The sequence below is a fragment of the Halonatronomonas betaini genome (genome assembly GCF_015666175.1).
GTDB lineage: Bacteria > Bacillota > Halanaerobiia > Halanaerobiales > Halarsenatibacteraceae > Halonatronomonas > Halonatronomonas betaini.
In genome coordinates this window covers 230,687-461,372 of the sequence record NZ_JADPIE010000001.1, presented here as the reverse complement: position 1 = coordinate 461,372, position 230,686 = coordinate 230,687, and the positions used below count along the sequence as shown (strand labels likewise).

General features: G+C 36.3%; 220 protein-coding genes, 4 tRNA genes, 1 other RNA gene and 2 riboswitches (2 of these 227 cut by a window edge). Of the genes, 33 read left to right on the top strand and 192 right to left on the bottom strand.

Annotated elements, in window-relative coordinates; translation table 11 throughout:
* The 3 genes from I0Q91_RS02280 to I0Q91_RS02270 all read right to left on the bottom strand — a co-directional run.
* Positions 1-1,161, bottom strand: the 5' portion of a protein-coding gene (locus I0Q91_RS02280) for an alanine/glycine:cation symporter family protein (protein ID WP_270452583.1). The gene continues 201 nt to the left of window position 1, outside the view; 1,161 of the gene's 1,362 nt are visible here — the first part of the coding sequence; the start codon lies at positions 1,159-1,161; the stop codon falls past the left edge of the window.
* A 182-nt stretch (positions 1,162-1,343) separates the two neighbouring features.
* Positions 1,344-1,538: a hypothetical protein gene (locus tag I0Q91_RS02275; protein WP_270452582.1), complete on the bottom strand. Its 195-nt coding sequence runs from the start codon at positions 1,536-1,538 to the stop codon at positions 1,344-1,346.
* Positions 1,539-1,550: 12 nt separating this feature from the next.
* A complete protein-coding gene (locus I0Q91_RS02270) occupies positions 1,551-1,676 on the bottom strand; it encodes a hypothetical protein (protein WP_270452579.1) in 126 nt (41 codons plus the stop codon).
* A 126-nt stretch (positions 1,677-1,802) separates the two neighbouring features.
* Here I0Q91_RS02270 and I0Q91_RS02265 point away from each other — a divergent pair.
* Positions 1,803-1,889, top strand: a tRNA-Leu gene (locus tag I0Q91_RS02265).
* Between the two features lie 393 nt (positions 1,890-2,282).
* On the opposite strand, the gene katG is transcribed toward I0Q91_RS02265, so the two are convergent.
* From katG to I0Q91_RS02205, 12 genes are all read right to left on the bottom strand, one after another.
* Positions 2,283-4,475, bottom strand: coding sequence for a catalase/peroxidase HPI (gene katG, locus I0Q91_RS02260; RefSeq protein ID WP_270452578.1), 2,193 nt, complete (start codon positions 4,473-4,475; stop codon positions 2,283-2,285).
* A gap of 117 nt (positions 4,476-4,592) precedes the next feature.
* Positions 4,593-6,950 (bottom strand): diguanylate cyclase, encoded by a 2,358-nt coding sequence (locus I0Q91_RS02255; protein WP_270452577.1) that lies wholly within the window; start codon positions 6,948-6,950, stop codon positions 4,593-4,595.
* A gap of 304 nt (positions 6,951-7,254) precedes the next feature.
* Complete coding sequence (locus tag I0Q91_RS02250) at positions 7,255-9,405, bottom strand: PAS domain S-box protein (protein ID WP_270452576.1); 2,151 nt, start codon at positions 9,403-9,405, stop codon at positions 7,255-7,257.
* A 457-nt stretch (positions 9,406-9,862) separates the two neighbouring features.
* Complete coding sequence (locus tag I0Q91_RS02245) at positions 9,863-12,646, bottom strand: HD domain-containing phosphohydrolase (RefSeq protein ID WP_270452575.1); 2,784 nt, start codon at positions 12,644-12,646, stop codon at positions 9,863-9,865.
* A gap of 126 nt (positions 12,647-12,772) precedes the next feature.
* A complete protein-coding gene (locus I0Q91_RS02240; RefSeq protein WP_270452574.1) occupies positions 12,773-14,095 on the bottom strand; it encodes a sensor domain-containing diguanylate cyclase in 1,323 nt (440 codons plus the stop codon).
* A 200-nt stretch (positions 14,096-14,295) separates the two neighbouring features.
* Positions 14,296-15,687: a diguanylate cyclase domain-containing protein gene (locus I0Q91_RS02235; protein ID WP_270452573.1), complete on the bottom strand. Its 1,392-nt coding sequence runs from the start codon at positions 15,685-15,687 to the stop codon at positions 14,296-14,298.
* Positions 15,688-15,746: 59 nt separating this feature from the next.
* Complete coding sequence (locus tag I0Q91_RS02230) at positions 15,747-16,643, bottom strand: diguanylate cyclase (protein ID WP_270452572.1); 897 nt, start codon at positions 16,641-16,643, stop codon at positions 15,747-15,749.
* A 130-nt stretch (positions 16,644-16,773) separates the two neighbouring features.
* The gene (locus I0Q91_RS02225) at positions 16,774-17,274 is read right to left on the bottom strand and encodes a chemotaxis protein CheW (protein ID WP_270452571.1); all 501 of its coding nucleotides are present in this window, start codon (positions 17,272-17,274) and stop codon (positions 16,774-16,776) included.
* A gap of 14 nt (positions 17,275-17,288) precedes the next feature.
* Positions 17,289-17,813 carry a chemotaxis protein CheW gene (locus tag I0Q91_RS02220; RefSeq protein WP_270452570.1) on the bottom strand — a complete coding sequence of 175 codons (525 nt, stop codon included), beginning with the start codon at positions 17,811-17,813 and terminating at the stop codon, positions 17,289-17,291.
* A 15-nt stretch (positions 17,814-17,828) separates the two neighbouring features.
* Positions 17,829-19,004: a chemotaxis protein CheA gene (locus I0Q91_RS02215; protein WP_270452569.1), complete on the bottom strand. Its 1,176-nt coding sequence runs from the start codon at positions 19,002-19,004 to the stop codon at positions 17,829-17,831.
* Between the two features lie 84 nt (positions 19,005-19,088).
* On the bottom strand, positions 19,089-21,185 hold the full coding sequence (locus I0Q91_RS02210) for a methyl-accepting chemotaxis protein (protein WP_270452568.1): 2,097 nt from the start codon (positions 21,183-21,185) through the stop codon (positions 19,089-19,091).
* Positions 21,186-21,691: 506 nt separating this feature from the next.
* The gene (locus I0Q91_RS02205) at positions 21,692-22,627 is read right to left on the bottom strand and encodes a 1-phosphofructokinase family hexose kinase (RefSeq protein ID WP_270452566.1); all 936 of its coding nucleotides are present in this window, start codon (positions 22,625-22,627) and stop codon (positions 21,692-21,694) included.
* A gap of 201 nt (positions 22,628-22,828) precedes the next feature.
* On the opposite strand from I0Q91_RS02205, the gene I0Q91_RS02200 reads away from it, so the two are divergent.
* Entirely contained in the window at positions 22,829-23,455 is a 627-nt protein-coding gene (locus I0Q91_RS02200) for a class I SAM-dependent methyltransferase (RefSeq protein ID WP_270452565.1), read from the top strand.
* 116 nt (positions 23,456-23,571) lie between these two features.
* Here I0Q91_RS02200 and I0Q91_RS02195 read toward each other — a convergent pair whose 3' ends face one another.
* From I0Q91_RS02195 to I0Q91_RS02175, 5 genes are all read right to left on the bottom strand, one after another.
* Positions 23,572-23,961 carry a DUF302 domain-containing protein gene (locus tag I0Q91_RS02195; RefSeq protein WP_270452564.1) on the bottom strand — a complete coding sequence of 130 codons (390 nt, stop codon included), beginning with the start codon at positions 23,959-23,961 and terminating at the stop codon, positions 23,572-23,574.
* Between the two features lie 311 nt (positions 23,962-24,272).
* Entirely contained in the window at positions 24,273-25,343 is a 1,071-nt protein-coding gene (locus I0Q91_RS02190) for an ABC transporter ATP-binding protein (RefSeq protein WP_270452563.1), read from the bottom strand.
* A 32-nt stretch (positions 25,344-25,375) separates the two neighbouring features.
* Positions 25,376-27,007: an ABC transporter permease gene (locus tag I0Q91_RS02185; protein ID WP_270452562.1), complete on the bottom strand. Its 1,632-nt coding sequence runs from the start codon at positions 27,005-27,007 to the stop codon at positions 25,376-25,378.
* Positions 27,008-27,120: 113 nt separating this feature from the next.
* Positions 27,121-28,146, bottom strand: coding sequence for an iron ABC transporter substrate-binding protein (locus I0Q91_RS02180; protein WP_270452561.1), 1,026 nt, complete (start codon positions 28,144-28,146; stop codon positions 27,121-27,123).
* A gap of 320 nt (positions 28,147-28,466) precedes the next feature.
* Positions 28,467-29,246, bottom strand: coding sequence for a peptidoglycan-binding domain-containing protein (locus I0Q91_RS02175; protein WP_270452560.1), 780 nt, complete (start codon positions 29,244-29,246; stop codon positions 28,467-28,469).
* Positions 29,247-29,679: 433 nt separating this feature from the next.
* Here I0Q91_RS02175 and I0Q91_RS02170 point away from each other — a divergent pair, with 433 nt between their 5' ends.
* On the top strand, positions 29,680-29,883 hold the full coding sequence (locus tag I0Q91_RS02170; RefSeq protein ID WP_270452559.1) for a cold shock domain-containing protein: 204 nt from the start codon (positions 29,680-29,682) through the stop codon (positions 29,881-29,883).
* A gap of 97 nt (positions 29,884-29,980) precedes the next feature.
* Here the strand turns inward: I0Q91_RS02170 and I0Q91_RS02165 are convergent, their stop codons facing one another.
* The 10 genes from I0Q91_RS02165 to I0Q91_RS02120 all read right to left on the bottom strand — a co-directional run bounded on the left by I0Q91_RS02165 (position 29,981) and on the right by I0Q91_RS02120 (position 42,390).
* Positions 29,981-30,835 (bottom strand): sugar diacid recognition domain-containing protein, encoded by an 855-nt coding sequence (locus tag I0Q91_RS02165; RefSeq protein ID WP_270452557.1) that lies wholly within the window; start codon positions 30,833-30,835, stop codon positions 29,981-29,983.
* A 1,008-nt stretch (positions 30,836-31,843) separates the two neighbouring features.
* Complete coding sequence (locus I0Q91_RS02160; protein ID WP_270452556.1) at positions 31,844-33,175, bottom strand: GH1 family beta-glucosidase; 1,332 nt, start codon at positions 33,173-33,175, stop codon at positions 31,844-31,846.
* 20 nt (positions 33,176-33,195) lie between these two features.
* The gene (locus tag I0Q91_RS02155) at positions 33,196-34,179 is read right to left on the bottom strand and encodes an aldo/keto reductase (protein WP_270452555.1); all 984 of its coding nucleotides are present in this window, start codon (positions 34,177-34,179) and stop codon (positions 33,196-33,198) included.
* Between the two features lie 293 nt (positions 34,180-34,472).
* A complete protein-coding gene (locus tag I0Q91_RS02150) occupies positions 34,473-35,033 on the bottom strand; it encodes a sugar O-acetyltransferase (RefSeq protein WP_270452554.1) in 561 nt (186 codons plus the stop codon).
* 141 nt (positions 35,034-35,174) lie between these two features.
* The gene (locus I0Q91_RS02145) at positions 35,175-36,929 is read right to left on the bottom strand and encodes an HD domain-containing phosphohydrolase (RefSeq protein ID WP_270452553.1); all 1,755 of its coding nucleotides are present in this window, start codon (positions 36,927-36,929) and stop codon (positions 35,175-35,177) included.
* Between the two features lie 29 nt (positions 36,930-36,958).
* Positions 36,959-38,404, bottom strand: coding sequence for an ATPase domain-containing protein (locus I0Q91_RS02140; protein WP_270452552.1), 1,446 nt, complete (start codon positions 38,402-38,404; stop codon positions 36,959-36,961).
* Positions 38,405-38,628: 224 nt separating this feature from the next.
* Positions 38,629-39,228, bottom strand: a complete 600-nt coding sequence (locus I0Q91_RS02135; protein WP_270452550.1) for a DOMON domain-containing protein — start codon at positions 39,226-39,228, stop codon at positions 38,629-38,631.
* Positions 39,229-39,483: 255 nt separating this feature from the next.
* Entirely contained in the window at positions 39,484-40,581 is a 1,098-nt protein-coding gene (locus tag I0Q91_RS02130; protein ID WP_270452548.1) for a GGDEF domain-containing protein, read from the bottom strand.
* A 144-nt stretch (positions 40,582-40,725) separates the two neighbouring features.
* On the bottom strand, positions 40,726-41,157 hold the full coding sequence (locus I0Q91_RS02125; protein WP_270452545.1) for a hypothetical protein: 432 nt from the start codon (positions 41,155-41,157) through the stop codon (positions 40,726-40,728).
* 159 nt (positions 41,158-41,316) lie between these two features.
* The gene (locus I0Q91_RS02120; protein ID WP_270452544.1) at positions 41,317-42,390 is read right to left on the bottom strand and encodes a serine hydrolase domain-containing protein; all 1,074 of its coding nucleotides are present in this window, start codon (positions 42,388-42,390) and stop codon (positions 41,317-41,319) included.
* 250 nt (positions 42,391-42,640) lie between these two features.
* Here I0Q91_RS02120 and I0Q91_RS02115 point away from each other — a divergent pair, with 250 nt between their 5' ends.
* Positions 42,641-42,934: a hypothetical protein gene (locus I0Q91_RS02115; RefSeq protein ID WP_270452543.1), complete on the top strand. Its 294-nt coding sequence runs from the start codon at positions 42,641-42,643 to the stop codon at positions 42,932-42,934.
* Positions 42,935-43,110: 176 nt separating this feature from the next.
* Here I0Q91_RS02115 and I0Q91_RS02110 read toward each other — a convergent pair whose 3' ends face one another.
* From I0Q91_RS02110 to I0Q91_RS02100, 3 genes are all read right to left on the bottom strand, one after another.
* Positions 43,111-47,427: a 2-hydroxyacyl-CoA dehydratase gene (locus I0Q91_RS02110; protein ID WP_270452542.1), complete on the bottom strand. Its 4,317-nt coding sequence runs from the start codon at positions 47,425-47,427 to the stop codon at positions 43,111-43,113.
* 282 nt (positions 47,428-47,709) lie between these two features.
* A complete protein-coding gene (locus I0Q91_RS02105; protein WP_270452541.1) occupies positions 47,710-48,306 on the bottom strand; it encodes a YczE/YyaS/YitT family protein in 597 nt (198 codons plus the stop codon).
* A gap of 128 nt (positions 48,307-48,434) precedes the next feature.
* Positions 48,435-49,415, bottom strand: coding sequence for a YbaY family lipoprotein (locus tag I0Q91_RS02100; RefSeq protein ID WP_270452539.1), 981 nt, complete (start codon positions 49,413-49,415; stop codon positions 48,435-48,437).
* Positions 49,416-49,544: 129 nt separating this feature from the next.
* Here I0Q91_RS02100 and kynU point away from each other — a divergent pair, with 129 nt between their 5' ends.
* Positions 49,545-50,825 (top strand): kynureninase, encoded by a 1,281-nt coding sequence (gene kynU, locus I0Q91_RS02095; RefSeq protein WP_270452538.1) that lies wholly within the window; start codon positions 49,545-49,547, stop codon positions 50,823-50,825.
* Positions 50,826-50,829: 4 nt separating this feature from the next.
* On the opposite strand, the gene I0Q91_RS02090 is transcribed toward kynU, so the two are convergent.
* Positions 50,830-52,272 (bottom strand): serine hydrolase domain-containing protein, encoded by a 1,443-nt coding sequence (locus I0Q91_RS02090; protein WP_270452537.1) that lies wholly within the window; start codon positions 52,270-52,272, stop codon positions 50,830-50,832.
* Positions 52,273-52,289: 17 nt separating this feature from the next.
* Positions 52,290-52,838, bottom strand: a complete 549-nt coding sequence (locus I0Q91_RS02085) for a GNAT family N-acetyltransferase (protein WP_270452536.1) — start codon at positions 52,836-52,838, stop codon at positions 52,290-52,292.
* A gap of 211 nt (positions 52,839-53,049) precedes the next feature.
* A riboswitch (SAM riboswitch) is annotated at positions 53,050-53,168 on the top strand.
* Positions 53,169-53,275: 107 nt separating this feature from the next.
* Between I0Q91_RS02085 and I0Q91_RS02080 the strand changes: the two genes are divergently transcribed.
* Genes I0Q91_RS02080 through I0Q91_RS02070 form a run of 3 tightly spaced genes read left to right on the top strand, consistent with a single transcriptional unit; the run spans position 53,276 to position 55,793 of the window.
* Entirely contained in the window at positions 53,276-54,301 is a 1,026-nt protein-coding gene (locus tag I0Q91_RS02080) for a methionine ABC transporter ATP-binding protein (RefSeq protein WP_270452534.1), read from the top strand.
* Entirely contained in the window at positions 54,294-54,968 is a 675-nt protein-coding gene (locus I0Q91_RS02075; RefSeq protein ID WP_270452820.1) for a methionine ABC transporter permease, read from the top strand. The genes I0Q91_RS02080 and I0Q91_RS02075 overlap by 8 nt, the downstream gene beginning before the upstream one ends.
* Positions 54,969-54,983: 15 nt before the next feature.
* A complete protein-coding gene (locus tag I0Q91_RS02070) occupies positions 54,984-55,793 on the top strand; it encodes a MetQ/NlpA family ABC transporter substrate-binding protein (RefSeq protein WP_270452533.1) in 810 nt (269 codons plus the stop codon).
* Between the two features lie 51 nt (positions 55,794-55,844).
* Here I0Q91_RS02070 and hydE read toward each other — a convergent pair whose 3' ends face one another.
* The 7 genes from hydE to I0Q91_RS02035 all read right to left on the bottom strand — a co-directional run bounded on the left by hydE (position 55,845) and on the right by I0Q91_RS02035 (position 64,664).
* Positions 55,845-56,861 carry a [FeFe] hydrogenase H-cluster radical SAM maturase HydE gene (hydE, locus tag I0Q91_RS02065; RefSeq protein ID WP_270452531.1) on the bottom strand — a complete coding sequence of 339 codons (1,017 nt, stop codon included), beginning with the start codon at positions 56,859-56,861 and terminating at the stop codon, positions 55,845-55,847.
* On the bottom strand, positions 56,848-58,101 hold the full coding sequence (gene hydF, locus I0Q91_RS02060; protein WP_270452529.1) for a [FeFe] hydrogenase H-cluster maturation GTPase HydF: 1,254 nt from the start codon (positions 58,099-58,101) through the stop codon (positions 56,848-56,850). Before hydF ends, hydE begins: the two co-directional genes overlap by 14 nt.
* Complete coding sequence (gene hydG, locus I0Q91_RS02055; RefSeq protein ID WP_270452528.1) at positions 58,085-59,485, bottom strand: [FeFe] hydrogenase H-cluster radical SAM maturase HydG; 1,401 nt, start codon at positions 59,483-59,485, stop codon at positions 58,085-58,087. The genes hydF and hydG overlap by 17 nt, the downstream gene beginning before the upstream one ends.
* Entirely contained in the window at positions 59,478-59,753 is a 276-nt protein-coding gene (locus tag I0Q91_RS02050) for a TM1266 family iron-only hydrogenase system putative regulator (protein WP_270452527.1), read from the bottom strand. The genes hydG and I0Q91_RS02050 overlap by 8 nt, the downstream gene beginning before the upstream one ends.
* A gap of 345 nt (positions 59,754-60,098) precedes the next feature.
* Complete coding sequence (locus tag I0Q91_RS02045) at positions 60,099-62,780, bottom strand: PAS domain-containing protein (protein ID WP_270452526.1); 2,682 nt, start codon at positions 62,778-62,780, stop codon at positions 60,099-60,101.
* 141 nt (positions 62,781-62,921) lie between these two features.
* Positions 62,922-63,003, bottom strand: a riboswitch (cyclic di-GMP riboswitch).
* A 92-nt stretch (positions 63,004-63,095) separates the two neighbouring features.
* Positions 63,096-63,791, bottom strand: coding sequence for a methyltransferase (locus I0Q91_RS02040; protein ID WP_270452525.1), 696 nt, complete (start codon positions 63,789-63,791; stop codon positions 63,096-63,098).
* 30 nt (positions 63,792-63,821) lie between these two features.
* Complete coding sequence (locus tag I0Q91_RS02035; protein ID WP_270452524.1) at positions 63,822-64,664, bottom strand: class I SAM-dependent methyltransferase; 843 nt, start codon at positions 64,662-64,664, stop codon at positions 63,822-63,824.
* Positions 64,665-65,019: 355 nt separating this feature from the next.
* Here I0Q91_RS02035 and I0Q91_RS02030 point away from each other — a divergent pair, with 355 nt between their 5' ends.
* The 4 genes from I0Q91_RS02030 to I0Q91_RS02015 are packed head-to-tail and all read left to right on the top strand — an operon-like array spanning position 65,020 to position 67,917.
* Complete coding sequence (locus I0Q91_RS02030; RefSeq protein ID WP_270452523.1) at positions 65,020-65,625, top strand: TetR/AcrR family transcriptional regulator; 606 nt, start codon at positions 65,020-65,022, stop codon at positions 65,623-65,625.
* A gap of 11 nt (positions 65,626-65,636) precedes the next feature.
* Positions 65,637-66,491 (top strand): ABC transporter ATP-binding protein, encoded by an 855-nt coding sequence (locus tag I0Q91_RS02025; RefSeq protein WP_270452522.1) that lies wholly within the window; start codon positions 65,637-65,639, stop codon positions 66,489-66,491.
* The gene (locus tag I0Q91_RS02020) at positions 66,488-67,192 is read left to right on the top strand and encodes a fluoroquinolone export ABC transporter permease subunit (RefSeq protein WP_270452521.1); all 705 of its coding nucleotides are present in this window, start codon (positions 66,488-66,490) and stop codon (positions 67,190-67,192) included. The genes I0Q91_RS02025 and I0Q91_RS02020 overlap by 4 nt, the downstream gene beginning before the upstream one ends.
* Before the next feature lie 17 nt (positions 67,193-67,209).
* Entirely contained in the window at positions 67,210-67,917 is a 708-nt protein-coding gene (locus I0Q91_RS02015) for an ABC transporter permease (RefSeq protein ID WP_270452520.1), read from the top strand.
* A 120-nt stretch (positions 67,918-68,037) separates the two neighbouring features.
* Here the strand turns inward: I0Q91_RS02015 and I0Q91_RS02010 are convergent, their stop codons facing one another.
* The gene (locus I0Q91_RS02010; protein WP_270452519.1) at positions 68,038-68,286 is read right to left on the bottom strand and encodes an AbrB/MazE/SpoVT family DNA-binding domain-containing protein; all 249 of its coding nucleotides are present in this window, start codon (positions 68,284-68,286) and stop codon (positions 68,038-68,040) included.
* 176 nt (positions 68,287-68,462) lie between these two features.
* Between I0Q91_RS02010 and I0Q91_RS02005 the strand changes: the two genes are divergently transcribed.
* Positions 68,463-69,917, top strand: coding sequence for a cryptochrome/photolyase family protein (locus I0Q91_RS02005; protein ID WP_270452518.1), 1,455 nt, complete (start codon positions 68,463-68,465; stop codon positions 69,915-69,917).
* A 42-nt stretch (positions 69,918-69,959) separates the two neighbouring features.
* Here the strand turns inward: I0Q91_RS02005 and I0Q91_RS02000 are convergent, their stop codons facing one another.
* On the bottom strand, positions 69,960-70,970 hold the full coding sequence (locus I0Q91_RS02000; protein ID WP_270452517.1) for a DUF697 domain-containing protein: 1,011 nt from the start codon (positions 70,968-70,970) through the stop codon (positions 69,960-69,962).
* 314 nt (positions 70,971-71,284) lie between these two features.
* Between I0Q91_RS02000 and I0Q91_RS01995 the strand changes: the two genes are divergently transcribed.
* The 4 genes from I0Q91_RS01995 to I0Q91_RS01980 are packed head-to-tail and all read left to right on the top strand — an operon-like array spanning position 71,285 to position 74,238.
* Complete coding sequence (locus I0Q91_RS01995; protein WP_270452516.1) at positions 71,285-71,914, top strand: TetR/AcrR family transcriptional regulator; 630 nt, start codon at positions 71,285-71,287, stop codon at positions 71,912-71,914.
* Positions 71,915-71,946: 32 nt separating this feature from the next.
* On the top strand, positions 71,947-72,792 hold the full coding sequence (locus I0Q91_RS01990; RefSeq protein WP_270452514.1) for an ABC transporter ATP-binding protein: 846 nt from the start codon (positions 71,947-71,949) through the stop codon (positions 72,790-72,792).
* A 2-nt stretch (positions 72,793-72,794) separates the two neighbouring features.
* The gene (locus I0Q91_RS01985) at positions 72,795-73,520 is read left to right on the top strand and encodes an ABC transporter permease (RefSeq protein ID WP_270452513.1); all 726 of its coding nucleotides are present in this window, start codon (positions 72,795-72,797) and stop codon (positions 73,518-73,520) included.
* Position 73,521: 1 nt separating this feature from the next.
* Entirely contained in the window at positions 73,522-74,238 is a 717-nt protein-coding gene (locus I0Q91_RS01980; protein WP_270452512.1) for an ABC transporter permease, read from the top strand.
* Between the two features lie 96 nt (positions 74,239-74,334).
* On the opposite strand, the gene I0Q91_RS01975 is transcribed toward I0Q91_RS01980, so the two are convergent.
* Positions 74,335-74,709, bottom strand: a complete 375-nt coding sequence (locus I0Q91_RS01975) for an HIT family protein (protein ID WP_345790930.1) — start codon at positions 74,707-74,709, stop codon at positions 74,335-74,337.
* A gap of 233 nt (positions 74,710-74,942) precedes the next feature.
* Between I0Q91_RS01975 and I0Q91_RS01970 the strand changes: the two genes are divergently transcribed.
* Together I0Q91_RS01970 and I0Q91_RS01965 are read left to right on the top strand one after the other, a co-directional pair.
* Positions 74,943-75,368 carry a DMT family transporter gene (locus I0Q91_RS01970; RefSeq protein WP_270452510.1) on the top strand — a complete coding sequence of 142 codons (426 nt, stop codon included), beginning with the start codon at positions 74,943-74,945 and terminating at the stop codon, positions 75,366-75,368.
* A gap of 6 nt (positions 75,369-75,374) precedes the next feature.
* Positions 75,375-75,839 (top strand): DMT family transporter, encoded by a 465-nt coding sequence (locus tag I0Q91_RS01965; RefSeq protein WP_270452508.1) that lies wholly within the window; start codon positions 75,375-75,377, stop codon positions 75,837-75,839.
* Positions 75,840-75,907: 68 nt separating this feature from the next.
* Here I0Q91_RS01965 and I0Q91_RS01960 read toward each other — a convergent pair whose 3' ends face one another.
* Complete coding sequence (locus I0Q91_RS01960) at positions 75,908-76,378, bottom strand: FMN-binding protein (protein WP_270452507.1); 471 nt, start codon at positions 76,376-76,378, stop codon at positions 75,908-75,910.
* A 195-nt stretch (positions 76,379-76,573) separates the two neighbouring features.
* On the opposite strand from I0Q91_RS01960, the gene I0Q91_RS01955 reads away from it, so the two are divergent.
* Both I0Q91_RS01955 and I0Q91_RS01950 read left to right on the top strand, forming a co-directional pair.
* On the top strand, positions 76,574-77,032 hold the full coding sequence (locus tag I0Q91_RS01955; RefSeq protein ID WP_270452505.1) for a hypothetical protein: 459 nt from the start codon (positions 76,574-76,576) through the stop codon (positions 77,030-77,032).
* Positions 77,033-77,296: 264 nt separating this feature from the next.
* The gene (locus I0Q91_RS01950; protein WP_270452503.1) at positions 77,297-78,529 is read left to right on the top strand and encodes a BaiN/RdsA family NAD(P)/FAD-dependent oxidoreductase; all 1,233 of its coding nucleotides are present in this window, start codon (positions 77,297-77,299) and stop codon (positions 78,527-78,529) included.
* Between the two features lie 39 nt (positions 78,530-78,568).
* On the opposite strand, the gene I0Q91_RS01945 is transcribed toward I0Q91_RS01950, so the two are convergent.
* From I0Q91_RS01945 to I0Q91_RS01920, 6 genes are all read right to left on the bottom strand, one after another.
* Positions 78,569-79,360 carry an SDR family oxidoreductase gene (locus tag I0Q91_RS01945; RefSeq protein WP_270452502.1) on the bottom strand — a complete coding sequence of 264 codons (792 nt, stop codon included), beginning with the start codon at positions 79,358-79,360 and terminating at the stop codon, positions 78,569-78,571.
* A 19-nt stretch (positions 79,361-79,379) separates the two neighbouring features.
* Positions 79,380-80,987, bottom strand: a complete 1,608-nt coding sequence (locus I0Q91_RS01940) for an amidohydrolase (RefSeq protein ID WP_270452501.1) — start codon at positions 80,985-80,987, stop codon at positions 79,380-79,382.
* Between the two features lie 125 nt (positions 80,988-81,112).
* Positions 81,113-81,943, bottom strand: a complete 831-nt coding sequence (locus tag I0Q91_RS01935) for an ABC transporter permease (RefSeq protein WP_270452500.1) — start codon at positions 81,941-81,943, stop codon at positions 81,113-81,115.
* A 4-nt stretch (positions 81,944-81,947) separates the two neighbouring features.
* Complete coding sequence (locus I0Q91_RS01930) at positions 81,948-82,886, bottom strand: ABC transporter substrate-binding protein (protein WP_270452498.1); 939 nt, start codon at positions 82,884-82,886, stop codon at positions 81,948-81,950.
* A 33-nt stretch (positions 82,887-82,919) separates the two neighbouring features.
* Positions 82,920-84,110, bottom strand: a complete 1,191-nt coding sequence (locus I0Q91_RS01925; protein ID WP_270452497.1) for a glycine betaine/L-proline ABC transporter ATP-binding protein — start codon at positions 84,108-84,110, stop codon at positions 82,920-82,922.
* A gap of 167 nt (positions 84,111-84,277) precedes the next feature.
* Positions 84,278-85,183: a DMT family transporter gene (locus tag I0Q91_RS01920; protein WP_270452496.1), complete on the bottom strand. Its 906-nt coding sequence runs from the start codon at positions 85,181-85,183 to the stop codon at positions 84,278-84,280.
* Positions 85,184-85,270: 87 nt separating this feature from the next.
* Between I0Q91_RS01920 and I0Q91_RS01915 the strand changes: the two genes are divergently transcribed.
* A complete protein-coding gene (locus I0Q91_RS01915; RefSeq protein ID WP_270452495.1) occupies positions 85,271-86,308 on the top strand; it encodes a TIGR00341 family protein in 1,038 nt (345 codons plus the stop codon).
* Here I0Q91_RS01915 and I0Q91_RS01910 read toward each other — a convergent pair.
* The 9 genes from I0Q91_RS01910 to I0Q91_RS01870 all read right to left on the bottom strand — a co-directional run bounded on the left by I0Q91_RS01910 (position 86,298) and on the right by I0Q91_RS01870 (position 96,374).
* Positions 86,298-86,948, bottom strand: a complete 651-nt coding sequence (locus I0Q91_RS01910) for an inorganic pyrophosphatase (protein WP_270452494.1) — start codon at positions 86,946-86,948, stop codon at positions 86,298-86,300. The genes I0Q91_RS01915 and I0Q91_RS01910 overlap by 11 nt on opposite strands.
* A 203-nt stretch (positions 86,949-87,151) precedes the next feature.
* The gene (locus I0Q91_RS01905; RefSeq protein WP_270452493.1) at positions 87,152-87,649 is read right to left on the bottom strand and encodes a methylated-DNA--[protein]-cysteine S-methyltransferase; all 498 of its coding nucleotides are present in this window, start codon (positions 87,647-87,649) and stop codon (positions 87,152-87,154) included.
* A complete protein-coding gene (locus I0Q91_RS01900; protein WP_270452492.1) occupies positions 87,642-88,160 on the bottom strand; it encodes an FxsA family protein in 519 nt (172 codons plus the stop codon). Before I0Q91_RS01900 ends, I0Q91_RS01905 begins: the two co-directional genes overlap by 8 nt.
* A gap of 103 nt (positions 88,161-88,263) precedes the next feature.
* A complete protein-coding gene (locus I0Q91_RS01895) occupies positions 88,264-89,094 on the bottom strand; it encodes an ABC transporter ATP-binding protein (RefSeq protein WP_270452491.1) in 831 nt (276 codons plus the stop codon).
* Entirely contained in the window at positions 89,087-90,301 is a 1,215-nt protein-coding gene (locus I0Q91_RS01890) for an ABC transporter permease (RefSeq protein WP_270452489.1), read from the bottom strand. Before I0Q91_RS01890 ends, I0Q91_RS01895 begins: the two co-directional genes overlap by 8 nt.
* 2 nt (positions 90,302-90,303) lie before the next feature.
* Positions 90,304-91,368 carry an efflux RND transporter periplasmic adaptor subunit gene (locus tag I0Q91_RS01885; RefSeq protein WP_270452488.1) on the bottom strand — a complete coding sequence of 355 codons (1,065 nt, stop codon included), beginning with the start codon at positions 91,366-91,368 and terminating at the stop codon, positions 90,304-90,306.
* A gap of 28 nt (positions 91,369-91,396) precedes the next feature.
* On the bottom strand, positions 91,397-92,224 hold the full coding sequence (locus tag I0Q91_RS01880; RefSeq protein WP_270452487.1) for an alpha/beta hydrolase: 828 nt from the start codon (positions 92,222-92,224) through the stop codon (positions 91,397-91,399).
* A gap of 23 nt (positions 92,225-92,247) precedes the next feature.
* Complete coding sequence (locus I0Q91_RS01875; RefSeq protein ID WP_270452486.1) at positions 92,248-95,682, bottom strand: pyruvate carboxylase; 3,435 nt, start codon at positions 95,680-95,682, stop codon at positions 92,248-92,250.
* Positions 95,683-95,711: 29 nt separating this feature from the next.
* Positions 95,712-96,374, bottom strand: a complete 663-nt coding sequence (locus I0Q91_RS01870) for a rhomboid family intramembrane serine protease (protein ID WP_270452485.1) — start codon at positions 96,372-96,374, stop codon at positions 95,712-95,714.
* Between the two features lie 74 nt (positions 96,375-96,448).
* On the opposite strand from I0Q91_RS01870, the gene I0Q91_RS01865 reads away from it, so the two are divergent.
* Positions 96,449-97,003, top strand: coding sequence for a TIGR01440 family protein (locus I0Q91_RS01865; RefSeq protein ID WP_270452484.1), 555 nt, complete (start codon positions 96,449-96,451; stop codon positions 97,001-97,003).
* A gap of 110 nt (positions 97,004-97,113) precedes the next feature.
* On the opposite strand, the gene I0Q91_RS01860 is transcribed toward I0Q91_RS01865, so the two are convergent.
* The 3 genes from I0Q91_RS01860 to I0Q91_RS01850 are packed head-to-tail and all read right to left on the bottom strand — an operon-like array spanning position 97,114 to position 100,006.
* Complete coding sequence (locus tag I0Q91_RS01860; RefSeq protein WP_270452483.1) at positions 97,114-97,929, bottom strand: bifunctional UDP-sugar hydrolase/5'-nucleotidase; 816 nt, start codon at positions 97,927-97,929, stop codon at positions 97,114-97,116.
* A 31-nt stretch (positions 97,930-97,960) separates the two neighbouring features.
* Entirely contained in the window at positions 97,961-99,151 is a 1,191-nt protein-coding gene (locus tag I0Q91_RS01855; protein WP_270452482.1) for a methyl-accepting chemotaxis protein, read from the bottom strand.
* Between the two features lie 21 nt (positions 99,152-99,172).
* Positions 99,173-100,006, bottom strand: a complete 834-nt coding sequence (locus I0Q91_RS01850; protein ID WP_270452481.1) for a PDC sensor domain-containing protein — start codon at positions 100,004-100,006, stop codon at positions 99,173-99,175.
* Between the two features lie 209 nt (positions 100,007-100,215).
* On the opposite strand from I0Q91_RS01850, the gene I0Q91_RS01845 reads away from it, so the two are divergent.
* Complete coding sequence (locus tag I0Q91_RS01845) at positions 100,216-101,079, top strand: RnfABCDGE type electron transport complex subunit D (RefSeq protein WP_345790920.1); 864 nt, start codon at positions 100,216-100,218, stop codon at positions 101,077-101,079.
* Between the two features lie 93 nt (positions 101,080-101,172).
* Here I0Q91_RS01845 and I0Q91_RS01840 read toward each other — a convergent pair whose 3' ends face one another.
* The 18 genes from I0Q91_RS01840 to I0Q91_RS01755 all read right to left on the bottom strand — a co-directional run bounded on the left by I0Q91_RS01840 (position 101,173) and on the right by I0Q91_RS01755 (position 118,378).
* Positions 101,173-102,141 (bottom strand): carbohydrate kinase family protein, encoded by a 969-nt coding sequence (locus I0Q91_RS01840; protein ID WP_270452480.1) that lies wholly within the window; start codon positions 102,139-102,141, stop codon positions 101,173-101,175.
* A gap of 173 nt (positions 102,142-102,314) precedes the next feature.
* Entirely contained in the window at positions 102,315-102,908 is a 594-nt protein-coding gene (locus I0Q91_RS01835; protein WP_270452479.1) for a hypothetical protein, read from the bottom strand.
* A 337-nt stretch (positions 102,909-103,245) separates the two neighbouring features.
* A tRNA-His gene (locus I0Q91_RS01830) sits at positions 103,246-103,322 on the bottom strand.
* 48 nt (positions 103,323-103,370) lie between these two features.
* A tRNA-Arg gene (locus I0Q91_RS01825) sits at positions 103,371-103,448 on the bottom strand.
* Between the two features lie 78 nt (positions 103,449-103,526).
* On the bottom strand, positions 103,527-104,126 hold the full coding sequence (locus tag I0Q91_RS01820; RefSeq protein WP_345790919.1) for an XTP/dITP diphosphatase: 600 nt from the start codon (positions 104,124-104,126) through the stop codon (positions 103,527-103,529).
* Between the two features lie 11 nt (positions 104,127-104,137).
* Positions 104,138-104,860 (bottom strand): ribonuclease PH, encoded by a 723-nt coding sequence (gene rph / locus I0Q91_RS01815; RefSeq protein ID WP_270452477.1) that lies wholly within the window; start codon positions 104,858-104,860, stop codon positions 104,138-104,140.
* A gap of 52 nt (positions 104,861-104,912) precedes the next feature.
* A complete protein-coding gene (locus I0Q91_RS01810; RefSeq protein ID WP_270452476.1) occupies positions 104,913-105,809 on the bottom strand; it encodes an alanine-tRNA synthetase second additional domain-containing protein in 897 nt (298 codons plus the stop codon).
* Between the two features lie 45 nt (positions 105,810-105,854).
* Positions 105,855-106,166 (bottom strand): DUF4387 domain-containing protein, encoded by a 312-nt coding sequence (locus I0Q91_RS01805; protein ID WP_270452475.1) that lies wholly within the window; start codon positions 106,164-106,166, stop codon positions 105,855-105,857.
* 1 nt (position 106,167) lies between these two features.
* Entirely contained in the window at positions 106,168-107,544 is a 1,377-nt protein-coding gene (locus I0Q91_RS01800) for an acyclic terpene utilization AtuA family protein (protein WP_270452474.1), read from the bottom strand.
* Positions 107,544-108,827: a methylaspartate ammonia-lyase gene (locus I0Q91_RS01795; RefSeq protein WP_270452473.1), complete on the bottom strand. Its 1,284-nt coding sequence runs from the start codon at positions 108,825-108,827 to the stop codon at positions 107,544-107,546. The genes I0Q91_RS01800 and I0Q91_RS01795 overlap by 1 nt, the downstream gene beginning before the upstream one ends.
* An 11-nt stretch (positions 108,828-108,838) precedes the next feature.
* A complete protein-coding gene (locus I0Q91_RS01790; protein ID WP_270452472.1) occupies positions 108,839-110,296 on the bottom strand; it encodes a methylaspartate mutase subunit E in 1,458 nt (485 codons plus the stop codon).
* Position 110,297: 1 nt separating this feature from the next.
* On the bottom strand, positions 110,298-111,710 hold the full coding sequence (glmL, locus tag I0Q91_RS01785) for a methylaspartate mutase accessory protein GlmL (protein ID WP_270452471.1): 1,413 nt from the start codon (positions 111,708-111,710) through the stop codon (positions 110,298-110,300).
* On the bottom strand, positions 111,688-112,149 hold the full coding sequence (glmS, locus tag I0Q91_RS01780; protein WP_270452469.1) for a methylaspartate mutase subunit S: 462 nt from the start codon (positions 112,147-112,149) through the stop codon (positions 111,688-111,690). The genes glmL and glmS overlap by 23 nt, the downstream gene beginning before the upstream one ends.
* A 23-nt stretch (positions 112,150-112,172) precedes the next feature.
* Positions 112,173-113,141 carry a GntR family transcriptional regulator gene (locus I0Q91_RS01775; protein ID WP_270452468.1) on the bottom strand — a complete coding sequence of 323 codons (969 nt, stop codon included), beginning with the start codon at positions 113,139-113,141 and terminating at the stop codon, positions 112,173-112,175.
* A gap of 161 nt (positions 113,142-113,302) precedes the next feature.
* Entirely contained in the window at positions 113,303-113,875 is a 573-nt protein-coding gene (locus tag I0Q91_RS01770) for a GerMN domain-containing protein (protein WP_270452466.1), read from the bottom strand.
* Positions 113,876-113,877: 2 nt separating this feature from the next.
* Positions 113,878-116,124, bottom strand: a complete 2,247-nt coding sequence (locus tag I0Q91_RS01765; protein ID WP_270452465.1) for an N-acetylmuramoyl-L-alanine amidase — start codon at positions 116,122-116,124, stop codon at positions 113,878-113,880.
* Between the two features lie 27 nt (positions 116,125-116,151).
* Positions 116,152-116,595 carry a YaaR family protein gene (locus tag I0Q91_RS01760; RefSeq protein WP_270452464.1) on the bottom strand — a complete coding sequence of 148 codons (444 nt, stop codon included), beginning with the start codon at positions 116,593-116,595 and terminating at the stop codon, positions 116,152-116,154.
* A gap of 88 nt (positions 116,596-116,683) precedes the next feature.
* The gene (locus I0Q91_RS01755) at positions 116,684-118,378 is read right to left on the bottom strand and encodes an ankyrin repeat domain-containing protein (RefSeq protein ID WP_270452463.1); all 1,695 of its coding nucleotides are present in this window, start codon (positions 118,376-118,378) and stop codon (positions 116,684-116,686) included.
* Positions 118,379-118,501: 123 nt separating this feature from the next.
* Here I0Q91_RS01755 and I0Q91_RS01750 point away from each other — a divergent pair, with 123 nt between their 5' ends.
* Complete coding sequence (locus I0Q91_RS01750) at positions 118,502-119,038, top strand: 2-thiouracil desulfurase family protein (protein ID WP_270452462.1); 537 nt, start codon at positions 118,502-118,504, stop codon at positions 119,036-119,038.
* 94 nt (positions 119,039-119,132) lie between these two features.
* Here I0Q91_RS01750 and I0Q91_RS01745 read toward each other — a convergent pair whose 3' ends face one another.
* The 12 genes from I0Q91_RS01745 to I0Q91_RS01690 form a co-directional block, all read right to left on the bottom strand.
* Positions 119,133-120,485 carry a sodium-dependent transporter gene (locus I0Q91_RS01745; RefSeq protein ID WP_270452461.1) on the bottom strand — a complete coding sequence of 451 codons (1,353 nt, stop codon included), beginning with the start codon at positions 120,483-120,485 and terminating at the stop codon, positions 119,133-119,135.
* Between the two features lie 184 nt (positions 120,486-120,669).
* Positions 120,670-121,803 carry a hypothetical protein gene (locus tag I0Q91_RS01740; RefSeq protein ID WP_270452460.1) on the bottom strand — a complete coding sequence of 378 codons (1,134 nt, stop codon included), beginning with the start codon at positions 121,801-121,803 and terminating at the stop codon, positions 120,670-120,672.
* Positions 121,804-121,817: 14 nt separating this feature from the next.
* On the bottom strand, positions 121,818-122,282 hold the full coding sequence (locus tag I0Q91_RS01735; RefSeq protein WP_270452459.1) for a redoxin domain-containing protein: 465 nt from the start codon (positions 122,280-122,282) through the stop codon (positions 121,818-121,820).
* Between the two features lie 103 nt (positions 122,283-122,385).
* On the bottom strand, positions 122,386-123,426 hold the full coding sequence (locus tag I0Q91_RS01730) for a threonine aldolase family protein (RefSeq protein WP_270452458.1): 1,041 nt from the start codon (positions 123,424-123,426) through the stop codon (positions 122,386-122,388).
* Positions 123,427-123,443: 17 nt separating this feature from the next.
* Positions 123,444-124,340 (bottom strand): DUF4097 family beta strand repeat-containing protein, encoded by an 897-nt coding sequence (locus tag I0Q91_RS01725; RefSeq protein ID WP_270452457.1) that lies wholly within the window; start codon positions 124,338-124,340, stop codon positions 123,444-123,446.
* A gap of 15 nt (positions 124,341-124,355) precedes the next feature.
* A complete protein-coding gene (locus I0Q91_RS01720) occupies positions 124,356-125,114 on the bottom strand; it encodes an ABC transporter permease subunit (RefSeq protein WP_270452456.1) in 759 nt (252 codons plus the stop codon).
* 1 nt (position 125,115) lies between these two features.
* Complete coding sequence (locus I0Q91_RS01715) at positions 125,116-125,832, bottom strand: ABC transporter ATP-binding protein (protein ID WP_270452455.1); 717 nt, start codon at positions 125,830-125,832, stop codon at positions 125,116-125,118.
* On the bottom strand, positions 125,822-126,211 hold the full coding sequence (locus I0Q91_RS01710; protein ID WP_270452454.1) for a GntR family transcriptional regulator: 390 nt from the start codon (positions 126,209-126,211) through the stop codon (positions 125,822-125,824). The genes I0Q91_RS01715 and I0Q91_RS01710 overlap by 11 nt, the downstream gene beginning before the upstream one ends.
* Positions 126,212-126,700: 489 nt before the next feature.
* Positions 126,701-128,065: a magnesium transporter gene (gene mgtE, locus I0Q91_RS01705; RefSeq protein WP_270452453.1), complete on the bottom strand. Its 1,365-nt coding sequence runs from the start codon at positions 128,063-128,065 to the stop codon at positions 126,701-126,703.
* Positions 128,056-128,796, bottom strand: coding sequence for a hypothetical protein (locus tag I0Q91_RS01700; RefSeq protein WP_270452451.1), 741 nt, complete (start codon positions 128,794-128,796; stop codon positions 128,056-128,058). The genes mgtE and I0Q91_RS01700 overlap by 10 nt, the downstream gene beginning before the upstream one ends.
* 2 nt (positions 128,797-128,798) lie before the next feature.
* Entirely contained in the window at positions 128,799-129,878 is a 1,080-nt protein-coding gene (locus I0Q91_RS01695; protein WP_270452450.1) for a mechanosensitive ion channel family protein, read from the bottom strand.
* Positions 129,879-129,897: 19 nt separating this feature from the next.
* Complete coding sequence (locus I0Q91_RS01690; protein ID WP_270452449.1) at positions 129,898-130,110, bottom strand: FmdB family zinc ribbon protein; 213 nt, start codon at positions 130,108-130,110, stop codon at positions 129,898-129,900.
* Between the two features lie 96 nt (positions 130,111-130,206).
* On the opposite strand from I0Q91_RS01690, the gene I0Q91_RS01685 reads away from it, so the two are divergent.
* Complete coding sequence (locus I0Q91_RS01685; protein WP_270452448.1) at positions 130,207-131,262, top strand: HD-GYP domain-containing protein; 1,056 nt, start codon at positions 130,207-130,209, stop codon at positions 131,260-131,262.
* On the opposite strand, the gene I0Q91_RS01680 is transcribed toward I0Q91_RS01685, so the two are convergent.
* The gene (locus I0Q91_RS01680; RefSeq protein WP_270452447.1) at positions 131,259-132,911 is read right to left on the bottom strand and encodes a putative bifunctional diguanylate cyclase/phosphodiesterase; all 1,653 of its coding nucleotides are present in this window, start codon (positions 132,909-132,911) and stop codon (positions 131,259-131,261) included. The two genes, I0Q91_RS01685 and I0Q91_RS01680, sit on opposite strands and share 4 nt — an antisense overlap.
* 22 nt (positions 132,912-132,933) lie before the next feature.
* Positions 132,934-133,737, bottom strand: coding sequence for a nitroreductase family protein (locus I0Q91_RS01675; RefSeq protein ID WP_270452446.1), 804 nt, complete (start codon positions 133,735-133,737; stop codon positions 132,934-132,936).
* Positions 133,738-133,842: 105 nt separating this feature from the next.
* Here I0Q91_RS01675 and I0Q91_RS01670 point away from each other — a divergent pair, with 105 nt between their 5' ends.
* Together I0Q91_RS01670 and rpoD are read left to right on the top strand one after the other, a co-directional pair.
* Positions 133,843-134,769 carry an AEC family transporter gene (locus I0Q91_RS01670; RefSeq protein ID WP_270452445.1) on the top strand — a complete coding sequence of 309 codons (927 nt, stop codon included), beginning with the start codon at positions 133,843-133,845 and terminating at the stop codon, positions 134,767-134,769.
* 66 nt (positions 134,770-134,835) lie between these two features.
* Entirely contained in the window at positions 134,836-135,768 is a 933-nt protein-coding gene (rpoD, locus tag I0Q91_RS01665; protein WP_270452444.1) for an RNA polymerase sigma factor RpoD, read from the top strand.
* 56 nt (positions 135,769-135,824) lie between these two features.
* On the opposite strand, the gene I0Q91_RS01660 is transcribed toward rpoD, so the two are convergent.
* From I0Q91_RS01660 to I0Q91_RS01650, 3 genes are all read right to left on the bottom strand, one after another.
* The gene (locus tag I0Q91_RS01660; protein WP_270452443.1) at positions 135,825-136,367 is read right to left on the bottom strand and encodes a cob(I)yrinic acid a,c-diamide adenosyltransferase; all 543 of its coding nucleotides are present in this window, start codon (positions 136,365-136,367) and stop codon (positions 135,825-135,827) included.
* Positions 136,368-136,452: 85 nt separating this feature from the next.
* Entirely contained in the window at positions 136,453-137,469 is a 1,017-nt protein-coding gene (locus I0Q91_RS01655) for a DUF21 domain-containing protein (RefSeq protein WP_270452441.1), read from the bottom strand.
* Positions 137,470-137,480: 11 nt separating this feature from the next.
* On the bottom strand, positions 137,481-138,647 hold the full coding sequence (locus I0Q91_RS01650) for a M20 family metallopeptidase (protein WP_270452440.1): 1,167 nt from the start codon (positions 138,645-138,647) through the stop codon (positions 137,481-137,483).
* 152 nt (positions 138,648-138,799) lie between these two features.
* Here I0Q91_RS01650 and I0Q91_RS01645 point away from each other — a divergent pair, with 152 nt between their 5' ends.
* The gene (locus I0Q91_RS01645) at positions 138,800-139,471 is read left to right on the top strand and encodes a hypothetical protein (RefSeq protein WP_270452438.1); all 672 of its coding nucleotides are present in this window, start codon (positions 138,800-138,802) and stop codon (positions 139,469-139,471) included.
* A 61-nt stretch (positions 139,472-139,532) separates the two neighbouring features.
* Here I0Q91_RS01645 and I0Q91_RS01640 read toward each other — a convergent pair whose 3' ends face one another.
* The 9 genes from I0Q91_RS01640 to secG form a co-directional block, all read right to left on the bottom strand.
* The gene (locus I0Q91_RS01640) at positions 139,533-139,979 is read right to left on the bottom strand and encodes a PPC domain-containing DNA-binding protein (protein WP_270452436.1); all 447 of its coding nucleotides are present in this window, start codon (positions 139,977-139,979) and stop codon (positions 139,533-139,535) included.
* Positions 139,980-140,058: 79 nt separating this feature from the next.
* Positions 140,059-140,135: transfer RNA gene (locus tag I0Q91_RS01635), tRNA-Trp, on the bottom strand.
* 42 nt (positions 140,136-140,177) lie between these two features.
* Positions 140,178-140,538: a transfer-messenger RNA gene (ssrA, locus tag I0Q91_RS01630) on the bottom strand.
* A 62-nt stretch (positions 140,539-140,600) separates the two neighbouring features.
* Positions 140,601-141,080, bottom strand: coding sequence for an SsrA-binding protein SmpB (smpB, locus tag I0Q91_RS01625; RefSeq protein WP_270452435.1), 480 nt, complete (start codon positions 141,078-141,080; stop codon positions 140,601-140,603).
* Positions 141,081-141,107: 27 nt separating this feature from the next.
* Positions 141,108-143,234: a ribonuclease R gene (gene rnr / locus I0Q91_RS01620; RefSeq protein WP_270452434.1), complete on the bottom strand. Its 2,127-nt coding sequence runs from the start codon at positions 143,232-143,234 to the stop codon at positions 141,108-141,110.
* Entirely contained in the window at positions 143,234-143,785 is a 552-nt protein-coding gene (locus I0Q91_RS01615; RefSeq protein ID WP_345790929.1) for an HDIG domain-containing metalloprotein, read from the bottom strand. Before I0Q91_RS01615 ends, rnr begins: the two co-directional genes overlap by 1 nt.
* Positions 143,778-144,215, bottom strand: coding sequence for a PaaI family thioesterase (locus tag I0Q91_RS01610; protein ID WP_270452431.1), 438 nt, complete (start codon positions 144,213-144,215; stop codon positions 143,778-143,780). The genes I0Q91_RS01615 and I0Q91_RS01610 overlap by 8 nt, the downstream gene beginning before the upstream one ends.
* Positions 144,216-144,294: 79 nt before the next feature.
* Positions 144,295-146,241 carry a sodium-translocating pyrophosphatase gene (locus tag I0Q91_RS01605; protein ID WP_270452430.1) on the bottom strand — a complete coding sequence of 649 codons (1,947 nt, stop codon included), beginning with the start codon at positions 146,239-146,241 and terminating at the stop codon, positions 144,295-144,297.
* A 126-nt stretch (positions 146,242-146,367) separates the two neighbouring features.
* Entirely contained in the window at positions 146,368-146,589 is a 222-nt protein-coding gene (gene secG / locus I0Q91_RS01600; protein WP_270452429.1) for a preprotein translocase subunit SecG, read from the bottom strand.
* A gap of 211 nt (positions 146,590-146,800) precedes the next feature.
* Here secG and I0Q91_RS01595 point away from each other — a divergent pair, with 211 nt between their 5' ends.
* Genes I0Q91_RS01595 through I0Q91_RS01585 form a run of 3 tightly spaced genes read left to right on the top strand, consistent with a single transcriptional unit; the run spans position 146,801 to position 148,651 of the window.
* The gene (locus tag I0Q91_RS01595) at positions 146,801-147,529 is read left to right on the top strand and encodes a DnaD domain protein (RefSeq protein ID WP_270452428.1); all 729 of its coding nucleotides are present in this window, start codon (positions 146,801-146,803) and stop codon (positions 147,527-147,529) included.
* Positions 147,435-148,274, top strand: coding sequence for a P-loop NTPase family protein (locus tag I0Q91_RS01590; protein ID WP_270452427.1), 840 nt, complete (start codon positions 147,435-147,437; stop codon positions 148,272-148,274). The genes I0Q91_RS01595 and I0Q91_RS01590 overlap by 95 nt, the downstream gene beginning before the upstream one ends.
* Positions 148,275-148,285: 11 nt before the next feature.
* Positions 148,286-148,651: a hypothetical protein gene (locus I0Q91_RS01585; RefSeq protein ID WP_270452426.1), complete on the top strand. Its 366-nt coding sequence runs from the start codon at positions 148,286-148,288 to the stop codon at positions 148,649-148,651.
* 44 nt (positions 148,652-148,695) lie between these two features.
* Here I0Q91_RS01585 and eno read toward each other — a convergent pair whose 3' ends face one another.
* The 80 genes from eno to I0Q91_RS01185 all read right to left on the bottom strand — a co-directional run bounded on the left by eno (position 148,696) and on the right by I0Q91_RS01185 (position 225,632).
* Positions 148,696-149,979: a phosphopyruvate hydratase gene (gene eno / locus I0Q91_RS01580; RefSeq protein WP_270452425.1), complete on the bottom strand. Its 1,284-nt coding sequence runs from the start codon at positions 149,977-149,979 to the stop codon at positions 148,696-148,698.
* An 11-nt stretch (positions 149,980-149,990) separates the two neighbouring features.
* Positions 149,991-151,529, bottom strand: a complete 1,539-nt coding sequence (gene gpmI / locus I0Q91_RS01575) for a 2,3-bisphosphoglycerate-independent phosphoglycerate mutase (protein ID WP_270452424.1) — start codon at positions 151,527-151,529, stop codon at positions 149,991-149,993.
* Positions 151,516-152,271 (bottom strand): triose-phosphate isomerase, encoded by a 756-nt coding sequence (gene tpiA, locus I0Q91_RS01570; protein WP_270452423.1) that lies wholly within the window; start codon positions 152,269-152,271, stop codon positions 151,516-151,518. The genes gpmI and tpiA overlap by 14 nt, the downstream gene beginning before the upstream one ends.
* Positions 152,272-152,277: 6 nt before the next feature.
* Entirely contained in the window at positions 152,278-153,465 is a 1,188-nt protein-coding gene (locus tag I0Q91_RS01565) for a phosphoglycerate kinase (RefSeq protein ID WP_270452422.1), read from the bottom strand.
* 89 nt (positions 153,466-153,554) lie between these two features.
* Complete coding sequence (gene gap, locus I0Q91_RS01560; RefSeq protein WP_270452421.1) at positions 153,555-154,568, bottom strand: type I glyceraldehyde-3-phosphate dehydrogenase; 1,014 nt, start codon at positions 154,566-154,568, stop codon at positions 153,555-153,557.
* 51 nt (positions 154,569-154,619) lie between these two features.
* Positions 154,620-155,639: a sugar-binding domain-containing protein gene (locus I0Q91_RS01555; RefSeq protein WP_270452420.1), complete on the bottom strand. Its 1,020-nt coding sequence runs from the start codon at positions 155,637-155,639 to the stop codon at positions 154,620-154,622.
* A 162-nt stretch (positions 155,640-155,801) separates the two neighbouring features.
* Positions 155,802-157,142 carry an RNA polymerase factor sigma-54 gene (rpoN, locus tag I0Q91_RS01550; RefSeq protein ID WP_270452419.1) on the bottom strand — a complete coding sequence of 447 codons (1,341 nt, stop codon included), beginning with the start codon at positions 157,140-157,142 and terminating at the stop codon, positions 155,802-155,804.
* Positions 157,142-158,080: a DNA-binding protein WhiA gene (gene whiA / locus I0Q91_RS01545; RefSeq protein WP_270452418.1), complete on the bottom strand. Its 939-nt coding sequence runs from the start codon at positions 158,078-158,080 to the stop codon at positions 157,142-157,144. The genes rpoN and whiA overlap by 1 nt, the downstream gene beginning before the upstream one ends.
* A gap of 17 nt (positions 158,081-158,097) precedes the next feature.
* On the bottom strand, positions 158,098-159,369 hold the full coding sequence (locus I0Q91_RS01540; protein ID WP_270452417.1) for a gluconeogenesis factor YvcK family protein: 1,272 nt from the start codon (positions 159,367-159,369) through the stop codon (positions 158,098-158,100).
* A 12-nt stretch (positions 159,370-159,381) separates the two neighbouring features.
* Positions 159,382-160,233, bottom strand: a complete 852-nt coding sequence (gene rapZ, locus I0Q91_RS01535; RefSeq protein WP_270452416.1) for an RNase adapter RapZ — start codon at positions 160,231-160,233, stop codon at positions 159,382-159,384.
* Positions 160,234-160,260: 27 nt separating this feature from the next.
* Positions 160,261-161,229 carry a squalene/phytoene synthase family protein gene (locus tag I0Q91_RS01530; RefSeq protein WP_270452414.1) on the bottom strand — a complete coding sequence of 323 codons (969 nt, stop codon included), beginning with the start codon at positions 161,227-161,229 and terminating at the stop codon, positions 160,261-160,263.
* Positions 161,222-162,190: a glucodextranase DOMON-like domain-containing protein gene (locus I0Q91_RS01525; protein WP_270452412.1), complete on the bottom strand. Its 969-nt coding sequence runs from the start codon at positions 162,188-162,190 to the stop codon at positions 161,222-161,224. Before I0Q91_RS01525 ends, I0Q91_RS01530 begins: the two co-directional genes overlap by 8 nt.
* Before the next feature lie 11 nt (positions 162,191-162,201).
* Positions 162,202-163,128 carry an HPr(Ser) kinase/phosphatase gene (gene hprK, locus I0Q91_RS01520; protein ID WP_270452411.1) on the bottom strand — a complete coding sequence of 309 codons (927 nt, stop codon included), beginning with the start codon at positions 163,126-163,128 and terminating at the stop codon, positions 162,202-162,204.
* Between the two features lie 4 nt (positions 163,129-163,132).
* The gene (locus I0Q91_RS01515; RefSeq protein WP_270452410.1) at positions 163,133-164,089 is read right to left on the bottom strand and encodes an ROK family protein; all 957 of its coding nucleotides are present in this window, start codon (positions 164,087-164,089) and stop codon (positions 163,133-163,135) included.
* Positions 164,090-164,103: 14 nt separating this feature from the next.
* Complete coding sequence (locus tag I0Q91_RS01510; protein ID WP_270452409.1) at positions 164,104-164,814, bottom strand: YesL family protein; 711 nt, start codon at positions 164,812-164,814, stop codon at positions 164,104-164,106.
* Between the two features lie 26 nt (positions 164,815-164,840).
* Entirely contained in the window at positions 164,841-165,653 is an 813-nt protein-coding gene (locus I0Q91_RS01505; protein WP_270452408.1) for a Cof-type HAD-IIB family hydrolase, read from the bottom strand.
* Between the two features lie 99 nt (positions 165,654-165,752).
* Entirely contained in the window at positions 165,753-166,979 is a 1,227-nt protein-coding gene (locus I0Q91_RS01500; RefSeq protein WP_270452407.1) for a serine hydroxymethyltransferase, read from the bottom strand.
* Positions 166,980-167,100: 121 nt separating this feature from the next.
* A complete protein-coding gene (locus I0Q91_RS01495; RefSeq protein WP_270452406.1) occupies positions 167,101-167,271 on the bottom strand; it encodes a 4Fe-4S binding protein in 171 nt (56 codons plus the stop codon).
* Positions 167,272-167,398: 127 nt separating this feature from the next.
* Complete coding sequence (uvrC, locus tag I0Q91_RS01490; protein ID WP_270452405.1) at positions 167,399-169,231, bottom strand: excinuclease ABC subunit UvrC; 1,833 nt, start codon at positions 169,229-169,231, stop codon at positions 167,399-167,401.
* A 27-nt stretch (positions 169,232-169,258) separates the two neighbouring features.
* On the bottom strand, positions 169,259-172,105 hold the full coding sequence (uvrA, locus tag I0Q91_RS01485; RefSeq protein WP_270452404.1) for an excinuclease ABC subunit UvrA: 2,847 nt from the start codon (positions 172,103-172,105) through the stop codon (positions 169,259-169,261).
* Positions 172,106-172,137: 32 nt separating this feature from the next.
* Positions 172,138-174,165, bottom strand: a complete 2,028-nt coding sequence (gene uvrB, locus I0Q91_RS01480; protein ID WP_270452403.1) for an excinuclease ABC subunit UvrB — start codon at positions 174,163-174,165, stop codon at positions 172,138-172,140.
* 212 nt (positions 174,166-174,377) lie between these two features.
* Positions 174,378-174,503: a hypothetical protein gene (locus I0Q91_RS01475; RefSeq protein ID WP_270452402.1), complete on the bottom strand. Its 126-nt coding sequence runs from the start codon at positions 174,501-174,503 to the stop codon at positions 174,378-174,380.
* A gap of 113 nt (positions 174,504-174,616) precedes the next feature.
* Positions 174,617-175,273 carry a serine O-acetyltransferase gene (cysE, locus tag I0Q91_RS01470; RefSeq protein ID WP_270452401.1) on the bottom strand — a complete coding sequence of 219 codons (657 nt, stop codon included), beginning with the start codon at positions 175,271-175,273 and terminating at the stop codon, positions 174,617-174,619.
* A gap of 642 nt (positions 175,274-175,915) precedes the next feature.
* Entirely contained in the window at positions 175,916-176,785 is an 870-nt protein-coding gene (gene sdaAA, locus I0Q91_RS01465; protein WP_270452400.1) for an L-serine ammonia-lyase, iron-sulfur-dependent, subunit alpha, read from the bottom strand.
* A gap of 14 nt (positions 176,786-176,799) precedes the next feature.
* On the bottom strand, positions 176,800-177,459 hold the full coding sequence (gene sdaAB / locus I0Q91_RS01460; protein WP_270452399.1) for an L-serine ammonia-lyase, iron-sulfur-dependent subunit beta: 660 nt from the start codon (positions 177,457-177,459) through the stop codon (positions 176,800-176,802).
* 15 nt (positions 177,460-177,474) lie between these two features.
* Positions 177,475-178,743 carry a S41 family peptidase gene (locus I0Q91_RS01455; RefSeq protein ID WP_270452398.1) on the bottom strand — a complete coding sequence of 423 codons (1,269 nt, stop codon included), beginning with the start codon at positions 178,741-178,743 and terminating at the stop codon, positions 177,475-177,477.
* Positions 178,744-178,760: 17 nt separating this feature from the next.
* Entirely contained in the window at positions 178,761-179,501 is a 741-nt protein-coding gene (locus I0Q91_RS01450; protein ID WP_270452397.1) for a WecB/TagA/CpsF family glycosyltransferase, read from the bottom strand.
* 18 nt (positions 179,502-179,519) lie between these two features.
* Complete coding sequence (gene csaB, locus I0Q91_RS01445) at positions 179,520-180,581, bottom strand: polysaccharide pyruvyl transferase CsaB (protein ID WP_270452395.1); 1,062 nt, start codon at positions 180,579-180,581, stop codon at positions 179,520-179,522.
* Positions 180,581-182,521, bottom strand: coding sequence for a DUF5693 family protein (locus I0Q91_RS01440; RefSeq protein WP_270452394.1), 1,941 nt, complete (start codon positions 182,519-182,521; stop codon positions 180,581-180,583). Before I0Q91_RS01440 ends, csaB begins: the two co-directional genes overlap by 1 nt.
* Positions 182,518-183,616 (bottom strand): peptide chain release factor 2 gene (gene prfB, locus I0Q91_RS01435; RefSeq protein WP_427854490.1). Its coding sequence is split into 2 segments (ribosomal slippage): positions 182,518-183,564 and positions 183,566-183,616, totalling 1,098 coding nucleotides; the frame shifts between segments, so codons are not numbered across the junction. Before prfB ends, I0Q91_RS01440 begins: the two co-directional genes overlap by 4 nt.
* 5 nt (positions 183,617-183,621) lie before the next feature.
* On the bottom strand, positions 183,622-186,204 hold the full coding sequence (gene secA / locus I0Q91_RS01430) for a preprotein translocase subunit SecA (protein ID WP_270452391.1): 2,583 nt from the start codon (positions 186,202-186,204) through the stop codon (positions 183,622-183,624).
* A 120-nt stretch (positions 186,205-186,324) separates the two neighbouring features.
* A complete protein-coding gene (gene hpf / locus I0Q91_RS01425; protein ID WP_270452390.1) occupies positions 186,325-186,918 on the bottom strand; it encodes a ribosome hibernation-promoting factor, HPF/YfiA family in 594 nt (197 codons plus the stop codon).
* 192 nt (positions 186,919-187,110) lie between these two features.
* Positions 187,111-187,311, bottom strand: coding sequence for a cold shock domain-containing protein (locus I0Q91_RS01420; protein WP_270452817.1), 201 nt, complete (start codon positions 187,309-187,311; stop codon positions 187,111-187,113).
* A gap of 78 nt (positions 187,312-187,389) precedes the next feature.
* On the bottom strand, positions 187,390-188,073 hold the full coding sequence (locus I0Q91_RS01415) for a ComF family protein (RefSeq protein ID WP_270452389.1): 684 nt from the start codon (positions 188,071-188,073) through the stop codon (positions 187,390-187,392).
* Positions 188,070-188,693, bottom strand: a complete 624-nt coding sequence (gene sigH, locus I0Q91_RS01410; RefSeq protein ID WP_270452388.1) for an RNA polymerase sporulation sigma factor SigH — start codon at positions 188,691-188,693, stop codon at positions 188,070-188,072. The genes I0Q91_RS01415 and sigH overlap by 4 nt, the downstream gene beginning before the upstream one ends.
* 16 nt (positions 188,694-188,709) lie before the next feature.
* Positions 188,710-189,189 carry a D-glycero-beta-D-manno-heptose 1-phosphate adenylyltransferase gene (gene rfaE2 / locus I0Q91_RS01405; protein WP_270452387.1) on the bottom strand — a complete coding sequence of 160 codons (480 nt, stop codon included), beginning with the start codon at positions 189,187-189,189 and terminating at the stop codon, positions 188,710-188,712.
* On the bottom strand, positions 189,179-190,162 hold the full coding sequence (locus tag I0Q91_RS01400; RefSeq protein ID WP_270452385.1) for a bifunctional heptose 7-phosphate kinase/heptose 1-phosphate adenyltransferase: 984 nt from the start codon (positions 190,160-190,162) through the stop codon (positions 189,179-189,181). The genes rfaE2 and I0Q91_RS01400 overlap by 11 nt, the downstream gene beginning before the upstream one ends.
* 1 nt (position 190,163) lies before the next feature.
* Positions 190,164-190,697 carry a hypothetical protein gene (locus I0Q91_RS01395; protein WP_270452384.1) on the bottom strand — a complete coding sequence of 178 codons (534 nt, stop codon included), beginning with the start codon at positions 190,695-190,697 and terminating at the stop codon, positions 190,164-190,166.
* A 24-nt stretch (positions 190,698-190,721) separates the two neighbouring features.
* On the bottom strand, positions 190,722-192,809 hold the full coding sequence (locus I0Q91_RS01390; protein ID WP_270452383.1) for a phosphodiester glycosidase family protein: 2,088 nt from the start codon (positions 192,807-192,809) through the stop codon (positions 190,722-190,724).
* An 11-nt stretch (positions 192,810-192,820) separates the two neighbouring features.
* Complete coding sequence (locus I0Q91_RS01385; RefSeq protein ID WP_270452380.1) at positions 192,821-193,165, bottom strand: rod-binding protein; 345 nt, start codon at positions 193,163-193,165, stop codon at positions 192,821-192,823.
* 16 nt (positions 193,166-193,181) lie between these two features.
* Entirely contained in the window at positions 193,182-194,321 is a 1,140-nt protein-coding gene (locus tag I0Q91_RS01380; RefSeq protein WP_270452379.1) for a flagellar basal body P-ring protein FlgI, read from the bottom strand.
* 12 nt (positions 194,322-194,333) lie between these two features.
* Positions 194,334-194,921 carry a flagellar basal body L-ring protein FlgH gene (locus tag I0Q91_RS01375; protein ID WP_270452377.1) on the bottom strand — a complete coding sequence of 196 codons (588 nt, stop codon included), beginning with the start codon at positions 194,919-194,921 and terminating at the stop codon, positions 194,334-194,336.
* A 23-nt stretch (positions 194,922-194,944) separates the two neighbouring features.
* Positions 194,945-195,934 carry a flagellar basal body P-ring formation chaperone FlgA gene (flgA, locus tag I0Q91_RS01370; RefSeq protein WP_270452376.1) on the bottom strand — a complete coding sequence of 330 codons (990 nt, stop codon included), beginning with the start codon at positions 195,932-195,934 and terminating at the stop codon, positions 194,945-194,947.
* Positions 195,935-195,963: 29 nt separating this feature from the next.
* Entirely contained in the window at positions 195,964-196,752 is a 789-nt protein-coding gene (flgG, locus tag I0Q91_RS01365) for a flagellar basal-body rod protein FlgG (protein ID WP_270452375.1), read from the bottom strand.
* Positions 196,753-196,841: 89 nt separating this feature from the next.
* The gene (flgF, locus tag I0Q91_RS01360) at positions 196,842-197,588 is read right to left on the bottom strand and encodes a flagellar basal-body rod protein FlgF (protein ID WP_270452373.1); all 747 of its coding nucleotides are present in this window, start codon (positions 197,586-197,588) and stop codon (positions 196,842-196,844) included.
* A gap of 13 nt (positions 197,589-197,601) precedes the next feature.
* Complete coding sequence (locus I0Q91_RS01355; RefSeq protein ID WP_270452372.1) at positions 197,602-198,078, bottom strand: hypothetical protein; 477 nt, start codon at positions 198,076-198,078, stop codon at positions 197,602-197,604.
* On the bottom strand, positions 198,071-198,622 hold the full coding sequence (locus I0Q91_RS01350; protein ID WP_270452370.1) for a hypothetical protein: 552 nt from the start codon (positions 198,620-198,622) through the stop codon (positions 198,071-198,073). Before I0Q91_RS01350 ends, I0Q91_RS01355 begins: the two co-directional genes overlap by 8 nt.
* 15 nt (positions 198,623-198,637) lie before the next feature.
* Positions 198,638-198,931, bottom strand: coding sequence for a hypothetical protein (locus I0Q91_RS01345; protein ID WP_270452369.1), 294 nt, complete (start codon positions 198,929-198,931; stop codon positions 198,638-198,640).
* Positions 198,932-198,942: 11 nt separating this feature from the next.
* Positions 198,943-200,784 carry a FapA family protein gene (locus I0Q91_RS01340; RefSeq protein ID WP_270452368.1) on the bottom strand — a complete coding sequence of 614 codons (1,842 nt, stop codon included), beginning with the start codon at positions 200,782-200,784 and terminating at the stop codon, positions 198,943-198,945.
* A gap of 15 nt (positions 200,785-200,799) precedes the next feature.
* On the bottom strand, positions 200,800-201,552 hold the full coding sequence (locus I0Q91_RS01335; protein WP_270452367.1) for a sigma-70 family RNA polymerase sigma factor: 753 nt from the start codon (positions 201,550-201,552) through the stop codon (positions 200,800-200,802).
* A 27-nt stretch (positions 201,553-201,579) separates the two neighbouring features.
* Entirely contained in the window at positions 201,580-201,939 is a 360-nt protein-coding gene (locus I0Q91_RS01330; RefSeq protein WP_270452366.1) for a hypothetical protein, read from the bottom strand.
* Positions 201,940-201,941: 2 nt separating this feature from the next.
* Positions 201,942-202,595, bottom strand: coding sequence for a flagellar brake protein (locus I0Q91_RS01325; RefSeq protein WP_270452365.1), 654 nt, complete (start codon positions 202,593-202,595; stop codon positions 201,942-201,944).
* Positions 202,596-202,627: 32 nt separating this feature from the next.
* Entirely contained in the window at positions 202,628-203,506 is an 879-nt protein-coding gene (locus tag I0Q91_RS01320) for a MinD/ParA family protein (RefSeq protein ID WP_270452363.1), read from the bottom strand.
* On the bottom strand, positions 203,499-204,548 hold the full coding sequence (flhF, locus tag I0Q91_RS01315) for a flagellar biosynthesis GTPase FlhF (protein WP_270452362.1): 1,050 nt from the start codon (positions 204,546-204,548) through the stop codon (positions 203,499-203,501). The genes I0Q91_RS01320 and flhF overlap by 8 nt, the downstream gene beginning before the upstream one ends.
* A 3-nt stretch (positions 204,549-204,551) precedes the next feature.
* Positions 204,552-206,648 (bottom strand): flagellar biosynthesis protein FlhA, encoded by a 2,097-nt coding sequence (gene flhA, locus I0Q91_RS01310; protein WP_270452361.1) that lies wholly within the window; start codon positions 206,646-206,648, stop codon positions 204,552-204,554.
* Positions 206,649-206,669: 21 nt separating this feature from the next.
* Positions 206,670-207,743: a flagellar biosynthesis protein FlhB gene (flhB, locus tag I0Q91_RS01305; RefSeq protein ID WP_270452360.1), complete on the bottom strand. Its 1,074-nt coding sequence runs from the start codon at positions 207,741-207,743 to the stop codon at positions 206,670-206,672.
* Positions 207,744-207,766: 23 nt separating this feature from the next.
* Positions 207,767-208,558, bottom strand: a complete 792-nt coding sequence (gene fliR / locus I0Q91_RS01300; RefSeq protein WP_270452358.1) for a flagellar biosynthetic protein FliR — start codon at positions 208,556-208,558, stop codon at positions 207,767-207,769.
* A gap of 2 nt (positions 208,559-208,560) precedes the next feature.
* The gene (gene fliQ, locus I0Q91_RS01295; protein WP_270452357.1) at positions 208,561-208,836 is read right to left on the bottom strand and encodes a flagellar biosynthesis protein FliQ; all 276 of its coding nucleotides are present in this window, start codon (positions 208,834-208,836) and stop codon (positions 208,561-208,563) included.
* 19 nt (positions 208,837-208,855) lie between these two features.
* Positions 208,856-209,623 carry a flagellar type III secretion system pore protein FliP gene (gene fliP / locus I0Q91_RS01290; protein ID WP_270452356.1) on the bottom strand — a complete coding sequence of 256 codons (768 nt, stop codon included), beginning with the start codon at positions 209,621-209,623 and terminating at the stop codon, positions 208,856-208,858.
* Positions 209,616-209,966, bottom strand: a complete 351-nt coding sequence (locus I0Q91_RS01285) for a FliO/MopB family protein (protein ID WP_270452354.1) — start codon at positions 209,964-209,966, stop codon at positions 209,616-209,618. Before I0Q91_RS01285 ends, fliP begins: the two co-directional genes overlap by 8 nt.
* Before the next feature lie 12 nt (positions 209,967-209,978).
* The gene (gene fliY / locus I0Q91_RS01280; protein WP_270452353.1) at positions 209,979-211,181 is read right to left on the bottom strand and encodes a flagellar motor switch phosphatase FliY; all 1,203 of its coding nucleotides are present in this window, start codon (positions 211,179-211,181) and stop codon (positions 209,979-209,981) included.
* Entirely contained in the window at positions 211,171-212,178 is a 1,008-nt protein-coding gene (gene fliM, locus I0Q91_RS01275) for a flagellar motor switch protein FliM (protein ID WP_270452352.1), read from the bottom strand. The genes fliY and fliM overlap by 11 nt, the downstream gene beginning before the upstream one ends.
* A gap of 12 nt (positions 212,179-212,190) precedes the next feature.
* On the bottom strand, positions 212,191-212,634 hold the full coding sequence (locus I0Q91_RS01270) for a flagellar basal body-associated FliL family protein (protein WP_270452351.1): 444 nt from the start codon (positions 212,632-212,634) through the stop codon (positions 212,191-212,193).
* Complete coding sequence (locus tag I0Q91_RS01265; RefSeq protein WP_270452349.1) at positions 212,634-213,389, bottom strand: flagellar motor protein MotB; 756 nt, start codon at positions 213,387-213,389, stop codon at positions 212,634-212,636. The genes I0Q91_RS01270 and I0Q91_RS01265 overlap by 1 nt, the downstream gene beginning before the upstream one ends.
* Entirely contained in the window at positions 213,382-214,176 is a 795-nt protein-coding gene (locus I0Q91_RS01260; RefSeq protein WP_270452346.1) for a motility protein A, read from the bottom strand. The genes I0Q91_RS01265 and I0Q91_RS01260 overlap by 8 nt, the downstream gene beginning before the upstream one ends.
* Before the next feature lie 4 nt (positions 214,177-214,180).
* Positions 214,181-214,384: a flagellar FlbD family protein gene (locus I0Q91_RS01255; RefSeq protein WP_270452345.1), complete on the bottom strand. Its 204-nt coding sequence runs from the start codon at positions 214,382-214,384 to the stop codon at positions 214,181-214,183.
* Between the two features lie 29 nt (positions 214,385-214,413).
* Complete coding sequence (gene flgF / locus I0Q91_RS01250) at positions 214,414-215,661, bottom strand: flagellar basal-body rod protein FlgF (RefSeq protein ID WP_270452344.1); 1,248 nt, start codon at positions 215,659-215,661, stop codon at positions 214,414-214,416.
* Positions 215,662-215,769: 108 nt separating this feature from the next.
* A complete protein-coding gene (locus I0Q91_RS01245; protein WP_270452342.1) occupies positions 215,770-216,162 on the bottom strand; it encodes a TIGR02530 family flagellar biosynthesis protein in 393 nt (130 codons plus the stop codon).
* 22 nt (positions 216,163-216,184) lie between these two features.
* Positions 216,185-216,631: a flagellar hook capping FlgD N-terminal domain-containing protein gene (locus tag I0Q91_RS01240; RefSeq protein WP_270452341.1), complete on the bottom strand. Its 447-nt coding sequence runs from the start codon at positions 216,629-216,631 to the stop codon at positions 216,185-216,187.
* Between the two features lie 12 nt (positions 216,632-216,643).
* Positions 216,644-218,290: a flagellar hook-length control protein FliK gene (locus I0Q91_RS01235; RefSeq protein WP_270452339.1), complete on the bottom strand. Its 1,647-nt coding sequence runs from the start codon at positions 218,288-218,290 to the stop codon at positions 216,644-216,646.
* 35 nt (positions 218,291-218,325) lie between these two features.
* On the bottom strand, positions 218,326-218,856 hold the full coding sequence (locus I0Q91_RS01230) for a MotE family protein (protein ID WP_270452338.1): 531 nt from the start codon (positions 218,854-218,856) through the stop codon (positions 218,326-218,328).
* Between the two features lie 26 nt (positions 218,857-218,882).
* Positions 218,883-219,317, bottom strand: a complete 435-nt coding sequence (gene fliJ, locus I0Q91_RS01225) for a flagellar export protein FliJ (protein WP_270452337.1) — start codon at positions 219,315-219,317, stop codon at positions 218,883-218,885.
* Positions 219,318-219,340: 23 nt separating this feature from the next.
* Complete coding sequence (gene fliI / locus I0Q91_RS01220) at positions 219,341-220,651, bottom strand: flagellar protein export ATPase FliI (RefSeq protein WP_427854492.1); 1,311 nt, start codon at positions 220,649-220,651, stop codon at positions 219,341-219,343.
* Positions 220,638-221,411 carry a FliH/SctL family protein gene (locus I0Q91_RS01215; RefSeq protein WP_270452333.1) on the bottom strand — a complete coding sequence of 258 codons (774 nt, stop codon included), beginning with the start codon at positions 221,409-221,411 and terminating at the stop codon, positions 220,638-220,640. Before I0Q91_RS01215 ends, fliI begins: the two co-directional genes overlap by 14 nt.
* Positions 221,404-222,411 (bottom strand): flagellar motor switch protein FliG, encoded by a 1,008-nt coding sequence (gene fliG, locus I0Q91_RS01210; protein ID WP_270452331.1) that lies wholly within the window; start codon positions 222,409-222,411, stop codon positions 221,404-221,406. Before fliG ends, I0Q91_RS01215 begins: the two co-directional genes overlap by 8 nt.
* A 15-nt stretch (positions 222,412-222,426) precedes the next feature.
* Positions 222,427-223,998 (bottom strand): flagellar basal-body MS-ring/collar protein FliF, encoded by a 1,572-nt coding sequence (gene fliF / locus I0Q91_RS01205; RefSeq protein WP_270452330.1) that lies wholly within the window; start codon positions 223,996-223,998, stop codon positions 222,427-222,429.
* A 19-nt stretch (positions 223,999-224,017) separates the two neighbouring features.
* A complete protein-coding gene (fliE, locus tag I0Q91_RS01200) occupies positions 224,018-224,317 on the bottom strand; it encodes a flagellar hook-basal body complex protein FliE (protein ID WP_270452329.1) in 300 nt (99 codons plus the stop codon).
* Positions 224,318-224,334: 17 nt separating this feature from the next.
* Positions 224,335-224,781, bottom strand: a complete 447-nt coding sequence (gene flgC / locus I0Q91_RS01195; RefSeq protein ID WP_270452328.1) for a flagellar basal body rod protein FlgC — start codon at positions 224,779-224,781, stop codon at positions 224,335-224,337.
* Between the two features lies 1 nt (position 224,782).
* Positions 224,783-225,178 carry a flagellar basal body rod protein FlgB gene (gene flgB / locus I0Q91_RS01190; RefSeq protein WP_270452327.1) on the bottom strand — a complete coding sequence of 132 codons (396 nt, stop codon included), beginning with the start codon at positions 225,176-225,178 and terminating at the stop codon, positions 224,783-224,785.
* A 112-nt stretch (positions 225,179-225,290) separates the two neighbouring features.
* A complete protein-coding gene (locus I0Q91_RS01185) occupies positions 225,291-225,632 on the bottom strand; it encodes a response regulator (RefSeq protein ID WP_345790928.1) in 342 nt (113 codons plus the stop codon).
* A gap of 281 nt (positions 225,633-225,913) precedes the next feature.
* On the opposite strand from I0Q91_RS01185, the gene I0Q91_RS01180 reads away from it, so the two are divergent.
* Positions 225,914-227,290 carry an MFS transporter gene (locus tag I0Q91_RS01180; protein ID WP_427854489.1) on the top strand — a complete coding sequence of 459 codons (1,377 nt, stop codon included), beginning with the start codon at positions 225,914-225,916 and terminating at the stop codon, positions 227,288-227,290.
* Here the strand turns inward: I0Q91_RS01180 and I0Q91_RS01175 are convergent.
* The 4 genes from I0Q91_RS01175 to I0Q91_RS01160 all read right to left on the bottom strand — a co-directional run.
* The gene (locus I0Q91_RS01175; protein ID WP_270452324.1) at positions 227,287-227,880 is read right to left on the bottom strand and encodes a hypothetical protein; all 594 of its coding nucleotides are present in this window, start codon (positions 227,878-227,880) and stop codon (positions 227,287-227,289) included. The genes I0Q91_RS01180 and I0Q91_RS01175 overlap by 4 nt on opposite strands.
* An 18-nt stretch (positions 227,881-227,898) precedes the next feature.
* Entirely contained in the window at positions 227,899-228,546 is a 648-nt protein-coding gene (locus tag I0Q91_RS01170; RefSeq protein ID WP_270452323.1) for an L-fuculose-phosphate aldolase, read from the bottom strand.
* Positions 228,547-228,753: 207 nt separating this feature from the next.
* A complete protein-coding gene (locus I0Q91_RS01165; RefSeq protein WP_270452322.1) occupies positions 228,754-230,055 on the bottom strand; it encodes a chloride channel protein in 1,302 nt (433 codons plus the stop codon).
* A 24-nt stretch (positions 230,056-230,079) separates the two neighbouring features.
* Positions 230,080-230,686 carry the 3' portion of a potassium channel family protein gene (locus I0Q91_RS01160; protein WP_270452321.1) on the bottom strand. The gene runs 62 nt beyond the window's last position, so 607 of the gene's 669 nt are visible here — the last part of the coding sequence; the start codon falls outside the window, past its right edge; it ends in the stop codon at positions 230,080-230,082.

The window sequence follows — 230,686 nt, the reverse complement described above, 5'->3', positions numbered from 1 at the left end:
TTTGCCGAAGATATATCTCCAACTTTCTTCACCATAAAAACTCCAGGTTAACATAGTTGTAAAGGCAAAGACTATAATACTAATATTTATGATATAGCCTCCGGGACCTGGTAGCCCCATTGTAAAGCCCTCTGAAGCTAAAACAGCTCCAGTTTCTCCTGTTTCCAACGCGCCTGTTAGAAGTACAACTAGTGCAGTAATTGTACCAACGACTAATGTATCAATTATAACTTCCCAGATACCCCACATACCCTGACGGGTAGGTTTGTTTCTGGCCTGGGCATGTATAATTGAAGCGGCTCCAAGTCCGGCTTCGTTTGAGAATACACCTCGGGCTACACCAAAACGGACTGCCATCCTGACTGTTGCACCGGCAAAGCCACCAACAGCTGCCGAACCAGTAAACGCACTGGAGAAAATATCAGCAAAGACCGCAGGTACAGCACCAATATTTAAGATTATAATTAAGCCACCACCAACAAAATAGAAAATAGCCATTAATGGAACTAATTTTTCTGCTACTTTACCAATTCTTTTTACTCCACCAATAATAACTAAACCAACAAAAAATACTACTACAACACCGGTTACCCAGGTTGGTATGGCAAAGCCATCTTCAGCTGCATGGGCAAGTGTATTGGATTGAACCATATTACCAATACCAAAGGCTGCAATTCCAGCAAAGAATGCATAAAGTACGGCCAGCCATTTCCATTTTCCACCCATACCATTCTGAATATAATACATTACTCCACCAGTAAAATCATCTTCTCCATGTTCTTCACGATATTTAATACCTAATTGAGCCTCAGCAAACTTTGTGGCCATTCCAAATAAAGCAGAGACCCACATCCAGAAGATTGCACCTGGACCACCGAGTGAGAGAGCAGTACTAACACCGGCTATATTTCCAACACCAAGCGTTGCTGCCATAGCAGAACTTATGGCCTGAAAGGAGCTTAATACTCCACCCTCTTCTTCTGCTTCTTTACTGAAGTATCTTCCAAAACTTTGTTTCCATGATAATTTAAAATGAGTAAACTGGAAAAAATTAAGTCTGAAGGTCAGATAAATCCCTGTACCTACAAGTAAAACAAGAAAAGGTGGCCCCCATACAATCTCGTTGATTGCATCATTAACCGCAAGTAATGAATCTAACATTAACAAATTCCCCCTTATAAATTTTATTAAAATAATGAAAAATATAATTCTATTATTATATTAAAGATATCCTACTAAATTCCTGCACATTAAATAAAATTTATTATGTTTTATTATGTTAAAAAAAACATTTTATAATATAAAGAAAAAAACTGACCGGATTATTACCGGCCAGTAAAGAATTAAAATTGCTCTAAATTTGAAAGATAAAGATTTTTGACAACCCAAAAACCTGTTACATCAATAGTTAATTTAATGTTTGTATTCTCCCTATTCATATTTTTAGCTATATGAATATTTACACCATCAGTTTTAACAGTTTGATAATAGTCTCTTTCCTTACCTTTTGGACTTCCAGCCTGAACCTCAGGCTTCATAGTTGGACCACTTCAACCTCCGCTCTGTCTAATCATCTTTACAGTTATATCTTCAAAATCTTTATCTTTAATAAAATCTTTAGCATCTTCAGTAAATTCAACCTTATACTTCCCTGAAACCTTCTCTTCTACTGCCATTATTAAACACCTCCTGCTCTAATTTTTGTACTTATTATAATAATATCAAAAATAATCATTTAAAGCCTGTAAACAGTTTACAAACCTCTTGTTTTTTAAAAAATTTTATGATAGGATAAATAATGTGCCGAAGTGGCGGAACTGGCAGACGCGACGGATTCAAAATCCGTTGGGCTCACGCCTGTGTGGGTTCGAGTCCCACCTTCGGCACCATTTGTATTTCAAGGATTAAGTTAGTTAAGTTATATAACTTTCATTCAATACCTCCCCAGTACCAACCCAGTACCGACCCAGTACCAACCCAGTACCAACCCAGTACCGACCCACACCAGATATTATTACAAGATCATTAAAGTAATAGCAATCGAATAATTCAATCATATTAGCCACTTCTTCCTATTCAATGCTGAAGGCAGGCCAATCCTTATTATTTACAAAAACACTCCCAGAATAGCCTATATGGCGGCTTAGAGAGGCCATTAAATCTTCCAAGCCTGTTAAACTCTAGAAATAGCTATTCTTTTTTGTTTAGTAAAATAAATAAGCCCCTGACATTTAGCCAGAGGCTTAATAAAACAAGTTTTAGATTATTTATTAATCTTGTGATTACTCTAAGTCGAAACGGTCAGCATTCATTACTTTGTCCCAGGCTGAGATGAAATCCTTGACGAATTTTTCTTCGGCATCATCAGATGCATATACCTCTGAGATGGCCCGTAGTCTGGAATCAGAACCAAAAATTAAATCTACTCTAGTTCCTGTCCATTTAAGCTCTCCAGTTGAACGATCTCTGCCTTCAAATATATCTTTATCTTCTGAAGACGGCTTCCATTTAGTTGACATATCAAGTAGATTTACAAAGAAGTCATTGGTCAACTTGCCAGGTTCTTCTGTAAATACACCATGTTGTGAGTTTTTGTAATTGGCTTCTAAAACTCTAAAGCCTCCTACTAAAGCGGTCATTTCAGGTGCTGTCAGGGTTAGTAGCTGGGCTTTATCCACTAGCATATCCTCTGCCGGTACAGTATACTTAGCTTTGGTATAATTACGGAATCCATCTGCTTCTGGCTCGATTAATTCAAAGAATTCTTCTTCTGTCTGCTCCTGTGAGGCATCGACCCGGCCTGGTGTAAAGGGAACTTCTAAGTCATAGCCGGCAGCCTGAGCAGCCTGCTCGATTGCAGCAGAGCCACCTAAGACTATTAAGTCTGCCATTGAAACTCTCTTATTACCGGACTGAGCTTTGTTAAACTTCTGCTGGATGTCTCCTAAGACCTGCAGCACTTTATTTAACTCTTCAGGTTGATTGACTTCCCAGTTCTTTTGCGGGGTAAGTCTAATTCTAGCTCCATTTGCTCCACCCCGTTTATCTGAGCCTCTAAAGGTCGAGGCTGAAGCCCAGGCAGCTTTGACGAGCTCGGAGATTGATAGCTCTGTTGCCAGGATCTGCTTTTTAAGCTCTCTGATATCTGCATCATTGACGATTTCGTAATCTTGCTCAGGCAGTGGATCCTGCCAGATAAAGTCTTCTTCTGGAACATCCTCGCCTAAATATCTGGATTTTGGCCCCATATCACGATGGACCAGCTTAAACCAGGCTTTAGCAAAGGCTTCTTCAAATTCCTCTGGATTTTTATAAAATCTCCAGGCTATCTCTTCATAAACTGGATCATTCTTTAGTGATAAATCTGCTGTAGTCATCATTGGCCGGAACTTCTTGTCAGGATTATGGGCAGCTTCTATCATATCCTCTTCCTTGACATCCATGGCAAGCCACTGGTTTGCTCCAGCTGGACTTTTAACTAACTCATATTCGTATTCTAATAAGACTCTAAAATAACCGTTATTCCATTTAATCGGTTCTGGACTCCAGGCACCTTCTATTCCACTGGAGGTTGTATGCTCTCCTTTACCTGTCTTGAATGCATTCTTCCAGCCCAGGCCCTGTTCTTCTAGAGGAGCAGCCTCTGGTTCTGGACCCACTAATTCTGGGTCGCCGGCACCATGGCATTTACCAAAGGTATGGCCACCTGCGATTAATGCGACTGTCTCTTCATCATTCATGCCCATCCGCTCAAAGGTTTCTCTAACATTTTTAGCTGAAGCTTCAGGATCTGGATTGCCATCAGGCCCTTCTGGATTAACATATATAAGTCCCATCTGGGTTGCAGCCAGGGGCTTTTCTAATTCTTCATTTTCATCAAATCTTTCCCTGCCCATCCATTCATCTTCTTTGCCCCAATAGGCATCTTTTTCTGGTTCCCAGATATCTTCCCGGCCACCACCAAAACCAATGGTTTCAAAACCCATTGACTCCAGGGCGCAGTCGCCTGCCAGAATTAAGAGATCTGCCCAGGATATTTTCCGGCCATATTTCTTTTTGATTGGCCAGAGCAGTCTTCTTGCCTTATCTAAGTTAACATTGTCAGGCCAGCTATTAAGCGGAGCAAACCGTTGATTTCCTGATCCTCCACCACCACGGCCATCAAATAGGCGGTAAGTTCCTGCACTATGCCAGGCCATCCGAATAAATAAGCCACCATAATGACCCCAGTCTGCTGGCCACCAATCTTTAGAATCTGTCATTAGTTCATATAGGTCTTCTTTAACTGCTTGTAAATCAAGCTTCTTGAATTCTTCGGCATAATCAAAGTCTGAATCCATTGGATTAGATTTCTGGCTATGTTGATGAAGAATATCAAGATTTAACTTGCCTGGCCACCATTCCCGATTTGATGGACCTGGTTTAGCTGAACTGCTTGATGCTCCTGTTACTGGACATTTCTTTTCTTCACTCATTAAAAAAACCTCCTTTTAATTTTCCTTGCTTTGCTATAATTTACTTAATTTTTATTCATTTCTTAACTTATAATTCTAGATTTATCCTCAAGTACCTTCTTCTATCTGATAAAAAATTTATTCCATCATTTCTATGAATTTTTCTGCTAAGTCCGGGTCGAATTGAGTTCCGGCACAGTTTTCTATTTCTGCCAGAGCATCTTTTTTGCTAATTGGCTCACTGTAACCCCTTTTATGTGTCATTACATCATAAGCATCTATTATTGTTATTACCCGGGAAAGATAGGGGATTTTATCTCCAATTAAGCCTTGAGGATAACCCTCACCATCCCAGCGTTCATGATGAAACAATATATCTTCAGCTATAATTGAAAGTTCTGCAATTGAAGAGGTTATTTTATAGCCTTTTTCTGAATGCTGTTTTATGATTTTCCATTCTTCTTCATTTAAATTTCCTGGTTTGATTAAAATATTCTCTGAGATTGCTGCTTTACCTATATCATGCATGGTAGCTAAGAGTGACAATCTATTAAGCTCAGAATTATTTAAGTTTAGTTTTTCTCCGAATTTAAGTGCTAATTCTGTCATTCTGATTGCGTGATCTTTTGTCTCATCGCTTTTTGCGCTTAAAGTATTTAATAATGCCTGGAAAATGTTATTCTTGCTGCTTTGTCTTTCTGATAGTTTATTCTGGTACATATTATTATCTGCAGCTTTTAAAACTTCTTCAATATCCTGATCTGAATCATTTTTAGTAGCTGAGCCCAGGGCAAAGGATATTGGAATATCTTCTTTTTGATTAAATTCATAGACTTTATTTTTTATTCTCTTTATAATCTTTACGACTGTTTCATTATCAGTCTGAGGGAGTAAAACTGCAAATTCATCTCCACCATGTCGGGCTATTATATCTTCATCCCTTAAAACTTCATTTAAAATCTCTCCTGTTTTTATTAATGCTTTGTCTCCTTTATCATGGCCATAACTATCATTGATGAGTTTTAAACCATTTAAATCGGCAATTATAATGCTGAGCGGCAGATTTCTTTTTGTATCTAATCTATTCATTTCTTCTTCAAAAAACCTTCTATTGTATAATCCAGTTAAGCTATCATGGAATGATTTATATTCAAGCTCTTTTTGATAATACACTGATTCTAATGCTGCTTTAGTATGAGAGATTAATATCTCAGCCAATTCTAAATCCTGCTGATTAAAGGCAGCTTTTTCATTGGATGCTGCCTGGAATACTCCGATATCCTGAATCGGTATAGCTATACCAGATTTATATGTCTTTTTTACTGGTCTGGCATCAGGATCTACATCTATATCTTTATTTAAATAACTATTATTATTTCTATATGCCTTTCCAATTACCCCATAATTTAAAGGTAGTGAATCGATATCTATTTCACCAGAAGTTGCTTTAATAATAAATTTATTATCTTTGACCAGGGCAATACCACATAAATCAAAATCCAGGATTTCCCTTGCTGCTTCAATGGTTTTATTACAAATTGCATCTTCACTGCTCAGTTTTTGAAATTCAACAGCTATTTTGTTTAGTTCTTTGATTGTTCTTTCATGTTCTTTCTGTTCTGAGATATTAATGTTGATTCCTAGAACTTTTAGTGGACTGCCATCCTCTGTCCTTGAAATTAATTTGCCCTGACCTAATACCCAGACCCAGTGGCCGTCTTTATGCTTAAGTCTCTTTTCGCATTTATAAAAATCTGTTTTCCCTTTTAAATGTTCTTGAAAGCGTTTTTCAGATTTTTTAACATCATCAGGATGAACTAAAGAATCCCATGTTTCAATGCTATCTGGATTAAGTTCTTCTAATGTATATCCTATCATTTCTGCCCATTTTTCATTATAAACAGTTTTACCTGTCTGAATATTATATTCCCAGGTTCCGACATTGGTACCTTCAATAATTAAATTCAGCTTTTCTTTTAGTTTATTATCTTCTTTTGTTTTGAAATAGCTTATAAAGTAGGTTAGCCCAGCCACTAATATATAAGTGAAGAAATAGCCTATTTTAGAAACAGCTGAACTTTCAACTGGTAATAATGTGATTACTACTAATAAAGCTAATGGAACATTGAGATAGAATTTTAATTTATATTTACTAAAAAACAAATTGGCCACAGCAATTACTACTATCAAACTTAAAGCCAGGTTACGTTGATAGTTTGAGATGTAATTTAAGTAAACTAATTGCAGGATGGCCAGATATACAACAACCATGGTTGTCTTTTCTATATTAAACTGAATAAAATCGCTAAAATATGAGAGAATAAATGCTATTAAAAACATGGAAGCCCCTATGAACCTGTGATTTAATGGCATTGGATCAGTTATACCAGCAAAATAGTAATAAAACACTGGGAAAATAAAATATAGGACTGATATTAGAATTAAGATAATCCTATAATCATTGATTTCTTCAAGGTTTTTAAGTATTTTCTTCAAGAATGACCTCCTCTCTATTTAACTCACAATGCTATAATTTATTTAATTTTTTCATTTCTTTCTTATATTTATAATTCTAGATTTAACTTCAAAGGCCTTCTTCTGTCAGATAAAAAGTTTATATTTCAGCCTGGCCAGGTCCAATCAGATACCTGCTGAGATTGTAGATATACCTGAATCCTTGACCTGAATATCTAATCAATATATTTTTCTAATATGACAGATGATGGGGATTATGCTTATACTTTATCTAGAATATTATCTCCATTACTGCCACAAAAATAACATCCAGAGTTTTATTCTTCTAAAATAATTCAACAAACTTTTCAGCCAAATCTGGATCAAACTGACTACCTGCACAGTCTTTTATCTCCTGCAACGCTTCTTCTTTACTAATAACTGGACTATAAGGCCTTTCATTTGTCATCACATCATAAGCATCTATGATGCTAATAATTCGAGCCAAAAATGGAATCTCTTCACCTTTAAGCCCCCTGGGATAACCGTTACCATCCCACCTTTCATGATGATAGAGAATATCTTTTGCAACAATAGCAAACTCGGAAGATGAGGAAGCAATTTTACAACCATTTTCAGCATGTTTTTTTATGATATTCCACTCTTCTTCTGTCGGTTTACCAGGCTTAGTTAATATTTCTTCTGATATTGAAATTTTACCGATATCATGTAAAGTGGCCAGAAGAGTTAATTTGTCTTTTTGTTCTTCTGATGCTCCAATACTTTCACCTAAACGATTGGCTAACCTTGTCATTCTCATTGTATGTTCTTTTGTCTCATCACTCTTAGCTCCTAAAGCATTTAATAATCCTGATACAATATCATTTTTTTTGCTTTCACTAGTTAATAGTTTATTCTGATACATCTTATCATCAGCTTCTTTTAATATATCAAAAATATCTTCCTTAACCGAAGTTTTAGTTGCCAAACCTACACCTAAAGATACAACCAGATTATCTCCAGAGCATTTTTGGCATTTTCTTTTTATCCTTCCGACAACTTTTTGAGCAGTTTTCCTATCTGTCTGAGGCAATAAAATAACGAATTCATCCCCTCCATATCGAGCAATTATATCCTCATCTCTGAATGCTTCTTTTAAAATATCAGCAGTCTTAACCAATAATTCATCGCCTTTTCGATGACCAAGGCTATCATTAATAAGTTTTAATCCGTTAATATCAACCATAAAAATGCTAATAGGCAGTTGCCGTTCGGTATCCAGCCTTTTCATCTCTTCTTCTATAAACCTTCGGTTATACAGATCTGTTAATTGATCTTTATATAATAAATATTTTATTTCCTTTTCTTTCTCTTTAAGTTCTGTAATATCTTGAACAATTCCTAAAGAACGTATTATCTCACCCTCATCATTTTTTATATGCTCACATTTTTCTTTCACATAACGAATTTGACCATTATCATGTTTTATAATTCTATGCTCAATTTCATATGTATCCTCATTATTTTCAATAGAAGTTGTATATGCATTATTTACTTTTTTGCGGTCATCAGGGTGTATAGTATCAAGAAAAGCTTCATATGTAGCTTCAAATTCTTGAGGATTCAATCCGAAAATTCTATAAATTTCATCAGACCAAAATAATATATTTTTGTTAAGATTAAGTACCCAGTTACCTACGTTAGCAATTTGCTGACTCTTCTTTAATATTCTTTCTTTCCATAACTTTTCTGTGATATCATCACCAGTAGCTACTATATACTTGACCTCATTATTTTGGTCAAGTATTACATTATTAGACCAAGAAATTAATCTTAATTCCCCTGTTTTTGTTTTCCAGTAATTTTCATGTTTATTTGGAAAGTTTTTTGCTTTCAGATTTCTAAAAACCTTTTTTATCTCTTCTATTTCATTCTTTTTAATTAATACTTCCCATATTTTTTTATTTCTCACCTCTTCAAAACTATAACCTGTTAACTTCTCACAGGCTTTATTGAATTTAATAATTTCTCCCTTAAGGTTCAAAACTGCTACTAATTGATTTTGTACTTCTAAAATAGAAGATAATAGATTCTTGTTATCTCTTAATTTCTCTTCTTTTTTCTTAATATCAGTAATATCTTTCGCCGAACATACTACATACTCTACTTCTTCTTGTTCATTTAATTTAGGATTCTTGGTTATCGAAAGCAGCTTCTTTTGACCTTCGCTATTTTTTGCCCACTCTTCAGTTTCAATTTTTTTCTTTTTATTGAATACCTCTTTATTGCCCTGTCTGCAAATTTCAGCTTCCTCTTCTAAAAGTAATTCCCTTAATTTTTTATGTTCTATATCTGATTTATTAAGCCCTAAAAAATCTGCATGTGCTTTATTTACTTTGCCATAAGTTTCTTCATCAATTAGATACCAGATTTGAGTATCTATTGTTTCAAGTAATAATTCCTGTTTTTTAATTATCTCTCTTAAATCTTCAGCCATGACTTCCTCCTTATCATTTTATTAAATCTTACTTATTAAATTATTTCTATAAATTTTTTTAAATTTCTGCCGGTATTTTGGTTTTACCAATGTCATGCAAATTGTGCCAAAAACCTCTCCCTCTGGCCAGTAAACAGGGAGACCGTAATAAGAAATCATTCCTAACTCAATGTCAGGATTATTCTTCCAGAATTCATCTTTTAAAGCATTTGGAATATTTAAACTCTACCCTGTCCTGATGACATGTTCACAGTAAAGGCCATCCATTTTCTCTTTATCCCCTGGATTATATGGGTCCTCCTGGCTCTAACTGGCAACAAAGACTTTCATAAATGGAGGCTCTGATTTCATTAATTTTAAAATTTAATAATAATAATAATAATATTCATTATATTATTTTCTATAAAAAACTATCAAAGTCCTGCATAAATACATAAATAAGATTACAAATTCATAATCACTCTTGAACCATCATTTCAATAAAAGAAGCAGCCAGGTCTGGATCAAATTGACTTCCAGCACATCGTTCTATCTCATTAAGAGCCTCTTTCTGACTCATAGAATCCTTGTATGGTCGACCATTGGTCATAACATCATAGGCATCTATAATAGAAATTATCCTGGCCAGGTAAGGAATGTCTTCCCCACTTAATTGTCTGGGGTATCCTGAACCATCCCATCTTTCATGGTGGGCATAAATTTCTTCTGCAACTAAGGCAAACTCTTCAGAAGAATTTGCTATTCTATAGCCCCTTTCAGGATGTCTTTTTATAATATTCCATTCTTCATCTGTTAAGCCACCTGATTTTTTTAATATTTTTTCTGCGATAGTTGTTTTACCAATATCATGCAGGGTTGAAAGCAGTGAAAGCCTATTAACTTCAGAATTAGATAATCCTAATTCCTCTCCAAAATCAAATGATAATTTTGTCATCCGTAAGGCATGTTCTTTTGTTTCATTACTTTTTACTTCCAGGGTATTGACCAGACTCTGAACTATTTTGCTTTTAGTACTTCTGCTTTCTGATAATTTGTTCTGGTACATATCATTATCTGCTATTTTTAAAATTTCATATATATCTTGTTCAACTTCAGTTTTGGAAGCAGTACCAAGTGCCATTGAAACTGTTAATTCCTCTGACTCTGTCACTTTAGATTTTTGTTTTATTCTATTTATTATTTTTTCGGCTTCACTTTTTTCGGTCTGAGGTAATAAGAGTGCAAACTCATCTCCACCCTGGCGAGCCAGGATATCTTCTTGTCTAGTTACTTCTTTTAATATTTCAGCACTTTTAACCAGCAGTTGATCGCCTTTTTCATGACCTAAACTGTCATTTATTATTTTTAGTCCATTTATATCTGCCACAATAATACTAACTGGAAGCTGTCTTTTCGAATTTAAACGCTCCAATTCTTTTTCAAAAAATCGTCGATTATAAAGACCAGTTAGATCATCATTATAAGTTAGTTCCCGAATTCTTTCATCATCAATATATTTAGAAAATGCATTTGTAATTACATCAGTAAATATCTTCAATATTCTTAGTTCTTCATTGGAAAACTCATTTTTAGCCTTAACTGAATCAAAGCCAAAAAAACCAAATAATTTATCTTCAATAAAAATTGGCATCACCACTAATGATTTTAAATTTAAATATTTCAATAACTTCTTTTCAGCTTCTTGATTGCCACTCATATTTTCTACATTTTTTATGTTAATAGTTTCATTATTGCTTAATTTTTTCATACCCCAGGGGAAAAGATCTACTCTTATATTCTGCAACTCATTCTTTTGCGATCTTATTCCTTCTCTACACCACTCATGGGTGTTAGAAACAGTAGCATTTTCTTCTGAAAACTGAAAGATATAGCTTCGATCAATATTAAAAAACTTGCCAATTTTCATTAAAGATTGATCAATTTTTCGATCTAGATTAGAAGAATCAATCTCTAATAAATTTGATGATATTTCAGCAAGTGTTTTCTGAAACTCAAGTTGCATTTTTTGTTCGGTGATATCTCTTATATTCCCATGCCACAAAACACTACCATCAATTAACTTTTCCGGTACTGCATTTCCTTCCACCCATTTTAATCCCTGCTCGGGCAAAACTACTCTATATATGTCATGCCAGGGAGTTAATTTATCAGCTGATTCATTAATAGAATTAACAAGTTGTTGATAATCTTCAGGATGAATCCTTGAAAAAGCTTTTTCAGCATCTTCCATTACTTCACCTGGAGTTACTTCATATATTTCATAAATCCCTTTAGAAGCATAAGGAAAGCAGGCGCTGCCATCAGGAAACAATTGGTATTGATAAATTGCTCCTGGAGCCTGGTCAGTTAAATTTTTTAATAATTCTTTGATTTGATTTAACTTTCTTTCCTTCTCTTTTTTTTCAGTAATATCTCTTGCTGCAGCATAAATGTAGCTCCCATTAACTTTAGAATTCCATTCAATAAAATGATAGCTTCCGTCTTTATCTTTAAATCTATTAACAAAATTAGTTATTTCCTGATTATTTTTTATTACTTCTATTGCTTTTTGGGTAGATTCTAAATCATCAGGATGAATAAAATCTGTAAAATTCATATTTTTCATTTCCGATGGTTTATAACCTAATAAATCTTCCCAGGAACTATTAATTTTAATGAACTCTCCCTCAATATTTGTTTTACAAAGCAGATCTGATTTGATATTAAAAAAACTCCTTAATTCATGCTGGGTAACTAATAGGTCTAAATTATCTTCAATAACATTTCTGAATTCATTAAGTAATTTTCTTTGATTGTTATCTAGTTTAATTTCGGTGTCATTAAGAATACAAACTGTACCGAAAACTTCATTATCTGGCCAGTTAACTGGTAAGCCAAAATAAGAAATCATATCTGAACTAAGATCAGGGTTATCCTTCCAGGCTTGATTTTTTAAGGCATTATTAATATATAAATCTTTATTTCGAGCAATTACTGCCTCACAGTAAAGACCATGACCCAGACTCTCACTGGCTCCAGCTTTATATGGGTTGCTCTCATTTTGACTTTTTAATACTACTTCAATTGAATCTGAAGTTATTCTCATTACTAAAGCGGCAGAGACTCCAAGGATATCAGCTATTATATCCAAAATATCCTGCCATTTTTTCAAAAATTCATCACTAATTTCAGGCTTGGCAGAATCAGTGATTGCAACTTCTATAAATTCATCTTCTCCTCTTAAGAATACCTCTGTTTTCACTTTGAAATCTCCTTTCACTTTATAAAGCTGAATCAAAAAATGCATAATAACTATCTCTCCATCATTTCAATAAAAAAGAGGCAATGCAGTTATGGATCGCTAACTCTTTTTACAGTAATTTTTTTATTAAGTTGTCACACAAAACTTATAGCTACTTTTTCCATTTCTTTTAATTTCATACATTGATAAATCAGCATTCCTTAATAATGTTTCGCTATCCTTACCATGATCAGGATATATAGAAATACCAATAGAAGAACCAATGTTGCATTCATTATCTCCTATATATATAACTTCTTGTAACACAGTATGAATTTTCTTAACAAGATTTTCAGCAGTTGTTTTATCTTTGATATTACGCAATATAATTGTAAACTCATCTCCACCCATTCGGGCAACAGTATCAGATTTTCTAATACACTTTAATAATTTCTCACCTACTTTAATTAAAACTTCATCTCCAACCTCATGGCCATATTTATCATTAATATCTTTAAAACCATCTAAATCAATAAAAAGAAGAGCAAATTTCCTATTATCTCTTTCGTTTTCTAATATCTTTCGATCTAGTACTTCAAAAAATAATTTTCTATTGGGTAATCCAGTTAGATTATCATAATTAGCATGTTTCTCTAATTCTAATTCTAATCTTTTTCTTTCTGTAATATCTGTTGCTGAACCTACAATATGAGAAACATTATTTCCTTTAATAATAGGAGTTAATGTTGTTAGCCAAATTCGATCTCCACCAGGTAGATTTAGTTCTTCTTCATAAGTAATACTTTCTCTGGCTGAAAGACATTTTCTATAGTTTTTTATAACAATATCTCCCTTTTCTTTACCAAGTAATTCTTGCGGGGATTTATTCTTTATATCTTCCAGAAGAATGCCTGTTTTATTTTGATGAGAAAGATTATTTCGAACATAACGAAATTCCCCATTTTCTAAAACTCTCATTAAAAATATAGCGTCTTGAGTACCATTAAATACTTTTTTATATTCTTCTTTTAATCGATGAATTTCTTTTTCTGTTCTTTTTAAGTCAGTGATATCTGTATGTGCTCCTAACATACGAATGGCTTTTCCGTTCTCATCTCTAATAGCTAATCCTCTACACCTTATCCATATAGTAGAACCATTTTTATGCCTGTATCGTACAATTTGATCATAGGGATGATCAGGATCTGCACAGTGCTTTTCTAAATTTTCTGTGGCTAATTTTAAATCTTCTTGAAAAATAATATCTTGCCATTCACTTGCTAAGTGCTTTTTCTCATCTGGGTTATAACCAAGTATTTTCCAGAATTTAGGGCTCATCCATTCATTTTCAGGACTCTCTAAATCCCAATACCAAATACCATCTAAAGAACCTGATTGTATAAAATCAAAAACACTCTTATCGTTGTCGATTAAATCATATAACTCCTTTTGTAAATAATTTGCTTCCATATTAAATCGCTCCCTGTTATCCTGTTATAACATTTCTTAAAAAATGATTATTAACTGCTTTGCCGCTTTTAAAGTAATTAATTTTTGTTCAGATTAAATTTATATAAAGTATAATCTACTTTAATTAACAACATTATTTTGTTTAAACTTAAACCATCTGTATAAAACAAAACTATAATAATTATAATATCTTATGTGTCCTACATCATTTCAATAAAAGAAGGTGCCAGCTCTGGATCAAATTGACTTCCTGAACATGCTTTGATCTCCTGTAAAGCTTCCTTTTGACTCATAACTTTTTTATATTGCCTTCCATTTGTCATTACATCGTAGGCATCTATGATTGAAATAATCCTGGCTAAATAAGGAATACCTTCTCCACTTAAATTCTTGGGGTAACCACTACCATCCCATCTTTCATGATGAGCATAGATTTCTTCTGCAATTAAGGCAAATTCTTCAGAAGAATTTGCAATTTTATAGCCTCTTTCAGGGTGTTCTTTGATTATTTTCCATTCTTCAACTGTTAACTCTTCAGGTTTTTTTAATATTTTTTCTGAAATTGTTATCTTTCCAATATCATGGAGAGTAGAAAGCAGAGAAAGTCTGTTTAATTCAGAGTTAGTCAGACCTAATTTTTCACCAAATTCAAAGGCCAATTTAGTCATTCGCAAAGCATGTTCTTTTGTTTCATTACTTTTCACCTCTAAAGTACTAACAAGGCTCTGAACTATCTTGCTTTTAGTACTTCTACTTTCTGACAATTTACTCTGATACATAATATTATCTGCCACTCTTAAAACTTCATTTATATCCTGTTCAGGTTTTATTTTAGTAGCTAACCCAATTCCAATCGAAACAGCAACTTCTTCATTAATAGTTTCTCTACATTTCTCCTTGATTCTTAATACTATCTTCTCTGCTTCATCTTTGTTTGTTTTAGGGAGTAAAACTGCAAATTCGTCTCCACCCTGACGAGCCAGAATGTCTTCCTCTCTGAGTACCTCTTTCAATAAATTTGATGTTTTTATAAGTAGCTCGTCTCCTTTTTCATGGCCTAGACTATCATTAATAAGTTTTAAACCATTAACATCTGCCATAATAATGCTTAAGGGGAGTTGTCTTTTAGTATCAAGTCGCTTAATTTCTTCTTCAAAAAAGCGACGATTATATAATTCAGTTAAACTATCTCTATATAACAAATACTTAATTTTATTTTCTCGTTCTTTTAACTCTGTTATATCTGTCATAAGTCCCCTTAATTTAACAGGTGAACCAGCTTCCATAATTATAACTACTTCATCTCTTAGCCAGATATAACCTCCAGTTTTTTTCTTAAATCTATATTCAAAGATATGGTCTTCTCCTTTTTGGGTGCAACTTAAACAATAGTCTTTAGCCCAATTTCTATCTTCAGGATGAATGCTATTTACCCAAAAATCCAGATCTGTCCATTCTTCAGGTTTATATCCTAAAATCGTTTGAGATTGAGGTGAAACATAATCCCAGTTATCATCTAAAATATTATACTCCCATATTATCGCATTTACTGATTCAATTATTTCAAATAGTTCTGATAAATCTTTAATCATTAGTAACCCCTCTTTTAAAATACCTCAAAAATTCATTACTAAATATAAAATTATATATTTTAGTTTACAGTAATTACATCTTTCCCTTTTTTCTTGCTTTCATACATGTTGTCATCTGATCTCTTTGTCAGAGAATTTATAGTATCATCTTTTCTTATTTTGGTAGCCCCAAAAGACATGGTTACATTTAATTTTTCCTGTTTATAATTGATAAAAGAATCATTAATTAACAATTTTAATCTCGTTAATAATTCGTGAAGTTGGTTATTTGTTTCTATATCAAAGAGTATTAATGCAAACTCATCTCCTCCCCACCGAAAAGCTTTATCAGCAGGTCTAACATTACTTTTTAAAGTGTTTGCTATCATTGATAAAATTTTATCTCCAATTAAATGACCATAATTGTCATTAATGAATTTAAAATCATCAACATCTAGAAAACAAAATGCTATATTATTTTTATTAATATTTTTTCTTGAAAAAATTTCTGTTAAAATTTCTTCTAAAAATTTTCTATTATTAATTTTAGTTAGTTCATCTTTATAATTTTCTTTTTTCAGTTCATTAATTTTCTCTTCTAAAGACTGAACTTTTATGTTTTCGAAAAATAGTTCTACTGCTCCTATTATCTCATCTTTTTCATTTTTTAGAGGAACAACTCTAACTATTACCGGTACCCTGTGACCTTCCTTATGGTGTAAATAAACCATAGCTTCTCTCTTTTCACCATCATTAATAGTAGCATGTAAGGGACAGCCATTTTGACATAAATTTATTCCAGCCTCATCTACATGCTGCAGAATATTGTCATGACAATGTTTACCAATAACCTCTTCTCTTGAAAACCCGGTAATCCTTTCTGCATCTTTATTCCAGTATTCAATTTTTCTGTTTTTATCAACATAATATACTCCACCAAATAAGTTATCCAATATATCTTTAATTTCTATTTTCAATATAAGCACTTCCCTATCTAATATCTTAACTGCATCTAATATTTATTATTTTATATTCTGCTCTTTATTATTAGAAAACTTTAATCATTCACTATTAACCCATTAATATCAGCTATTAGTATTCTCCAGGTTAAACATCTAATTCTGAAATTTCGTCAACTTCTTCCTGGGTCAATACTTTATCTAGCTTAAGTAAAATTATCAGTCGGTCATCCAGTTTGCCTACGCCTTCAATAAAATCTTTTTTATACTGCTGGGTCAGCCCAGATGCAGAGCCAATATTATCTTCACTCAACCTGATAATACCTTTAACCTCAGAAACCTGCATACCTATTAGATTTCCTGCTATCTCAACAACAATTATCTTGTCATCACTTTCTCTTTCCTTTTTATCAATCTCTAACCTTTTGTAAAGATCAACAATCGGAACAATCTCACCTCTTAAATTTATAACACCTTTAACAAAATCAGGGGTTGATGGCATCTCAGTTAGCTCAGTAAAATTAATTATCTCTCTAGTCTGTTTTATCTCAACACCAAATTCCTGATCATTTATCAAAAAGACTATATATTGATTCTTTACTTCAATCTTTTTTTCAGATCTGCTCTCATCCTTAAATTTAGATAACATAGATACTCCCCCACTTAATTTTTAATTTCATCGGTATCTTCAAATAATATCTTATTTAAATCGACTAAGACCAATAGCCGGTCTTCAATCTTGCCAATACCTATTAAATATTCCTGTCTTACGCCACCGGCAACTTCAGGGGCAGGCTCTAATTTATCCTGATCAAGCCAGACAACCTCATTAACTCCATCTACTTTTATCCCGATTAAGGCATCATTAACTTCAACAGTTATAATCCTGCTGGAATCAGTCTCCTCATTGTCTTCAAGCTCTATAGAAAACCTCTTTTTCATATCAACAACAGGCACTATCTGGCCTCTTAAATTTATTACACCTAATACATGCTCAGGAGTATTGGGGACATTAGTAATATTTTTCGGCTTGATTATCTCCTTGGCCTGGGAGATATTAACCCCATATTCTTCTGACCCGAGCTGAAATACAACAAACTGATCCTTATTCCCTGTATTATCATGCATCCCGTCATTTAAATAATCATCTCGTACAGCTTCTTCTTTATCAACTGTTACAGCTTCCATCTCTTCCCCTCCCCCTTATGCAATATTCCTGACATCTAAAATCAAGGCAACATCGCCGTCACCAACGATTGTCGCACCACTAATATGCTCAACATTCAATAAATACTTGCCAAGAGATTTAATAACTATCTCCTGCTGGTTTAAGAGCTCATCAATTACTAAACCAACCAGCCTCTCCCCGGTTTTAACAATAACCACAGGTATCTCATCAAGCTCTTTATACTTGCCATATTCCATATCTAAATTAAGCTGCCTGGCAGCTTCCTTTATTGGAATAGTCTTATCTCTTAAGACGATTACATCCTGACCTCTAACCTGTTTTAATCTATCAGGAGTAATAGTTAAGGTTTCACTGATAGCATTCAATGGAATTGCAAAAATCTCATCATCTATTTTAACCATTAAGGCCTGGGTAATTGCCAGAGTTAATGGCAGAGAAATAGTAAACCTTGTGCCAATATCCTTTTCAGATTCAATCATTATCTGGCCATCAAGGGATTCAACGACACTTTTGACAACATCCATGCCTACTCCCCGGCCAGAGACATCACTTACCTCTTCAGTCATTGAAAAGCCTGGAGCAAAGATAAAATTAAGCTTTTCCCTTTCATCCATATTCTCAACATCTTCTCTGGTTGTAATTCCTTTTTCAATGGCCTTTTCAGCCAGCTTATCGCCATCAAGGCCTTTACCGTCATCCTCAACCTCTATTAAAATCTCGCTGCCTTTCTGATAGGCCTTAAGTAAAATCTTGCCCTCAACAGGTTTGCCCTTTTCTTTTCTGACATCTTTTTTCTCAATACCATGGTCAACGGCATTCCTTAAAAGATGGACTAAAGGATCAGCAAGCTCATCTATAATTGAACGGTCCAGCTCAGTTTCAGCACCTTCAATGATTAGGTCAATCTCTTTATCTAACTCCTTGGATAAATCCCTGATCATTCTCGGGAACCTATTGAAAATGCCACCGATTGGAACCATTCTTATCTGCATAACAACATGATGGAGCTCCATTGTTACCCTGTCTAACTGACCAATAATATCACTATAGGTATCATGCTCCAGTTTTAAACCCTCAAGCCTCGTTTTATTAATCAACAATTCACCAACCATATTCATCAAGGTATCAAGTTTTGAGATATCGACCCTGACAGTTGATGAATATTCAAAATCTGATTTATTTTCACTCATGGAGTTAACCTCCTACTATTAATTGAATATTTAAAAGTAATAGAGACTGGCTGAAAATTATGCCAGCCCCTATAACTAATTTATTTACAGTTCAAATTTATTGACTGTTTCTGCTAAGTCCTGAGCCATTTCAGCAAGTCTCTCAGAGGCAGCCACCACTTCTTCTGAAGAGGCGCTCTGTTCCTCGCTGGAAGCTGCTACTTCCTGGGCATTACTTGATGATTGCTCACTAACTGCAGCAACTTCAAGAATTGAAGTATTGACCTTTTCACTATTCTCAATCATTTCTTTTGAAGCCTTATCAACTTTTGCTATTAAACTTTCCAATGAATTAACGGCCTGTTTTATTTTATTAAATGATTCATCAGTGACTTCAATAGCTTCAACACTATCTGTAACAGCTTTTTCAGCCTGACTTGAATTATCAATAGATTCTTCTACGCCTTTTTGGATTTCAGTAATCAATGATGAGACCTGCTGGGTTGCGTTGGATGTCTCTTCAGCCAGTTCTCTAATCTCATCAGCAACTACACTAAAACCTCTACCTGCTTCACCGGCCCGGGCTGCTTCAATTGCAGCGTTTAAGGCAAGTAAATTGGTTTGAGCTGCTATCCCGTCAATTAAACTTACTATCTCATTAATTTCATTTGAAAGTTCTCCAAGATTATTAATACTATTAACTACATCTTGAGAGCTTGCTTTTACTGAATTTATCTGACTTTTAGCATTCTCAACTGAATTGTTGCCGACTCCAATATTATCAATAACATCTTTTGACTGTTTATTCATCTCTTCTGACATTTTATTAACATTATCTAGATTTTCACTAAGGTCTTCTATATTACTGGAAGTTGTATCTATCTGGGCAGTTTGTTCTTCAGCTCCAGATGCCACTTCTTCAATTGCCTTTCCTATCTCCTGAGCTGATGCTGACATCTCCTCGCTAGAAGCTGATAACTCTTCACTGGAAGAGGATAATTCGTCTGTTATTTTGGCTACCTGTTGAATCATATCTTTCAAGTTTTCTTTCATTTTATTTAAAGAACTGCCTAAAACGCCGATTTCATCATTACTATCAATGCTTAAATCATCTATTCCTAATTTACCGTTAGAAATATCCTTGGAAAAACTAACAGCATTTATTATTGGTTTTGTTATTTGATTGGAGAATAAATATGCAATTATAATTATTATTAAAGCAGCTACTATTGCAATAATTATAATCATCCTTTGCAGGGCATCTATAGCAGCAAAGGCTTCAGCCTCATCTATCTCTGCAATAATTGCCCAGGTAAAACCTGGAAGCATTAAAGGATCATAGGCACTTAACACACTTATACCTCTATAATCTTCAATTAATTGATGCCCTGCATTACCGGCAAAAGCCTCCCGGGCTGCGAGCGTATCTATTTCTCTTTCTAAAATTGTGCTTTCTGATGAAAATCTTGAGTCTGAACGCATCAGTAAATCTTCACCAACTAAATAAACTTCACCACTTTCCCCCATACCTTCTTCAACAGACATTATGTTATTAATAGCTTCATCAGATATCTGGAGAGCTAAGACTCCAAGGAATTCGCCATCTTCCTGGATCGGAGCAGCAATAAAACTTGCAGGACCATCTGAAGGAGGGTAATATTCATAATCAACTAATGTTACTTCATTTTGTCCCTGGGAAAAAGCTGCAGCTAGATTAGTATCGTTATAGCTACCTCCAACTAAATTTGTTCCAAGATCGCTTTCTGCCTCTACAGTATAAATTATTTCACCATCTGGATCTATTAAAAAGAGATCATAATATCCATAGAGATCTATGTACCTATCAAAATACTGTTCATATTCTGATACCACATTATTATATTGTCGACTATTTAAGCCATTATCATGATAAGGTTCTACTAAATTATTCATAGCCCTATAAACATTCATAGAAGTACTTAAAACTTCTATATCAGCCAATCTTTCATTAAAAAAATCATTAATCTGTTCATGTTTAATAGATTGTATGGACTCTAGCTTTAAAAAGATCTCTTCTTCTAAATTATCTGAAGCATTATTTAAACTCAGATAAGATATGATCAAGACCGGAATAAGACTAATAAGCAAGAACATTACTATTAACTTTACTGAAAAACTTAGACCTTTTGTTTCTACTTTATCTTTTTTATTTTTATTAAACACTTTGTTCCCCCCCTTGTTTTTGGTATATTCAAAATATTTTAACTAAATGTGTAACATATAAAAATCGCCTCCTAATAATATTTATTATTAAAGAAATTATTAACAAAGTTAATTAAACTAAAATATATAAAACTCTACCTGCTAAAATACAGATAGGGTGATAATAACCTGCTTTCGGCAGCCAGTCTATCTGGCTTTGTGACTGCTTAGTTAAATAATAACAGTCACCATTTCGAGCAGAAATGTATATAATGTCTTGTTATGGATATAAAAGTAAGCAGATTGATAAAGTTGGAATTCAAACCTATATTCATTATTCGTCATTTATTACTAAAGTCCTGCAAGAAAATTAAAAATATTTAAATTAATTAATTATTATTCAAATCAGTGAATATGTCATCTTAAATTATTAAAAAACTTATTTAAAAAAATCACTTAAATTTAGCCAACTATAATTAAAAATTTGAATATTTATATTTTTTTATTTTAAAAACAGTAAAAAATTTTTAATTTTTATTAATCATTCCCTGATATAATCTATCAGTATCTATTTTCCGGCATAACTCAGTACCCGGTGTCATTACAGCAGCAGAACCTGCTGCTATACCATAAATAAAAGCATCTTCAATTGATTTTCCCTGGGAAAGGCTTAAGACCATGCCGGCAACCATGCTGTCTCCAGCTCCTACCTTGCTCTTGATAGGTACAGTCGGTGGACGCATAAACTTAGCCTTATCTTGATAAATTAGCAAAGCTCCACCTGCACCAATAGAGATAACAAGTGCCTCACAACAGGAACCTTCAATTAATTTAAATGCATGTTCCTTTATTTCTTCTTCATATTGAAATTCTTTTCCCACCAGATCCTGAAACTCACCTATATTTGGTTTGATTAAAAAAACTCCCTCTTTCATAACTTCTTTCAAAGGAGCACCAGAAACATCTACTATTACTTTTGATCCTCTTTTCTTTGCAAGTCCAGCTAAATCTGCATATATTCCAAAATTAGTTTTTGCCGGAATACTTCCACTTATCACAAAATACTCAGGAAAATCTTCTATATTCTTAAAAGTATCGAATATCTTATGATATTCACTATCACTTATTTCAGGACCAGGCATACCAAATCTATACTGTTGTTGAGATGCCCTCTCAAAAGCTATAAAATTCTCTCGTATGGAAGCTTCAATCTCTATAGACTTTAGATTAAGTTCTTCTTGCGCAAGAAGTGTGTCCAGTTTTCTACCTGTAAAACCACCTGAGGTGTAGACAAGCAAAGAGCTTCCACCAAGCTTCTTTATTGCACGAGAAACATTAATTCCTCCACCTCCAGGTTCATACCTCACTGTATCACAGGAAAGTTTAGCTTCTGCCCTCACATTATCAACTTTTGCGCTTTTGTCAATAGTTGGATTCAACGTAAATGTAAGAATTTTTTTCATGATAACCCTCCATTAATAAAAGAAGTTACGTTCTACGTTCAATTCATAATATTAAATTAACCAAATAAAGAAATAGTCCTGCAAAATCAACAAATTTTAAACGATTGTTTTACTTGTCCATATGAATAATATATAATTTAAGCATAACAAAGCAATAAATCAGACTAAATTTCTGCAAAAACATATTAATGGGGTGATAAAATGTCTGATGATAATAAGACTAAACAGAGATATGATAGAATCGCTCCGATCTACGATAAATTTGAAATAATAATGGAAAAGGCAGCTTTCCAGGGCTGGAGGAAAAAGCTCTGGGATAAAATAGAGGAAAATTCAAAAGAAGGTGATAAACTACTGGAAGCAGGTGTTGGCACCGGTAAAAATATCTCATATTACTCTGAAGGTCTGCATTATACCGCAATAGATTTTAGTCCAAAAATGCTAAGCAGGGCCAAGGAGAAAGCTGCTGATTCCTCAAGAAAAATTGAGTTTATAGAAATGGATATTCAAAAGCTTGAATTCCCTGATGATTATTTCGATTTTATTGTGACAAGCTGTGTATTCTGCTCGGTACCTGATCCTGTTAAGGGCTTGCAGGAATTAAAGCGTGTATTAAAGCCAGAGGGAAAAGTATATATGCTAGAACATCTGCGGAGCCAGAAATTTTTACTTGGTCCAATTATGGATCTGACAAACTTTATCCCTAAAAATATTTGGGGTGCCAATATCAATCGTAAAACGCTGGAAAATATTAAGGCAGCTGGTCTTAACTTAGAATCTGTGGAAGATCTCTGGTTAGATATCGTTAAGTTAATCATTCTTAATTAAATATCTCTGAAAATAAAAAGGAGACGGAATTATACCGTCTCCTTTTGCAAGATTTATTACTTTCTATTCAGTCTCTTCTTAATCAGCTATTTTTTAATTTCAGCTTAGATTTTCATCTACATATTCTTTATAACTCTCTCCAAACGTTCTTTGATCTCTTTGGCCAGTTCCTTTATCTCTTGGTTGTTAGGCAGGTTCATAACTTCCATTGGATTTATGATAGCTACTGAAGTATCACCTGAATCAGAAGTATAAACAACCACATTACAGGGTAAGAGCAGGCCGATATCTTCTTCCATTTGGAGCGCTTTATAAGCAAATTTAGGATTGCAGGCTCCTAGAATAATATATTTATTAAAGTCCTCACCTATTTTATCTTTAAATGTCTGCTTCATGTCAATCTCAGATAATACTCCAAAGCCTTCCTCTTTCAGTTCAGCTTTCACTTTTTCTAAGGCATCTTCGTAATTTAGATCCACTTTCTTCTTCATACTATAATTACTCATTAAATATTACCCCTCTCCTGGCTTAAAACCAATCTGGTTATAAATTTTAATCTTCCAAGAATAAGTATACAGCTTGTAACAAAAGAATTATGTTAATTCCTTACATCATCAAACCTTAAATATCTTTGGAGTTAATATAGAAACTATTCGATATTATGAGTGAGAGGGAATTATTCCTGAACCACTACGTAATGAATCTGGTTATCGACAATATTCTGATTAAGATGTAACTAGACTTGATTTTCTTGATCTATGAGCAGTATCAATCAACTTACCTAAAATAAAATTTATTTGCAACTATATTATATTAATTAGATTGCTGGTTTACATTCTCCAATCATAGTTAAGAAATGGGGCAAAAGTTTAAAAGAAACTTTATCTCCTACTTCTACTCTATATTTAGGATGAATATGAACTAGCAAATCCTGATAAAATTCTTTATTAGTAAGTTCAATTATTAAATCAACAACTCCACCTTTATAAGCAATTTCTTTAATTGTACCCTGAATTGGGCCATCTTCTACCAGTTCAAAACCATCAGGACGAATTGAAATAATAACATCTTCTCCTGGTTGTTTATTATGCTGATAGTTATAGGTGAAAGTACCCAAATCTGTCTCAATATTTTCTCCTTTAGGACCTAAAACTCCATGTAGAATATTGGATTGGCCTACAAAAGTAGCAACAAAGCAAGCAATTGGAGATTCATAAATCTCCCTTGGAGTACCTTTTTGTTCAAGTTGACCGTTATTCATGACTACGATTTTGTCTGAAATTGATAATGCTTCTTCCTGATCATGGGTAACGAATACTGCCGGAGTTTCACTTTTTCTTAAAATACGAACTACTTCACGACGCATTTTTTCCCGTAAATTCATATCTAAATTACTAAATGGCTCATCAAGTAGAACTAAGATTGGATCAGTTACCAGGGCTCTAGCTAAGGCCACTCTCTGCTGCTGACCGCCAGAAAGGTCAGCTGGATTTTTATCTGCATGGTTTTCTAATCCTACTAGCTCAATCATCTCCTGAACTTTCTCAGCATTTTTAGCTTTATTTTTATTCTTTAACCCAAAGCTTATATTATCTCTGACACTTAGATGAGGGAAAAGAGCATAATCCTGGAAAACCATACCTACCCCTCTGTCCTCTGGTGGTACCCAGCAATTATTACTTGCCATTCTCTTGCCCTGCATAATAACTTCTCCAGAATCAGGTCTTTCTAGACCAGCAATTACCCGTAACAAAGTAGTCTTGCCACAGCCGCTAGGGCCTAATAGAGTTAAGATTTCTCCATCCTGAACTCCAAAAGATACATCTTTAACCGCCGGTACTTCTGCATCTGTATAAATTTTAGTAATATTATTTAATTCAACAATCATAAAAGTTCTCCCCTTTATAATATAAATAAATTTTAAGCATTTTTATCTTCCTGATTAAATAGTATCCACAGAGAAAAGGAAGAAACTAAAACTAAAAGTAAGGCTGGTCCTGCTGCTCTGGTATAAAATGCCTCTGTTGTTGCATTCCAAATCTCTGTTGTTAACGACCGAAAACCAGTGGGGGCTAATAACATGGTCGCCGGTAGTTCTTTCATTGTAGTCAGAAAAATCAGGGCTGCTCCTGTATAAATTCCTGATTTTATTAAAGGAATAGTAACAGACATTAATATTTTAAACCTGGAATAACCCATTGTTAAACCAACATCTTCGACATTAGGACTGACCTGCAATAAAGAACTACGCAAGGTACCCATTGCCTGTGGTAAAAATAAAATTACATAAGCAAAAATCAATAGGGGCAAAGTTTGATATAATGGAAAAGCGTAATTAGAAGCAAAAAATACAAGGGATAAAGCGACTACTATTCCTGGCAATGCATAACCGGCATAGGTTATCTTCTCTAATAAGCTACTAAATTTACTTTTATATTTTACTGATAATATAGCAACTGGGAGAGTAATAAATGTTCCTACTATTGCTGCTATAAATGAAACATAGAAAGAATTAAAAGCCGCTTCCCAGCGTAACATTGCTGGTTCTCCTTGAAGCAAACCCCGGATTAACCAGAAAGCTGAGACTCCGACTGGAATAACTAGAGCTAAAGTTACTACCAGCAAACAAAAAATCAGAGCAGGCCATTTCCACTTACCCAATTTATTTCTCTTCACTTTTCCCTTAGTCCCTCTACTTACACTGTGATAGCGTGCCTTCCCTCTTGTCTTCATCTCAACACTAACTATAAAGATAGTAACAACTACCAATACTAGAGATAAAATTGCTGCGTAAGTACGATCAAAGGTTCCTCGATACTGCAAGAAAATTACCCGGGTAAAGGAATTAAATTGTAATAAAGAAACGGCAGCAAAATCACTTAATGTATAAAGAGCCACTAATAATCCTCCTGATGCAATAGCAGGTCGAAGCTTAGGTAAAGTGATCTTCCAAAACACCTGCCATGGAGTTTTACCTAATGTGCGAGCTGTCTCCTCCTGTCCTGGATCCATTCCTCGTAAAGCAGCTCTTACCGATAATAAGACATAAGGATAGGTAAGCAAACTCAATACCGCCCAGGCACCAAAAAATCCATAAATACCTGGTTCATAAGAGATATTAAAAGTACTAGTTAAAAAATTATGGACTATACCTCCATAGCCAAAGGCTGCTACAAAGGCGAATCCTCCAACTAGGGTTGGTACCACAAGGGGAACCATAGTTAAAATAGACCAGATTTTCCTCCCTGGAAGATTAGTGCGAACTGTTAGCCAGGCCAACGGAACAGCAATAATAATAGTAGTTGTTGTTACAGCAGCAGCTAAACCTAAAGTATTTAATAATACACTGAATGTTCTCTCACGAAAAAGTAACGAGAAAAAATTTTCTGCTCCCCAGACACGAACTAATAAATAAAAAAGTGGTAAAGACATAGCTAAAGCAATTAATATTACTGGAATCAATATAAAGGGTGGAGCCACAAATGGCCAGTTTATTTCTCCATTTTTCACTGCTTTTATTTTATCCTTAAATTTTAAATAATTAGCTTTCATATATATACCCCTTAACTTTAATAAAAGAGAGAAGAGAAAACCGAATAAAGTTAGTCTTCTCTGCTCTCCTTATCATTTCTAACATAATATCAGGCTAAGTTGATATTCTTTATTTATAACGCCCCAACTTCTGAAAGTAGTTCTAGTGTTCCCTGAAGATCTTCAATATTAGTAAGATCTAAATCAGGAGCATTAATATCTTCTAAAGGTTTTAGTAATGGATTGTCAACTTCCATCCCCTCTACAACTGGATATTCATTATTTTCCTGCACAAAATATTGCTGTGCTTCTTCTCTAAGCATAAATTCAATGAATTTATTTACTGCTTCATTATCTTTAGCTACATCTAAAACTCCAATTCCTGCTATATTAATCATAGAACCAGCATCCCCGGAAGTATAAATCTGTCTAACAGGAAAATCTTCTCCTTCTTCTGCTATAAATCTAAATAAATAATAATGATTAACAAAACCTATATCTGCTTCACCACGACTAATACCTTCAAGTGTACTTGTATTATTATGATACTCATATGGATTGTTAGCTAAAATTCCTTCTATCCATTCTTTAGCTCTTTCTTCACCTTCTAGGACTCTCAAACCAGTTACAAAAGCTTGAAAAGAACCATTGCTAGGGGCCCAACCAATTCGACCTTCCCATTCTGGCTCAGTAAAACCCCAGATGCTATCAGGCAGTTCATCTTCATCAACATTATTAGTATTATAAGCCACTACTCTTGCTCTTCCTGAAGTACCCAGCCAGTCACCTTCAGGTGATCTTAGTCTACTATCAACCTGCTCTAAATATTCTTCAGAGATAGTCTGTAATCTATCTTCTACAGCTAATGCTCCTAGAGCACCTGCATCCTGAGCAAAGAAGATGTCAGCTGGACTGTTTTGGCCTTCTTCTAAAATAGTTGCTGCAAGCTCAGCTGTATCACCATATCTAGCATTAACTTCAATTCCTGTTTTTTCTGTAAATCTTTCAAATAAAGGTCCAATTAAATTTTCTGATCTACCAGAATAAACTGTTAGTCCATTATCGTTACTGCTACCAAAAAATGCCTGATTAGTCCCCCCAACAATTAATAGTACAGCTAATATAAATGATAAAATTATAAATTTTTTATGTTTAAACATTAATTTACTCCCCTTTTATGTTCTAAGTGAAAATGAATTTCATTCCGGCATTTTTATTATACTGGAGAGTGTTATTAATGTCAAGTATATTGCTATGTTTAATTAAGCACAATTAAAAAATAATTTTTATTTGAGATCTTAATTATTATTGTCTAAAGTTAAATAGCAGGCTCATAAACGATTGAGAAGCTTCAGCTATTCTTTCCAGTTTTGAAGATATTATTTCCGCCCTGGGTGAGTATTAATAATATAAGCTATTAAGGCACCCGGCAAGGGCGCCTTAAATCTTTTGCTATTTTCTTTTATTTTCATATTTATCCTTACTGGGACTTGAAAAGTGGCCACTCTTGCTCTGCTGCCTTCTCGATCATATTCTGATGCTGTTCATCTTCTGCATTATCTTTATGACGCCTGCTCCCCTGGAAATGAATGTCAAAATGCCCGGTAAAATTGTTGTCAGAGATATGGCCATTTACATTCTCACCATGGGGCATACCTGTAATTGATCCTGCTATCAGCCTGTCCTGAATTTGAACTACCACAGGCCTCCGTTCCCAGCTCCATTCTCCTCCATAAATTTTCCTTAATACTTCTACATTTTCAGGATTAATCGGTTCTACATCTGCATGATTACTACCATAGATTCTGCTGACCCTGAGGCTCAGACCGCTCGCTATATCTGTGACAATTACTGAATCTGTTCTGTTGAAAATTTCATCAACTTCAGACCAGGAAACTGCCTCAACTTCTCGGGTCGGGACTATCTTATCATCCTGGATTAATTTTAAAGTTGAAAGCGTTTCTTCTCCAGCTAACCCGTCGACCGTTAAATTCTGATGCCTTTGAAACTGTTCTACAGCAATCTCGGTCTGCAAACCGAAATATCCAGTTGCATCAGATATTTTGAATCCAGCCATGCTCAACTCTCTTTGAAGTTTTTCCACCTGAGACCCTTCACTATCTCTTCTCAACAGGGGAAAATTTTCCGCCTGGAGACTAGATGCTCCAACTAAAATTACTAGATTAAATACCACAAATAATACCAGGATTGAAATTAAAAAAGAACCAGATAGTTTTTTCTTTATAGACGAACATTTCATTTTAGAATTATCTCCTTTCATACTAAGTATTGCTTTTTATGCTGTTTAATTGTTTGTCTTGTAGATTAATCTATATTATTTATACAGGGTATTTGTATTGCTGCCAGGTTAAATTATAAATAAACCGAGTATAAATGTCAAGTTTAAAAGCAAATTGATACTGCTATACACTCTTGAACAAATTTAAAACTTCAGTTTTGTAATTTAAGCCGATTGAAAAATGTTTGCAGGTTATAATTAAGATACAATTGTCACAAAAATAGGGGGTATGTGTATTTTAAAGAGGTGGAAATATTCTAGAATTTTACAACTGAATGATTGAAAACAAAATTTTAATTATTTGACAGGCATCTCAAACTGTGCTATAATTATTTTTGTTGGACACAAAATCTAGTTTCATCGTCCAATGTAGAAATAGGAGGAATTTATTTAAATGATTTACACAGGTACAGTTAAATGGTTTAATGATCAAAAAGGTTTCGGTTTTATTGAAAGAGAATCTGGTGACGACGTATTCGTACACTTCTCAGCAATTCAGTCTGACGGTTTCAAAAGCCTAGAAGATGGACAGGACGTTGAGTTCGAAGTAGTAGAAGGCGACCGTGGACCACAAGCTGAAAACGTTGTTGCTGTATAAATAAGTATATAATACTTTAAATATAAAGCAGAAAACGTGAAGCCCCCTACCATTAATTTGGTAGGGGGTTTTTAATTTATAAATTTACTATTAAAGTTTATTTTTCAAGCCAGGTTTGAATAGCTTCTTGAATCTCTAAAATATTTTCTGTAAGGCTTTCTATGGCTACTGCCTGCTCTTCTGTTATCTCGCTAGTATCATTTGCTATCTCTACTATTTGATCCATTTTAACTCGCATCTCTTTTAAAATTTCATCTATATTTTCTATTGATTCCTTTGAATTATCTGCAAGTGTTCTAATTTCATTTGCTACAACAGAAAATCCTGCCCCTTCCTGACCAAGTCGTGCAGCTTCTATTGAAGCATTAAGACCTAAGATAGTAGTTTTATTGGCAATCTTATTAATAGTCTGGTAGATAACCTCTGTATTTGTTAGGCTCTCATCTATTTTATCTACCATATTCTGTGTATCTTTTGCTCTACTGGAAACTTCCTGGCCTGAAGCAGTTAACTCTTCTGCTTTTGCTGAAATATTCTCTATTTCAGTAAAGACCTGATCAGCCAATTTCTGCTTTTCTTTTTGTTGCTTCTCTTTCTTTAATTCCTGTTCAACTATTATTCCTGCCATTCTTTGAAGTGGTTTAACTTCTTCTGGATCTCCTGTAATTCCAATACAGGCCACACGTTCTCCATTATAAGTTATTGGACCAGTGTAACCTGGCAGAGCACCTTCCATCTTTTTGGCATCTTCAGTAGATAATGCTGCTTCATCCCATTTACCAGTCAGGACATTTTTAGCCCCTTCATGGATATCTCCTAATCTATTGGGTTGAGTAGTTGCAATAATCTCGCCACCATTACCCATGAATTGCACATTATTTCCGGTGACCTCATTTAATATACCTACTATTCTTTCAGCCAGTTCTTTAGAGACATTATGTTCCCAGCTCATAAGATACCTTCCTCTCTTAAAACAAATATAAAATTATCCTATTAAACTATAATTCTTGGTTAAAGCAATAATTCCTTTTTTTAGAATAAAAATAATAAAGTTGTTTCCGGCTAAATTCCTTGTTATGCTGGCATTAATAGGTATATTTTCTTATGACTATTCCATTATAGATTACTTGTATAAATAAAGTCAAATCGACCAGAAAAAGAGTAAAAATGTTATTGTGATTGATATATCAATCTGTAAGCCTGTTTGGCTACTTTTTTCGACAAATTAAAAAACTTATTTTTTTATAAAAATTTAGCTCTTATTTTCATTTTGCTATTGACTTATTTTGGATTTGTGATAATATGTTCTTGATATACCTGTTTTTTTCATATTTTATATCTCCATATAAAAATCCCCGAGATAATAATAGGTTATTGGGGCCTATATTTTCGGGGATTTTTGCGTTTATTATTATAAAATTCTCTACTCAGTACTTCTCACTTTACTTAAAACTTAAAATGCTCCTTATTCTTTCAATTTGCTAAAACCATATTGATAGTTAATTCTGAAAACTATACTGAGAAATTTAAAAAATATAGCGGTTATTATTTGAATAATTTGATACCGCATATATCGAACTATATTGCCTTTTATTTTAATTTTAAATTCAATCAATAGCAGACTACCACAAATTTATATCAAGGGCAATTAAGCTATAATTTGATTATATTTTTGAAGAATCCAGCTTTGAGTTGAGAGTATAATTAATATTAGGTTCTGAGGTAAATAAACTGGCAAATGAAATATTTAATCTACGCAAAAATTTTATGCAAAAATCCTCTGAAAAAAGTTTATCACTAGCTTTTCTCAGGGGATTTTTACTTTGTGAAATTTGTTAAAAGATACTACAAGGTAACCGTCGGGCAAGGAGGAGGTCAATAATAAAATAATCTCCCCAATGAATTATTAGTCCATAGAGGGAGATTATTTAAAATAGGGAGATTATTTAAAACTATATTTTTATTTAATTAGTTGTCGATACCATTTAGCGCTATCTTTTAAAATTCTCTTTTTTGTTTCAAAATCAACATATATTAATCCAAAGCGGCGGGTATAACCCCAGGCCCATTCAAAATTATCCATTAATGACCAGGCATAATATCCTGCTACTGGTACTCCACTTTTTATTGCCCGCTCAACTGCTTTCAGATGGCTGGCATAGTAATCTATTCTATCTTTATCATTAACTCTACCATATTCATCAACTTTATCATCACTGGCACGACCATTTTCGGTAATATATATGGGCTTATCAGTATATTCTTCTTTAAGATTGATTAGAAGATTATAGAGACCATCTGGATAAACTTCCCAGCCCATTTCTGTATGTGGATTACCTATCATTTTAACATGCTTATAATCAAAGATATTATTAGATTTATCTGCTTCTATGACGTGCCTGGTATAATAATTTATACCGAGAAAATCTATTTCCTGATTGATAATCTCCATATCCCCTTCATCAATAAACTCCAAATTAAAATTATCTTTAAATTTATTCATAAGTTTATCAGGGTATTTTGCTTTAAATATAGGATCAAGGAACCAGCGATTAGAAAATTCCTCTTCTAATTCGGCTGCTTCAATATCGCTTTTAGATTGGCTTACTGGATTTATTTCATGTAAGTCTAGAGTAATGCCGATTTCACCATCGAGGTCCATTTCTCTATATTTTTTAACTACTTTGCCATGGGAGAGCATTATATTATGAGCAACCTGAATTGCAGCAGACAGATCATTTTTCCCAGGAGCATGTTCTCCAAAATAATTTCCTAAAAAGGAGGCTACCCAGGGCTCATTATGAGTTATCCAGCTCTTTACCTTATCCCCTAATTCATAAAAGAGTAGTTCAGCATATTCCACGAAATAATCAGTTGTTTTTCGATTTTCCCAGCCACCCTCTTCCTGGATAGCCTGGGGAAGATCCCAGTGATATAATGTGATTGCAGGTTCTATCCCTGCTTTTAATAGTTCATCTACCAGTTCTTTATAAAAATCAAGTCCAGCCTGATTAACTTTACCATGGCCTTCCGGAAAGATTCTTGGCCATGAAATAGAAAATCTATATGAATCTAAATTTAATTCTTTCATTAATGCAATATCTTCTTTAAAGCGGTTATAATGGTCGCAGGCCTGATCACCTGTATCTCCATTTAAGACATTGCCTTCCTGATGAGAAAAACGGTCCCAGATGGATTCTCCTTTGCCATCTTTATCCCAGGCACCTTCTATCTGATAAGAAGAAGTTGCTGCACCAAAGATAAAAACATCAGGAAAATTATATTCTGTCATAAAATTTCATCCTTTCTAATTTACCAGAGATGATGAACGCTATCTCTGATATATTCATCATATATCCTGTCAACTTCGTCCATTACTTCATCTGAAAGATCTTCAGCCTCTGATGCTGCTATATTATCTTCTACCTGCCAGGGCTTTTTACCTCCTGGAATAACACAGCTAACTGCATCATTCATTAATATCCATTTTAGGGCAAATTGAGCCATGGTCAGGCCTTCTGGCTTTATCTTTCTCAACTCCTCAACAGCTTTTAATCCTTGCTTAAAGTCAACACCAGCAAAGGTTTCACCTTTATCAAAAGCCTCTCCATCTCTATTAAAGTTCCTGTGATCATCTTCAGCAAAAGTAGAATCTTTATCAAACTTACCGGTCAAAAGCCCGCTGGCAAGCGGCACTCTGCAGATAATACCAACATTTTTCTCTTTTGCCTTATCAAAAAGTTCATCAGCCGGTTTATGTCGGAACATATTATAAATTATCTGTATAGTTGCCAAATTATCATATTCTAAGGCTTTTAGAGCCTGAGAAACTTTTTCAACACTGACACCATAGTTGGCTATCATTCCATCAACCACCATCTCATCTAAGGCCTCAAAAACTTCTTTATCATTAAATACTTCATCTGGAGGGCAGTGAAGTTGTAAGAGATCAATTTTATCCAACTGCAAATTTTTCAGGCTCCTCTTTACAAACCTGCGCAGATTTTCTCTATTATAACCCTTAGCAACATGAGGATCTAAACGCCTTCCAGCTTTTGTAGCAATATAAATTTCTTGATCAGTTTTTTGATTCATCTCACCAATCAACTTTTCACTATGGCCGTCTCCATAGACATCAGCAGTATCAAAAAAGTTAATTCCATTATCAAGAGCTGTCTGTAAAGCTTCCTTACTCCGTTCGTCATCAACAGGACCCCAGGAACCGCCAATAGCCCATCCACCATAAGAAACTTCAGATACTTTAAACCCGGTTTTACCAAGCTTTCTATATTTCATAATTTATCACTCCCGGTTGCTATATTTAATAACTAAATTTTTCCTAACCTTCTCCAAAGAGTACATAATGATTTTCCTCGACAGCATGAAACTCGTCTTTATCCTTCTTCTGATAAAATTCTTCTACAAGATCATTAATCTGCTCTGGTAGAAATTCTTCTTTTCTATCCCATTTTTCTTTTGGATGATGAACTATCGATCTTTTTAAAGTTTTCAGCCATGCTTTTCCTCCTAATTTAGATTGATTTTAAATTTTTGATTTCATTAATCCCTAATCCTAATTCATTAAAAGATCAGGAATTATCAATTTCTTTAATAACCCGGGCTGGATTACCACCTGCAAAGACATTAGCCGGGATATCTTTGGTGACGACTGCTCCGGCACCGATTACTGCATTATCGCCAATTTTTACTCCTGGCTGAATTACAACACCGCCTCCTATCCAGACATTATCACCAATCTCAATTGGAAAGCCTAATTCACGGCCTGAATTTCTTGCTTCTGCTTCTAAAGGGTGAGTGGCAGTATAGATCTGAACAGCAGGTCCAAGCATTACATTATCTCCTATGGTTATGGTATTTACATCTAAAAATACACAGTTATGGTTGGCATAAAAATTTTCTCCTAATTTGATATTATAACCATAATCACAATAAAAATCAGGTTCAATATATGGAGCCTGCTCAGTCTGGAATAATTCTTGAAGAATAGCTTTTTTCTTATCTTTTAATTCTGGATTTAAATTATTATACTGGTGGCATAAGTTTTTGGCCCTTGACCTATCTTCTACTAATTCATCATCTTCAGATAAATAGAGTTCTCCTGCTAACATTTTTTCTTTTTCTGTTTTCATTATAAAAGCACCTCAAATTATATATGTTATATTAAGCTATAGATATAATTAAATACTATATTGAAAACTCCTGCAATTCCAGCAAAAATTAAAACCACCAAACTGGTGGCTATAAAATGCTTTATATGATATAATTTTGTTTCAATCAGATATCATTTCTACGAATTTTTCTGCTAGATTAGGGTCAAACTGACTACCAGCACAATCTCTGATTTCTTTTAAGGCTTCTTCTTTACTCAATGGATCTTTATAGGGTCTACCAGCAGTCATAACATCATAGGCATCTACGATAGATAAAATTCGAGCCAAATAAGGGATTTCTTCCCCTTCCAGTCCATTGGGGTAACCATCACCATCCCATCTTTCATGATGGGAGCGTATTTCCTCACTTAAGTGAGAAAAATCTTCTGAAGAAGATGCTATATAAGCTCCAGTTTCAGGATGTTTTTTAATCAACTCCCATTCAGACTCTTCTAATTTTCCTGCTTTTTTTAATATTTCTGCCGGTATTTTGGTTTTACCAATGTCATGCAAATTGGCCAATAAGGATAATCGGTCTAAATCTGATACTGATAACCCAACTTTTTCTCCTAATTTGATAGCCAATTCTTTCAGGCGTCTAACATGGTCTTCAGTTTCATGGCTCTTTGCCCCTAAAGCAGACAGTAGAGCCTGGAGGATATTACTTTTAGCACTTTTACTTTCAACTCTTTTATTGTCATACATTTTATCTTCAGCTTCTGCAAGCAACGCTTGAGTGTCTTTGTCCATGGTTTTTTTAACAGCAAAGCCTAAAGCTATTGAAATAGGTAAATCTTTAACCCCTAAAGTTGCTTCTCTGAAATTATCTTTAATTCTTTTATAAATTTTGTTCACTATTTTTTCATCAATTCCAGGTAAAAGTACAACAAATTCATCTCCACCCCAGCGGGATATTAAATCCTCCTCACGGCAGGATTCTTCAAGCAATTTAGCAGCCCTGATTAATAATTTATCACCCATTTCATGACCATAGGTATCATTAACCATCTTAAGGCCATTTACATCAGCCATGATTAAACTTAAGGGAAGTTGTCTTTTAACATTATATCTGCTCATTTCCTCTTCAATAAACTTTCTATTGTAAAGACCGGTCAGACTATCCCGGGCAGAAATATGCTCGCTTATATCCATTATAATTAGCAAATCAAGTTCTTTATCAATAAATTTCACCGGTGAAAGTGTAGCCTTAATCCACCTGTCTTTGCTAAGGTTTTGGAGCTTGAAGTTAGGATCATTTTTGCCATGATAATCAAAACTTTTTTCTAAAAAATTAATTATTTTCTCATTAACAAATATATCTAAAATGTTTTTCTCTAAAACATCATTTTTATTTTTTTCTAAGATGCTTAAAAATGTAGAATTGACATAGTTGATTTTATTATCATTTAAAATACAGACTCCTATAGGTGTATCCTGAGAGAGTGATCTATAAATTTTTTCAGATAAATTTAAAGTTATCCCACTAATTTTCAGCAGTTTCTCTATTGTAAATCTTATATATTCCTTCCTGGAAGGCACCTCAATAACTTCATCAATAAGGGAAAGAACTTTTTCGCCTAACTGTTTAATTGTTTTATTTGTTATTAAAACAACTGGAAGATTTATCTTTGGTATTTCCTCTTTTTTTACTAACTCTATAAATTTTCTCTTGTGTTTAATCAAAGCCTCTTCATCTACAACTATAAGATCAAAAAGTTCTTCAGGAAAATCATTTACTTTACTTTCAAGAATTTGATAATCTCCCTGTAAAATTTTCTGAAGTATTTTTTTATTCTCTTCATGCTCCATAAGCACAAGTATTTTAGCTTTATCATCTAAATTGATTTTATTTTTTCGTTCTATATTTTTAGGCATTAACAGCACTCCATTTTGAGTTATTATATTTAATTAATCAATTCCGGGTTACCAGAGAGTATCCCTCTTAATCCCTCTAATGGTTCTCCTACTTTAATGCCAGAACCTGTAATTTCAAATTGTCTTAATCTATTTTCAAAATCACTCATTCTCTTTTTTAGAATACCGATTGCTTTTTGCAACTCTCCATTCAGTTCCAGATGTCTTAAAAATATTATATTATCACTTAAATAGCTTGATTTATTATCAGTAACTCGAAAATCTCCGGTTATATCTTTAACCTCATTAATTAATATTACACTAATATTATAGCTTTTTAGATACTGTAATAAATTGTAAAGTAACTTATTTGTATTGCTAAATTTTTCGTCTTCCAGCAACATATAAAAACCAGTAATACTATCCAGCATTAATAGTGAAATATCATTTTCTTCTATATCTCTTCTAACTAATTGAAGAAACTCATTTAAAGTATAGTTAATCGGATTAATTTCTTTAATAAATAATTCTTTCTTATCAACCATATCTTTAACAGGAATATTTATATTAGACAATCTCTCTTTTAAAGATTCTTCCGGTTCTTCAAATGTATATAAAATTGATTGACCTGTTTGACTATTATTAGTTATAAACTGGGCGCCTAGAGTTGTTTTACCTGCTCCAGTTGGACCTGTAATAATTGTAGAAGTTCCTCTTTCCAGGCCTCCGAAGAGCATTTTATCTATTTCTGGTATTCCTGAAGAAAGTTTTTCCTGGGAAACTCTCTTCTTAATATAATTTCCTTCTAAATTAGTAAAAACTTCTATACCTTTATCGGTGAATTTCATTGAATGTTTGCCTTTTTTAATAGAAGTACCTCGCATTTTACTTACAGAAATGGTATGGAGCGAAGATTCTTCTAATTTTAAATTTATTACTCCATCTACCAGGAACTGTAGATCATCATCAGGATTACTGTCACTGGCTTCTGAAGTTAAGACCATAGTTGAATTAAATTTCATAGTAAACTGCATTAGAGAAAGAAATTGTTTGCGAAATTTAAATTTATCTGTGGCCAGATATTTTAGCTGAGTAATCCCATCAAAAAATATCCGATCAGGCTCTATTTTTTCGATTGCTCTACTGATCTTTTCTAAAAGTGGTTTTTGTTCTACTTGATCCGAAGCCAGTATATCATAATCTTTGCCTTCTTGAAAAAAGTCTGCATCTGGATTTAAGTCTAAAAAATTAACTTTATCTAAATCAAAACCAAAGTTCTCTGCATTCTGCTTTATTTTTTCTGCTGGTTCAATAAAAGTTACAAATAAAACATCTTCATCGTTTTTAATACCTTCCAGCAAGAAATGTAAACCCAAAGTGGTTTTACCGGTACCGGGACCACCTCTGATAAGATAAACACGATTTGATATTAAACCGCCATTGAGAATTTCATCCATACCAGAAATCCCCATAGAATTACGATTATTACTAGTCATTAGTTTTCCCCCTAAATATTTCTTCTGCGAATATTACTAAGCAAATCTGCTCTATGGATTAAGATAACTTAATTCTAATTATTATAATTTTTAGAATACATTCTATGTTAATTAATAATAACATGTTTTTTTAATTTTAACAAATAATACAAAAGTTTGTAATTGCTGAGCCCTCACTAATTTAGGAAGGTGAAATTAGTGAGGGCTTGATAAATATATTTAATTTAAAAATCAATTTCAACTGACGCTCGCTGGGTATGTCTCTGCATAAAGCTATCGTCATCACTATGGAAAGCTACTATCACTTCATAGGTTTCGCCTGGTTCTATAGCATATCTTGAATCTCCATCCAGAGGTATAATAAATTCTGCAATTGAGCTATCTTCTTCTCGCTCTCCTGTGCTTTCTGTTATATAGATTTCATCAATCTGTTCATGGCTAGTAGGAGAAGTTCCAATATGCTCTTCTAGCTGAAAGTTATCATCCCCATCAAAACCAGCAATAATAATTTTTGCCTCATTCATCCTGGTTGTAGCATCAAAACCGACTGATAGCCAGCCGCTACCAGGGCTTTCTAACATCATATGGAGTGCATCTTCGTCTTCATTGAATTCCCAGTAAATATCAAGACCGATATCTGAACTATATAGGTTGGTATAGGTGAGATCATCTGTGAGTAAGCTTTCCTGAGCTACTTCTGCTTCTTCATCAGCAACATCATCATTATTAGCATCGTTATTGTTACAGCCTGCGATAATCAACGGCACCAGTATCAGGACACAAACTAGACCAAATAACTTTTTTCTTTTAAAGATTTTAGACATTCAACCACTCCTTTCGAATATTTGATTATTCTTCTAATATTATAATTCAACTGGAAGCATTAGAATTCCTGCATTAAATTAAATTATTATGCTATTAAAATACCATCAGCATAAAAATAAGTTATTACATTTATTTTATGGCAGGGCTATGACATACATCATATAAGTTAAAAACATTATAAAGATTATGTTATATAAAAAACCATTAACTGAACCTATGGCAAAACTAATTATTTTGATTTCATAATATAAGACTTAATCAACGATGGCTAGCTGGTCTTTCCCATTGTTTTTAGCCTGGTAGAGGGCTTTATCGCTCCGTTCTAAGAAACTATCACTATCATCATAATTTTCTAATTCTGTCAAACCGATACTGGCTGTTATAATTTTGTTTAAACCTTTAATTTTAATTTTTTTGAGATTATGATTTAATCTTCTAGCAAGAATTGTAGCCTTTTCCAAATCTGTACCGATAAGTAAGACCGCAAATTCATCGCCACCTATCCTGGCTGCCATATCTTCATTTCTAATTTCATTTTTTAGTAAATTTCCGACTGCCTCTAATACTCTATCTCCGGTACTATGGCCCAATTTATCGTTAATCAGTTTAAAATTATCGAGATCGATGGAAATCAGGGTTAAAGGTTTAGTCTGCCTTTTGGAGTATGAAATCATTTTATTTAAATATTCTAGAAAATGTCTTCTACTTGAAACGCCTGTTAAATCATCTATTTTAACTAATTCCTGTAATCTATCATGCATGACCCTGATATCTTTATTTTGTTTTATATAATTTAATATATAATAAATTATCGGGACTACCAGAGGAAGATAGGCTAATAGAATTAATGATCTATTTTGAATATTGGTAACAAGATCGACAGAATAATGGAGATAAAGAATCCCAGGTATCATAATTGTCGAAACTGATATAAAAGGAATAGATACTGAAAAGAATACAGTTTTCAGACTAAAACTTTTAAAATAGTAATTATAAAGATACCCTGCCAAAAACCCACGAAAAATACTTGCTAGATGAATTGCCAGGTTAAAATCTAGATGGCTCTGCCATAAATTAAAAGAAAATAAATCGATTAAACCACCAGCTAAAGCTCCCCAGAAAGGACCAAAGAATATCCCTGTAAATATAATAATTGTCGGCCTTAAATTAAACCGAATAGCGCTGTCATAATTATAAATATCAATATTAATTGAGTTAGCCGGATTATCCAGGAAGACTGTGATTGCAATTATTATTGCTACTATTATAAATACCTTTTTAGTAGATAAATTAGCTGGTCTGACATCGGTATTTTTAGTTTCTGCCTGGAGTAAGTTTTTAATTATACTCATTTTGCCAGCCCTCTCATAACAATTTTATATTTAGTGGTTATAAAGTACTATTCTCTCTTTAATCTGTTTCTCCTGCTTGATTTAATGTAATTTTAAATATTAGATGTAAATAGGCCTTTGAGCTATACCCAAAGGCCTTTAATATTAAATGTTTTCTTTTCTTACTGATAAATACTGCCTGAAGTTAATGATCGCTAGAAAGCCTGTAAGGACTGGAGTAATCCAACCAAGTGCTAGAAATGTATCTACACTAAGCATCATTGCTATTATAACAACTGTTGAACCAATTTTAGCGATCGACATTATTGCACTCATAGTTTTGACCTGCTCTTCTGTTCCTTCCCTTGATAACCAGCAACCTATAGCCAGAGCTAATGCCATAACACCAATACTTCTAAAAAGAAATAGTTCTATTGTCGTTGCTTCTACAGTAGAGATCAAATTAACTAATACTGACGGAATCAACATAAACCCCAACCCAAAATAGATACCCTCAACTAAAGCCGTAATGGTCAAAGTCTGTCTTGCTCCAAGCACTTCCTCAGCTGATCCACGACTTATTGTTTTTCCAGCCATTATTATCCCCCCTTTTCATTTTATTTTTAAATTAGGAGAAAAAATTTAATAATAGCTGAATTACCAGGGTATATAATTTTATTCTTTTTATATTATAATTATACTACTAATTTATTTTATTGTACAGATAATTATAATTATTTTGTTTTTATATTGACACTACTTTAATTTTGCCAGCTCTTTTAAAACTTTCAATAACATAAAACGAACTCCTTTGCTTTCATAGGAAGCATCATTGAAATTACCGATAACATAGCTATCAGTTAATGGATGGTAAAACATAAAAGCTCCAGTCACTCCAACTACTCCCCAGCAGTTGAGTTTTTTCGGCATTAAAATTGGGACTGTTTTAACTTTCCAGATTCCATATCCGTAATCTATACCTATACCAAATTTCGAGGTGTTTTCTTGCATTATTTGCAGAGTATCAGCATTTATTAACTGATTGTTGACCAGGGCCTTCATAAATTTCAGCAGGTCTTCCATAGTTGCTACTACTCCTCCACCTGCATAGTCAATCTGGCTGTAATTTTTAAATTCATTAACTTTTATTTCATCTTTATAAAAATTAGCCATTGGGTATTCTGGTTCTTTGGCTGGCTTAGAATAGCCCAGCATATGAGAGTTTTTCATCTCAAGAGGTTCAAAGAAATAATTATTTAATGCTTCTGCAAATGATCCTCCGGTAATCTCTTCAATAATTAATCCAAGGAGATAGTAGTTTGTATCTGTATATTCAAATTTTTGGCCTGGTTCAAAGGATAGCTCCATATTTTCTTTACTCCAGATGATTGCTTCTCTTGGAGAGATATTAAAATCTGGTTCAGTAAGTAATTTATCTAGCAGTGGCCAGAAGGCGTCTGGCAGGCCTGTTCTTTGGCCTAGCAAGTCTTTAATCTTTATTTGATCTGTATAGTCCTTACCTTTATAAATATGGAGCCCGGCAATAAGTTCAGCATCGAGGTGTTCTGTGATAGAGTCATTGAATTTCAATTTGCATTCCTCATATAATTTAGCGATAATTGTTGCTGTAAAAAGTTTGCCGACACTTGCCATATAATTTGGCTGGACCGGGTTAGCTTGAATACCATCTGTACTGCCTTCTGCAAGCTTAAGATGGATATCATGCTTATCAGAATGGACAAGCAGGTAGGCGTTATTTACCTTTGAATCCTTCTGGACCGTCTTTCTAAATGAGTTTTCAATTTTTATTAATACCTTTTCTCTACTCATAAAATTTCCATCTCCTTGATTGTAATTGAAATATTGTAAATCTTGCTAATATAAATAATAATATATTGATTTTACTTGATTGTCAAAGAATTCAGTTCAGCTGGTAGAGGGTAATTGGAGTTGAGAAATCGAATAATTTACTCAAACTGGCTCTGACTGACTATTTTGCAAAAGCCGGTGCTTTTATTTTTATTTATATAGGATATGATTGGAATAGGTTTAATTAACTTATGCAAGGAGGGGTGCCAGGATGGCTGTGATTAGGGGTAAGTTAAAGTCTGATAGCAAAAAAATGGCTTTAATGGAGAGAATGGTATTAGGGAGCTGGCGGGGAATTAATTATATTAGAAGTAGCTGGGAGCAACCCTATACAAATAGTGAGTCCCAGAGGGAAAATAGGGGCCGATTTGCTGAAGCTGTGAAGGCTTATCAGGATTTGAGTCCTAGTGATAAGGGGCGGTGGCTGGAGCTGGCCAGGGAGATTGAGTATGGCGGAAGTGGTTATAATCTCTTTATTAGCTGGTATCTAGGAAGATTGAATTAAGGGTTTTTATAATATTTTTTGGAAAAGTCTAGGAAGGTCTAACCCGGGTTGGATATTGACGGAGGTGGTAACTATGGGGTAACCAGGTGGTAACTGAAAAAATTAAAAAACCTCCCTGGTTTTAGCAGATCAGCTAAAATCGGGGAGGCTTTTATTTGATAATTTATTTTATTTTTTTAGCTGGAGTCTGAAATTGTTGAGGCCAGGTCTTCTCTGGCGTCAACCTCAGGTACTTCTTTATCTTTATTATGATTTTCAAATGCTGTTGAAAGCAGCAGCTTGATTCTATTCTGCTGGTTAACTTCACTGGCACCTGGATCATAATCGATCGGCTTTAGATTAACGCCATCATAGGCATCCCTTAGTTTTTTGACCATACCTTTGCCGACTACATGATTTGGTAGGCAGGCAAATGGCTGAAGTATCAGAACATTTTTAACTCCACTTTCAATAAGTTCGACCATCTCGCCTGTTAAGAACCAGCCTTCGCCGGTCTGGTTAGCCAGAGAGATATGTTTTTCTGCACCTTCAGCTATCTCATAAATAGTCTCTGGAGCTTCAAATCTCTCGCTTGCCTCAAGGGCTTTTCGCATGGCCCTTCTATAAATGAATTCGATCCCACCGATACCGATTTTACTTAAAAGCATATTCCAGAAGCTACCTGACAATTTCTCATGCTTTTCCTGGGCGTTATAGGTAGAGTATAAGACAAAATCAAGCAGTCCTGGCATTACTGCCTCTGCCCCCTCTGATTCGAGAAAATCAACCAGATGATTATTAGCATCTGGGTGGAATTTTACCAAAATTTCGCCAACTATACCTACTCTCGGTTTGGTTAGACCTTCTTTGAGTTCTAACTGATCAAACTCTTTAACGATCTGTTTGATATCTCGATTAAACTGGAGATGACCATCATTTTTAAGGGTATCCTGAGCCTTATCCACCCATTTTTCATAGAGTTGTTCTGCTGAACCAGGAATTTTTTCGTATGGTCTTGTCCGATATAATACTTTCATTAATAGATCGCCATAAACAACTCCTTTTGCCATGTCATCAAGCAGTTTCATAGTTATATTAAAGCCTGGATTCTCATCAAAACCGCCAGGGTTTAATGAAATTATTGGTACATCTTCAAAACCAGCTTCTTTAAAGGCTTTCCTTAAGAAGGCAATATAATTTGTTGCCCGACAGCCTCCACCGGTCTGGGAAATTATTACTGATGTGCTATCTAGATCATATTTACCTGATTTTAGGGCCTTCATGATCTGGCCTACAACCATTATTGATGGATAACAGGCATCATTATTAACTGTCTGGAGGCCCATATCTTCAGCCTCTTTATCAACTTCAGGTAATAGCTCCATATTATAACCTGCATTATGGAAAGCAGTCTCTAAGAACTGGAAATGAATCGGCGACATCTGAGGAGCCAGGATTGTATCTCGTTTTTTCCGTTCCTCAGTAAAAATATCCCTTGGATAAATCTCTTGATCTATATTAATTTCAGGATTCTTTCTGATATCTTCTTTTTTATCCCGCTCTTCAAGGGCTGCCAGTAATGAACGGAGTCTGATCCTGGCTGCACCTAAATTGCTGATTTCATCAATTCTTAAGAGTGTATAGATATCACCATGGCGTTTGATAATCTCTTCAACCTGATCCATGGTAACAGCATCAAGCCCACAGCCAAATGAGTTAAGCTGGACTAATTCCAGGTCATCTCTGCTGGCAACAAAGGTCGCTGCCCGGTACATCCTGGAATGGTAGACCCACTGGTCAACTACTCTCAGAGGTCTTTCTGCCTGATCCAGATGGCTGATTGAATCCTCTGTAAGCACAGGCAATCCCAGTGTTTCAACTAATTCAGGAATACCGTGGTTTACTTCTGGATCTGCATGATATGGGCGACCGGCAAGAACTATTCCTGTTTTATCATTTTCTTCGATATATTCCAGGATCTCTTCGCCTTTAGCCTGGATATCTGACTTGTATTTCCAGTATTCTCTTTCAGCTTTTTCGATTGCTTTCTTAATCTCATCATAGCTTAAACCTTCATCTTCTAATTCTTCTGTAAGCCTTTTGACCAATTTATCATGGTCATCAAAGGTTATAAATGGATTGATGAATTTAATATTCTGATCATCTAGAATTTCCATATTTGCTTTGATTGACTCTGGATAGGAAGTGACAATTGGACAATTATAGTTATCATCCATATCTTCATCTTCTATGCGATTATAGACTATACTTGGATAGAAGATCTTATCGATATCTCTATTTTCAATCAGGTCTACAATATGGCCATGGACCAGCTTGGCTGGATAGCAGACTGATTCTGATGGTATAGTCTCAATTCCAAGTTCATAAATTTCCTGATTGGATTCTGCTGAAAGCTCGACTGAATAGCCAAGTTCTGTAAAGAAAGTATGCCAGAATGGGTAATCTTCATAAATATTTAAAACTCTAGGAATACCGATCCGGCCTCTTTCTGCTTCTTCTGGATCAAGTGATTCATAGCCAAATAACCGCTCATTTTTATAGCGGAACATATTTGGAACTGTTTCCTGATAGGACATGCCGGCACCTTTCTCGCAGCGGTTACCTGAGATAAAGGTTCTGCCACCGGTAAACTTCTTGATTGTCAGGCGGCACTGGTTACCGCATTTACGGCAGCGGCCCTGTTTGGTTTCAACTTCAAATTCTTCAAGTTCTTTTTTACCTAAGATCGAAGAACTTTCGCCTTCAATAGAGCTAACACGATCTCTGGCAATAAGGGCTGCGCCGAATGCTCCCATTAGCCCGGCTATATCTGGTCTAACAACTTCCTGACCTGTAATCTTTTCTAGAGATCTTAAGACGGCATCATTATGGAATGTACCGCCCTGGACGACGATATTATCGCCAAGTTCTTGGTTACTATTATAACCTATAACTTTAAATAATGTATTCTTTATAACTGAGACAGCCAGTCCGGCTGAGATATCTTCGATTGTTGCCCCTTTTTTCTGGGCTTCTTTTACCTTTGAATTCATAAAGACAGTACATCTGGTCCCGAGATCTAAGGGATTATCTGCCTTTATTGCTAATCTGGCAAATTCCTCAACACTGTACTCAAGGGAATCAGCAAAGGTTTCAATAAAGGAACCACAACCTGATGAACAGGCCTCATTTAACATGACTGAATCGATTACGCCATCTTTTATCTCCAGGACTTTCATATCCTGGCCACCAATATCCAGGATGAAATCTACTTCTGGCGAGAAGAATTTGGCCCCGGTATAATGGGCAACAGTCTCAACCTCTCCAATATCAACCTGGAGGGCATTCTGAAGTAATTCTTCTCCATAACCGGTAACGGCTGAGCCTGAGATAGTTATCTCAGGGTTCATTTCTGAATAAAGGTCAAGTAAGGCATCTTTTGTTGTTTTTAAAGGATCACCTAGATTACCGCTATAATATGAATATAGCAGTTTGCCATCTTCATCAATCAGGACCACTTTAGTTGTTGTGGAACCGGCATCAATCCCTAAAAAGGCTGAGCCTTGATAGTTCTGTAAATCGCCTTTTTCTACTTCATGACCGGCATGGCGTTCTTTAAATTTATTATACTCCTCTTCGCTTTCAAATAAAGGATCCAGTACCTTGTCTTTACCCAGTCTTTCTGGAGGAAGCTCTGAAATATCTTTTAGCAGGGTTGAAAAGCTAAATTCTTTTTGTTCTTGATTATCTAAAGCTGCTCCTAAAGCCACGAAATAATGGGCATCATCTGGTGCAAAAATTTCATCTTCTTTTAATTTTAATGTATCTATAAATCTTTTTCTTAATTCTGGCATGAAATAGAGTGGGCCACCTAAAAAGGCAACTTTTCCTCTGATTGGCCGGCCCTGGGCCAGGCCACTTATTGTCTGATTGACGACTGCCTGAAGGATTGAGAGTGCTATATCTTCCCTGGCAGCTCCATCATTTAATAATGACTGGACATCTGATTTTGCGAAAACACCGCAACGGGCGGCTACAGAATAGATATTCTCACCATTTTTAGCAAGTTCATTAAGCCCGGCTGCATCTGTCTCCATTAATGAAGCCATTTGATCGATGAAAGCTCCTGTACCTCCAGCACAGGCGGCATTCATCCGCTGTTCTACTGCATCGCCGAAATAGGTGATCTTGGCATCTTCTCCACCTAACTCAATAGAGACATCTGTTTCAGGAATCATCTCCTTAACAGCATTGCTACAGGCTACTACTTCCTGCAGAAATGGAATCTCAAGCTTTTCTGCGATACCCATACCACCGGACCCGGTAATAGTAACGCTTATCCTTGAATCATCAAGGATATCGGCTGCTTCAGTCAGTAACTTTCTAACAGCCTTCCTGACATTAGAAAAATGTCTGGTATATTTTTTATAAACTATCTGGGTCCAGGCATTTAAGATAACTAATTTAACTGTAGTAGAACCAACGTCCAGACCAACCTGTAATTTATCTTTCATAGAAACCTCCTGTTGTTTGTCAAAGCTTCTTTGAGCATTACATATTTTCCTCAATTTATATTATACTATATTTTTGAAAAAGTTTAAACCATACTAGTGTAATTATGTTTTTTGATAGCTATTTTATAGTGCTACCCTGACTATTATACTATAACATAGCTGTCAGTTTCAATTAAGTTAGGATTTTACAATTTGAGGTTATTTAAAAAAGCAGGCCAATAAAATGACCTGCTTTCTCAATTATTACTAAATAAATTTATATTTAGAGCCTCATATTTTATTTTATGATTTTATTAATCTAGCCATTCTTTGAGTTACTGGACCAATAGTTGCTGCCGCTATTATTGTTCCAATCCCCAGAGTCGCTCCCATTGAAAAGCCAATTAAGCCGAAACTGAAATCAAGTGACATTCTGACTGATCTCAAGGAAAAATTGGTCTTCCTTCTGATATATATCATCAGGGCTTCGATTGGCCCCTCACCCATATCGACTGATATATAGGTGGCGATCCCGGCTCCAATTAATAAAATAGCTGTTGCCAGCATTAAAACCTGGAAGAAAATTAAATCTGTTGTAATACTGCCAAAAATCCAGATGATTAGATCGAGAAAAATACCTAAAAAGACAGCATTAAGGACTGTTCCTGGCCCAAACTTGCTATCTGTGAGAATAAATAGACCCAGGATAATGCTTATATTAATTAAAGTAGTTGCCTGGCCAAAACTTATTCCCAGGGTATTTGAAATACCCTCAGCCATTACTGTAAAGGGGGTTAGCCCCAGTCCTGAGTTTAAAAAGAAATAGAGACCTGAGCTGATTAAAAATATCCCGAATAAGACGACAGCAGTCCGCTTGATTATTTGATGCACTTTTTCCATCTTAAACACCTCTTTTGCTTATAATCTTATATAACTTATAAAGTTAAGTGCATTACTATGTTTTATTGTTATCTCTATTATATTATGGCTGCTAGAGGCTGTCAAGGGATATTAGTAAAAGTTATTATTTAAATATTTTTCCTTATAATCCTTATAGCCCCGCCGTTTTGACGCTGCCCATTTGATTTTATTTCTGCTGTATACAGGTATAACTCGCCGCTCATTATATCAAAATGGCGTTCATTGGTTATTATAATTTCTAAATCAAAGAAGCTGGACATAACTGAATAAATAATTTTATCTTCTTCTCTTTCGACTCTAACATAATCTCTATCTATTTTTAACTGATTCATAGCATAATCAAAATCTAAGATTACCTCTTCTTCAGTGACCTCTAACTGCCAGCCTGGCTCCTGGCCTCTGGCTGTAAAGGTAAAAGTTTCTGGGTCTATACTGTCAAACTCGAGATGAAAGGCTGGGAACTCATCTTCCTGATAGTTGATCATTAATTCTTCTCCCTTATTCCAGGCTACTATCTCATTATTTCCATATCTTGCTCCTGAAGCAGATATTAATTGGGGCAAAATATGACTCTGCCCTTTATAAATAAACTGGGCGACTTCTCCAAAGAAATTCATGGCCAGATAGTTGTCTTCAGCGTTTTCAGTCTTGAAAACATGAAATTTTTCAACTGGTTGCTTGACTGTTAGATCAACCTGGCTACCTATTATTAAATGATAGCCTGGTATTTTCACGGTACCCTTTAAGACAGGCATCTGGTTTTCTGATTTAATGACAGCTACGAGCATGTAATTCTCATTAACTTCTATCAGGGTGCTGGCTGGATTCAGAGTAGTTTCCAAAGGAAATTGATCTTCTGGCCGCCATTCCTGACTGGCAATTATAGTATCTTCTTGCTCACTGGCTGACTGGTCAACCAGCATAACTTTAACTGTATGGCCTGGTGATAGGATTAACTCTTCACTGTAGGTTAAATTAATCGGGATTTCCAGATCTGGGTTGCTGGCCTGGATATCAATAGTTAAAGTTGTGATTAATACAAATGAAATTGCAAGAATTATTATGGAGTTTTTATTTAATAATCTCATTTAATCTCCTCCTCTATTTGGCTCTTAATTATATTGTAACTTAAAACTTCGATAACTGCCAGCAATATTTATTTGTCTGAATATTGATAATAAGATATAATAAATATAACTACTGAAGGGGGCTAAATAATGAAATATAAACCAGATATCCAGTTTGCAAGGGACTTAAATAAAGACAATGAAATGCTGGCATATAAAGAGAAATTTTATCAGGATGATGATAGAATTTATCTGGTTGGGAATTCGCTGGGCTTATTATCTAAATCTGCTGAAAAAGAGATTATGAGAGCTTTAGATGAATGGCGGGAGCATGGTGTTGAGGGCTGGACTAAAGGTGAGCCGGCCTGGTTCTGGTATGGCGAGAAGTTAGGGGATATGACTGCTCCATTGATTGGTGCCGAACCTGAGGAGACGATAGTTACTGGCTCGACTACATTAAATATTCATCAATTGCTGGCCAGTTTTTATCAGCCTGAAGGCAGGCGAAAGAAAATTTTAGTTGATGAGTTGAACTTTCCTAGCGATATTTATGCTGTTAAGAGCCAGCTGGCCCAGCACGGCAATGAATCTGAGCTAGTTGTTGTTGAGAGCAGAGATGGTAGAACTCTTGAAGAGGAAGACATTATTGCTGCCTTTAATGATGAAATAGCGATTGCCCTGCTTCCGACTGTTCTCTATCAAAGTGGTCAATTGCTTGATGTTAAGAAGCTGACAGAGGCTGCCCATGAACATGGGATTTTAATCGGCTTTGACCTGGCCCATTCTGTTGGAATTCTGCCTCATGATTTAAGTGGCGCCGGAGTTGACTTTGCTCTATGGTGTAATTATAAGTATTTAAATGCTGGACCTGGCGCTGTTGGTGGTCTTTATGTTAATAAAAAGCATTTTGACAGAAAACCTGGCCTGGCTGGCTGGTGGGGCCATGATAAGGAGACTCAATTTGAAATGAGCCATGAATTTACCCCGGCTGAAGATGCCGGAGCGATGCAGATAAGCACTCTGCCAATCTTAAGTTCTGCACCTTTATTCAGCTCACTGGATATGATTAATGAAATTGGCATTGAGAAGGTTCGTGAAGAATCATTAAATCGGACTTCTTATCTGGCCTATCTGATGGCTGAAAAGTTAGATACTGAAACTGTCAATTATTCTATTGTAACTCCTGAAGATGACAGCAGACGGGGCGGGCATATTGCTGTAAAATTTGAGCGAGAAGCTTACAGGATTAGCAAGGCTTTAAAAGAAGCCGGGGTAATCGTTGATTTCAGGGAACCTGATACGATTCGGTTTGCTCCTTCGCCATTATATATTTCTTTTGAGGATCTTTATAATGCTGTTGAGATACTGGCTGATATTATTAATCAGGAACGGTTTGAAGAGGTTACTAAAGAGCGGGGATCGGTGACTTAAGATATTATTCTGACCTTTTAATATCTGATATACACGCCTTTAAGATTAATATTAAACTTAAAAAACCAAGCCCTATACCTAACCTATTATATCTAACTGGCAATAGATTGGTGACCACAACTTCCCCTAAATACCACCAGGCTGCCATGATTGCGATTACAGATATAATCAATAATAAGTTCTTTTTGTTTTTAAGGGCTTTAAGTTTAAAACATTTTTCTTTTAAAATGAGCCCTTTAGTTATTTTAGTTAAAATAAGCAGGGCTGTAATAATAATAAGTGCTAATAATATATTTAAGCCAGTAACTATATTGAAAAATAGGCCTGCCATTTCTGGCTGAGGCAGGTCTTTTAGTTCTGTCCATTGGTTTAAGACTTCAAAGAGAAATGGCCAGCTGGCTTTGCTATTGGTTAATACAACAATACCTTCCCCTCTCTCAGGAAAAATATAATACTTGCCTAAAGAGCCTGTGCCTTCACCGCCATGAAAGACTGCCTTCTCGTTATCTTTCTCGCCATTATGATACTCGATAAAATGGCCCAGAGCCGAGATATCTGCTCCCAGCCCATAAAACCCTGTAGGTTCTACATTGGAATCATACAATTCTGGATGACTACCTTCAGCTATAAGCCGGGCTAAATCTTCTGTAGTTATTAGAAGCCCCCCTGCTCCCTTGAAATTATCAACATAATGGGGCACCGGTTCACCATCAACATGATAACTGGTGGCCAGCCTGGATTTAACCTGCTCATCTACTGAGAAATAGCCATCTACCCCTGCAGGTTCCAGGATATTCTGGTTAAAATAGGACTCATAATCCTGATCAGTGAGCTCTTCAACCAGCATTTCTAACAGCATAAATCCCTGATTGGAATATTCAAAGGCTGAGCCTGGCTCTCTGACCAGTTCAGCTCTCCGCAGGCCATGCTCGCCTGCAAGAACTTCTTCAATTGGATGTACTTTTGCCCCAGGATGGAGATAATCAGAGCCTCCAGTAATACCTGCGCTATGATTTAACAATCTCCGGATGGTAACTTCTTCATGATTATAGCTAGATTCTGGAAACTCCCAGCGAGTTAGATATTGAGCAACAGGATCATCCAGAGTAATTTCTCCAGTTTCTATTAGTGTCATAATAAGTCTGGCAGTCATTGATTTTGTAATGGATTCTGCCCTGAAAAGGGTCTGAGCTGTTACCGGTCTATTTTCTGCAAGATCGGCATAGCCAAAATGGCCTGTCCAGGTTAGCTGATTGCCGCTAATTAGAGCGACTGCTGCCCCTGGAATATTGTAAAAATCAACTAATTCTTTTAGGTTTTGCTCAAATTGAACATGAAACTGATCATGCTTTATATTGCCATTTTCAGCCTCTACTGAGACTGTCAAAAATGTTACAGAGATTAGTATTAATGTGATAGAGATTAGTAATAATTTATTTTTTAACATTTTAAAACACCCTTAATTTAATTAAATAGGCGGGCCATAACAATTTCATTCCGGTAAGTGCCATCAGCTAATCTTTTCTTATTTCTTAGAATACCTTCCTGCTGAAACCCAAACTTTTCATAGAGTTTTCTGCCCCGCTGATTATTTTCATCTACCCTGAGAGAGATTCTTGTTATACTATTTTCTCTGGCCCATTTTATCAGAGTTTCCATTAGCAGGCTGCCAATACCATGACCCCAGTATTCTTTAAGGACTGACATGCCAAACTCTCCCTGATGGCAATACCGGTTAAGTTCGCTCCCTGTAAAGCCAAGGTTGCCCACGATCCTGCCACCAACCCTGGCTATAATAAAGATATTATTTTCTGACTGATTCATATTTTTAAGAAATTCCTTTTCTTCTTCAACGGTCATCTCGAACTCCTCTGGTTCTCTGAGAAGAAATTCTGTCTCGCCAAAGACCTGTTTCATATAATTCAGGAGTTCTTCTGCATCTTCTGGTCTGGCATTAGTAATTTTAATCTCCTTGCCCTTAATTTGATGGGTTGATTCACTTATTTTGGACATATTATCAATCCTTTCTTTATGTATTGAACTCTATTCCTTAATGTATTGAACTCTATTCATTGAGTCCTTTAAAAAACAAGAATTAGCTTTGTTTAAAATATTATTTTATGTTGGTATATTAACAGATTAAACTTTGTGAGTCAAATAATAAATTGTTTTTCTTGACAGTTTAGTACTCTAATGTTATGATAGTTATCAAATTGAATAATTGTTTTCATCAAGAGCGGCGGAGGGACTGGCCCTGCGATGCCCGGCAACCTACCTTTAATTATTTAATTAAAGGAGAAGGTGCTAACTCCTGCATCTCCATATGGAGATGAGAGATGAGAGGTTATAATAAATCCTCTCTTTTGAGGATTTTTCTATTTCAGGGATGCTGCTCATTGATTTGAGCAGCTTTTTTATATTATATATCTTTTTTAAGGATGGTGGATAAGTTGATCGAAATCAGAAATTTAGATAAGGAATATAAAAACGATAAAGGCGATATTATCAGGGCGATAGAGAATTTAAATTTGAAAGTAAATAGCGGTGAGATCTTTGGGATTATTGGTCCCAGTGGGGCCGGCAAGAGTACTCTGATCCGCTTATTGAATTTACTGGAAAAACCAACAGCTGGGTCAATCGAGATTGATGGTGTTGACCTGACTGAACTGGATAATAAGAGGCTCCGGGAAACCAGACAGAAAATCGGGATGATTTTCCAAAACTTTAATCTGCTTTCGACCAAGACTGTTAAGGAAAATATTATTTTTCCTTTAAAAATAGCTGGTAAAAATAAAAGTTTTCGGAGAAAAAGGGCTGAAGAGTTAATGGAATTAGTTGATCTGTCAGATCGGGCCGATCATTACCCGGCTCAGCTATCTGGAGGTCAGAAACAGCGGGTTGGAATAGCCAGGGCTTTAGCCAATGAACCGAAGTTATTGCTTTCAGATGAGGCCACATCTTCTCTGGACCCGGATAGCACTGAATCAATTTTGAATCTACTTAGAGATATCCAGAAAGAGATGGATCTGACAGTGGTCTTAATAACCCATGAGATGGGGGTTATTAAGGAGATCTGCGATCAGGTGGCAGTTATTGAACAGGGCAACCTAATCGAGCAGGGTAATGTCCTTGATATCTTTGCCAGACCTAAAACTGAGCTAACCAGGCGGTTTGTTAGTTCTGTCTTTGATTATAATCTACCTCCTAGAATTATTGAAGATATTGAAAATGGCGATGCCGGCAGGTTAGTCAGGGTCTCTTTTATTGAGGAAGGAACAGATAAACCAATAATTTCTAAGATGATTAGAAAATTTGATATAGATGCCAATATCTTATATGGCAGTATCGATGAGATACGATCTATCCCTTTCGGGACGCTGGTCTTAAAGCTTGATGGCAAGGAGTCCAGAATTGAACAGGGGATTGAATTTTTGCAGAAAAAAGACTTAATTGTGGAGGTTATTAATGATGGCTGAATTATACGAACTGATAAGTCCCAACGGCCAGTTGATCTGGTCCGGGCTTGTTGAAACATTATATATGGTTGGGCTCTCTCTTTTATTTGGTGTTCTAGGCGGGTTCCCAATAGGTGTAATGACAACGATAACAAGACAGAAACATATTTTACCTAATAAATTTTTGAATCTGATTTTTGAGGGAATTATCAACCTGGGCAGATCAATTCCATTTATAATTTTGATGGTGGCAATAATACCCTTTACCCGATGGGTTGTAGGCACATCTATCGGGACAACTGCTGCTGTGGTACCTCTCTCTGTGGCGGCTATTCCCTTTATGGCCAGGGTTGTTGATAATGCCTTACTGGAAATTGACCCTGGAGTTATTGAAGCTGCAAAGTCTATGGGGGCATCAAAATTACAGATAGTACTGATGGTGCTTTTGCCTGAAGCATTATCTACTGTTGTTTTAGGAATCACCCTAACTGGAATCAGCCTGGTTGGATATTCAGCCATGGCTGGTGCCGTTGGAGGAGGTGGTTTAGGTGATATCGCCGTTAGGTATGGTTATCAGAGATTCCAATTAGGCATAATGATTGAGACGATAGTTATTTTAGTTATTTTAGTCCAGATAATCCAATTTACAGGCAATAGAATCGCCAATATATTTGATCATAAAAATTAAAAGGAGATGAAAATAATGATAAAAAAGATAATTGCAGTATTCGTGTTGATTGGTCTTGTAATCGGTGGAAGTCAGTTAGTTATCAATAATAATGTCAGGGCAAATGAAGTATTAGAGGTTGGAGCAACTCCACTACCCCATGCAGAATTATTAGAACAGGTTAGGCCTGTACTTTTAGAGCAGGGGATTGAGCTCGAGATTGTTGAATTCACCGATTATGTTGCCCCAAACCTGGCATTAGATGATGGCAGTATAGATTTAAACTTCTTTCAGCACGAGCCTTATTTAAACCAATTTAGTTCTGATCATGGCCTTGATTTAGTATCAGTTGGAGCTATCCATGTTGAACCGATTGGGCTTTATTCCAATAATTATAATGATATCGATGATTTGTCTGAAGGAGCACTTATCGGGATACCTAATGATCCATCCAATGAGGGCCGGGCATTGATATTGCTCCATAATGAGGGATTAATTGAACTTGAGGACCCTGAAGACTTAAATGCAACCCCTCTGGATATAGTTGATAACCCGCTTAACCTTGAATTCAGGGAGTTAGAGGCAGCATTATTGCCAAGATCCCTTGATGACCTTGATGGGGCAGTTATCAATACAAATTACGCTTTAGAGGCTGACTTAAACCCATTAGAAGATTCTCTGATTATTGAAGGCGATGAATCACCTTATAGTAATGTCTTAGTCGTAAGGGCCGAAGATGAGGAGGATGATGATAGGATTCAGGCCCTGTTAGAAGTTCTCCAGAGTGAAGAGATTAGAGAGTTTATCCTGGAGGAGTATGAAGGTTCTGTTGTACCAGTATTTTAATTAGATAATTGGCCACAGGGTAAATAATCCTCCCTGTGGCTTTTTTAATATTTACTTTAATGAATGACCTGGACCAGTAGCTGGAAAGCGATCAATTGTCTTCAGCCGGGCTGGAATGCAATGACTACAATCTACCGGATTTTCATCTGTACAGATTTTATCTGGATATAATTGATAATTTGCCCTGTATTCTCTCGGGGTAACATTAGGCATCATTACATTAGCACCTTTCTGGAGAGCCTTCTCTCTGCCCTTGCTATCAACAGTTCCTAAAGCTGTTGTTGCTGGTAGATGGGCTTTGGGCAGAATTATTCTTGTTAAGGCCAGCATTTTTAAGGTCAGTTCAAAAGAACCGTTATCTTCACCAGCCAGCGGGGTGTTGGGGTTCATTAAGAATGGGCCAAGCCCGACCATATCTAAATCCAGCTTTTTATAGAGCCTGAGATCATCTGCCAGGTTCTGGACTGACTGATCCGGCAGACCAATCAGAGAACCACTTCCTAATTGATAGCCTGACTCTTTAAGCCAGTATAAATTATCTATTCGATTCTGAAAGTTCCCGACAGGATGCAATTTTTCATATAACTGAGGGTCAGAGGTCTCAAAACGGAGCAGGTATCTATCGGCTCCAGCCTGACGCCATTCCTGATACTCCTCTTTAGTTCTTTCTCCTAAAGATAATGTTATAGCCAGGTCAGTCTTTTCTTTGATCTCTTTAACTATTTCAGCAATTATTTCCAGGGTAAAATGATTATCTTCCCCGGATTGGAGAACAACTGTACCGTAGCCTAATTCTTCAGCTGTTAAGGCTGCTGAAATAATTTCTTTCTGGCTTAAGCGGTATCTTTCTGGATTTTTATTTTCTTTACGAAGTCCACAATAATAGCAGCTTCTGTTACAGTAATTTGAGAATTCTATAAGGCCCCTTAAGTGAACACCATCTCCATGATATTTCTGCCTGATTTCATCAGCAGTTTTAAAAAGATTCTGATTATAGCAATCATTGCTTAGAATTAATTCAAGATTATCTAAAACCTGGAGTTGATCATTAAAATTAATTGGCTGCATAATTGATTTCCACCTCATCTAAAAAGGGCTGGATAGCTCGATCCAGTATCCCCATCTTCCAGGCTATCAGGATACCATAATTAATGACTGGTACTCTCGCATTCCTGGCATCTCTAATTCTGCTGGTAACTTCCTGTTGATTGATCATACAGCCACCGCAGAAAACGGCAAGATCATATTTATCAATCTCTGCTGGAAAGTCCTGTCCTGCATAATGGGTAAAGTTTAAGTTTCCTCCTGCTATTTCTTCAAGCCAGCCTGGAATTTTTACTGTTCCTATATCTTCATGGCGTTTCCGGTGGGTACAGGCTTCCGCAACCAGAATTTCCATACCAGGTTTTAATTTCTTTAAGTAATTTACTCCCTGGAGATAGCTATTTAAGTCTCCTTTATACCGGGCAAATAATATTGAAAAACCAGTCAGGAGAATATTATCAGGAACTAATTTACTTACCTGGGCAAAGGCCTGGGAATCAGTAACTGCCAGTGCTGGAGGTTTTTTCAAATTTACCAGGGCAGATTTAATTGAATCTGGTCGGACGACTAAAACCTGGGCTCTATTATCCAGAATTCGTCTTAAAGTCTGCATCTGAGGCAGAATCAATCTATCCTTTGGCGCCCCACTATCTATCGGAATTATTAATAGAACCAGATCGTCTGGCTGAATTAGATCCCCGATTAATCTCTTTGCCGCAGCTTCTAGATTATTATTTTCACCGGCCAGTGAAGCCAGGGCCTTTAGAATTTCTTCTCGCTCATTATTACTATAATTTTCAGCTATAATAATTTTTTCTGGAGAGAAATCACCAAAGGCTGCTGATATCTCAGCTTTTGAAAGATCGAGATTATCTATATTATTAAAGATAATCAAATAAGGGATTGAATTCTCTTCAAGCCTGGAAATAAGGTCTTTTTCATATTCTAAATCTTTCAGGTTATTAATTATCATCAGGGCCAGATCTGTCTTTCTGATAACTCTGAGGGTCTTCTCGACCCTTTTGCTGCCTAGATTGCCTCTATCATCAATACCAGCAGTGTCGATAAAAATCACCGGCCCTAAAGGCAGAACTTCCATGGATTTATAAACAGGATCAGTTGTTGTGCCTGGTATTTCTGAGACCAGGGCCAGGTCCTGATCTGTTAAAAAGTTTATCATCGTTGATTTACCTGCATTTCTTTTGCCAAAGACTGCTATATGGGGTCTTTCAGCTGTTGGTGTTGAATTAAAAGTAGAGGTCATATTTATCATCCTTTAATTGGTCTAATTTATTACTGATTTTATTTGCCAGTGCCTGATTTTTCTCTCTGACTTCATTGATTTTTTGATCGATTAATTTAAAGCCATCAGCCTGTAACTGTTCTGATCCATAATTTATTAGATATTCTGCCAGGGTTAATAATGCATTGGCCTGGCAATAGGGTTTGATATCTCCTAGTTTGGCCAGTTCCATGAAATCTCTGCCTGTCCTGGCCTGCCGGTAACAGGATGTACAGAAACTTGGCAGATAACCTGCCTGGACTGCCTCTGTAACAATCTCTTCTAAATTTCGGTTATCATAGAGTTTGAACTGGCCAGTTTCTTCAGCCTTATCGTTATAACCACCTGGAGAAGTACAGGAGCCAGCACTGATCTGGGAGATGCCATATTTAAATAGCTTATTTCTTAACTGGACTGGCTCTCTTGTAGAGAGAATCATGCCTGTATAGGGCAGGGCCATTCTAATTATAGCTATCAACAGCTTAAAATCATCATCGCTGACTGGATAGGGGGCCTCTTTGATTTTAGCGCCAGCAGCTGGTTTAAACCTGGGCACAGAGATTGTATGGGGACCGACTCCATACTTTTTATCAAGATAATTGGCATGTCTTAACATGGCCAGAACTTCATATTTAAAATCATAGAGACCAAACAAAACTCCGATGCCATAATCATCTATTCCACCTTTAACTGCTCGATCCATAACCTCCAGCCGCCAGTCGAAATCCTGCTTTTTCCCTGAAAGATGCATCTGATTGTAGGTTGGTAGATGATAGGTCTCCTGGAAACAGGTGTAAGTTCCAATTTTAGAGTTAGAAACCCTTGCAAACTCCTCTTCTGTAAGTGGGGCTATCTCAAGGTTTATTCTTTTGACTTCTTCTCCTGGATTATCGCCATCAACTGCATAGATCTTATCAATCTTATCTAGAAGATCGTCAATATTAGAAGAATTCCTCTCACCTGTTAGAATCAGCAATCTTTTCTGGCCTGTATTTAATAATTCTTTAACTTCGTTCTTAATCTCTGATTCTGAAAGTTCTTTTCTGTTCAATTCTTTATTTGGAGCCCGGTAACCACAATAGAGACAGTTATTACTGCAATAGTTATCCAGATATAAAGGAGCAAAAACTACCAGCCTTTTGCCATAGATCTCCTCTTTGATTTTACCGGCAGTTTCAAGCAGTTTCACGATTTTTTTAGGGCTTTCTATCTTTAAAAGCCTGGCCACCTCTAGCTCATTTAAACCTTCCAGCTTTAAAGCTTTAGTAATTATCTGCTCAAATTCATTAGCATCTGGAGGATTGGTATCTGCAAGGACCTGTTCTATATTATTTAGCTCTAATATTTCTCTTAATGGTTTAGTCATTGATATCACCGACTTCTACTGAAGTAAGAGTTGATTTGATTGAAACTCCTGGCAGATTACCGATTTTACCTGTCATCCCAGCCACCTGGTCTGGGGTTCCTTCAACTATTAATGATAACATAGAGAGATTATATTCCCTTGAAGGTATCCCCATCCGGCCAAGGATTATATCTCCATAATCACTTAAAATCTTATTTAGTTTTTCAGCAACTTCTGTTCTATCTTTTATAACTATCCCGACAACACCAATTCTTTTAGAATTACTCATCTTCCCACCCTTTCATGTGAAAATTATAATATTATTATGTAAAAGAAAAACCCTGTTGGCTAACAGGGCGGGTAGAGTATAATATATGGTAGACTATTTACAGAGATAAGTCTCTGCAATTATAAACCGATATAAATCGCAAAGCCTGGATATCTAAAGACATAGATAAGACATAGATATCCCTGAAAATAGAGCCATAAGAATATTTCTACCCGATCCGGCGGATTGCTCCCCCTGAATCCGGAATTATTTGTGATATTTATATCATGTATTTATATTATAACTAACTATTATCAATAAGTCAATAGATATTAAAATATGTTCTAAATACAAGTATGTAACTTATTATGTGATTTTAAATATTAAATAGGTAATATCATCATCATTGTCACCATCACAAAAACTAGCAAAGTCTTTATTTAATGCTTCAGCTATTTTTTCAATTGACATATGAGTATTCTGGCTTATAATTTCATTATATTGATCACTGTATCTTGCTTTTGTATTAGTCTGCTCGCTAAGGCCATCAGTTGATAAAAATATTATTGAACCTGAAGATAGGTCAACTTTTACATTTTTATAATCAATTGCATCTGATGATATCATTTTTGAAATAGGCAGGTTTCCAGCAGGAAGTTCTTTAACAGCTTCATTAAAAATAACTGGTGGTATATGAGAGCCTGCACTACTATAAACCATCTGGTTTTCTTCAGTATCAATAATTCCAAGATTAATCGTTACAAAATAATCATCAGGGAAGTTTTCTTCCAAATTCTGTTCATAAATAAACTTCAATAATTCTTTAGGATCTGGTACTTTATCAGCAGGGAGAAGTTTTACATAAGTATTAATTGTACTTTTAACAAAAGAACTCATCATCGCTGCATCAAGGCCATGTCCTGTAATATCAATAATATAATATAACAGTTTGTTATCACTAAGTTTTATAAAATTATAGAAATCCCCACCTATTTCATTTGCAGGTTTATAATAGGCATAAATATCAAGACCATTGAGCTTAGGTAAACTAATCGGCAATCTCTTTTCATGTAAATCTTTTGCATTATTTATTTCCTGATCAAGTCTCTCTTTAGTTTTCAATAGCTTAAATTCTGATGCTTTTCTTTTTGATATGTCTTGAATAAACACAAATTCATGCTCTTGATCTTTATAGCTAAAATACTGACTTGTTATTTCAACTGGAAAACTACTTCCATCTTTTTTTATAAAATTTCTTTCATAAGTTATACTGCCCTCTTCTTTTATTTTATTCCAAAATTTATTTCTAGGAACAAATTCCTCAGTAAATATAAAATTTGCTACAGATGAACCTATAAACTCTTCTTTTGAATAATTTAATTTAGTAAGTGCTGTCTGGTTAGCATATTCAACTTTTCCTTCAGGTGATACCCTCAATATTAATAGATCTGCGTTATCAACAAAAAATTTATTCATTTCAAGTAATTTTTTCTGTTTTAAATACTCTGTTATATCTCTATAAAAACTTACAGACCCATGGATATTATTATTGTCATCTAACATAGGATAACTATATACTTCTAGTTGCTTTGTTTGATTACTCTGTTCTATGCTAGTAATTGTTTTTTCTACTCTACCTGATTTAAAACTTTCTTCTGAGGGGCAGCTTTCACATCTAGTTTCTGAATCTTTTAAAACTTGATAGCAGTTCTCTCCGATTAATGATTTATCTAAAGAATACCACTCTTTTATTTTTGAATTGGCATAGCGAATTCTAAAATCAGAATCTAAAACTATAATTCCATCCTGGATACTTTCAAGGGTGCTACTAAATAACAGATTCTTATCTTTGATTTTTTGTTGAGAATAAACTCTATTTAAAGCTGATTTGGTACTGGCAATAAGAATTTCAGCCAGTTCTAAATCTCTCCTGTTAAATGCATTTTTTTGTAAAGAAACGGCCTGAAAGACCCCGATACCACCAATTGGTATAGTTATAGCTGATTTATAGCTATTTTTAATTGGATTTGCATCAGGCTCTTTTGCTGAATCTATAGTCAAATAACTTTGATTATTTTTATAAGCTTTACCTAAAATCCCATGATCTATAGATACATCTTGCAATTTTATTTTATCAGAAGTTGCAATTGCAACTAATTTATCATCTTTAGCTAATCTAATACTACTTAAGTCTAGAGACAAAATGTTTTTAGCTGAATTAAGGGTCTTTTCACAGATCTCTTTTTCATTATTTATTTCATGAAATTCAACTGCAACTTTATTTAACTCTTTAATTTTTAATTCCTGGGTTTTTCTTTTAGTTATGTCATAAATATTACCGTGCCAGATTATACTCTCATCATCCAGTTTTTCTGGCATTGCAATAGATTCTATCCATCTTACATTTTGATCTGGCAAAATAATCCTTAGCTCTTCACTCCAGACTGAGAGGTTTTTGGCAGATTTATTAAGTTCCTGGACTATTCGATCATAATCTTTATTATGAACATAAGAAAGAGCCTTATCAGGATTGTCTTTTGTTTCTTTATAAGAAATGCCTAAAAGTTCTTTTATACCTTCTGAGATATAGGGAAAAGTATAAGAATCATCAGGAAGTAATTTGAATTGATATGTCATCCCTGGAGATTTATTAACTAGTTTATCTAATAATTCTTTTAATTGCTCAATTTCTTCCCTACTTTCTTGATATGCTATATTTTTAATACATTCAATTATCCTAATAATATCGCCGTTTTCATCAAAGATTGGGGCAGTAATTGATTTTATATAGGTATCCTTTTCAGGAATGTACTTTTCAACTGATTCTAATTTTTTACTCTTTAGAGTTTGTTTTGCTGCACAGATATCACATTCAGAATCTCTTCCTATTAATTCATAACATTTTTTACCTACAACTTTTTCCTTGGATAAATCTAAATAATCATAGCCTGCCTGATTATACATATCTATAGTATGATCTGGATATTGAATACCTATAATTTCATCAACACTATCGATAATTTTTTTAAAAGCTAAATTATTATTCATGCCAGTAACACCATCCTATAGCTATAATTTAAAACAGATTCAAATATTAAAGCTGTGTAACAATACTTTGATAATTTTCGAACATTTTAATATAAAAAAAACTGGTCCAGGGACCAGTTGATTGATGCTTTGAATTTCTAAAGCAGCAACCAGGCAGTCTTATTAAGACATAAGATCCAGGGTTTTGCGTCCCTGTTTCACAACAGGTTTGCCAATATTTGCATGTTGACTGGTACTATAGTACCATCAATATTGAATAAAGTCAAGATATTTTTTCTGCATATACAAATAATCTTTAAAATAAAGTAAATTTTATTAATACAGCAGATCAAGATCAGGTTTCTCAATACAGTAATACAGAGACCAGATGCTAAGATGCTGTGAAATCGTAAGCAGCAAAGCCGGATATGATCTAAAATATAATGCTATTGCCCATAAAAGCAAGAAGGCAAATTGATACATGGCATTATCTGTGTATTTAAAAGCTCCCTCTTTGACCAGTCCCATCTTCCGATACTTCACCCTAAAATGATCGCCACCTAAAGCCCGAATTAAGCCAAAATATCTCAGGACTGACCAGAGTGTATAGCCAGCCGGAATTATAAGTAATATGGCCAGAAATCTGGCAAAGAACAAATTAATATTTAATGTATTCTGACTGGCTCTGGCAAGAGCCATGACGGTAAATGGACGGGCAGCTAAAAACGGGAAAAAGATGATCCCCCAGACCAGTAAGTCCAGCCGGCCAAACAGCCTGGTAAATAAAGCCTGCCCAAGCTGCAACCTAAAAACCAGAGCTACAATAATTTGATGGAAGAAAAATACCATTATTCCAAGTATAAGCCAGGTTCTATCAGATTGACCTAGCCAACTTCCCTGACTTAAAGCTGTTTCTGCTAAAAACCAGGTTATTGCAGCTATAATTATTTGAAATACCAGATGGATAAACTGGCCCTTAAAAAGATAGTTTAATGAGGAAGCTTCTTCAATGATAATTTTATCTGGTTCCATTAAAATCCCCCTTCTATATTTATAGCACTTCTATCTTCTAGTTACTAAAGCAATCGTCTCTGACTGATTTGAATAACTCTTACCAGTCAGATCAGAATAAAATTCATGATCTTTAAACCCATGGCTATCCAGTAGTGTTACTGCTGAATCCCTGGTATAAAAATGATCATAAATTCTATATAAGTTAATCTCTCCAGACTCAGTCATTACAATAGTCTGATCCAGAAAAGTATCATTCTTTTGATAGAGGAAGGTTTCTGTCAGTGCAAGGTGGGGCTCAGGATGCCAGAACCCTCCGTCATTGATTTCCCAGCTCCTTCTTGTTGAGCTTTCATCTCGATTCTTATCTGAAAAGACATCAAAAATAAAAAGGCCTCCAGGTTTTAATGCCTGATAAACCCTATTTAAAAGGTGGTCTCTTTCTTTATCTGTCAGAGCCCCTAGATCACAGTAGATCAGCATAATTACATCAAACTCTTCCTGATAATCGATCTCTAAGTAGTTCTGATAAATATATTCGATCTCTAAACCCTCTGCTGCAGCCTCTTCCCTGGCATAATCTATCGATCTCCTGGAATAATCAATCCCGGTAACTCTGTAGCCAGCCCTGGCCAGCTCAGCAGCGTATAATCCAGGGCCACAGCCAAGATCCAGAAGTCCTGTCCCATGAGCATGATCAGGCAAAATCTCTTCAACAAGCCAGTTAATTGAGCTGGAAATCGTTTCAAAGTTCCTGCTGGCAGCATCACAATCAGGATCAAGGTGAGCATTAAGCATCTGTTTAGAGATATGCCAGTCGTCCCAGAAATCTAGATCAGACCTTGTAAATATCTCCGGCTTCTTAGAAAGTTCTAGCAATTTTTTGATATTCATCTTTATCTCACTCCATAATAAGTTATTTTTGAAGATACCTTTCCTCCAATCTCTCCCCGGTATCTCCTCGGTACCACCCCAGTACCAACCCAGTATCAACCCAGTACCAACCCAGTTTCAATTCTATTACAGCGTATCTTTGATTAAATATTATCCAAATAATGATTTGTACCTGAATATATTCAGGTTAAATATTAGATTATTACAGTTATATTATATAATTTTAGACTGGAAAAGTAACCACCTATTCGTATGGCTATTGATATTGACTTAATTGATTTAATATGATATATTAAAAATATCAATGAACATAAATTAAATTCATTCATACATTATATAATTGGAGGTGGCCAGAATGCCCAAGGCCTTTAGCGAAGCTGAAAAGAACATGATAAATGATAAGTTGATTGAGGCTGGTCAGGAATTATTTAGCAGGTTTGGCCTTAAAAAGACTGGAATCAAAGATATAACTGAAGCTGCAGGAATCTCCCAGGGCTCATTCTATTCATTTTACAGCTCAAAGGAGGAATTATATTTTACAATTTTAGAGGCAGAGGAAGAAAAAATCCAGAAAGAAATATTGGATTCGAATATTTTTAAAGGCGAAATTACAGCTCAAAGCTTTAAAGATTTTCTGATGAAGGGTTTTCAGCTGATCGATAAAAATCAACTGATCAAGAGGCTATATCAAAATCAGCGAGAATATCAGCAGATAGTTAGGAAACTACCTGAAGAAAAAATTGAAGATCATATTAAAAGTGATACTGAAAAATTAATGCCCCTTATCACCTCTCTTCAGGAGAAGGATAAAATGATCGAGGAAAAACCAGAAGTTATTTCAGGTTTATTGAGATCTCTATTTCTTTTAACCCTCCATCGTGAGGAGATTGGCGAAGAGATCTATCCTGATACGATTGAACTTTTAATTGACTTAATTAGCAGAGGATTAATCAAGGAATAGGAGCTGATTTGATGATTGAGGTTAAAGATTTAACCTATAGTTACCCTGGTGCTGACAGGCCGGCAATTAAAGATTTGAATTTCAGGATTGACAGAAGTGAGATCTTTGGCTTTTTAGGGCCTTCAGGGGCTGGAAAAAGCACAACCCAGAAGATTATTACCGGTATTCTAAAGGATTATCAGGGCTCGGTGCAGGTCAATGGCCAGGAGATTGCTGGCATCAAAAATGACTTTTTTGAAAATATCGGGGTATCCTTTGAGCTGCCCAATCTTTATAACCGGTTTACTGCCAGGGAGAACCTGGAGTTTTTTGCCGGGCTATTTGCAAAGGAATGCGAACCGGCTCTTGAATTGCTCGAGCTGGTCGGCCTGGCTGAGGTTGCTGATGAACCAGTCAAGAACTTCTCCAAGGGAATGAAGATGCGGTTAAATCTCTGCCGGGCCTTTTTAAATAAACCGGCTATCCTTTTTCTGGATGAACCGACATCAGGCCTGGACCCAATGAATAGAAAAAATGTCAGGAAACTGATTCAGGAAAAGAAAGACCAGGGCCAGACTGTCTTTATTACCACCCACGATATGCTGGCAGCTGATGAACTCTGTGACCGGATAGCCTTTATTGTCGATGGGAAAATTGCAATTATTGACTCCCCACGAGAATTAAAATTGCATCATGGCAGAAAGCAGATTGAAATTGGTTACAAGAATAACGGAAACCTGATTGAAAGCCAGTTTGATCTAAAAGGGCTATGGAGCAATCAGGAATTTATTGAGCTATTAAAGGAAGACAGAATCGAGACGATCCACAGCCAGGAAGCCAGTCTGGAAGATGTCTTTATCAGGATAACCGGGAGGGAATTAAGATGAGAATCCTGACAGCCTTTAAGCAGGACCTCAAATTCCAGTTCAGGCATAAGTTTTATCATGCCTACCTGATTGTCAGTATTATCTATATTGCTCTATTATTGAGCCTGCCAGGAGATTTAAGGCCCTTTATTGCCGGCATTATCATCTTCTCTGACCCGGCCATGGTCGGATTTTTCTTTATCAGCGCAATTATCCTGCTGGAAAAGGGAGATCGAATTTTAGAAAGCCTCTTTATCACCCCTTTAAAGCTGGAGGAATATATTATAGCCAAGCTGACCTCCCTGGGAGTTCTCTCCCTTGTGACCAGTCTGATAATTGTTCTGATAACAATTGAAACCAGGGTCAACTATTTATTATTGATAATTGGAGTAATTCTAACAGCAGCTACCTTTACCCTCTTTGGTCTGGCGATTACTGCCTGGATTAAAACTGTCAATCAATTTCTGATAGTCTCGACTCTCTTTAGCATGATAGCTGTGCTACCTGTAATTGGCTATCTGGGCCTGACAGATAGCTGGATCTTTTATCTCTGGCCAAGTCAGCCTGCTCTATTAATGATCGGTGGAGCCCTAAATGGTGGCATCAGCAGTTATCATCTTATCTATAGCCTGATAGCCTTTGGAATCTGGTTATATTTAGGCTTAAACTGGTCACGGAGCTGGTTCTATAAATATATTATCTTAAAGATAGGTGATAAGTAATGAAGCGGGTCTATGTAATGTTAAAAGGAGACTTTAAAAATATTAGTAGAGATTTTATGCTGCTATTTATCCTGGTATCACCGGCAATTATAGCTATTGCATTTAGCTTGATTATCCCCTTTGCTGACATGATTTTAGCTGCTGAACTCGGATTCCAGCTTTCAGAGCATTATATTTTCATAATGGCCTTTATAATTATGCTGGTTCCTATGATGTACGGAATGATGATTGGTTTTATTATTTTAGAGGAGCGGGACGAAAATATTTTGAGCTATCTTTTCGTTACTCCTCTTTCTAAAGCTGAATATATCCTATACCGGACAGGACTTGCCATGGTGATGAGTACAGCCTTTAATATATTTATCCTCTACTTTTTAGATATAGTTGAGGTCAGATTGCTCCAGTCTCTGCCAGTTCTCCTGCTTTCAACTTTAAATGCTATTTTACTGGTGCTAATTATTTTAGTCTTTGCAGAAAATAAAGTTGAAGGTTTTGCTGTCACCAAGGGCTCTGGAATACTTTTTGTTGCACCTTTGATTGGATATCTCTTTGAGACTAACTTTAGATATCTGGCCGGAATTCTTCCACCATACTGGATTAGCGAGAGTTTTATCAGTATCTATACCGGCCAGGGTAATTATATTTTCTACCTGCTGGCCGGCCTGCTAGTTTATGGCAGCTGGATCTATCTGCTGACCAGAAAATTCAGTCGCATGATCAGCTAATATAAAAAGCCAGACTTTAAAACAGTCAGTAAAATCTATAAAATTTAAAAAATGCCGGCAGTTAACTGCCGGCTGCTCCAAAAATATTATTCTATTCCCTGGTTTTTATTTGCCTGACCGCTACTCCTTTAGATCTTTTAAATCGCTAATACAGGATTCGCAGACTAACTTTTCCTTGTAGTAAGTATTATTGCTAACATTACCACAGAAATGACAGCCTGACTCATATTTTTTAATAATAATTTTATCGCCATCTACATAAAATTCCATAGGATCCTTAACGTCTATGCCCATAGTATCTCTCAGCTCTTTAGGAATTACCGCTCTTCCAAGATCATCAACTTTTCTCACAATACCAGTGGATTTCATTTTATACACCTCCAAAATGTATTTTACAATTCTATTATACATCAATTTGTAGCGGTGGTAAAGTATTCTTTTGTGAGAAAATATTAAAATGATGATATAATTAATTTAAAGTACAGGCAGTTTTATGGTAAATCTATATAATTATAGTTTAAACAAACTGAAATTAGGTGATAATAATGGGCAAAAATTTATTAATTTTACCGAATCAGCTATTTGCTGAAGTTAAAGAGATGGAGATAGATAATCTGATTATTTATGAAGCTAGGAAGTATTTTACTGATTATAAATATAATCAGAAGAAACTCCTGCTCCACAGGGCTTCAATGAAGAATTTTCAGCAGAAAATTGAAACAGCACTACCTGGGACAGCTGTGAGATATTATGAATATGAGGCAAGTTTTGAAGAGATCTTCAGGAATTTAGATTCTTTGACTTTATTTGACCCGATTAATCAAGAGGTTAGAGTTGAGATAAAGGAGATTGCTGATAGCTATGGGATTAACTTAGATATTTTAGAGAGTCCAAATTTCTTGACTACCAGGGCTGAAAATGCTGAATACTTTGCTGATAATAAGTTTTTCCAGCATAAATATTACCAGATGCAGAGAAAGCGGCTGGGTATCTTAATCGATGAAGAAAACAAACCAGTTGGTGGTAAATGGAGTTTTGATTCTAAAAACAGAAAAAAGTTTCCTAAGGATGTTGAAATTCCAGGCCTGCCTGATTTTAATAATAAGTTTTTAGCTGAAGCTAAAGAATATGTTGCCGAGAATTTTGCTGATAACCCTGGGAATTTAGAGGATTTTGTCTATCCTGTAAGCCGGGAGGAGGCCAGAGAGCTTTTTACTGATTTTCTGGAGAATAAGCTTGAAAACTTTGGCGACTACCAGGATGGTTTTGAGAAGGAGATTGTATTTGGCTTCCATTCACTGATCTCTTCCAGTCTAAATATTGGCCTGCTGGATCCAGCAGAAGTAATTGATGAAGTTCTGAATTATTACCACAAAAACGAGAACAGTCTGCCTCTCTCCTCTGTGGAAGGCTTTATCCGTCAGGTTATCGGCTGGCGGGAATATGTCAGGGCCCTTTATGACCTGGAATATGAGAATCTGGTTGAAAGTGATTACTTTGGCCATTCCAGAGATTTTAATGACTCTTTCTATTACGGGGAGACAGGAATTGAGCCAGTCGATGATTCAATCAGAAAGGCTGTTAATTATGGCTACTGCCACCATATTGAGCGGCTCATGGTCCTGGGAAATTTCTTTCTACTCAATGAATTAAATAAGGATCAGGTCTTTACCTGGTTTATGGAGGTTTTTATTGATGCCTACGAGTGGGTTATGGCTGCCAATATCTATGGAATGAGCCAGTACTCCTATCCTGAAATGATGACCAAGCCCTATATCTCCTCCAGCAATTACATTTTAAAGATGAGCCATTACCAGGAGGGCGACTGGGCCGAGGTCTGGGATGGCCTCTACTGGCGTTTTCTTGATAAAAACAGGGATAAATTTAGTGATAATCCCAGGATGGGCCTGATGCTCTCAATTTTAGACAGGATGAACCAGGCTAAACTGAATAAACATCTGGAGATTGCTGATAATTACCTGTCAAACTCTATTGACTGAAATTTATAGCTAAAAATTTACTGTTTAGTTGATTGTTTAATCCTAGTTTTTGATTTTGCAGATAATCTTCTCGGCGATATTTTTCGATTCATCGGCTATATTTAAGACTTTATCTTTGCCGGCCTGACCTGCTTTTCTGGTGGCCTTCTTGCTGGCATTATAAACGCTTTTGGTAACTACTTTAGCTGATTTGCTTAAAACTCTGCCTAACATCAAGCAGGCCTCACCGCTGGCCGCCTTTCTAACTTTGGCCTTCTCCTCTTCCTGATGGAGAGGCTTTGAATATTTCTTGGCGATAACGCCAACCCTTAATGTTAGAAAAGTATTGGCTGAACCTCTGACAATGGAATTTATCATGACGACTGAGGCTGTATTGACCACTGGAACGAATCCGCCCAGGGAGCTGCCCAGGACTGATGCAATTATCGGCTCCAGCTGGTCTTCTAAAAGCTCAAGATCCTCTATCTCTCTGACGATAAAGACTGTGGCTGCCACATTAATATAGAGCTTAATAATCGATTTCAGGGTTGGCCGCTGATTATAGAGATGGGCAACCTGCCAGACCATTCTGATCTGGGCTATCAGGACGATAACAGCATCAAAGATTCCATTCTGGGAGATAGCGGTCGAGACAAAAACATAGCCAGAAATATCTTCGATTACCTGATTGGCCTGGCGATTTAAGTCTGACAGAGCTGTTTTGACTGCCTCTCTATCATTTGCCATACTATTTAGCTCTTCTGATATTTCAGCCAGGGCTGGATTTTTTATAAGCCGCTTTCTCAACAGAGCCAGGTAGCGATTATATTCCTCGCTATCCTCTTCTTCTGGCGGTTTTAGCTGGCCTGGCAGTTTTATGATATAAATGACTGGCAGGATGACTAAACCGAGAGAAACGGCTGTCAGGGCTATTAAAACGGACTGGCCAAAAACCGGGTTAATGGCTGCTGTTAAATTATAGATGGCATTGAGTTGATTGATTATAAAAATGACTGTAATTAGTGCAATAAATGTTATGATAGCGATTGTAAAGAACTTTAATTCTTTTTTCATCTTCTTCTCCTTAAAATTATTTTATGTAAATGCAAAAACCTCTGGTTGCTAAAAATATAATCCTGTAATATTATTATTCTAGACAAAAAAGGATTTTTCCTTTAAATTAATTTTGAATATAGTCAGATTGGCCCCTTTAAATATACCAACAGTTACCGGCTTTAACGGAGGTGGTTACTGGAGGGTATGGCGGGGGTATTTTATTTTTATTGACAATATGACAGAGGTGTCATATAATATAGTTAAGAAATTAAATAAAGGGCAAAAAATTTTTGAGTTAATATGACAGGGGTGTCATTTAGGAGGTGAATGGATTGCCGACTGATACTTTTTTTAATATAAATGAGGATAAAAGGGAACGGATAATCGAGGCTGGAATTGCTGAATTTTCGAGAAACTCCTTTGGCGATGCCAGTATTAGCAATATCATTGAAATGGCAGAAATCCCTAGGGGCAGTTTCTATCAGTATTTTGATGATCTTAAGGATTTTTATAAGTATATCATCAGTTTTATTGCCGAAAGAAAGATAGCCTTTTTTAATCGCTCCTTTAGCGAGATGGAATCCCTTGATACCTTTGAAATGATCAGGGAGTTATACCGGCTCGGGATCAAGTTTGCCTATGAAAATCCTAGAATTGCTGCCATTGGCAATTATTTTGCCAGTGAGAGTGATGATTTAAAGAATGAGATTTATGAGAATTTTGAGGATAGATCAAGGCAGTTTTTTATTAATATAATAGATGCTGGCAAGGCTAATGGCGATATTAATCAGGAGGTTGATAGTCAGACCGTTGCCCGAATTTTATATTTTATAAATATGAGTATTACAGATGAATTTTTGGATGGGGTGGATTTGAGTAATCTGGAAGCAGCAGACCTTGATAATTATTATGATTTCATTGAGAAGATGCTATTTATCTTAAAGCATGGGATTGCTGAATAAAGTCTATCTGCACCTAAAAAGGGGGGAAATTTATGTTTTCAATAAGTGATCTAAAGTATTGTTATCCTAAAAATCAGGAGGACACGATTAAGGGGATCGATTTTGAGATTAAGACCGGTGAGATTTTTGGTCTACTGGGGCCCAGCGGGGTTGGCAAGAGTACAACTCAGAAAATTTTAACGAGGCAGCTTGATGATTTTCGAGGTGAGATAAGATATCAGGGAAAATCGATTACTGATTACAGCAAAGATTTTTATCAGGATATCGGGGTTGGCTTTGAGATGCCAGTCCATTTTTCCAGACTGACTGCCGAGGAAAATTTAGATTTCTTTAAAAAGCTATATGATGTCAATGCCGATACTGATGCCATGCTTGAGCGTTTGGGTCTCTATCCAGATAGGAATAAGAAGGTCGGTGAATTCTCCAAGGGAATGAAGGTCCGTTTGAATTTTATCCGGGCCCTGTTGAATAAGCCGAGGATGCTCTTTTTAGATGAGCCTACCAATGGCCTTGACCCGAAGAATGCCAGGATAATTAAGGATATGATTGCTGAATTTAAAGCAGACGGCGGAACTGTTCTGCTGACAACTCATCTGATGAATGATGTCGAGGAGTTATGCGACCAGGTGGCCTTTATGGCCGATGGCAAGATTGTTGAAATAAATACTCCTAAAAACCTGAAGCTGGAATATGGCAGCCGTCAGCTCAAGGTTGAATACAGCGATAATGGCGAGGTTCAGGAGGCCAGCTTTAAGCTGGACGATTTAGGTGAGAACCAGGAGTTTCAGCAGATAATTAAGAATACTAAAATCCTGACTATGCACAGTCAGGAAATGACCCTGGATAATATCTTTATTAAGATTACAGGGAGGGATTAGCAATGACTGCCTTTTTAGTCTTATTTTTTGGAGAAATGCAGAGAATGCAGAAGTATCATATCCTGACAGCCAGTATCCTGGTCTCCTTTTTCTGGATCGGGATGCTCCATCTGGTCGAGGTCCCTGATATTACTGCTTTCTTTATGATCCTGGTCTTCTTTGATATTGTCTCGATGGCGATAGTGATGATCGGGGTTACCATCTTCTTTGAAAAGCAGGAAGGTGTGCTGAAATCTATCTTTGTCTCGCCGATTAACCGGCTGGAATTTATCAGTTCTAAAACTATTGCCAATCTGATCTCCAATATAATTACGATTGCTATTGTTTATCTCTACGCCAGAATTGTCCAGGATATCAATATCAATCTGGCAGGTCTCTTCTTTGCTATTATTCTGATTGGAACATTCCATTCATTGGTCGGTTTCCTGATAGTCTATCGATCAAATGACTTTACTGAGATGTTAATCGGGATGATGAAATATTTCATTGTATTTATGCTTCCAGTTGCCTTTGAGGAATTTGGGCTGATTACAGCTGAATTATATTCAAACCTCTTATTTCTGCTGCCGACCAAATCTTCGTCAATATTAATAACAGCAACGGCCGGGGGACTGGCTACTGGCGAAGTTGTTCTGGCCACTATTTATCTACTGGCTGGTTCACTGGTTCTGGCCTATTTTGTGAATAAAGGTTTCAGAAAGTTTGTTATAAGAGAGAGTGGTGTTTAAGATGATTAAAACATTCATTATCAGTGAATTGAAGAAATGGGCCAGGGAACCTCTGACCAGGTTTATCCTCTTCTATCCACTCTTATTCGGCCTGATCGGCAGGTTTCTTCTGCCCTATATTGAGGATCAGACCGGCTTTGTTATCGAGATGTATGCAGATGTAGTAATTGCTGTCTTTGCCCTGATGATGCCTATGATCTTTGGAGCTTTAATCGGTTTTTCTATTCTTGATGACCGGGATGACAATGTATTGATGACTGTAAAGGTAACCCCTCTTGGGCTGCAGAGATTCTTTGCCTTTAGATTGATAATGATCTTTATCTTTGCAATCCTGGCCTCGATCTTTGTTATTCTCTTTGCAGATATTGGTGGCCTTGAATTGTATGAGGTTATTGCTATATCAGTAGTTTCAGCCCTATCTGCTCCATTGACTGGCCTCTTTATTAATTCTTTTGCCAGCAATAAGATTGAGGGCTTTGCAATTATGAAAGGTTTTGGTGTTCTAATCTTTGTACCTCTGGTCTCTTTATTTGTCTTTGATTTTAAGGAACTATTTTTTGCCTTTGCTCCTGGCTTCTTTCCGGCCAAGGCTGTCAGTGCCTTAATCAGAGGCGATCAGTTTATGTATTTAAGCTTTAATAGCTATTACCTTTTAGGCTGGGTTTACGGGATAATCATGAATATTGTAGCTTACCGGTATTTTTCAAAGAAGTTGTAATTTCAAAGATTATTGATAAAATCACAGATCCAATTAAGAATACTTTACATGCTCCCTGTGAACCAGGGAGCATTTATTTATAAGCTATTTATCCATTTAGCCTTTATATGGCACTAACTCCTTTTTAAGCTTTCTGATCCCGCCTCGAGGATCTTCTATATCTCCATGATAACGGGGAATCAGATGGATATGGAGATGCATTATAGTCTGGCCGGCTGCCTCGTTTATATTAACTCCGATATTATAACCAGCTGGATTATAATTCGTATCAAGATGATCTCTGGCCTCTGTTAATAGTCTATTCAGGGCCATAATTTCAGCTTCAGTTGCCTGAAAATAACTGGCATAATGCCGTCTGGGAATTATCAGCATATGGCCTTCATTAACAGGGTATTTATCATAGATAGCAATGGCATATTCATTTTCCAGCTCTACTCTACTTTCCGACAGGTTACAGAATATACAGGAAATCTTAATCACCTCTAATTTTTATTCGTTCTATTTAAATAGTTTCTAACTTTAAGCTTAAATTCCTGCCTGTTAATTGATAAAATTATAATAAATATTGTTTAACTTTAGATTGAATCTAATCCGATGCTTAAACCAGATAATTAAATCTGGACTAGTTTCGTTTAGTGCAATACTTTTATTTATATAACTTTAATGTTATGATAAATTAAGAATCCAATCTATGGAGGGGTTATATGTTTAAATTTGGAGCTGTCCTGACAGGTGGACTGACTGCCATCATGGTAACATTAAATGGAATCCTGGCAGGTAATCTCGGGGATTTTATAGCTTTAATAATAATTCATATTGTCGGTCTGGTTACTGCCGGGGCGATTATTTTAATTAAAAAGAAGAAGTTTGTCTTTAAAAAAGATATTCCGTTTTATTATTTTACAGGAGGAGCAATTGGAGTTTTTCTCGTCCTATTTAATAATATAACCTTTAATGCTATTGGGGTTTCACTAACTCTGGCTTTAGGACTACTGGGCCAGTCGGTAGCTGCAATAATTATAGACAATTTTGGTTTAATAGGTATTAAGGCAACCCGCTTTGATAAAAGAAAAATCGTTGGTTTTGGAATAATCTTTGCCGGTATCGTCTTTATGATTATAGGGAGTTAGGTAATTATGTTATATATTTTTATGGCCTTTGTAGCAGGCTGGTTAATTGTCTTATCAATGATCTTTAATTCAAATCTGGCTAAAAGAATTGGGATCTTTCAGAGTACGCTGATAAATTATACAGTTGGCCTCTTTGTCTCTGGGCTACTTGCTATTATAATGAATAACCGAATAAATATAGGATTAATAGAATTTAATTCTATCCCCTGGTGGGTCTATCTAGGAGGTTTTGTCGGGGTAGCAATTGTCTCTGCCTCTAATTATATTATTCCTAAAATTCCTGTTATTTATACAACTCTCCTGGTTTATGTTGGCCAGCTCACCTTTGGTCTGACCCTGGATTACTGGTCCGGTCTACCTGTTTCCAGAAACCGGTTAATAGGTGGTGTACTAATTGTTCTTGGCCTCCTGTATAATTTCAGGATTGATCAGATTAATACCGGTGAGGCTGAATATGATAGCAGTATTTAGACATAAGAAAACCGGGGTGTTTTTATTCAAACCCCGGTTTAATCTGTTTATATTAAATTAATATTTGATCAATCATATTTTCCTCTATTTAGGGCGTCTCTCATGGCTGACATTATTTTTGAACTTCTAATTGTTGCACCTGAGAATCCGTCAACAGTCTCTTCAGTCTCTGTAACAATTTCACCAGGATGTCTTAAATCATCAATAGCAGAAACATCTTTACCATCAAGATATTCTAAAGCTTCTACATGCTGGTCTCTTAGCTCTCTAACAGACTGTAAATAAGCGGCTCCTAAGTAATCTACACCATCATAATATAAATATCTGAATGATGGATCACTTATAACATTATCCTCTAAGTAAAACTGAACTGCAACATTAAATTCTCCGCCATCATAGAATGAACCACGATATCTGCCATCTGTGTACTCGCCATAATCATGTTCGCCTTCATGACTGCCTGCCATAACATCTGCTGAAGAAATGAGTAAACCTAATGTGAGAACTGCTACTAAAGTGATTAATGATAACTTCTTCATAAAAATTCCCCCTTTAAAATTTTATTAATTCTTTATTCCACGTTATTATTTTAACATGATAAATTTAATTAGTCAAGTAATTATGACAAATTTGATAAAATTACTTGAATCTAATTTGTCACGTAATATTTTTTATGTTAATATTATTAAACAGGTGTTCGTTAATCATTATTAGATAAACCGGAGGAAATCAAAGTGAAAACCAGGTCTAATAATTCAGGAGATATGAATGGTATGGTTGATAAGTCAACTCCCTTTGCAAATTACCAGTCTGAAAAAGGCAGTTTTTATTTTACTTGCAGAAGCCATCATCAATACTATAATAAACTTGTTAAGGAGACAGGGACTGCGGCCAATGACTGGGAAAGATTTACCCTCTTTTATTTACTTGCTTCTATTAAGAGATTTAGAGAAACTCCAGATAAATTTCTCTTTTTAAAAGAGGTCAGGCCGAACCCCCAGGCCTTTAAAGAAAACCTTAACTGGGACGAACAGGTTCTAGTTCAACTGGCCTTTTATCTATATACTGGAAGAGATATTTTTAAGATAAGTTTATTAGATCTCTTTACTAATCTTGACGAAGAAAATACTCTTATTGCTATAAATGCAATTAAACTTAGATTTAATATTACTTTTGAATTATTTAAAAAATGAAGTATAATTACCTATTTTAATCTTATTAAAAAAATATAATTACCTCTTATAAGCGTTTAGATGTCATTAATTTGCTCTTATTTCCATCTAATGTATATACACTCTAATGTATATACACTTGTCAAGCCTTAATATTTATGCTATAATAGTTTTTGTAGTTTTCTCCACATGCCTCACCTGTGCCCTCAGGTGAGGCAATTTTTATTTTCTGAGATTATTATTATATAATAGATAGAGAAATACTGTTTAAAGGGGTATGTGCTTATGAAAAAGCAGATAATTATTATTGGAGCCGGTCCGGCAGGTCTTTTTACTGCTATTCAGGGAGCAGGTAAAAATAATAAGGTAATTATTTTAGAGAAAAATTCTGAGCCTGGCAAAAAATTATTGATGTCTGGCTCTGGTCAGTGTAATCTCACCCACAGCGGTGAGATTGAAGAGCTATTAAATCATTATGGAGATGCCGAAAGGTTTTTATTGGGCCCTCTTTATAGTTTTAGCAATAATGACTTATTGAATTTCTTTAGAGAAAGAGGTATTGAATTTATCACTACTGGAGACGGCAAAATATTTCCCTCTTCATTTCAAGCCAGGGATATTTTAGATACCCTGCTTAAAGAAGCCAGTAAGCAGGGAGTTGAAATTAAATATAATACTCCAGTTAAAGATATTGGATTTATCAAAGAAGATAATATTTTTTTAGTTAAGTCTTCTGAAAATACCTATCAGGCTGACATAGTTGTGCTGGCAACTGGTGGCAATTCATACCAGACAACAGGCTCTACTGGTGATGGCTATAAGCTGGCCGCAAAGTTTGGCCACAGAATAATTGAACCAAAACCAGCTCTAGTCTCAGTAAATATAAGTAATTATCAGTTTAGAGAACTTGCTGGTATTTCTCTAGACGATGTTATGATATCACTCTGGCGCAATGGTAACCTGATTAAAAGGTGGCAGGGAGACCTTTTATTTACCCATAAAGGACTTTCTGGACCTGGCATCTTGAATTACTCCAGGTATATTGAAGCCGGTGATATAATAAAATTAAGACTGGTAGATATTAAGAATGAAGCCAAGCTGGACAAAAAGTTAATTGATTTAATTGATAAAAGGGGACAGCGGTTATTTAAGAATCTGATTAAGGAGCTTGGCCTGCCTGAAAGATTGGGATTAAAGCTGATGAAACTGACTGAAATCCCTGAAAGTAAGCAGTCTGCTCAAATAAGCAGGGCTGAAAGAATGAAGATTGGAGATCTCCTTTATGGACTGCCTTTAAAAGTTAAAGAACGGGGCAGTTTTATGGAAGCAATGGTAACAGCCGGAGGAATTAGCCTTGCTGAGATCAATCCTGGGACAATGGAATCTGAGTTGAGACCTGGCCTTTTTGCTGTCGGCGAACTCCTTGATGTTGATGGTGATACCGGTGGTTATAATCTTCAGTTTGCCTTTTCAAGTGGCTACCTTGCCGGCAAGGAAATTAATCAGAGAACAAATTAAAGACCCTGCTGATATTAAAATCAGAGGGCCATTTTATTATTATAAATTGGAACTACTCTTCCCGCCATCAATTGGAATAGCTGCACCATTTATATAATTTGAAAGTGGTGATGAGAGAAAAGCAACAAGATCGCCTAATCTATCAGGCTCTCCTATTCTTTCAACTGGGATGCCATCACTCCAGGATTCAAGCCCTTGCTGATATGATTCAAACCGGCCCTGTTCAACTCCGGCATTGATTAAATCCTGCATTCTTAAAGTTTCATGGGGGCCAGGCAGAACAGCATTAGCTCTAATCTCCGGGCCAAATTCCTTTGAAACTGTCTTCATAAGTCCGATAACAGCCATTCTGACAGAGTTTGAGAGGACCAGGCCTTCAATGGCCTCTTTGGTGCTCATGGATGTAATATTTACAATTGTTCCTCCCTGACCTTCCTTTAAATATTTGCTGGCTGCTCTAATAATTCTGACTACACTCATTACAAGTAGATCATAACTCTGATACCAGTCCTCGTCTGTTGTGTCAAGGAACCGGGCAGATGGAGGTCCCCCTGCTGAAGTTACCAGATGATCGAGCTGGCCAAATTCTTTATACGTCTTTTCAACTAGATTTTCTATATCTGCTTTTTTAGTAATATCGCCCTGAATTCCAATAATATTGCCTGTTCCTAGCTCCTTTAATTCCTCTACTGTCTTAGCTAGCTTATCCTGGTTGCGACCATTGACAGCAACATTAAGATTTTCCCTGGCAAAGGCTCTGGCCACTGATCTGCCAAGTCCACTGCTTGAAGCTGTAATAAGAGCTGAATTACCACCAATTTTAAGATCCATAATATATTCCTCCCTAAATTTATCTCTGATAGACTTTCTCACCACGATAATAGGTTGCCTCTATCTCTGTCTGTCCAATAGATTCTGGAGCTATCTTTAAAATATCTCTATCTAAGATCAAGAAATCTGCATAATAGCCTGGTTCCAATTTGCCAGCCTTTTTAAGTCCTGTTATTCTGGCTGGGACTTCAGTATAAAGTTTTATAGACTCTCTGACTGATAATGACTGGTCCTGCCCGGTATTGGTTCCATCATAGGCCTTTCTGGTGACTGCTGACTCTATCCCATAAAAAGGATTAGCTGGATCAGCCCAGGCTGTTGCCGGAGCATCTGAAGAAAAAGCAAGTTCATGGCCCTGATTTAAAATATCTCTATAGGGATAGGATTTTAAAGTTCTCTCCTTGCCAAAATTATTTAGATAGCTCTCTATTTCTGCATATACAAAAATCGGCTGACTGTTAAAGGCCACATCGATTTCTTTAGCTTTTTTAAGGGCTTCAGCTGATGGCAGGGTTATATGCTCTATCCGCAAAGATGGTATCTCATCAAGCCAGCCAGGTTCTGGATAAAAATGATCAGTTACTAAATCGATTGTTTTATCGCCCATGGCATGAACAATTAACTGAAGCTGATTCTTTCTGGCAAAGTCTGCAGCTGCTGCAAGTTCTGCCTGATTTGTAGTCGCAATCCCAGTCTCTCTGCTATCTCCTAGATAAGGCTTGCTCAACCAGGCTGTTCTCCCTGCTATACTGCCATCGCCTATAATTTTAATTCCGCCAATGCTTAACTGACTGGCTGGATCAGCTGCAGACTGTGGCAGTTCAGGATAATTAACCAGGTCTCTCCATTTGTAATATAAAATTACCTGCTGTTTTAACCCTTTTTTAATAGCTTCCTGATAAATATCATAATAATCAACTGGATATTTCCTGGCCAGGCTATCAGTTATTGTGGTTATCCCTTTGGAAAAAAGAACCTGACTAAATTCAGCCAGCAGACTGGCATCCTCCTCTATAGATCTTGCCGGTAGCCTGTCAAAGAGAAAATCTTTGCCTATCTCTTTAAAAACACCGGTCAATCTGCCTTTTTCATCTTTTTCTATAATTCCACCGACTGGTTCTGGTGTAGTTTCATCTATTTCTAAAAGCTCTAATGCTTTTGAATTGGCCACAGCAATATGGGTGCAGTTTCTGGTGATTACAACTGGATGGTCTTTAGTAGCCTGGTCCAGGTCATTTCTGGTTGGATTCCTGCCCTCTGCCAGCTTACTTTCATCATATCCCCAGCCTTCTATCCACTGACCAGACTCTAGATCCTTTGCTATACTTTTAATCTCCTGCTGTAGCTCTGCAATTGAATTTATTAATGGTGGAGTGCAGGCTATCTTCTTTGAATCTCTGGCCAGATAGAGCCCATGCATGTGACTATCAATAAAGGCCGGGATAACCCTCTTCCCCTTAAGATCAATATTTATAGCCTTTTTAGCCACTGGAGGCAGGGGCTCTGATTTATCTCCTAACCATTTTATTATTTTATCTTTTACAAGCATTTTATCTATTTCTTTTTTCTGACTGGAACCTGTAAAAAATTTGCCATTATAGAATAATTTAATGTTTTCTGTTGCCATTTAGTCTTCACCTCTACTCAGTTAATATAAATTTTATAGTCTTTAAGTACATTATAGCAGTAAATCAGGCAACAAAAAAACCTGACCAGGAAAATAAGCCTGATCAGATGGTTCAATTTATTAATTTATTCTTCTTCACTTCTAAACAATCTATCCAGTATAATTGCTATTATAACAACTCCAAGACCGGCCTCAAATCCAAGGCCAACATCTACTGTTGTTAGTGAGCGGAGAACTGGTTCTCCAAGCCCTCCTGCACCGATCATTGCAGCAATAACAACCATCGATAGAGATAGCATTATGCACTGATTTATTCCCATCATTATTGATGGAAGAGCTCCTGGCAGTTCTACTTTTAGCAACATCTGGAGTGGGCTGCTGCCAAAAGCCCGTCCTGCCTCTTTTAATTCATCTGGTACCTGCTTGATACCAAGGTAGGTTAAGCGGATCGGCGGAGCTATGGCAAAAACAACTGTTGCCACAACACCTGGAACATTTCCTAATCCAAAGAACATCAGAGCAGGTATTAGATAAACAAAGGGCGGTATTGTCTGCATAAAATCTAAAATTGGCCTGGTAATAAAGTGAACAACTTTATTATGAGCCTTTAAAATCCCTACCGGTATTCCAATTGATAATGCAACTAATACTGAGGTTAGAATTGAGGCCAGGGTGATAATCAACTCAGACCAGAGTCCGAGATTGGCTACCAGCCCAAGACCTAAAACTACAAAGGCGGCCAGCTCTTTTCCTCTCAGTTTCAGTGCTATCAATGCCAGTATAATAATAAAGACCGCCGGGGGGAGGACGGCTAATGCGCCCTCAAAATTCTCAATGAGAAATGCGATAAAATCAGAAAATGCATTGAGAGGCCCACTAAAATTGGCGACTAGATAATCGACAAAATTGGAGACCCAATCCCCCAGAGGTATTCTTGTGCTTAATAGTTCTGTCATTGATTTAGTTATAGACTTCCTGAATTACTTCAGTTGCTGGCTGGCCATCAGCAGATTCTACTCCATCTAAAAATTCAAGAACTAAGTCCATATTATTTCCAATCCATTCCTGTGCTACATCTTCTGGATCTCTATCTTCATGACCATATTCATATATCCATTCGTTTTGTATATCCTGATCGATTACAAACTGTTCCAAGAAGCGATAGACTTCTGGCTGTTCGTCACCATAACCAGATCTTACGACTGTCAATACTTTATCGTCTTCGCCCCAGATATTTTCTGGATCATCTAAATATTTAATATCATAGGCAAGATTCATCCAGTGTGGCTCCCAGCCATTAAAGGCAATCCATTCTTCCTGGCTGGTAGCTCTTTCAACCTCAGCTAACATACCAGCAGTACTGGATTCCATCATTGTCCAATCGTCAAGATCATAGATACCATCGTCAATAGCATCCTGAATGATAATGTTTCCATCATTGCCTGGTTCTAAACCATAGATTGTATGATCAAACTTATCAGCATGTTCATTAAGGTCTGCCATTGAAGTTACTCCAGCTTCATAGACATACTCAGGTACGGCTGTTGCATATAATACCTGTTCGAGATTGGTAACTACTTCTTCAACAACACCATCTTCATAATACTCTCGATAATTTACTTCCATTGTTGGTAACCAGGTTCCCAAGAAGGCATCGACATCACCGGTTCTCATACCCTGAAAGAGTACCTGCTGCATATAGCTACTTGATTCAGTCTCATAACCTATATCTTCAAGTATCTGACTGGCAACAGCTGTTTTAACTGTGACCCCTGGCCATTCAACATATCCAAAGTTTACTGTATCATCAGCTGAAGCTTCAACTGGTGTAAATGCCATACTGACTCCTGTGAGCAGTAGAGCAAAAATTAAACTGAAAATAATTCCTTTTTTAAGCATAATTTTATTACCTCCATTTTTATATTATATTTTTTAGCTGGCTGAATTCTCCTGGGCAGCCAGATTGGCAATCACATTAGTCTTAACAATATTTCCCTTAAGTTTTCCTTCTGCGTCAAGTACTGGTAAAGGTGTCTCAATATCAGTCATTTTTGTAAATAGCTCATCTAAAGTATCACAGGGAGAAGCTTTTGGAATATCTAATAGATAGGGTTTAATATCTTTTTCATCATTATCCAGCATCTCCTTTACACCATCTATTGAAAGGACACCGATATATTTGTTTTCTCTATTAACTACCATTATTGATGTGAGGTTTTCTTCATTCATTTTATGAAGAGCTGTTCTCGGTCCCTGACCTTCATAGAGCAATGCTAGAGGTTTACCCATTATATCCTCAGCTGTTAAGACCCGTGAGCGATTAACATCCTGAACAAATTCAGCAACATAATCATTGGCTGCATCTGTCAGTATCTCTTCCTGATTTCCTAACTGAACAATTTCACCATCTTTCATAATGGCTATCTTATCACCGAGCTTTAGAGCCTCATCAAGGTCATGGGTAATAAAGATAATTGTCTTTGCGATATTTTGATGGAGATCAAGAAGTTGATCCTGCATATCCTTTTTAATTAATGGATCCAGGGCACTGAATGGTTCATCCATCAACATAATATCTGTATCTACAGCCAGCGCTCTGGCCAGGCCAACTCTCTGCTGCATACCACCGGAAAGTTGATCTGGTTTCTGTTCTTCATAGCCCTCCAGTCCAACTTTTTTCAGGGCTTCCCTGGCTTTTTTACGCCGGGTTTCTTTATCAACCTTCTGAATTTCTAACCCAAAGGCTGCATTATCAATGACTGTCCGGTTAGGAAATAGTCCGAAATTTTGAAAGACCATTCCGAATTTTTCTTTGCGTTGTTCCCTCAATTCTTCATTGTTTAGTTCCATAATATTTATACCATCAACTTCTATCTTGCCTTCAGTTGGTTCAATCAGTCGATTTATACAGCGGAGCAGTGTCGACTTACCGCTTCCGGATAGCCCCATAATCACAAATATTTCATTCTCTTCAACTGAAAAGTCAACAGAGTTGACTCCGACAGTATTGCCGGTCTTTTCAAGTATCTCATCTTTTGAATAGCCTTCTTCCAGTAAAGGAAGGGCTTTTTTTGGTTTCTTACCGAAAATCTTTGTAAGATTTTCTACTTCAATTTTTGCCACTGTTTAGATGCTCCTTTCTTTCTACTAACTTAATATCCTCCATGGATGAAAATATTAGATTGCACAAAAATAAGGTTTAGAGATTGTGCCAGATATTCAGGACAAAATCTAAACCTTTTGCTAAAAATTTTATGTGGCTTTTGACGACCATTAAAACTATAACAAACCTAGACCGGTTTGTCAAAGGATTTTTCTCGATAATTTTTGAACTTGTTAAGAATTATGATTGAAAGGATGATTAAAAGGCCTCCAAAAAACTGGGTAAAGGTTAATCTCTCAGCAAAGAAAAGGGCTGAAAACAATACAGTTACAAAGGGTTCCACTGAGCTAACTATTGAAGCTCTTGATGGTCCAATTAGGCTGATACCTAAATAAAACCCGGCAACAGCAACAATAGTTGAAAAAATCGCCAGCCCTGCTCCTGAAAGTAAAATCTCTGTTGAAATTTGGTTTAAATGAAGATTCCCTCTAAAACTTCCGGTTATAAGAAAGAAAAAAGCAGCAGAGACTGAAACTACTGTTGAACCTGAAAGCCAATTCACTCTTTTTAAAACCCGATTACTTGCGAGAATATAGATTGCATAAACACAGGCAGCTAAAAGAATTGAGCCGACTCCTAATAGATTAACACTTGTAAAGACTGGTCCTAGAATCATGGTAATGCCAGTGATTGCAACCACTAAAGATATGAAATTTTCTCGATATAGAGGCTCTTCCTGGCCAAAAAAAGCCAGAATTGTGACGATTGCTGGATAACTATAGAGTAAAAATCCTGACAATGATGCAGGAATTAGAGAGATTCCGAAGAAATATAAACTTGACATCAATCCATAACCTGCTGCACCTAAAAGTATTAATTTCACTGTATCTTCTTTGCTTATATTATATGTAATATTACTTAATTTTAAAATCAAGAGAAAGATTAAACTGGCCAGTGCAAATCGGAGAAATAGCAGTGTTGTTACATTGCTTCCGTAACTATAAGCAAACTGGGCTATCACTGGCATCGCTCCAAAACCAGTAGCTGAAAGTGCTGTAACTAAGATTCCTTTTTTATCTTTTGATAAAATCATATTTTGGCCTCCTGAACAAAAATAATCTTGATTACCTTTATATTAACTAAATTTAGCTTTAAATGCAAGAAAGGCTGTGATTATTTTATGTTAAGAAAAATCGAAATTGTTCTGCCTGTGGATGAGACTGATAAGTTAAATGAAATTCTAGAAAATTATGAAGTTCTGGATAGATATAAAATTTCTTTACTTGAAGACCAGGCCCTTTATTTAATAACCCTTAATGTTGAAAATAGTGGACCTTTATTAGATGAATTAGAAAAGAAGCTAGCTTTTGCTGAAGGTTTTAGATTAAATATGCTTGAGGTTGAAGCTACTATTCCAGCTGCAAAACAAAAAGAAGAAAATGATGAAGAAGATGAAATTGAAACAATTACAGACGTTGATTCCGAAAAGGAGCAAAAAGAAGAAAAAAATAATACAACTAAAGGCTTAAGTCGTCAGGAATTATATGCTGATCTCTCTGATTCCATAAATTTAAATAGTAATTATATATTAATGTGTATTCTCTCGGCAGTTGTAGCCTCTAGCGGAGTTATGCTGGACAATGTTGCTGTTATAGTTGGTGCCATGGTGATTGCACCTTTGTTGGGTCCAAATGTCGGCATGGCTCTAGCCTCGACCTTAGGAGATATAGAATTAGGTAAAAAAGCTATAAAAGCCTCTTTATATGGCGCTGGAGCTGCTATAATAGTTGCTATAATTGCTGGATTAATTTTAAACCCTGATAGCTGGCCCCATGAAGTTTTAAGCAGAACCAGTGTCGGCTGGGGCGATATCACCCTGGCTCTCGCTTCAGGTAGCGCAGGAACCCTGGCCTTTACAACCGGAACCTCTGGTGCTGTTATTGGAGTCATGATCGCTGTGGCCTTAATGCCTCCACTGGTGGTTGTTGGTATATTATTTGGAGCAGGTGAATTTTTACTGGCTGGAGGTGCCTTATTACTTTTTATCTCAAATATAATCTGTATAAATTTAGCCGGAGTTTTAACCTTTATCTATCAGGGTGTCAGGCCCTTAAACTGGTGGGAAGAAAAAAAGGCTGCGACTTCAAGGAAGTACAGCCTTATTCTCTGGATAGTTTTATTAACTTTATTAATTATCGGAATTCAGTTTATTCAATAGTAGACTGGAATTTATTCTGATAGTCTAATTTTGATTTTTCAATAACCTGCCTGGCATGCTCTCTGCCATAAGTTGTAAGAATCCTGCAGACAGGATCTTCAGTATCTGGAGCCTTTTTGTAACTTAAAAAGTAATGCTGAATCCGCTGGAGAATGCCCCAGGGGAGTTCTGAAATATCATCAATCTCACTATAAACTGAATCGTCTTCTAAAACACTTATAATCTTATCGTCGGCCTCTCCTCTATCCAGAAGGGCCAGGCCGCCAATAGGTTTAGCCGTCATCATGATATCTCCATGTGGGACTATTTTTTCTGTAAGGACCAGGATATCCAGAGGATCATCATCACCGATAATTTTCTGGTCTGGTGAGATCTGTCTATTTTCCTTTGCTTCCTTTTCCATTAATTTTGCCGTCTCCTGGCCACAATAAGTCTGAGGTATCATACCATAGGGAGCAGGCGCATAACTGGAAAACCTCTGGGGCCGATCAACTTTTAATATTCCACTGGATTTGTCAAGCTCATATTTGATCCCATCCTCCGGGACCAGCTCAATATAAACCTGAACTATATCCGGGGCTTTTGGACCAATAGTTACCCCATGCCAGGGATGGGCTCTAAATTTATTAATTTTCTGCAAAAAAATCACCTCTTTTTAAATATTTCTCTTGACAATAATAAAGATTATTGTTATAATTTTTTTATACTTTAGTATTTTAAATGTTTAAACTAAGACAGTCCAGTTATTCTTTTCTCCTCCAGGCTGATAGATGGAGTTCTATCAGTTTGTGCCTCTGGCGATATCCTGCCCAAGCCAGAGGCATTTTTATTTTCTTAAGTATTTCAATTGATAGAGCCTTCCAGTTTTAGGAGGGTCTTTTTTAATTTAAGTCCCCCATTATATCCGCCTAATCCACTGGAACCAATAACTCTATGGCAGGGTATAATAATAGGCAGCCTATTATTTTTCAAAGCCTGACCTGTTGCCTGCCAGGCCCGGGGCGAACCTGCTCTTTTTGCCAGTTCCTTATATGAAACTGTCTGACCATAAGGAATTTTAGCTGTCTCATCTAATATTGCCTGCTGAAAATCTGTCCCTGCTAGTTGATAATCTATTTGAAATTCTCTTCTATCAGCTTTAAGATACTCTATTAATTGGTTTTTAAGCTTTTCAACTTCTGCAGGATATATGCCGGAAAAGATTTTTAATGATATAGCTTCGCCTTCTTCTAAATCCTTTCCTGAAAACTCAGAGATAAAATTTATTTCGATTATATGATTTTTATTACTAATAATTTTCAAATGGCCGATCTGGGGCAGGGTTAAATAATGGCTATTCATTATCTTTATCTTTCCTGCTTTCCCCGGTAAACTCACCGTGGCCATTAATTATATCGGGATCATCATAGCTTTTTCTTCCATTTCCATTATTGCTATTACCTGAATAGTTGCTGTAATGAAATTGAAAAGAAGCTGAATCTTTATTCTTATCGATATAATTTTTGAAATATTTCTGGGCCAGTTTAGCAATAATCGGCCTGCTAAAGGGCAGAATAAATGAAAAACCTAAAACATCAGTAATTAAACCGGGAGTTAAAAGCATTCCACCACCAACTAATATCAGGATACCCTGAATCATATTATCTGTTGGTATCTGGCCCTGATTTAAATTATTTTTTATTCTATTAACAACAAGAAATCCCTGCATTTTAGCTATGCTAACACCAAGGACTCCTGTACCTGCCACCAGAAATAAAGTAGGGATAAGGCCAATTATGCCCCCTACATGGATTAGCAGTAATAACTCAAGCATTGGAACTACTGTAAATAGCAGTAATAATCTTACAAACATCAATCCACCTCCTGAATCTCGACTCTTAAATCACGATGACTTAATTATAACAGATATAACCTGACTTATCATATTTATTATTATTTATCATATATTTTTCATATTAATCTGTTTTTGAAAATAAGGCCTGACTGGCTCTAGCCAGTTCATGATTTAAGATTGTATTTTCACCCTGCTGTTCACGGCAAAGCAGACAATAATCAGGGGCCAGTTGATCCCAGTTATCTATCTCTTTACCTGACCCGGCTTTCATATCCCTTACGATATTTCCGTCAACAAGTTCAAGTATTCTATCTGTTCGACCTGCAATATGGCGATCATGGGTAACAATGATGAAAACTGTTCCAAATTCTTCATTTATTTTTCTAAGAAGGTCAAAGACCTGTTCAGTTGATTCTGTATCAAGATTACCGGTTGGTTCATCCGCCAGAAGAATCGGAGGATTATTCATCAGAGAACGGGCTATAGCAACTCTCTGCTTCTGGCCACCAGACAGCTGAGTCGATAAATTATCTTTATATTTTATGAGTCCAACAGTTTCTAATAAATATTCAGCCCTTTCAATCTGTTCTTTTCTGGCGGAACCATTTCTGATCCAGTACGGCATAAATACATTTTCTATAGCAGTGAATTCTGGTAAAAGATGATGAAATTGAAAGACAAATCCAAGATTATCATTTCTAAAAGCGGCCAGATCATCATCATTTAATTCAGTTATAATTTTACCGGCCATTTCAATTTTACCCTCACTGGGCCGGTCCAGAGCTCCTAATAAATTTAAAAGAGTACTCTTGCCTGATCCAGATGGACCAATAATAGATATAAATTCTTCAGCCTGAACCTGAAAATTCAAACCATGAAGAACCTCTGTCTTAACAACATCTCCATAGGTTTTATAAATTTTTTCGCCTCTAATTACAGTCTTACTATCCATTCTGAATCACCTCAATTGGATTAAGCTTCGCAGAATTTCTGGCAGGGATTAATGCAGCCAGCATACCAGCAAATGTTGCTATTAAAAATGAAATTCCGATAAAGATTGGATCTACTTCAATTGGAAATAATGGATCTCCTGCTGGAGTTCTAACCAGATTGACAAATAGCTGACTTAAGCCAATTCCTGTTAAAATTCCCAGGACTGCTCCAATTGCTCCCAGGAGAAAACCCTGAATTAAAAAGATCCGACCTACTCTTTTACGGTTGGTCCCCATTGCCTTTAAAATTCCAATCTGCCTGGATTTTTGAACAACTGAAACTGCCAAAACACTTGATATACCCAATGTAACAGCAACTATTACAAAGAATTGAATTACCAGGCTGGAGCTACTCTGACTCTGCAGAGCAGTTAAAAGATCTTCATTTGATTGTTGCCAGCTCTCAACTGAAGTTGCTGGCCATGATTCCTTCAATCTTTCTGCAATATCATTTGATGCAAATACATCTGCTATCTGAAGTTCAATCGTTGAAATGTCACTTCCCTGATTTAATAATGTTGCCGACCTGGGCAATGATAAAAATACCCAGCTCTCATTTAAATCCTGATTTCCAAGATTAAAAATACCGCTAACCCGAAATCTATCCTGGACTCCATCGCCAGTTCTTAACTGAACTGTATCTCCTGCTCTTAAATTCAATTCTTCTGCCAATTCCCTGCCTAGCAAAACATTATTACCACCTAATAAAGCCTCACCCTCAACAAGTCTGGGGCTAATCCTATAAATTTCATCGGCTCGATCCAGGTCAATCCCCCTAAAAACAATCGGTTGATTTTTCTGTCCTCTAATGGCAAAGCCTGAACCAGTAATAGTTGGTGAGATAGCTGTAATTTCTTCATCGCCTTCAATAGAATTGACTATATTCTGCCAGTTTGACAAACCTCTATCTCTAACTGTAAAGGTTACAGTTCTGCCCAGGTCGTTATCTGAAACTCTAATAGCCCTGGGTAATGCATCTTCAGCCATCATCATAACATGGGGAGAACTTCCAATCGTCTGATTAATAAGGTCCTGCTGAAGCCCTCCAATTAATGAACCTAAAAATACCTGGACTGCAACTCCAATTACAATTCCTGCAAGAATCAATAATGTCTGTAACTTGCCTGTATATAAAAATCTAACTGCAACTTTCCATTCAAACCACATAATTATTCACCATCCAGAACAAACTCAATTGATGCAGCCATATATGGAAATAGATCAGGCTTATCTCCTTCAATTCTGAGATAGATTTCCAGGGTACCTCTATCTGGATCAACTAAAGGATCTATTCTATCTATAACAACATCAAAGGGCTGATCTGGATAGGCCTCTACAACTGCACTGCCTTCCAGGCCTGGGCTAAGTTGTGAGAGTTCCCGTTCATCTGGCTCAATTAAAACCTGAAATTCAGGCTTGATTATTGTAAAGACTGACTGCCCTGCTGAAATATACTCGCCTTCTGAAAATTCTTTAGTTATAATCTGGTAACCATCTGGCCCTGATATCTTATGATTTTCCAATCTTAGTTCGGCAAGCTCATAATCAAGCTCAGCCTGGCGAACCGCTTTCTCTGCAGATTCAACTGATAGTTCAGCAATAGCTAAAGATTTTTCTGCTTCATCAAAATTTAACCTGGCCTCCTGCCTTCGCTGTTCTCTATCATCTTCTGATTCTTCAAGTCTGGCCTCACTTAACTCCACTGCCAGTTCAGCAAGTTCAAACTGGAAACGGCCCTGATCAAATGAAGCCTCTTCTAGAGCGTCTCTAGCATAGAGGTTTTCAAGACGGGCAAATTCTACTCTTTCACTTTCTAATTCTAATCTTGACTGTTCTAATTCCAGCTCAGGGATCCTTAATGTCTGAGCTTCAGCATCCTGGAGTTGTATTCTTGCCAATTCCAGTCCAATCCTGGCCTGATGAAGCCTCTCTCTTTCCTGCTCCAATCTTAATTCAGTATCACCAAGATTTTCTTCTGCCAGCTCCAGTTCTTTTCTGGCAGACTGACTGGTTATACTAAACAAGGGTTCATCAGCTATCTTATCTCCTATCTGGTAATTAATTTCTTCAATCTTACCGGATATCTCAGCTGAAATTTCTTTTTCTTCTACTGGCTGAATTAGACCGGTAGCCCTCAAAATTTCAGTTTCTGCAGATACTTCTAACTGCAATAAACCAGTAAATGTTAAAATCATAGTTAAAATTATACCTGAGAATATTAATTTTCTTTTCATATAGTTTTCTCCTATCTGTAAAGAACCTTTAATTATTTATAAAAGCGGCTATATCTTCATTGACCTCCATGGTAATCCTGTGGTCAAGTTCTGGATATATCTTCACTTCGACCTGAAAACCGGCCTCCTGATAGGCATCTACAGCCTGATTAAACCTTTCTACAGGATCTTCTGGTAACCTTTCCTGGAGCTCTTCCTGTTCAGATTCAGTAAAATATGGTTCCTGGTCAAGAAGACTGAAATCATCTTCCTCCCCCTGGAAAAAGAAGACCGAAATATCATTATTATATTCAGAATCCCGGGGTTCTGCAGGCCAGCCACCTGGCGAACCGATTACAGCTTTATTTACCAGCTCTGGATATTGATTTAGCCAGTAGGAAGCATAGTGACCGCTTTCACCAAAGCCAAATAGATCTGCTTTGTCAGCAATTTCATAATTAATTTCCTCTAATTCATTTCTGGCATCATGAAAAAGCTCAGCCAGAATTTCAGCTTTAGCAGGATCCTGATAATCATCCAGTGAAAAGACTGGAACTAAAAGAGGTGAGGCTATTTCATCTGCGATAACCTGCATCGTCCTGATCTGTCTGCTGGCCTCATCTTCCAGGTCCTCCTGCTCTTCTTCCTGACCAAAGAAAGGATGAATCAGGATTGGATTTTCTGTTTCATGATCGGTACTTTCAGGTAAATACAGGTAATATGACCCTGAGTCAGTCTGGAAAAATTGAACTGCAGGGTCCCTAAAGGCTGACTGATAGGCTGTATAACCTGCTACTGCTATTACAATTATCATTATTAGCATCGCATATTTTTTTAATCCTTTAATATCTTCTGTTAAATCGTCTTTGATTTCCATAATATAAGCACTCCTGATTTCTTTTATTCTTGATCTATAATCATTATTAACTGGCGATTTTGGACTTCTTCGCCTTCGCTGACCAGAATCGAGTTGACCTGACCAGTTACTGGAGCCACGATTTCAGTCTCCATCTTCATGGCCTCCATGATAAATAACTGCTGACCAGATTTAACTCTGTCACCAACATCAACATTTATTTTAGTTAATGTGCCTGGCATGCCCGCTCCAATCTCCTCTGTCTTATCTGGATCAGCATGTCTAATTTCAGCCACAGACTCTTCTATTTTGCTGCTCTGATCCTTAACTTCTATCTCTCTCCGCTGACCATTAACCTCAAAGGTGAGATATCTTTTGCTACCTTCACCCTCCCGGAGAGAGATGTATTTAATGAGAATTGTCCGGCCTTCTTCAACTTCGATTTCAGCTATCTCACCTTCTCTAAGACCGTGGAAGAATAGATCGCTGCTTAGCTTACTGAGATCGCCATACTGCTGCTTAGATTTTATATAATTATCAAAAACCTTTGGATATAAAGCCTTACTGAGCAGCTCCTCTGTCTCTGGTTTCCGGTTGAGTTTCTCTTCAAGTTCTTTTTCCAGGTTATCAAAATCTACTGGATCAAGTTTTAAACCTGGCCTGACTGTCAGTGGTTTTTCATCTTTAAGAACCAGTTTCTGAAGTTCTGGTGGAAAACCACCTTCAGGCTGACCCATTAGACCTTTAAAATAGGCAACAACTGAATCTGGAAAGCTCATATTTTCTGCCTTTTCCAAGATATTATCTGGAGTCAGATCGTTCTGAACCATAAAGATAGCTAGATCACCGACTGCCTTGGATGTTGGAGTAACCTTGATAATATCGCCTAACATAAAGTTAACCTGCCTGTACATCTCTTTAATTTCCTTAAAGCGATGGCTTAAACCCAGGCTCTCTATCTGAGGCTTTAAGTTGGAATACTGGCCTCCAGGGATCTCATAACGGTAGATCTCAGCTGCCCCTGATTTTAGATCTGACTCAAACTCATGATAGATCGGTCTAATCGACTGCCAGTAATCTGAAATTGACTGATACCTCTTATAATCAAGGCCAGGATCCCGGTCGGTATTATCCAGGGCTGCAATCATTGAATTAAGGGCTGGCTGGGAAGTCATGCTGGCCATGCTGTTACTTGCCAGATCAACGATATCAACTCCTGCCTCTGCCGCCTGGAGCAGACTGGACAGACCATTACCTGAAGTATCATGGGTATGGAGATGAATTGGCAGGTCAACCTCAGCTTTTAATGCTGAGATTAAAGTTTTAGCTGCGTATGGCTTTAAGAGACCGGCCATATCTTTAATGCAGAGGATATCTGCCCCCATCTCTTCAACTTCTCTGGCTTTTCTTGTATAGTAATCAAGATCATATTTTGACCTATCAGGATCAAGGATATCTCCGGTATAACAGATTGAAACTTCAGCCAGAGCCCCGGCCTTTTTAACCTCTGATAGAGTCAGTTCAAGATTGGGCCACCAGTTAAGGGCATCAAAGATTCTAAAGAGGTCGATACCTGATGCTGCTGCCTCATGTACAAATTTTTTGATTAAATTATCTGGATAATTCTTATAACCGACGGCATTTGCTCCTCTAATTAACATCTGAAAAAGTATATTCGGGATTCTCTCCCTTAATTTCCTCAGCCGTTCCCAGGGAGACTCCTTTAGGAATCGATAGGAGACATCAAAGGTTGCCCCGCCCCACATCTCCAGTGAGAAGAGTTCATGGCCATATTCAGCCAGATAGTCTGCTATCTTGAGCATATCATAGGTCCTCATTCTGGTTGCCAGTAGAGATTGATGGGCATCTCTTAAGGTTGTATCAGTAATCAACAATTTATCGCTTTCTTTAATTTCCTGGCAGAACTCTTTACTGCCTAACTCTTTAAACCTATCCCGGCTGCCTGGCTTAATCTCACCCTTTAATTCTGGCAGACGGCTGGTATCAAATTCAGGCTTTTCACCTCTAGTCTTATTAACTATGATATCACCCAGATAATCAAGGAAGCCAATCTCCTGGTCGATCTCAACTTCACCGGTTATTAATTGAAGCTTTTGATCTAAAAATCCAGTATCTGCTCTGCCTTCTCTAAATTCCTGGTCATTGAGTAAGTTGATCAGAAAGTCCCGATTGGTCTTAACTCCCTGTATCTTCATCTCCTCAAGGGAACGGATAGTTTTATTAATGGCTCCCTTGAAAGTTCTATCTGAACCGATAACTTTAACTATCAAACTATCGAAATAAGGGGTGATTTCAGCTCCGGTATAGCCATTACCGCCATCGAGCCTGATCCCATTTCCAGAACCGGTTCTATACAGGCTAATCCGGCCTGTATCAGGTCTAAAGTCGTTCCTGGGGTCTTCGGTTGTCACCCTGGCCTGAACGGCAAATCCATTAGTTTTAACCGATTCCTGGGATGGGATATTTAGTTCAGGATCTGGAAGATTATAGCCCTGGGCTATCAGAATCTGGGCCTGGACTATATCTATCCCTGTAATCATTTCAGTAACGGTATGCTCGACCTGGATTCTAGGATTAACTTCGATAAAATAATGGTTTCCATCTTTACCGACTAAAAATTCAACGGTACCGGCGCTAAGATAACCGCCATTCTCAATTAATTTAACTGCATCAGCTCGAATATTCTGCCTTGTCTCTTCAGCCAGGGCAAAGGCCGGGCCATATTCAATAATTTTCTGATACCTGCGTTGAATAGAACAGTCTCTTTCAAATAGATGGACTGTTTTACCTGTATTATCTGTTAATACCTGAACTTCAATATGGCGAGGACTTTCTAGATATTTCTCTATAAAAAGTTCACCGCTGGAAAAGGCTCTATCAGCCTCTTTACTGGCTGAAGCCAGGGCTTCATCCAGCTGATCAAAGTCTTTAACCAGTCGCATTCCACGGCCTCCACCACCGGCTGCCGCTTTAATGATTAAAGGAAAGCCGATCTCATCAGCAATATTTTTAATCTCTTCCCTGTTTTTAACTGAACCAGTCGAGCCTGGTATAATCGGGATATTATTTTCCCTGGCCAGGTTTTTACATTTAATTTTATCACCATAACGATCCAGCATCGTTGATATTGGTCCGATAAAGATCAAACCCTTTTCTTCGCACTGGGCTGCAAAATCAGCATTTTCTGATAAAAAACCATAGCCTGGATGAATAGCATCAACATTTTTATTTAAAGCCAGATTGATAATCTCATCCTGAGCCAGGTATGATTTTAAAGGAGTTTTACCCTGCCCTATCTGGTAAGCTTCATCTGCCTTTGTCTTAAATAAAGATTTCTTATCTGCGTCATGATAAATAGCAACTGTCCTGATCCCTAACTCCTTGCATGCTCTGATCACCCTGATGGCGATCTCTCCTCTGTTTGCTACTAATACTTTTTTGATTCTCTGCTTCTCCATACTCTCTACTCCTTTCAAATACTAGACTTTTAATAATATCTTAACTTTTTTCTTAAGAAAAATCTATAGAAAATTGCTCCAAAAATAAAACCACCAATATGGGCCCACCAGGCTACACCACCTGCGTTGCCTAAAGCCAGACCAATTGTCCCGTAATAGAGTTGGGTTAAAAACCAGATACCTATAAAAAAGATAGCCGGAATCGAAATAATATATGGAAAGAAAAAGATCGGGATTACTGAGACTACCCTGGCCAGTGGAAATAAAAAGACATAAGCTGCCATAATACCGGCAACTGCCCCTGATGCTCCTATCGTTGGGATAGTTGAGCCTGAATTAAAGAGTAGATGGATAAAATTAGCTACTATCCCACTTAATATATAAAAGCCTAAAAAAGAAAAACGCCCCATTCTATCTTCTACATTATCACCAAAAAGAGCTAAAATCCACATGTTACCAACCAGATGACCGATTCCTCCATGGAGAAAAGTTGATGTTAGAATTGTATAGCTGTTGCTAATTGTATTTTCAATAAAAAAACCAGGTATTAAACCAAATTCAAAAATAAAAACTCTTAATTCAAATGGGGTCATGGTTGACTGCCAGATATAAACCAAAATATTTGCTGCTATAATTGCACCGGTTATAATTGGTTTTCTTCTTCTTGGAACATTATCCCTTAAAGGTAACATTTGATTTCCTCCTAGACTGGATTTATCCTGAATAATATTATATTCTATATTTAGAAGACCGGAGGTGATTAATAATGGAAATAGATCTTAATAAAATTGCTTCTGAATTAAAAACTGCTCTTAATGACTTTCTAACTAAAGTGAGTCTCAATAAAGGTGATATTGTTATTATAGGCTGTTCTACAAGTGAAATCAAGGGTGATGCTATTGGAACTGCTTCAAGTACTGAAATTGCTGAAAGGCTCTACCCAATAATTAAAGAGGAGCTTGATAAAGCAGGCCTTTTTGCTGCCTTTCAGGGCTGTGAGCATATCAACCGGGCTCTAACTATTGAGCAGGAATGTCAGGACAGATATGATTTTAAAAAGGTTACTGTTATTCCCCACGAAACTGCCGGTGGTGCAATGGCTGCAACTGCTTATAGAGATATGGACAATCCAGTTGTTGTTGAGGAAATCACTGCTGATGCCGGTATCGATATTGGTGATACCTTAATTGGAATGCATCTTAAACAGGTTGCTGTTCCTCTAAGGTTGTCTGTTAATCAAATAGGATCTGCCCACCTGACAGCTGCCAGAACCAGGCCAAAATTAATCGGTGGTCCAAGAGCCCATTACCCTGAAAAATAGCTTACTTTATTAATTCTTGATAAAAAGCCAAAATCCTTGTTATTTTATAACAAAAAGCAGCCTTTAGCCTGGCTGCTTTTTATTGCAAATATTTATATAATTTAATTATATTAATAGATTCTTTTAATATCAATCAGGCTGGCATCTCTAGAAATTATCTGCCCTTCATTATCAAGTTCAATAATTATTTTCCCTAGATAATCTGTATCTGAACCGGCCTGGGTTATTAAAACATTATTAATTAAAGGTGGATTTTTAATAACTGTCTTTGAATAGCCACCTATAATAATATCAAATTCTTCTCTGGCCTCAGCTAAATTTCTATCATTTGCATGACCAAAATAAGTAAGACCAATATAAATATTGGTTATATCATCTAGATAGCTATAACTAGACGCTGCCTGGACCGGTCTGGTAAATCTAAGCCTGCCTAAAATTCCTGGATCTACTGGAGGTATTCCGTCCTCGGTAACTTTAATTAAACCAAGGACTGCAATTAAGTGGCCTTTTTCTGTATCAAGAAAGATATAGGGCTCTGGCTGCTGTAAATAGGAACCACTAGAATCGATATTGGCTGATAAAAAGGGGAAATCTGCCTGATCACGATTCTGTTGAAGTCTTTCCTGACCGACAGCTAGTTCAGCGGCTCCTATATTAAGAGCATCATAACCTGTCTGATTCATAGCCTGAATCATATCATGATCGGTTAGAGCCCCTCCGGCACTGATCAAAAAAACTGAATCATATTTATCTTTTAGTTCATTTTTATATCTGGCTATTGCATCTAGATTCTCTCTGGCTCCTCCCTCATCATTTGTATGAAGGATGGCTATAGTTTCTGGCCTGGCCTGAACATTGCCTGGATAGCCTGGTATAATCAGTACTATTAAGATGATAATTATTGTGGTTAACTGGTTTATCTTCAATTTTAATAACCCCTTTAGGATTTTAGTTGATTTAATTATTATCCTCTAGCTTAAACTGATGGATTGTTGCAGATAATTCTTCAGCTAGTCTTAAAAGCTCACGGGTATCATCTTCTATTTCAGAGGTGATAGCAACCTGCTCTTCACTTGATGCCGCTACTTCTTCTGCATTACTGGCTGATTCATCGCTCACTCTACCAACTTCTTTAACCATTTCATTGACTTTCTTGCTATTATCTACAACCTGACTATTTTTATTGCTAACTTCCTGAATTAATTCTACTAAACTGGTACTTGCTTTTTCTATCTGATTAAAAACCTGACTGGTATCCCTAATGGCATCAACGCTCTGATTAACAACTGAAATATTTTCTTCCATTTTATTATCTGTCTCTTTAACTGATCCCTGGATTTCTTTAATTAACTCATTTATATTATCAGTGGCCCTGCCTGATTCTTCAGCAAGTTCTCTAATCTCATCGGCAACAACTGAGAAACCCCGGCCAGCTTCACCGGCTCTAGCTGCTTCTATAGCTGCATTTAGAGCTAATAGATTTGTCTGAGAAGAAATATTATTAATCATACTAACTATATCACCGATCTCTTCTGACATTCTACCTAATTCATTAATATTTTCAGAGAATTCTTCAGTATTTGCCTTAACTTCATTAATCTGTTTGATTGAATAATCTACATGATTTTCTCCTTGATTGATATTATCCATTACATTATTAGCTGTTTCCTTCATTTTCTCAGCTGCTTGATTGTTTTCATTTATAAGCTTCATCAATTCCTCGACCTGGCTGATACTTTCATCTACCTGGGCGCTCTGTTCTTCAGCTCCAGAAGCTACCTGCTGGATAGCTTCTCCTACCTGATTGGAAATAGATGCAATCTGCTGACCTGATTCGGCCATATGATTGCTGGAACTATCGACCTGATTGGAAACAGAGATTATCTGACTGACCATAGTTTTTAAATTATCCATCATCTGTTTTGTAGATTTAATTAAAGTTCCGATTTCATCTTCTCTCTCAAGATATTTAGAATCTATATCTACATTTAAATTGCCTTCAGAGATTTCTTTAGAAACTCTGCTTGCCTCAAGGATCGGTTGAGAGATCCGACTGGAGACAATATAGGCTACTATTAGCCCGATCAAAAATGCAAAGAGTAGAATACCGAAACTGGAATTTCTGACAGCATTTAGAGGGGCTATCACTGCTGAATTTTCAACTACTATTCAAGCTGACCAGCCTGTTAATTCTACAGGAGCATAAGAGATCTGATATTCCTGATCAGCAATTTCCAGGGTCTCGGTACCAGATTGGCCAGCAAGCATTCTCTCTACAATCTCAGAAAACCCCTGGGTTGAATCAATATATTCCTGATTACCAATGTAATCTGAATCTGGATGGGCAACTACAATTCCATTATCATTAAGAATCAGGCCATGGCCTGATTCTGCTATCTGCATATTGCCAAGATATTGGTTAAAATAGTCTACATCAATTTCAACTCCAACAACTGCCAGAAGCTCATCATTGTAGATTACAGGTTCCATGATTGTGATTACCTGATTATCATTTATGATGCTATCAATAGGATTTGAAATTACTATCTCCTGAGTATTAATAACTTCTTCATAATAATCTGACTCAGTAAAAGTATCTTCCACCGACTCACCATTATTATAGGCTATGTAATTATTATTAAGTCCTGCTACAAAACTAGTGTTGATATGATCATTATTCTCTATGTAAATCTCAAAATCTCTCTGGTTTTGCATCCAATAAAGTCCAATTAAAGTCTCATCGTCTACATTTTCAATAACCTGGTCTCTCTCCTCTAACCAGACATAATTGACCATGCCCTGAACATCATTGATAATTCCCCTGAGCGATTCATTGACAATTCCTGCATTTAAGGTAGCAGTATTTCTTGATTCTCTAAGAAGTGTATCTTCAAAAATGTTGGCTGACTGGAAATAGCTAGTAAGACTGCTTCCTGCAAGCAGAACTGCAATAGTTATACTTACTATAATCATTATCTTGAACTTAAGACTTTTCTGGTTCAACAGTAACAACTCCTTTTTGGATAATTAATTCTTAATTATATATATACTTATCGCTTTATAGCAAAAATCCTTTAAGAAATATTTGTAATCTGATATAATCTTTATAGATTAACTGGATTTTTTCTTTTTCAGGCAGGGATTTAGCTAAAAATCTCTAATTATGTAATCAATCAAGAATATTTTATAACTTTAAAGGAGGTAATAGATATATGAAGATGATGTACGGTATGTTAATGGCCCTGACACCTGCTGCTTTATTTGCCATTTATTCATACCGCTTAAAAGCTCTCTTACTAATAATTACCGGTGTTGCTTCTGCTGTTCTAGCTGAAGCTATTTATCAGAAATTAACCGGACAGAAGATTACAATTAAAGATGGTAGTGCTGCTGTTACTGGTCTATTATTATCACTGGCTGTATCGATTTCAACACCATTATATGCTTTAGGTGTTTCAGCTGCAGTGGGTATTATAGTAGGTAAGCAACTATTTGGTGGATTCGGAAAGAATATCTTTAACCCTGCTATCTTTGGTAGACTATTCTATCTTTTTGCATTTCCAGATACTATTCTACCCTGGCGGACCCCGGTAGATATGACTACTGCCGCTACACCACTGGAAATCATGAGGGATACTGGAGAATTTACACCAATCCTGGATAATTTTCTGGGAACTATTCCTGGAACTATCGGTGAAATTTCAGGCTTGTTACTATTGGCTGGTGGACTCTTTTTAATCTATAAAAATTATGCCCGCTGGCGAATTCCTGCAAGTATAATGGGTACCGTCTTTGTGCTGGCACTTATAGCTGGTGAGAATCCATTATTCCATTTCTTTGCCGGTAGTTTAATGCTTGGTGCTTTCTTTATGGCAACTGACCCGATGAGTTCACCAAGATTTCCAAAAGGCCAGATCGCTTTTGGTATTGGCATCGGTATCATCATAATGTTAATGCGCTGGTATGGCTGGCAGACACCAGGTGAATATCATTTCACTGAAGGTACAACTTTTGCAATTATTATAATGAACTTATTTGTACCCTGGTTTAATAAGGTTTTCAAGCCCAGCCGTTAATGAAGTTACACGTAATATAAATAAGAAATTGCCTCAACCTGATTCTAATGTGATTCAGGCTGGGGCTTTTTTGTTTACTAATGGGTTTTATGTTTAATCGAGATCGTCTTTATCTGGTAGAGCTGGGATTGCACCATATCTGCTACAGGTTATAGCACCAAATTTATTGGCTCTTTTTAATGCTGACTCCCAGTTTAGGTCTTCTAAGTTATCTTTAGCTATTAATTTTGATAGGATCCCTGCCATGAAGGCGTCTCCAGCTCCTGTTGTATCAAGGGCTTTTATCTTTTCAGTCTTGGCATGAAAGGCATGATTTTCGCTTATAAAATATGAGCCATTGCTGCCGTCAGTAATAACTATATATTTAGGACCCTGAGCAAAAATTGACTTCGCGACTGCTTTTAAGTTTTCTAAATTAATCTGATCATCTAACTTGCTAGTCTGATCAGGATGTAATTTTCTGAGTTCTTCGATATTAAGTTTTAATAGATCAACATCAGGCAGAACTTTTAAATATTCTTGTTTTAGCTTATCAAGCTCATGGTCCCAGAGAGCAATTCTTATGTTAGGGTCGAAAGTAATTAATGAGCCATTTTCTTTTGCTTTTTGAACTAAAAATTTAGTAGTTGAGCGAACAGGTTCATCTGTCAGGGAGATTGTTCCAAAATGGAATATATCTGCTGATTTTAAATAATCAAGGTCTATCTCATCCTGTTTTAATAACATATCAGCTCCAGGCTTTCGATAAAAGGCAAAGTCTCTTTCTCCATCAGCCTGCAGGGAAACAAAGGCCAGGGTTGTCATTGCCTCATCAGTTCTGATTATCTGTTGAATATTTACTCCCTGCTCTGCCATTGTATCCAGCAAAAAATCGCCAAAAGAATCTTTACCTATCATACCGATAAAGCCGGTTGAGCAGCCAATCCTGCCCAGAGCTGCAGCGACATTGGCCGGTGCTCCCCCTGCGGCTTTACTAAATTTATCAACATCTTTTAGTTTACAATCTTTCTCATATGGGATGAAATCGATTAGGAGTTCTCCCATTGTGATAATATCAGGCATAAACGGCCTCCTTATATAGGTTAATTATAGTGAATTAGAATTTTTATTATCTTCTTTTTTCTTTTTGGCCTCAGCTTTTTTCTTTGTCCTGGTATGAACGAAAATTACCAGAGATGGAAGAAAGAGCATAAAAAGGATAATCAGGATGATAAATATTTCTGGTAGCCCTATAATTAGTCTTCCACCTCCTGGTATTTAAACTGAACTCTGGAATTGAGGAATCGCTGATAATATTTTCTTCTTTTGCGAATCTCATGGCTGGCAAAGAAGAATTGTGAGAAGGCTTCCCAGAGGAAGACCCAGCCTCCAATAAAGATGCCTTCCATGAATAATGTATAAAGCAGTTGATTGCCTGCTGATTCTGGCAGGAAATAGGCTGCCAGGAGAAAGATAATGCCCATCATGATATAGGTTACTGCTTTTCTGTATATCCGATTGAGCTTCTTTTTAATGAAATAGAGCTCCATCTTGAAATTATTTTTTATTGCTTTTTTACTCTTGGCTTCTTTTCTCTCATCCTGATTTTTTTCTGGCAGATAAAACCAGAGCTCATGATTTTTATTTAAGGGGATTTCATTGCTGGCCCTTTCGATAAAATCAAAGAGTTCCGGGGCTAGTTCTTTCTGGTTTATTGAAGAAGCATCCCAGTCATTATAAAGATGTTGATAATTATTGAGGTTAACTTCAATAACATAATTATCGTTCTCTCTATTGATATTAAAAATATGGCTTAGCTCCCTTGCTTCCTGCCTTGTTGAAAAAATCATTTATTTACACCACCTTAATTACATTTCTTACTATATGATTTTAACATTTTAAATCCTATAACTGCAAATATATTTTTGCAAAATAAAAGTCTTGTAATTTAGCTATAAAAGTTGTATCTTAAGTACATTAATATTAATTTTAATGCTATGGCTTGAAATCAACGGAGGTGGTAACTGTTGGGTAACTTTCAGACTATATATATATTACTTATCTACTTGATAAATTTACATAAATATTATCGGCTATGAATCGGGACATTTATGGGACACAAACATAAAAAAAAGCCCTCCGAGTTACCTCGAAAGACTAAATTTCTTATAAATTTTGATTAAAAAATGGGGTGGACGATGGGTCTCGAACCCACGGCCTCGGGAGCCACAATCCCGCGCTCTAGCCGACTGAGCTACGCCCACCATGAAAACTACAAACTTTATAACTATATATTTACTGGTAAAAGTAAATGGTGCGCCTGGCAGGATTCGAACCTGCGGCCTACGGATTAGAAGTCCGTTGCTCTATCCAGGCTGAGCTACAGGCGCAAAAAATTCAGGGCAATCGAGTAATTCCCGTTACCCTGCACTGTATATATTATAATATAGAACAGAGTTTGTCAAGGATTAATTCCAATTATCCAGGATTTTTTTCATCTTCTTTAAAGCATTGGCTCTGTGTGATATTCGGTTCTTCTCTTCTGTTGATAATTCAGCAAAAGTTTTACCTTTTTCAGGAAGATAAAAAATTGGATCATAGCCAAAACCATTATCTCCCCGGAACTCTGAAATGATCCTGCCGCAACAGATGCCTCTAACTGTCTCCTCTCTGCCGCTAACAGGATCAACTACTGCCACTACAGTAACAAAGCATGCTGTTCTCTCTTCTTCGGAATAATTCTTAAGTAATTTAAGCAGTTTTTGGTTGTTATCTTCATATGTGGCTTCAGCACCGGCAAAACGAGCTGAATAAATCCCTGGCCTGCCATCTAAGGCATCTACCTCCAGGCCAGTGTCATCTGCAAGTGTGAGAAGATTACTAACCTCAGCTCCTGCCCTTGCTTTAAGTAATGCATTCTCCTCAAGAGTAGAACCTGTCTCCTCAACATCTAAATTAAGTCCTAACTTATTCGGGGAAATTATCTCATAATCTAAATCCTGATACTTATCCCTTATTTCTATGATTTTATCCTGATTACCTGTTGAAATCAATAGTTTTTTCATCATCAAAACTCCTTTTAGTCTCCCAGGGCTTCTTTCTGGATTTTAATAAGTTCTGCTATACCTCTTTCGCCAAGATCAAGCATTCTATTAAGCTGCTTTCTGGTATATGGCGTTTCTTCTGCTGTGCCCTGGACTTCGATGATCCGGCCTGATTCAGTCATGACCAGATTGAGATCAACCTGGGCCTGGCTATCTTCCTGATATTTAAGATCCAGGAGGGCCTTATCATTAACTATACCAATGCTGGTAGCAGCAATAAATTCTTCAACTGGGGATTCTTTTATTTCTTCTGTCTCCAGGAGATAGTTAATACTATCCATGAGAGCAACGAATGCCCCTGTGATTGAAGCTGTTCTGGTACCGCCATCTGCCTGAATAACATCACAATCTACCCAGATAGTTCTTTCTCCTAATTTATCGAGATCGACTACTGCCCTTAAAGAGCGACCGATGAGTCTTTGAATCTCTTTAGTTCTGCCGCCGATTTTACCCTTAGCAGCTGCTCTAATTGAACGGCTCTGGGTTGCTCTTGGCAGCATTGAATATTCTGCTGTTAGCCAGCCCTGATTCTGGCCCCTTAAAAAATAGGGAACGCTATCTTCAACTGAGGCTGTACAGATTACCTTTGTATCGCCAGTTGAGATCAGGACTGAACCTTCGGCATATTTGGTATAATTTCTTTCTATTTCTACCGGTCTGAGCTGGTTATGCTGTCGATTAATTCTCTGATAGGACATAATTTATCACCTTTCTAGTTGCTGCAACATTTATTAAAACTAATTTTAGATATTATATTCTACTTAACTGGAACTGGCTCCGTTCATTGCCGACAAGTCCTGCCATTAAAAAGAAGCCTGTCCTGGGGTCGACTTTAAAATCAGAAATTAGCTGGAATCCTTCAATATCACCTGTCCGATTCATGTGAATTCTAGGACCGGTACAGACATACTTATAATCGCCGATCTTAATATGTTCGTCATCGAGATAATTAACTTTATAGTTTTCAGAGATCATCTCTTTAACTTCAGCCTCAATATCTTCAATAGAAAAATCAGGCTGTTGATCGAACTGGAGGACAAAACCACTTTTAACATCGCTGTGAAGTGGCGGCCGCATATAGCCTCTATTTTCAATGACCAGGGCTGTTAGATCTTCAGCAGTATGAGCCATCCGCCGATATTTAATCGATTTGAAGACGATTTTACTGACTTCTTCTGCTGTCGGGCCAAAGACCCCTGGCCTGGTAACAAGGACTTCCTCGCCAATACCAACTAAGACTTCAGGGTCGATTGAAAGGTGGGGCTCAATCAAATTAAAATGTTCGATAATAACCCGACGACCTTTCATAACTGCCTTCTCTATCGCCTCTGCCAGCTGCCAGGGCTGGGTAAAGGCTGTTTCAAACCTGATATCAACATGGTAAGTATGGGATTGAAAATGATCTTCTTCATAATCATCTAAAACCGGTAAAGGTCTGGCATTGATGCCTTCATCATCATTGGTCAGGGTTAAACCTGGAAACATTCCTTTAATCAGGAGTGATTTTCCAGCGCCAGCATCTCCAATCAGGCCAATTAAGCGATCGTTGGCGTGGAGATGCATCTGAGATATATTGTTTCCTAAAAAGAGGATTCTGTCCTTTCCTCTTGGTGCATAATAAACTGAATGGGCAAAACTATCTATCATTTATAGATCAACTCCTCCTCTTATCATATCACATTTTGATAAGAATTATAATTCTAAGTCGAGAAGAGGAGCATGCTGCTGGGCGCCATATACATCTCTCTCTCCTGGAGAACCGGCAGGAATAGGCCGTTTAAGGGTTACTTTGATTGCTCTGGCCGGTTCAAAATAGATAACATCTTTGACATCTGCTAGAGGAACCTGATAAAGATCCGCTATTTTTTCTCTGGTGATAACAGCTTTCTCCTTGACCAGATTGTAATCTTCTAAATTATCAAAGATGATATCAATTGTAAGTTCAAAAGGACCGGCATTCTTACTTCTAACAACATCTGCTAGATCTATTAATTTCTGGGCCATCTTAATTACCTCCCTTAAATTCTCTGATTTCAGATTTGAATGGCTTGATTGGATCATCTACTTCCAGTAGATGATGGAGGCTAAAACTGTAAACTTCGCCACCTCTAAAATCTGAAGGAGAATATGGAAAGGCTAAGTTGCCTGCTGTAGCCTTTCGGCCTTTGTAGCCGTAATGGAGCAGGCTTGAGCGGGTAAAACTACAGATTGTATCTGCCATTTCCTGGGTTTTAGCGATGGCCTCAATAACCAGACCAAGTTCATAATTGGCTGGCTGATTTCTGTTAGGCTCTAGCTCACCCATAACGCCATTCTGGCCATATTTCTTAAATATAAGCTGATAATCATCTTCACTGAGATCATCAAAATTATCTCTGACCATGGCTCTGATACTCTCTAGAATATCATCTAACTGGGAGATCATAATCGGATCTCTAACTCCAGCTAAAGAGATTGTCCGATAACCAACTAACTCTGCACCTTCTAACTTGATTGTATAAGTTTCAGCCGGGATGAACTTACTCCCTTTAACCTCAACTTCTCTATCGCTAATTGCTGTAAATTCAGTATCTGTTAGATCGATCTCGCCACCTGGTCCGGTAAGATGATAGGGATCTGCCTTTTCATAGAGGGTATGGGCTGCAACTGAGGTTACTGTGCAGCGCCGCTCCTGATTGAGTGGCTTTAAGATAAATGAATCTTCTTTTAGGGTTCCTAGCATGCAATCACTGCCGCTGCCTGGATCGGCTGCTATGCTGGCACATTCCAGAATCTTGCCAAGATGAAAGGCCAGGCCTGGTTTGAAGCCGGCTTTAACTGCTGGGGCGGCAAAGACTGTTGGGTCATAGGCCCGGCCACATAGGACTACATCTGGACTATTATCCAGGGCTTCCATAATTGGCTCTATGCCCATCTGACCAACTATATTAGTGGAATTATCTATATCTGCTGCCTTAATTTCTTCAGCTGGAGCCAGAGGTGATATCTGGCCATCAGCCAGTTTAGTTTTAAGATATTCTTTATCGAACTGAGAACCGATTAATGAAACTTTGAGATTCCAGTTTTCTTCTCTGGCCAGTTCTTTGACTATTTCCTCTGTCCAGTTTAGATGGGAGTCAGCTCCTGATCCTCCTGAGGTTCCAACCAGGACAGGGATATCTAATTTCTGGCCACCTCTGATAATCAGGCGAAGGTCTCTTTTAACTGCCTCTCTATCTGTGAAAGATTTGCCTGAGCCTAAATAATAGGGCCCAGGATCGGTTGATCCGCCATCAACGGCTATAATATCAGGGGATTCTTTTATGCCAGCTTCAAATGATTTTATCGGGAAACCATAGCCAAGAATGGCTGTTGGTGCCAGTATCTTAAATTCTGCTTTCATTATCTACCTACTCCTTCAGTTTTTATCTGCTTTGTCTGCTGATTTGATTTTTTCCATTCCAGCAGTCTTAATGTCCGCTGCATCTGATTATTGACTATCATAAGACCTTCATCGAGACCCATTCCTGGTTTAGCCAGGATCTGATCTGGTCTGGTTGCCAGGGCTATATCGGTACAGATTCGGGCTGAACGATCTGTTTCATTACAGGTTCCTCCCTGATATGCTCCCAGGCCCTTATCTTTACAATAAAGAACTGCTTCGATTGTATTATTAATGCCACCGAGATCCGGGGTCTTAATCTGAATCATATGGCCGGCGTTATTGTCGGCAAAAAGCTTGATATCTTCAAAGGTATTACACCATTCATCAGCTACTAATTCAACTGTTGAGCCTAACTCTTCAAGTTTTGCAGTTAATGCTGAGAGCTCTTTGATCTGATCTGATCTATTACCGGCATCCATCGGGCCTTCTATCCTTAATTTAAAGGGGGCTGCTGCTTTTTCAGCTTTCAGGATATATTCTGCCATCTCTTCTATGGTACTAAAAGCTTCGCCGATTGTGCCATAAACATCTATATGGAGAGCAGGACGATAATCATCACCACCAAATTCCTGGATCCGATCTCTCAACCAGCTGATATATTCGATTAATTTTTCACCCTGCTGACCTAATTTATCTGTTACATTGTTAATCAGGCCATGGGGGAGAACCTGGGCCCCTTTAATAATGGCTTTATCGGCATTCAAATAGCGGTCATCACCTGTCTGGGTGAAGATTGGAATAGGCTCTGGATTCAGATCCAGATCATACTCTCTGGCCACTACCTCTGTTCTGCTCTCCTGATTGCTAGCTGCAACTGCTGAGAGAGCAGCCTGGCTTAAACCATAGCGGAGGGCAGTATGAAGCCGCTGGCCATTTATTTTAATATTTTCAATTAATTCAGCCAGTTCTTTGAAACTATCGACTTTTTGCCCAACAAGATAGGGTTTAACTTCTTCTTCAATTACTGGTATAAATTCTCTGCTTAAAAAGAGGGGATCTCTGCCACCTGCGCCAGAATACTGAACAGCTGCACAGTCTCCGCCTCCCTGGCTGCCATCTGAAAGAATAAATTCAACTGAAATGGCTTCGCCGGCCTGGCGGACTGATTCAAACCCTGGAGTCGCAGTATCACCTTTATAGTTTAAACCATCGGTCTTAGCACCGCATTTAATAGCCTTTTGATCATCAAAATAAAAACCTGTCAGAGCCGGGGACGCTATAATATCAATGATTTCTGTCATTATTATCCCCCCTACTCTCTCGGTCTTCCAATAAGCATACCTTTACCGATGGCATAAATATCATCGATAACCATCTGGAAGGTTGCTTCTCTATCTTCAAATTCGCCTCTTTCAGCAAGACGCTCCTCATGGAAAGCCTTAACATCATCTGGAAGCGGAAGATTACCTGTGTTTAGATATCTGACAGCACCTATATTATCTCTGGCCGGCAGTATTTTCCCTTTATTAAATTTACTTGGAGCAAATGGTATATCAATAACTCCGGCTTCAAAGGCCCTAACTGTCCCTTTAGCCCAGTCACCTTCGCCAAGTTCTTTAACTTTATCCAGAATTGCTCTAACTTCTTTTTTAATCATATCTTTTTCACGATCAAGCTTGGCTGTCTGCTCTAATGATTGGTCTTTAAGCATATTTACAATCTGTTTGGTTGCTTTAAGACCTGAGGCATTGGCCTCTTTTGTTGGAATACCCATTGCTTCATGGGGAGTCTTAACAATAACTTTTGTCGCCCCACTGAGAGCTGCTGCGGTTGCTCCCCAGCTGATCACGGCATAGGCCTTAGATTCATCCTGAGGAAAACCACCCATCCACTGATGGAAAACTGTTGTTAATTTAATATCATCATAACCTTCGTCAGTTAAATAGGAATCTGCTAATTCTCTTAAAGTCTGGATGGCTGCAACATCCTGAACTAAGTTACCATTCTGGCCATACCCGAGAGTTAAATATTTTACACCCTGTTCTGCCGCCAGCAGGGCTTCAAGGATTGCAACAACATGAGATACTGCAGGGGGTACCAGGGTCCCTGTTAAAGGCCCAAAGGGTTCACGATTAATATCAACACCCTGTTCCTGATAATAACCGATCAGTCTGTCGACATATTGCCAGTCTCTAATTGTATCTTCTAAAGATACTTTTTTAGCATAGGGAATATTATATGAAATTCCGCCACCTTCATAATCGCTGAAACCTCCTGCCATTGTAATTTCAGCAAGAAGTCTGGCATCTGGTGTCCCATGGCGAACCTGAACAGGCAGGTTTAATGATTCTATAACTTTTCTACAGGTCTCCAGGCCATGATTTACAGCAGGAAAACCGTTGAGCATTGACCTGCCCATTTCCTGACTCTCCTCAATCCCCTGTTCTGCTTCTTTATACTGATTCTGTCTGGTATAACTATCGATTGTGACCGGGAGCAGATCTGCTTCCCCTTCTTCATCAAGATAGCTTAAAAGTTCGACTAATTCATCTGGAAGAGCAACTCCTGCCCTTGGCTGAATTAAAGTCTCGCCTTCCTCTTCAGCTTGCATTAATCTCGCTGACATCTTTTTATGTTCTGGTAAATCTTTCTGATACTGGATAGCCTCATCTAAATCAACATCTTCACCTGTTGGCCAGGCTTTTAAAACTTCTTCCCGTTCTTTGAAAAATTCTTCCTCTGGAATTTTCTTATTCTTTAAATTACTCATTTTATACTGGATCCCCCTGTTTTAATTTCCGTAGGTATTTTTTCATTAATTTAACTGCCTTTTCTGGTTCAACCTCTGCCAAAAGCCCTAAAGCTGCCAGCAAATAATTACTATCTAAATAAAATTCAGGCCTCTCCGGGTTGAGTGTTTCTGGATCAGATTGATTCCCCTGGAGCAGTCCTGTTAATATTTCCTCAGGTGCCTGGTTATGGACGATAACCCCACCTGTACCAATCACTGTCTTAATGCCTGTTAAATCTTTGCCTTCCTGGACAAAAACTTCGCCTCTCGGTGTATAAATAGTTTTTAAATTACCTGCATGCCTTGTAACAGCTGTCCTGATGGCCTCCCGGCCTAAAATATTATCACACCTGATATCATTTTCTGTCTCTGGCAGATAGTCAGGCTGACAGCTTACCCTATTTATATGATCTTTGAAATTATCTATCTCTAAATCATCATTATATTCATTTTTAAATAATTGCTGCCAGCGATGTTCTGGTTTGAGATTAAAGAGTGCCTCTGCACTATATCTCATTCCTAAATCGCCTTCAACAGTTCTCTTTAAATATGGTTCTTCAAGTCCCCGCTGGCTAATCCCTGACTGCCTGGGATGGCCAGCTGCTGCTGAATGGACATCAGTGGTGGCCCCTCCGATATCAACAACTATTAATTCGCCATATCCTTCAACATCTCCAGCCCCTTTTGAAAGGTAATCTGCTGCCTGCAGAACTGCTGATGGTGTTGGCATAATCACCCCATTAATAAACTCCTTGACCTGATCAAAACCACGGGCTGCAACTATTCTATCTAAAAATATCTCCCGAATCTTCTGACGGGCCGGCTCTATATTTAATTTCTCAAGTTCTGGCATTACATTTTCTGTAATATAAGTCTCTTTGCCACTTGAGCTTAAGATTGACTCAACCTGATCAACTGCAGACCTATTTCCAGCTATAACTATCGGTTGATTAAGATCTGATTCTGCAAGTTTTCGGGCATTATGGAGAATGATCTCCTGATTGCCTCCATCTGTGCCACCTGCCAGCAGAATAATATCTGGGTTATCAGCTTGAATATCATCTATATCCCTAGAGGTTAATTCATAGGAATAACTGCCGATAACCCTGCTGCCAGCCCCTAGAGCTGCCTGCCTGGCAGCTTCAGCCGTTAATTCTGGCACCAGGCCACTGGCTACTATTTTTAAACCGCCGGCTGCACTGCTGCTGGCCAGCTTATAATCAGCTGATTCCCAATCTGGAATATCTTCCAGGGCTTTTAGTAAACCCTGCTTGATTCCAGTCTCTACAGTGGTATAGGCCTGACTCCTGGCAACCAGTTCCAGTGAGTCCAGATCAAACTGGGCAACTTTGGTAAAGGTGCTGCCTATATCAATAAGCAGGGCTTGCTGCATTTATTTCGCCCTCCAGATTATATTCATTAAGATCTTCTTTAAGATGGTCTATAGCTGTCTCTGGCTGGGTTCCAGGTGGATATGCCCGGTCATAACCCATATCAAGGAAGAGATCTTTTACATCATCCCAGGACTGTTTTCCTATCACAAGATTTCCGCCCACATACAACAAAATATCTCCAATTCCAGCTTCCTTACATTTGTCTCTTAAACCACGACAATCCATTTCACCATGACCATAAAGGGATGAAACCCAGATTGCATCTGCACCTGTTTCAACTGCTGCAGATACAAATTCCTGCTGATTGGACATTACCCCAATATTAACTGGTTTTACATCTGCTTCCTTAAGAGCATGTTCTAAAATTTGATTTCCAATTGCATGAACATCTGCACCGATTACACCAAGGACTACTGTTGGTTTTGACTGATTTTCCATTATTTTTTATTCACCTCTAGTTATTATTCAACCTGATTTACATCTAATAGTGTCATTTTCAATAAATTAATAGATCCTCTATCAGGGGTAAACTGAAAATTGATAACCTTTTTCTGACCATCAATTTTCTCCTGAATAGAATTATAACGGGCCGGGGAAGAAATTACAACATCCTGAGCAGATAAAAATAGTTCTAATTGCTCATTTTCTTCAGTTGTTGTATAATTTAGCTTGAAATTATTAAGATCATTATCTTTCAGTGAGCTTTCTACTTCTTTAGCAAAGCTTTCAGACTGGCAGACCAGTCCAACATTACTTTTTTCTGGAATTCTTGCAATATCAACTATCGTCTTCATTTCTGGTTCAAGTGTCATATCAACTAAGTTTTTATCTGATCCAGCAAGAAATTCTTCAACTTCATCGAGATGGAACGGTGTTGTAATAATCACTTCTACCTTATTTAATACTTTAGCAATCCGTTCCGGTTCATTCTGCATCTCCTGTATTTTAATTGGTATAACAGCAACTTCTTTTTCTATGGCTGTAGCATTAATCATAGCCTCTAATTGCTCTTTACTGCATTCTATAAAGGCCACCTTTGTTCTATTTCTCAATTCTTCCTTCTCTTTTGCTCTAACATAGGCTATTGTCAAAAAATCATCAAGGCTAAAGCCCATTTCTATGGCTTCATCCATTGCCAGATCAATAATCTTCAAAAGTTTATCTTTTCGGCTTGGCTCTTTAAGCCCCTTTGGGCCAACTTTAACAAATGTACCCTTGCCCTGCTGGGATAGGAGAATTCCATTCTGCTCTAATTCTTTATAGGCAGCACTTACTCTATTTCTGCTTACATTCAACTTTTTTGAGAGTTCTCTTTCAGGAGGAAGCCTTTCTCCTCTCATCAATATTCCTTTATTGATCATTTCTTCAATCTGCTCCTTTATCTGAAGATAAATCGGCAGACCACTTTTCTTGTCAATCTCTATTTCCATGATTTCACCTCATTAAATTGGCACAATGGATTAATGGACAGTACCAATTTTCTTCTCTATATATATTATAGGTCGAAGGACAAATTCCTGCCTTAAAATCAAAATAATTTAAATTATTTTCTCATAAAAAAACCGGAGGTCATTAAACCTCCGGAATATCATTAATTATCTTCAATTTCTATTTCATATTCTTCTGTAGATTCTTGATCAGGAGTATTCTCTAAAAGAATATCCTCTGAATAACTATATGGGATTGTTAGATCCAGATGACCAACCAGAGTTTCTAATTCCTCACCTTCTATTTCAAAAAGAACCTCTTCTATACCTGGCAAACTCGTTAGAGTATTTACTATTGAATAAATCGTCAGTCGCTCACCTGTACTGCCTCCAGGATGATCTGTTCTAATAGCCTCATTAAAATTTAAAGTAATTAACCCATTTTCATAACTATAATCAATCAATTCAGTTGCTTCTGAAACTGTCGGCCTTAAATCATCAGAAACAGGACCAGCAACAATCTCCTCAATAGCTTCCCTATATAAATCTTCGCCAGGTAAAGTTCTGCTTTCTTGATCCAGATACATGGCATCCTCAGTTGCAAAATATAGATAAACTTCTCTCTCACCTGATGGAGGATATTCTTCACCTGGAGTTCTAAGGAGGAAGATTACTGCTAAAACCAGGAGAACAAGTAGAGCATATCCAGGTTTTTTAATCCTTTCAAGCTTATACAAGATTATTCCTCCTCTCCAGAATGGATCTGATTTAAATATTCCTCAATACCTTCAGCAATTGATTGAGCCGCTTCTTCTCTAAATGAGCTATCCCTTAATAATTCTTCTTCTTCCCTATTTGATAGGAATCCAATCTCTAATAATACTGCAGGCATTTCAGTATTCCTTATCACATAAAAGTTATCAGACTTTACACCTCTATCAGTAAGCCCTAAATGATCCAGCATACTCCTTTGCATTATATTAGCCAGCATATAACTATCTGAGCGCCTATTAGGTGCATGATAGGTTTCAATACCCCCAACTGAATTTCTATGGGCTGCATTTGAATGAACACTAACGAATAGACCAGCATCACTATTATTAGCTATATCAACCCGATCATTTAAAGTTACAAAGGTATCATCATCTCTAGTTAATATAACCTGATGATCATTATTTTCAAGAATTTCTGCAGCTTTTAATGAAATTGCTAATGCTACCTCCTTTTCAGTTAATCCAGTCGGTCCAATAGCTCCTGCATCAAAGCCACCATGACCTGGATCGAGAACAATAATCGTAGAGGTGTCGTCAAGCTGCTCTTTTGCCAGTGAAACCATTATTTCACTGTCCACCTCTCCTGATAGTACCTGATAATTATAGAAATCATTTAATTCAAAAACTACTCTTATGAATTCTTCACCACCTGATTCAAAAATCCCTTTTCTAACTTCTTCCACCATACCTTCAGGCTCAGGGAGCTCAAAATCATCTATATCTTCTCGATCAAGACTTTTAATATCAATTGCAATTCGGTGAGGATGGGAAAATTTCCTGACTTCATAATCCACATTACCTGTAAAGTCAACATGGAGATTCTGGAAATTTTTCTGTTCAGTAAGATAAATCTCTCTTAACCTATTCTCAAGTTTTACTGTATGATAAAACTTTCCATCTTCTCTTTCCTCAACTTCCCATTCATAACCGCTATTTTCATATAACTCTGCAACCAGCCTGACTGTTTCCCGGTCAAACCTTGATGACCTGATCTCTTTCATAGTGGAATTATCCACTTCTATCTTATCAGGAAAATCCTCTGACCGACTTGTATGAAGCATATTGATCACAAGCCTATCCGGGTCAGGCAAAGTAAAGATACCAGGATTAATCTCATTATTTGTAACAAATGAAATCATTCCAGGTTCATAAGCCAGATCGCTAACAATTGTCTGTTCAGTTGGTCTAAATACTAATTTATCATCATCTACTGATTCATCTATACCTAAATGGGCATCATCAGTAAGCTCCAGCACAACCCTTAAAACAACTGGATCTTCAGAAAACTGACTCAAACGTATATCCTTTACATATTCATTTTCGTCTATATCCAGATCAACCTCACTTAACATGAGATCTGGAATATCAATAATCATTCTCCTGGGGTCTTCAAGGAAAAATATTTCCGGTCTTTCCATTGCCGAATTAGCTTCTATTTCAAGAAAATCATCATCTCTCCAGTCTATATTAACAAGACGTGGGTTAAAGGTAACCACAAGATTACTGCCATCCTCCTCTATACCACCATCACGACGATAAGGGATAGGATGAAGACTTGTAATAATAATTTCCAGCCTTGACTCAACCTCATTTTCTCTAACTCTGAGATTAAAGTTTTCATTAGAAACATTATCAAGAAAGTCATCAGATAAAGCTGCTTTATCAACCTCTATCTTCATCTTTTTAGGATCATCAGTTGGGGCAATCCTGTATGGCGTTATTTCATCCATATCAAGAAAAATCATCCGTTCATCGTCACTCCAGTAAGCCTCATATACCTTAGTTTCTGGTCGGAATATGTAAAAGTCACCATTATCTTCATAGTTTGTTAAGTAACCGAAAGCTCTAACTACATCATTAAGAGGTATATAACTTGTTTCATCAATTAATCTTGCTCCTACTTCTGTCCTCTGGGTTGAGTTGCCAGTTTGAATATAGGGATGATCTATCATCATTCTTAGATCTTTCTCTTCCCGGGAAAGGTTAATAGATTTAAGAGATTCAACCCATTCAAGCTCCAGGTCAAGATGATTGGCCAGGGCTCTTGCATCAACTAAATATGTATCTTCTATTACTTCTGGATTAAGATCCTCAGTAATTTCTTCACCATGATAGTAAATATCAGGTGTTTCAGCTAATATATTTTGCGAGAATAATAATATCATTGCAAAAGTTAATACTAATAGAAAAAATGAAAGTTTTTTCTGATTCATACTGACAACCCTCCTTCCCTGGAGTAATTAAATATAAAGGTCTAGAAGTAGTCCTCTGATTTCATCGATCCTCCTGACTACTTCTAGCACATCTGCCTGATCCTGAATAAATTCTTCCTGAAGCATTTCCATCTCATGATTGATTTTTTCTATAATCATATATGTCTTTAAATTTCCTTGATTGTCCCAGCTAAAAGACTGTTTAGTTCTGGCAAATTCCTTCTGAATAATCTGTAAAAATTCTTTAACCTGTGCTTTGTAAGCCTGGAGATCTTCCTTATCCATGGTCTCTTTTAGCTTATCACCATATTGATCAACATAATCTAAAAGAGAATCAAGCCTTTCACGGATATTTTCTTCATTAACAGCCTCCAACTTCTGCTGAAATGAAGATTTCTCAGGACTATCAGTCCTGGATACAAGATTATTAATCTGTTTATCTCTATTTAAATTACTGCTATTTATCCTCATTTTAATACATCCTTCCGAAAAATTGACTTATTTATTATATTTCAAGATAAATAGCATAATTCCTGCAAGATCTTTGAACTATAAAGGTTTATTCCAGTCGAAGATTAAATTCTCTAACCTGCTGATTATATTCTTCTGCCTCCTCATTAAATTTGCCAACTTCATTTAAAGCATCAAATATTTCAAATGCCTTCAAAGCAGAAAAACCAATTAAATAAGGAGTGGCTTCGCTTAAATCATCTCTAGTTACTGCCATACCAAGCATTACAGCTTCACCAGCAAGGAAAAGTGCTCCCTTTGGCCACCAGCTTTCAGCATAGGCATGGCCTAAAGAAGGAATAATCAAACTCCTGGTAGCAGCTCCTGCCGATGATTTTAAATCAAGAGTATCAAGTTTTCTTTTCTCAGGTTCCAGATACTGAAGATCCCAATATGCATCTGTTCCAAATAGGGCCTGGTTACCATCTAGATAATCAACAACCCTTCTGTCGTCAGCATCTCTTCTGCCAACATCAGCCCCTTCTCCTAGCAAAATATCAATAATATTTTCATTATTGGTATTAGCTGCTGCCAGCATCAATGGCGTCCTGTCACGATAGGTGTTTTCAGGTTCAACCTCTGCTCCAGAGCTTATTAAATTGTTTATCAGTGCACCATCATTCGTGTTCTCTAATGCTAGCATTAATGGTGTATATTGATTAGGAGTTTGCCTATTAGGGTCTGCTCCACCATTCAGGAGTATCTGCACCCTATTATAATCTGGCCTACTTTTTAACTCATAATGCAGGGGAGTAAACCCGTCAGCATCAGTATTGTCAACAGCTCCCCCTTTTGAAATCAGCCAGTTTAAAAGCCTATCGTTAACCTGGTTTTTAACAGCATAATGGAGAGCTCCCTGCTTATTTCTATCAAGCTGATTTATATCTCCTCCCTTTTCTACAAGATATTCAAGAATAGAAACTGATCTATTAGTCAGTACTCCGTGAAGAAAAGCAGTTCTTCCCTGGTCATCCTGAAGATCGATTTCAGCCCCTGCTCTCAGCAACCTTTGAAGATCATTTGTATTCCTGGCATTTCTGACAGCAAGCATCAGAGGTGTAATCCCGTTATTATCCTTAAGATTAGGCCTGGCATTATTATCAAGCAAAAGACTGATAAGGTTTGAATCTGACCTGGCTGCTGCCCTGTGGAGGGCTGTCCGGCCCTGATTATCTTTAATATCAATACTTGCACCAGCATTTATGAGCAATCTAATACTTGTTAATGAACTTGATTTCTCAGAAAGAATATGAAGAGCTGTTTTCCCCTCTCTATTCTGCTGATCAACACCGGCTCCTGCCTGAACTAATAATCTAACCTTTTCATTCGAACCAGTTTCAGCTGCAGCTAAAAGTGGAGTCGTTCTATCGTCAGCCACAACATTAACAGCTGCTCCATAATTAATTAAAGTCCTTAAAACAGAACTATTACTATTATACCTGGCAGCATTATATAGAGCTGATCTACCTGAATTATCCCTGGCTTCTATTGTAGCCCCATTTTCAATTAAAAGAAAGATTATCTGCGGATTATGATTATGCCTTGCAGCTGCAATTAAAGGTGTCACCCCGGCCTCATTTCTAGCATTAACATTAGCTCCTGCTTCTATAGCTTCCTGGACCTCTTGAAAAGTAGCACCTTTAACCAGCTCAATGAATTCAACTTCTGCCTGAACCTGTCCTGCTAATAAAAAAACAGTTGCAATCATAAAAAATATAATAAAAAACTCCCTGAATTTTTTCAATTTCAAATACCCCCAATAGTTCTTTTTATAATAAATTCTCCATCAAAAGCAAATTCCCTTCATATAAAAGAAAAAAAGGAAAATTAAATTAAATAAAGAAGTTATTAATTGAGGTGAACCTATATGATAAACAATTCAAATAAACAGGATAAACCTCTGGTTTTAATCAGTCGCTGCCTTGGGTTTAAACCCTGCCGTTATGATGGCTCCATTATTGAGTTCAATCAACTTAAAGAATTAAAAAAGTCATTCATCTTAAAACCAATCTGCCCTGAAGTTGCTGCTGGTTTAGGTGTTCCCAGGCCTCCAGTTAAACTTGTAGTATTAAATAACCGGAAAGAAGTTGGCTATCTTTTCAATAATCACTGGCAGATAAAACCAAACATTTTAAGAAATGTTATAAGAAAATATTTAAGAGATTATAATAATGCTGGCGGAATGATCTTAAAAGAAAAATCACCTTCCTGCGGAATTAAGAGATGCAAGTATTATAAACCTCCAGGGAGGGATTTTAAGGGACGAACTGGTGGAATATTAATCGAAGAATATAATAGATTAAACCTGGGCTGGCCTTTAATAGATGAAATTTCATTGCAGAGTAATAGTTCAATGGAAAAATTCATAGCTGATGTCAAAAAATTTCACAATAAAGATAGATAAAACCCTGACTGCGGAGGTCAGGGTTTTTCTTGCTGGGCCATATTTTTCTCTATACTATCTCCTCTATCACATTACTACTCCAGTTATCTCTATTTTACATTAATGTCTGAGCTATTGTAACAACCATAACTACTGCAATTGCAATCGGAACAACAATCTTAACTAAGAAACCATACCATTCACCGATATTAATAACTCCACCGACCTTATTTGCCTCATCTGCAAGGTTTCTAGCCTTCCAGACATAACCGGCAAAGACAGCAGTTAGCAGACCGCCTAAAGGTAAAAAGATACTATTGGCAATCCAGTCATAGGTGTCAAGAACATCAAAGCCCAGGAATGAAAAATCAGACCAGGCACTGTAACCTAATACTGGTGGAATACCAACGATAAAGATTATAATACCAACAATTATTGAGGCTTTCTTTCTTTCGATATCTTTTTCATCTACTGCCCAGGCAACAACAACCTCAAGCAATGAAATAGCTGAAGTTAAAGCAGCTATGGACAATAGAACAAAGAAAATAAAGCCAAAGAAAGACCCTAATGGCATCTCAGCAAATACAGCAGGAAGGGTTATAAATGTAAGACCTGGACCTGCATCTGGAGAAACATCAGTTAAAGCAAATAGAGCCGGAAACATTGCTAAACCAGCCATAACAGCAATTAATGTATCCAGGCCAACAACATAGGCTGCATTATCGCCAATATTGGCATCCTCTGATAGATAACTACCATAGGTAATAATTGCACCCATACCTAAACTCAGGGTGAAGAAGGCCTGGGCAATGGCATCCATAAAGGTCTGTGCTGTTATCTCGCTAAAATCAGGAGATAAATAAAATCTCAATCCCTCACTGGCACCATCTAAAGTTAATGATCTAATAATCAATACAACTAATAAAATAAACAATATAGGCATCAATGTTTTAACTGCTCTCTGGATACCTTTAACAACACCAGCACTAATAACACCGATAGTTAAAGCCATAAAGACTGCATGCCAGAAAATAGGAACTCCAACACCAGTAATATGATCAGTAAAAACTTCACCAAATGCCATCTCTGGAACAAAACCACCTAATGCCTTAAAGATATAGGCAAGTGACCAACCGGCAACTACTGAATAATAACTAAGAATAACAAAACCAGTTAAAACACCCAGTCCACCAACAAGCCACCAGGGAGTATTTGGCGCCAGAGCTTTAAAAGCTCCAACCGGGTTCCGCTGAGTTTTCCGACCTAAAGTCATCTCAGTAACCATTAACGGGTATCCTATTAAAATAATAGCGATTAAATAAATAAATAGAAATGCGGCACCTCCATTAGTACCTGTTACATATGGGAAACGCCAGATATTACCAAGACCTACAGCAGAACCTGCAGCAGCTAAAATAAAACCTAATCGTGTCGTCCAGTTTTCTCTTTTTTGCAAATCATTTTTCATCCGCAATCCTCCTCCTTACTTTTGTGATTTAAACGGCCGCAGCAAGATTATTTAAATTATAATCTTTAAAAGATAAAATGTCAAGTTTTATTATATATTTATAACTTTTTAAATTGAAAAATAAAATAAGTAAATTCAAAAGGCGTATTACTGGTAAATAATACGCCTTCTGAAAAAATAATTATTAATTTTTCATTCCATTTATATAATACCTTACAGCCTGATCTAAAGCCATTCTTAAAACAACAAGTTCATCAATATCCTCCATACCATAAAGAGATAGCGCCGAATATAATCCAGTATAGAAATGAGGATTCCAGCGAGGCTGATCATAATCATCTGCATAAAGCCTTACCATCCAGTCATACAGGCGACTATATTTTGCCTCAGCTAAATTTATCACCATTCTGGCAGTCTCATCTGGATTATCATAATCAAAGGCATCATAAAAACCAGCATAATCAGACGGCAACCAGGTTGATACCTCAAGGTTTTCAACCCTCTCCAATCGGGTCTGATCCACCTTCTTATCCTTAAACCAGTCAACTAAAATCTTAAATGGAAGTTTATAATCCCCCTGATGATAATCAGAATCCTTCCAGGCAAGATAGATATAGCTGGTAATCATATGGTGGAGATTAATAATTCCAGAGCCAGATGCAGCCTTTTTCAAAAGCTCTGTCCAGTCAGGTTCTTCTTTCAAACTATAATCTTCAGGATCAAAATCCTCTGGAATATTTCGCCTGCCAAGATAGGTTACATAAGAAAGCAGAGCAGTTTCTGCATATTGATGGTGGGGAAAGACAAGATCTTCTATTACTGGCTGAAAACAGCTTAAACTATGGCCTAAAGAATCAGGTATTCCAAGAGACCCGATTCCAAGAAGATATTCTGATAAATTAGCTGGATTATCCTTATATTCCTGAATTGCATAGTAATAGCTATTATGAATATTACCCTTATTAAGCTCTTCCACCATATTATCAAGGGGCTGGTCGATCCTATCTGCCCCTTTAAAGTCACCGGCTTCTATATTAAGCCAGTTTCTATTAAGCATCTCTGTCAGAATAACCCTGGCCACCCCTTCTTCAGTCTCTTTACTTAAAATATTATTGATTGAAAGACGGCGAAGGAATAAAGCCATTTTAACCTGATGAAAACTACCATAGGTCAGATTCGATTCAAAGAGCAGTCCTGGTAATAATTCATCAATCAGACTGATTAAAGTCCAGTGCTTATTCTTAATTAGCCTATTTAAATATTTGTCAACCCCGGCTTTATCTTTATTAATTAAAAGGTCCTGTAAATATGAGTTCATATTTTCATACCACCTTAATGATTTTTTATAGCTTCAAAAACCTCTTCAAGATCTGGTACATCATCAATTTCATACTTTTTAGCCCAGACAATTTTACCTGATTGGTCAATTAATATATTGGCTCTTTCAGAAAATCCATCTTCATCTCTAAATATCCCGAGGTTTTTAGCCAGGGCACCATGGGGCCAGAAATCTGAAAGCATCTTTAGATTAGTAATATCTATCTCTTTGGCCCAGGCCTTCTTACATGGAGTTGCATCTACACTAACTCCTAAAGGTACAGTATCATATTCTTCAAAAAGTGAATAGTGCCCCTCTAAATCCTCCATCTGGGTCTGACAGATACCTGTCCAGGCTAGCGGGTGAAATGAGAGCAATACCTTCTGACCTTTTAAATCACTTAGACTGACATTATTTCCATCCTGGTCCTTTAAATTAAACTGAGGAGCTTCTGAATTAATGAGCTTTTCAATAGTCATTATTAACACCCCTTCTATTTATTAAACTAATAAATATTTTCTGCTTAAATTATAACACAATCAGATAAAGGTTACAATTTTACTCCATTTTTCTGCCAGCTTATTACAGCCCGGCAATAATCTCTTCCATTCTCTCTGCAAAAACCTGAAGATCTCCCTCAGTCAGGTCTTGATGGGTAACCAGCCTGATTAACCTGTCAGAGAACTGATTGGTCAAAATACCGGCATCATTTAACTTTTGAGATATCAATTCAGCGCCACCCTGATTATTACATGCCAGCATCACAAAATTAGTCGACTGTCTAAAAACTTCCAGTTTATCAGTCTTAAAACCTTCAATTATCTCTGCCAGCTCTTCTGCCTGCTCATGGTCTGCCTTTAGAACATTTCTGTTTTCTAAAGCATAAAGCCCGGCAGCAGCAATAATTCCAGCCTGGCGCATGCCTCCTCCTAAGAGCTTCCTGTTCTTTCTGGCAGACTTAATAAACTCCTCACTACCAGCCAGCATTGAACCTACTGGAGCCCCGAGGCCTTTGGAGAGACAGAACATCACAGAATCAAATCCTGCCACCAGATCTCCTGGGTCAACATCTTCCTGATAGGCTGCATTAAAGAGCCTGGCCCCATCAAGATGGAGTGGAATCCCCTTAGATTTTGCCAGTTCTGCTATCGGCTCAACCCTATCAGTACCATAGGAAATGCCTCCCCGGCGATTATGGGTATTTTCCATGCAGATAAGACCGGTCTCAGGATAATGAATATTCTCGCCTCTAATTGCATGTTCCACAGCTGCCGGCTCCAGATAACCATTTTCATCTGAAACAGTTCTTGCCTGGAGGCTGCCAAGCCTGGCCAGCCCGCCAACCTCATAATAAAAGATATGGCTTTCATCTCCTAAAACAACTTCCTGGCCAGGTACTGTGTGGGTCAAAAGAGCAACCTGGTTGGCCATAGTCCCACTTGGTAGAAATAAAGCTGCCTCCTTATTTAAGAGCTCAGCAGCCCTCTCTTCAAGTTCATTGATTGAAGGGTCCTCACCATAGACATCGTCACCAACATCGGCTGTAGCCATAATCTGGCGCATCTCATTGCTAGGTCTGGTTACTGTATCACTTCTTAGATCGATTTTCTTCATATTTGCCATTTATAATACTCTCCTTTTTAATGAATAGTTATATCTGTAAATCTGCCATCAATTTTGATAAGAGGTTGCCCCTCTCTCTCATAATAATAATTAGTCCTTGTTCCATCTTCTGTTAATTGAAAATCATATCTGCTATTAATAGTTCCAAAATTAGTACTAAGATCATAACTCCAGAAATCAGGCTCATTGTCAAGATATAAATCTAAATCAGAAAATTGAAGATCAAGTTCCAGATCCGAGCTTAACTGCTCAATCACAATATCTGTATAAGAAAATCTTCCATTTATCATTTCCTGAATACCACTGATCTTATAATTACTAAAACTGGATTCAATTTCTAACGGCCCCGAATTATTTAGAAGCTCAACATCGCCATAGCTATTATCAATCATAATCTGGCTGGCGAAATCTTCTATCCTGATATCATCAAACCTGCTCTTAAGATCAACAGCCAGCTCCTCCGGTGCCCTGATAGTTAAATAAGTTGCAATATTAACTCTATCCATGTTCTCAGGCCTGGCAGTGGAAACCTCTAATTCCTGATTGCTCTGACTTAACTCCAAAGCAACCTGTTCTACAGTTTCCTCCAGTAATTCCTCAGTTGCAGCTTTAACTTCAATCCTGTAATCTATGCTGATATCATCCCTGGATTCGCCAATAATATCAACCTCGCCAAAACTATTAACAACCCTGAGGCCAGTTAAATCAGCCCGGTCATAAATCTCATCACCAGAAATCTCAGACCTGTACTGATAGTCGCCTCCTGATGACCAGTCTACATTACCGCTATAGGAGATATCTACATTAAACAGTGTGGCCATCCCCTGACCATCAGTAATCAGCCTGGCATCTATATAAACAAAGATCAATAATAAAATTATTATTATCGTTATAACTCTTTTTCTCGATAACATTCTAAATTCCTCCTTTTAGACTTCAAGAACTTTTTCAAGTAATAACCCTGCACCAATTATAAATCCTAGAATCACCAGGGTCAGGCTGAGAAATGAGTTACTGCCAATAGTTATAACAGTTGTAAATTCCTCTGCTCCGCCAATTCCAGATACCTGAAAGGTCAATCCTGGCATCCAGTTAAAGAGCCGGGCCAGCAATTCTGCTATCCTCATGCTGAGATAGCCTGAAAGATAAAAAACCAGGATAGTAACCAGCCATCTAAACCTGTTATAAACCCTACTAACAAGACAGGCTAGCTGAGCCATAAAATACAGAAATAGATTGAATCCAAGATAACCGGCCAGAGTTAAAAATACAATATTGATAATCGATGTTCCGGTCAGATCCACTGGCATAACCGGCCCAAAATCTGCCATAGTCCTCATAACAATCTGCCAGGTGGTCATTGCAGTCAGTACTATCAAAAGCAAGAGATAAGTCGTTGCAGCAAGAAACTTGGCCAGAATTATTGTATAACCTCTTCTCGGCAATGACTTCAAGAGATAGATCGTCCGATCATTCCATTCCTGGGAGAAAGTTCTATAACCAGTAACCAGAAAATACAATGGAAAGATAAAAAATGGAGCCAGCACCGAACCGATTATAAACTGATAATTCTGAGCTGTAATTCTGGTGTAGAGAAAAAAGTGAAAGCCTAAAGTCAATAAAACAAGGATTAAAGCAGCAAATCCAGATTCCCTTAATTCCTTTTTATATAAATTTAAGAAAGCCATCTTAATTAAACACCTCCCTGGTCAGATCCTGAATCGATAGATTATGCTCATCCCTTAAGGCATCGGCATAACCCTGTAATCTAACCTGACCATTTTCCAGCATAATCACATAATCATAAAATTTCTCTGATTCAATAACTTCATGGGTCGATAAAATCACAGACTTACCGCCAGCAGCAAACTCACTATTTAAAATCTCTAGAATATAGCCCTTCGACTGGGGATCAAGTCCTGAAAGAGGCTCATCCATAATATAGAGCTTAACGTCCCTGGCCAGGGTTAAGACCAACTTCAATCTTCCTCGCATACCCTTGGATAAAGAGCTAATCCTGGTGTCAGTCTTCAAATTCATATCCCTGGCCAGCTCCACTGCCTTATCGTAATTAAAATTAGAAAACTGGCTTCTATGAAAATCAATAACCTGCTCAACTTTCATCCAGTCATAAAAATGATCTATCTCAGGCAAAAAAGCAACCTGCTCCTTTAACTGAATACCTAGCTTAAGGCCTAAAACCTCAACAGAGCCAGTATCTGCATAGGTCAGACCAACCATAATTTTCAATAATGTTGATTTTCCGCTGCCATTTGGTCCAATTAATGCTGTCAACTCCCCCTCAGGAAATTCCATCTCGGCATCCTGAAGCGCAACAGTTCTACCATATTTTTTAGAAACTGAATTCACTTTAGCAATCGGTTTAAAAGTCTCCTTAAGCTCCATTGCTCTTACCTCCTTTAAATTCCGCAAACTTATCAGCTAACATTTTATCAATCTCTGCCTTTGTAAAACCTAAAGCCCTTAGCTCTTCAATAAAATTCTCAATGATCTCCTCTCCCATTTCAATCCTTACCTCCTCTATCTTATCCTCAGATTCAGTAACAAAGGTACCCAGACCTCTCCTGGTTTCAACCAGATCCTTAATCTCCATCTCCCGGTATGCCCGCTGAACAGTATTCGGGTTAACAGATAAAAGTTTAGCCATCTCCCGCTGCGAAGGCAGTTTAGACCCGGCAGAATACTCTCCAGAGGCCAGCTTCTTTAAAATAAAGTCAATAATCTGCTCGTAAATAGGCCGCGTAGTATCATAATTTATAGCCAAATTAATGCCCCCTTCCAGCAACTTTTGCGCTATAAAGATAGTGCACTAGTTGAATAGTACACTAATATTATAACCCTATACTTTAATATTGTCAAACATAATTTTTATAAAATGAAAAAACCCCGACTGAATTACTATCCCAGTCAGGGTTACTTATCATTATTAAATTAATCCAGACCAGAACCAGGATAAATACGCTGATTCTTCGGTACTCCTTCGGTACTGTTTCGTTATAGATTCGGTATAGATTCCCTATTCTTTCGGTTTAGCTTGCCTATCCTTTCGGCCCAGCCCCAATTTTCCTCCAGTTCTGCTCCAGGTCTGCTCCGGGATTGCTCCGGCTTACTACCAGTTATTAAATATATAATAGCTAATTCAAATGATTAAAAGATTCCATGACCAATTATACCATTTAAACCACTGGCCAGTAAATATCAGGGTGGTGCATTGAATAAATTTTTCTGCTAAATATAAAATTAATAGCCAGAATCAGGCTAAAAGCTGCCACAAAAAGATAGTCGAGAGACCTAAATAAATTGTAACTCCAGTAATATCAGTTATAGTCGTTAATACTGGCCCGGTCATCATCGCCGGGTCCTTTCCAATCTTTTTTATCAAAAATGGAATTGTCCCGCCAACTACACCGGCAACAATAACATTAAAACCCAGAGCAATACCTGCAATCAGGCCAATCATAGGCTCCCTCTGTAAAATATAAGCAATTATTGCAAAGAGAGAACCTAAAGCCAGTCCATTAATCAGGCCTATAGATAATTCCTTCCTTAACACCCTCTTAACATCATCAATCTGAACTTCACCTAAAGCAATACTCCTGATTGAGACCGATAGAGCCTGAATCCCAACATTACCACCCATATCAGTAATCATCGGTATAAAGGCTGCCAGAATCGCAACCTGAGCAATTGTATCCTCGAACGTGCTGATAACAGCCACAGCACCTAGATTCAAAAAAACATTGGCTGCCATCCAGGGCAGCCTCATCTTAATAGCATCCTTTGGTGGAGTAAAATAGCTCTCCTCTGCTGAGGCTCCAGAGATACTAACAAAATCTTCAGCCAACTCTTCAGATAATAAATCGATAGCCTCATGGAGGGCCATAACTCCAACCAGTCTATCCTGAAGGTCTAAAACAGGGAGTAATTTAAATTTACGATATTTCATTAAGCGAGCTGCCTCAATAGCCGGCTCATTAACCCTGGCAACATGAACCTTAACCGTCATTATATTCTCCAGCCTCTCATTTCGGGCGGCAAAGGCCAGCTCCTGAACTGAAACTACCCCCAGTAATTTATCATCTTCATTGATTACATAAATATAATCTGTATTATCAATCTCACCTCTGGCTTTGCTTAGCATATCAATGGCATCTTTCACCAGGTCATCTTTAAAACCAGTCAGAAAATCCTTTTCCATATAGGCTCCAACTGATTCCTCTTCATAGGTTACAATCTCTTCAACATCATCCTTATATTCATTTGGTATCAAAGCCCAGTACTTATCCCTCTCATCCTCAGGTAAATGAAGAATAATATCTGCAATTTCATCATCTTCCATCTCAATAAAAACTTCCTGAACAAACTCTGAATTCAACTCCTGCAGCAGCTCAACTGCCAGCTCCTCAAGCAAGTATGACAAAACCCGGGCTGACCTGACAGGTCCTAAAGCTTCTAAAAAAGGTAGCGCAGTCTCTTTAGGGGCCTCACTGATTATATCCACCAGGCGGCGATTAGAAAGCCTGGCAGCTATTCTCACCGCCGCTGGAATATCCCCTGAATCCAATTTTTCCTGAATTTCAGCAATATTTCTATTCAGCTGTTCAGTATCTAGAAGCATCCCTTAACCTCTTCCTCTATTTTGGCAGGCTGCAGAAGGGCAAGCTGTCTAAAGCTATATTTTTCCCTTAAAACAGAAATTATATTACAGGCCTGGGCACCATCAATATCCTGGTTATAATAGGCAGCAACCTTATCAACCTGATTATCAGGCCCTAATAACTCTCTGGCAAATTCCCTGGCAAAACCAATTTTAAAATATTTCCAGCGCTGACCTTCACCATCAGGCACCCCGATTTTCTGCCTGAAGCTATCAAAATAATAATAGCCAAGCTGCAGACCAACCAGACTTCTTAAAATCGTAGTATCCTGCCAGCCTTCTCTAGCAATCGCAACCAGATCAAAATAAATTGCCGGGCGATTGCCATAGCTTGATACATAGGCCAGATCTTTACTTACTCCTATTGAAATAAGGAAATATGTCTGTAAGTTTTCCTGAAAAAGATCAGCATCCCGGTCATAGACAGACCTGATCGCACCTAGCAAATTGCTCCTGGCTGCCATTACCCTATTAAAATTCTGATTAATCCAGGGAAATATCTCCTCTCTGGCATATTCACGCCATTCAGCATCATCTTCATAGCCAGCTAACTGCCAGTTTTTAATCTCTGGCCAGTCAGTGATATAATCTGTCCTCCACCTTTCAATCTGAATCTTAACTGGCTCCTTGGCAGCAGTCTGCCAGAGATCAAAAAAATCTGGATAGGTATCAATTATTTTATAACCTTTCATATCTATTCCTCCTTATTTTTTGGCACCACTAAATTTTCCTGAGTTAGATTAATAGTCTGGGTCGGGAAGGCAAAACTAATATTTTTCTCCTTGAAAATCTCTTTCAGCTCAAAATTTATCTCCTGCTGAATGTCCATATAAGTGGCATAATCCTTATCCTGAACATAAAAAATCACTTCATAAATCAGTGAATAATCGCCATAGGCGTGAAAATGAGCCCGATCAAACTCCGTCTTATTTTTAGTTTCAATTATCTCCTTTACAATCCCTGGAATCTCCTTTAATTGCTCCAGAGGTGTATCATAGGTCACCCCAAATTTAAAATTAATCCTCCTCCGCCGCATCCTGCGAAAGTTATGAATTCTAGAACTTGTTAAATCAGTATTAGAAAAGACTAACTGTTCCCCTGTTAGGCTTCTCAGCCTGGTCGATTTTATTCCAATATATTCTACCACCCCTCTAAACTCTCCAATCATAATATAATCACCGATCTCAAAGGGCTTGTCTATAAAGATCGTAAAATAACTAAAGATATCCTGAAAAATCGACTGGGAAGCTATACCGAGAGCAATACCACCAACACCTAAACCGGCCAGAAGCCCGGATATCCTTATATTAAGGTTATCAAGAATAAAAACTACTGCAATAATCCAGGTTACAATTTTGGTGAAACTTTCAGTAATAGTCAAAAGTTTATCCTGGTCAGCTGTATCTTCCTGTCTGGCCAGGTACTGTTTAAAGAAATAAATAATCACAAATTGAATAAAAATCACAAATTGAAAAGTTGTTGCTATCAGAACAAAAAGATAAACTCCCTGTTCAATAATATCCGGCAAAAATAATTGCTGAAAGGCTGTATAGATAATCGAAATTTTAATTAAAGCGATAAGCCTTTTATCAATCTGCAGCAAAAATTTATCGACATCTGGCCACCTGGCCGATACCCTATCATGAATCTTACAGCTTATATATTTATTATATAAAAAGATTCCACCCCAGCCTACCGCTATCATTAGCAAAAAATTAATAACTGATATAAGAGTATTCTCTGCTACTAAAGTCCTGAAAATTTCTATGAACATCTAGCCACCCCCTGGCATTTTAATCACAACAACTTCTATCTGCAGGACAACTTCCTGAACAGCTAGAATTTTTAGAACCTCCTAAAAGGCCGACCCTATCGAAGGTTTGAAAGATATTATCACTTTTGCATTCTGGGCAATTTATCACTTCATTTTCTTCTTTCTGGCTAATAGTCATCTCCTTTTCGAATTTATGTTCACATTTTCTACATTTATAAGAATATACAGGCATTATCTTTCACCTCCATTTTATAGATTCTATTTTATTATTATAACAAATTCTGATATAATTAAAAATTAGAATTAGATAACTTTTGAGGTGTTAATAATGAGACTTGTTAAGGTCGATAAATTAGAGAATGATATGAAACTGGCCAAACCAATTTACAATAAAAACCAGTGTCTTTTAACAGCCGGCCAGAAAAACTTAAATCAATATAAAGAAAAATTCAATGAACTTGGTATAAATTATCTTTATATAAAAGATGAATTTTCTTATGATATTGAATTAAAGGATTCAGTCAGCCAGCAGGTCAGGGAGAAGGGCATCAGACTAACCAATCAGATATATAGCAACCTTTTAGACGATCAGGAAATAGATAATCAGGATATCAGAAATCTAAAGGCCTATGTAAATGATATGATCGATGAAATCCTTGCCAATAATAAAATCATGATCAATATGATTGATATAAAAAATAAAGACAATTATACCTTCGCCCATTCAGTAAATGTAACTGTGCTTTCAGTCCTTCTAGGCAATAAGATAGGCTTAAATAGATTACAACTTGAAAAGCTGGCCCTGGGTTCTATCTGCCATGATCTTGGAAAATCAGGAATCCCTGAAGAGATCCTGAAAAAACCTGGCAAATTAACTGAAGAAGAATACAATATTATTCAGGAGCACCCAAGACTCGGTTTTGAAAGATTAAGAAATCTTTCAGAGATAACCCCAACCTCTCTGGCCATAGTTTTAGGTCATCATGAAAAACTTGATGGCTCTGGCTATCCAAGAGGCATTGAAGCCGATGATATCCACCTATTCCCTAGAATAACAGCTATTGCAGACGTATATGATGCATTAAGTAGCGATCGAATCTATCGAGAACGCTGGCCAATAGATAAGACCCTGAGCCTCATTTATAATGAGCGAGGAGTTCATTTTGACCCTGAACTGGTCGATAAATTTATTACGATCATGCCCTTTTATCCCAATGGCTGTAAAGTTAAACTCAATGACGGCAGAAGAGCAGTTGTTGTCAGCCAGAATAAAAATAAGCCGTCCCGGCCTAATATCAGGATCCTTGATAAGAGCAAAAAATGGCAGGAAAAGATAGATCTATCTGCCACTAAAGAGCTAAAAATCCAGCAGGAGATAATTTAATTACCTTCCAGGTAATTTTCTAGTTCCTCTGCTGGAGCCGGCCTGGCCAGGAGGTAACCCTGTGCCCGATCACAGCCTTTATCTCTAACAAACTCCAGCTGGGCTTCATTTTCAATCCCTTCAACAGTAATATTTAAACCGATAACCCTGGATAATTCTATAATTGAGCTTAATATCCTCTTTTCCTTGCCATCTGAGAGGATATTGGCAATAAAAGAGCGGTCTATTTTAATATTATCTATCGGCATCTTTCTCAAATAGGTTAAAGATGAATAACCGGTCCCAAAATCATCAAGGGAAACTTTAACCCCTAATTCCCTGAGTTCTTTCAGGACTTTTATATTTTCATCCATATTTTCCATAACATCGCTCTCTGTAATCTCAACCTCCAGATTACTGCTATCTAAGTTATTATTATTTATCTCTTTAACCAGGCTGTCAAAGAATTTAGCATCGTCAAGCTCTTTAGCTGAGATATTAATTGCAATCGAAAAACCATTATAACCCCTGGCCAGCCACTGCTTTTTTTGCCGGCAGGCCTCTTTAAATACCCAGCGGCCAATCTCAGTAATCAGACCTGTCTTTTCTGCAAAGGGAAGAAATTCAGCTGGAGATACATAACCTGCTCCTGGCTTCTTCCAGCGGATTAAAGCCTCAACTGTTTTAACCTTATTTTTTTCCAGGTCAAAGAGCGGCTGATAGAACAGCTCAAATTCTTCATCCTTTATCGCCTGCCTTAAATCCCTCTCCAGTTTCAATGAATCCTTGATCCTCTGCTCCATCTCTTTTTCATAGAACTTATAACTATTTTTCCCCTTCTCTTTGGCATTATACATGGCTATCTCGCCATTTTTAATCAATTCAGCTCCATCATCTGCCTGCTCAGGATAGCTGGCAAAACCCAGGCTGGCTGAAGAAAAAATATAATGGCCATCAACATTTATAGAATCTTTAAAGATATCTAAAATATTATTAATCAGTTCAATACCTGTTCCAACTGCCTGCTTTTCCCTGTAAACAATTCCAAACTCATCTCCCCCTAAATGGAACAACTGATAATTCTCAGGTAAAACTTCCAGCAATTCCTTCCTTACCTGAATAAGTAGCTGGTCTCCAAATTCATGGCCATGAAAATCATTGATCTTTTTAAATTCATCAAGATCTAGCATAATATAATTAATTCTATTAGAGGATTCCCCTGAAATTAGCTCCTCTATTTTCTGATGGAGCATATTTTTATTAGGAAGGCCTGTCAGATCATCATAATAGGCCTGCTGATAAATCTTCTCTTTCCCCTCATTTAATTCATCTATCTTCTCCTCCAGCTCCTCCTCAGTTGCCAGCAGTTCCTCATAGGTGCTCTCTAATTCATTATAATTATCATATAATCTGATGGCTAAAAATTTATAGCTTTTAATTCTCTCTCTTAAAGTGTAAAATAGTAAATATGAGGTCACAGAAACAAAGAAAATACCTTTATAGGTCTGAACCATGGAAATAGCATCAGTATCATTAAATAAAAGGACAACCAGCTGGTCTGAGACCATTATCCAGAGTCCGGCTATTAAAAGATAGGCAAAGGCTATCTTCCATGAATCATATTCAGGGGAGATATTTGCAGGTTCAGGGATATCATGTTCTAAATCCAATGAAATCAACACCTTTCTAGATTTATACTGGAGTTATTTCAGCAATTTCTGGTGGAACCAATTCTTTTAGCTCAACTTCCTGGTCGGCATTTCTGGCACCTAATTCAAGGTGGGATAAAGCAATACCACAGTCAAGATATGGTGAAACCCCACCTTTAGCTTCCTCTGTGCTGGCCTGTATAATTAATTTATTATCTTCCACCTTAAATAGCCAGGGCTGCCGATTAACTGCTGAAGGTGCCTGCCTGGCCGCTTTTATAGCTGACTTTATCCAATCAGGCCAGTCCTCAATATAGTCAGGATGACAGAGCTCAGCAAGGTTCTTTCTTTTTGTACTGCCAGTTACTTTTTTCATTATTTTTTCTGAAATAGTCTTTTTTTCTCTGGCCTCTCCTAAAGAGATTACAGACATGATCTCATAATTATCAGGAAACTCTAGTTCTGCTTTGATTTTATCAGCATTATAGAAACCACCGATCCAGCAGGTATCAATATCCATTGAGGTTGCCTGTAAAACAAGGAGTTCTCCTGCATAACCGGCCTGAATTTGATAATTTTTATCTGTGGGATCTGCCAGAATAACCGCATAACTCCAGGCACCTGAGATCAAACCATAAAAACCAAAAATATTTTTCATGATACGCTCAAACCCTTCAGGCCTGATTATTATTTTAACTGCAGGAACTTCCTGCTTTAGTAATTCAACTTTTTCTCTAAGAGTTTCAATCTGAGACTGGCTGATCGGTTTAGACTTATATTTTCTCCTTGATTGCCTGGTCTCTATCGCCTTATATAGTTCTTTAATATTACTTAAAGGTAGATTCATTTTATCAAATCCTTAAAATAAAAGTATTTTTCTATACATTCCTAATTATTATTTCTCAATAAAGCTTTAGATTCCTGCATAAATTGAAAATTTGGAGGTTTTTTTATGCCATTTCAGATAATATTAGAACAGATTATTGCTTTATTCTTAATTCTTTTCTTCGGTTATTTCTTAAGATCCAGAGAAGTTATCACCAGAAAGGGCCAGCAGTTTTTATTTGATCTATTAATCGATTACATATTACCCTTTTTGATAATTTCGGCAATGACAGTCGAGATTAGTCCTGAATTAATTGAAAACACAAAGATACTATTTATCTGCTGGGTTTTTGTTTACCTGGCATTAATCGTTTCCGCTAATATCTTCAAAAGATTTATCAGAGCAGATGACAAAAAACAGAGAACCTTTGAATTTCTAATTATTTTTTCTAATGTCGGTTATATGGGCCTACCAATTATTGGAGCAGTCTATCCTGAAACCGGCCTCTTTTATGGTTCTTTAGGAATGATACCATTTAATATTGTTATCTGGACCTATGGAATTTATTTATTATCGGCTAGAAAGAAGGAGAATTCGGATCGCTTGCAGAATATAATAAATAACGGTGTAATAGCCCTGGGAATTGGTTTCATTTTATTTATAACAGGCATTAATCTGCCTGGACCTATTTCAGAGGCTGTTGATATGGTTGGAGATATGACTTTCCCATTATCGATGCTGGTTATTGGAAGTTCTTTATTCGGAATCAATATCAAAAGAGTTATCCTAAAGCCTAAACTGGTATTTCTAAGTCTATTGAGATTATTAGTTATTCCTGTACTTTTATTGCTGGCACTAAGTTTTTTACCGATACCAGAAATACTGGTTGGAATTATTGTTATTCAGGCTGCAATGCCGATTGCTGCTAATAGTGTAATCTTTGCCGCCAGATATCAGGGCGATTATCAGATGGCATCTGAAGCTGTATTTATAACTACTCTTTTTGGTATAATTAGTATTCCGTTGATCATCTGGCTAATCAATTTCATTTGACATTAAGTGGTTTTTATTTTATAATGTACAATTGTGCTGGGTAACAGCATTAAGGAGGAATTTATTATGAGTCAAAAAGAAGAAACCCAATCTAATGATAAAATTGAAGAAAATGAAGAGAACGAAGAAAAAGAATATGATCTTTCCATTCCTGCCGGTGCAGGTATCGACGATCCAGTCCGTGTTTATCTAAAAGAGATGGGGAAAGTTGATCTCCTTACTAAAGAGGAAGAAGTTGAGCTGGCTCAGCGCATTGAAGCAGGCGATGAACAGGCCAGACAGGAGTTAACTGAAGCCAATCTAAGGCTTGTTGTTAGTATTGCAAAGAAATATGTTGGACAGGGTATGTCATTCCTGGATCTAATTCAGGAAGGAAATAAAGGTTTAATGAAAGCTGTTGAAAAATTTGATTATACCAAAGGATATAAATTCAGCACCTATGCAACCTGGTGGATCAGACAATCTATCACCAGATCCCTGGCTGATCAGGCCAGAACTATCAGAATACCTGTTCATATGGTCGAAACCATGAATAAATTAAAGCGGGTAGAAAAACGGCTGAATAAAGAACTGGATAGAGAACCGACTCCAGAAGAGATCGGCGAAGAAATGGATATGGAGCCTGAAAAAGTACTGGAGGTCAAAAAACTAACAATCAATCAGCAGCCTGCCTCACTGGATACACCAATCGGAGAAGAAAATGACAGCCAGTTAAAGGACTTTATTGAAGACCAGGATTCTCCATCACCAGATCTCTTAGCTTCTTCAGAGCTATTAAAGGATCAGCTGGATAATGTTCTTGATACTTTAACTGATAGAGAAAAACGGGTTATCGAATTAAGATATGGCCTTGAAGATGGCAGACAGAGAACCCTTGAAGAAGTTGGCACTGAATTCGGGGTAACTAGAGAGAGAATCAGACAGATACAGGCCAAGGCTTTAAGAAAGCTAAGACACCCAACAAGAAGTAAAGAATTAAAAGGTTATTTAAAACGCTAAAATTTTAATTAAATCACTATAAATATAATGGCAGCCGAGAGGCTGCCATTTTTTACTTATTCATCTTTATTAAATTCTACATATTCCAGTCTTGTCTCCAGAAATCTTGCCAGTGTATAAATTACATCAGAAAGTCGATTAACATATTTCTGTATCTCTTCTCTAATTTCGGCATCCCTGCTTAAGGTTACAATTCTTCTCTCAGCCCTCCGACAGATTGTTCTGGCCTGATGGAGAGTGGCTGATGCCCGATTACTCCCTGGGATTATAAAGCTAGATTTTTCTTCTTCATTCATTCTGGCAAGGTATTTATCGATTATATCTTCAAGTTCTTCTATCTCTGGCTTATCTATTTTTTCAGGAAAGGTTGTGCCATCTGTAGTTGCCAGTTCCCCTGCAACATCAAAGAGCTGGCGCTGAATTTTAAATACATACTTGCTAATTTCTTCATCTGAAATAAATGTTCTGGCCATCCCCAGGGTTGAATTCAACTCATCAATAGTCCCATAACTTTCAACTCTAATCGAGTCCTTGGCCACTCTGGTATTATCATAAAGACTGGTTTCACCTTTATCCCCGGTTTTTGTATATATTTCCATAAAAAATCACCTCTATTTCAATTTTTTAAAGTATACCATAATTTTATCAGATTATCCAGTAAGTTAATTACTTTATCCTGATAGATTAAATAGCCCGATTCTTAACGATTCCTCTTAAAAGTCGGCCAAGAATATCTGAACCTGTAATAACCTTTTTCTGGTCTGACCAGAGCAGAATTATATCCTCATCAACAACATCATCCTGGCTATGCTCCGGGTTTACCTTTAATTTAGGGATTACCTGCTCCAGTGATTTAGTTTCATCCCTTACTATTATTGGACGATGGCAGTGGCGATAGGGATTAAAACTTTTATTATTAAATAAAGCATCTCTAATAAATTCATCAGAGTTTAAAGCCATCCTTGGCTCACCGTCCTGATCAACAAGAATAAGCCATTTAGTATCTGGCAACTCAACTCTTTTTAAGAATTGGTCTTCAACATCAGGTTTAATCTCAGGAAAGACAGGTTTGCCAGCCTTAAATTCTAACTGAATTATACTCTTGGGTTCGATAGGCTCCCCTTCTTTTTTAATCGGTAAATCATCCAGCGCCAAAAAGTTTAAAGCTCCTTTTCCCTCCATCTCCTGGATCTCGGTCTCAGATGACCGCATATGCAGCTTAACCAACTCCCGCAGATCCTCTTCACGATAATAGCTTATAGCCTCTTTCCCAAGCCAGCGATCCAGTAATAGGGCTGTCGGTTTGGCCACTGGAAAAAGAATGAATTGATAAAATTTTAAAACTGGAGATAATTTAGCCGCCATCTTAATGGCATTTCTAGAAAAATAAGCCTGAGGAATAATCTCACCAACAATCGTTATAACGACTGTAGAAAATAAAAATGCTAAAACTCCAGCCAGTACAGAGCCTGAAAGGAGAGATAAAAGAACATTTACAGCCACATTCCCCCATAATATAGTTACCAATAAAAAATTGGCATCATCCCTTAATTTCAGGATCTTTTTAGCTTTTTTATTATCCTTTTCTACCTCAAGCTCCAGCTTTAATTTGCTTATATTAAAAAAAGCCAGATTAAGGCCGGATAATATACCTGACTGGGACAGGCAGATAAAGATTCCTATCCAGATTATTACTTCCATTAAAATCTCCCCTATTTATATCTATTTGCAAATTCCCTTTTGATTTCCTGTAAAAGCCCTGGATCTTCAATAATATCAAGTGCTGTTAAGACCAAAGCACCAATCGCCTTCTTCATCTCCTGATATGCATATTCAGATTTAGTCGCATCTCTAAACTCTCTTGAATGGCCTGTCAGTTCATCTTCAGTTATAGCAAAATATGGCTGAATCGTCGGACAGACATGACTGACATCTCCAGCATCTGTTGAGCCAGTTGCCTCATCATTATCATAAATCTCATCAACCCCCATCTTCCTTATATTTTTAATATAGGTCTCAGATAACTTCTGATTTGTTATCAAATTTAAACAGGGGGTTTCATAATAACTGGTCTCCAATGAGGTTCCAGCTGCAAGGGAAGCACCTTTAGCAGCATTCATTAGTTTCCCTTCCAGTTGATTTAAATATGATTTTGTTTCAGCCCGGATATAGAAATTTGCAGCTGCCAGATCTGGCACTATATTGGCTGCCTCACCTCCATTGGAAATAATCCCATGAATTCTGGCATCCTTTTTTAAGTGTTCTCTCATTGCATTTATATTATTAAAAGTATTGATTGCCGCATCCAGAGCATTAATACCCTCTTCAGGGCTTGCCGAGGCATGTGAAGTCTTACCCCTGTAAGTAAATTTAATCGCCTTTAAAGCCAGGGATTTGCCACTCTTATAATGATTGGACGAAGCATGGACCAGCATTGCCACATCTACATCATCAAAGGCACCTTTATTGACCATTTCTACTTTACCTGCATAGGATTCTTCTGCAGGAGTTCCAAAAACTATAACTCTGCCTCCAGTATCATCAATTAAATCCTTTAAGACAAGCCCTGCCCCGGTGCTAACTGTTCCTAAAATGTTATGGCCACAGCCATGGCCGATACCTGGCAGGGCATCATATTCAGCTAAATAAGCAATAGTCGGCCCGGCTTTCCCTGAATCATATTCTGCTTTAAAGGCAGTATCCATATTTAAATAAGGCCGCTCTATCTCAAAACCATATCTTCCTAATAGATCTGTATGGGCTTTACTTGCCTTATATTCCTGGTTACCTAATTCAGGATTATCCAGAATAAACTCATTTAAAGTAATCAATTCTTCTTCAATATTTATTATCTTTTCTTTCAAAATATTAAGTTCCATGATATCACTCCATCATTAATTTTATTATTGCTATCTGCTATTGAATTCTATATGATTAAGATAAATCCTTTAATTATTTAATAAAAATGTTTCTAAACTAACAATTTTTATTATATAATTATGTTATAATTTTAATTATGGAGGTGGATTAATTGAAAAAATGGAAACTGAAATTAAGTAGTTTATTTATTGTGCTGGCTTTAGTCTTTACACTTGGAAATACAGTTCAGGCTGCAACTTTAGATGACCTGCCCCTGCATCTTCTTGAAACACCTACAGAATTAAGTCAATTAATAAGCAGTTTTTCTAAACTTGAATACTCAATGACCATGGATGAGGCTGGAACAGTCGAAGAGCATACTATCGAATACGAATTTTTAGGAGTAGAGGAAGTAAATAATGTCCAGGCTGATAGAGGAAGAATTATTCCTAGAGGTGAAATGGAAGAAGCGGCAATGAATTTCTGGATGGCTGATGGAGAAATAGTTAAACTTGAAATGGGAGGCCAGGAAATACCTGCTGAAATGGCCGGAATGTTCGCCAACGAAATGCTTGATTTTGTCTTTCTCCCCTTCTCATTCTTTAATCAGGCCGACATGGATGAGTTAGAAGATGAAAATGTCCGCAACATTGAGATCTATACCGAGACAATTGGCGATCTTGAATTAGAAGTATACGAAATTGAATTAACTAATATTGATGATTTTGATTCAGGCTTTTTAAGAATGGCAGAATATGAGGGCATGCTATTATTGATCGGCTATGACTATTATGAAAATGGCAATGAATACAACTTCACCGTAAATAATATTGAATTAAGATAAATAATTTAGAAATGTATAAGACCTGAGTTATTTTAACTCAGGTCTATTATATGTAAATCAATTAATCAATATTTAAAAGCTCCAGATTGCGTTCAGCATCAAATTTGCGCACAAGGTTATGATTAATAATTTCCAGAATAATAACTTCCCCAACTAGCCAGGTTTTTAAACCTGCTCGAGAACAACCGGTAATTGTTTGCTTTTTGCGCCCGGCAGCAGAATGTAAATGCAGTTTTGGCTTACCCTCTTCATCAGGAAAAATTGTTCCAATACCAACTGCTTCACTTATCCCAGCTAGCTCTTCAATAATAGGATTAATCTCTTTTGAGTTATTTTCTTCAGGACCAGTTACAAACTTACTCCCTTTTTGAAGACCACCTAAAAAGAAGAGAATTGCAGAAGAAATAGACTCTTTCTCTGCCATTCTTTCAATATCTTCAGGAATCTTATCGCCATCTTCTAATCTGGATACAAAAACTCTACCTCTATCGGCTTCAGTATATTTCAATTATGATACCTCCCGAAATAAAATGCAGATATATTATAATAAAAAAATGCCCCTTTAACAGGTGACATTAAAATAAAAATGGCACGGGCAGGAGGACTTGAACCCCCAACACCAAGATTTGGAGTCTTGTGCTCTAGCCAATTGAGCTATGCCCGTACGAAACTTCATAAAAAAAATTCAAATTATTTTATTTATTATTGGTGGAGGTGGTGGGAATCGAACCCACGTACTGCATAGTTCGTTCCCTGATATCTACACTCATAGCCTACTTTTTCGTCTCACCTGTTAGACTCCAGTAGACAAGATTCTAACAGGCCAAGTCTGGCAAGTTTCCCTTACTCCTTCAGACGGCTAGAGCAAGGTAAGTCTGCTTTTTATGACACCCAGTTACACACGACAGACACGTCTGCAGTGGGCGCTAGCTGACTGCTTACGCAGCAGCTGGAATATAACTATTATCGTTTGCAGATAATTTTATTACCCAGTGTTTTACGGGTGAAAGAGTATCCCCGGAGCGCAATCAGAGAACTCACTATACAGGCGATACCAGAACACCCCCTGTATAGGAGATTCTCAATTACAATACTTATTATAAAGGATAATCGCCTGTTTGTCAAGTGTTTATTGTTCATAAGTTCTATATTTTAATGCTTTTTCCATCTCTCGATTAGCCGTCTTTTTAGCAATATCTCTCCGTTTATCTCTAACATCCTTACCTTTAGCTAATGCCAGCTCTACTTTTGCTAAATTTCGCTTTAAATAGATTGATAATGGCACAAGGGTATAACCTTTCTGCTTTGTATAACCGATCAATTTCTGAATCTGGTTTTTATGGAGGAGGAGTTTTCTTACTCTTTCTGGATCATGATTATACCTATTACCCTGTTTATAGGGACTAATATGCATATTGTAGAGAAAAACCTCGCCATTCTCTACTATAGCAAAACTATCTTTTAAATTAACATTTCGTTGTCGAATAGACTTTATTTCAGTTCCCTGTAACTTTATACCTGCTTCAAAAGTCTCTTCTATATGATAATCATGCCTGGCTTTTTTATTCCGGGCAATTATTGTTATATCATCATTATTATTTTGAGCCATAAGATAACACCTCCCCTTTATTTTATATTATTTTTTAACAATTTCAAAATCCAACTGTCTTTCATCAACATTTGCTTTTACTAGCTCAACTTCTACCTCATCACCTAATCTATACATATTCTTTGTCCGTTCACCGATTAGAATCTGCTGTTCTTCACGATAATGATAATAATCATCTGCCAGGCTTTCAACATGAACTAAACCTTCAACAGTATTCTTAAGCTGAACAAACATTCCAAAATTAGTTATTCCACTAATAATCCCAGTGAATTCTTCACCAACATGGCGCTTCATATATTCAACCTTTTTTAGATCAACTGAATCCCTTTCAGCCTCCATTGCCCTTCTCTCCTGGAGCGAACAGTGATCAGCTGTTTCAGGTAATGAATCTTCTAATTCCTGACGCCTGTGGGCAGATAGTTTGCCTCCTGTGATTAATTCTGTAATAATTCTATGAACCACTAAATCTGGATACCTTCTAATTGGCGATGTAAAATGAGAATAATAATCAAGAGATAGCCCAAAATGGCCAATATTAACAGGAGAATAAACTGCTTTCTTCATTGAACGAAGAAGCATTGTCTCAATTAAATTCTCTTCATCTGTTCCTGCAACTTTTCCGAGTAATTTCTGTAATGCCCCTGGATGCACTTCTCCATCATTTCCACCCTTTAAATGATACCCAAAATTATGAATAAATTCATTAAAAGTCTTGATTTTTTCAGGATCCGGCTTATCATGAACCCTATATACAAACGGTTCTTCTCGCCAGTAAACTTCTTCTGCAACAACCCTATTAGCAGCAATCATAAACTCCTCTATAATCTGTTCTGGTAGACCATGTTCCATCTTCTGAATATCAACAGGATTGCCTTCATCATCAAGAATCACTTTAACTTCAGGAAAATCAAAATCAATTGTACCTCTTAGTCTTCTCCCGCCTCTTAATTTATTATGAAGGTCTTCCATTAACCTTAGTTTCGGATAAAAATCTGAATATTTATTCTGTAAATCTTTATTATCTTTTTCTAACATCTCTCTAACCTGATTATAGGTTAAGCGATGATCCGAGCGAATAACCGAACGATGAATCTCATGATCCAATAATTCAAAAGGCTCTAACTGATAATCAATAAATACAGTAACCGCAAATTTATCTTCATTTGGTCTTAAGCTACAGAGATTATTAGATAACCTCTCAGGCAGCATCGGGATTACTCTATCAACAAGATAGATACTGGTTCCCCGGCGATAGGCCTCATTATCCAGCGGAGTTCCTTCCTGAACATAATGACTAACATCAGCAATATGAACCCCAAGACGAAGCTTATTATCATTCATTTTTTCTATTGAAACAGCATCATCAAAGTCTTTAGCATCTTCGCCATCAATTGTTACCATAGAAAGATCCCTTAGATCTTTTCTATTAGAAACCTCTTTTGCAGGAAGTTTATCTGGATATTTTCTAGCCTGTTCAATTACATCAGGGGGAAACTCTCCAGGTAGTTCTAACTGACGGATCATTGCTTCTAAGTCAACACCTGGATCACCTTTGCTACCTATCTTCTCAATTATCTCTCCCTCTGGATTTCTATTTTTTCTTGGCCATTTTATAATTTTAACGACTACTTTATCACCGGAATCTGCACCATTAAAATTGCCCTGATGAATATAAATATCAGTGAAAATTCTCTTATTATCAGGAATCACAAAACCATATTTACCATAATGATCCAGTTCACCAACTATCGTCTCATTGGCACGGTCCAGAATCTTAATAACTTCACCTTCATCTCTTTTACCCCCGCCAGACTTAAAAGGTCTAACTAAAACCTTGTCATTATGCATGGCACTATTTAAATTTTCAGAAGACATATAAATATCTTCTCTGGATGGGTCTTCAGGTATTAAAAATGCAAAACCTTTAGGGTTACTCTGAACTCTACCTTTTATAAGATTAAATTTATCAGGAATGCCATAATAACCTTTATCACTCTGATAGATATCACCTGATTTTTCCAGCTCACTAAGAACTTTTTTAAACTGTTTTTTCTGACCTTTCAAAACGTTAAATCTGTCCAATAACTCATTAATATTAAGAGGTCTCCCTGCTTTCTCCTCAAAAAACTCTAAAATCTGATTGCGGGCTGCCATTATAAACCAAGCTCCTTTGATATGCTCTGCATGCCTTCAAGGGATAATCCAATAAACTCCTCAAGCTCTAAATCCAGTTCACTGCAAGAAGCTATTACATCTCTATCTGCACCTTTAGCGAATGAGTTCTCTTCATACCTATTCATTATGAATTCTGAGTCAAGAGCATCAAGACTTTTTTCTGGATGAATTAGGGCTGATGCAACGATTAAACCTGTTAATGGATCAGATGCATAAAGAGATTTGTCTAATTTAGATTTTCTAGGAAGTTCATGAATTCCATTATGAGCTCTAACTGCATAAACAATATCATCAGGAAGCCCCATATCAGCCAGACGGTCTGCCCCTAATTGACTGTGCTTTTCAGGATCATCAGCTGTATCCTCATAATCAATATCATGAAGAAGTCCTGCAAGCCTCCATTTTTCAACATCTTCATCAAAATATTCAGCCAAACGGACCATTACTGCTTCAACAGCAAGGCAGTGTTTTACTAAATTTTCCTGTTTGATATTTTCCTTTACCAATTCCAGAGCATTTTCTCTACTCATCATCATAACCATCTCCTTCTCCGGTATTTTTATTAACAATAATAAATTTAGCACTAGCCCTTGCCAACTCTTTACCCATTTTGCCCTCTAATTTAGCTGTTGTCTCAATAATTCTTCTGCGTTTATCCTGAACTCTACCTTTTATAACAATTTTTTTGTCAAGCCGGACTGGCTCTAAAAATCTAACTTTCATTTCAGCAGTTACCGCCTGCCACCCTTTAACTCTAATAGCTTTAGCCATTGCCTCATCCAGCAAAGTTGATACCAGACCTCCATGCATCACATCTCTATAACCTGAGAGCTTATCGTCAGGCATAAAATTAGCTATTACATGATCTTTTTCTTCATCATATTCAAATTCAATATTTAAAGAAATTGGATTATCTTCTCCACAAACAAAGCACATATTATCATCACCAGGTTCTACCATAAATTGCTATCACCTCCTGTTGTAAAAAACCCCCTAAGCAGTTGCTTAGAGGGAATAATCATCTTTAATTAGTTACTTACTAAATAAATAGAGGTGCAAATACCAGCGAAACAATAGTCATTAACTTAATTAGAATATTCAGAGATGGACCTGAAGTATCTTTAAATGGATCTCCTACTGTATCACCAACGACTGCTGCTTTATGAGTTTCAGTACCTTTACCTCCATATGCACCTGATTCAATATATTTCTTAGCATTATCCCAGGCTCCGCCAGAATTAGCCATCATAATAGCTAGAAGTACACCAGCAGATAAGGCTCCTGCAAGTAATCCACCAAGAGCTTCAACATCCCAGAGACCAATAATCACTGGAATAATAACTGCTAAAATCCCAGGTATAATCATTTCTTTTAAAGCTGCTTTAGTTGAAATATCAACACAACTTCTATAATCTGGAGTTCCTGTGCCTTCCATAATTCCAGGTATATCCTTGAACTGTCTCCTTACCTCTTCAATCATCTTAAAGGCAGCTGAACCAACAGCTTCCATAGTTAAAGCTGAGAATAGGAATGGCAACATTGCTCCTAAGAACAATCCAATAATTACATTTGGGTTAGTTAAACTAATTACTGATAATTCTACCGCTTCTGAGAAAGCTGCAAACAATGATAATGCAGTTAAAGCAGCTGATCCGATTGCAAAACCTTTACCCATAGCAGCAGTGGTATTACCAACTGAATCAAGCTTATCTGTAATCTCTCTTACTTCTGGATCAAGTTCAGCCATCTCTGCAATTCCACCTGCATTATCTGCAATCGGTCCATAAGCATCAACTGAAAGAGTAATACCAGTTGTTGCTAGCATACCAACAGCTGACATTGCAATTCCATATAGTCCTGCAAAATTATATGATATAAAAATTGCAGCAGTTATTGAAATTATTGGAAAGACAGTTGAACGCATACCAACAGCTATACCAGCAATAATATTTGGAGCCGTTCCAGTCTGTGACTGTTCAGCAATATGTTGTACCGGCTTATAATGCTCTGAAGTATAATATTCAGTAATTCGACCAATCAGAATTCCAGTAACTAAACCTGCTAAAATAGCCCAGAATGCTCCTAAATCTCCAATCAAATTATTAACTAATAAGAAAGCACCGACTATTGTAATCCCAGCTGCAACTAATGTACCTCTCTCTAATGCTTTAGCCGGGTCGCCACCTTCTTTGGCTTTTACAAATCTGGTACCAATAATAGCAGCAACAATTCCAATTGCAGCTATTAATAAAGGTAAAATTACATGGTCAGTAGAAAGTGTTGTACCTAAAGTCATTGCGGCCACAATTGAACCAACATATGACTCAAAAAGGTCAGCGCCCATCCCTGCTACGTCACCAACATTGTCACCAACGTTATCAGCAATAACAGCTGGATTACGGGGATCATCTTCTGGAATACCAGCTTCAACTTTACCAACAAGATCAGCACCAACATCAGCAGCTTTTGTATAAATACCGCCACCTACACGGGCAAATAGGGCTATTGAACTTGCTCCAAAAGCAAATCCTCTAATATATTCAGGATTATTAGTAAATATTATGTATAAAACTCCTAACCCTATTGTTCCAAGACCAACAACTGACATCCCCATAACTGATCCACCAGAAAATGCTACACCAAGAGCATCATTTAAATTATTACGTGCTGCCTGAGTTGTTCTAGCATTAGCCTGAGTAGCAATCTGCATACCTATGAAACCAGCTAAACCAGAAAAAATTGCACCTAATACAAATGATAGTGCAGTCTGCCAGCCAAGAGTTGGAACAATTATAATACCTACAACTACAACAAAACCTGTTAACATTGAATATTCTCTACCTAAAAATGCCATCGCACCTTCATTGATAGCCTGAGATAATTCAATCATTCTTTTTGTTCCCTGGTCAGAACTTTTTACTTTCTTTGCCATAAACAGAGCAAATAGCAGGGCCAGGATCCCTGCCAGCGGTGTGATAAATTCCATTTGTTATCCTCCTTAAGATCCATATATTAAATTATTATTTCAGATATTAATTAAAAATTAAGCAAAAAGGAAAAAGAGCGGTCAGGGACCGCTATATTAAAGATTGATTTAAAAGTTACATTTATTTTAAACTACTGCCAGGATGAAAGATAGCACCATAAATGCAATAGCGGCAACCATCGTTGCTTTATTAATTTTTTCCTCCATTTTTCTTCCACTGGAACCTAAAAACTGAGTTGCACCACCATCAATAGCTCCTGATAAACCTGCGCTTTTACCAGACTGGAGTAATACTCCAACAATTACAGCTATAGACACTATCAAATGTAAAACCTTGAGTGCCGTCACAAACTTCACCTCCCAGTAATTTTAATCCTTAATTCTTACCTTTAATTATTTTAACATAAACTCACCAAAAAAACAATTAATTATGATTGATAATTTATTATTAGAATTCATTAAAGTTAAATCTCATATATTGAAATAGAATAACTACTATGATATATTTAATACACGTTATAACCTTATGCTCCAGATTGATTTTAGATTGGAGGTTTATATGAATCAAATTCTTGAAGAGATATGGCAATCTAGCTTTAAATCAAATGAAAAATTGATTCTTGCTATTTTATGGTCATTTTTATTTAAATATGGTTCTGAAAGTGACGAAAAAGAAATAATAAAAATTTCAAAAATTGAATTAGCTGAATCCAGCTCTCTTGATAGTAACAAATCCGGAAGAATTATCACTGATTTAGATGATAGTGACTGGTTAATTTTACATGATATTAGCACTGATGGTTTTATAGAAAAGTTAGAAATTGAATTACTTATTCCAGATGATGCAGGAATTAGCCTGCCTGATAAAGAAATAATAAATAATGGAGATAAAGAAGAAATAAAGATATCTCAAAACAAATTAGATAATGACCATAGTGATATGGACATTATTATTTCTTTTTGGAGAAAACATTTCCAAAAACGACCAATGACACCAACAGAGTATACTTATTTAAAAGGTTTTGTAGATAAAGGAATGGAAGCAAAATTAATAGCAGAATTACTCAGTTACACTAAAACCCAGAGTATTAACAATCCTATTTCTTATATCCGAAAAATTTTAACTGACCTTTATAATAATGATATTTACACTTTAAATCAATACTTAGAGCAGGATAGGGAGTTGAAAAATATTGGAGAAAAATCAATTTCAAAAAATAATCCAGGAGAAAAGAAAAGAAATAGAAAAGACAAAGTCTCAGAGCTTGAAGAAGAAGGATGGGATTAATAAGCCACCTAAGGAGCAAGTTATTAATAAAGTTAAAAACTTTATTATAAATAACGCTAACATCGATCCCCTCTATGAAGACTGCACATTAAAAACATTTAAAAGCTCAATTTTATCTCAAAAAAACAAGAAAAAATATAGAAGAGTTGCTAACTATATAAATGGAATTGATACAGCAATTGCACTCCCACAATCAATTTATCTTTATAGTGAATACCCTGGAATCGGAAAAACCCATCTGGCAGTTGCTGCTTTACATAAAGCTGCAGAAAAAATTGCAGAAAATATTTATAGGAATAAAGAAATTATTCGATATGGAAATATTCCTTTTTCTCAAGGCTGGACACCAATATATTTTATTAATGTTTCTGAAGGCCTTATGGATATGAAAAATGATATGGAAGGCTCTAATCAGGATTTTACCAGGTCTAAAATTTATCAAAATGTTAAACATTCTAGATTAGTAGTACTCGATGACATATTCAATGAAATCAGATATTCTCCATTTGTTTTAGAAACACTACTCTACTGGATTGATTTTAGACTAAAAAATAATAGAGCTACAATTTTCACATCTAATCATAATTTCCAGAGATTTTTGGATGATGAAACCAATCCAATTAGTAATGAACGACTCAAAATTATTTCAAGAAATATTGCCTCTAGAGTTAATAAAATGGTTATGAATTATAAAATTGCATTCGATAGCTCTCCAGATACAGATTACAGGGCTATAAGGAATTAGGTGATTAAATAATGCTAACAAGAACTGAAACCCTTGAAAGATTATTAGCGATTAGGAAAAATTTATCTCCAGATGGTAAAATACCTTTTCCAAAGGAAGAAACAGAGACAGCTTTAGGAAAAGTTGATACTTTAATTTTAGATCTGATTGGTTCATTCCCTTCTATAGAAGAAAGAATTGATGAAATTATAAATCTGGCTATAGCCAATAGTATTAGTATTAAAACTGCAGCAGTTGCAATTCATGAATTAATTAGTGAAAAATCTTTAAATAAGCAAAATAAAAAAAGAAAGAAAAAAGCTTCTAAGAGTTCAACGCCTTCCAAAAAAATATATACCAGTAAAGTTGAAAAATTAGAAGCTCAGGGCTGGAATTAAAAACCTCCGGTATTTCTACCGGAGGTTCAGTATTTGCTCTTACTTTAATTTAAATTGAAAAATGCATTTTTACCAGCATATTCAGCAGTATCTCCTAATACTTCTTCTATTCTAATTAACTGGTTATATTTAGCTACCCTTTCTGAACGGGCCGGTGCACCTGTTTTAATCTGACCTGTATTCATTGCAACTACTAAATCAGAAATTGTAACATCTTCAGTCTCTCCTGAACGATGGGAAATTACAGAGGTAAAACCAGCTCTGCTTGCCATCTCAATTGTATCCAGGGTTTCTGTAATAGTTCCAATCTGATTTAACTTGATTAATATAGAATTACTACAATTCTGCTCAATGCCTTTCTTTAATCTTTCAGTATTAGTTACATATAGGTCATCGCCGACCAGCTGAATCTTATCGCCTAATTCTTCTGTTAATTCTGTCCAGCCAGCCCAGTCATCTTCATCAAGGCCATCCTCAATCGAGATAATAGGATATTTATCTACTAATTCTTTATAGAATTCAACCATCTCACTGCTAGTTTTTTCAACACCTTCACCTTTTAGATGATATTTACCATCTTCATATATCTCGGTTGCGGCAACATCTAAAGCTAACAGAATATCTTCTCCTGCTTCATAACCAGCAGCTTCAACAGCTTCAAGAATGATTTTTATTGCCTCTTCATTAGAATCTAGATCTGGAGCAAACCCACCTTCAGCACCAATTCCTGTATTTAATCCTCTGTCCTGAAGAACTTTCTTAAGGTGATGATAAATCTCTGCACCGGCCTGAATAGCTGATTTAAAGGAGTCAGCCGATACAGGCATTATCATAAATTCCTGGATATCAACATTATTATCAGCATGTTCTCCACCATTTAAAATATTTAACATTGGAACCGGTAATCTCTTGGCATTTACGCCACCTAAATAATTAAATAAATAGGTATCACTGGCCAGGGCAGCAGCTCTTGCTACAGCCATAGATACACCAAGAATAGCATTGGCACCTAATTTACCTTTGTTGTCAGTACCATCAAGCTGAAGCATCATTTCATCAACCAATACCTGACTTCTTGCATCATAACCTATTAATTCAGGGGCAATAATATTATTAACATTATCAACTGCCTGTTGAACACCTTTCCCTAGATAGCGATCTTCTTCATCTCTTAATTCAACTGCTTCATAAGCGCCGGTAGAAGCTCCTGATGGTACTGCAGCTCTTCCCATTGCTCCACCCTCTAAATATACTTCAACTTCAACAGTCGGATTACCTCTTGAATCTAAAATCTCTCTTGCATAAATATCTGAAATCATTGTATTCATCAATATCACTCCTATTTATTTTTAATTAAAGATTTTCCAGTCATTGATTCAGGCTTTTCAATACCTAAGATATCGAGCATGGTTGGCGCAATATCTGCTAAAATCCCAGATTCAATGCTTGCCTCTACTGGGCCACCTAAATAAGCTAAGGGGACCGGATTTATAGTATGAGCAGTAAATGGACTACCATCCTCTTCTTTCATCTGTTCAGCATTACCATGGTCTGCTGTCAATAATACCTGACCACCTCTTTCAAGTATAGCTGGAACAATTTGTGATACACCTCTCTCTACTGCCTCAACAGCTTTAACAGCTGCATCAAAATCACCTGAATGACCAACCATATCACAATTAGCATAATTTAAAATTATCACATCATAATTTCCATCATCAAGTAATTCAAGTAATTTATCTGTAACTTCTTCTGCACTCATTTCCGGTTTCTGATCATAGGTTGCAACTTCCTGTGGCGACTGAATCAAAACTCTATCTTCACCTTGATTAGCAACTTCTACTCCACCATTAAAGAAGAAAGTTACATGGGCATATTTTTCAGTTTCAGCAATTCTTAATTGTTTTAATCCTTCTCTGCTAAGGACCTCACCTAATGTATCATCTATTTGCTGGGGACCAAAGGCAACAGGAAGATCAAATTCTTCATCATATTCAGTCATACAAAGATAATATAAATTATCTGGATGATCTTTAGGGCGTTTGAATTTATCAAAGTTTTCTAATGCTAGTGCCTTTGTAATCTGTCTTACTCTATCAGCTCTAAAGTTAAATACAAAGACAGAATCATCATCTTTAATTCTGCCCTCAGAATTAATAACAACAGGAATTACAAATTCATCATCTACATCATCTTGATATGATTTTTTTACTGCTTTTATAACTGAATCAGCCTTTTTACCTTCACCTAAAACTAATGCATTATAGGCAAGTTCAGTTCTTTCCCAACGGTTATCTCTATCCATTGTATAATATCTGCCGCTCACTGTAGCTATCTCTCCAATGCCAATTTCATCTATTTTATTTTCTAGCTCTTCTAAATACTTAATGGCGCTCTGAGGAGGTGTATCTCTACCATCTAAGATTGCATGTATATAAACATCTTTAATATCTGATCTTTTAGCTGCCTCTAGCAATCCAAAAAGGTGTCTGATATGACTATGAACACCTCCGTCAGATAATAATCCCATCAAATGAAGAGCCGATTTATTTGATTTAGCATGATCAAAAGCTTCTCTAATCTTTGGATTGCTAATTAATTCATCATCTTCAAGAGCCTTATTAATTCTGGTATAATCCTGATAAATAATTCTTCCGCTGCCTAAATTCAAATGCCCAACTTCTGAATTTCCCATTTGACCATCAGGCAAACCTACTGATTCTCCAGAGGCACCTAATTGTGATGTAGGATTATTTTTAAATAGTTCATCTAAATATGGTGTTTTAGCAGCTCTGGTGGCATCCCCGTCTTCTCTGGGTGCAATACCGTAACCATCCATAATAACCAGAGCCAGTGGTTTAGGTCTATTTGCTGGCATTCTCTATCACTCCAGCAAAGCTTTCTGCTTCTAAGCTAGCCCCACCAACAAGAGCACCATCAATATCAGGTTTAGACATGAACTCTTCTATATTATGAGGTTTAACACTGCCCCCATATTGAATTCTTACTTCAGATTCTTTGCCAGGTGCTAATTCAGCTATAATTTTCCTGATTTTATTAATTGTATCTGCTGCCTGCTCGGCTGAAGCACTTTCTCCAGTTCCAATTGCCCAGATAGGTTCATAGGCAATAGTAACCTTTTCAATATCCTCAGATCTAACTCCTGCTAAGGCTGCTTTTACCTGAAAGGTTACAGTCTCTTTAGTTTTGCCAGCCTCTCTTTCAGCTAAAGATTCTCCAACACAAATTATCGGTTTTAAATCATATTGTAATGCAGATTTAACCTTTCTATTAACATCCTGATCTGTCTCATTAAAAATCTGTCTTCTTTCTGAATGGCCAATAATTATATACTCTATTCCAAGATCAGCTAACATACCTGGAGCAGTTTCGCCAGTATAAGCACCAGATTCTTTCCAGTGCATATTCTGGGCTCCGACTTTAATATTAGTACTTGCCAGCTCTTCAACCACTCCCTGTAAAGAAACATCATTTGGACAGACAGCCATATCAACATCTGTTCTATTTCCTGTTATCTCTTTTAATTTATTTACTAATTCTCTGGCTTCTGAAGGTGTTTTATTCATCTTCCAGTTACCAGCTATAAAAGGTTTACGCATAATTAATCACTCCTCTAAGTCATCTAATGCTTCTATTCCTGGTAATGGCTTGCCTTCAAAGAATTGAAGAGAAGCTCCGCCACCAGTGGAAACATGGGATATATCGCTTTCAACACCAGCTTTTTTAATTGCAGCAGCAGACTCTCCACCGCCTACAACTGAATAAGCATCACTCTCTGCAAGTGCTTTTGCAAGTTCCATAGTTCCTTTTGCAAATTGATCCATCTCAAAAACACCAATCGGACCATTCCAGGTAACTGTTTTAGACTTCTTTATTATATCCTTATATTTTTCTAATGTCTTTGGACCACCACTATCAAGAATCTGCCAGCCTTTAGGAACCTGTTTAACATCAACAACTTTATACTCACTATCTGCTTTAAATTCTTTAGCAACAACTACATCCTCTGGCAATATAACTTCTATGCCTTTAACAGCAGCTTCATCCATAATCTCCTTTGCAAGCTCTACCCTGTCTTCTTCTACAAGTGAATCGCCAACTTCTAAACCCTTTGCAAGCAAGAATGTATTCGCAATTCCTCCACCTAAAAGAAGATAATCTGCTCTTGGAATTATATTTTTAATAACATCCATTTTATCTGAAACCTTTGCACCACCAATTATTGCAGTATAAGGCTTTTCAGGATTATCAGTTGCTCTGCCTAAAGCTTCAAGTTCTCTCTGAATCAAAAAGCCTGCAATAGCTGGAAGATGCTCAGCAACTCCAGTAGTTGATGCATGGGCCCTGTGTGCTGCTCCAAATGCATCATTAACAAATACATCTGCTAGACCTGCAAGAGCTTTAGCATACTCAGGATCATTGCCCTTCTCTCCTGGGTGGAATCTTGTATTTTCTAATAAAAGCACATCACCATCATCCATTTTCTCAATTGCTTCTTCAACTTCTCTGCCTATAGATTCATCAGTTTTATAGACTTCTTTTCCTAATAAATCAGCAAGTCTATCTGCAACTGGATCCAATTTATACTCTTTAACAACCTTACCTCCTGGCCTGCCTAAGTGGGACATTAAAATAACTTTAGCATCTTCGTTCATAAGAAATCTAATTGTTGGCAGAGCTGCTTCAATTCTAGTATCATCTGTTACCTGATCTCCATCAAGAGGTACATTAAAATCAACACGAACTAATACTTTCTTGTTTTTAAAGTCAAAATCTTTTAACGCTTTTTTCATCTATTATCCCTCCGTTAATACCAGTATATCAGAATATTATAGCAGGCGACTCATATTTAAGCCACCTGCTATATTTTAATAATTATAATTTAGAGTCCTGCTTCTTTTATTTTAATTGCAAGATCTATAAGGCGACAGGAATAACCCCATTCATTGTCATACCAGGATAAAACTTTAACCTGGTTTCCACCAATAACTTTAGTATGATGCGGATCATAAATTGAAGAATGCGGGTCTCCAAAAACATCTCTTGAAACAATAGGATCTTCAGAATAACCTAATATACCATCTAATTCACCTTCAGATGCCTCTTTCATCGCTTTATGAATATCTTCCTCTGTTACATCTTCTTCAAGATCAACAACCATATCAATTAGGGAACCTGTAGGAGTTGGAACTCTAACAGCCATACCGTCAAGCTTTCCATCTAACTGTGGCATTACATCAGAGATAGCTTTAGCTGCTCCAGTAGTTGTAGGAACAATATTTTCAGCTGCAGCCCTACCTCTTGTAATCTTTTTCCAGGCAAATGGCCCATCAAGAATATTCTGTGATGATGTATATGCATGAATAGTTGTCATTAAACCTTTTTCAATTCCAAATTTATCATCTAGGACTTTACAGATTGGAGCAAGTCCATTAGTTGTACATGATGCATTTGAAACAATATCATGCTTTTCTGGATCATATTTATCAAAGTTAACACCTAAAACAGTTGTAAAGTCTTCATTGCTAGCAGGAGCAGAAATTATAACTTTTTTTGCACCGGCTTCTAAATGCTTTTTAGCTTTTTCGCCATCAGTAAACAAACCAGTAGCTTCAATTACAACTTCAACACCTAATTCTCCCCAGGGTAACTGAGCAGGATCTTTCTCAGATAATACTTTTATCTCTTTACCATCAACAATTATGCTATCATCTGTATAGTCAACTTCAGCGTCCAATTTACCAAAATTACTATCATACTTGAGTAAATAAGCCAACTGCTGTGGTTCAATAAGATCATTAACAGCTACAAATTCAACCTCATCATTCTGATAAGAACTTCTTATAACCCTTCTTCCAATTGCTCCAAAACCATTAATTCCAATTTTCACACTCATTTTATCACCCTCCTGATATTATTTAACAAAATTTATTAATAATTCCCTAAACTATAGGGATATTATTCTTCTTGCTGTCTCCTCATCAGTTATTAGGACATCCTGATATTTTGGAGATATTATCGACTTGATAGCTTCAGCTTTCTTTTCACCACCTGCAACAGCAATGACAGTCCCAATATTTTCAACCTCTTCTAAACTTAAACCTATTGAAGGTGTTGAATAAACAATCTCCCCATCTAAATTACAATAATAACCAAAAGCTTCTCCAATAGCTCCCTTAGATAAAATATCATCTATTTCAGATTGATCCATTCCTCTCCTGGCTGACATTTCAGCTGCATTTCCAACTCCATGAACTAAAATATTTGCTTTTCCCAATATGTTTAATGTCTTTTGAATAGAAGGTTCATCTTTGATTAAAGAAATATTTTCTACCTTAAGATTATCAGGAACCTGCAAAAGATAGTATTTTCCGCCTATTTTCTTGGCTATAGAAGCTGCTATGGTATTAGCCTGTATATCTACTTCTTCTCCAAGGCCACCTCTACCAGGAACAACTATTGTATTTTCATATCTTTCATCACAAAAAGGCATCATCTCTGCAACCTGAGACATTGTATAACCACCAGTAATTGCTATTATATCTCCTGTCCTTAAAAGTCTTCTAAGATAGTTAGCAGCAACCCTGCCTATTTCCCTGATTAAGTTCGAATGCTCTAAATTACAGGGAACTATCAAAACTTCATTGATACCTAATTTTTCTTCTACTTTTTTTTCAAGATTAGCGAAGTCTTTAATTTCAGTAAAATATAATTCGAGCTCAGTAATAAAATCCTTACCTTCTTGAGTTAGTGAAACTCCTGCTCTACTGACTTTAATTAAACCCTGTTCATTTAAAAATTCAAGCTCATTTCTTACCTGCCGCACACTTAAATTAAGTCCTTCAGACAAAGACCTTCTGCCAATAGGTTCTTCATGATAGATTTTTTTTAATATAGAATATCTAACCTCTGCTAACTCAATAACTTCAGGCACTATTTTTTTTTGAACCTTAAAAAGATAATCCACAATTCACCACTCCTGGGTGTTAGAAGAACTTAAACGCCTTGCCGGGAACATAATTGTCCTTCTTGAACATTTTTGTCCCGGGACTTACAAAAAAACCTTATTTTCATCTTCGACCTAATTATAGTATAATAATTTTCTTTTTGCAAGTGCTAATTTAGACATTTAACACCTTTTCCATTTTTTCCTCTCAACAGAAGAAGGAATATCAAGACTATTTCTATATTTAGCAATTGTTCTCCTTGATAAATCAATGCCTTCATTGTTTGTTAAAATTTCTGACAATTTATTGTCGCTATATGGTTTATCTTTATCTTCTTTATTAATATATTCTGTTATTAAAGCCTTTATACTGGCAGAAGAACGGTTATCAACACCACTGGCAAAGAAAAATTTCATAGTATACAAACCCTGGGGAGTTTGAACATATTTATCATTGCTGGCTCTACTAACTGTTGACTCATGCATTTCAATCTCATCAGCTACTTCCTGCATGGTTAAAGGTTTAAGATATTTTACTCCTTTATCTAAAAACTCTTTCTGCCTATTTATTAAAACATTACTAATTTTAAGCAATGTCATCCTTCTATGTTCAATTGCCCTGATTAACCAGATAGCAGCCTTGAATTTTTTCTTTAAAAATTCATTTGTCTCATCATCTTCAGTATTTTTCATTAAACTATAATATTTTGGGTTTATAGATAATAAAGGAGTATTAGTTGAATTTAATTCAGCATAATAATCTTCCTTATCTTTTTTGATAATAATATCAGGTTCTATATAATCAGTTTTCAATTCATCATTAGAGTATAATGAGGCAGGCCTTGGCTGAAGGTTCTTAATTTTTTCAAGGGCATACAAAACTTCCTCTTCAGTTACTTTATATTTTTTCTTCAACTTTTTTATGGAAAGTTCATTCAGTTTATCCCAGCAACCTGTCACAATTTTAATAGCAAGTTCATTATTACCACCAAGTGTCTCAAGTTGTATTAATAGTGCCTCTTTTATAGTTCTGGAGGCTATTCCAACTGGATCTAGGCGTTGAATTTTTTCTAAAACCTTATTAATCAATACAGGATCCCTGCCTGTTTCTTCTGCAATTTCTTCTATCGAAGGAATCAAAAGCCCCTCCTGATTTAAACTACCTATTATATATTGCCCTAACTCTAATTCTGATTCTGGCAAAACTTCATAAAGCTGACTTTCCAGATGTTCCAGTAATCCAGGGCGATAATTTGTATAGCTCTCAAAACTCTCACGATCTTTTCCTTCACTGGAATTAGATACAGACCTGAAGTTTTTTGAATTATAATGATCTTCAAGACTTTCTTCCCATTCCTCTTTTTTATCTTCTTTTTCAAGAATAGGGTTTTCTAAAAGCTCTTCATCCAGATATTCTTCAAGCTCCAGACTGGAAAATTGTAATAATTTGATAGCCATCTGTAATTTAGGGGTCATAATTAATTCCTGGCGCTGCTCAATATTTATATCCATCTTTAAATCCATTAATTATTCCCCCTGATTTTTTCTGCTTTTTTATGAAGTCTTCTTAATCGATGATTAACACCTGATTTACTTAGTGGTGGATCCAGCTTCTCACCAAGCTCTTTAATACTGGCATAGGGATTCTTCATCCTTAAACGGGCAATCTCCTGAAGAGAAGAGGTTAGATTTATCAGTCCAATCTCCTGTTCTATCAGTTCAATATCTTCAATCTGTCGCATAGCAGCTTCAACTGTCTTATCTAAATTAGCAGTTTCAAAATTTAATTTCCTATTTACATCATTTTTTATCTCTCTTAAAATTTTTGTGTCTTCCATTTTAAGTTGAGACTGTTGGGCACCAATTAAATTCAATAATTTAGTGATGCTTTCAAAATCTTTTAAATAAACCATATATCTATCTTTATGATCAACCATTTTTGCAGATATATCAAATAAGGAGAGTAGTTTTATTAAATCCTTTGCCTGAGCATAATGCTCGCAACGAAATTCTAAATGATAGCCACTCCGGGGATGATTAATTGACCCTCCTCCAATAAAAAGACCTCTTAAATAAGCTCGACCTGAACTATCAGCCTGAAGAAATTCAGGTTTAATCGAAAAATCAAGACCTCTATCCTTATCAAAAATGCCTAAATCAGCTAAAAGCTCATCTATCCCATCCTGCGGTGGAAGATTTAACTCATAATATTGTTCTTTCTTTAAAGTAGTATTTTTCCTAACAATAATTTCAAGCTCCAACTGATAATTATTTTTCAACCATCTGTAGATCAGACGGGCTAAATCGCCATAATTTAATTTTAATTGCACAGAAAGCTTTTTATTGATTATAGAGATAGAGCCTGTAATTCGCAATAAAGCAGCAAATTCAGATTTCCTCTCTTTAAAAGTTTGATTTTCATATCTGATTAATTCATGTTTAACTTCATCTGTAAAAGACATTTTTAAGCCTCCAGCTATTACTCTTTTAGAATATTTAAAACTACATTAGCTAATTTTTCTGGGTTATGGCGTAAATACGTATTATCATCATTCTTGGCCAGAAGATCTTCTTCTTTAATTTTAACACCCAGTTTCTCTAACTCATCATAATCAATTTTAACTGGAAATGCTCCTTCCTCTTCATATCTTCTAACTGATTTACCAGATATCTCTTTTTTGTTTACAATAATCCAATCAAAAATTTTATCACCAACATGATCATAAATTGCTTTTAGATGATCCGCAGCAGAAAAATTATTAGTCTCTCCAGGCTGGGTCATAACATTACAGATAAAAACTTTTTCAGCATTACTTTTTTTAATCTCATTCTGTATTTCATCAATCAATAAATTTGGTAATAGACTTGTATAAAGACTCCCTGGTCCTAATACAATTAAATCAGCTTCTCTAATAGATTCAAGAGCCCTCTGAGATGGCTTACAATTAGAAGGTTCTAAAAAGACTTTATCAATTTCTTTACCAGCAACTGGAATTAAAGATTCACCAATCTGCTGGCTTTCATCTTTATAAATTGCACCAAGCTGTACATTTTCATTGGTAGCTGGAAGTACCTGTCCTCTAATTGCAAGAACCTTACTTGATTCTTTAATAGCCTCCTCAAAATCATCTAAAACTTCAGACATTGAAGCTATAAAAAGATTACCAAAACTATGACCAACCAGATGACCTTCATTGCTAAATCGGTATTGAAAAAGTTCTTCCATTAATGGCTCAGTATCTGCAAGGGCAACAAGACAGTTCCTGATATCACCTGGTGGCGGCATCCCGAGTTCATCTCTTAATTTTCCTGAGCTACCACCATCATCGGCAACAGTAACTATGGCAGTTATATTACTAGTTTTTAATTTTAAACCTCTTAAAAGAGTTGAAAGTCCTGTACCTCCACCAAGAGCAACAACTTTTGAACCCTTTTGTAATATCTCTTTCTGATATAAATCATCAACCAATTTTTCATTCTTGTGACTAATTCTATCAAACATCTTTCTTAAAGAGAACATCACCAGAATTATGCCACCAATAAGATATAATCCCCCTAACAAATTAGTTACAAGTTGTCTTGGCAGATCTATCATTTCAACCCATACATCAATATTCACCTGGATATAACTTAATAGCTGTCGATTGAAAACCAATAATAAACCAATAATCACAAATGATAATCCTAATAATAATAAAAATATCCATCTCTTTAATTTTATACCTGGATAAAACCATTTAAGTAATTTCAAAATAACCGCCACCTATTTGTTTATATCTCTATGCTCCAGACTGACTTTATATCCTAAACCAATTAAATATTCCTTTAAGCGGATCACAGAAGCAACAGACCTATGTTTGCCACCGGTACAGCCTATTCCAATTGTAAAATGACTTTTGCCCTCTTTAATATATTCTGGAAGCAAAAATTTCATAAAATCAAATAGTTTATCATAAAACCTGTTTACAACTGGCCATTTGAAAATATATTCCTGGACCTCATCAGTTTCTCCAGTTAACGGCCTTAAATCATCAATGTAATGGGGATTTGGCATAAAACGGACATCAAAAATAGTATCTGCATCAATCGGTGCGCCATATTTAAAACCAAATGAAATCAAGGATATTAAAATTCCACCTCGACCTTCTTTATCATTTCCAAAGGTGCGATTTAAATCTTCTCTAAATTTATTAACAGAAAGCTTACTTGTATCTATTATTTTTGTTGCTTTCCCCTTGATTTCAGAGAGTAACTCTCTTTCTTTTTTAATAGCCTCTAAAAGCCTGCCCTCTTTATCCAGTGGATGTCTCCTTCTTGTCTCTTTATACCTTTGAACCAAAGTATTATCCTCTGCCTCTAAAAATAATAGTTCATAATCAAAATCATCTTCATCCAATTCATTTAAACAGTTAATTAACTCATCAAAAAATTGTCTTCCCCTTATATCACTTACCAGCGCAACCTTCTCCTGGCCTGAATGACTGCATAATTCAGCAAATTTAATTATTAAAGCCGGAGGAAGATTATCGACACAATAATAACCCTTATCTTCAAGAGTATCCAGAGCTAGTGATTTACCGGCACCTGACATCCCTGTAATAATAATAAAACGCATATTTACCACCTTTCAAGCTCAAAAAAATTACATAATTTCCTCAGCATATTCATATAACTTTCTTTCTGGAGATTTCATTATTGCCATAAACTCTAATTTAGAAGCTTTTACTGGCTTTGAACTATAAAAAACTGCCTCATTATTACTTAAGCGATCAATTGTTGCCAATCCTAGAGCATTATTTACTGCAAAAAACCTCTTATAACCACTTGCTTCATCAGGTAGAGCATTATAATATTCAATTAATGCAGGAACATGTTTTTCAATATTCTCTAACATTTTTTGTAAAGCTAAAAGTGACTTCTCTTTGAAATCTCTACTTAATAACTGATCCCTCTTAAGACCTAATTGCTCTAGAGGCCAAAATATCCTATCTCGATTTAATATGTCTTCCCGGATATCTCTGGTAATATTCACTTTCTGTAAAAACAAACCAGCCTCATTGAAATTATCCTTTAAAATTTTAGCCTGTCCCTTATTCAAATTAAATTTCGCAATAATTAAATCTGAAAGAAATCCTCCAACAGTTCCTGCTACATAATAACAATATTCATCTAAATCAGAGAAGGTTTTTATCTCTTGATCTAAATATTTTTGCATTCCAGAGTTCATTTCTTTTAGCCAGTGAAAAGATCTGGCCTTAACATAGGAATCCAGACCATGATAAGCTTCCCAGAGCAGATTAACATTTGCAGTTAAAACCTTCAATGAATCATCAATAAATTCATCAGCATAACCCTGAATTTCCTGGGTTTCAGGTGGCTCCTGCCGATGAGCTGGATTAAATATCTCAACAACCTTATCCATTAATTTTTTCCGTTTATCATCAGCCAATTCTGGTAATTCATCTTCAAAATTATCAAGCAACCTATCCTGCAAATAGACAATCATAACAGCATTCTTTATCTCAGAATCTAGCATTGGGATAGTTAAAGAGAAACTTCTTGAAACTTCTTTTAAAATTCTTCTGCAAAATCTCAAAGCATCTTTATTCATCACTGGCACTCCTTATAATAAAATATAAAATATACGAAATAATAAAAAAGCTAATTATACTATATATAAATGCAATCAAGTAACTATAATCACGGATCAATTCAATAAATGTTTTTTCAGGTAGCGGAATTTTAATAGGCTTTAAATAAGAGATCTCATCAAAATTAACCCCTAAAAACTCTTCCTGATAACCAGGTTCAGGATAAAAATAATCTATAACTCTGGTTGCCTCTTCCTGCACAAAATTATTAGATTCATCTAAATACTGATCATAATAAAATGACCAGTTTGTTCTATAATTTTGGACTGGCCTGAAATTATCCTCTCCAAAGGGATCAAAACCTCCAACAAGCAAATAAAACTTACTCCCCTGAATATCTCCAAGATATTCCTCAGGCAATTCAAGTATTATTTTACTGTCAAGGACTTCAACATTAATATCATATACATCCCAGGGAGAAATTTCAGCATCAACATTTAAAATATCTCTAACAAGATCATCAGGGTCATCTTCTGTATCCATCAACCTAAGCCACCAGCCACTAAATTGAAGATGATAATCCCAGGGAAAATCTGGATTAAGCTTCACCCTGGCTCCTGGTCTAAACAACTCTGATTGACCTGTTTCTGAATATGTGTCAAAGTACATATGAATCAATTGATGGCTAAAGCCATATTTGCCATCCCATGGGTTTTCAATCTCTCCAAATTCAAAAATAAATCTATACTCACTGTTAAAGGCCTGGATTTCAAATGATTTTAAATCAAAATGGCCTTCTCCTGGTTGAAAAACTCTATGCCCTGGATATCTATAAGCACCTGGGCCATAATCATCTCCTGCAGGGTCCTCACCATAATAGATAGTCTCAAAATACTCATTATCAAAATCATCATTTGAAAAAATTACCCCTGGCATAAATATTATTGCGATTAAAAATATAATAATAAATTTACGATACATGAAAAGCTCTCCTAACTTTCCTTCTTCTTAATTTTCTCCGTCAAATCTTCAGCAGCGTTATATCCCATTGTATTTAAACGGTGATTCATTGCTGCAACTTCAAGTACTAGAGCTATATTTCTGCCTGGCCTAACCGGTATCGTTAATTCTGGAATACTTATACCAAGAATATCAGTCTCATAACTATCAAGACCAAGTCTTTCATAGCTTTTGTCATCTTTCCACTTATCCAGATGAACAACCATATCGATTCTGGTAAAATCTTTAACTGCTCCAGCCCCAAATAACCTCTTAACATTAATAATTCCAATTCCTCGCATCTCAAGAAAATGCTTAATCGATTCAGGTGCAGTCCCTATTAACTCTCTTTCACCTATAGCTCTAATATTTATTTTATCATCAGCAACAAGCCGATGTCCTCTCTTTATTAATTCTACAGCTGTCTCGCTTTTACCAATCCCGCTTTTTCCTCGAATTAAAATTCCTAATCCGTATATATCAACTAAAACCCCGTGTTCTATAATAATAGGAGCTAATTTATCTTCTAAAAAGGCCGTCAGTCTGCTTATAAATCTGGTTGTTGAGATCTCAGACTGCAAAAGTGGTATATTATATTTATTGGCAAGGTCTATTAACTGACCCATAGGTTTTATATTTCTAGTCACAATAACAGCTCTGGGATCTAAGCTATAAAATTTTTCAAGCCGTTCTTTTAAAATATCCTCAGCAAGACCTTCTAAAAATGATATTTCAGTTGTACCTAAAATATGTATTCGCTCAGGCACAAAATGCTTCCAGTATCCAGCCAGTTCAATACCTGGCCGCTTTAAATCACTAACCTCAATTTTTCTATCAATATTATTTTCTCCAGCAAGTAAACTAATAGATAATTCTTCTTGAATTTCTTTAACAGTTACAGATGGCTTTTTATCTACCAAGAAATCACCCCTTTATAGCTACCGCTATTGCTCCAATCACACCGGTATTATCTCCTAATACAGCCTCTAAAAAACTACAGTCATTGGCAGAAGCCCTCAATGCATTGTCTCTTACAGATTTTTTCATTTCAGACCAGAATAATTCCTTGGCCTTCATTACTCCCCCGCCAAATACTATTGTATCAGGATTAAAGAGATTAATTAAATTAGCCACTCCAATCCCGAGATATCTGCCAGCCTCCTGATAAATTTTAATTGCCAGTTCATCACCATCTCTGGCTGCTTTAGCAATATCATAACCATCAATATCCTCAATCTTACCCTGATAATTTTTAAGAGATTTATTTAAGTCATTTCTTAATTCATTTTTGACATCCCTGATAATAGCAGTCCCTGATGCCATCGCCTCAAGACAACCTCTATGCTGACCAAAACCACAGGTAGGTCCTGATGGTTCAATTATCATATGACCTACTTCACCTGCTCCATCATTGCTGCCGTGAAAAACTTTTTCACCAAAAACCAGGCCTCCACCAATACCTGTACTAATTGTAATATATGCCATAAACTCACTATCAATACCTGCCCCAAATAGTTTTTCTCCTAGAGCAGCAGCATTTGCATCATTTTCAAGCACAACCGGTATATTAACTTTTGATTCAAGCATCTCAACAATTGGAAAGTTCTCAAAGGGAAGATTAGAAGTTTCATAAACTATCCCCTTTTTAATACTAAGAGGCCCAGGACTGCCAACTCCAATTCTTTTTATTTCTTCCAGACCTAATTCAGCCTTGCCAACTGCTGTTCTTATGCTTTTATCAATATTATTTATTATATGTTCTTCGCCCTTTTCAACTTCAGTTGCCATTTTAACATCTGCCAGAATATTACCCTTCTGGTCAGCAACAGCAGTTAATATTTTAGTTCCCCCTAAATCAACACCAACAAAATAATTAGCCATTTAATATCTCCCTCTCAGTCACTTAATTTACCATTACTCATTAACTTTTCATAATCATTTTCTTTATAGGTATTTAGAAATTTATCAGTTCCAATGATAATTGTCAAACCTGTTATACTGAAATATAATGCCGGAAAAATTGGAGTAAAGTATAAAAATCCTCCAGTGATAGCCATAACAATTGCCAGCCATAAAAAAGATTGCAGGATATTATCGACAGCCAGAAAAAAAGACCTCTTTATTTTAGTCCATAATGTTAGCTTTTTACCATGAACTAGCAGGCCCCAGAAATATAATTGGGTAATACTAAAAAATACAGTCAAATAAACAAATAAAGCAGTTAAGACTAAAAACAATAGATTACCTTCGCTTCTACCATAAAAAAACCAGATATCAATTATTAAAATAAGATATACTGCAATCCCATAGACAATTGCCAGGAGTCCAGGAAAAAAGGAGCTTTTAACTGTATTAAATATCCCCTTTAAACTAAAATCTTCATTCTGATATATTTTATTTAAAAGATTTAAGCCTGTCAAAATAATAGGCCCAAGGATTAAAACAGGCAACATAAATGGTATAAAAAAATCAAGATAAATACCATTAACAAACAAAAAAACTATCGGTGAAATTAATAAAAACCAGATCAAATTTAAAATTATAGCTTTAAAAAGCCCTCCGTAAAATGTTTTAAAAACCTCTTTCATAATCTGAACAACTAACAATTCAAGCCCTCCCTTAATTATATCTACTATGCCCTTTCATTGCAAGATAATAGATACTCTAATACTTTAGCAACCCCTTGATCATCATTTGATTGGGTAATTCTATCAGCCTTTGCCCTGACTTTTTCAGAAGCATTTTCCATCGCCACTCCTAAACCCGCCATTTCAAGCATCGGAAGATCGTTATAACCATCACCAACAGCTATTATTTCTTCTGGTAAAATATTATAGCTATCAGCCAGATCAGCTAATGCCCTGCCCTTATTTACATTGGATGCAGTAATTTCTATATATGTTTCCATAGATGAAGATATACTTAAACGATGTTTGTAATACTTATATAATTCTTTTTTAAAATATTCCCTTCTTTTCTCTTCTTCCTCAATAACTAATAATTTAAGAGCAGGTTTTTCAATATAATTTTGCAATTTAACTCTGGTTTCAATCCCTGTTAGACCAGTAATTTCCCCATATTCTCTGGCATAATTATTTTCCCAGCGATAATAATAATTTCCCTCACTGTAATACTGAATATGCAAACCAAAGTCTTCTGCAAATTCAACAACCTCTTTAGTTAATTCATCAGAAATCAAATTTTCCTGTATTACCTTTCCGTCCTTATTCTTTATAAGAGCCCCATTATATGTTATTAAAGGAGTATTTAACTCAAGCTCTTCAAGAAAATTAACTGCTGCCTCAAACATTCTTCCAGTAGCCAGTATAACCTTCTTGCCGGCTTCATCTGCTTTTTTAATTAAATCGATCGTCTCCTGGTCAATATTTTTCTCAGAAGTTAATAATGTATTATCTAGATCAATTGCAATCATTTTATAATTCATTTTTTTATCACCTCTATACTATAACTATTCAAGTTTTAATACAAAATTCCTGCCAAATAAAAAAAGAGCGCCAGGAAGGCGCCCCATTTAATAGTCTTTTTATTTAAATTCATTCGTTAAGGCAAGGACATCCTTTTTAATTTCTGCTAATCTATCATCATTATCATAGTTCTTTAATGTTTCATACATAAATTCACCGATCTGTTTCATCTCTTCTTCACCCATACCCCTGGTTGTTACAGCTGGAGTTCCAATTCTAATTCCACTGGTTACAAAAGGGCTCCTGGTTTCAAAGGGAATAGTATTCTTATTAACAGTAATTGCAACTTTATCTAAAGCCTCTTCAGCTTCTTTACCTGTAATATCCATATTAGTTAGATCAACTAACAGTAAGTGATTATCTGTTCCACCAGAAACAAGTCTCATACCATAATCCTGTAATTTTTCACCTAATGCCCTTGCATTTCTAACAACTTTCTCCTGATATTCTGCAAATTCTTCGCTAAGTGCCTCTTTAAAGGAAACCGCTTTTGAAGCAATAATATGCATTAATGGTCCACCCTGAATTCCAGGAAAAATAGCTTTGTCAATCTTTTTGGCATACTCCTCTTTACAGAGTATCAAGCCACCTCTGGTACCTCTTAAAGTTTTATGAGTTGTTGTCGTAACAAAATCAGCTTCTTCCACAGGATTTGGATGAAGACCAGTTGCAACAAGCCCGGCAATATGAGCCATATCAACCATAAAGTAAGCTCCAACTTCATCAGCAATCTTTCTAAACTTCTTAAAATTAATAATCCTGGGATAAGCACTTGCACCTGCAACAATCATTTTAGGTTGATATTCTTCAGCAAGCATCTTAACCTGTTCAAAATCTATAACTTCTTTGTTCTTATCAACACCATAATGAACAAAATTATAATATTCTCCAGACATGTTAACAGGACTACCGTGGGTTAAGTGACCTCCATGGGTTAAATCCATTGCCAGGACAGTATCTCCAGGTGAGAGAGTTGCAAAATAAACTGCCTGATTGGCCTGGGAGCCTGAATGAGGCTGTACATTAGCATGGTCAGCATCAAATAGTTCTTTTGCTCTCTCAATAGCAAGCCTTTCAGCTTTATCAACCACTTCACATCCACCATAATATCTCTTGCCAGGATAACCTTCAGCATATTTATTAGTCATACAGGAACCAGCTGCTTCTTTAACAGCTTCACTAACAAAGTTCTCGGATGCAATTAACTCAATATTATTATCCTGTCGATCCTGTTCCTCATTAATAATATCTGCAATCTCCGGGTCAACCTTTTTAATTTCTTTCAAAAAAATCATCTCCCCTTTATAACAGTTACATTAAAACTGTATTTATTATTTATTTATTAAATTAAATTTAATAAATAAATGGAAAAAAAGCCGGAGAGAAACTCCGGCAAATAAGTAAAATTTATTCAGGGCTAATAGCATCAACTGGGCATACAGGTTCACAGGCACCACAATCTATACAGGTATCAGCGTCGATAACATATATTGAATCTCCTTCACTGATTGCCTCTACAGGACATTCTGGTTCACAGGCGCCACAGGAAATACAATCATCAGAAATCACATAAGCCATTCAAGCTCACCTCCTTAGATGATCATTATTACAAAAATATGTTGATAAAATATCCACAATTCTATTGCTATTATATCTAGCATTCAGGCCAATGTCAATAGATATTATTAGTTATAATTTAAAAAAATCAACCTGGTTTAACATGCTCCTGCAGATAATTATATATTTTTTCTGCCGTTGCATCACTTATACCAGATACTTCAGTCAATTTTTCTATGCTGGCAGATCTGATTTCAGCCAGAGATCCAAAATGTTCGAGTAAGCTTTTCCGACGAGAAGGCCCAACCCCTGGAATTTGATCAAGCATGCTATGAGTAAGCCTCCGGCTTCTAAGCTTTCTATGATAATTAACTGCAAACCTGTGAGCCTCATCCCGAACTCTCTGTAAAAGATGAAGACCAGGTGAATTAACAGGTAAGATTACAGGCTCATATCGGTCTGGCAGAAATACTTCTTCCTCTCTTTTAGCCAATCCAATAATATCAAGCTGAGCCAGTCCCAATTTATCAAGTACTTCAACAGCAACACTAAGTTGTCCCTTTCCTCCATCAATCAAAATTAAATCAGGAAGTTTCCTGCCTTCTTCTAAAATCCGAGAATATCTTCTTTTTATAACCTCTTTCATACTGGCAAAATCATCAGGGCCAGAAACTGTCTTTATCTTAAAACGTCTATATTGGTCCTTGGCAGGCTCACCATGCTTAAAAACTACCAGAGAGGCAACTGTGTCTGTCCCCTGGATATTAGAAATATCAAAACCTTCAATATGAAATGGTTTATTCTCAAGTTCCAGATATTCCTGCAATTGGCTTAATTCTTTTGCAGACTTTTCCTGCTGATAACGCTTTTTAATTAATGATCTTTTTAAATTCTGCTCAGCATTTCTCCTGGCCATATCAGTTAATCTTTTCTTCTCACCTTTTTCAGGATAATGCAATCTAACTTTAAAACCTTTTTGGCTACTAAGAAACTCTTTTAGTTTATTTTGATTGACAGGCCTTTGATAAGTCAATATCTCTTCAGGTATATCCTGATTTTGAGTATAATACTGAGTAATAAAAGAACTGAGCAACTCCTCTTCTTCAGTATCAGCGGCACCTTCTAAAAGAATATAATCCTGGCCAATCAGTCTTCCATGGCGAACAATTAAAATCTGAGCACAGGCTGTATCACTTTCTGGCTCAGTTGCAATCGCCATTACATCTCTATTGCCATCATCACCAGTGATAATCTTCTGCTGTCTGGCCATCTCTTTTAAAGCTTTTCGGCCATCTCTATAAAAAGCTGCCTTCTCATATTCCTGATTTGCTGCAGTTTCCTCCATCTTTTCTGTCACCAGCTTAATCAGATTACCCTGCCTCCCGGCTAAAAAATCCGCAATCAATTCAATATCTCTACGGTACTCTTCTTTTGAGATTTCACCGATACAGGGTCCAGAACATTTATTGATATGAAAATTAAGACAGGGTCTGGATTCAGGTTTGCCTGCAATTATCTCTTTTTTACAGGTTCTCAATTTAAAGATATCCTTCAAAAGATCAATAGTTTTATAAATAGCATCAACATCAGCATATGGTCCGAAATACTTGTTACCATCCTTTTTAACTATCCTGGTCTTAAAGATCCTGGGAAAATCATCCTGGGTTGTTATCTTTAAATAAGGATAAGACTTATCATCCTTCAACCTAATATTAAATTTAGGATTATATTTCTTAATCAGATTAGCCTCTAAAATATAAGCCTCAACCTCAGTATCAGTAACAATATAATTAAAATCATCAATATGTCTGATCAGAATAGTATTTTTATAGGTATGATTACCTTTTCTAAAATATGATCTAACCCGGTTCCGGAGGGATTTAGCCTTGCCAACATAGATTATCTCCCTGGATTTATTCTTCATCAAATATACCCCAGGGCTATCTGGAAGTTCCTTTAACTGTTCTTCTATTTCAGCCATTACTAAATATCCCTCCGTTTTAAATAGTTATCCAGTTGCCTTATTTGATTTACTACCATTTAAAACCTGATCCAAAAAGTAGCCTGTGTATGAATCTTCAACCTGGGCAATCTCCTCAGGGCTTCCAGTTGCCAGTACCTGGCCACCTTTATCGCCACCCTCAGGTCCAAGGTCAATAATATAATCAGCAGATTTAATCACATCAAGGTTATGCTCGATTACAATTACAGTATTGCCACCTTCCCTTAAACGATGGAGAACTTTAAGCAGCTTCTTAATATCTGCAAAATGTAAACCAGTTGTCGGCTCATCAAGAATATATAATGTCTTACCTGTGCTCCGCTTGCCAAGTTCAGTGGAAATCTTAATTCGCTGGGCTTCTCCACCAGATAAAGTTGTTGCTGGCTGTCCAAGTCGAATATACCCGAGACCAACATCTTTAATAGTCTTTAAACGCCTCTGAAGGGGTGGTATATTCTCGAAGAATTCAAGGGCCTCACTAACAGTCATATCTAAAACATCTGCTATAGTCTTGCCCTTATACTTGATCTCAAGGGTCTCACGATTATACCTTTTGCCTCCACAGACCTCACAGGGAACATAAATATCTGAAAGGAAATGCATCTCTATTTTAATAATACCATCACCACTACAGGCTTCACAGCGGCCACCTTTCACATTAAAGCTAAATCGTCCTTTCTTATAACCTCTCCGTCTGGACTCAGGAGTATCAGCAAAAAGCTTTCTGATATAATTAAATACCTTTGTATAAGTCGCCGGGTTGGATCTTGGAGTCCTGCCAATCGGAGACTGATCAATATTGATAACCTTATCAAGCTGATCAATCCCCTCAATCTCATCATGATCTCCTGGTTTATCAGTAGACTTATAATATTCCTGCATCAACCTTCTCTTCAAAATATAATTAATAAGAGTACTCTTGCCAGAACCAGAAACTCCAGTTACACAGGTAAAAGTTCCCAATGGAATATCTACGTCAATATTTTTAAGATTATGCTGTCTGGCACCTTTTATCTTTAGATATTTACCATTTGGCTCATATCTCTCTGCTGGAATTGGAATCTTTTCATCGCCTCTTAAAAACTTGCCAGTCAGAGAATCTTTAGCCTTAATAATATCATTTAAATCTCCGCTAGCCACGACTTCACCGCCGTTTTTACCGGCACCTGGGCCAATATCAATAATATAATCAGCAGCTCTAATTGTCTCTTCATCATGCTCGACAACAATCACAGTATTACCCTGATCTCTAATATGCTCAAGAGTCCTTAATAACCTGTTATTATCTCTCTGATGAAGTCCAATACTTGGTTCATCAAGGATATAGAGAACTCCCATCAAACCTGAACCAATCTGGGTTGCCAGCCTAATCCTCTGGGCTTCACCACCGGAGAGAGTTCCTGCTGACCGATCCAGAGTTAGATAATCAAGGCCAACATCATTCAAAAATGTAATCCTATTCTTAATTTCTTTTAAAATCTCTTCACCAATTTTTCTCGATCTATCATCGAGGTTTTCATCAATCTCATCAAGAAAGTCCAGGGATTCTCCAATTGACATACTGGTAAATTCAGCAATCGATTTCCCTCCGATTGTAACCGCCAGAACGACTGGCTTCAACCGCTGACCTCCACAAACCTGACAGTGCCGTTCGCTCATATATTTTTCAAGCCGTTTATGGGAACCAGGTGAATCTGATTTATTAATTCGCTCTCTTAAATAGCCAATAATCCCCTTAAAAGTCGTCTTATGCTTTCTAGTTCTGCCATATCTATTAGTATAAGGAAATTCAAGCTGTCTATTAGAACCATTGAGAATAACCTCTACTATTTTCTCAGGCAATTCATTAATTGGTGTATCCAGTGAAAAATCATATTCCTCAGCCAGTGCCTCTAGCAGCTGAGGATAATATCTACTTGAAGAGTTAGCCCAGGGGATTATTCCACCATCTGAAATCGGCTTCTCCCTGTTTAATAACAAGTCTGGGTCAAATTCCTTCTTTATCCCGAGGCCATCACAGTTAGAACAGGCACCATAGGGTGAGTTAAAGGAAAACATTCTAGGAGTTAATTCTTCCAGGCTAACCCCACAGTCCGGACAGGCAAATTTCTCGCTAAAGGTTAATTCATCACCATCAATCTGATCAATAATAACCAGACCCTCTCCATTCTCCAGTGCCGTCTCAATAGAATCAGCCAGACGATTCCTGATATCTGAACGGATCTTAAGCCGATCAACAACTATCTCAATATCATGCTTATAATTCTTATCCAGCTCAATCTCATCTTCCAGAAGATGATTCTCCCCATCGACTCTGGCCCTGACAAAACCATTCCTCCTGGCCCTGGCCAGAACTTTACGATGCTCACCTTTCCGACTCTTCACAACAGGAGCCAGAATCTGAATCTTAGCGTCTTCTGGTAAATCCAGAATTTGATCAACTATCTCATCAACAGTCTGGGAGGCAATCTCCTTGCCACAGTCCGGACAGTGAGGAGTACCGATCCTGGCATAAAGCAATCTCAGGTAATCATAAATTTCAGTAACTGTACCGACTGTAGACCTGGGATTATTCTGAGTCGATTTCTGGTCAATAGAAATAGCCGGGGATAACCCCTCAATATAATCAACCTTAGGCTTCTCCATCTGGCCTAAAAACTGCCTGGCATAGGCAGAGAGGGATTCCACATATCTCCGCTGGCCCTCAGCATAAATCGTATCAAAGGCCAGTGAAGATTTACCTGATCCACTGAGCCCGGTAATAACAACCAGCTTATCCCTTGGTATTTCAACATCTATCTTTTTCAAATTATGCTCACTTGCACCTTTAACAATTATTTTATCTCGAGACATTAATTTCACCTCATCTATATTTAAGCCCAAAATTATCGGCTTTCTAATTCTGCTTCAATCTCTTCAATTTCATCTCTTATCTGGGCAGCAATCTCAAACTCTAAATTATCAGCAGCATCTTCCATCTCTTCCTCAAGATCAATCATCCGATCTGTCAGTTCCCTGTCAGTCATTGCTGTAATATCAACATCTTCAGTCTTATCTCCATCTTCATTATCAAGATCATAGGTCAGATCTTCATCTTCTTTAACGACCATCTCAACTGGCTTAACAACTTTTCTAACCGGTTTCTTGATAGTCTGAGGAGTTATATTATGTTCCTCATTAAAAGCCTTCTGGATCTCCCGTCTTCTATCAGTCTCAGCAATCGCATTCTTCATTGAGCCAGTCATCTTATCAGCATACATAATAACATAGCCTTCCCGATTTCTAGCGGCACGACCAATAGTCTGAATCAATGACCGTTCAGAGCGGAGAAAGCCTTCCTTATCAGCATCAAGAATTGCAACCAGGGCAACCTCTGGCAGATCTAAACCCTCTCTCAAGAGATTAATTCCAACCAGCACATCAAATTCTCCTAATCGGAGATCTCTAATAATCTCTGATCGCTCAATCGTATCAATATCAGAATGGAGATACCGGACACTAATGCCTGATTCAGCCAGGTATTCAGTTAAATCCTCAGCCATATTCTTGGTCAGAGTTGTAATTAAAACCCTCTTGCCTTTATTATCAACAACATCCCTGATCTCGCCAATCAGGTCATCTATCTGATTCTTTGTTGGCCTGACTTCAATCTCCGGGTCAACCAGCCCGGTAGGCCGGATAATCTGCTCAACAATCTGCTGACTATGCTCTCTCTCATAATCAGCAGGAGTAGCTGAAACATAGACAGCCTGGTTGACAATCTCCTCAAATTCCTCAAAATTCAATGGACGATTATCCAGGGCAGATGGCAACCTGAAACCATATTCAACCAGCTTCTCCTTCCTGGAGCGATCACCGGCATACATCCCGCCAATCTGAGGAATAGTCTTATGGGATTCATCGATCATCACCACAAAATCATCTGGAAAATAATCGAGTAATGTCTTCGGCCTGGAACCAGGAGGCCGCCCGGCCAGATGCCTGGAATAATTCTCAATCCCAGAACAGAAGCCCATCTGTTCAAGCATCTCCAGGTCATATCTGGTTCGCTGCTCCAGTCTTTGAGCCTCAACTAATTTATCCTGGCTCCTTAATTCTTCAAGCCGCTCATTTAATTCTTCTCTAATAGTCTCAATTGCTCTCTTGGTCTTCTTCTCTGGAGTAACAAAGTGACTTGCTGGAAAAACAGTAAACTGCCGGTGCTCATCAAGAATCTCGCCAGTCACCGTATTTATTTCTGTAATTCTATCGATCTCATCACCAAATAACTCTACTCTAATTGCAATATCCTTATAGGCTGGAAAGATCTCAATCACATCCCCTCGAACCCGAAAATGGCCCCGGGAAAAATCTATATCATTTCTGCTATACTGCATCATTGAAAGGTCTCTGACAATATCATCTCTTGGCATAATCTTGCCAGTTTCAAGCTCGCAGGAAAGTTCCAGATAATCCTCTGGTGAACCCAGGCCATAGATGCAGGAAACACTGGCCACAATTAATACATCCCTGCGCTCAAATAACGAACTGGTAGCTGCCAGCCTTAATTTATCAATATCCTCATTAACAGACGAATCTTTCTCTATATAAGTATCAGTATGGGGCACATAGGCCTCTGGCTGATAATAATCATAATAACTGACAAAATAACCAACTGCATTATTCGGGAAAAACTCCATAAATTCACTGGTCAATTGAGCAGCCAGAGTTTTATTATGGGCAATAACAAGAGTCGGCCTGTTGATCTTTTCAATAACTGCAGCCATTGTATAAGTCTTGCCAGTACCGGTAGCACCAAGCAGAGTCTGATGACGATAACCCTTCTCTAAGCCTTTTACCAGATCTTTTATAGCATTTGGCTGGTCTCCCTTTGGACTATAAGGAGAATGTAATTCAAATTCTTTTTCCTCCATCAAATAGGCCTCCTCTTAATTTCAAGTTCTATTTATATTATAGTATAATACAAATGTTTGTCAAATACCATAAGTACCACTTTCAATATTATATCAGTAATTATTATCAATTTAAAGCTATTTTTATTATTAGCACAAAAAATTGGCCTTCCCATCAACAGGGAAGGCCAGGCAGGAGTTATCAGGTTTGGGGTTTGGGGGGAAATCTTATATTAAATGCCGTCAATTGTTTCAAAAGAATTAACAGCATTAAGCTTAACTTTACTATTAAAATCATTCAATTTAGAACGTTTATAATTAATATCCTCTATCATTTTAAATTGGGTTAGACCTTTCATATTCATTAAATCATCCCCTTCATTTAGCTTGTATCTATATTATTTTAACTTATTTACTTAACTTAAATCTATTTTACAATAACTTAGTAAACTTGTCAAGTATAAAGCTTAAATTAACTTATTTTTTTATTCGAATATTGATTAATAATCTCATCCCTTAACTCGTCCATCTCTTTTTCTAAATCAAGAAGCCTTTCTCCAATCGGATCAGGAAGATCAGCATGATCAAGATCCCTGGCAGCATGAATCCTCTGGCCATCCTTCTTAACAATCCGACCAGGAATTCCTATAACTGTAGCATTGGCCGGTACCTCAGATAAAACTACTGAACCAGCACCAATCTTAACATTATCCTTGACCTCAAAGGACCCTAAAACTTTAGCACCAGTCCCGATCACAACATTATTTCCTATAGTCGGATGACGCTTACCTTTCTCGTTACCGGTACCTCCCAGGGTAACACCCTGATAAATAGTAACATTTTCACCAATTACAGTAGTCTCGCCAATTACTACTCCCATTCCATGGTCAATAAATAAACCACCTTTTATCTCAGCACCAGGATGAATTTCAATCCCGGTTAAAAACCTAGATATCTGAGAAATAATCCTGGGAATAGTTCTTAAACCTACTCTATATAGTTGATGGGCCAAACGATGAATTATAATCGCATGAAACCCTGAGTACGCAATTAATGCTTCAAATACATTATTCACTGCTGGATCCCTTGAAAAGATCGCTTTAAAATCAGCTTTTATCCTGGCAAACATTTAAGAAACCTCCTAATATTTTAAAGTATACTTTCTTACTTGGTTTTATTATTATATCAATATTAACTCATTATAGCAAGTAATAAATTTACTAATTCTAGTAGAAGATTCGCTGATTTGTTGCTACCATTTAAAGTTTATATTCAATCCTATTATATATCTAGATCCTATATTTGCAAAATAAAAAAATCTCCACTGGAATTAATCTACCAGTGGAGATAACTAACTGCTATTAACTCTTTTTACTTTTCTCTAATATAAGTTCAGTTCAATTTAGGGTTAAGTTCGATAAAGCTTCGGTCTAAACTCGGTCTAGTTTCGGTTTAAATTCGGTTGAGCTTCGCTTTAAATTCGGTTTAATCTCGGTCCAACTATGGTTATATATCCCGATTTATTTTTAATTCAATTACCAAAACTATTAATTAAATCTAATCCTGATATAAACATCCTCCAGGACTGCTCCGGCTTTGCTCCGGGATTGCTCCGGGATTGCTCCGGGACTGCTCTGGGATTGCTCCGGGACTGCTCCAGCTCATCTCTAACCAAAATCTATTACAGCAAAATTAAAGATGCTTAATTACCTCTTAGTTATATCAAATGACATAACTAAATGTAAATAGTCGGGTAGTGCAAGCAATCACTCTATATATCAAGATTTCTCTTTATCTCCAGCCCGGCTTCAGTTATAGCAAGGCCTCCTTCAGAAGTCTCCTTCAGTGATAAAGGCAGCTGATCACCAATATCTTTCATGGCAAGAATAACATCATCAGCCGGTATCTTGCTCTCAATCCCGGCCAGGGCCATAGTAGCTGCAGTAATAGCATGACTTGCCGCAAACCCGTTTCTTTTAACACAGGGAACCTCAACCAGACCAGCAACTGGATCACAGACCAGCCCAAGTAGATTCTTTAAGGCTAGCGAAAAACCATGACCGATCATCTCCTTGCTGCCATTGCCAAGATAAACTGCAGCTCCTGCTGCCATGCCAGCTCCAACACCGCATTCTGCCTGACAGCCACCAGCAGCTCCTGCCAGAGTTGCTTTCTTAGCAACAACTCTACCTAAAGCAGCGGCCACAAATAAACTTTCAACAAGTTTATCATCAGAGATATTATTTTCCTCAGCAATTGCAAAGATAACTGCTGGAACAATACCGCTTGCCCCAGCAGTCGGACTGGCAACAACTCTCCCCATACAGGCATTAACACCACCAACTGCTATCGCATTTACTGCTGCCTGCTGATGAATACCAGTATTCCATGAAGACTGAAAGCCTTCTAATTTAGAAGCCTCACCACCAACTAAACCACTCGGTGATTTAATATCCTCAGCCTTACCATCTTCAATTGCTTTTCTCATAACTTCTAAATTTTCCTGCATCTTAGCTTTTATCTCAGTTTCAGTTTTATCAGTAGTAAAAGACTCAACTTTAATTATCGCCTCAACCAGATCACCATCAAATTCTTCAGCCAATTGGAATAACTCTTTAACTGAACGATATACTAACTCCATCTGCTCTCCTCCATTTATAATGCTGGTATATATCTGACTTTCTCAATATTATTAGTATTCTTCAAATGATTAAGAGTATACTTTGAAACTTCCTGATCAAGCTCAATAATAGCTGAAGCAACTGTTCCCTTAATCTTACGAAAATCCTGCATGAAGGCAATATTTAAATTATAACTCCCCAATATTGATGTAATCAGACCAACCATGCCTGGTTTATCCTGATGAATAAGCCAGATAGTCGGAAGCGAACCAGTTATATTAACTTTATAATCCTCAATTTTTGTTACCTTAACATTACCGCCACCAACAGAAGAACCAATAACAGTCAGACTATTCGCATCATTTTTCATAGTAATCTTAACGCTATTGGGATGGGCATCAGGTAACTTAATATTACTAAAATTAATTTTCACTCCATTATCATCAGCAAGTTTTAACGATTCCCTGATTCTAGGATCATCAGGTTTAAAACCAAGTAATCCACCAACTAAAGCCTTGTCAGTCCCGTGCCCTTTGCCTGTACTGGCAAATGAACCATGGAGACCGATCTCTGCTTCCTCTATCTTCTCATCAAAAATCAACCTGGCAAGCCTTCCTAACTTGGCAGCTCCGGCTGTATGTGAACTGGAAGGGCCGATTATAATCGGCCCCATAACATCAAAAAGACTGGACATTTAATTCCTCACCTCTTAATTATCATTTTCCATATCTTCTTCAATTCTCTCAATCTCTTGTTCACGATGAGCTATCTCTTCTAACTCTTCTTCAGTTAATTCTGGCAGAAAATCCTCTGGTTCTGGCCAGTAATTATTTTCAAGGTAATAAGCCATTAAATCGACTGCAACATCAAGCTGATTATCAGCCTCTGGATCATCTTCATCAGGAATAAATGGATAATCATAATTAGGCTCAATACCTATCTCATCAATCAAATTTTCTCCAGATGTATAATATCTGGCAGTTGTCAGCCTTAATGCTGAACCATCTTCAAGTGGAAAAACACTCTGAACTGTGCCTTTACCAAATGTTTGACTGCCAAAGAGTTTGCCTCTTTCCTGATCCTTAATAAATCCAGCAACTATCTCAGAACCGCTGGCACTGCCCCGGTTTGTCATTACAATTAATGGCAGATCAGAGGTCATAAAATCTCCATCAACCTCATAAATCTGGTCTTCACCTTCTCGCTGTCTGACAGATAAAACTGTTCCACTCTCAGCAAAGAGGCTACTTACCTTAACTGCTTCATCTAAAATTCCACCAGGATTATTTCTAAGATCAAGGATAATCGCCTCAACTCCCTCATCTTCAAGCTCAAGTAAAGCTTCCTCAGTCTTTACACCTGTCTCCTGGATAAACTGACTAACTGAAAGATAACCAACATTATCATAAATTTCTGTTTCAACAATCGGTACTTCAATAATTGCTCTGGTAATCTCAACTTCTATCAGCTCATCTTCGCCTTCCCGGTCAATTGAGAGGGTTACGTCAGTTCCTGGTTCTCCACGCATCAAGTCAACTGCTCTCTCCTGAGACATATCTTCTGTCTCCATACCGTCTATTTTAGCAATGATATCTCCAGCCATCAGACCGGCTCGCTCGCCAGGAGTATTGGAAATTGGAGAGACAATAGTTAATTGTCCATCCCTTATTGTTATCTGAATTCCTATACCGCCAAATTCACCTTCAAAATCTTCCTGCATATCTTCATATTCTCCAGAAGACATGAAATTCGAATAAGAATCAACTTCTGATAACATCCCATCAATCGCACCATTAATTAACTGATTTAATGAGATATCTTCAACGTAATAATTATTGATTAACATTAAGATATTCTGGAAATTCTGGATCGTTCCATGTTCCGTCATAGAATTTTCATTAGCCAGGCCAACCCCGGCAGTTATCATCACTATAATTATCAGAGTAACTGCTATCTTCTTCATACTACTTTTAAACATATTATACCACCTATCCTTTAATTTTTAATCCCATCTATTAGCATTATTAAAATAAAATGAGGCAAAACTTTTATTCTTTTCCATCTTGCAGGCTCCTGAAAAAGCCTGTATAACCACTCTAAATATATTTTCTGAACCCAGCCAGGGGCTCTTTTTTTCTCTCCTGAAATAACATCAAAACTTCCACCTACAGTTAAAGCTACTTTAAAATCCAACTCATCTTTATGCTCTGATATAAAATACTCCTGTCGGGGAGCTCCCATGCCTACCAGCAATAAATCTGGTCTCTGCTGATTAATATCTGCAATAACCTCTACCTTTAACCTTGCATCAAGATAGCCATGGTGACAGCCACATATATCAATGCCTGGATAACTTCTCATAAGATTATCTCTAGCTTTCTCAACAATTCCAGGTCTTCCACCTAAAAAATAAACAGAATAATTTCTCTCAGCTGCCAGTTCTATCAATGCTTCCATTAGGTCAAAGCCTGCAACCCTTTCCTGAAAAATTCTTTTTTCTGGAAGCAGTTTAGACGCCATTAAAATCCCACTGCCATCAGGGCTGCTCAACCAGGCAGAATCAATGATTTCATTTAATCGTGGATCTTTCCTGGCCTGCATTACAATCTCGGCATTAGGAGTTACAACATATTTCGAATCATAACTATCTCCAGATAGTTCCTGATCAATTTTTCTAATAAAACCAGCCTGATCAAGAATATTAAATTTAACTCCTAAAATTCTCTGAGTCTCCATCAACTAAGCTCCTCTTTATTAATTAAAAATTTGAGTTAATATATTTTCCAGTTCATTGCTTTTATCTCTAGCAAATCCTTCCAATCTCTCTGATTCCACCAAATGATTATCAAAATTGTAAGAGAGTCTCTCATAAACCTTTTCAGGTATAATAAATTTAGTGCTTCCAGCTGGCTTTTTTTCTAATTCAGATAAATAGCTATCAATTTTAGGATCATAACTAATCCCAACAAAGGGAGTCGCTGTAATTGTTGCATAGATTAAAGAATGAAGTCTGACCCCTAAAAGAATATCTATCTCCTCATAATAATCAATCATCCTGGCAGGATGTGATTGAGCTTTAAGTAAATTTATCCTATCAGTATTTAATAATTCAGAAAGTCTCTTTGATAACCTTTCATCCTCTCCTTTATGAAAAGGAATCAAATGTATCCTCAAATCCGGATAATCTTCAATTAACTGATTAACTCCAGCAGCTAAAGGCTTAATATAAGCGTTATCATTCCAGGGTCTAACTGAAATACCTAAAGTGTTATCTTCAATTACCTCACTTCTATTAACTTCTGCTGAATCATCCAATAAAAAAACAGGATCTACTGATTTTATGATTTCATCTCCAGATAGTCCAATTCCCTCAAGTAATTCTTTAGAGTTAATATCTCTAACTGAGATAAGGTCTACCTTTTTTAAAGTCTTCATTGTTGCCAGCCTAACAAACCTGTTCTTTAAAGGGCCAACACCCTGGCAGAAAAAGATAGACTTTTTCGATAAAATTCTTGCCAGTTGCAGCATCGATAAATAATAAAAAGGAGATTTTAGACTGGTAACATCCTGAAGAAGACTTCCGCCACCAGAGATAAATAAATCCGTCCCCTTAAGAACAGAGATTATTTCAGGAAGATTATACCTGCCAGTTGCTTTAACATCATATCTCTTGCTAGTTATTTCTGGCGAACTGGAAAGCACAAATATCTCAATCTCACTGTTAAAATTTTTAATAGCCTCAATAATACTATATAGAATTGCTTCATCACCAATATTATCATAGCCATAATAACCTGAAATAACCACTCTTTTCATTATATATCGTCTCCCTGTTCCAGATAAAAGATGAAAACTTTATTAATCATATACATAATAATACCAAGAACAACTGCAACAGGTAGAGCCAGCCAGTAACCATGCCAGGTTCTAATCAGACTAATCACCAGGGGAGTATGGAGATGAGAAAAACTATTAGCAATTGTAATCTGACCGATTGTAGCCATAATCACTGCAAAAAGTCCTAATAATTTATAGGGAAAATATTTAAAAATAACCGGTAGCAGAAATAAAAATGGATGTCCGAATAAAAACTCTTTAAATCTCGGTCTCACTACCAGTAATTCCTCCAGTAAATCTCTGATAACTATCTCCCAGGCAGGTACAGGTATTAAAGGAATATTACCTGTTCTCCCGATATAAATTATCAAACCAACCATAACCAGCCCGGCCAGAACAATATGTTTTAATCTAATTATTAAATCCAAAAACTTCTTTGATTCAACAATCAGATCATCAAGCGTAATAATTTTATATTCTTTAATCAAATAATAAATTGCTGTAAAAATTAAAGGCATTAGGAAAGCAACCTTTACTCCTCTAAAAGACTCAATCTGATTATAAAACTCAGTACTGGCCAGGGTAATATTTAAGAAAATACTACCAGCCAGAGTTATTCCTACCGCCTGTATTAACTTAAATCCTGGTCTCCCATTAAGTATATCAACAATATAAAAACTGCTCACTGCTGGAGCAAGAACTGCCAGCCCTAAAGCCAAAAACTGTCGTAATATATTGCCAGAAACAACAAAAAATAAAAGACCCGTAGATATCAGAAAACCAGCCGCTAAAAGACTAAAAATCAAATTCTTCCACCTGGATGCAAATAATTTGTCTGCAAAGAGATATAATAATAAAATAATTGCAATTACAATCGAAGCCAGTCTCCAGTTTGCCGGCCCAGACTGGATTAATGGACTAACATTACCTGGAATAAAACCAGCAGTATCAAGCTGGTCCGAGATACCTTCAATTAAGCTCTTTTGCATTCCAGCCAGATCATCTCCAGTTCTAGAAATAGGAAATCCTCTCAAATAAAGATACCTAACGTTCCTATCTCTGGCAGCCCTAACATAACGGTTAACTATTCTATCAATATCATATTTCTCCATCTCATCCTGCTGAATACTATGAACCCTAACAACATTATCTGGAGCAATTTTAGCAAATGCCCTGGAGCCATCCTGATCGGCAATAAATGGCTCAATCATCCCATATTTAATTCTGGACTCATTAATAAAGCTAGCATTTTCTTCAATATTTCCTGGGAAACCACCAACTTCATCACCACTAAAGATAACTGATTCGGCTCCAATACCTGAAGCCTCATCGTATAAAGCCAGATTCAACTGATCATCAGGCTGGTTTTTCATCCTGACAAAAAGATTCAAACCTAATTCATCGGCTTCAGCAGCAAGTTCCTGATCATACCCAGGAATTAAATTTTCAAGTTCCTCATACCAGGCAGGAAAAAGTACAATCATCCCATTTTCATATTCCATTGTTTTTACATTATAAAGTTCTTGCCAGTAATCCAATATATTTTCTGCCCGCAGAGTAACTTCTTCATCAAAAAAGAGCAGGGCACCATTACGATCAATATTATAATCCTCAGCAGCTAACCTGGCTCTTAAATCTTCAGATAAAGTTGAAATCCCTGCTGAACGCCATAAAGCAACCTGGCCTCTATCAATTAAATCTTCAATTGTTTCAGCAGGCAAAGCCAGCCCAGTAAGCCCCGCTTCAATTAATTCTTCTAAATTTAAATGGGTATACCTTAATGTTAAGTCATTAAATTCACCAGAATCTAAAATCAATTCATAATTTTTATTATTATTATCATATTCTATCCGTTCCATTAAAAACGGTATATTTAAAATTAAAATTATTGCAATGGCTACTAGCACTATCTTTTTCACTGCTGATCCGCCTTTCTATCATAGAGAAATGCTTCAATAAACTCATCGATATTTCCATCCATTACTTTATCGATATTCCCTTCTTCAACCCCGGTCCTGTGATCTTTGATTAAATTATAGGGATGGAAGGTATAAGATCTTATCTGACTTCCCCAGGCAATCTCCTTATAATCGCCTCGAAGTTCTTCAATCTCCTCAGCTTTCTCTTCCTTTTTTAATTCAATCAATTTAGAATTTAAAATCTTCATAGCCATAGATTTATTCTTATGCTGAGATCTCTCATTCTGACACTGAACAACAATACCAGTAGGTTGATGAGTAATCCTAACAGCAGAATCAGTCTTATTAACATGCTGTCCTCCAGCGCCACTGGCTCGATAGGTCTCAATCTTCAAATCACCATCATCAATATCAACCATCAAATCCTCATCAATCTCAGGAAGTACATCAACTGATGCAAAGGAAGTATGTCGCCGCCCTGAAGAATCAAAGGGAGAAATTCTAACCAGGCGATGAACCCCGGCCTCACCTTTTAAGTAACCATAAGCATAATCGCCTTTAACCAGAATCGTAACCCGTTTAATCCCGGCTTCATCTCCTGAAAGAAAATCCAGAGTTTCTGTAGAAAAACCTCTCTTCTCAAACCATCTCTCATACATCCTGAGTAACATCTGGGCCCAATCCTGAGATTCAGTGCCACCAGCTCCAGGATGTATAGAAAAAATAGCATTATTCTGATCATATTCTTCAGTGAATTGAAGTTTCAATTCAAGCTTATCGATTTCATTTTCCAGTTCCTTCAATAAAGCTTCCAATTCAGGCTTCAATGATTTTTCGCCCTCCTGGATCAATTCTTGATAGACCCTTGCCTCTTCAAATTCAGCATCTAATTCCTGAATCAAATTTAACCGATTCTTAATTCTATCTAAATTTTTAGCTATCTTCCTGGCCTTATCATTGTCATCCCAGAAACCAGGAGAGCTCATTTTATTCTCCAATTCCTCTTTTTTTTCAGCTAAAACTGATTGGTCAAAGTAAATCCCTCAAGTTATCAAATTTATTTTCTAATTCATCTATTTTTTCACCATAATCCATTCAATTTAACCTCCACAACACCTTTTGTATTTTTCCCCACTACCACAGGGACAGGGATCGTTTCGTCCAGGCTCATCAGGTTTAACAATAGGCTCCTGTTTAGTCTGCTGATTCTTATTAGCCTGTATCCTATCTTTTTTAGCCTGTAGATCCTTTTTCTGTTTCTCAATAATATCTGGTTGAGCAAAGTTTAAGTTATCCCTGGAAACAGGACCAGCCTGTCTGGTATCTGCTCCACCTTTTATCTCAATCTTAAGCAGAGTCTTAACTAAATCCTGTCTGATCGATCCAGTCATTTCCTGGAAAAGGTCATATGATTCAAACTTATATTCAGTAAGAGGATCTTTCTGGCCATATGCCCTTAAACCAATCCCCTGTCTCAATTCCTGCATATTATCAAGATGGGACATCCATTTTCTATCAATGATTCTAAGAGCAATGTGTCGTGCCAGATTATTAAAATCATCGCTCCCAATCTCCCGCTTTTTCTTATCCAGTGCTGCCTGAGCTGAAAGAATAATTTTATCTAGAACCTCTTCACTTTCCATATTCATTAACTTTTCATCATCAGCATCAAGATTTATATTAAAGTTATTAAGAGCTTTCCTAAAACCTTCCAAATCCCAATCACTTGGATGGAGATCTTCTGACATATACATATTAATTAAATCATCAATAACCTTTTCAAGCATTTTATTTACCTGATCAAGAAGCTGGTCAGTCGTTAAAACTTCCCGGCGCTGGTTATAAATAACCTCTCTCTGCTTATTTAAAACATCATCATATTCCAGAATAGCTTTCCTGATCTCAAAGTTTCTATCTTCTACTTTCCTCTGGGCACGCTCAATAGCAGAAGTTATCATCTTATGCTCAATTGGTTCACCTTCATTAAAACCTACTTTATCAAGGATTCCACTAATATTATCAGAACCAAATAATCTTAAAAGGTCATCTTCTAAAGATACATAAAATTGAGATGAACCAGGATCACCCTGACGTCCAGATCTACCTCTAAGCTGATTATCAATCCGGCGACTCTCATGGCGTTCAGTTCCTAATACATGGAGACCACCAAGTTCTTTAACTCCATCACCTAATACAATATCAGTACCTCGACCGGCCATATTAGTAGCGATAGTAACACTCTTTTTCTGCCCGGCATATTTAATAATATCTGCTTCCCGTTCATGATTTTTAGCATTTAAAACTTCATGGGGAATAGAGCGTTTCTTAAGTCGACGACTTAAATTCTCAGAATCGGCAACAGATACAGTACCGACAAGAACTGGCTGTCCTTTCTCATATCTGGCTTCTATATCATCAATAGCTGCTCTAATCTTCGTCTCTTTATCCTGATAAACCAGATCAGACATATCATCTCTTATCATTGGTTCATTGGTAGGTACAACAATAACTTCCATACCATATATCTTTATAAATTCATCTTCTTCGGTCTTAGCAGTACCGGTCATACCAGCCAGTTTATCATACATTCTAAAATAATTCTGCTCAGTAATGCTGGCAAAGGTCTGGGTTTCACGCTTTACCTGAACCCCTTCTTTAGCCTCAATGGCCTGGTGAAGTCCTTCACCAAAACGGCGGCCTTCCATAACCCGGCCGGTAAATTCATCAACTATCTTAACCTCACCATTTTTTACAATATAGTCAACATCTTTTTCCATCAAAGTATGGGCTTTTAAAGCATTTTTTAAACGAGTATTTAACTGAAAATTAGTGTCATCATATAAATTATCAATATTCAATAGATTTTCAACCTTATGAACGCCATCTTCAGTCAGATTAACCAGATTACTCTTTTCATCTATCTCAAAATCTTCTTCTTCATTTAATTTAGGGATTATCCGATTGAACCTTTTATAGTCCTTACTGGTATCCTGGGCAGGACCAGAAATAATTAGAGGAGTCCTTGCCTCATCAATTAAAATCGAATCCACCTCATCAAGAATAGCATAATGATGACCTCTCTGTACCAGATTTTCCTCTTTATATGCCATATTATCACGAAGATAATCAAAACCAAATTCATTATTGGTACCATAGGTTACATCACATTCATAAGCTTTACGTCTTTCATCAGGTTTCATGTCATTTAAAATAACACCGACAGATAATCCTAAAAACCTATAAATTTGCCCCATCCATTCACTATCACGTTCAGCTAAATAATCATTAACAGTAACAACATGAACACCATTACCTGAGATTGCATTTAAATATACAGGCAGAGTAGCTGCCAGTGTCTTACCCTCACCGGTCTTCATCTCAGCAATTTTACCCTGATGAAGAGCGATGCCTCCTAATAACTGAACATCGAAGTGGCGAAAACCTTCATTTGTAGATCTCTGTGAGGCTTCTCTAACAACTGCAAAAGCCTCAACCAGTAAATCATCTAACGACTCACCATCTTTGTATCTATCTTTAAATTCCTCAGTTTTGTTCTTCAACTCCTGATCAGACAGTTCCTGCATTTCCGGTTCTAAATCGTTTATTTCTTCAACAGTCGGCCATAATTTTTCTAGTTCTTTTTCATTGGGATCTTTAAATAAACTTTTTAAAAAACCTAACATAAAATTTTAACCACCTTATTTTTAAAAATAATTTTACTATGAAAAATGCCAGGGTTGTGGGCACCCTGACATTTTTAGATACACATATTTAATTATATCACCTTTATAACCCAAACTCAATTAAAAAGTAGGTTCAATAAGACCATAGTCCCCATCTCTTCTCTTATATACAACATTTACTTCTGAAGTCTCAGCATTTGAAAAAACAAAGAAATCATGATCTAAGAGATCCATCTGCATGCAAGCTTCCTCAACATGCATCGGTTTAACTGGGAATCTTTTGGTTTTAACAACTCTTGGACTAAACTCATTACCAGTATCCTTTTCTTTTTCAATATTAATCTCTTCTACACCTTTATTTAAAACTTCCTCAGTTCTTCTCTTTTTAAACGCTTCTTTTTGTTCCTGACGGTTCTCACGCATACTCCGCTTTATTTTGGTTTTATATTTTTGGATTTGAGATTCTAATTTTTCTAAAACACCGTCTATAGAAGCATACATATCACCTGTTTCTTCTTCACCTCTTAATATTAAACCACCAACAAAAGCTGTAACCTCTACTATGTGGCGTTCTTTTTCTACCTCCATAGAAACTTGAGCTTCCATTGGTTCTTTATCAAAATACTTCTCCAGCTTCTTCCCTACTTTTTCTTCTGCATATTCTTTTAGGGCAGGAGTAACATCAACATTCTTTCCATATGTCATAATTTTCATAAACAAACCACTCCTTTCCAGTATCGTTTCCCGGCTAGATAAAGCTTTCCCGGTATATATATAACTTCTACATTCATCATAAATTTCCTGCATATTTTATGAAGCTATTCGATTAATTTCGCATTAAAAAAGCCGGCTATCTATAAAGATAACCGGCAAGGTTGCTAAATCAAAAGTCTATTTAAATAAACTTTATAATTTTACAACGTTCGCTGCCTGCGGACCACGATCGCCTTCAACGATCTCGAATTCTACTTCTTCGCCATCTTCAAGGCTCTTAAAGCCTTCTTCCTCAATAGCTGAAAAGTGAACAAAAACATCGTCTCCGTCTTCTCTTTCAATAAAACCGTAACCTTTTTTCGCATCAAACCATTTTACTTTACCAGTGTAAATCATTTTAATAAATTCCCCCTAAAAAATAGTTCCAATGGATGGCATTATTTTTTTCTACATCCATCAATTAATAATATATCATAGGTTATGGCCTTTGTCAAACTTTTCTTTTTTTAAAGCTATGACTGCTGTCAAACCTATAATTCTTATAGCCCCTGCATTGTACAAAACTCCAGTTGCTTCATTTAAAGTACTGCCTGTTGTAAAAATATCATCAACTAAAATAAAGTTTTCTTTATTTAAATTATTAAAACCTTTATTAAAACTAAATGCCCCCTCCAAAACCAGTTTCCTCTGACCAGGACTTAAATTATAAAGAGGAGGAGTCTCCTGCTTTCTATATAACAAATTATCTCTGACTGAAATTTTAAGCTCACTGGCAATCACTTCGGCCAAAAGTCTAGCCTGATTAAAACCTCTTTTCGCTTCTCTCTTCTTAGCGAGTGGAATCGGTACCAGAATAGTATTTTTATCATATAATTTAAGATATTTAATATAATCAGCCATAATTATTCCTAAGGTATAAGCAATTAATTCTTCCCCATCATACTTTAACTTATAGATAAGATCTTTAACCATTCCTTCATAAATGAGAGGTGAATATACTTCCAGAAGACTATTATCCAGGGAATTTAGACCATTGAAATCAAAAAAATGTAAGCACGAATTACAGATTCCTGGTATATTCCCACTTCTTAGTTCTTCATTACAATTTAAGCAGAATATCTTACTGAAAAATATATTCCTCCAAAAAGAAGTCATCCAACAACTCCTGATAGATTACAGTTTTCCCTGATTTCTTCTACTTTTTTTCTAGCCCTTTGTAGAGCATTATCGACAGATTTCAAGTTAACCTCAAGCTCATCCGAGATTTCCTGATAAGTCTTATTATCCAGATACTTTACAAAAACTTTATATTCAAGTTGAGTAAGGTTTTTCTCTATCTTATCCATAATTAAATTTAATACTTCCTGATAAATAAAAATCTTTTCTAAATCATGATTTTCATCGCTTACAACTTCATTATAAGTTCTTTTACTTTCACCTTTATCGATTGATTTATCCAGTGAAGTAGAATTATTTAAAGGCATATGCTTCTGTCTGTTTGCCTTTTTAATTGCAGAAACCAATTGACGGTGAATACATAATTGAGCAAAACCTCTAAATGAAGCTTCTTTATCTTCCTTATAATCTCTTATAGCCTTAAATAGGCCTACTCTTCCCTCCTGTATCACATCATCCTTATCAAGCCCTTTAATGAAGAAATAACGGGATTTAGCATAGACTATATCCATATTTCTATCTATCAATTCTTCAATTGCCCTGACTTCTCCATCTTGAGCAGCTTTAACAACTTCTTCAATGCTATCAGTTTCTGTCATTAAATCACCTCAATATTTATTTTTTATGAGATGAAATAATCTTCTCAATTATTCCACTGGTTGATCTCTCAGTAGTCATCTCAATAAATTTTACATCCCCACCATATTCATGTACTGCATTCCATTCAGGTAAAGTTTCTGGACTGTAATCGCCGCCCTTAACATAAATATCAGGCTTTAGCCTTTTAATCACCGGGCTACAGGTTTCCGTAGAAAAATCAGTAACATAATCAACTGCTTCAAGAGCAGCCAGTAATTCCATCCTTTCATTTAGTGGTATTAAAGGGCGACTTCCTCCCTTTAATTTTTTTACAGACTGATCACTATTAACAGCAATAATTAAAATATCACCTAAATTAGAAGCTTTATTTAAATATCTAACATGTCCTGTGTGTAATAGATCAAAGCAACCATTGGTTAAGACAATTCGATGGTCAGGCATTAATTTTTTAACGATAACTTCAAGTTCCTCTAAATTTAAAATTTTATTTTTCATGACTAATAGCCTCTTTAATCTCTTCAGGACTAACTGAAGCTACCCCAGGTTTTTTAACAACTTCACCAGCTGCATAATTTGCCAGTTTAACCCCATCAATAATAGGTATATCTGCTGCGAGTGCCAGTGTTATCACTGCTGAAACAGTATCGCCAGCCCCTGTAACATCAAAGACCTCCACTTTATTTGCAACTGGAACAGTCTCACAACCACTCTGATCAAATAATGTCATTCCCTCTGCCCCTCTTGTGATCAGAAGATATCTGCTATTTAACTTATTTAAAATATAGTTTCCTGCCTTTTTAAGATCGTTTTCAGATCTGATAGCTGAACCCCAAAACTGAGAAGCCTCTTCTATATTAGGAGTTGCTATAGTAGCTCTTCTAAATTTTCCCAACTGAGTTCGACTGTCAACAATTACAGGTGTCTTAGCAGCTACTGCCTTTTCCATGATTCTCTCAATCAAACTCTGATTTAATAAACCATAGCCATAATCTGAGAGCAATATAGAATCTACTTCAGGTAAACTAGTTGAAAACCTATCAAAGATCTGATCTCTAAACTCTTCTTTAATCTCTGAATCATACTTCCTATCAATTCTAACAATCTGTTGGTCAACAACCTGATTACTTCCTGCAATCACTCTAGTCTTTAAATTATTATTAGTTCCTTCTAGCAGAACACCTGATATATCAACCCCCTCATTGACCAGTAACCCTGAAAGATTATCCCAGTTCTTTGAATTTCCTGAAATAGCAAGTAATTTTGTCTTGCTGGAAATACTTGCAATGTTATAGGCAGCATTAGCAGCTCCACCTGGTCTAAACTCCCTATTTTTTTCTTCAAGAATTAAAACTGGAGCCTCCCTGGAAATTCTGGAAGGATTACCAAACAAAAATTCATCAATTATTAAATCCCCAATAACCATCGTCTTTCCTTTTAATAAGCATTCAAATGATTCTAATAAACTCAAATTAAAAACCTACCTTTAACCCTATTGCAGCCTCACTATTTCCTCTATCCCAGAAAGAATTTCCAACACCTAAAGTCAGATCACTATTAGCCGTAATTGGAAAACCTACTCCTGCTTCATAAACTAAATTATTACTGGAAACATTGAAATAATAATCTATACTCCAGAAAGTATAATTTCTATCTCCTAAAGGAAACTCTCCGCCGACACCGATGGCAGGCCTGATACTCCTTTCAGCAAGTTTAGTAGCAGCATTTAGTCTTAAGTTCATATCAATCTCCTGGTCCCCGGTAAAGTTTAATAACCAGGTTCCCTGAAGATCAAAGCTATCCCCATTATAAGCAAAGAGAGTATCAAAGGAATTAAATCTGTCAAAACCAAAACCTAACTTAAACTGTAATGCTCTAATTTCATTTACTGAAGCCCGGACCATATAGTGGGCATTATCTAAAGTTGGGTTCCAGGCATCAACTGATACAGAAAAAGCCATTACAATAAATAATAGAATTGCTAAAGTGGTTGTTATCTTTTTCATAATTACCTCCTGTTATATATTTTATCACATATTTGGCAAAATTAAGAGGGCATTTCCAATATTTCTTTCAGAACTTGGTACATTCATCGTAAAACCTCTAACCATCATCCTTGCTGAGGCACCTCCATCGAGGTTCATTGCCTTTTCTGCTCCTAAATCCAGCATAAATTCAGCAAGTTCATCCAGGGTCATTCCAATACTTCTTTCTGGCTGTCTCCCATCAACTGTAACCAGAAGAAGTTTATTATCTCCAGTTATTCCTGCTGCCGATCTTGGTGCATTTCCATAAACTATATCTCTCTGGAATCCCTCTCTATAAGATGTAATATTAATCCTTCCATCTTCAATCAATTTTGGTCCGGCACCTAAAGCATGGACAATATCGCCTTCAAGCTCTGGTTCTGGAAAAAATCTATTCTCAAAGGATATAGTCTCTCCAGTACTAAGTCGTCCCAAAATATTTGCCTTGCTACCGGTAGCCTGAATTATATAGCCATCCTCTGGAATAGAGCTTGGAGCTAAAAAATGACTCCTATTAATACCAGCTATTTCCCCTTGACTATTAACAACTAATTCAACTGCTCCCTCCCTGAGCTGGGGAGCCTGTTCTCCATAATACTTATTTATGATAACAGCCTGACCATCTTCTGGAACCTGGTTGACACCAGAAACCATTAAATCTCTTCCATCTTCCAGGCCTAAATTTCCATTCCAGTCACGGATACCAATATCAATATTACCATATTCATCAATTAATAAAGTTGATCTCACTAGATCCCTGACTTTCCCGGTAACAATATTGCCATCTTCCATATATATACCTAGTGGGCGACCAGAATATTCATAAAACCCACCATTTATACCGGCCAGTGCCTGATTACTTCTACCAATTTCAACTAAGTCTTCTAAACCAGAAACAGTGCTATTAGCAAGAAATGGCCTGACTTTTAAATTAGAACGGTTCAGATCTAATTCTAAAACTGTGATATTTCTATTGCCCCTTAAGGTTTCTTCCCGTATCTCCTTATAATTAAGACCTCTTTGGACTCTAGCATCAACAATAGTTTCAAGTCTTGAATATTCCATAATATTTAGGATTTCTGCTTCAGGATAATAATCATTAAGAACAGTCTCCTCATTAAAATCTACAGAAAGCCAATGAAAGAGAGTTCTAAGATAACCTGCAGGATAAAAATCATCCTGGTAAGCTATATCACCATCATAAAAAATATAGTTATCCTGAGTCTTCATTACAGAATCAATTATTCTAGAATCCGGTTTATTAAAATCAATTTCTCCAGCAGATATCTTTTCAAATATTTCCTCTGCATTCCCATATAAATTAGTTCTTAAAAATATTGAGAGCAACTCTAATTCTTCCTGCCTAAACTCCTGATTATGGCTATTTTCTAAACTGGCAATATTCCCGGCTACAGCCATATCAATTGGAATAAAATAATCAAGTTTAATCCTATCATCTTCCAGGTTTAATACAAAATCTCCAGTAAGCCAGGTGTCATTTATATAAAATTCAGCATCATCTAAATTAATATCTGGTCCCTGATATATTTTTTTACCAGAATTATCTCTTATTAAAAGTTCATATGGTTCGGTAATCTCACCTGTGATCCAGCCTTCAAATCCTGAATCAGCAAGTTTCTCCCTGTATTCTTCAGCCTTTTCCCTTGAATCAAACTCTCCAGACTGAAGTTTATATAGATCATCTTCGAATACAATTCTATTGTCAGTAAATCCATGATTTTCCAGGTTTTCTCTAATAACCTCTGCCTCAGACCTCTCAGATAATGCAATAATCTGTATAGTTAGAAAACTTTCATCATTCTCATTTTCAACTATTTCAATAAAATACTCCCTATCCTTTTCTAAAACAATTTCTTTATCAGTAGCTTCTAATTCAATTTGATCAGCAGGGGTAAAATTAAAGGAGCTGGAATCAATTATAAGATCACCAATTAGCCTTTGATTATTACCGACAAAGTTAATCAACCTATCTTCACCATAAGCATTCAGAGTGAGCACAAGTATTAATAAACAGGTTAATGGTAAAACCAATACTAAATTTTTTAAGATCCCAGAGTTTTTATTTATCATATTATTTCTCCTTACTCTCCTGAAAGTTGTTGATAAATCTGTCTGTTAATATCTTTAAAAAGCCCCTGTTCTGAACCTGTTTGACTAATCTCTTCATCCAGCATCTCAGTAAATACATCTTCAGCATAACCACCATTTATAATTCCATCATCAGGAACAGTATTTCTCATGCTCTGAAACATCTGCTGCATAAAGATTGACATAAAATCGTTTATTGCTGCTTTTAAAGCTTCGTCTTCATTATTTGCTGCAAGTTTAGTTAGATTATCATTTAATTCTCCAGCATCAATCTGCTCAGATTCCTGCCTGGTCTGTTCATACTGGTTCTGTATATTAGAAATATTATTTATCTCCAATTATAATCACCACTCTTTATCTTATTTCAAGCTGTCCATGTAATGCTCCTGCAGCCTGTATTTCCTGGAAAATAGCTACCAGATCTCTCGGCGATGCTCCAATTGCGTTTAAAGCAGTTACTATATCATAAACATTGCTTCTGCCCTCAACAACCATCATCTGGCCTTCTTCTTCCTCAACTTCAATTTCAGTTTCAGTAATTTCAACTGTCTCCCCTTCAGTAAATGGTTCTGGTTGTGAGACTTCTGTCCTTGTTGTAATCATAACAGAAAGATTGCCATGTGAAACTGCTACAGTAGAGAGTCTAACATTGTGGCCCTGAACAACAGTGCCAGTCCTCTCATTTATTACAACCTTTGCATCCATTGTTGGCCTGACTTCTAAACTATTTACTTCAGCAATAAAGTCAACAACTCTATTCTGATAATCCTGAGGAACCTCAACTCTGACTCTTCCTTCATTTTCAGCCTGCGCATAATTATTCCCGGCAAAATTATCATTAATACTGCTGGCAATATCACTGGCAGTCTGAAAGTTACTATTATTTAAAATCAATGTCAATTCTTCTGAATCTAACTGATAATCTATATTATTTTCAACTGTAGCTCCGCCTGGTATATTACCAGCAGTCGGATGATTTTCTCTAACCTCCTGGCCACCGCCTCTAATATTATAGCCACCAATTGAAACTGATCCCTGAGCAACAGCATATACCTGACCATCTCCAGCCTCAAGAGGAGTCATAAGTAATGTTCCTCCCTGAATACTTCTTGCATCACCCATAGAACTTACATTGACATCTATCTCATCGCCTGGATTAGCATTATGTGGAAGATCAGCTGTTACCATTACAGCTGCAATATTACGGCTTCTAACCTGATCAGCATCAACTTCTACTCCAAATGAATCCAGCATATTTGCAACACTCTGTACAGTTGCTCTACTTCTTGTTGAGTCTCCTGAACCTGCAAGTCCTACAATGATTCCATATCCGATTAAATGATTATCTCTAGCCCCATCGATTCTAGTAATATTTCCAATCTCTACAATAGGATCATGTTCTACAGCTCCAACATTTAAACTCAATACCATTACAAAAATAATTGATAAAATCAAGGGATATATATAACTTTCTTTTTTACAACTTTTTAGCATATTTAACACCACCTAAAAAATAAAATTAAATACTCGTGAGATAATACCTCTATCCTGTTTATCTCCAACTATTCCTTTGCCCTCATATTCAATTTCAGGTTCTGCAACTAATTGAGATTCTATAGTATTATCAGCTTTTATATCAGAGGGTCTAATGATTCCAGTTAATTTTATTTTCTGGGTTTCATCATTGATTTTAATATTTTTATTACCAGCAATTTTGAAATTACCATTATCTAATACTTCTTCAATAGTAACAGTAATATCAGCCTCCAATGTCCCGGCTCTCTCAGTCGAGCCATCTGCACTCTCTGATCCTGAGTAACCAAAGCTAAACGGGTTTAAAAAGCTTAGTATTCCTGACCCGGCCCCAACATCAATATCTGAGCCTTTGCTTGAATCACTGACTGCACTTTGTACAGCACTTGCATCCTCTTCTATTAAGACTGTAACTAAATCTCCAACTTCATAATCACCTTTATCTCTATACATACTCGTCTGCTCCTCAGACCAGAGAGAGTTAGATTCAACAGGTAGACCTGTAATGAATATCATAATTATAACAATTGAACATGATATTAGCAATGTATTTCTTTTCATAATAAATTTCCTCCAAATAAGAATCAGTTTATAATCCTTACTCTATTTTCATTTAAAACTTCTGCCTGCATTCTGTTTCCTGTCTCAATATTTTCAACTTCAATAATCTCACCTATACTCCCATTATCACGTGCCTTAACTTTAGTAGTAACAAATACAGAACCCTGTTCAAACTCAGCTATTACTTCCTGATTAAAACTAATAACATCTGGATATTCGAGCATAGATAATTTTAATATCTGACCTTTTTGATAGTTTCTATTGGTTACACCATGTTCAATAATCTCATTATTCAAACTCATAATCAGTTTATCTGGATAAAAATCAAACTTTGTTTCTTCATAAACTAAATCACTCTCATCAATTCTTTGATTCCTTGTTAAATCATTTTTTAAAAGATATACATCCATCAGATAATTTACTCTTAAAGTCATAAAGACTCTGCTCCAATAATTTTCATCAATATATATTTTAACTGGTATATTAAGTCTCCCGGCTGGTCTATTTATTTCATTATCAATTTCTACATTTATTTCACCATCTGGTATATCTTTATCACCAGGACTTGATAAGAGTTCGATAGATATTTGAATATCCTGCTCTAAAGCATAAGCTTCTAAATCTTTATAAATCTCTTCTTTTATTACCTTTTCAACCTTGTTAAATAAATCTTCAGATGATAAGTTTTGTGAGCTTACATGTATTCTAATATTTCCATCTGAATTTATATTATAATCACTTCTGTTAAATCCATTATTCCTGATATGAAGGGAAATAAGTTCTGGATTCATTTCCACACTTCTTCCAGGCCTTGGAGCATCACCTAATTCAATATCTGATAGAGCTTTGTATACATTATCTGAATCAGTCTCAATCCTTGCAATTTCTCCAAGGATTATCTTAGAACTATTAATTTCAACATCATCATATAAATATATTTCAGCAGATAAGACAGGTGCTGATAGAAATAAAACTATTGCTATAACATATGAAAAACATTTTTTTTTAAACATTTCAATCACCTTTTATCTGCTTATTTAAATTATCTTCTTAACTGATTAGCAGTATTAAGCATCTCATCAGAAGCCTGGATTGATCGAGAATTAGCCTCATATGCCCTTTGAGCAGTAATCATATCTACCATTTCTTCAACAACTTTAACATTTGACATCTCTAAATAACCCTGGCTAATAGTCCCAAAGCCATCTTCACCAGGAACACCGATCATCGGTTGGCCCGAAGAAACAGTCTCTGTATATAAATTTCTTCCCTCACTATTTAATCCTGCAGGGTTAGAAAAATTCACTAATTCAATCTGGCCAAGTTGATTCGGTTCAGATTCACCTGCCATCTGAGCACTAACAGTACCATCACTTGTTATTGAAACACTGGTAGCATCTTCAGGAATATAAATCTCAGGCTGTAATGGATGACCATCAGCAGTAACGAGTCTCCCATCACTATCCTGTCTAAATGAACCATCTCTGGTATAAGCAGTAGAACCATCAGGCCTGACAACTTCAAAAAATCCATCTCCCTCTATTACAAGATCAAGGGGGTTATCAGTTGATTGAGGACTTCCTGGAGTAAATAGTTTTTGTGTAGCTGCCATTCTTGTTCCATGCCCAATCTCAGTCCCGACTGGTATCTCTTCACCTTGTGCATTAGGAGTACCTGGTTGCCTTGTCTGTTGATACATTAAATCCTGAAAATTAGCCCTGGATTTTTTAAATCCTGTTGTATTCACATTTGATAAATTATTTGATATCATATCTATATTAGTCTGTTGAGCGTTCATACCTGTTGCCGCTGTGTATAATCCACGCATCATTATAATCACCATCCATAATAGTTTTTTAGAGCCTCTGTCAGTCAGCTCTTATTAATGGCTTCCTATTCTAGGTCCAGCCATAATTTTACTTATCTCAAACGACCTACCTGATTAACTGCCTTCTCCAATGTCATATCTGCTGCTTGTATTGCCTTCTGATTAGTCTCATAATGTCTTGTTGCTTCAATCATAGAGACCATTTCATTAACGATTTGAATATTTGACCCTTCTAAATAACCCTGGGCTAACCTATAATCATCAGTTGCCTGAACAGCCTGATCAGTTTCATATAGGTTCTCACCAACTTTATTTAAATCTGTATAATCATCAAAATCGACAATTTGAACTGTATCGACCTCTAAATCATTAACATAAACAGTCCCATTATCATCTATTGAAACATTCTCACCAGGTATAGTTTGTAATAATCCCTCTTCACCCATAACTGGATATCCAGAATTATTTACAATTAAACCGTCCTGATCAACAGTAAAATTACCATCCCGGGTATATCTAACCCCGTCTGGAGTATCTACAACAAAAAAGCCATCGCCTTCAATAGCTAGATCATATTGAGAACCTGTTTCTCTAAGCCCCCCCTGGGTAAAGTCAATAAACTTTTCATCAACTGCGACCCCGTTATTTAAGCTGCCAATTTCAACAGGATTTCTTCCTTTTTCCATTCGATGAAGCAGCATTTCCGGGAATGTCTCTTTAATTATCCTGTCCCTTTTAAATGCAGTAGTATCAGTATTTGCCAGATTATTAGATATATTATCCATTTTAACTTCATTGGCCAGCATTCCAGTAGCTGAACTATATAACCCTCTTATCATTTAAATCACCTCCTTAATTTAATAATATTTTAGAAAACAAATCTGATATACCCATATTTTCTTCTAAAAGATATTCGTCTGCAACAATTCTAGAACTCAGATTATATTCAATTAATAAAAAAGCAAAGTCTTCATAAGAAATAACTCCAGCTTCATCTAATAAACCAGCCACCTGTAAACCTGACATCCCGGATTCAATTTCAACTTCAACTAATCTATTCAATTGCTCTATTCCTTCATAATTCAAATCAAAATTATGCTGGAGTGAAGCCAGGTCTGATTTAGCACTTGCAGTAAATTCAAAATTTTCTTCAGTCTGAGCAGTTTCTGACATATTTTCTTCTAAATTTCTATTATCAGATGCACCAAAGATACCATAACCTCTGGTCTGCTCAAAATAAATTGATATACCACTCCCAATAATCAAGATTATACCTATAATTATCAATATATCTATTATTACTCTAGTCCAAAAATCAGACTTAGCCATTATTCCTTTTACCCCTTCCATACATCTTAATAATTAATTCAGCTTCTCTAATGCCTATTTCCAAACTTTCAGCAATTTCAGCTAAAGAAGTTCCTTCATTATACATCTCAATTGCATCCAGATATTTCAGGGGAAGATTATCATCTTTTTTATTAGCTTGTTTTAATGACTGATTAAAACTAACTTTACTTCCGCTTAATACCTCATCGTTTAAATCCCTGATTTTATTCTTCAGTATTTTTTCTCTAGTAGATAGCTCAGAAATTAGCTCCTCTAATTCTGAATTAATCTTTTTTAAGTCATTCTGATTTTTTTCATATCTTTTAATCTCTTGATTCTCAAAGTTGTCTGGTTTATTATTTTTATTTATTTTATTATAACCCTGATTTCTTTTTAAAATTTCTCTTCTGTAATCATCATGATTAAATCTATAATTATCAATTTTGTTTTTAGATTTTTTCTGTTTATTTGGTCCTTTAAAGAACCTGATTCCAAGTCCCAAAACAACTAAAATCACTCCAGCAGCTAGACCTAACCAGGCCATTATAACCACTCCTGCTTAAATTTTAACATCAAAGACATCACCTTTTTTTGTATATGCGGTACTATCATCTTCGTCCTCATTTTTATCAGAATTATGACCCCTTTCACCAGTTTCCCCATCTTTACCAAGTTGACCTTTATCTAACTCCTGATTTTGATTAACTCTTTGCTCTTTTCTTGCATTTTCTATCTCCTGTTTCTGCCCAACAATGCCCTGCTCAATCATATCAGCCATATTTTTAGTCTGTTCTAATTTATCAACCTGTAATGATGTCGTTAAAGTTGTTAATGGATTAATTGGTTGAGTCATAATCTCACCGCCTATAGGGGGATTTGTCTGACTTCTCCTTTATCCTCAACAAAAGCCGAAACTCTCATCTCATCCTGCACATTATATTGAGCTTTTCCAATAATTAGTTTTGTTCCAGGATAAATACTTTTGTTAACAGTTATTTTACCCCTTGAAACCTTTTCAATTTTTAATTCTAATTCTTCTAATCTACTTCTTTTATCCTTGATGGTTTTATTTAAATTTTTTTCAGTCTTTTTAAGGCGATAATACATTAATTCCTTGTCTTTTGGCAACTCACCATGGGCTTCTTTCAGCTTATCAAGCATCTTAATAGCCTTATTGGATTTTAATATATTACTTTTAGCTTCTTCGATTTGTTCTTTTATATTTCTCATCTCTTCTTTAAGCTCAGGATCAATCCCTACTTCAAGAACAGTCCTGGTTGCTAGAGTAGAGCCAATAACATTAGCTTCAATTTTTGAAGCCGCTTTAGCCTCCCCTCCAACAAGAAGCCCTTTGCCTTCAGTAACAAATATTGATTCGCCGGCAACTAAATTGCTATGCATGGCAGCTTCTGTAATATAAATATTTTTGCTGGAATTAAGAGTGCCATTTTCAATAAATTTAACCTTAATATCTCCACCGGCTTTAATCTCTGCTTTATCTTTACCAATAAAGCCGCTATGAACTATAACTTCATTACCTGCAATTAAATCAGCAGCTGAAACTCTACCTTTAACTTCAATATTCCCCTCGGCCTTAATTTTAAAACCTTCTTTAACATCTCCTTTTATCAAAACATTGCCAATAAAGTCAATGTTCCCAACTGATAAATCTACATCTCCATTAACTTCATGAATTGGCAAAACATGAACTCTTTTACCATCTCGTACTGCCTGGCCTTCAATTTCTGAAAATAACTTATTATCCTTTTTATCAACATTTTTCCCTGAGGGTAGTTCACAGTCCCTGGGTTTAGGAGCCGGAATTTCATCTCCTAAAACTGACATTCCAGGTTCACCAGGTTCAGATTCTTCTTTAGTAACCAGAGCATCTCCAGGCTTTACATTGGCTATCTGCCCCAGGTCATAAAAGTCTATTGATCCATCCTCTCTTTTTGTCCCAACATTATTCTCATCAGTTACAAAATGATAGATAAGTTTAGCATCCTTGCCAGTTACTGGTTCCTTCCCTTGAGCAATCAATTCATTTTCAACAGCCTCTTGATTATTAATAATATTTTTTAGTTTATCTTTATTTAAACCATAAGTTATCCCGGCTGCTTTTGCTTTATTTATCAATTCATCAAAATTGAATTTTTTGCCACCAATAGCTGGTTTATATGTTATAAAAGCTTCAAGTTTATCCTGGGAAATATCAAAGTCAACCTCAGCATCCTGATCTAATTCCGGCTTTCTAGGTGCTATAACCTTCCATTCTTCTGAAGTTTCATCTAATTCTTTCTGTACTATTTCCCAGTTTACTTCTACAATCCCTAATTTATCAAGTTTATTTTTAACCTGACTGTAAGTAACTGAATCACCTGACTTACCAGGTGGTGTAACCTTAAGTTTAACCCCGTCATCATCTATACTTATATCAAATTCCCCATCTATTTTAATATCATATTCAAGGTCCTCTATCTCAGCTTCCAATTCTTTAGTATCCAGAGGATCATTATATATAAATTTATAAGTATTATCCTTCTTAAACATCCCAAATAATCCCTTATTTTCTTCCTCCGATATTAAATCTAAACTTTCATTATTAAAATCGTCATCAGATATATTGAGTTTCCTTATTAACTCTTTCTTAGCTTTTTCTATAGCAGTTGATTTATCTCTTGCTTGAATCACTAATTTTTTCGCCATAATATCTGCTCCCCTTTAAAAGAGATCGGTTTTTTTATTAGCCAGATAACCCCTTAGCCTCTGAATAGATTTTTTATGTATCTGAGAAATTCTAGCAGTTGATAATTCAAGAACCTCTGCTATTTCTTCTTGAGTCAATTCTTCATAATAATACAAAGAAACTACCAGTCTTTCCTGTTCATTTAGTTTGTCAACAGCCTCTATTAATATACCTTTTGTTGCTTCTTTATCTAATTTTTTATCAGGTTCTGCAATACTTGAAGATACAATATCTAATAAGGTTGCATCTTCATACTCAGTATCCAGTGATAACCACTGTGAGGCATTAAAATATCTTAAAACTTTTTTTATTCTAGATTTTGAAAGCTCTAGCCTTTCAGCCAGCTCAGAAATATCATCAGTGATTTCATCATTTTTTAATTCTTCCTTCTCATTAATAATCTTTTTTGCATCAGTTCTAATTGAATGAGGCAGCCAATCTAGATCCCTGAGATAATCTATTATAGCCCCTCTCACTCTTTTAGACGCAAAAGTAGAAAACTTATATCCCATTTCAGGATTGAAGCGTTCAACAGCTTCTATAAGCCCAATCATACCATAGCTCTGGAGATCATCAACATCAATAAAGTTTGGAATAAGAGTGCTTACTCGCCTGGCCTGATACTTAACGATATCTAGATTATTCAGAATTATTTTTTCTCTAGCTGATTCTGAATTTTCTTTTTGAAATTTAGTCCAGAGATCATAATTCTCTATTTTAGTTTTCAAGCAATACCACCCCATAAATCAACAAGACTACTCATCTTCAGTCTCTAATACTGGCGGGTCTAATGGGTTAAATTCTTTATCTTTATTTCTATCTCTATTTTCTTCAAGTTTTTCTTCAGAATTATCTCTAGCCTTTTCTGATTTTTGATATTTATTAGCAGCATTTTTATAATTACTATTGTTGTTATTATCAACATTCTCCAGACTATGAATAAGATAATTAATCATTAATTTCAAAAATAAACTCAAGAAAAATCCAATTAAAAATGCTCTAATCCCTCTATTAAAAATTACTGGCAAAGGATGAAAAGAAATTAAACCATATAGTACTGTTATAATATAGAAGATTAAAGCAACAATTAGAGGTTTAATAATTTTAATCAACAACTCTATATCAATCCTTTCCTCCTTAACTTCCTCTGATAATCAAATAACCATCCCATTAAAGCATCTCTACTTCGAGGGTTAATATCTAAAAATTCAACCCCTATAGCTTTTCCATCTGGAAGCTCATATTTCCTAACAGTTTTAGAAACTATTTTCACACCTTCAATAGCTGGAATATCAAGCATTAATTCAATAAATATATTATTAGGTAAATTCTCATTTAATACCATTTTTATTCCGCCACCACTTATATCAATAGTAGAGCTTTCAGTAAACTTTTCCTCTTTTGGCTCCCAGTCTTTGTTTACCCTTCTATAAAAGACCTTTCTCTTAACCTCTAACCTGAAATACTTTCTTCGCTGAATTTTAATAAAATCTTCAGTATCTGGAGATTCTAAAATCAGCTGGGGAATCGGTTCTTTAATGCGATTAATAACCCTTGATTTGAATTTATAAGCTGCTGAATCATCTGAAATCAATACTTCCACTTCAACACCTGTACCTATTGGTACAAGTTTGCCATCATTATATGGAATTAAAGCATATAATTTATCTTCTTCTTTATCAGATATCCTGCTCTGATATTTCCCTTTGTAATAACCTTTTTTTATCTCTATTTCTATATTATCATTAACCTCTAAATCCTCCGGTCTCATATCCAGGCCAGCCTCCTATAACATTTATAAAATCAACTTTTGAAAAACCCTAATACTTTATTGACAAAGCCCTGCATTCCTGCATTATTGCCAACATCTCTGTCGATCAACTGACCGGCAGATTTAGTAAATGCTTTGCCTGCCCTTGATCTAGGATATAAATTAACTATCGGTTTTTGCTTTTTAACTGCTTCTCGCAAAGTATTGTCGTAAGGTATATATGAAGTAATAGATATTTCTAAATCCAAATAATCTTTAATAACACTGCTAATCCTTTTAGATACTTCATCACCTTCACGATCATTGTCTACCTGATTAACTATTAAATTTAATTTAGGTCTTACTTCATTTTTTGATAAAATTTTAATTAAACTATATGCATCCATTATAGCTGTTGGTTCAGGAGTTAAAACCACAATAACTTCATCTGCAGCTTTAATAAAATTTACAACGCCCTGATGGGCTCCAGCACCTACATCGATAATAATTATATCATAATTTTCCTCTAAATGTGAGGCAAGTTTTAAAAGTTGTTTTATTTTATATATGTTCATGTTAATAAATTCATCAATCCCTGAAGAACCAGGGAGAATAGTCAATCCTTCAGGACCAGTAATTAATGCATCTTCAATATCACATTTATCTTCTAAAACATGTCCCAAATTATAGCGAGGAGTAACACCTATTAAAACATCTACATTTGCCATGCCCATATCTGCATCCAATAATAATACTTCTTTATCCATTTTTTGAAGAGATACACCAAGATTAACAGAAACATTTGTCTTGCCAACCCCACCCTTACCGCTGGCTACAGCAATTACTCTACTAGCAGAATTATAATTTTCTTTTTCAGTTTTCGTTTTTTCACTATCAAACATTTTTCTTAATCGACTGGCCTGATCATGCATTTTTATCACCTAATATAAAAGGCATCAGTTTTTCCTGATAGGCAATTTCAATATCATCTGGAACATCCTGACCTGCACTAAAATATGAAAAAGGCTGTTTATAATTATACCCTAGATTTAAAATATTACCAAAATTTGTTGCTTCATCAATTTTAGTCAACAAAAACCTATTAGGATTTAATTCAGAAAATTTTTCTATAACCTTTTCTATATTATCGTTGCTCGAGTTCAAGCTTAATAAAAGGTGAGTCTCATCGATTAAATTTTTATTAACCAATTTTTTGAGTCTTCCTAGTTGTACCTTGTCATTCCAACTGCTTCCTGGAGTATCTAAAAGTATTAAATCATAATCTTTATATTTACTGGCAAGCACTTTTGCAAATTCATCTTCATCATATACTACTTCTAATGGAATATTTATTATATCGCTATAAGTCTTTAACTGCTGAACAGCAGCAATCCTATAAGTATCAGCAGTGACAAGCCCAACTTTATAATCATTATTTTGAACAAAATCAGCAGCAATCTTAGCAATAGTTGTTGTTTTACCAACGCCAGTCGGCCCAATTAGAGCAACAACTTTTTGGTTATCAGCTTTAACAACGAGAGGTGCAGGTGGCCCAATAATATCTTCTATTTCACTAGATAATATTTCCATCTGTTCCTCAGGATTATCACTATCCTGCATTTGTTCAATTAAATATCTTGCTAAAGATTCATTTACCCCTTCTTGAATTAATAAATCAAAAACTTTCTTCAATGGTTCAGATAAAGACCTAACAAAGTCATTCTCATTCCAATTTTTATTTAAATTAGATAGCATACTTTTAATTTCCTGGATTTCTCGATTTGTTTCAGGCTTTTTATTTCTTGCTTCTTCAACTCCAGCTAGAACTTCAACTTTTTCTTTTGCAAAAAAACCAAATATCCCACCTTCTGTAAACTTTCTAGTATTTAGAATAATTGCATCAGAGCCAAGTTCAGCTTTAACTTTAAAAATCGTATCCTGCATATTCTTACCAACATATTTTTTGACTTTCATTTATTATTTCACCGTCCCAAGAATCTGTAGATTAACATCAGATTGAAGCTCATTATATGATAAAATATTTAATTTATCTAATGAACGATGTGTCATTTCTTTTAATGGCCTTCGAATTGCCGGAGCTGTTAATAACACCGGTTCTAATCCTCTTTTAAGTAAAGTTTGAATTTGATCAGCTATATTTTCAATTAAATCCTGTGCCCTTTTAGGATTTAAAGCAAGGTAATTCCCCTGTTCACTCTGTTCCAAAGCCTGATTAAGCTCATCTTCCAGCTCAGGGTCAAGAGTAACAGCATGCAATTTATCATTCTGATCTATATACTGATTAGTAATCTGTCTGGATAGTGCCTGACGAACATACTCAGTCAAAAGGCCGGTATCCTTTGTTCTAGGTGCATAATCAGCAAGGGTCTCCAGAATAGTTAACAGGTTATTAATAGGAATATCCTCCCACAACAAATTCTGCAAAACTTTTTGAATTTCTCCTAAGGTCATCAAATCTGGTAAAAGTTCATCTACAACTGCAGGATAATCATTTTTAATATTATCAATTAATTCTTTGACTTCCTGCCTGCCAAGAAGTTCATGAGCATTCTCTTTGATAATCTCAGTCAAATGTGTCGCCATTACTGATGGAGGATCAACAATTGTATAATTAGCCATCTCAGCTTCATCTTTCTGATTTGAATTAATCCAGATAGCCGGAGTTCCAAAAGCAGGCTCAGTAGTTTCTTTTCCTTCTATCTCTTCTGTAACCATTCCAGAATCCATAGCTAAGAAATGATCAGGTAAGATCTCATACCTGCTTATCTCAACACCTTTTAGCTTAATCCTATAAGTATTTGGTTCTAATTGAAGATTGTCTAAAATTCTAACAGGAGGAACAATTATCCCTAATTCCATAGCAGTCTGTCTTCTTATCATAGCAACTCTATCAAGAAAATCTCCACCCTGCTCTGGTAATACCAGTGGAATCAAATTATAACCTACCTCAACCTCCATCGGATCAATCTTTATAAGATCAGATAGTTCTTCTCTCTGAGGCCTTCGCTTTTCAGGTTGCTCTTCCTCTAATTTTCCATCTTCCTTCTTCTCTCCAGGACCAGCTACAGAATCTGCCTGACTGAAAAGTAAAAAAGCAATTCCCCCAATTAAAATTGAAAGAACTAGAAAAGGAATAGTTGGTAACCCTGGAACAAATGCCAATAAAGCTAAAACTCCTGCTGCAATCCAGAGTGGTTTGGCCTGGGCAGTTAACTGCCTGGTCATATCCTGGCCCATACTTCCTTCAGAAGCGGCCCTGGTTACAACCATACCAGTAGCTGACGATATTAACAATGCTGGTATTTGACTGACAAGGCCATCACCGACAGTCAATAATGTATAAACCTGAGCAGCTTCACCAATATCCATTCCCTGCATTAAAACACCAATAACTAGTCCACCAATAATGTTAATCACTGTAATAATAATACCAGCAATAGCATCACCTTTAACAAATTTACTGGCACCATCCATAGCACCATAAAAATCTGCCTCATCTCTTATCTTCTGGCGCTCATATCTAGCTTCGTCTTCAGTAATAATTCCTGCATTTAAATCAGCATCAATGCTCATTTGTTTTCCTGGCATAGCGTCAAGAGTAAATCTAGCAGCAACTTCAGCAACTCTTTCTGCACCTTTAGTAATAACAACATACTGAATAACAACAAGAATAATAAATATAACCAAACCTACAACATAATTTCCTCCAACAACAAAATCACCAAAACTCATTATAATTTCACCAGCATAAGCTTCTCCTAAAATCAGCCTGGTAGTTGAAACATTCAAGCCTAACCGAAAAAGAGTAGCAAATAAAAGGAGAGAAGGAAAGACTGATACCTGTAATGGCTCAGTTGTATAGATACTAACTAAAATTACCACCATAGCAAATGTGATATTAGCAGCCAGTAAAATATCAATTAAAGCCGGTGGTAATGGAATAATAAACATTACAATTATTCCAACCATCACTAAAGCAAATAAAATATCACTATTTTGATTTATAAAATTACTTGTATTACTTGCTCTTGTATTAGTATTTTCTGCTCTCATTTTATTCACCTCCTCTCAATCTTATTGTCTACTATACTTCTCATTTTCTCTATAAACAAATGCCAGCACCTCAGCAACTGCTTGGTACAAATCTCCTGGTATCTTCTGGCCAATCTCAGTAGTCCCATTTAAAGCCCTGGCCAGTGGTTTATTTTCAACTTGAATAATTCCTAATTCATCAGCTTTATTTTTTATCTTTTGAGCAATATACCCCTCACCTTTTGCAACTACCTCAGGGGCTTCCATTTCATCTAATTCATATTTTAAAGCCACAGCAATATGAGTTGGATTTGTAATAACAACATCTGCCTCTTCCATTGCAGACATCATTCTATTGACACTCATCTCTCTTTGGATCTGGCGCCTCTTTGATTTAATCTGAGGATCACCTTCCATTTCTTTGCGTTCTTCTTTAACTTCCTGTTTTGTCATCATTAGATTCTTATGGTGATCCCAGCGTTGATATATAAGATCAAAAATGCCCAGGATTATAAGAAAAATTAACACTCTAATAGCTATTTGAAAAATAAGATTCCCAAGATACAATAAACCAGGCTCAAGTCCTTGATGGGATAATGAAATTAAATTCTCCCAGCGGTTGCTAATCTGTTGATATGCTATAAAAGTAATGACTATTGCCTTAGCTAAAGATTTTACTAGCTCCACTAAAGATTTTATAGAAAGAATATTTTTAGCACCTTTAATAGGATCCAACTTTTCAAATTTAGGTTGAATAATGCTCACATTAAACATAGGACCTACCTGCAAAAAACTTACAATAGCACCTATTAATGCTGACGCAATCATCATTGGGGCTACCAGTCTGGCAATAAATACTATATGATCCATAACTAAATAATAACCATCACCTGGAGTTATATTAGGTGCAGAAGATAGTTTTAGTGATTCAACCATTTTCAATTGAATCGAATTCATAATATCTCCAAAAAGATAAAATAAAACCAGAAAACTTGCCAGCAAAGTAAAGGCAGCATTAAACTCCTGACTTTTTGCAACCTGCCCTTCTTCTCTTGCTTTTTCAAGTCGTTTCGGCGTCGGTTCTTCCGTTTTTTCTCCCATCGGCTCATCAGCCATAAACTACATCACTCTCCTGCAAATCAAACTGGAACAAAAAAATCTATTATTCTAGATAGATTTTGAAATAGTTCTGCAAAAATTTCTGAAAAATAATAAAACGTTAGGTTTAAGGATAACATAATAATTAAAATGCCTATTAAAATCTTAAGTGGCAGACCAACAATAAAAATATTCATTTGAGGTATTGATCTAGCCAAAAATCCAAAAATAACATCTGCCATAAAGACTGTCCCGACAACTGGTAACGCAATCATAAAAGCCATAATAAAAATATCTCCCATTAACCTAAACAAAATTTGCCAGCCCTGATCAGTTATTATAAATTCGCCAGGAGGGATTTTTTCAAATGTAGAATAAACTGACTGAATAACTATTAAATGTCCATTTATCGTTAAGAATAGTAGAGATGCTAAAATATTTTTAAATTGTCCTGTTATAGGCCCCGAAACATCAAAGACTGGATCAAAAACATTTACTATTGCAAACCCCATCTTAGTATCTATAAACTGACCAGCTAATTGAACTGCAGTAAATACCATTAAAACAATAAAGCCAATAGTTAAACCTACACCAAACTCTCTCAATACATCACCAAAGACCAAAAATATATGATCTGGATATACTATTTCATAGTTAGCTGCAACTACGGGAGCAGTTGCTATCCCTAAAAAGAAAGCAATTGCTATTTTAAGTCGGTTTGGATAAGCTCCACTTGAAAGAATTGGGGTTACAATAAAGAGACCAACATACCTTATCATAACAAGCACAAAAAGATATGTATAATCAGTCATTATCAATAAAGGATTTGCCATTTTTATAGCATCCCAACATAATTAGGTATATTAAAGAACAGTTCATTTATAAAATCCATTAAAGTCGTTAACATCCATGGTCCAAAAAGGCCTAACGCAATAAGAACAGCAAATATTTTAGGGATAAAAGCTAAAGTCTGTTCCTGTATTTGAGTAGTAGCCTGTAAAATAGCAACAATCAAACCAGTTAAAAGACCAGCTCCAAGAACAGGTGCAACTATTAAAAGCGTTATAAATAAAGCCTGCCTTGACATATCAATTAATAAACCCTGATCCATCTTTTAAGCTCTCTCCCTTCTAAAAAGTCCTGATTAATGATTCAATAATTAAATACCAGCCATCAACAAGTACGAATAACATTATCTTAAATGGTAATGAAATCATGACCGGCGGTAACATTAACATTCCCATAGACATTAAAATACTTGCAACAACCATATCAATCATTACAAATGGAATATAAATTATAAACCCAATTTGAAATGCTACTTTTAATTCACTTAAAATAAAGGCTGGAATTAAAAGGTAAATAGGTACATCATCCTGGTTCTGAGGCCTTTCCATATCTGTCATATTATAAAATAAACTTAAATCTCTTTCTCTAACATGTTCAAACATAAAACCCCTTATTGGCTCCAGGCCATTCTCAACCATTTCTTCTGTCTCTATTTCTTCATTGATATATGGTGTAACAGCATCATCTATTACTCCCTGCCACACAGGTGCCATAATAAATATAGTTAAGAATATCGCCAGTCCTATTAAAACCTGATTAGGAGGCATTGTTCTTGTAGCCAATGCATTTCTAATCATCGATAAAACTATAATGATTCTGGTAAATGATGTCACCATTATTAATATTGCAGGAGCCAGTGATAAAATAGTTAAAAGTAGTAATAGCTGCAAAGAAGGTACTAAATTATCGCCGTCTTCCTCAGCGCCTATCTCAAGGTTAATATTTGGAATTAAACCCTCCTGAGCCATTGCTGGAGCTGGTAATAACATTACTATTAAAAATACTAATATTAAAAATGTAGCACCTTTATAAAATTTAAATCTACTCATCTTGATTCCGCCTATATTGACCAACCATATCCTTTAGATAGTCAGAAAACTTTGGACCATCCTCTTTAGAATCTGATAAAACTTCACCAAACTCTTCTAATGTCCAACTCTTGAGTTTATTAATCCCTTTATCACTAAATGACAAGAGTATAACTGTTTTCTTTGCCCTTACCAGCCCTATACTCACCTTAGGAGATATGTAAAGCTGTTCAATAAGTTCAAGATGTTTGCCAACCCTCTGTTTTTTAACGAATTTTCTCAGAAAATGCTGAGAAACATAAATTATTCCTAAAACCAATAGCAGATAAAAGAACATCCGCGCAATTTCTACTCCGTAATCCATAAATTTACTCCTTTAAATCGAAGATAATCTTTCCTTTGGGCTTACTATATCTTTAACTCTAAACCCAAAATTCTCATCAATAACAACTACCTCACCTTTAGCAATTAACTTACCATTTACTAGCAAATCAACTGTCTCACCAGCTAATTTATCTAACTCAATAATTGAGCCCTCGCCTAAGTCTAATATGTCTTTTATTTTCATTTGAGCCTTCCCAAGTCTAACCGTTGCTTTTAATGGAACATCTTTAACCAATTCTATATTCTGGGGTAGAGGTTGTGAAGCTGGCTCATTAAAATCTGGAAAGCTTGCTTTTTGTACATCAACAGTGTCCTGAGAAACCTGGCCACTCTGAGCAGTCCTATCCATTTTAGCTGTAGACTTCTGTTTATCCTGACTACTAGATTTTTGTTCATTATACCCTGCACCCTTATTTTCACTTTTGATTGTTGCTCCAGGTTTTGTATCCTCAGCCACCGAAATTTTATCTTTATCCTTAGTCTCATACTCCTCAATCTCATCTTTCAAAGTCAAACCATCATCTTCCTCAGTTAATTTCTTAACCAATTTTTTAGTAAAATCAACTGTTGATAATTGCTGAAACTGACTATCAATTAAATCTCCGACTTTTAAGTCAAAAGAAGTTGCCACAAGTTCTTCTTCAGGCCCAAAGAACTTTTTATTATCAAGAGCCTGATCCATCTCTAAATATTCAGCATTCGGTGGAGAAATGTTTACAACATCATCAATCAAACTCGACATTGCTGTTGAAGCTGAACCCATCATCTGATTCATTGCCTCACCAACTGCACTAATATGCATTTCACTTAACTCACTATCTGGATCAGAGCCATCTCCGCCCATCATCAAATCTGCTATAATTGCTGCATCTTCTTTTTGAATTACTAACAAGTTAACACCAACGATACCAGCAACATACTCAACATCAACAAGAACACATGGTTTATGATATTGATTACTTATATTTGTAAAAGATTCTACTGAAACTTTAGGAGCAGTTATCTCAACTTTTTGATCAAGAATTGTATATAGCGCTGTTGCTGCTGAGCCCATGGCTATATTCCCAACTTCTCCTAATACATCTATTTCTTCATCAGTTAAAACCTGATTCTTTTCATCGCCCTCTTGTTGCTTGCTCATTAAGGCATCAATTTCTTCCTGGGATAAAAAATCTCCATTGCTATCACTCATCATCTTCTATTTCACCATCCTCTCCCATATCCATTACTTCTGCAATTTTAACTGCCAGATGTTTTCTGCTGGTACCTGCCAGCCCTTGATATTTTATTCTTTCACCAATTCTAATATCTATCATATCTTCAGTTCTTTTATCAGTTTTAATAACATCGCCAGGCTGTAAATACAATAAATCTGTAACCGTTATATCAGCCTCACCTAACTCTGCCAGAACATCAACTTCTGCTTTTTGAACTCTTTTCTTAAGATTTTCTATATGTTGAGCTGTTTGTTCTTCTCGTGTGCTTGAAAACCATTGCTGGGCATTCAGTCTTGGAACTATTGGTTCTAACATTATATATGGAATACAGATATTTACTAGTCCTTCACTATTAGCTATTTTAGCTGATAATGTTATAATAATTGTCATATCATTGCTGGGAACAATCTGAGTGAATTGTGGATTCGACTCAATTTCCCTTAATTTTGGAGTAACCCGAATTATATTTTCCCAGGCTTCAGGTAAAGTACTTAAAAACCACTTCAATACTTTTTTTAATACAACCTTCTCAATATCTGTAAAACTCCTGATATCTTCTAAAGGTCTTCCCATTCCACCAAATAATCTATCTATAACTGCAAAACCAATATCCGGGCTAATTTCATAAATGAACTGGCCTGAAAACGGTTCTAGTTCAGCTACTCCAATAATAGTTGGCTCTGGCAAAGATCTAATAAACTCATCATATGAAAGTTGTTCAATAGATGCCACTTCAAAATCAACCATACTTCTAAGTTTAGTTGAGAGAGTGGTTGTCAATAAACGAACCAGGTTTTCGTGAATCATCTGTAAAGTCCGCATTTGTTCTTTTGATAGCTTATCAGGACGCCTAAAGTCATAATCTTTGATTGCCTGCTCAGCTTCCTCTTTTTTCATTTCTTCAGCATCAACTTCACCTGATGATAATGCAGATAATAACGAATCAATTTCATTTTGGTCAAGTACTTCTGCCATCAAACCACCCCCTTATTGAACAACAAACTGAGTAAACCAGACATTTCTAACTTCACCATTTCTTATGACCTCGTTTATGCTATCAGCTAACTGTTTTTTGATTTCATTAGCACCAGGTTCTTGAATCTCATCAATTGATTGGCTTCTTAGTGTAGAAATAATTGCATCATCAATTTGAGGAGAACGTTTATCAATTTCTTCTAAAACCACATCTTCGCTTGCTTCAATAACAATATTTGTTTGAAGATATTGAAAGCCTCCTGTGCCTGAAAGATTTACAGTATATTCTCCTAATTGGTAAGTCGGCCCCATTCTATCTTCTATTTCATCTGGGCCTGTATCCCTTGTCATATACCAGAGAACTCCAAAACTTGTTGCTGCAGCAAGTACAACTATTAAAAATGCTACTCCAACATAAGTCATAATTTTACCTAGTTTGCTTCCATCTTCTGCCATCAATTAATCACCTCTTCCTGTTCAGCTCGTGGTGGTCCCATATAATCTGGATTTAATAATACAATTTCAACTCTTCTATTTTCAGCTCTATTTTCTGGTGTATCATTAGGCCTTAAAGGTTGATATTCAGAGTAACCTGATGCAGATAATCTATCAGGATCAATATCCTCATTTTCTATGAAATACCTAATAACCCGAGTTGCTCTGGCTGTAGAAAGCTCCCAATTAGAAGGGAATTCTGGTGTGTTAATTGGCAAATTATCAGTATGCCCTTCTACCAATACATCATTAGGAACTTCTCTAATTATATCTGCAACTCTTAGCAATACATCCTCTCCTTCTTCCCGAATATCAGCCTCTCCTAAATTAAACAATAGCTGACCGGTAAATCTTATGACCAGGCCCCTTTGAGTCATTTCCGTGGATACATCCTGACTTACACCTTCATCCTCAACATAAGTTTCTATCTCAGTCATCGCTCTTTCTAAAACCCTGGTAGTTATAGGGCTGAAATCCTGACCAATATCTCCTCGATCAAGATTTTGCTGAGTTGAAATAGCTCTACCACCTGAAAGAACCCCTAAATGTCCCTGTAAAGACCCCATTGCCTGCTCAAATTTAGCAACATCTATAGATGACATAGAGTAAAGCAAGACAAAAAATGTCAATAGCAAAGTCATCATATCACCAAAAGTTGTCATCCATTCTGGCGAACCACTCTCAGATTCTGGTTCTTCAGGTCTTTTTCTAGCCATCTTCCATCACCACCTCGCCGACTCCTTCGACGGCAGTGTCTTGATCCTCTTCAGCTAAAAACGCCCTTAATTTTTCTTCAACTATTCTAGGGTTTTCACCGGCCTGTATCGACAGAATACCTTCAATCATAACTTCTTTTAAAAGTATCTCATCGTGACTGGTAGTTTCTAATTTGCCTGCCATTGGAATAAATACTAAGTTTGCAATTAAAGCACCATAAAATGTAGTTAAAAGAGCTACAGCCATACCAGAACCTAACTGTGTTGGATCATCAAGTTCAGAAAGCATCTGTATCAGACCGATAAGTGTACCGATCATACCAAAAGCAGGAGCTAATCTGCCCATCTGTTTTAAAATACCCTGCCCTTCATGATGTCTTTCTTCAATAAAAGTTAATTTTGTTTCTAAAATATTTCTTACCAGTTCAGGATCAGTCCCATCTACCACCAGCTGAATGCCTTTTTGTAGAAACCGATCATCAACTTCCATTACCTCCTGCTCCAAAGCAAGCAAACCTTCTCTCCTAGCTTTTTCTGCAAATTGTACTAATAATGATATGACCTCATTTGAGTCATGGTTATTCTTTGCAAAAGCAATTTTTATCAATGAAGGTAACTTCGACAGCTTATCCCAGGAGTAATTTATCATTGTTGCCGCTAGAGTACCACCTAAAACAATTAGTATAGACTCAAGGCTGACAAAAATAATCGGTTGGCCACCAAGAATAATCGCTCCTGTTAATAAAACTACACCAGTAGTTAATCCTATAAGAGTAATGATATCCATTTGCTCACCCCTTTTCTATCCTGGGTGAGGAGTATATATCACGTTGATAAGCCTTCACCCGTTTTATAATTTCATCAATATCTTCTTTAACTAAAATTTTCCTGTCTGTAGTCAGAGTGATAACAGTATCAGGGGTGGCCTTAATCATTTCAATCAATTGGATATTAACAACAATCTCTTCGCCCCTTAAATTAGTTAGCTTTATCAATTAACCCACCCCTTTTACTATTTTATTAATTATCTCTTCAAATTAGTTAATTCCTGTAGCATTTCATCACTTGTAGTAATGCTTCTTGAATTAGCCTGAAAACCTCGCTGAGTAACAATCATATTAGTAAACTGCTCAGCTAAATCAACATTTGACATCTCAAGAGTACCTGGAGCAATTTCTCCACGCCCTCCGACTGTAGCCTCACCAAATTGCGCTTCACCTGAGTTTTGAGACTCTCTGAATATAGTTTCTCCCTCTTTAACTAAACCTGAAGGATTACTGAAGTTAGCGAGACCAACCTGGCCAATCTGCTGATTAATACCGTTAGTATAATTCCCTGTAATAACCCCTCGATTATCAATTCCAAAGGAATCAAGAAAGCCATACTCATAACCATCTTCAGCAGAACCATCTATGCTGAACTCACCGGCTGATTGTGACATCCTTGAAAAATCAAGCTCAATGTTCTGACCCTCAGCAGCTCCATTTCCTGGATTAAATGTAAGGCTAAACTCGCCAGATTCAAAAATTCCGTCACTATCAAAAACTAATTCCTCAGCATCTAAGTCAGCGCCAAACTCTCCTGCATCATCTCCATTTATAGATACTAAATTAACTTCCCATGGACTAGTTTCATTTGTCTCCTGCTTTACTAATTCCAATTCAACAGTATGTCTAGCGCCCAAACTATCATAAACTTCAACAGTTGTTGTTCTTTCAGTACCTTCTTCAGCACGGGAATCTAAATTTCCTGTGAATCTGGCAGATGAAGTAGCCTGACCAGAAATACTATCTCCAATCGGAATTTCTAAATCGCTTACTGGATCATTAGTATTAATCTCACCATCTCCATCAGCCATCCAGCCCTGGACCTTATAACCATTGCTGGAACTTACAAGATTACCATTATTATCAACAGTAAAATTACCTGCTCTTGTATAAAAATCCTGTTGCCCATCATTAACCCTGAAAAAACCATCACCATCTATAGCAAGGTCAGTGCTGATCCCTGTAGATTCAAGACTTCCCTGGGTCTGATCAGTATCTATACTTGCTAAATCAACTCCTAGGCCAATTTGTTGTGGGTTTATACCGCCTCGATTGTCCTGGGGTGCCTGGGCTCCCTGTAAAGTCTGATTCATCATCTCTGCAAAAGTAACCCGACTACCCTTAAACCCAACTGTATTAACATTTGAAATATTATTACCAACAACATCCATTCTGGTCTGATGATTCTTTAATCCAGAAACACCAGCAAACATTGAACGCATCATATAAAAATCTACCTCCTTAGTAGTTTCCGGTGAAAATAACAATCAGTTATTTTCTCGAGCTCCCTAATAGAGGTCCAGCTCTTTCCGGTTAAATTATTAATTTTTGAATTACATAAATACTGCACTATCAATATTCGTAAAGACATTCTCTTTAATATTATCATTGTCGATTGCCGTAATAACAGTATTATTTTCAACACTTACAACATAAGCCACTCCATCAACCATTATTAATGAATCCTTAGAACCTTTATCAGCTGCTTTTTCTAAACCTGAAGTCAGTTTATCCATCTGAGCATTAGATACATTAATCCGCCTGGAAGCAATTCTCTCTTTAGCATGTTTGGAAAATTGAAGTTTATCATTCTGATTAATCTGTTTTTGCAGCAACTCTTTAAAATCAGCTTTTTCCCCACTTTTCCTTAATGAATCCTGCTTTCTGGTTTGACCGGTCCTATCTAAAGGCTGAACTGGTTGATTTATCATTAATCTATTATCCATCTTAATCCCTCCAGTAATCAGACTAACTATATATTGACGTTATCGAATCTAGAGGATATTTTTCAGTTTCTCCAGCTTCATCAGTAATTAAGTGAAGATATATATTACCATCTTCATCTCTCTCAACCCGATTAACCTCTCCTAAAAACTCTTGTCCAGATTCTGAGTCAATTGTTTCAACAGTTTTTCCTATTAATCCAGCTGTTTCAGCAAGACTCTGAGTTTTCAAGAACTGCTCCATTGTACTATTCATATTTTCCATCTGTTCTAACGAACTAAATTGAGCCATCTGAGATACAAATTCAGTATTATCCATTGGATCTAAAGGATCCTGATAACTTAACTGGGTTGTTAATAACTTAAAAAAAGCATCTCTATCTAAATCATCCATATCATCTCTCTCAACCTGATTGCCTTCTCCTGCTAATGGAGCATTTCCTGTTGCTACTGCCATATTTGGATCTATCATTTAAAAACCTCCTTAAGCAAGTAAATTCATGCTATTGTAATACTGCTTCATACTTAACCATCTACGCATTCTTGGATCAATTTTTTCAGGATTTACCCCTTTTAATTCATCAATATTTTCTTTAAAATATGCAAGTTCTTCTTGATCAAATCTAAAAGATGAGTCATCCTGGTTATATTCCTGATCATGAAAATCATCAGCAAAATGCTGGTTTTCTCCTTCCTGCCAGCCTGCCTGCTGATCTCTAGTTTCAATAGTTATCTGTTCAACATTAAAGCCCTGTCTTGCCAGAGAACCTCTTAATAAACCGATATTATTTTCTAACTCATGACGGATAAAATTATTATCAACCAGAAACCTTGCCATCACCTCACCCTGTTCAACTGATACATTTAATCTTAAACGGCCAAGCCAGGATGGTTCTAATTCCATTTCAAGTTGGTTAGTACCCATCTGATTAAACTGCTCAACTTTTGAAATCAGCTGCTCCATAACAGGCTCATCTAGTCCAAATGAAGACTGGGCTCCTAATTCTATGGTTTCTGTGCCAGAACTATTCCCAGAACTATTAGCTATTAATTCAGCAAATGAATCATATCCAGTTAACTGGCTCTGATCATTTTCTGCCAAACCATCAACCTTTTCGGTATCTGCAATCATCGCCCTTAGTAAATTATCAATCTTCTCATCGGAGCTAAGCTTTACCTCGTCATTGATATCATTAAAAACAACATCTTTACTAACTAACTTTGCTGTTTCACCATCACTATCAGATTTAGTAGCTTTTAATTTTCTAGCAAGTTTAAACTCTTCAGATTCTAAAAAGTTTTTACTATTATCAGCTAGAATATCATTCAAGTCAAGTTCTTTTGAGTTAGCCATCTCAGAAAGCTCAGAATCTTTCCCTCGGTTTTCAAAAACTATTCTATCAGCTTCAAATTTTAATTTTTCTAAAATTGAATTATCCTCTGTATTACTATCTATATAAATCTCCATAGCCCTAACTTCAGCAGCAAACTCCTGTTTTATTTTTGCAAGAATCTCTTCTCCCTCTTGTTCAGAAATTATTTCAAGTATTCTAGCTGAAAATGCATCCTGACTCTTTAAATCAGAGAGTTTGAATCCAATATCATTATCTTTTGAATAATCCTGTAATAATTTCATGAAATCATTATCAAGATTTTCAAGATCCAGGTCTGATAATTCAATAGATAGCAATTCATCAAGGTCAGTAATATCAGCTAATCCATCCAGGTCAATCTCTGATATAACCTCTTCAATATTTAACTGATCAAGATTTTCAAGTAATACCATTAATGACTCATTCTGAATATCCCTTTCGACACTTTCAGGGACTTCAATATCTAAAAGTTTTAACTGATTTAATAGAACAAGTAATGCAGCTTCCTCTGATTCACTTATATCCTCTTTCTTAAGCATTTCCTTTAAGTCCTCAATACTTTTCTCTAGACTCAATACATTATCAGCATCAAAGGAATCTGAATCAATCTCACTAGATCCAAGTAGCTCATTTAACCTTTCTAAGAAATTAGAATCTGTTTTTTCAATATCATCGAGATTAATGTTTCCCTGATCAACTGCTTTTTCTATATTGTCCATCTGCCCTAAGCTATTTAATATAGCAAACGCCATCGCCATATCTCACCCCCTTTCATATAAAATGCTCAATATATCTATCTTAACTCCGCTGACAATTCTGCCGCTAAATCTGAAGGCAGATTCTCAAGGAGTTGAGCTGCATCTCTATCTTCCATCTGACCTAAAATTGCCACAGCTAACTCTCTATTCATATTTTCAAATATATTAGCTGCCTGCATTGAATCCATTGAAGAATATATATCAACGAGCTTATCAAGCCTCTCCTGCTGACTCATTTCAGTATCATAAAGCTCGGAGTACATCTCATCTAATTCTGCAAATTCAGTCTGAAGATTATCATATTCTCCCTGTAATTCTTCATAATCAGACTCTAGTGAACTATACCTTTCTTCCAGCTCATTATATTCGGCCTGGAGGCTTTCATGCTCTTCCTGTAACAGATTATAATCTTCACCTGTTTTTAAGTAATCTTCTAAAAAAGGAAGGCCAAAAAGAATATCTTCTGCATAACTCCTTAAGGAAATAATCCCGAAAAAGTTTAATGCAATAACTGCTGCGATTAATAATATAGTTATTATTACTGCTACTAAAACAAATCTTTTCATCCTCTTTTGCTCCCTTTATAATTATATTAAATACTACTTTCTGACATTTGGATTGCTAGTTCATCTAATTCTTTCTGTTCTTTTTTAAGTGATTCACGATAAAACTTATTAGCAGCCTTTTCCTTTAAAGTTTCTAACATCTTTCTGTTTTGAGTCTTCTCTACAACTTTTTCCCTTTTCTCTTCAACAATTTCATCCTGTTTTTTTAACTTTCTCTTTGCTTTATTTATTTTTGTACGATTAATATTTAAATAGCGTCTGGCCTGTAAAGATTTAGCTGGATTATTATTATCTTTTCTTAAAAATTGATAAGTTTCATTCTGAATTTCATTTAAATGGTTTAGATTCTTTTCTATCTTTCTCGATTCATGACGGGCTTTAATTAACTCGTTTTGAGCTAAATCTTCTTCAATTTCTCTTACATTCAAAACCTTTTCAAGTTTAAAATCAAAATTTTTCAAAGCCGGTCACCTCACAAATTTTACTATTTAACAATTTCTTTTAACCTATTAACAGCAGAATTAAAATCAGTTTTTTCATTAATATCCTGTTGCAAATAGTTTCTGATTACATCTATTTTTTCAATGGCCTGGTCAACTTCTGGATTACTACCCTTTTCATATGCACCAATATTTATTAAATCTTCTGCTTCCCTGTAATCAGCAAGCATTTTCTTTAATTGGCCAGCTGCCTGGATATGTTCTTCTTCAGCAATATCTGGCATAACCCTGCTAACACTACTTAAAACATCTATAGCTGGATAATGATTTCTTGAAGCCAGTTCCCTGGATAAATCGATATGTCCATCTAAGATACCTCGAACAGTATCAGAAACAGGTTCATTAAAATCATCACCTTCAACTAATACTGTGTAAAGTGCAGTTATAGTTCCATTAGAGCCTGCACCAGTCCTTTCCAGCAGTTTAGGCAGTTGAGCAAATACAGAAGGGGGATATCCTCTAGTTGCCGGTGGCTCTCCAGTTGCCAGTCCAACTTCTCTTAAAGCCATGGCAACTCTAGTGACTGAATCCATCATCAAGAGAACATCTTTTCCTTTATCCCTAAAATACTCTGCAATTGCTGTGCTAACAAGAGCAGCTTTATACCTTACTAAAGCAGGTTGATCAGATGTAGCAACAACTATTATAGACCTTTTAAGACCCTCTTTGCCAAGATCTCTCTCAATGAAATCCCTTACCTCTCTACCTCTTTCTCCAACAAGTCCAATAACATTTATATCGGCATCAGTATTTCTGGCAGCCATTCCTAAAAGAGTACTTTTACCAACGCCACTACCAGCAAAAATACCTATTCTCTGACCTCGACCACATGTCAGTAAACCATCAATACTCCTAATTCCAAGACTTAAGGCATCTGAAATTCTCTCTCTATTTAATGGATCTGGCGGGGTATTATTTACAGGAACTTCATCTAAATCAGTTAGTGCACCTAAATTATTTGACTGAGGTCGCCCCAAACCATCCAGGACATGACCGAGCAATTCTTCGCCAACTTCAACTTTAAGTTTTTCCCCAGTAGCCATAACCCTGGCCCCTGGATTTATCCCCTCCATATCTCCAATTGGCATTAACAAAACTTTATTATCTTCAAACCCAACTACTTCTGCTTTAATTGTTTTATTTTTATTTCTAACCTCACATAATTCACCGATACTAACTTCAGGACCCTGAGACTCAATTATTAAACCAACAACTCTGGTAATATAACCAAAATTACTAATAATATTTGCTTCATCTGTCCTGCTTTTAAGTAATTCAAAATTAAGTGGCTTCACCATTTGCCACCTCTTTAGTCAGGTCTTTCCTCAGCTGATTAAGCTTATTAGACAATGTGGCATCTTTGCCACCAAAATCTGTTTCTATTAAGCAATCACCTGGTTCTAAGCTACTGTCTCCAATTATTTCAAGATCAAATTTACCGCTATAATCTTCGATAATGTCAGTTATGATGTCTATAAGTTCAGGATTCACTCTTATTTCAACACGATTATGCCTGATCCCTACCTGATTTAAACAATCTTTAACTATTGGTAATATTAAATCTGGATTTAAGTCAAGGTTAGCCTGAACAATTTTTTCAGCAATGTTTATTGATAAATCAGCAACTTTTACAGGAATTCTATTAAGTTCATTCTCAATCCTATTCTCAGTATCAGCTAAGATTTTATGTAAAGAATCAAGGTGAACCTTTAATTCATCCTTTATTATTTCTTCACCTGAACTTTGGCCTTCCCTAAAACCCTCTTCATAACCAAGATCCTTAGCTTCTTTTTTGGCTTCATTATAAATTTCTTGCTTTTTGTCCTTTGCCTTATCAATTATCAGGGCTGCTTCTTCCTGAGCTTCAGCTATTATTTCCTCAGCTTCACTTCTTGCTCTGGAGAGAATCTCCTCTTTCTTTGATTTTATCTCCTCATTTTTGTTTTCTAATTCACGGCGCATTTTTTTAGCTTTCTTTCTTTTTTTCTCCAATGCCTTTTTATCACTCAATTTATATTCGCCGGTGATCTGAGAAGATTTAATTACTTTAGACAATTACTTCACTCTCCCCACCCCGGGCAATCACAATTTCTCCACTTTCTTCAAGCTCCCGGATCACATTTACAATACGCTGCTGAGCATCTTCAACCTCTCTAAGGCGAACAGGCCCCATAAATTCCATATCTTCTTTCAACATCTCTGATGCCCGGTTAGACATATTGGACAATATTTTCTCTTCAACCTCATCGCTGGAAGTTTTAAGTGCAAGAGACAAGTCATTTGTATCAACCTGTCTAAGAACAAGTTGAACAGCCTGATCATCCAGTACAGTTATATCTTCAAAGACAAACATTCTCATTTTAATTTCTTCTGCTAATTCAGGATCATTCTCTTCAAGTTTATCTAAAATATTCTTTTCAGTTCCACGATCAACCTGATTAAGAATGTCCACTATAGATTCAATTCCTCCAGCACTGGCATATTCATTAGTAACTATAGATGATAATTTCTGCTCTAAAACATCTTCAACTTCTTTAATAATATCAGGTGAAGTTCTATCCATTATTGCAATTCTTTTAGCTACTGATGTTTGGATCTCCTGAGGTAATGATGCCATAACTTGAGAAGCATGATCAGGATCCAGATAAGCCAGAATCAAAGCAATAGTCTGGGGGTGTTCTCCTTGAATAAAATTCAAAAGTTGAGAAGGGTCTGTTTTCCTTATAGCATCAAATGGCCTTACCTGGAGAGTGGCTGTTAATCTGCCGATAATATCCCTTGCTTTATCTTCGCCTAAAGCTTTATTTAAAACATCACGGGCATATTCAATGCCTCCACGATCTAAATAATCCTGGGCCCTGGCCAGTTGATAAAATTCTTCGATTACCTCATCTTTTATTTCAGAATCAACTTTCTGCATATTAGCTATTTCTAGAGTCAGTTCTTCTATTAAATCATCAGATAAATGCTGGAATATATTTGCAGATATATCTGGCCCCAGTGTAACTAATAATATTGCTGCTTTCTTCCTTCCACTCATTTCTCTTCTTGGCATCCATTACTCACCTCCTTAATCATCTAAAAGCCAGCTCTTTAATAATTCTGCCATCTCCTCTGGCTGTTCATCAACCATCTCATCCAGCTCACTTTTCATTTTTCTAATCTTCTTTTCTTCGTCACTTAACTCATGGGCTGGTAGTTCTATATCATCATCTTCAGTGTCTCCAACTGTCATATCAACCTGACTTCCCTGGAGGGCTGCTTCTTCACCTTTTTTTAGTCTTCTTCTTAAAATAAAGATAATTATCAGGGTTAATATTATTATTCCAGCTATCAAACCTGCATATAAAAGTTGTCTCTGCCTTTCAGCTTCTTCTTCAACCTGTCGAGCCTGGGCCATTTCTTCTTCCAGACTATCATCAAATGCAAGGCTTGAAACATTAACTGAATCGCCTCTATCGCCATCAAAGCCTACAGAAGCCTGAATAGCATCCTGTAATATCATTAAATCTTCTTCTGGCATCTCATCGTTTACCATAACAGATACTGATAACCTCTCTAAATCTCCTGGAGCAAAAACTTCTCGCTCAACAATCTCATTTATTTCGTAATTTGTAACTGAATCAGTCCGCTCATAATAATCATCTTCCATATCATCTAATTCCATATATCCAGGAATGTTACTTTCTGTTCCTGGTACACCACCTTCACCTGGAGTACCTCCGTAATAAACCTCTCTTAATTCCTGAGTACTCCTGGGAATTCCTTCATCATCTACAACCGGTAAATATGTAACAGATTCTCTTTCCCTTTGATCAAAATTCATTCTAGCAGCAACCTGAACAGTGAAATTATCTGGACCTAAAATTCTGGTTAACATTGTTCTTAGGCGTCTTTTAAGTTCTTCTTCATAATCTCGTTCAGTTTCTCTCTGGTTCGAGGTCATCTCCCTTGATGAAAAATCATCATCACTAAAATTAGGAGTCAAAAGGTTACCTGCTGTATCAACAATAGTTACATTCTCAGGTGAAAGATCCGGGACACTACTTGCAACCAGATTGCCTATTGCACGAGCCTGTGAATCAGTTAGTCTAACACCTGATTCAAGCTGAAGCATAACAGAAGCCTTAGCAGGAGATTCTTCATCAATGAAAAGGCTCTCTTCAGGTGCAGTTATCTGAACTCTTGCAAACTCAATAGAGTTCATATTCTGAATAGACCTGGAAAGTTCTCCTCCCATTGCCCTGTAAAGATTAACTCTTCTTTCAAAGTCAGTAGTTCCAAACTGGGTGTCATCAAAGATCTCAAATCCAACCAACCCCTGATGAGGCAGGCCTTCACCAGCCATCTGCAGTCGCATATTATGTACATCATCAGAAGGTACCATAATTGTTCTGCCACCATCAGCTAACCTATAACTGACCCCTCTAGCTTCAAGTTCTTCTACAATAGCATTAGCATCCTCTGAGGAAAGCTGTTGAAATAATGGCTGATAATTATGCCCGGTCCCACTAAAAATTAAAAATAAGAGGCCAATTAGCACAACCCCTGTCACAATACCAATAATCACTTTGGCTTTAGTATCAAGTTTTCCTATTAATTCATTGAGCTGATTAAAGTACTCCTTCAGCTTCTCTACCATCTTAAACTACCTCTTTCTCTTATATCTGCATTCTCATGACTTCTTCATAGGCTTGAACAAGTCTATTTTGAACCCCTAGAGTCATATTTAAGGCCATTCTAGCTTTCTCAGTAGCTATAGTTACTTGATGTATATCATCAATTTCTCCTAAAGCAAATTGAGTTGTCAAATTATCTGCATTCTTTTCTAGGTTATTTACCTGCTGCAAATTGTCCCTAACTAAATCTCCAAAATCATCAGAAGGATTCCGATTACTTGTATTGATCTTATTTGAATCTAAAGACAACATATTCAAATTACTTCCAATTGGCTCAATCAAAATTTCTTCACCCCTTATTAACTTCCACCTATATCAAGTGCTCTCATAGCCATATTCTTGCTGGTATCAAGTGCTGTTACATTTGCTTCATAAGCTCTTGAAGCATCTATCATATCAACCATTTCCATTGTAATATTAACATTAGGCTTCTCAACATACCCCTGTTCATCGGCATCTGGATGACCAGGATCATAAACTGTCTTAAAAGGTGCTTGATCTTCAGCAATCTCTGAAATTTCAACACCCTGCCTTTCAGAAGTCGAACCTAAGCCAATCCGGCTTCTAAACATATTAGAAAACCCACCATCAGACTGTCTTGCATTGAAAACTGGCATCTTCCTGCGATATGGTTCCCCGTCTGGTGTTCTGGTAGTATTAACATTTGCTATATTATCTGAGATAGCATCCATTCTTGTCCGCTGAGCAGTTAACCCTGAAGCACTAATATTGAAATTATTAAACATATTAACCACCGCTCCTATCTAAAACACTATGTATCCGATTAAAACCTGCATCCAGTTGTTGAGCTAATGTATCAAAATAAACATTATTTTTAGCCATTTCGGCCATCTCACGTTCAATATCAACATTACCTCCATCAACCCTAAAACTCGTATTCCTCTCTTTAAAATAATTAAGACCGGAGTTAGATTTTGTCCTTCCGGCTAAATGATTATTTCTTGTCTTAGAAAGTGATAACCCCTGTCCAGGTTCTGCCAACTTTCTTAGAGCAGATTTAAAATCTATATCCTGTCTCTTATATCCAGGTGTATCTGCGTTTGCAATATTATTACTAATGTGGTTCTGTCTCCTGCTTGCTCCATCAATACCCTGCTCAAGAATTTGCATTACTCTATTCATATCCACTAACACCACCTTAAGAATTTAACTGATACCCCTTATTATAACAAAAATATAGATAAATAGTAATAAGTATTGAAAAAGAAGGCTATATTAAGACTGAAGTGCTAAATCAACTGATTTTCTTAACTGCATTTATTACTCTCTCATTCTTAAATGGCTTAACAATAAAATCTTTCGCACCGGCTTCAATAGCTTCTATAACCATTTTCTGTTGACCCATTGCACTACAAACAACAATATTGGCGGCTGGATCTATATCCTTTATAGCTTTAATTGCCTCCAAACCATCCATCTCAGGCATTGTAATATCCATAGTTACTATATCTGGTTTTAAATCCTGATATTTTTCAACAGCTTCTCTCCCATTTTCAGCCTCTCCGATAATTTCATAGTCTTCTTTTAATATCTTTCTTAAATTCAACCTCATAAAAGCCGCATCATCAACAATCATCACAGTCTTCAAAGATATCACCTCCGACAGATTCAAAGTTAAAGTTATGCATAAAAACAACTTACAAAAATTATTAAAACAAATACAATATATTACTTTTATAACATAGTACATAACAGTCAATATAACTGATATAATAATACCATTTTTTAGCCATAATTAAAAGTTTATAGATAAACTATTTTATATTTATTCATAGATATTTAGACCTAATATTTAAAACTTGTTTATTATAATTTAATATGGTATTTTATAATCAGGCTAAAACATTTATATATTCTATGAAAATAAGTCATTTAGGAGGATTTAAATTGAATAATAATATAAAAAATAATCTGCCTAAATCAACTCAGATATTCTATGGCATTGGTGTCAGCTATGCCGTTGTAGATCAAATATTTGCCCAGTGGGTCTTATATTATTATCTGCCACCGGAAGCTTCTCAATTATCTCCAGTATTACCCCCAGTTTTAATATCTCTAGCACTAATTCTCTCCAGATTCGTAGATATGGTCGCTGATCCAGCCATTGGTTACCTATCTGATAAAACTAGAACCCGATTTGGTAGAAGAATTCCATATTTAGCAGCAGGAGTGTTACCTCTAGCAATTACTACAGTTGCTTTCTTTTATCCTCCAGCTGGAACAGACCAGCAATTTAGATTTATATACCTGGCCATTATTGGAGCATTATTTTTTATCTTCTATACAATAGTGGGTGCTCCATATAATGCTCTCATACCTGATCTGGCCCAGAATAAAACTGATCGATTAAATCTTTCAACCTGGCAGTCGGTCTTTAGATTGCTCTATACTGCAATAGCTATGATTCTTCCAGGCTGGCTAATAGTAGTCTTTGGCCAGGGTAATGAAGAAATAGGAATTAGAAGAATGGTTATCCTGCTCTCAACAATTATGATCATCGGGATAATCATAACTATTGCCATGGTCAATGAAAAAAAATACAGTAATCCAGCCTCAACTTCGATCAAGATCAAAAAAGCCTTAAAGCTAATCATAAATAAGCGCTCGACTTTATTTTATTTTGCCGGCCTAACCCTCTTCTTTTTAGGATTCAATACTCTAAGAGGTTCAATAAATTATTATGTAGTCGATATTATGGGGTATGGCACAACTGCAATTACAATAGCATCTGCCCTGCTATTTGGTAGTGCTGCAATCGCTTTTTACCCTGTAAATCGTCTGGCAAATAAAATCGGCTATAAAAAACCTCTCTTAGCTTTTCTTGTAGCTCTTATAATCTTATCCCTCGCATTAACCAGAGTTGGTAGATTATTGCCAGAAAATGCTGGTTTTATAATTTTCTTTTTATTCGGGATACCTATATCAGGAGCAGCCTTTATATTTCCACCGGCAATGTTAAGTGAGCTTGCCTCAAGACTTCAATCAGAAAAGAAGGTAAGTATTGAGGGCCTATTTTTTGGTATCCAGGGATTCTTCTTAAAATTAGCTTTTTTACTCTCCATTGGTATTTTGCCACTACTATTAGTCAGTGGAGGAGCTGATTTTTCAATAGCAGGTGCTCTAATTGGAGATATAGATCAGGTAACACAGACAGGTATCTATGGAACCTCATATCTTGCAGCCATTGTCTTTGCCGGTTCATTCCTCTGTTACCTTGGATATAAAGAAGACTAATCTATATATTCTTTACCACTCTCATAAATTAATTTTGCCCTGTATTTAATCGGCTTAAAGCTATTTTCATCAATAATTTTTCTGACCTCTTCCAGGTAAGCAACAAGGTTCTTGATTCTTTTATTCCGATCCTGATACCTAAAGATCCATGATGTAACATAAATAAAATTGACTATCTCAACCTGTAGCAACCGGGAGTAAATTCCTAACCAGAGAACAGGATTTAATCCTTCATTTTTTAAATTATAAGCCTGATTTAGAGCTTCAACTAAATAATCAAGTCTATTTTCTAATAAATATAACTGACTATCAACAAAGTTTATAATATCATAGGAATCAGGCCTATTAATAAACTCCTCCATGATAAAATGAAATCCAATTCTTTCCTTTCTACTAGCCTCTTTTTCAAGATAATTTAATAACTTTTTTAACTTCTGACCTAACTCAGATACTTCAATAGCATCTCCGCTTTTCTTTTTATAACCATTTTCACTATCAGTTTTATCTTCATTAATTCTTCTATTTTCGGCAGTCTTTCTGGATACTATATTATTAACTAAATTATTTATACTATTAATTTTACCAGCCATCTAAACCGCCTCACTTAACTATTTTTTTACCTGACCATAACTTTTAAACTTCTCTTCCATCAAAGCCATCTCATCTTCTGGTAAAATAACTGGCTCACCAATAGCCTTTGCTCGCCAGTAAACTTCAGCTACAAACTCAACCTCTTCTGCTGTATTAAAAGCATTAGGAAGGTCTCTGGCTCCAGCTAAAAGACCATGGTTGGCAAGGAGTACAGCATTACGCCCTTCCATTGCCTTAACTGCATTATTAGCCAGCTCCTCAGTCCCATAGGTAGCATACTCGGCACAGCGGACATCATAACCTGCCAGGGCTATCATATAGTGAGCTGGAGGTAATGACTGTCTTAGTAAAGAAAGAGAGGTAGCATATGTCGAATGGGCATGGACCAGAGCATTAATATTACTCCTCTCTTTATATATAAATCGATGCATTGCCTCTTCACTTGATGGCTTTTTATCCCCTTCAACAACTTCGCCATCCAAATTCATTATTACAATATCAAGAGGTTCCATATCACTATAAGCAATACCACTAGGAGTTATAGCCATTAAGCCTTCTTCTATATCATAGATGCTTAGATTGCCTCCAGTTCCCTTAGTAAGGTCATGTTCAACTAATTTCATACCATACTTAACCAGATCTTTTCTCGCCTTCTCCAATAACATATTATCTCTCCTTTTTTAACTATAAGTAAAACTAATTATATCATAAATTAAATAAATTAAATCAAAAAGGTTAGCAAAATATATTAATTTCTAATTGGACCTGACGGTTACCCGACGGTTACCAAGTAGTATCTCTTAACTTTTTTCACAAAGTTTTTCCAAAAAAATAACCCCACTAAAATAATCTTAGCAGGGTTAAAATTCAAGTTATTTTTCACTCCCAAAATGATGCAATACTTTTGCCATCTCAAACCGGCTAACATAGGATTCTCTATATAAAGTATCACTTCTGGCAATCCAGGCTCCAGCAAAACACACTATTGTACCTGGGATTATTAGTTCAATCCCAAATATTTCTGCTATCAAAATCGAAGTAGTCAGTGGAATATGAGCAGCACTACCTAAAACACCGGCAGCACTTGCTGTTATTATAGCCAGAGGAAAATCAAAGTTAATGACCCTGGCGATAATTGCACCAGTTATAGCACCAATAGTTAAACTGGGAGCAACAACTCCTCCACTACCTCCAGAACCAATAGTAAATGACGTGGCAAGGATCTTACCAATTAATAACATAAATAATAGTCCAAGTGAAAAGCCACCATTAACTGAAATCTGTTCAACCAGAGACATTCCTGTACCCAGTATTAATGGTGTAGCAATTACAGCCATTAGACCAGTTAAAGCTCCACCTATTGCAGTCTGGGCATAGGTTGGTAATTCAATATGTTCATTTATCTCCTCATAGCCATAGAGTGATTTTATATATACCAGGCTTATAAGTCCAACAATAACTCCTATACCAACAAACAAGAGAATATCCCTTTCTGGAACAAAGGAGTAACCTGATGGAATAGGAAACTTAAATAACCTTTCCTGACCCATAACAATTGCAAATAAAAAGTAAGCTGTAATACTGGATACCAGACTGGTAAATAGCATATTATACTCAATATCATCGCGATACAGAACTTCGGCCCCAAAAATACCTCCAGCCAGAGGTGCTGTAAAGATAGAGCCAAAGGAAGCTGCCATACCACAAATTACAATCTTCCTGGTGTCTACCAGACTTAGCTTTAACTTTTTGCCAATTAAATAGCCGAGACCTCCACCCATCTGAACTGTTGGCCCCTCTCTACCTGCAGAACCACCAAAGGCAATAGTAAATACAGAGGCAATTAATTTAACAGGCACAACAATGAAATTAACTCTACCCCAGTTTTCATTATATGATTCTATAATTGCATCAGTTCCATGTCCAGCCGCCTCTGGGGCAAAAGTCGATGTCAGCCAGCCACTCATAAACAGTCCAAAAATCGGCATTATATAAACCCACCAGGTACCTGATAAGCCTGATAATAAATCAATACCTATATTTAATGCACCAGTAAAAACTACTGCCGCTAAACCAACAATCAGCCCAACTAAAACTGCAATTAAAGTCCACTTAATTATATATTGAAGCGACTCTATGGTATCCTTCTTTACCTTATCAAGTTTCAAATTCATAAATTAGACCTGCCTTTTTATATTTTATCTTAAACCTAAAAGTCCTCCACCTTTATTCTTCTGCTTTTTCTTTATAATATAAATTACTGTATCATCAATCTCTAAACAGTCAATTTCATTTGGCATTAAATACTTACCATCTCTAACAACAAACATAGGATATGCCAGGTCCTCAAATAAACCTGGGAAATCACATAATTCTTTGCCTTCAGCTCCTTTTAAATCTTTAACCTTGATTTTAGTAAATTCTACATCCAAATGAAGATCCTGAATTAAATTTACAAAGTCTACACCCTGCAGTCTCGTAATAATTTCAGCTGAAACTGCTTCAGCTGGATCCAGCACATCATCAAACTCCATCAGCTCTGCAAGCTCTCTATATTCAGATCCTGTTACCTTAACCATGACTTTTTGAATCCCCATTTTTTTAGCTGCTTTAGCTGCCAGAATATTAGATTTATCATCACCTATAACTGCAATAAAAACATCAGCTTTTTCTGCTTCAGCTGATTTTAATACATTAGGATGGGTGGCATCTCCCCAGACGATATCAACATCAGGATAACCCTCAGATATCCATTCACACTTTTTAGGATTACTTTCAATTAAAGTAATTTTAAAGCGGGATTTT

Bases quoted from the DNA above. Each gene is read 5' to 3' on its own strand.
- I0Q91_RS02185 (WP_270452562.1), bottom strand. From the start codon at position 27,007: ATGAAAGCTAATTATTTAAAATTTAAGGATAAAATAAAAGCAGTGAAA.
- I0Q91_RS02240 (WP_270452574.1), bottom strand. From the start codon at position 14,095: ATGGAAGCAAATTATTTACAAAAGGAGTTATATGATTTAATCGACAAC.
- uvrC (WP_270452405.1), bottom strand. From the start codon at position 169,231: ATGGCTGAAATAGAAGAACAGTTAAAGGAACTTCCAGATAGCCCTGGG.
- I0Q91_RS01350 (WP_270452370.1), bottom strand. From the start codon at position 198,622: ATGGCCTGGTTAGGTCTAGCTGCTGGAGTGATTTTAGTTGTTTTGGGA.
- flgB (WP_270452327.1), bottom strand. From the start codon at position 225,178: ATGAATAGAGTAATGCAAATTCTTGAGCAGGGTATTGATGGAGCAAGC.
- I0Q91_RS01900 (WP_270452492.1), bottom strand. From the start codon at position 88,160: ATGTTTGTAAGATTATTACTGCTATTTACAGTAGTTCCAATGCTTGAG.
- I0Q91_RS02130 (WP_270452548.1), bottom strand. From the start codon at position 40,581: ATGAGTATAATTAAAAACTTACTCCAGGCAGAAACTAAAAATACCGAT.
- uvrA (WP_270452404.1), bottom strand. From the start codon at position 172,105: ATGTCTCGAGATAAAATAATTGTTAAAGGTGCAAGTGAGCATAATTTG.
- I0Q91_RS01285 (WP_270452354.1), bottom strand. From the start codon at position 209,966: ATGGATTACGGAGTAGAAATTGCGCGGATGTTCTTTTATCTGCTATTG.
- fliP (WP_270452356.1), bottom strand. From the start codon at position 209,623: ATGAGTAGATTTAAATTTTATAAAGGTGCTACATTTTTAATATTAGTA.
- I0Q91_RS02270 (WP_270452579.1), bottom strand. From the start codon at position 1,676: ATGGCAGTAGAAGAGAAGGTTTCAGGGAAGTATAAGGTTGAATTTACT.
- I0Q91_RS01185 (WP_345790928.1), bottom strand. From the start codon at position 225,632: ATGATTGTTGATGATGCGGCTTTTATGAGGTTGAATTTAAGAAAGATA.
- flgF (WP_270452373.1), bottom strand. From the start codon at position 197,588: ATGATAAGAGGGTTATATAGTTCAGCTACTGGAATGCTGGCCAATGAA.
- I0Q91_RS01650 (WP_270452440.1), bottom strand. From the start codon at position 138,647: ATGGAACTTAATATTTTGAAAGAAAAGATAATAAATATTGAAGAAGAA.
- I0Q91_RS01740 (WP_270452460.1), bottom strand. From the start codon at position 121,803: ATGAACTCATATTTACAGGACCTTTTAATTAATAAAGATAAAGCCGGG.
- I0Q91_RS01795 (WP_270452473.1), bottom strand. From the start codon at position 108,827: ATGACAGAAATCATTGATATTATAGCGTCCCCGGCTCTGACAGGTTTT.
- I0Q91_RS02195 (WP_270452564.1), bottom strand. From the start codon at position 23,961: ATGAGTAATTATAGTATGAAGAAGAAAGTGGATCTAAATTACGAAGAT.
- I0Q91_RS01965 (WP_270452508.1), top strand. From the start codon at position 75,375: ATGTTATATATTTTTATGGCCTTTGTAGCAGGCTGGTTAATTGTCTTA.
- I0Q91_RS01610 (WP_270452431.1), bottom strand. From the start codon at position 144,215: ATGGTAGAACCTGGTGATGATAATATGTGCTTTGTTTGTGGAGAAGAT.
- I0Q91_RS01840 (WP_270452480.1), bottom strand. From the start codon at position 102,141: ATGCCTGATATTATCACAATGGGAGAACTCCTAATCGATTTCATCCCA.
- katG (WP_270452578.1), bottom strand. From the start codon at position 4,475: ATGAGTGAAGAAAAGAAATGTCCAGTAACAGGAGCATCAAGCAGTTCA.
- flhF (WP_270452362.1), bottom strand. From the start codon at position 204,548: ATGAAAGTCAAAAAATATGTTGGTAAGAATATGCAGGATACGATTTTT.
- I0Q91_RS01820 (WP_345790919.1), bottom strand. From the start codon at position 104,126: ATGATGAAAAAACTATTGATTTCAACAGGTAATCAGGATAAAATCATA.
- mgtE (WP_270452453.1), bottom strand. From the start codon at position 128,065: ATGCTTCTAGATACTGAACAGCTGAATAGAAATATTGCTGAAATTCAG.
- I0Q91_RS02160 (WP_270452556.1), bottom strand. From the start codon at position 33,175: ATGACAGAATATAATTTTCCTGATGTTTTTATCTTTGGTGCAGCAACT.
- I0Q91_RS01180 (WP_427854489.1), top strand. From the start codon at position 225,914: ATGAAAATAAGTCATTTAGGAGGATTTAAATTGAATAATAATATAAAA.
- I0Q91_RS01790 (WP_270452472.1), bottom strand. From the start codon at position 110,296: ATGAGTAATTTAAAGAATAAGAAAATTCCAGAGGAAGAATTTTTCAAA.
- I0Q91_RS01475 (WP_270452402.1), bottom strand. From the start codon at position 174,503: ATGAAAGGTCTAACCCAATTTAAAATGATAGAGGATATTAATTATAAA.
- I0Q91_RS02020 (WP_270452521.1), top strand. From the start codon at position 66,488: ATGAGAATCCTGACAGCCTTTAAGCAGGACCTCAAATTCCAGTTCAGG.
- I0Q91_RS01835 (WP_270452479.1), bottom strand. From the start codon at position 102,908: ATGATTTTTTCAACAAGGCAGGAAGCAAGGGAGCTAAGCCATATTTTT.
- I0Q91_RS02275 (WP_270452582.1), bottom strand. From the start codon at position 1,538: ATGAAGCCTGAGGTTCAGGCTGGAAGTCCAAAAGGTAAGGAAAGAGAC.
- I0Q91_RS02180 (WP_270452561.1), bottom strand. From the start codon at position 28,146: ATGTTTAAACATAAAAAATTTATAATTTTATCATTTATATTAGCTGTA.
- flgG (WP_270452375.1), bottom strand. From the start codon at position 196,752: ATGATGCGTGGATTATACACAGCGGCAACAGGTATGAACGCTCAACAG.
- fliF (WP_270452330.1), bottom strand. From the start codon at position 223,998: ATGGTAGAGAAGCTGAAGGAGTACTTTAATCAGCTCAATGAATTAATA.
- I0Q91_RS01800 (WP_270452474.1), bottom strand. From the start codon at position 107,544: ATGAAAGCAGAATTTAAGATACTGGCACCAACAGCCATTCTTGGCTAT.
- I0Q91_RS02000 (WP_270452517.1), bottom strand. From the start codon at position 70,970: ATGAAAAAAGAATTAAAGTTCTTTACAATCGCTATCATAACATTTATT.
- I0Q91_RS01175 (WP_270452324.1), bottom strand. From the start codon at position 227,880: ATGGCTGGTAAAATTAATAGTATAAATAATTTAGTTAATAATATAGTA.
- I0Q91_RS01505 (WP_270452408.1), bottom strand. From the start codon at position 165,653: ATGAATTATAAAATGATTGCAATTGATCTAGATAATACATTATTAACT.
- I0Q91_RS02205 (WP_270452566.1), bottom strand. From the start codon at position 22,627: ATGAAAAAAATTCTTACATTTACGTTGAATCCAACTATTGACAAAAGC.
- eno (WP_270452425.1), bottom strand. From the start codon at position 149,979: ATGAATACAATGATTTCAGATATTTATGCAAGAGAGATTTTAGATTCA.
- I0Q91_RS02175 (WP_270452560.1), bottom strand. From the start codon at position 29,246: ATGAAATGTTCGTCTATAAAGAAAAAACTATCTGGTTCTTTTTTAATT.
- glmL (WP_270452471.1), bottom strand. From the start codon at position 111,710: ATGCAGCAAGCCCTGCTTATTGATATAGGCAGCACCTTTACCAAAGTT.
- I0Q91_RS01585 (WP_270452426.1), top strand. From the start codon at position 148,286: ATGCTAACAAGAACTGAAACCCTTGAAAGATTATTAGCGATTAGGAAA.
- fliY (WP_270452353.1), bottom strand. From the start codon at position 211,181: ATGATGAGTGATAGCAATGGAGATTTTTTATCCCAGGAAGAAATTGAT.
- I0Q91_RS01895 (WP_270452491.1), bottom strand. From the start codon at position 89,094: ATGGATAGTAAGACTGTAATTAGAGGCGAAAAAATTTATAAAACCTAT.
- I0Q91_RS02120 (WP_270452544.1), bottom strand. From the start codon at position 42,390: ATGAGTAGAGAAAAGGTATTAATAAAAATTGAAAACTCATTTAGAAAG.
- I0Q91_RS01230 (WP_270452338.1), bottom strand. From the start codon at position 218,856: ATGAAAAGATTTGTTTTAGTAGCAGTAATAATAACTATATTATTAATC.
- smpB (WP_270452435.1), bottom strand. From the start codon at position 141,080: ATGGCTCAAAATAATAATGATGATATAACAATAATTGCCCGGAATAAA.
- I0Q91_RS02155 (WP_270452555.1), bottom strand. From the start codon at position 34,179: ATGAAATATAGAAAGCTTGGTAAAACCGGGTTTAAAGTATCTGAAGTT.
- I0Q91_RS01970 (WP_270452510.1), top strand. From the start codon at position 74,943: ATGTTTAAATTTGGAGCTGTCCTGACAGGTGGACTGACTGCCATCATG.
- I0Q91_RS01260 (WP_270452346.1), bottom strand. From the start codon at position 214,176: ATGGATATCATTACTCTTATAGGATTAACTACTGGTGTAGTTTTATTA.
- I0Q91_RS01745 (WP_270452461.1), bottom strand. From the start codon at position 120,485: ATGAAAAATGATTTGCAAAAAAGAGAAAACTGGACGACACGATTAGGT.
- I0Q91_RS01395 (WP_270452384.1), bottom strand. From the start codon at position 190,697: ATGAAAAAGATAACAACCACTTTAGCAATTCTATTATTTATTGTAATG.
- I0Q91_RS01375 (WP_270452377.1), bottom strand. From the start codon at position 194,921: ATGAAAAGAAATACATTGCTAATATCATGTTCAATTGTTATAATTATG.
- I0Q91_RS02035 (WP_270452524.1), bottom strand. From the start codon at position 64,664: ATGAATATCAAAAAATTGCTAGAACTTTCTAAGAAGCCGGAGATATTT.
- I0Q91_RS01920 (WP_270452496.1), bottom strand. From the start codon at position 85,183: ATGATTTTATCAAAAGATAAAAAAGGAATCTTAGTTACAGCACTTTCA.
- I0Q91_RS01990 (WP_270452514.1), top strand. From the start codon at position 71,947: ATGTTTTCAATAAGTGATCTAAAGTATTGTTATCCTAAAAATCAGGAG.
- I0Q91_RS02025 (WP_270452522.1), top strand. From the start codon at position 65,637: ATGATTGAGGTTAAAGATTTAACCTATAGTTACCCTGGTGCTGACAGG.
- fliR (WP_270452358.1), bottom strand. From the start codon at position 208,558: ATGGCAAATCCTTTATTGATAATGACTGATTATACATATCTTTTTGTG.
- gpmI (WP_270452424.1), bottom strand. From the start codon at position 151,529: ATGCCAGCAAATAGACCTAAACCACTGGCTCTGGTTATTATGGATGGT.
- flhB (WP_270452360.1), bottom strand. From the start codon at position 207,743: ATGGCTGATGAGCCGATGGGAGAAAAAACGGAAGAACCGACGCCGAAA.
- I0Q91_RS02190 (WP_270452563.1), bottom strand. From the start codon at position 25,343: ATGATTGTTGAATTAAATAATATTACTAAAATTTATACAGATGCAGAA.
- csaB (WP_270452395.1), bottom strand. From the start codon at position 180,581: ATGAAAAGAGTGGTTATTTCAGGTTATTATGGCTATGATAATATTGGT.
- I0Q91_RS01670 (WP_270452445.1), top strand. From the start codon at position 133,843: ATGCCATTTCAGATAATATTAGAACAGATTATTGCTTTATTCTTAATT.
- I0Q91_RS01845 (WP_345790920.1), top strand. From the start codon at position 100,216: ATGAAGATGATGTACGGTATGTTAATGGCCCTGACACCTGCTGCTTTA.
- I0Q91_RS01865 (WP_270452484.1), top strand. From the start codon at position 96,449: ATGGAAATAGATCTTAATAAAATTGCTTCTGAATTAAAAACTGCTCTT.
- I0Q91_RS02200 (WP_270452565.1), top strand. From the start codon at position 22,829: ATGTCTGATGATAATAAGACTAAACAGAGATATGATAGAATCGCTCCG.
- I0Q91_RS02250 (WP_270452576.1), bottom strand. From the start codon at position 9,405: ATGGCTGAAGATTTAAGAGAGATAATTAAAAAACAGGAATTATTACTT.
- I0Q91_RS01390 (WP_270452383.1), bottom strand. From the start codon at position 192,809: ATGATAAATAAAAACTCTGGGATCTTAAAAAATTTAGTATTGGTTTTA.
- I0Q91_RS01245 (WP_270452342.1), bottom strand. From the start codon at position 216,162: ATGGATAATAGATTAATGATAAATCAACCAGTTCAGCCTTTAGATAGG.
- hydG (WP_270452528.1), bottom strand. From the start codon at position 59,485: ATGACTAAACCATTAAGAGAAATATTAGAGCTAAATAATATAGAACAG.
- I0Q91_RS01810 (WP_270452476.1), bottom strand. From the start codon at position 105,809: ATGATAGATAGTTTTGCCCATTCAGTTTATTATGCACCAAGAGGAAAG.
- I0Q91_RS01380 (WP_270452379.1), bottom strand. From the start codon at position 194,321: ATGCTAAAAAGTTGTAAAAAAGAAAGTTATATATATCCCTTGATTTTA.
- glmS (WP_270452469.1), bottom strand. From the start codon at position 112,149: ATGGAAAATCAGTCAAAACCAACAGTAGTCCTTGGTGTAATCGGTGCA.
- fliM (WP_270452352.1), bottom strand. From the start codon at position 212,178: ATGGCAGAAGTACTTGACCAAAATGAAATTGATTCGTTATTATCTGCA.
- I0Q91_RS01885 (WP_270452488.1), bottom strand. From the start codon at position 91,368: ATGAAAAGAAAATTAATATTCTCAGGTATAATTTTAACTATGATTTTA.
- I0Q91_RS01525 (WP_270452412.1), bottom strand. From the start codon at position 162,190: ATGTATCGTAAATTTATTATTATATTTTTAATCGCAATAATATTTATG.
- I0Q91_RS01455 (WP_270452398.1), bottom strand. From the start codon at position 178,743: ATGTTTAAAAGTAGTATGAAGAAGATAGCAGTTACTCTGATAATTATA.
- I0Q91_RS01270 (WP_270452351.1), bottom strand. From the start codon at position 212,634: ATGGCAGAAGATGGAAGCAAACTAGGTAAAATTATGACTTATGTTGGA.
- hpf (WP_270452390.1), bottom strand. From the start codon at position 186,918: ATGAAAATTATGACATATGGAAAGAATGTTGATGTTACTCCTGCCCTA.
- flgF (WP_270452344.1), bottom strand. From the start codon at position 215,661: ATGATGCGTTCAATGTTTGCTGGTGTTTCTGGATTAAAGAATCATCAG.
- I0Q91_RS02145 (WP_270452553.1), bottom strand. From the start codon at position 36,929: ATGCCTAAAAATATAGAACGAAAAAATAAAATCAATTTAGATGATAAA.
- I0Q91_RS01675 (WP_270452446.1), bottom strand. From the start codon at position 133,737: ATGAATCTACCTTTAAGTAATATTAAAGAACTATATAAGGCGATAGAG.
- I0Q91_RS01530 (WP_270452414.1), bottom strand. From the start codon at position 161,229: ATGAATAAAGATGCTTTGAGATTTTGCAGAAGAATTTTAAAAGAAGTT.
- I0Q91_RS01170 (WP_270452323.1), bottom strand. From the start codon at position 228,546: ATGTTATTGGAGAAGGCGAGAAAAGATCTGGTTAAGTATGGTATGAAA.
- rph (WP_270452477.1), bottom strand. From the start codon at position 104,860: ATGTCCTATCAGAGAATTAATCGACAGCATAACCAGCTCAGACCGGTA.
- I0Q91_RS02140 (WP_270452552.1), bottom strand. From the start codon at position 38,404: ATGACTAGTAATAATCGTAATTCTATGGGGATTTCTGGTATGGATGAA.
- rapZ (WP_270452416.1), bottom strand. From the start codon at position 160,233: ATGCGTTTTATTATTATTACAGGGATGTCAGGTGCCGGTAAATCACTA.
- I0Q91_RS01345 (WP_270452369.1), bottom strand. From the start codon at position 198,931: ATGACTCAACCAATTAATCCATTAACAACTTTAACGACATCATTACAG.
- sdaAB (WP_270452399.1), bottom strand. From the start codon at position 177,459: ATGTCCAGTCTTTTTGATGTTATGGGGCCGATTATAATCGGCCCTTCC.
- I0Q91_RS02090 (WP_270452537.1), bottom strand. From the start codon at position 52,272: ATGTTAAAAAATAAATTATTACTAATCTCTATCACATTAATACTAATC.
- I0Q91_RS01325 (WP_270452365.1), bottom strand. From the start codon at position 202,595: ATGAGACCGGAGGATTTAGAGGTTAATGATAATATAGAAATAGAGATA.
- I0Q91_RS01735 (WP_270452459.1), bottom strand. From the start codon at position 122,282: ATGACTATTGAAAAGCTCATTAATTCAGAAGCTCCTCAGTTTAATTTA.
- I0Q91_RS01265 (WP_270452349.1), bottom strand. From the start codon at position 213,389: ATGGCTAGAAAAAGACCTGAAGAACCAGAATCTGAGAGTGGTTCGCCA.
- rfaE2 (WP_270452387.1), bottom strand. From the start codon at position 189,189: ATGAAAAATAAAATTTTAAATTTAGAGGAACTTGAAGTTATCGTTAAA.
- cysE (WP_270452401.1), bottom strand. From the start codon at position 175,273: ATGTTTGCCAGGATAAAAGCTGATTTTAAAGCGATCTTTTCAAGGGAT.
- I0Q91_RS02005 (WP_270452518.1), top strand. From the start codon at position 68,463: ATGGGCAAAAATTTATTAATTTTACCGAATCAGCTATTTGCTGAAGTT.
- I0Q91_RS02215 (WP_270452569.1), bottom strand. From the start codon at position 19,004: ATGAGTGAAAATAAATCAGATTTTGAATATTCATCAACTGTCAGGGTC.
- I0Q91_RS02220 (WP_270452570.1), bottom strand. From the start codon at position 17,813: ATGGAAGCTGTAACAGTTGATAAAGAAGAAGCTGTACGAGATGATTAT.
- I0Q91_RS01720 (WP_270452456.1), bottom strand. From the start codon at position 125,114: ATGGCTTTCTTAAATTTATATAAAAAGGAATTAAGGGAATCTGGATTT.
- hydE (WP_270452531.1), bottom strand. From the start codon at position 56,861: ATGCAGCCAATTAATTTTAATGATCAACTCCAGGTTTTAGATAATCTT.
- I0Q91_RS01890 (WP_270452489.1), bottom strand. From the start codon at position 90,301: ATGTGGTTTGAATGGAAAGTTGCAGTTAGATTTTTATATACAGGCAAG.
- rpoD (WP_270452444.1), top strand. From the start codon at position 134,836: ATGAGTCAAAAAGAAGAAACCCAATCTAATGATAAAATTGAAGAAAAT.
- I0Q91_RS01760 (WP_270452464.1), bottom strand. From the start codon at position 116,595: ATGAGGATAAATAGCAGTAATTTAAATAGAGATAAACAGATTAATAAT.
- hydF (WP_270452529.1), bottom strand. From the start codon at position 58,101: ATGACCTCTACTTTTAATTCAACACCAACAGCTGAAAGACCCCATATA.
- I0Q91_RS02015 (WP_270452520.1), top strand. From the start codon at position 67,210: ATGTTAAAAGGAGACTTTAAAAATATTAGTAGAGATTTTATGCTGCTA.
- I0Q91_RS02100 (WP_270452539.1), bottom strand. From the start codon at position 49,415: ATGAGATTATTAAATAAAAACTCCATAATAATTCTTGCAATTTCATTT.
- I0Q91_RS01880 (WP_270452487.1), bottom strand. From the start codon at position 92,224: ATGGAAATCAAAGACGATTTAACAGAAGATATTAAAGGATTAAAAAAA.
- I0Q91_RS01355 (WP_270452372.1), bottom strand. From the start codon at position 198,078: ATGGCTAAGTCTGATTTTTGGACTAGAGTAATAATAGATATATTGATA.
- I0Q91_RS02225 (WP_270452571.1), bottom strand. From the start codon at position 17,274: ATGTTATCTAAATTTAAGGATGAGAGCAGATCTGAAAAAAAGATTGAA.
- I0Q91_RS01320 (WP_270452363.1), bottom strand. From the start codon at position 203,506: ATGCATGATCAGGCCAGTCGATTAAGAAAAATGTTTGATAGTGAAAAA.
- I0Q91_RS02110 (WP_270452542.1), bottom strand. From the start codon at position 47,427: ATGAAAGATAAATTACAGGTTGGTCTGGACGTTGGTTCTACTACAGTT.
- I0Q91_RS01905 (WP_270452493.1), bottom strand. From the start codon at position 87,649: ATGAATAGCCATTATTTAACCCTGCCCCAGATCGGCCATTTGAAAATT.
- I0Q91_RS01715 (WP_270452455.1), bottom strand. From the start codon at position 125,832: ATGGAGCTTAAGGAGACTTTTAAACCGATTGCTAAAGTGAATTCAGTT.
- I0Q91_RS01960 (WP_270452507.1), bottom strand. From the start codon at position 76,378: ATGAAGAAGTTATCATTAATCACTTTAGTAGCAGTTCTCACATTAGGT.
- I0Q91_RS02135 (WP_270452550.1), bottom strand. From the start codon at position 39,228: ATGTCTAAAATCTTTAAAAGAAAAAAGTTATTTGGTCTAGTTTGTGTC.
- I0Q91_RS01495 (WP_270452406.1), bottom strand. From the start codon at position 167,271: ATGGCTTATGTGATTTCTGATGATTGTATTTCCTGTGGCGCCTGTGAA.
- flhA (WP_270452361.1), bottom strand. From the start codon at position 206,648: ATGAGAGCAGAAAATACTAATACAAGAGCAAGTAATACAAGTAATTTT.
- I0Q91_RS02040 (WP_270452525.1), bottom strand. From the start codon at position 63,791: ATGGAACCAGATAAAATTATCATTGAAGAAGCTTCCTCATTAAACTAT.
- flgC (WP_270452328.1), bottom strand. From the start codon at position 224,781: ATGTTTAATAATTTCAATATTAGTGCTTCAGGGTTAACTGCTCAGCGG.
- I0Q91_RS01695 (WP_270452450.1), bottom strand. From the start codon at position 129,878: ATGTTCATAGAAATTTTCAGGACTTTAGTAGCAGAGAATACTCTTATA.
- I0Q91_RS01240 (WP_270452341.1), bottom strand. From the start codon at position 216,631: ATGATAGATCCAAATATGGCAGTAGCAACAGGAAATGCTCCATTAGCA.
- I0Q91_RS02115 (WP_270452543.1), top strand. From the start codon at position 42,641: ATGGCTGTGATTAGGGGTAAGTTAAAGTCTGATAGCAAAAAAATGGCT.
- kynU (WP_270452538.1), top strand. From the start codon at position 49,545: ATGAAATATAAACCAGATATCCAGTTTGCAAGGGACTTAAATAAAGAC.
- I0Q91_RS01415 (WP_270452389.1), bottom strand. From the start codon at position 188,073: ATGACTTCTTTTTGGAGGAATATATTTTTCAGTAAGATATTCTGCTTA.
- I0Q91_RS01870 (WP_270452485.1), bottom strand. From the start codon at position 96,374: ATGTTACCTTTAAGGGATAATGTTCCAAGAAGAAGAAAACCAATTATA.
- I0Q91_RS02070 (WP_270452533.1), top strand. From the start codon at position 54,984: ATGATAAAAAAGATAATTGCAGTATTCGTGTTGATTGGTCTTGTAATC.
- I0Q91_RS01875 (WP_270452486.1), bottom strand. From the start codon at position 95,682: ATGGAGAAGCAGAGAATCAAAAAAGTATTAGTAGCAAACAGAGGAGAG.
- I0Q91_RS01915 (WP_270452495.1), top strand. From the start codon at position 85,271: ATGTTAAGAAAAATCGAAATTGTTCTGCCTGTGGATGAGACTGATAAG.
- uvrB (WP_270452403.1), bottom strand. From the start codon at position 174,165: ATGGAGGAAAAAGAATTTGAATTACATTCTCCTTATAGTCCAAAGGGA.
- I0Q91_RS02235 (WP_270452573.1), bottom strand. From the start codon at position 15,687: ATGATTAAAGATTTATCAGAACTATTTGAAATAATTGAATCAGTAAAT.
- I0Q91_RS01750 (WP_270452462.1), top strand. From the start codon at position 118,502: ATGATAAACAATTCAAATAAACAGGATAAACCTCTGGTTTTAATCAGT.
- I0Q91_RS01690 (WP_270452449.1), bottom strand. From the start codon at position 130,110: ATGCCTGTATATTCTTATAAATGTAGAAAATGTGAACATAAATTCGAA.
- whiA (WP_270452418.1), bottom strand. From the start codon at position 158,080: ATGTCTTTTACAGATGAAGTTAAACATGAATTAATCAGATATGAAAAT.
- sigH (WP_270452388.1), bottom strand. From the start codon at position 188,693: ATGACAGAAACTGATAGCATTGAAGAAGTTGTTAAAGCTGCTCAAGAT.
- rpoN (WP_270452419.1), bottom strand. From the start codon at position 157,142: ATGGATTTAAAGATGGATATAAATATTGAGCAGCGCCAGGAATTAATT.
- I0Q91_RS02050 (WP_270452527.1), bottom strand. From the start codon at position 59,753: ATGAGTAATTCTAAAAGAATTGGTGTTGTCGGGATAGTTATAAAAGAT.
- I0Q91_RS01660 (WP_270452443.1), bottom strand. From the start codon at position 136,367: ATGGAAATATATACAAAAACCGGGGATAAAGGTGAAACCAGTCTTTAT.
- I0Q91_RS01605 (WP_270452430.1), bottom strand. From the start codon at position 146,241: ATGGAATTTATCACACCGCTGGCAGGGATCCTGGCCCTGCTATTTGCT.
- gap (WP_270452421.1), bottom strand. From the start codon at position 154,568: ATGAGTGTGAAAATTGGAATTAATGGTTTTGGAGCAATTGGAAGAAGG.
- I0Q91_RS01945 (WP_270452502.1), bottom strand. From the start codon at position 79,360: ATGGATCTTAAAATTGGTGGTAATTCAGCTCTTATTACAGCTTCAAGC.
- I0Q91_RS01340 (WP_270452368.1), bottom strand. From the start codon at position 200,784: ATGGCGAAAAAATTAGTGATTCAAGCAAGAGATAAATCAACTGCTATA.
- I0Q91_RS01930 (WP_270452498.1), bottom strand. From the start codon at position 82,886: ATGCTTAAAAAAGGAATTATTTTCAGTTTAATTTTTGCTCTACTGCTC.
- I0Q91_RS02125 (WP_270452545.1), bottom strand. From the start codon at position 41,157: ATGGCTGGAAAAACAATAAGTCGTGGATCAGCTGAGGAAGTGCTTGGA.
- I0Q91_RS01940 (WP_270452501.1), bottom strand. From the start codon at position 80,987: ATGGCAACAGAAAACATTAAATTATTCTATAATGGCAAATTTTTTACA.
- I0Q91_RS02170 (WP_270452559.1), top strand. From the start codon at position 29,680: ATGATTTACACAGGTACAGTTAAATGGTTTAATGATCAAAAAGGTTTC.
- tpiA (WP_270452423.1), bottom strand. From the start codon at position 152,271: ATGCGTAAACCTTTTATAGCTGGTAACTGGAAGATGAATAAAACACCT.
- I0Q91_RS02075 (WP_270452820.1), top strand. From the start codon at position 54,294: ATGGCTGAATTATACGAACTGATAAGTCCCAACGGCCAGTTGATCTGG.
- I0Q91_RS02045 (WP_270452526.1), bottom strand. From the start codon at position 62,780: ATGAATAATAATTTAGCTTTTAAAAAAATTATCGATAGTGTTGATGAA.
- flgA (WP_270452376.1), bottom strand. From the start codon at position 195,934: ATGTTTAAAAAAAAATGTTTTTCATATGTTATAGCAATAGTTTTATTT.
- I0Q91_RS01775 (WP_270452468.1), bottom strand. From the start codon at position 113,141: ATGGAAATAGAGATTGACAAGAAAAGTGGTCTGCCGATTTATCTTCAG.
- I0Q91_RS02010 (WP_270452519.1), bottom strand. From the start codon at position 68,286: ATGAAATCCACTGGTATTGTGAGAAAAGTTGATGATCTTGGAAGAGCG.
- I0Q91_RS01730 (WP_270452458.1), bottom strand. From the start codon at position 123,426: ATGGCAAATATGAAGAAAATCGATCTAAGAAGTGATACAGTAACCAGA.
- I0Q91_RS01980 (WP_270452512.1), top strand. From the start codon at position 73,522: ATGATTAAAACATTCATTATCAGTGAATTGAAGAAATGGGCCAGGGAA.
- I0Q91_RS01950 (WP_270452503.1), top strand. From the start codon at position 77,297: ATGAAAAAGCAGATAATTATTATTGGAGCCGGTCCGGCAGGTCTTTTT.
- I0Q91_RS01655 (WP_270452441.1), bottom strand. From the start codon at position 137,469: ATGGAAGTAATAATCTGGATAGGAATCTTTATCTGCCTGTCCCAGTCA.
- I0Q91_RS01615 (WP_345790929.1), bottom strand. From the start codon at position 143,785: ATGAGTAGAGAAAATGCTCTGGAATTGGTAAAGGAAAATATCAAACAG.
- I0Q91_RS02105 (WP_270452541.1), bottom strand. From the start codon at position 48,306: ATGGAAAAAGTGCATCAAATAATCAAGCGGACTGCTGTCGTCTTATTC.
- I0Q91_RS01700 (WP_270452451.1), bottom strand. From the start codon at position 128,796: ATGAAAGGTTATAAAATAATTGATACCTATCCAGATTTTTTTGATCTC.
- fliG (WP_270452331.1), bottom strand. From the start codon at position 222,411: ATGCCAAGAAGAGAAATGAGTGGAAGGAAGAAAGCAGCAATATTATTA.
- secA (WP_270452391.1), bottom strand. From the start codon at position 186,204: ATGTTAGGTTTTTTAAAAAGTTTATTTAAAGATCCCAATGAAAAAGAA.
- I0Q91_RS01725 (WP_270452457.1), bottom strand. From the start codon at position 124,340: ATGTTATCGAGAAAAAGAGTTATAACGATAATAATAATTTTATTATTG.
- I0Q91_RS01235 (WP_270452339.1), bottom strand. From the start codon at position 218,290: ATGGCGATGGCGTTTGCTATATTAAATAGCTTAGGGCAGATGGACAAT.
- I0Q91_RS02085 (WP_270452536.1), bottom strand. From the start codon at position 52,838: ATGTCCAAAATAAGTGAATCAACCCATCAAATTAAGGGCAAGGAGATT.
- I0Q91_RS01165 (WP_270452322.1), bottom strand. From the start codon at position 230,055: ATGAATTTGAAACTTGATAAGGTAAAGAAGGATACCATAGAGTCGCTT.
- I0Q91_RS02150 (WP_270452554.1), bottom strand. From the start codon at position 35,033: ATGAAAACAGAAAAAGAAAAAATGTTAGCAGGAGAACTCTATTTATCT.
- I0Q91_RS01565 (WP_270452422.1), bottom strand. From the start codon at position 153,465: ATGAAAAAAGCGTTAAAAGATTTTGACTTTAAAAACAAGAAAGTATTA.
- I0Q91_RS01935 (WP_270452500.1), bottom strand. From the start codon at position 81,943: ATGACAGAACTATTAAGCACAAGAATACCTCTGGGGGATTGGGTCTCC.
- I0Q91_RS01805 (WP_270452475.1), bottom strand. From the start codon at position 106,166: ATGGCCCAGAAATTAATAGATCTAGCAGATGTTGTTAGAAGTAAGAAT.
- I0Q91_RS01765 (WP_270452465.1), bottom strand. From the start codon at position 116,124: ATGAATCAGAAAAAACTTTCATTTTTTCTATTAGTATTAACTTTTGCA.
- sdaAA (WP_270452400.1), bottom strand. From the start codon at position 176,785: ATGGAGTTAGTATATCGTTCAGTTAAAGAGTTATTCCAATTGGCTGAA.
- fliQ (WP_270452357.1), bottom strand. From the start codon at position 208,836: ATGGATCAGGGTTTATTAATTGATATGTCAAGGCAGGCTTTATTTATA.
- I0Q91_RS01985 (WP_270452513.1), top strand. From the start codon at position 72,795: ATGACTGCCTTTTTAGTCTTATTTTTTGGAGAAATGCAGAGAATGCAG.
- I0Q91_RS01595 (WP_270452428.1), top strand. From the start codon at position 146,801: ATGAATCAAATTCTTGAAGAGATATGGCAATCTAGCTTTAAATCAAAT.
- I0Q91_RS01450 (WP_270452397.1), bottom strand. From the start codon at position 179,501: ATGGAGACTCAGAGAATTTTAGGAGTTAAATTTAATATTCTTGATCAG.
- rnr (WP_270452434.1), bottom strand. From the start codon at position 143,234: ATGGCAGCCCGCAATCAGATTTTAGAGTTTTTTGAGGAGAAAGCAGGG.
- I0Q91_RS02030 (WP_270452523.1), top strand. From the start codon at position 65,020: ATGCCCAAGGCCTTTAGCGAAGCTGAAAAGAACATGATAAATGATAAG.
- I0Q91_RS01685 (WP_270452448.1), top strand. From the start codon at position 130,207: ATGAGACTTGTTAAGGTCGATAAATTAGAGAATGATATGAAACTGGCC.
- I0Q91_RS02165 (WP_270452557.1), bottom strand. From the start codon at position 30,835: ATGAGCTGGGAACATAATGTCTCTAAAGAACTGGCTGAAAGAATAGTA.
- I0Q91_RS01515 (WP_270452410.1), bottom strand. From the start codon at position 164,089: ATGGCTAATTATTTTGTTGGTGTTGATTTAGGGGGAACTAAAATATTA.